Below are 198,107 nucleotides of genomic sequence, written 5' to 3'. Positions count from 1 at the left end.
GGGTTCGGCTGTTCGCCGATTAAAGTGGCACGCGAGCTGGGTTCAGAACGTCGTGAGACAGTTCGGTCCCTATCTGTGGTGGGCGTTGGAAATTTGACAGGACCTGTCCTTAGTACGAGAGGACCGGGATGGACCAGCCGCTGGTGCGCCGGTTGTACCGCCAGGTGCAGCGCCGGGTAGCTACGCTGGGACGAGATAAGCGCTGAAAGCATCTAAGTGCGAAACTCCCCTGGAGATGAGATTTCCCAATTGAAGGCCCGTCGGAGATGACGACGTGGATAGGCGGCAGGTGAACCAGTGGAAACACAATAGCTGAGCCGTACTAAGTGGCCGAGGGCTTCTGGTACTATCGTCGAGCGCGCAACCAACGCTTCGTTTTTGTCCCCTTACGTCGAGTTATTGAGGGTTGCGTTCTGCCGCGAGGCAGGACTAGTCAGAACACGCAACCCCCGCCAGCAATGGTGGCTTTAGCCCGGGTGTTCACCTCTTCCCATTCCGAACAGAGCCGTTAAGCCCCGGTGCGCCTATGGTACTGCCTTCACCGGTGGGAGAGTCGGTCGCCGCCAACCTTATCAACAGGAAATCCCTTCAGGATGCTTTCGCCAGCAGCCCGAAGGGATTTTTGCTTTGAACTAATTGGTATTATGGAAATTAAATGGCTGTTGTAAGTTGATTAATTCTTGAAGGATTCTGGAAGCAGTATTTTTGTTATAAAGTTTTAAAACACGCGCGTTGTGCAAGTTTCACCAGCACGTTATAGTCGTAGTATAGATTGGTTGACGGTGCTGCTCTATGTGGGGCTGGTGGGAATTGGATGGATTTGTATATATGCTTCCAGTTATTCGCCGGATGCGCCAGCGAATCCATTGACCATTATGAGCTTTGATAAGCTCATGGCTTTTAACTGGTTTAAGCAGTTGTTGTGGATTGCAACTGCGGTGGTATTGGTAGTAATCTTGTTGGTTGTTGATTATAAGGCTTATGATACGCTAGCTTATGCCTTGTATGGGGGCATGATTCTGCTTCTGGTGGTGACGATGTTTGTGGCCCGGCCGATTGCAGGGTCGCGGTCGTGGTTGGAACTGGGACCGGTGCGATTGCAGCCGGCGGAATTTGCGAAGTTCACGACGGCGCTGGCGGCTTCTCGCTTTATGTCAAGCATTAACCTGCGTTACCAGGACTGGCGTGACCAGCTGGTACTAGCCGGAATCACACTTCTGCCGCCACTGCTTATTGTTGCTTCCAATGAATCCGGGCAGGCGTTGGTGTTTGGGGCATTGTTGCTGGCCTACTTTCGGGAGGGGATGTCGCCGCTGATATTGCTGCTGCTGGCGGCAGCGGGCGTGATTCTCCTTTCGGCCTTGCTTGTGCCGAAGGTGTGGCTGATGGGTGCGGCTACGATTCTACTAGTGGCGGTGTTGGGTTTGAACCGGCGCGTGCTACGGCACCATTTGCCGCTGGCGGTGGGGGTGTGGCTGGTGGTTATAGGAATGGTAGTAGGGATGGACTTCTTTTATAATAAGGTATTGCAGCCCCATCAGCGGCAACGGATTGAGATATTGATTAACCCTTCGGCGGACCCTTTGGGGAAAGGATGGAATGTGACGCAGAGCAAAATTGCTATTGGGTCGGGGGGGCTGGTCGGCAAAGGGTTTTTGCAGGGCACTCAAACTAAATTCGACTTTGTGCCGGAACAGAGTACTGATTTTATCTTCTGTACGGTAGGCGAGGAGTTTGGGTGGCTGGGCAGCTTGGTGGTTTTGGGGTTGTACCTCACGTTGCTCTGGCGCATTATTTACGTGGCAGAGCGGCAGAAATCGGTGTTTGGACGCACATATGGGTACTGTGTGGCCAGTGTGCTCTTTTTCCACGTGACGGTGAATGTGGGCATGACCATCGGGCTGGCGCCGGTGGTGGGCATTCCGTTGCCGTTTTTTAGTTATGGCGGGTCGTCGTTGTGGTCGTTTACTATTCTGCTGTTTAGTCTGCTGGCGATTGACGCTTATCGAAAGCAGGACTTGGTGCGTTGAGACAACACCAGCGGTTAGGCGTTGACCAGCCGCCGCCAGTGGGTGAAGGCTAACGCCAAGGACGCGCAAAAAGCGGGGGCGAAAAGGTAGCCCATGCGGCCAAGGTCGCCGGATAGGAGCATGTGGACTGCGACGACGGCGGCTAATCCTGATTCAGGGGAACCTAATGCGGCGAATATTGAGGACTGATGTACGTTGCGATTCCTCCGTTGTAGCCAGAGTGCGAGTGGAGGAACCAAGGCAATGAAGCCGAAAATGCTGAGGAGTTCGCCCAATCCTTTGGGGGAAGCGGCACGGCGAAGGGAATAAAGAACGTTATCAAAGTGCTCAAAAGCATTGGAGACGGATTGGTTGCTGGTAGCTCCAATGCGGGCATCGACCCACCAATGCACCGCGAAAAGCGCTGCCAGTCCGAACACCAGGAACAATAGCATTCGGGGCCAGGGCATGATGTGACGGCCGCACCACAGCAGCCACGGCAGCAGGAAGACGAAAGATTCTTTGGCTAAGGGGCCGAGGAGGAGCGCCAGCACTAAGGCCCAGCCGCTGCCTGCGCCTCGCCGGATGGCATAATAGCCCAGGCTTACGACTAACAGGTAGAGGCTGTCGGTGAGGGGCAAGCCAGCGGCGTAGACGGCCCAACGGCTGGTGAGTACGGCCAACATAGCCAGGGCCGCGGCTTCGGGCGAAGCACCTATTTGGCGGGCCGCATTGAACCAGGCGGCGGCGGCGGCGGCCAGCAACAGGCAATTGACCAAGTAAAAGGCGAAGCGCAACGGCCAGAGCCCGGCGGGGCGTTGGGGCCACACCTTGGCATATACTTGGGCTATCGGCCGGGCCACGACTGCGGCGGCGGCGGGCACCAGCACACGGTAGCGGTGGGTGACACGCGCGCTGTCGAAACGGCCGGCGGCCATGTGCAGGTAGCTGCGGGTGTCGGAGGAGTGGGAGAAATCGTAGTGGACATACATCGGGTAGGCCAAGTTGGCCAAGGCGGCTACAGCCAAGAGCCATGGCAGCAGCCACCGCCGTAGCCGAGGGCCCAGCAGGGGCTTTGCCGATGTAGACGCGACGCTAAGCAAATTTGCGCTCGATGAGCTTCAGCAGCTTGTTGACGTGCTCTTCCTTGCGGCTCCAGTCGTAGCGCTGCGATAAGTCGCCGGTGACGTAGGCGCGGGCGGCTTCGGCGGAAGGCAAAGAGTCAAGGTGCTGGATGGCGGCGTGGTAGTCCATGTTTTCGCCGTTGAACAGCTCGTTGATGAAGCTGAAGCGCTGGTTGATGGATATGGCTTCGCGCAGGGTTTCAACTTTGGGGCCGGGCCGCTCGGCCAGGGAAGGCGCGGTGGCGTTGGCGCGCAGGGTTTCGGCCAACGGGGCGGTGCTGGGCTGCCCCGCTCTCAGCTTTTCGTGGAGGGGCACGTTGGCCGAGTCGGTATTGGGGAGCGGGCGAGCGGGGGCCGGAGCTGCCGGCACCGGCGTCTGAGGCGGCGCAGGAGCCGGGCCCGCTACGAAGGTTGGCGGGGCAATGGGGGCCGGCTCAGCGACTGGTGTAGCCGCGACGACGGCCGGCGGTACTGCAACCGGGGGCGCCGGCTGAACGGGCGGAGCAGCCGCAGGAGCCGGGGCGGCGATAGCCGAAACAGGCCCGTCTTCGAGCAGGTCGGCGGTGGTGAGGGGGAGCAGCGCGCTGAGTTCGGCCACGAGGCGCTGCATGGGCTGGTGAGCTTTGTAGTTGGCCGCGTGATAAAGTTCGAAGCGGTGGGTGAGAAAATCGCGGCTCAGGTCTTTGCTGTCGGGCAAGCTGTCGAGAAAGCCGGCGTAGAAGGGCTTGTCCACGTCGATGTAGCGCAGGCTTTCGCGCAGGCCAGCGATGGTGGGCTGCTCCGTGGTGCCCAGTAGCAGCCGTTGGAAGCTGCCGGCCGGGTCGGCCACCAGGGCGAGGGTATCGGCGGCGGCCTGGGCCAGCAGCGGCTCGTAAGCGGCGCGCCCCAGGCTGATGTGCCGCGACAGCACGTTCATGAACTGCGTGAGGGCCGCCTGCACGGGGGCGGCTTCAAAATCGAAGTAAGGGCTGCGCAGGCGGGCGGTTTCGGCTTGCCACTGGCCCAGCAACTGGCGCACCACCAGCAGGTTGAGCTGGCGCACAGGCGTGAACTTGAGCACGGCCGCACCATCGAGCGGCGGCGTGGAGGGCGTGGTGAAATGCTGTTCGCAGAGCCGGGCGGCCAGGCGGCGGCCATATTGGGCGCACTTGGCGAGGCTATATTTGTCGTTCATAGAAAGGCCGGGTTTCGGTGGCCGAAGTTAGGCACAAATGCCCCTCATAACGATTGAAAACTTGCCCGGCGCCCCCGTTGAGGTGCCTCCTGGCGCCACCTTGCTGGCCGCCCTGCAAGCCGCCGGCCACGACTGGATGCACGCCTGCGGGGCCAAAGGCCGCTGCACCACCTGCCGCCTGCAGGTGAGCAGCGGCCTCGAAAACCTGACGCCCCCCACCGATGCCGAACTGCGCTACCGGGCCGCCGGCCGCCTGCTGCCCCACGAGCGGCTGACCTGCCAGGCCCGGCTGCCGGCCGGTGATGTGACGGCCCGGGTGCCTGAAGCCACCCAACTACCGCACGTGCGCTACCTCGCCGATGGCCAATAGCCTGCGCATCAAACCCACCACGCGGCATTGGCACCTGTACCAAAAGCGTCCATTTCGCACTGCTGGGCTCACGTTCAGTCGAATTGCCCAACGAGTACTCCTGATAGGCCTGGCAGCCATAGTAGTGGCGCTGCTGGGGCCATTCGTGCCGTCGCGTCGAGCAAGCAGCCATTTGCCAGCCACGATGGCAGAATATATGGCGGACCTGGTACCGAGCGTGGCGGTTGCGTTGCTGCTGGCCGCGGCCGCCGGCTACGAATGGATTGGCAAGCCCCTGAAGAATAGGCGGCTGGGCTACCAACTGGTGGGGCGGTTTGTGGTGCAGGGCAAACAGCAGTTGTTGGGCGCTGCTTGGCTGGAACTACCGCCCGACGACACGCACCGGGTGGGCGTGCCCGCGGCTGTTTTTGAGGCCATCCAGAAAGGTGACACAGTGGAGGTCGTGTATTCGGCCACCGAAGACTTTGTCGGCGTGCACAAAATAAACCCGTCGTCCGCAAGCGCCTGAGTGCGAGTAGCCGGCCCTAAAAGAATTGGTTTTAGGCTTGAGCCAAGCCGGCGCGGGACGTACTTTAGAGGTTCCGTACGGGGAATGTTGCCCCATTCGCTCACTTGTTTTTCTCCGCTTGTGTTTATTGAACCCCGCGTTGGCAACCGCCACAATGCCCCCCGCCGGGGCTGGATTGAAGTGGTGTGCGGCTCTATGTTCTCGGGCAAAACCGAAGAGCTGATTCGCCGCCTCACCCGCGCCCGCATTGCGCGGCAGCAGGTTGAAATCTTCAAGCCCGCCCTCGATACCCGCTACCACGCCGAAGACGTGGTGAGCCACAATGCCGCGCGCATTCGCTCCACCCCGGTGGCCGTGCCATCCGAAATCCTGCTGCTGGCCGCCGGCTCCGACGTGGTGGGCATCGACGAAGGCCAGTTCTTCGACGACTCCTTGGTGGACGTGTGCGAGCAGCTGGCCAACAACGGCACCCGCGTCATCGTGGCCGGGCTCGACATGGACTACCTCGGCCGGCCCTTCGGCCCCATGCCGGCCCTGCTGGCCACGGCCGAATTTGTGACTAAGGTGCACGCCGTGTGCGTGTGCTGCGGCGAAATTGCTTCCTATTCCTACCGCATTGTGGCCAGCGAAAGCCAGGTGCTGCTCGGCGAAACCGACTCGTACGAGGCGCGCTGCCGGCCCTGCTTCCTGGGCGGCATGCAGGTGGGGCGGCCGGCGCAGGAGGTGCGCTCCACGGCCGCGCACTAAATCGGCGGGCCCGGCGTTGGCATTGGGACGAAGCCGGGCCACCGCTTCGGTAGTTACATTCGAGTTCAGTTGCGCGTATGACCCATCTTTTCCGTTGTTTGCTTGGCCTCACCGGGCTGTTTTTGTTGGCTGGTTCGGCACGCGCCCAGGGAGTGGGTTATGGCGACTGGCAGCTGCATTTGCCCATCAACCGCCCGCTGCAGCTGGCCGATGCGGGCGACCGTGTCTACGTGTCGACGCAGCAAAGAGCGTTTTATTTTCTGGATAAAAAGCTGAATACCACCCAGGTATTGTCGCGCCGTGATGGCCTGAGCGGCGTGGGCGTTGCCGGCATGGCTTACGACTCCGTGACGCGGCAAACCGTGCTGGCTTACAACGACACCAACCTCGACGTGCTGCAGCCCAACGGCAAGGTGCGCAATATCAACGACGTGCTCCGCAAGGTGTCGCAGGGCGCTATTCAGGTCGGTAGCAACCCCATCAACCGCGTATCGATAGGCGGCGGCCGGGCCTACGTGAGCACCACTTTCGGCCTGGTCGCTTTGGACCTGACCAAGCTGGAAATCAGCGATACTTACTCCAACATCGGGCCGGGCGGCACGGTGGTCAACGTGTACGACGCGGCTTCGGCCAACGGGTTTTTGTTTGTGGCCACATCGGTGGGGCTGCTGCGCGGCTCGTTGTCGCAAAACCTGCTCGACTACCGCAACTGGACGCTTTATCAGCCGGTACCGCCCATTGCGCAGACGGTGGTGTACCGCTTTTTGGCGGTGGATGGCGGCCAGGTGTACGCGGCCGTCGAAGCCGGGGGCAATTCTGTATACAAGTTCGTGGCGGGCAGCACCACGCCGTGGCAGCAGGTGCCGGGTACCTACACGGGCCAGTTCCGCAGCCTGCGGGGCAGCGGGGCGGGCTTGCTTCTCGTCGACGACGACTATGGCGTGCGGCGCCTCAACCGCACCACCGGAGTGGTGAGCACCGACGTGCCGCCCATCCCGGGCACTTTTACCGAGGATGCGGTGCGCTCGCGCGATGGCAACTATTACGTGGCCAATTTTATGAATGGCTTGTTTCGGGTGGCCCCGGGCGCGGGCAAAACGCCGGAATACTTTGTGGCCAATGGTCCGCAAAGCAATTTGTCGTTCAGCATTCTGGCCGATGCCCGCTCCAACAAAGTTGACGTGTTTTCGGGCGCTTACGGCGAACGATACGGCCCCAACGGCAACGGGGAAGGCTTTTACGAATTCTTCAACGGCCAATGGACCAACATCACGGCCCAAACGCTATCCAGCGCCGCTTACCCCAACCCGATTCGGCCGGTGCGGGGCGCCCGCACGCCCGATGGCACGCTGTACGTGGGCTATTTTGGTGGCGGGCTGCTGGAATGGAAAGGGCCCAGCGACTTTCGGTTGTTCAACCCGGGAGCGCCCGTCGGGACGCCCTTGCTCAGGACCAACGGCGATGCAAGCCGAACAGACGTAACAGACCTGGCGGCCACGCCCGAAGGCAAGCTGTGGGTAGTGAACCGGCACCTGCAACCCGGTAATTCCGGTTTGTTTCTGTTCGACCCGGCCGCTACGACCTGGCAGACGATTCCGTTCTCGTTTGGCTTTGATGCGCTCGAGCGGATTGCCCTCGACGACCTGGGCAACCCGTGGGTGTCGGTGTCGCGCAAAACGGACGCCAGCAGCGTTGGCGGGCCAGCCATCGGCCTCTACGCCGTCGACGCCACCGGCGCCAACCCGCCGCGCCTCTTCAACTCTTCCTCCGGCTTGCCGGATAATCAGATTTACGAGCTGGCCAAGGACCGGCGCGGCTACATCTGGGCCGCCACCATCAAAGGGGTGGCCTATTTCCGCGAGCCGGAAGGGCCGTTCGGTACCAACCTGGGCTTCACCCTGCCTTTCGTGAACAAGGGCGAAGGGGTGGGCTACAACACGCTGTACAGCGAAGCCGTGCGCTGCATGGCCGTGGACGGCGCCGACCGCAAGTGGTTCGGCACCGACCGGGGCCTGTGGCTTTTCAGCCCCGATGCCGACGAGGCCCTGCTGCACTTCACCACCGCCAACAGCCCCCTGCCGTCCGACCGCATCGTGGATGTGAAGGTGAACGACAAAACCGGCGAGGTTTGGGTAGCCACCGAGGCCGGCGTGGTGGCCTACCGCGGCTCGGCCACCGTCACCGAAGGCAAGCCAAACTGCACGGCCGTGTTTCCTAACCCGGTGCGGCCCGACTTTGCGGGCACTGTGGGCATCACCGGCCTCACCAACAATGCGTTGGTCAAAATCACCGATGTGGCGGGCCACCTCGTGTACGCCACCACGGCCAGCGGCGGCACTGTGACCTGGAACATGACCAACCCCAACGGCGAGCGGGTGCGCTCCGGCGTCTACCTGGTGTTATCGACCGACGCCGATGGCAAGAATGGCTGCGTGAGCAAAGTGGCCGTACTCAGCAAGTAATTGAAGAATGTGCCGATGCGTATAGGGTGAGAGTGCGAACGATGTGAAACCAGGCAGGCAGGCAGGCTCAACCGTCTGCGCCGTAGGCCAGAGATACTTCTACTTCTCTCACGCGCTTCGCATCTTCACAGTAAAGAATATGCTAATCAAGACCCGAGGCATCGTCCTCAGCTACCTCAAATACCGCGAAACCAGCATCATTGCGCGCATCTACACCGAGCGGCTGGGCGTGCAGACCTACGTGGTGAACGGCGTGCGCAAAGCCAAGCCGCCCGGGCGCATTGCGCTGTTTCAGCCCTTCACGCTGCTGGAGCTGGTGGCCTATGTGGCGCGTGGCAGCAGCGGCCTCACCCGGCTATCGGAGTTCCGGTGCGCCGAGCCGTTCCAGAGCTTGCCCTACGAGGTGCAAAAAAGCAGCGTGGCGCTCTTTCTGTCCGAAGTAGTGGGGCGCGCCGTGCGCGAGGAAGAACAGAACGAGCCGTTGTTCCAATTCCTCCACGACTCCATTTTGGCGTTTGACCGGCAAACCACGGGCTTCGAAAACTTTGCGCTGGTTTTCCTGCTGCAACTGGCCACCTACCTGGGCTTTGGCGTGAGCACCGGGGCCGAGCTGACCGACCAGGTTATCATGGCCGGCCACGCGCCGGTGGCGCCGGGCGCTACCGGCCCGGCTACCTTGCGGCTACGCGAGTTTGAAGGCTATTTCGACGAGCTGTTGCGTGACCCCGCCACCAGCACCATTCCCAACGGTCGCGTGCGGCACGAACTGCTGAACGTGCTCATTCGCTACTACCAGCTGCACATTGAACAGTTGGGCGAGATTCGCTCGCTGGATATTCTGTCGCAGGTGCTGAACTAAGCGCATCTGTACAAACAGCCGTATGCAAAAAGCCCGTCATGCTCAGCACGACGGGCTTTTTGCATACGGCCAACTGGCTGCATACCCCCAGGTCAGACGCTATTGAATATCGACCAGCTCCACTTCGAAGCGGAGCACGGCGTTGGCCGGGATGTCGGCCCCGGCGCCCCGGCTGCCATAGGCCAGCGGCGAGGGGATGAGCAGCACGGCCTTGGTACCTTTGTTGAGCATGGCAATGCCCTGGTCCCAGCCCGGAATCACCTGGCCCGTGCCGAGGGGGAAGCTGAAGGGGTCGTTGTTGCGCTTGGCCGTCGAATCGAACTCCTTGCCCGTGGTGAGAACCGTGCCGCGGTAGAGCACGCTCACCGTCTGGCCTTTTTTCGGGGTGGGGCCAGTGCCCAGCTTCTTGATGATGTAGTAGGTGCCACCAGCGGTTTTGCGGGCCGTGGCGTGGTTTTTCTTCAGGTATGCCTGAATGATGGCCACATCCTTGGCCGTTTGGCCGGCCGATTTGGCCGCTTCTTTTTTGGCAAATTCGGCCTGCATCTTTTCGTGGCGGGCCGTCATTTCGGCCATGGTCACCAGTTCCTGGGCGCTGGCCAGCACCACCAGCGTGTTGCCGCTCTTGCGCAGAAACGGCGGCACTGCCTGATGAAACGTGTTGGCGAACACCGTATCGGCCTGGAAGCGGAACACGGCGCTGTCGCCGGGCAGCAGCAGGCCCAGGGCTTCTTCCATGCTGCCGCGGGTGGGCTGCGCGGGCAATAGCACCGGCTGCGGCGTGGGCTGCATGGCGCGCGATTTCATCAGCACAGAGTCGCGTCCGGTGCGGAATTCCATGAATACGGTGAGGACCTGGCCGGCGCGGCTGGCGTAGGGCGCGTCGCTGGGGGCCAGGGCGCGGGGCTGGTAGCGGCCGCTGGCATCTTTGCGGAAAAGCCGGTATTCGGTGCCCGTGGGCAGGCGCGAAAAGTCACCACCCGGCGTTTGGGCCGTGGCGGGTGGGCCGAAGAAAAGCAGGCCAAAGCCCAGCGCAAGCAGAACAGAACGCATTCAGAAACAAGAAGTGGCTGGAGCAGCCGTTAAGAAAAAAAGAGCATCCGGCGGCAGAGCGTAGCGCCTCAGCGCACGCTCATCACCTGCAGCTCGAAGGTTAAGTCGGTGTCCGGCGGAATCAAAAATCGGGAGTCGTCGTCGGGGTGGCGCACGCCTTTGGCCCCATACGCCAGGGCGGCCGGAATCCAAACCCGGACGCGGGAACCGGCCGGCACCAGCGGCATCAGCTCATCCCAGCCCGCAATGGCTTCGTGCCGCCCCACCCGAAAGCGAAAGGCCGAGCCCCAAGCCTGCGTCGCGTCGAAAGCCCGGCCATCGGGCAGAAAGCCGGTGTAGCGCACGGCCACGCGGCTGCCGGGCACGGCCAGCGGCCCCGTACCGCGCTCCCGAAACGCGTAGCGCACCCCGTTGGGGGTGCGCTGAAAAACGAGGTGCGTGGTGTCGGCCCCAGCCACGGGGGCACTGGGCGCGGTGGGCACGGCCGATTTGGCGCTGGTCTGGGCACTCGCGGCGGTGGCGGCCAGCAGCACCAGCCCTAATCCCCAGCACTTGCCGCCCAGAAAGCCCAACGTTTTCATGCTAGCTCAAGTTAAAAAACATCAAGAATTTCTACGTCGAACATCAGCGCCGAATCCGGGGGAATGATGACTGCGCCAGTCCGCGGGTCTTGCGAGCCGGCAGGGCCATAAGCCAACCGCGAAGGAATCAGCAGCAGCTTGCGGTCGCCTTTGCGCATCAGCAACAAGCCTTCGTTGAAGCCCGGAATGGCGCCGCTGCCGCCCGTGAAGACCACGCAGCCGCATTGGGTTTTGTTGTCGGCCGAGTTATCGAACACAGTGCCCTGCGGGAACCGGGGGTCGCCGTACGAAGCCGGGTAGCCCGACGACTCCGGGTGGGCGCCGTTGCTGAGGAACCGGCCCACGTACTTGAGCTGTATCTGCGCGCCTTTGGTCACCTGCGCGCCCGTGCCGTTGGTTATCGGCACCAGGTAGAGGCCCGAACTGGTGCGCGTAGCCCCGCTGAGCAGGTTGTTGCGCTTCAGGTAGTGCTGAATGGTATCCTCGTCGATGGCCCGCAGCTGGGTATCGTGTTCGGCCAACTGCTTTTGATAGGTGGTTTGGGAATTGCAGCTCCACAGGGCCGGCGCGGCCAGCAGCATGCCAGCCGCCAGCACCCAGTAGCGCGCACGGAGCAGAAGATTAGTCATAACGAGGATAAAAAAGATTCCGGCCAACGGAGCCCGGGCAGCTGTGCCGCGTTGCCCGTTGGCCGGAATCAGAGGTGCTAGAAAAATTATTGGAAGTCAACGAGTTCCACCTCGAAGCGCAGGGGCGAGTCGGCCGGAATGTCGGTGCCGGCGCCGCGGGTGCCGTAGGCCAGCGACGAAGGAATGAGCAGAATGGCTTTGCCGCCCTTGTTGAGCAGGGCAATGCCTTCGTCCCAGCCCGGAATCACCTGGCCCATGCCGAGGGGGAAATCAATCGGCTTGCCCATTTTGTCGGACGAGTCGAACAGCTTGCCGCTGAGCAGCGTGCCGTTGTAGTTCACGCTCACCATCTGGCCGGTTTTGGGCTTGTCGCCCGTGCCCGGCTTCAGCACCTGGTAGTAGATGCCCGAGGGCGTCTTCTGCATCGTCAGGTTGTTTTTCTTGATGTAGTCCTGCAGCACGGCGTCGTCCTTTTTCAGCTGGGCCTGCACAGCGGGCTCGGCCAGGGCTTTGGCCTGCGCGTCTTTCTGGGCCTGCATCTGCTTCTGGAACTCGGGGTCGGCCATGCGCTTCTTCATCTGGGCCATCATCGAGCGCTTTTGCAGCTCGGGCTGCAGGGCCTGGGCTTCCGTCTCGGTGAGGAGCTTGGGCGTGGTGGCCACGTACATCACAATCACGTTGCCGCCTTTCTTGATGAACGGAGGCGCCGGCTGGCCCATTTTGGGCTTAAACAGCGAGTCGGCCTGGAAGCGGAACACGCCGCTGTCGCCGGGCTGGAGCAGGGAAATGGCCTCGTCGGGCGCGCCCTTTTGCTTGAGCTCTTTCAGGGGCAGGGGCACAGCCATGCCCACGTCGCGCAGGCTGTTTTGCCACACCGAGTCTTTGCCGGTGCGCACTTGCACGTTGCCCAGCATCACCTTGTTCACCCGGTCTTTGTAGGTGGGGTCGCCTTCGGCGTTCACGTCGTTGCGGCGCTCGTAGCCGTTGCCGACTTTCTTGTAAATCTTGTACTCGATGCCGGACTTGGTTTTGGCATATTCACCGCTGTCTTTGTTACAGGCCGTGAGCGAAGCGAAGCCCAGCAGGCCGGCCGCCAGGGCCAGCTGCCGCGCGGAGCGGGAGGAAAAACGCATGAAAATAAAAGAAGTGAAGAATCAGAAACGGTTCAAAGTTACGCCACCGGCGGCGCTACGGCGGCGGGCACGCCCGTTAATTGTTCCTTGTACTCGGGCAGGATGCCCAGGAAGCGCTCCACGGTTGCATCCAGGGTATCGTAGCTGATGCCACCGGCGGCGTTGTGGTGCCCGCCCCCGTCGAAATGACGGCGCGAAAAGTCGCTGACGGAGAAATTGCCCACCGAGCGGAAAGAAATTTTAACGGCCACGCCACGGTCAATAAACACGGCCGCAAACTTGATGCCCTCGATGCTCAGCGCGTAGTTCACGAGGCCTTCGGTGTCGCCGGTTTTGCTCTGGTACTCGCGCAGTTCGGCTTGCGTGATGGCGATGTAGGCGGTGTTGAACTCGCGGTTCACCACCAGCTTGTCCTTCAGCACGAAGCCCAGGAAACGCAGCCGGATTTCGGAATGCGAGTCGTAGATGAGGCGGTGCACCTTGGAGAGGTCGATGTTGACCTTCAGCAGTTCGGCGATGATGAGGTGCACGTTGCGCGAGGTGCTGGGGTGGCGAAACGAGCCCGTATCGGTCATGATGCCCGCGTAGAGAGCCTCGCCGATGCCTTTGGTGATGAGGTCCTGGTCGCCCAGGTCGCGGATGATTTCAAAAATCAGCTCGGCCGTCGCGGCGGCCGAAGGCGTCGAGAAAACGATGTCGGCAAAGTTTTCCGGCTCTTGGTGGTGGTCGACAAGCACCTTCACGCCCTTGGCCTGGCGCACGTACTCGCCCAGTTCGTTGATGCGGCCCAGGCAACTGAAGTCGAGGCAGCAGATGACCTCGGCCCGGTTCACCAGGTCGCGCACTTGGCGGTCGTTCTGGCGGCGGTCGTACACCACTACCTCGTCGTTGCCCTCCATCCAGTTCAGGAACGCCGGGTAGTCCGACGGCGTCACCACCGTCACGTGGTGGCCCTTTTGCTTGAGGTAGCCGGCCCAGGCCAGCGACGAGCCCAGCGCGTCGGCGTCGGGCTTGTGGTGGGTGGTGATGACAATCTGCTTGGGCTGCGCCAGCAACGCTTGCAGAGCGGAAATGGAACTAGACATCGACAACGTGAATGGCCCGGAGTTAGAAAAAAAGAACTGAGGGCCGGTGGCTTACAAATAATTGGGCCGGCAAAAGTCGGAAGAAATCTTTTCTTAACAGTGAAGTCCGGTCAGAAGGTTCGACCAAACCGGACGAGAGCCCCAACAAACCGGACGAACGAAATGGTCCATTTTTACCCATCATTGTCTTTTCAATGGGAGTAAAAATGAATTGTTGGTTGTCGGATGGTCGGGGAGCAAAGCGCCGGTGGGTAGCGCCAGCCTTGCTGCTGGGGCTTTTGCTGGCGCTCAGCGCTTGGCTCTATACCGGTTTTATGGGCCTGTACCCGTCGTTCAATCACGCCTGGGCGCAGGCCGACTGGCTGGCTATTGCCCTACAGTTTCGGGCGCGGGGCTACGATTTTTTTCATCCCGCCACCTTCAACCTGCTCACCACCGACGGTGTGACCGGGGCTGGCTTCCCGCTGCCGGCCTACGTGGCGGCGCTGCTCATGGGCCTTGTGGGCCGCGACGCGCCGGCCCTGATGCGGGGCGTGACGCTGGCGGCCAGCCTGGGCGGGCTGCTGGCGCTATTCGGGCTGGTGCGCCGGGCCAGCGGCTCGGCCTGGAAGGGCGTGGCGGCGGCGCTGTTTGCATTTTTTAGCCCCATCTACCTGTTTTATCAGGCTAATTTCCTGCCGTCGGTGCCGGCATTCGCGGCAGTGCTGGTGGGGTATTATTGCTTCTTTCGGGCGTTGGAGCCGGTTTCGCCCGGCCCGGCCCGGCGCTGGCTGGCGGCGGCCGTGGCGTGGCTAGCGCTGGCGGCGGCTATGCGCACGCCTTTTGCGCTGCCGCTGCTATGCACCCTGGGGCATCTGGTGGTGTTGCGGTCCAAACGCACAGGCGCGGAGTTGGGTTGGCGGGCCGTGGTGGCGCTATACGGCGTGGCTTTCCTGTTCTTAGCGGCCAGTTTTTTATACAATGAACACCTGAGCCGCGTCTATCACGGCTCGATGTTCTTGGCGCGGCCGCGGGCTTTCACTTCGTGGGCAGAGTTTGTAAGTGTGACGCAGACCATGCGCGAGTACTGGCTGTGGAATATCCTAAGCAAGCCCCAATGGCTGCTTATGTTGCTGCTGGGCGGCGCGGTAGTGGTGCAGCAGGGCCGCCGCCTGTGGCGCAGCGAGTGGCTGGGGCACTGGCTGGCGCTGGCCGCCGGGGCAGTGGCCTATTATGGCCTGATGGGGCCGCTGTTCGCCATTCACGACTATTATCTGCTCGACAGTTTCTTTCTGCCGTTGGTGCTGGGATTTGCAGGATGCCTAGCGGCCTGGCGGGCGCCAGCCGCCCGTGTGGCGCGCCTGGCCACGGCCGCCGTGGTGCTGCTGCTGAGCGGTGCGACTGTCTGGAAAGCCCAGGCCGAGCAGTGCCGCCGCACCACGCCGCCGCCCACCGATAAGAGCGTGCTCACCCGCGATAATTTCCTGCCGAGTGCGCACTGGCTCGATTCGCTGGGCGTGCCGCGCACGGCTCGGCTGCTCGTGCTCGACGCGTATTCCTACAACCTCCCGTTGCTGCTGGCCCAGCGCCGTGGCTGGACCATGCTACAAAACCGCAACTCGCCCGAAAACCTGACGCCCGAGAACCTGGCCCGCGCCCTCCGCACGCTGCCCGCCGACTATGTGGTGACGCAGAATGCGACGTTTGAGCAGGAAGTGGTGCGCGTCTATTCAGCCATTCGGCAACGCTTAGAACTCGTTGCCGACAACGGCCACCTGAGCCTCTGGCGCATCCGTCGCCCATAGTCGGGTCCTTATCAGCAGACTTGGTTGCAGGCGTCGCTGCCATCTCAACGGGCCGCTACGAAGCAGAAAAACCGGTACTCTTAGCGAGGAGGTTGGGCGCGGGCCGTTGATTGTGGTAGTTTTGTGCTTTCAAATCTTTATTCAAATTCTGAATTCTCCCCCAATGGCCACCAACCGCACTTTCACGATGATTAAGCCCGACGCCGTCCAGGAAAACCACATCGGTGGTATCCTGAGCATGATTGAGGCCGGCGGCTTCCGCATCGTGGAACTCCAGAAAATCAACCTCACCGCCGAGCGCGCCGGCCAGTTCTACGCCGTGCACGCCGAGCGTCCGTTCTACAACGACCTGGTGAAGTATATGTCGAGCGGCCCCATCGTGGCGGCCATCCTCGAGAAGGACAATGCTGTGGCTGACTTCCGCACCCTCATCGGCGCCACCAACCCGGCCAACGCCGAAGAAGGCACCATCCGGAAGAAGTACGCCAAGAGCATCGAAGCCAACGCTGTGCACGGCTCTGACTCCGACGAAAACGCCCAGATTGAAGGCGATTTCTTCTTCGGTTCGAAATAATGCGTAGCTTAACTGCTTGAAAAAGCCCGTCTTGCATCACGCAGGACGGGCTTTTTCTTTGTGCCAAATGCTGACTTTTTTTATACCAATCTTGTATTGTTGAGTTTAAAATCAGCGGTTGAAGCCGATGCGGCCTGTGGTTTTGCTCTCGCTCACGAAGTCTGCTTTGTCGCGGTTGTAGAGGTCGGCCAGGGTGGTGGGCTCGGTGATGGGTTCGGTTTGGCCCATGGCAGTGGCTAGGGCTTGGGCTTTATCCACCGTCAGGGGTTCGAAGCGGTAGGAGGCAATGAGGCGGCCTTTGCGCAGCAGGGCTTTGTCGATGCGCGCCAGCTCGGCGTTGAAGGTGCAGACTATCTGGATGTGGAAGCCGTCGGAAAGCAGGCCGTCGGACAGGTTCAGCAGGTTGCTCACGGCGTTGCCGCCAGGGCCGTCACGCTTCGAGAGCAACTCCTCGGCGTCCTCGATGAGCAGGATGGAGTTGGTATTGTCGTGCAGCAGGTTGATGAATTCGGGGTCGGCGATGCGGGCGGCCAGGTTGGGCGGAATGAACAGCTTGGGCTTGTCGGTGAGGCCGCAGAGGTGGCGGATGTAGCTGGTTTTGCCGGTGCCGGGCGGGCCGTGCAGGATGACGATGCCCTTTTCTTCGGGCTGCTGCAGGCGGCGCAGAATGGTTTCGTGGGCCGGCAGCAGGTCGTCGTTGTAGTGTGTGGCCAGGTCGAGGGCCGGTATTTTGATGGGCAGCGGCGTAAACTCCAGGTCGTTGAAGGCCAGGCGCAGCACCTGAATGCGCTGGTGCTCCAACTGCCCGGTTTCGAGGTGGCTGGCCAGCAGGGCGCGCAGCTCGGCCAGCAGCGTGGTATCGGCCTGCGGCGAGTAGAGCAGTTGGGCCGTGCGGTCGCCGTAGGAGCCGCGGTCGAAAAAGCTGAGCAGCAAATGCGGCGCGAGGTTGAGCGCGAAATGACCAATTTCCGGGGCTTTGCCCACTTTCTCGATGTAGACGGAGTGGGCTACAGTGGCGGCCTCCACGTCGTGGGTTTCGGCTAGCTTAGCCACCACCTGCTGGCGGGCCTGCGCTTCGGCCAGCTGATAGATTTCGCGGCGCGGCAGCACGCCGAACGCTTTGTAAAACCAGGAATTTGCCTGGAAATACGAATCGGTATCGAAGCTAAGCGCGAGGTCGGGCGTGGCCGCCGAAGGCCTGGGGGAAGTCATACGCGGAGAATGAAGGGCGACCCGCTGCGCCGGGCAGCCTCTGCTGTCAGCCGGCCAGCGTCAGCGAAAGGTACGAAGCCGGGCCGACGAAAATCAAGGCGCTGTCGGCCGCTTTTATTCACTTGAAATTATAGAGAGGTAAGCCAGCCCGGTCTCGCTTTTAACAGAAAAGCCCCGCAAACTGCGGGGCCTTGCTGTTGGAATAAGTGTTTTGAAGCACTGTCGGCAAAAGGCTAGGCTTGCTCCACCGAGAGAAGCCCTTCCGGCTGCGACTCTTCGACCGCCTGCGTGGTGTGCTTGTGCTTGAAAATGAACACAAACAGCACCGCAATGGCCAGCGAATAGCCCGCAAATGTGAGCCAGATGCTGTGCCAGTCCTTATTGCCGGCCGCATCGGTGAAGTACTGCTGGATGATGAGGCCGCTGAGCGAACTGCCCAGCACGGCGCCGAAGCCGTTGGTCATCATCATAAACAAGCCCTGCGCGCTGGCCCGGATGCTGGGCTGCGTCTGGGTTTCGACGAACAGCGAGCCCGAGATGTTGAAGAAATCGAAGGCCATGCCGTACACGATGCACGAGAGGACAATCATCCAGAGGCCCTCGCCGGGGTTGCCGTAGGCGAACAGGCCAAAGCGCAACACCCAGGCAATCATGCTGAAGAGCATGACCTGCTTGATGCCGAAGCGGCGCAGGAAGAACGGAATGGCCAGGATGAACAGCGTCTCCGAAATCTGCGAGATGGACATGATGATGGCCGGATGCTTTACCGAGAAGGTGTCCTGATAGGCCGGGTTCTTGTCGAAGTCGTGCAGGAAGGTGTCGCCGTAGGCATTCGTGAGCTGGAGCGCGGCGCCGAGCAGCAGCGCAAACAGGAAGAAGGTGAGCATCTTGCGGTCGCGCAGAATGGCGAATGACTTCAGGCCCAGGATTTCGGCCAGGTTCTGGCTGGACGTGCTGGCCGATTGCGGCGGGCAGGCGGGCAGCGTGAACGAATAGATACCCAGCAGAATGGCTGCGCCGGCGGCTACGTAAAATTGGCTGGCCGACTTCTCGAAGCCCAGCAAGCTCACCGTCCACATGGCCACAATGAAGCCAATGGTGCCCCACACCCGAATGGGCGGGTAGTCCTTCACCACATCAAAGCCCTGCCGCTTCAGGATGGAGTACGACACGGCGATGGACAGCGCCAGCGTGGGCATGTAGAAAATCATGTTCAGCAGAATGACCCAGAAGAATGTGTCGGGGTCCGTCACCATCGGAATGGTACACAGCACGATGCCGCCTAGGATGTGCAGAATGCCGTAGAGCTTTTCCGCGTTCATGTACTTATCGGCCACGATGCCCATGAGCGAGGGCATGAAAATCGACGCGATGCCCATGGTGGAGAAAATGACCCCAAACTTCGCGCCCGACCAATGCTTCGTTTGAAACCAATAGGCGCCGATGGTAATCAGCCACGAGCCCCAGATGAAGAACTGGAGAAAACTCAGGATGGTAAGGCGCAGCTTCGTGTTATTCATGCGGGAAACAAGAGGAGAGGGTGGGATAAGGCAAAAGCAAGCGCAGCGCACGGGCCACAGCCGTCAAAGATAAATAAAAAAGCCCCTGCGAAGCGCCCCATGTAGGGCGGGCTTCGCAGGGGCTTTCAGCCGCCGCTGGGGGCCGGTTTACGCCTCGTAGGTGGGCGAGAACGTGCCGGCGGGCTGGCCGTCGGCCGTGGGGTAGTCGGTGTAGCCGTCAGCAAAGCCGTTGGGGCCGGGCGCGTAGTAGGTGGCCGGGTCGCTCTCGGCCAGGGGCAGGCCGCTGGAGAGGCGCTCCACAAGGTCAGGGTTCGAGATGAAGGGGCGGCCGATGGCCACTAGGTCGGCCGGGCCGGCCAGGGCGGCATCAATCTGGGCCACGGTGTTGTAGCCGCCGCTCAGGATGAGGGTGCCCGTAAATTTCTCGCGGATGAGCGGCACCACCTGGGCCGGCACGGCGGGCGCGCCCATGCTCTGGTGGTCGACGAGGTGCAGGTACACTACGCCGATTTTCTGCAGCTCCTCGGCCAGGTAGGCGTAGGTTTCGTCAATCTCGGGGTAGTTCGGCTGGTCGTTGAACACGCCCCAGGGCGAGAGGCGGATGCCGGTGCGCTCCTTGCCAATGGCTTCGGCCACGGCCTTGGTCACTTCGAGCACGAAGCGGGCGCGGTTCTGCACACTGCCGCCGTACTCGTCGGTGCGCTGGTTGCTGGCGGGGTTCAGGAACTGCTCCAGCAGGTAGCCGTTGGCGCCGTGCAGCTCCACGCCATCAAAACCGGCTTCGAGGGCCAGCTTGGCGCTCTGCACGTACTCGTCGCGCACGCGGACCAGCTCGTCGGCGCGCAGGGCGCGGGGCGTGGGCTGGTCCTGCATCTGCTGCTGGTCAGTCCACATCTGGCCCTGGGCGGCCACGGCCGAGGGGGCGATGCCTTCGGCGCCTTCGGGCAGGTTGAGGGGGTGGAAAACGCGGCCGGCGTGCATGAGCTGCACGAAAATATGGCCGCCGTGGTGGTGCACCGTTTCCGTGACGCGCTGCCAGTTGGTGACGTGCTCGGCGTTGAACAGGCCGGGAATGCGGGCGTAGCCCAGGCCATCGGCCGACGGCGAAACGCCTTCCGAAATGATGAGGCCAGCCGTAGCGCGCTGGCGGTAGTACTCGGCCATCAGCTCGTTGGGCACGTTGCCCAGGGCGCGGCTGCGCGTCATGGGAGCCATCACAATGTGATTGGCGAGGGTGAGGTTGCCCAGTTTGGCGGGCTCAAAGGCTTTGCTTGACATTGTAAGGGAGGCGCGCGTGAATCGCCGGGTTGGTTGAAACGCGGTGATAAAGCAGGTAGGTACACGAATTGTTTTAAGTGAACTTCATCTCGAGTGCAGCCGAGACATGACGTTCTTTTTATTCTTCCTTTTATTAGCGACAATCACTAAAAAGGCCCGCTCCAGACGATGGAGCGGGCCTTTTTAGTATAGATTCTGCCGTCAAAAGAACAGCAAAAAGAAAATCTACGCGGGCGTAGCAGCCTCAAAGCGCTTGTTTACCTCGTCCCAGTTGATGAGGTTGAAGAAGGCGGCGATGTAGTCGGGGCGGCGGTTCTGGTATTTCAGGTAGTAGGCGTGCTCCCACACGTCGAGGCCGAGCACCGGCAGGCCCTTGCAGCCCGAATCGGGCATCAGCGGGTTGTCCTGGTTGGGGGTGGAGCAGATTTGCACCGAGCCGTCGGCCTGCTTGCACAGCCACGCCCAGCCCGAGCCGAAGCGCGTGGTGGCCGCCTTGGTGAATTCTTCCTTGAACTTGTCGAAGGTGCCAAACGACTTCGTGATGGCTTCGCCCACGGCGCCGGTGGGCTGCCCGCCGCCGTTGGGCGAGAGGATGGTCCACCACAGGGAGTGGTTGTAGTGGCCGCCGCCGTTGTTGCGGACGGCCGCGGGGGCCTTGGCAATGTTGTGCAGGATTTCCTCGATGGACTGGTTTTCCATCTCGGTGCCGGCAATGGCGGCGTTCAGGTTTGTCACGTAGGCCTGATGGTGCTTGCTGTGGTGGATTTCCATGGTTTGCGCATCAAACGTGGGTTCGAGCGCGTCGTAGGAATAGGGAAGTTTCGGGAGTTCGAAAGCCATGATAAAAGTGGTTTGGGTGGTGAAGAGTACGAATGGTGCGTGGTAGTAAAACAGCCATCCCCAGGCATGGTTACGGCTGCTGCCCACTTAGGGTCAAAAGTATAGTATTGCCACTGAATTTCGAAAGCGGCCAACTGCGAGCCCAGGGGCCCCTGAGCCACGGCTAGCGCTGCTGGCGGGCCAGAAACTCCAGCGTCTCGCGGTGGCGTTTCTCCGCCAAATCCTCCCGGTAAGAAGCCACGGCCCAGATGGCCGCCGGAATCCAGCCAATGAGCGTGATGTGCAGAATGCCGCACAGAATGCCTTTGAGGACGTGACCCCGAAATATCATCGAGATGCCGGGAAGCAGGATGGCGAACAACATAAAAGCAGACGAAAGGATGAAAGAGTAAAAAAGGAAAGTTTGCGCCGCAAGTTATTTCCGCTTTGCGCTGAAAAACCGGCGCATCAGAGCAGCGCATTCTTCGGCGCGCACGCCGCCGCGCAACTGGGTGCGCGGGTGTAGCAGCTGCCCGTGCCGCCGGTAGCCCACCTTGGGCTCGTCGGCCCCGAATACTACGGCTTTTAGTTGGGCCCAGTAGCTGGCGCCGGCGCACATCACGCACGGCTCGATGGTGACATAGAGGGTGCAGTCGGCCAGGTATTTATTGCCGAGGTGATTGGCGGCGGCCGTCAGGGCCAGCATTTCGGCGTGGGCGGTCACGTCGCGCAACTGCTCGGTCTGGTTGTAGCCGCGCCCGATGATTTGCTTTTCGAACACAACCACTGCGCCGATGGGGATTTCCGCAGCGGCCAGCGCTTTTTCGGCCTCGGCCAGGGCCTGCTGCATGAAATAGTCGTCGGTCATGGGCGGGAGCTCTGTCGCGCGGACTTTTAGTCCGCGTTTGCGCAGGAGGTTCATTCGCGGACTAAAAGTCCGCGCTACTTCTTCATCACAATGGCACCCAGCACAGCCTGGGCCGTTTCCTGCCACTGGGCCTGCTCCTCGGCCGGGGCCACAAAGGTGAAGACGTAAAGCTGCGTGCCTTCAATGGCGTACTGCACCGCCTGGTAGCGCTTGATGGGCGCCAGCTGCGAGCCGCTGCGGCGGGTATCGGTCACGGTCGACACGAATTCAAAATAAATAAAGTCGCGCCCGTTCACCGTCCGAATGTCTTCCTTGATGAAATCAACTTTCGTGTAAAGACGCTGGATGCTGGACTTGTAAATCTTAATCAACACGCCGTAATCGAAGCTTTCGAAGGTGGTGGGGCGCACGGCCACGCTGTAATCCACGCGCCCGCTGGGGTTGGAAAACACGGCCAGCGGCCGGCGCGGCGAGGGGTATTTGACGGCAATGCCGTCGTCGGGCAGCGGCGCGAAGCCGGCCGGCACGCCCACGCTCAGGTTCGAAGCCAGCTTGACGGTGGTGAGCTTCGGCTTGGGCGCGAACGCCGTGAGGCTCAGAAACAGCAGCAAAAAGGCGGTGATTTTCATGATAAACTGGAGTGATAACAATAACAAAGAACGTCATGCTGAGCGCAGCCGAGGCATCTCTACCGCGAGAGTAATTTATTTACTTCGGCGGTAGAGTTGCTTCGGCTGCGCTCAGCATGACGTTCTTTTTCAGACCGAAGGCTAAACTACCGGCGAATGGTAGGGTACTTGATGCGTACCTTTTTCCAGTACACGTAGTTGCCGGTTTTGGCCTCCACGAGGTAGGTGCCGGCCGGAATCTTGCCCAGGTTCACCGGCGCGCCGGTGTTGTTCTGCGGGTCGAGGTCGGTCTGGTACATCACCTTGTTCTTGTAATCGGTCATCACCAGCGTGCCGGGCTTGGTGAACTGCTGGGTGAAGCTCAGCAGGATGTCGGTCGAGTTCGGCTTGGGATACACGTCGATGCCCGACAGCGTTTCAATGCGCTTGATGGGGCCGTCGAGCGTGACCGCGCCGACCGTGCCTTTCGACTTAATCTCGGCGTTGTCAGACTTGGTTTTGGTCTTGATTTTGGTTTGGGCCTGGGCGGTGCCGGCGGCCAGCAGGGCGGTGGCCAGGGCGAGCGCGGGGAAGAGTTTCATAGGAAGTTGAAGGGAGTTGAAGCGACAAAGGAACGCCGTTGCCGGTGCCCTTTGCATACTCCGTACCAAAATTGCGGGTTGCCTTCCTACCCGCAAGGCCTAACTTTGTCCGAAATCCTCATTGCCATGCTACGTACCCACACCTGCGGCGAGCTTCGCCCCGAACACATTGGTCAAACCGTCACGCTTTGCGGCTGGATGCAGCGCACCCGTGATAAAGGCTCTATCCTCTGGATTGACCTGCGCGACCGGTATGGCCTGACACAAGTCACCATTGAAGAGGGGGTTGAAGCAGCAGCTCTGCTTGAAACGGCTCGTGACCTCGGCCGTGAGTTCGTGCTCCAAGTGACCGGTAAAGTATCGGAACGTTACTCCAAAAACGACAAAATCCCAACCGGCAGCATCGAAATCCGCCCCGAAAAGGTCGAAATCCTGAACCCCGCCAAACTGCCGCCCTTCCTCATCGAAGACGAAACCGACGGCGGCGACGACCTGCGGATGAAGTACCGCTACCTCGACCTGCGCCGCACCCCGGTGCGCAACAACCTGATGCTGCGCCACAAAATGGCCCAGGCCGTGCGCCGCTACCTCGACGGCCAGGAGTTTATCGAAGTCGAAACGCCGGTGCTCATCAAGTCCACGCCCGAAGGCGCGCGCGACTTCGTGGTGCCCTCCCGCATGAACCCCGGCGAATTCTACGCCCTGCCGCAGTCGCCCCAGACGTTCAAGCAGCTGCTCATGGTGTCGGGCTTCGACCGCTACTTCCAGATTGTGAAGTGCTTCCGCGACGAAGACCTGCGCGCCGACCGCCAGCCTGAATTCACGCAGATTGACTGCGAAATGGCTTTTGTGGAGCAGGAAGACATCCTCGACATGTTCGAAGGCCTGGTGCGCTACCTGTTCAAGGAAATCAAAAACCTCGATTTCCCCACCGTGCCGCGCATGACCTACGCCGATGCCATGCGCGACTACGGCAACGACAAGCCCGACACCCGCTTCGAAATGAAGTTCGCCAACCTCACCGACACCGTGAAAGGCCAGGGCTTCCCCGTGTTCGACAGCGCCGAACTGGTACTGGGCATCAACGCTGCTACCTGTGCCGCCTACACCCGCAAGCAAATCGACGAGCTGACCGAGTGGGTGAAGCGCCCGCAAATTGGCGCCACCGGCCTCGTGTATGCCCGCGTAGAAGCCGACGGCCAGGTGAAATCCTCGGTCGACAAGTTCTACTCGCAGGAGGAGTTGCAGAAGTGGAAGGCCGCTTTCAACGCCAATCCCGGCGACCTCATCCTGCTGCTGGCCGGCCCCGAAGCCAAAACCCGCAAAGCCATGAGCGAGCTGCGCCTCGAAATGGGCCGCCGCCTCGGCCTGCGCGACCCCAATTCGTTCTCGCCGCTGTGGGTGATTGACTTCCCGCTGCTCGAATTCAGCGAGGAAGAAGGCCGCCACTTCGCCATGCACCACCCCTTCACCTCGCCCAAACCAGAGGATTTGGCCCTGCTCGACAACCCCGAAACCATCGGCCAGACCCGCGCCAATGCCTACGACCTCGTGATAAACGGCGTGGAAATCGGCGGCGGCTCCATCCGCATCCACGACCGTGCCGTGCAGGCCCGCATGTTCTCGCTGCTCGGCTTCACCCCCGAGGAAGCCCAGGCCCAATTTGGCTTCCTGCTCGACGCCTTCGAGTACGGCGCGCCGCCCCACGGCGGCCTCGCCTTCGGCTTCGACCGCCTCTGCAGCCTCTTCGGCGGCTCCGATTCCATCCGCGACTTTATCGCCTTCCCAAAAAATAACTCCGGCCGCGACGTAATGATAGACTCACCCTCGCCCATCGCCGATGCGCAACTCAAAGAACTGAGCATCAAGACCGATGTGGTAGCGAAGTAGGTTTTTGAAACTTTAGAAACGGAAGCGGCGACTGATGCATCAGTCGCCGCTTCGACATTTAAGGGCATATAGCGCCACCAAGCCGTATTCACTTCTGGTAGCTCAGAAGGAAAATTGACCTCTCAAAATAAACCCTTCACCCGGCAATCAGCCGGCTTGAACGAACGGTGGACCCATTTGAGCGAACCCCGAAATCCGACCCTGCCCCGGCCTAGTAGGTTTGTATCAGTTAAGCACTTCAACTCCCGCTCTCATGACCAAGCTGTACATATTCGCCGCTGTTTTCCTGTTCTGGACCGCCCTTGCCGCCTCGCTCATGCAAGTGCAACTGGTGGCATCGCCGATGCACAAGATGCGGGTAGCCACCTATCGTTCCATGCCCATTCGCTCTACGGTAGTTGCGCAGTCCAATACGCCAGCTACTGCTGTCGTTTATAACTAATTCCCCCCTCGTAGCTATTCTGTCTAACGATTAAGTTGCTATAAATAAATTAATTAAAACAGCTGTACGTCGCCTGATGAGTTCGGCCCCGCTGTTTCAAAACTTAAGAGAACCACTGGGCTTGCCGCTCCATTAGAGCCAGGTCATGTTTTCTTTGAAATTAACCGGATACATGTTCAGGTACTGCACGATGCGCGGGTAATTGCCGCGGTTCGGGCTGCTGCCGTGGGGCAGGGCGTGGTGCCAGATGACAAAATCGCCGGCTTCGGCCGCAATGGGCACCGCCAACGCGTCCAGGTTCACGCGGCGCGGGTCGGTGCCGGCAGGCAGTGCGGCCAGCCAGTTTTCCAACTGGCGGTGGAAGCCCGGTACGCAACGAAAAGCGCCCTGCTCGGCGGGTGTGTCGCAGAGGTAGAGCAGGCCCTGGGTGCCGAAACGCAGTGGCGGCTCCAGGCTCATGTCCCAGTGCAGGGGCGTGCCTTGGTGTTGGTAGGTAGCGGTTTCGGGCGGGTTGAAGCTGGTGCGGTCGGTGGTTTTCCAGAGGTCGGCCGTCTGCCAGAGCTGGGCGAAAGCTTTCTGAATACGCTTCGACTGACGGTTTGCGAGCAAAGTAGGGTGATGGTAGAAATCCATCATAATGCCTTTGCCAATCGGCTTCTCGTACCACGAGGCCGGGTTACTGGGGTCCATTCCTAAAACTTCCCAAACGGCTCTTTCTGTAGCCCGGGCCTGTGCCTTCGACACGGCAGCGCGAAGGATTACATAGCCATGTTCAGCCCAGAAAGCTAAGTCATCAGCACTCAGTACGTCCTCTTCGTCCTCAATTTTGCGCAAATTATCAATCAGGCTTTCCGGATAGGGTTGATTGGAAAAGATGCTATTGAGGCGTTCGATTTGCAAAGAGTTAATCTGTCCGTTGTTTTTGGTCAGAATCCAGTTTTCAAACTCGGAAAAGCTTGGAGCCGATTGCATCAGGTACTGCATGGTTTCTTCCAGCGGGAGGCCAAGTCCATTAAGCAGCAGATTATCGAAGCGCCAGTATTGCTCCGATTGCTCAATAAATACACCGTTACGCCGGGCCAGCGCCTGCGACCAGAAACGCTTTAGTTGCTGCACGCCAAGTTCGCCGGTTTCGGTTGGTTCAGCAGTGTTAATCTGGGCTTTCATATGAGTTGAAAATAGTAAACCGTGAAACCAAATAACATCCGATTACAGGCCGCAGCAAATTACAGCAGAACATAAAAAAAGCGGCAGCTGAAATTTCAGCTGCCGCTTCTCGGTTCAATCGAGAGGTGTTTTAGAAGTTCCGCTCGCCCGTTTCGCGCTTGCCCAGCATCACCGAGCCCACCATGGCGGCCAGCAACAGGATGGAGGCCAGCTCAAACGGCAATGCATAGTCGCGGAACAGCACCATGCCCAGCCGGTCCACCATGCCAATCTGCGAGTCAAAACTATTGGGGTCGTAGCCGGCAGGGCTCACGTTGCGCAAGGCAGCCACCAGAATCAGCAGCAGCGAGCCACCGGCGATGGCGGCCGCGAATTTGGCCAGGGCCGGCTTATGAGGCTCGGTTTCCTCGTTCAGGTTCAGGAACATAATCACGAACAGGAACAGTACCATAATAGCGCCCGCGTACACGATGATGTTCACCGCCGCCAGAAACTGCGCGTTCAGCAGCAGGTAGTGGCCCGAGAGCGTGAAGAACGTGAGGATGAGGAACAGAACGCTGTGCACCGGGTTTTTAGCCAGCACCACGCCCAATGCACTCAGCAGGGCCACGAACGAGAGAAAGAGGAAGAGAGGAGACATTAGCAGTAGCGCGGACTTCTAGTCCGCGAGTGGAATGAAGACAAATAATCAGTCGCGGACTAAAAGTCCACGCTACACTACGCCAGTTGCGCGCGCAGCTTGTCGGCCTGCTCGGGCGTGAGCTGGATGCCGCGCTTCGAGCGGTTGTCCGGCGTCACGGGTTCCACCAGCCGGTCTTTGCCGTAAATAAATTCGTCGCGCTCGAAGCGCGGCGGAGCCATTTTATCAGCTTGCAGGTACACGGCCGCTTTGGGGCAGGCTTCTTCGCACAGGCCGCAGAAGATGCAGCGCAGCATGTTGATTTCGTAGCTCACCGCGTATTTCTCCTCGCGATAAAGGTTTTCTTCGCCTTTTTTGCGCTCACCAGCCACCATCGTAATGGCTTCGGCAGGACAGGCCACGGCGCAGAGGCCGCAGGCGGTGCAGCGCTCGCGGCCGGCCTCGTCGCGCTTCAGCACGTGCAGGCCGCGAAATACGGGGGAGAAGGGGCGCGTTTCCTCGGGGTAGCGGATGGTGACCTGCTTCTTGGTGGCAGCCCGGAAAAAGTGCTGCATCGTAATGCTCAAGCCCTGAAAAATAGCCGGCAGGTAAGCCCGCTCGGCCAGGGTCATGGGCTTCTTTTCGAGGACTTTGGCGCGTTTGCTTAAGGATTCCATGTTCGTTATTGAATGACGCCGAACGTAATCAGGCCGCCCGTGAGCAGGATGTTGAAAATAGCCAGCGGGATGAGGATAGTCCAGCCCAAGCGCATCAGTTGGTCGTAGCGGAAACGCGGCAGCGTCCAGCGCACCCACATGAAGAAGAAAATGCCGGTGAAAATCTTGGCAAACATGGCCACCACGCCCATCAGCACAAAGATGTTGTGTGCCCAGTCGGCCGACAGGCTGGTTTTGTTGGTGAGGAAATCAAGGAATTCGTACTGGAACGGGTAGTTGAATCCACCGAAATACAGTACCGACATCACGGCCGTGGCCACGAATACGTTCACATACTCCGCAAACAGGTACAAGCCCATTTTCATCGAGCTATACTCGGTGTGGTAGCCGCCAATCAGCTCGGTTTCGCACTCGGGTAGGTCGAACGGCGTGCGGTTGGTTTCAGCGAAAGCGCAGACAATAAAGATGACGAAGCCCAGCGGCTGCTTAAACACATTCCAGGTAAAAATGTCGCTCAGGTGCCAACCACCGCCCACGTGCGTCTGCTGCAAGGTGATTTCGCGCAGCGACAGCGTACCCGACATCATCAGTACGGCAATCAGGGCCAAGCCCATAGCCAACTCGTAACTAATGTTTTGCGAGGCGGCGCGGATGGCGCCTAGCAGCGAAAACTTGTTGTTCGAGGCCCAGCCGCCAATCATAATCCCGTACACGCCCAGCGACACGATGCCGAACACGTAGAGCATCCCGACGTTGATTTCGATGCCCTGCAGATGCACGATGGTATCGCCGAACTGCAGGAAGTTGCCGAACGGAATTACGGCCGACGACATCAGGGCCGTAATCATGGCCAAGCAGGGGCCAAACACGAACAGCGCCCGGTTGGCCCCGGCAGGGAAGAATTCTTCTTTAGTAAAGAGCTTCACTGCATCGGCCAGCGGCTGAAGCAAGCCGAACGGCCCGGCGCGGTCCGGGCCCACGCGGTCCTGCAGGAATGCGGCAATTACGCGCTCGGCGTAGGTGCAATACGTGGCAATCAGCAGCGAAATGCCGAAGGTTGCCAGAACGACGAGGCCTTGCCAGCCCAGAGCGGGGAGAGTCATAGAGTAATTGTCATGCTGAGCGCAGCGAAGCAACTTATCACGTCCGCGCAGCTATTGAGTTATGATTTCTGACGAAAGCAGCGGTGATAAGACGCTTCCTTCGTCAGCATGACAGACGATTTTAATTATTCAAACCACCCAACCGCAGCGGCGGGTTACGCTCCAGTTCGCGGGTAGTGCTTTCGGGCAAATCCTGAATTACCTGCGGGTTTACCACTGGCAATTCGTAATGGTTTTGGGCGATAACCGAGGCGCGGTTGATGTGCGCCGGACCCTCAAGCACCCAGTCCGTGGTTTCTTTTTTATCGAAGCGGCAGGTGTTGCAAATCCACTCTTTCACTTCGCCGTACTCGTCCTTGCGGGCCGTTACGCGGAGCACGTCCTTGCCCTTATACCAGAGCGTAACACGGCCGTTGCACTTGTCCGTTTTGCAATCGCGGTGGGCATTCACGGGTTTCGTGAACCACACGCGCTGCTTGAAGCGGAAAGTTTTATCGGTCAGCGCGCCCACCGGGCAAACGTCGATGACGTTGCCGCTGAACTCATTGTCGATGATGTTCTCAATGTAGGTGCCGATTTCCGAGGCGTCGCCGCGGCCCAGCACGCCGTGCACGCGCTCGGGCGTGAGTTGGTCGGCGGTGTATACGCAGCGGTAGCAGAGGATGCAGCGCGTCATGTGCAGCTGGATGAGGGGGCCGATGTCGATTTTCTCGAAGGTGCGGCGCTCCTCCTCGTAGCGAGTAGTGCTCACCCCGTGCTCGAAGGCGAAGTCCTGCAGGCTGCACTCGCCGGCCTGGTCGCACACCGGGCAGTCGAGCGGGTGGTTGATGAGTAGCATTTCCACGATGCCCTTGCGCACGTCCATCACCTGCTGGTTGATGGTGTTTTCCACCACCATGCCGTCTTGCACCGTCGTGATGCACGAAGCCACCAGCTTGGGCATAGGGCGCGGGTCTTTGGCCGAGCCGGCCGACACCTTCACCAAGCAGGCGCGGCACTTGCCGCCCGAGCCCTTCAGCGGGGTGTAATAGCACATGGCGGGCGGCACGATGCCGCCGCCAATCTGGCGGGCCGCGTTCAGGATAGTGGTTCCATCTGGAACTTCCACCTCAATGCCGTCGAACGTTATTTTAGCCATTGGATAGTTTTGTCTTTAGGTCGTCATGCTGAGCGGAGCGCAGCGAAGTCGAAGCATCTCTACCGGGTAAGTGATTTAATCAATTCAACGAAGCGGTAGAGATGCTTCGGCTTCGCTCAGCATGACGTTATTTTATTCTGCTCTTTAAGCCAGCACCGCTGCGCCGCGGTAGGCCGCGCCGGGAGCCGTCGCTTCTTTCGGATTCGTCACGTGCCACTCGAACTCGTGGCGGAAGTGGCGCACCGCGGCGGCTACCGGCCAAGCAGCCGCTTCGCCCAGCGGGCAAATGGTGTTGCCTTCAATCTGCTTGGCCACGCTCACCAGCAGGTCGATGTCGTGCATCGAGCCGTGGCCGTGCTCCAAGCGGTGCAGCACCTTTTCCATCCAGCCGGTGCCTTCGCGGCAGGGCGAACACTGCCCGCACGACTCGTGGTGGTAGAAGCGCGAGAAGTTCCAAGTGTTCTTCACGATGCACGTGGTTTCGTCCATCGCAATGAAGCCGCCGGAGCCCAGCATAGTGCCCGTCACGAAGCCTCCGTCGCTCAACGACTCGTAGGTCATCAGGCGGTTTTCGCCGGCTGCGGTTTTTAGAATCAGCTCTTTCGGCAGAATCGGCACGGAGGAGCCACCGGCCACCACGGCTTTCAGGTCACGGCCTTTCCATATGCCGCCGCAGTACTCGTCGGAGTAGATGAATTCCTCCACCGGCACGCCCAACTCGATTTCGTAGATGCCCGGCTTGTTCAAATGGCCGCAAGCCGAAATCAGCTTGGTGCCCGTGCTTTTGCCCACGCCCAGCTTGGCGTACTCGTCGCCGCCTTCGTTGATGATGGGCACTACTGCTGCGATGGTTTCAACGTTGTTCACCACCGTGGGGCGGGCGTAGAGGCCCTGCACGGCCGGGAATGGCGGCTTGTTGCGCGGGTTGCCGCGCTTGCCTTCCAGCGACTCCAGCAACGCGGTTTCCTCGCCGCAGATGTAAGCACCGGCACCGGGGTGCACGTGCAAATCGAGCGAGTAGCCCGAGCCGAGAATGTTTTCGCCTAAGAAACCGGCCGCGTAGGCTTCGGCAATGGCTTTTTCCAGAATGCGCAGCACGTACAACAACTCGCCGCGGATGTAGATGTAGCTGGTGCGCGCGCCCAAAGCGTAGCTGCCCGTAATCATGCCCTCAATAAGCAGGTGGGGCAGTTTCGACATGAGCTGACGGTCCTTGAAGGTGCCGGGCTCCGATTCGTCGGCGTTGCAGACGAGGTAGCGCGGCACGCCTTCCGGCTTGGCCAAGAAGCTCCACTTCATGCCCGTGGGGAAGCCCGCGCCGCCGCGCCCGCGCAGGCCCGACTTCTTCACTTCTTCCACCACTTCGTCGGGCGTCATGGTTTTGAGCGCCTTTTCCACGGAGCGGTAGCCGCCGTGCTTGCGGTACACCTCGAAGGTATTGATGCCCTCGACGTTGATATGTTCAGTTAATAGCTTGCGGCCCATAGTGGTAAGCGTTGTGCTGATGGCCAGCTTTTAGTAATTCTTCAACGAGTTCGGCAGGCCCGTTTCTTCCCATGGCAGGATGGGACGGTGCACCAGGCTCTTCAATTCGTTCAGCATGGCATCCACCGCTTCGGGCGTGTCAAGCTGCTCGTAGTATTTCTCGCGAACCTGCACGATGGGGGCAAAGCCGCAGGCGGCCAGGCACTCCACTTCCTTCAGCGTGAAGGTACCGTCAGGCGAGGTGCCACCGACTTTGGCACCGGTGATGCGCTCGAGGTGCGCCGTCAGCTCATCGGAGCCGCGCAGCATGCAGGGGCCGGTGCGGCAGATTTCCAGCACGTGCTTGCCTACCGGCTTGAGATTGTATTGGGTGTAAAAAGACGATACCTCGTACACTTCAATCGGCTTGATGCCCAGCGTTTCAGCTACCAAATCCTGCACCTCAGGACTTACCCAGCCGCCGAACTCAGCCTGTGCGATGTGCAGAATCGGCAGCAGGGCCGACTTGCTCCGCTCTTCGGGATAGTGCGTGAGCAAGCGCTTAATTTCCGCCTGGGCAGCGGGGGAAAAGGTCGGTTTCGTGGGCGCGGGGGTCGGCTCCATAGCAGTCAATTTCAACAAAAACTAAGCGTCCAACTCGCCGGCGATGACGTTCATGGACGAGAGAATGACAATGGCGTCCGACAGCGTCGTGCCCACGGCCATCTCGGGGTAAGCCTGGTAATAAATGAAGCACGGCCGGCGGAAGTGCAGGCGGTAAGGCGTGCGACCACCATCCGAAATCAGGTAAAAGCCCAATTCGCCATTGCCGCCTTCTACCGAATGATATACCTCGCCGACGGGCGCATCAATCTCGCCCATCACGATTTTGAAGTGGTAAATCAGCGCCTCCATGTTCTTATACACTTCCGGCTTGGTGGGCAGGTAGTAGTGCGGGGCGTCGGCGTGGTAGGGACCGTCGGGCAGCTTATCAACAGCCTGGTTGATAATGCGCAGGCTTTGCCAGATTTCCTCATTGCGCACGATGAATCGGTCGTAGGTGTCGCCGTTGGTGCCCACCGGAATGTCAAACTCGAAGTCTTCGTAGCTCGAATAGGGGTTCATGGCGCGCACATCATAGTCGACGCCCGCAGCTCGCAAGTTGGGGCCCGTGAAGCCGTAGCTCAACGCTTTTTCCGCTGAAATCGGGCCCACGTTCACCACGCGGTCCATGAAAATGCGGTTGCGGTTGAACATGTTCTCGAACTCCTTCATCACCGCCGGGAAGCTTTTCAGCCAGGCGCGGAGCTTGTCAAGCGCGGCGGGCGAAAGGTCGCGCTCCATGCCGCCCACGCGGCCCATGTTGGTGGTGAGGCGGGCGCCACACACCTCCTCATAGATTTCGTAAATCTTCTCGCGCTCCTGGAACACGTAGAGGAAGCCAGTGAAAGCCCCGGTATCCACGCCCAGAATCGAGTTGCAGATAAGGTGGTCGGCAATGCGCGCCAACTCCATCATAATCACCCGGATGTATTGCGCGCGCTTCGGCACGGTCACGCCGAGCAGCTTCTCCACCGTCATGTGCCAGCCCAGGTTGTTGATGGGCGACGAACAGTAGTTCATCCGGTCGGTGAGGGTGGTAATCTGGTAGAACGGCTTGCGTTCGGCCAGCTTCTCGAAGGCCCGGTGGATGTAGCCGATGGTGGGCACGCCGGACACAATGCGCTCGCCATCCATTTGCAGGATGTTCTGGAAAATGCCGTGCGTGGCGGGGTGCGTGGGGCCCAGATTCAGCGTCGTCAGCTCCTGGCTGAAGTCGTTGAGAATGGGCATCAGCTGGCCGGGGCGCTGGGCGGCGGCCTCTTCTTGAATCTTGTGGGTGCCTGCCAGGGCGTCGTTTACTGCCATGATATGAGTATCAGGGGCCTAGCGGCCGAAAAACAGGTCGGTTTTGTCTTCGCGGGTACCATCTTCCACCGGGTATTCGCGGCGCATCGGGTGGTAGTCCATGTCCTCCACGTTGAGGATGCGAATGAGATTGGGGTGGCCGGTGAAGATGATGCCGAAGAAATCGTAGGCCTCGCGCTCCATCCAATTGGCCGTATTGTAGAGGTCTGTCAGGGTCGGCACCACCGGGTCGGCAATTGGGAAGAAGATTTTCAGGCGCAGCCGGATGTTCTTCGTCATGCTGTGCAGGTGGTAAATCATGCCCAGCTCCTGGCCCACGTTCTCGGGGTAGTTGATGCCGCACATCGTGGTCAGGAAGTGAAACTTCAATTCCTGGTCCTGCTGCAGGCCGGCAATGATTTCATGTATTTTCTCCCGCGTAGTGGTTGCCGTTAGCAAGCCGTATGGCTCGTGCACATCGGTGAATGTGGCCTCGCCAAACAGACGGTGCAGCAGCGCCAGTACCTGCGCATTCTGGGCCTTTATCGGGTCTTCGGCAACGGGCGCTTCGGGAGCGGCGGCGGAATCTGGAGCCATTCTAAGGGTATTGAGAAAGAAGTAATGAGTATTGAGCAATCAGGCGGGTGCGGTACTGATTGCTCAATACTCACTACTTCCTACTAGCTTTCTATTTGATATTGTAAGACGCCAGCAGAGCCTGGTACTCAGGAGCATTGCGGCGGCGGAAGGATTCGTTGCGGGCCAGGTCCTGCACGCGCATCAGGCCGTCGAGCACCTGCTCGGGGCGGGGCGGGCAGCCGGGCACGTACACATCGACTGGGATAATGCGGTCGATGCCTTGCAGCACGGAGTAGGAGTCGAAAATGCCGCCCGAGCAGGCGCAGGCACCCATGGCCAGCACCCAGCGGGGCTCGGCCATCTGCTCATACACCTGCTTCACGATGGGGGCCATTTTCTTGGCGATGGTGCCCATCACCATCAGCAAATCGGCCTGGCGGGGCGAGAAGCTGGGGCGCTCGGAGCCGAAACGGGAGATGTCGTAGTGCGAGCCCATGGTGGCCATGAACTCGATTCCGCAGCAGGACGTGGCGAAGGGCAAGGGCCAGAGCGAGTTGGCGCGGGCCATGCCCACCACTTTCTCCAGCGAGGTGGCGAAAAAGCCAGCGCCCTCAACGCCCTCGGGGGCCTCAACGGTTTTTATTTCAGGAACTCGGTTATCAGCCATAGTTATAAGAGACAAGCAGATTAAGCGGCTTTCGCTACTTGGGCGGGCCGGTTTTCTAACACCGGCGTTGCGGCGAAAGTTTGGCGCTCAGGCGCTTCGTTCCAGCGCAAAATGCCCTTTTTGATGATGTAGAAGAAGCCCGCCAGCAGCAGCGTCATGAATACAATCATCTCGATGAAACCGGCGCGGCCGAGGGCACGGAAATTCACGGCCCAAGGGTACATGAAGATGACTTCGACGTCGAAAAGCACGAAAACAATGGCCGTGAGGAAGTATTTCACCGAAATCGGAGTCCGGGCGTTGCCCACCGATTCGATGCCGCACTCGAAGGACGCGTCCTTCACGGTGCTGTGACGCTTGGGGCCCACGAGGTGCGAAACAATCATGGCGAAGGCCACAAAAGCCAGGGCCAGACCAAATTGAATGACAATCGGCAGATAATCGGAGGGCTGATAATTGGCAGCCGGCAGGGCTAGGTACATACAGGTCAATTATATAGCATTCAGGCCTCACGGGCGCTGAAGGGCAAAGGTAGCGCCCACGGGGTTGGGGCGCAATGTTGAATGGAAGAGCTATGCGGCAACAGGAATGAAGCCTGCCAGACACATCGGCTTATACGCAACCGCTGACCGGCCATTATGGTCAGATTTCGGCAGTGTAATTCGGCTTCATTCCCCGTGCGCTTGATGCAGTTTGGTAATGAGCGCTGGAATTTGTTGAGTTTTAATAGGCTTTATTTAGTAGATTTAATTATTGTACACTGTTTCGGCTTCATTGAGCCTGCGACGTCTTAACCATTTCCCCCCATGCCGTCCAGCGAAAATCCCGCAGTTGAATCGACGCTGACTTATGCTGATTTGGCAAAACGGGCGCAGCAGCTTTCGGTTATTTTCAATACCATTGCCGATGTGACGTTTGTGCTGAGTGTGGAAGATGACGGCCGCTACCGCTTCATTTTTGCCAACAAAGCGTTTGAAAAGGCCACCGGGGTGCCGGTGGAAATGGTCGTGGGAAAGCTGGTAGACGAGGTAATACCGGAGCCCTCGCTCAGCCTGGTGCTCACGAAATACCAGGAAGCCGTTGCTACCCGAATGCGCGTGGCGTGGCTGGAAACCTCCGACTACCCCACGGGCCGCGTGACGGGCGAAGTGAGCGTGATGCCGGTGTGCGACGCCGCTGACCGCTGCTACCAACTGGTGGGCGTGGTGCACGACCTGACCAAGGAAAAGCAGGCCGAGCAGCAGCAACTGCTGCTCACCGAGCGCCTCATGCAGCAGAACTCCGACCTGCAGCAATTTACCTACATCGTGTCGCACAACCTGCGGGCGCCGCTGGCCAATGCGTTGGGCTTTACCGATTTGCTGACGCGCATCGATAAAAATTCTGAAACGTTTAATACTTCGATGCAGCACCTGCGCACCAGCCTCCGGCAACTGGACCAGGTGATGACGGACGTCAACGGCATCCTGTCGCTGCGCGATACGAAAGCGGGCTACCGGCCGGAGGCGGTGGCCGTGGCCGCCGCGTGCCAGCAGGCACTGCTCGATTTGCAGGACGCGTTGCGCAGCTGCGGCGGGCACCTGCGCAACGCCATTCCCGAAAGCTTGCGCGTGCCCGGCAGCCGGGCCTATTTCCACAGCATCTTTCACAACCTGCTTTCCAACGCCATCAAGTACCGCTCCGATGCGCGGCCTTTGCAGATTGATGTGGGGGCTACTGAAGACCCTGATTCCGGTCTGGCCATCACCGTGCGCGACAATGGCTCCGGGTTCGACCAGGCCAAATTCGGCGCCGATGTTTTTCAGCTCTACCGCCGTTTCCATACCGGAGAAACGGGCCGGGGCATCGGGCTTTTTCTGGTGAAAGCCCACGTGGAAGCCATGGGCGGGCAAATATCCGTTCGGAGCCGGGTTGACGAAGGCACCGAATTTACTCTTTACTTCAGGCCCCGTGCGGATGAAAACCTACCTCATTGACGACGACTACCTCGCCACCTACCTCACCGAGCAGCTGCTCCGGGCTGAGGGGTTTTCGAACGCCATCTGCACTTTCCAGTCGGCCAAAAAAGCGTTGGATAAGCTGCTGCTGCGGGCCAAGGAAAACCTGGTGCCGCAGGTGGTATTTCTGGACCTGAACATGCCCGAAATGGACGGCTGGCAATTTCTGGACGCTTTGGCGCCCTATGAGGAAGAGCTGCGCGGCAACTGTTCCATCTACATCCTCACCTCATCGCTGGCGCTGAACGACCTGGAAAAGTCGAAGGAATATGAGCTCGTGGCCGGCCTCATTCACAAGCCGCTGGACAGTGACGAAATCCGGGCTATCCAGTCACGGCTGGGGGATGAGCCGGAAGCGGCATGAGCGGTGTTGCGGCAACTGCAGCGTTGGTTTTGGGCTTACATTTGAAGAATACGTAACCGCTAGCATGGGACAAGCAGACCAAAATCCGCGCCGCTACACGGCGGAAGAATATCTTGATTTAGAGCAGCAAAGCGAGATAAAGCACGAATTTTTCGATGGCGAAATCTTCGCTATGGCTGGCGCCGACATTTCGCATAATCTGATATCAAGCAATTTTTTAGTGTCCTTCAAGCTGGCCCTGCGCGGCCGGCCCTGCAAGGTGCTGATGGAAGGCGTGCAGCTGGCCGTGCAGGAGGGGCGACACTATACTTACCCCGACGTGATGATAACCTGCGACGCCGCCGACCAGCAGGCCAAGCGTATCCTGAAGGCGCCGGTACTGCTGATTGAGGTGCTGTCGCCTTCCACGGCCGAATACGACCGGGGGCGCAAGTTTAATCAATATAAGCAGTTGCCGTCGCTGCAGCACTATTTGCTGGTGTCGCAGACGTCGTGGCTGGTGGAGTGGTACCGGCGCGAACCGGGCAATATCTGGAGCTTCACGGCTTTGGTGGAAGCGGAGGATGCGCTGGTAATTCCCGACCTGAACATCAACCTGACCGTGGCGGCGATTTACGAAGGAACCGACGTGGCGCCGCTCAAAATTGTGGCCGAAGAACCCGCAGTCGCTTACGGAGGTCAGCGGTTTTAATGAAAAATGACTGAAGCAAAAAAGCCCCGCACTGATTGAGTGCGGGGCTTTTTTAATGGTGTTGACTTCAGGCTTATAAGCCTTTGTCGCGGTTCAAATCCTCGGCGGGCTCCGAGCCGAGGAAGGGGTAGCGGTAGTCCGTCACGGGTACGAAGGTTTCCTTGATGGCGCGGGGCGATACCCAGCGCAGCAGGTTCAGGATGGAGCCGGCCTTGTCGTTGGTGCCGGAGGCGCGGGCGCCGCCGAAGGGCTGCTGGCCCACCACGGCGCCGGTGGGCTTGTCGTTGATGTAGAAATTGCCGGCGGCGTGCACCAGCTTCTTGGAGGCCAAGTCGAGGGCGTACCGGTCTTGCGCAAACACGGCGCCGGTGAGGGCGTAGGGCGAAGTCGAATCGACAAGCTCCAGGGTTTCCTCGAATTTGTCGGCGTCGTACACGAAGACGGTGACCACGGGCCCGAACAGCTCGTCGCACATGGTGATGTATTTCGGGTCTTTGGCGAGAATGACGGTGGGCTCGACGAAGTAGCCTTTCGACTTGTCGTAGCCGCCGCCCGCGATGATTTCGGCGTTGGGGTCGGCCTTGGCGCCGTCGATGTACTTGGCGAGCTTGTCGAAGGACACTTCGCTGATGACAGCGTTGATGAAGTTCGAGAAATCTTCCACGTCGCCCATTTTGAAGGAGGCGAGGTCTTCCTTCACGTAGCCGAGGATTTCATCGGCCAAGTTCGAGGGCAGGTAGACACGCGAGGCGGCCGAGCATTTCTGGCCCTGGTACTCGAACGCGCCGCGCGAAATGCCAACGGCCACGGCCTTGGCGTGGGCCGAGCGGTGCGCGACAATGAAGTCTTTGCCGCCGGTTTCGCCCACGATGCGGGGGTAGGACTTGTAGTTGGCGATGTTCTGGCCGATTTCCTGCCAGATGGTTTGGAAGACTTTGGTGGAACCGGTGAAGTGGATACCGGCGAAATCGGGGTGCTTGAATACCACGTCGCCCACCACGGGGCCGTCGGCGTACACTAGGTTAATGACGCCAGCCGGCACGCCAGCTTCCTCGAACAGCTCCATCAGCACCTGGGCCGAGTAAACTTGCGTGTCGGCGGGTTTCCACACCACCACGTTGCCCATCATGGCCACCGACGAGGGCAGGTTGGCGGCGATGGAGGTGAAGTTGAACGGCGTGAGGGCGAACACGAAACCTTCCAAGGGGCGCTGCTCCAGGCGGTTCCACATGCCGGGCAGGCTCTCGGGCTGCTGCTCGTACACCTGGCGCATGAAGTGCACGTTGAAGCGGAAAAAGTCAATCAGCTCGCAGGCGGCGTCGATTTCGGCCTGGAAGGCGTTTTTGCTCTGGGCCAGCATGGTGGCCGCGTTGATGCGGGCGCGGTAGGGGCCGGCCAGCAAATCGGCGGCTTTGAGGAAGATGGCGGCGCGGTGCTCCCAAGGCAGCTCCGCCCAAGCGGTGCGGGCGGCCAGCGCGGCCTCAATGGCCTGGGTGACGTGGGCGGCGGTGCCGTAGTGAAAGTGGCCGAGGGTGCGCTGGTGGTCGTGCGGCGGGCTCATGCGGCGCAGGTCGCCGGTGCGCACTTTTTTTCCGCCAATGTGCATGGGGATGTCCAGTTCCAGCCCGCGCAGGCGCTTGAGTTCCTGCTGCAGCTCGAGCCGCTCTTTCGAGCCGGGCGCGTAGCCTTTGACGGGTTCGTTGATGGGGGTCGGGACGTTGAAAAAGCCGTTGGCCATGTGGGGTTCGGGTTAGGTTTTGGGAAGAGTTGGGGTGGGATGGGGCAAAGGTAGAATAATGCAGGACGCTGCCCCTAGCTATGCGAGGTCTTTATGTACACGGTACCGCTTGCGTAGTCAATCCAAACGGTTCCATACAGTTCATCCTCATTTGATGGTATGTCAAACTTCTTTCCTCGCGTAATAATTTGAGGGCTAAACCAACTGGGGGCATCTATAACGGGAAAATCGGCGGTTGACAATTCCACGGATGGTTGCTTGGACAGCGAAGAAGATTTAGCGACCCATTTGTCTATGGTTGTTCTATTGGTTTTGAAGCAGAGCCAGAATGTGCGTGAAAACATACTGCCTTCGGTATCTACTTGCACATCAGTCGCCGAGTCAGGTAATGGCGCCAAGCGGCCATATTCAAGCGCTGCCCGGATGGCCTCGTTTTGATGCCATTGATGATACTTATAGTAGCCTACACTCAGAATAAGAGCGATAAGCAAGAGAATAATGGTTCTGGTTTTCACAGATTCCAATAGAAACTACAGCCGCCCCAACAACTCCCGCACCTGCCGCGTCAGGTCCTCGCGCGAGCCGGTGTTGTGCAGCGTGAAATCGAAGTTCGGGTAGTCGTCCATAGCGGTTTCGCTGGGGTGGTTGTCGTCGCGGGTGCCGTCGCCGCGCTGTTGGAGCGGGTCGCCTTCCACGCGCAGCATGAGGCCGCCGCGGGCCCGGATGGGGTCGGCCTCGTTGGCGAAGCGCACGTCGGGCACCAGCACGTAGGCCTCGGCCGGCAGGCCGGCAAAAAAGGCATCGACCCAGACCAAAGGCTCCCAGGCGCGCAGGGCGCTGCCCACCTGCTGCAGCATCTCGCCCCGCGTGCGGTGGAAGGTGGGCACCAGCTCGGCCTTGCCTTTTTGGATATAATAGGGCGCCACGTCCTCACCCGTGAGGGCGGCGCAGACCGCCTTAATGGAGTCGCCGAAGGAGCGGATTTGCCAGCTGCGCTCCGGCTGGAGCTGTTGCAGGATGCGGGCCACGGTGTCTTTGCCGCTGCCCCGGCGGCCCGAGAGGCCAATGAGGTGAATCATGGGTGGTGCTTGGGTGGTATCTGTCATCCTGAGCGCAGCGAAGGACCTTATCACGCTCGCATCAATTGAATTGCTGTAACTGTTCTTCAGTGATAAGGTCCTTCGCTGCGCTCAGGATGAGAGACGATTACAAAAACGCCTTCAGCTCGCTCAAACAGCTGATTTCGTGCGTGGTTTGGGCGAAGTGGCGGCGCTTCTCCGGGTTGAAATACACTTGGTCGATGCCGGCGTTGTAGGCGCCCAGCACGTCGCATTCCAGGTTGTCGCCAATCATCAGGCTCTCGGTGGCGGTGGCGCCGGTGTGCGCCAGCGCGTGCTGAAACATGCGCGGGTCGGGCTTGAGGTGGCCGCTGTGCTCCGAGGTGATAATGGACTCAAAGTAATGCGTCAGGTTCGACGACGCCAGCTTGATTTCCTGAATGTCGTTGAAACCGTTGGTGATGAGGTGCATCCGGTACTTCGGCTTTAAATAATCAAGCACCTCGTGCGTGAACGGGAAAACGGCCGACTTCAATGGCAGAATGTCGGTGAATTCGGCCGAGATATTAACTGGAATGTCTGCCTCCGGCACGTCCAGCTTGGCCAGCGTGCGGCTGAAACGTACGTCGCGGAGCTGCGTCTGCGAGATTTTGCCGCTCTGGTACATGCGCCACAGCGCGTGGTTGATGTCGCTGTAGACCTGAATAAAATGCTCGGCCGAAAAGGTGCCAAACCGCGCAAAATCGTGGCGCTCGTACAGCGTATGCAGCGTTTCGTTGGCGTTTTTCTCGAAATCCCACAGCGTATGGTCGAGGTCGAAAAAGAGGTGGCGGTATACTTTCATTTAACAGGTATCAATTAATATTTAACAGACCGTTCGGCGGCGCATTGTAGAACGGTCATGTCGAGCTTACCGAGACATCTCGCGTGAGGTAGTAACTCAATCGAAAGAATTACTTCGGCACGCGAGATGCCTCGGCAAGCTCGACATGACGTTCCTTTCTCCACAACCAAAAATCATCACAAACCGCCGGCCAGCAGCATACTGAGCACGCCTGCCAGCATGATGCCCTTGCACAGCGTGCTGAGGAAATGGAAATGCCGCCGCCGGTCGGCCCGGATGAGCAGACGCGTCAGTTGGGCCATGGGCAGCAGCACCAGCAGCACCAGCCAGGCGCCCAGCGGCCAGTGTCCGCTCACAAACAAGCGCGCCGTGGCCCCCACCGTGAGCAGGGCCAGGCAGGCCAGGAAAAACCCCGTCGCCCACTTGGTGCGGGCCACGCCCCACACCAGCGGCAGCGTGCGGCAGCCGTGTTGGGCATCGCCGCGCATATCTTCCACGTCTTTCACAATCTCGCGCACCATGGTGAGCAGGAAGGCGGCCAGTGCGTAGGGCCACACCACGCTGTGGGTTTCGTGGCGGGCCAGCTGCCACTGCAGCTCGGGCAGCAGCACCAGCGCCGCCGTGAGCGTGGCAATGCTGGCGTTGCCCACCAGCGCCACCCGCTTGAAGCGCGCCGAATAGCCCCACAGCAGCAGGGCCGTGCCCAGCGTGACAGCCCCCAGCACCGGATGCAGCCAGCCGGCCAGCAGCACGCCCGCGCCGCTCAGCAGCATGTGGGCCAGCATGGCCTTGCGCCGGTTCACCACGCGGCCCACCACCAGCCGGTCGGGCCGGTTGATGGCGTCAATTTTCACGTCGTAATAGTCGTTGATGATGTAGCCGGCCGCCGCCACCAGCAGGGCCGCCAGCACCAGCGCTCCAAAGCGCCCGTCCAGCAGCGACTCGCGCAGCGGCGCGCCGGGCATCAGCAGGCCCGCCCGCACCAGCGCCATACACAGCAGCATTATCAGCAGGTTGGGCCAGCGCACCAGCGTGGGCAGGGCTGTGCGCAGGCGCTCCGCCGGGAGTGGGGGCACGGCAGCGGCGGGCAGCTTGGGCGGGTGCGGGTTCATGGGCGGGGGCGGTGGGCTGCAAAGGTCGGTGAAACCGGCGGGCCGGCGCCACCTCGCCCGCGCCGTTGGGCAACAAAAAAGCTTCTCCGGGGCGGGAGAAGCTTTTGGGGGCGGAAGTTCCGCCGAGGTTTGTTGGTGTAGCTCAGAATCAGATTTTGCGGACGTTCACGGCATTGATGCCCTTGCGGCCTTCCTGCGTTTCAAACTCTACCCGGTCGTTTTGTTGCACCGTGGCGCCGTTCAGGCCCGTTACGTGGACGAAAAAGTCTTCTTTCGTTTGGTCGTCGGTCACGAAGCCGTAGCCTTTGGCTTCGTTGAAAAATTTAATGATGCCGGTTTTCATGCAAAAAAACTAAAAATGGAAAGGTGGATAAACTGCCCGGGTAAAGGCTGCGGCAATGCCTGAAATGGCATCGGAACGTCCACTTCAGGGCAGCTTACGCGGGAACGCGGCGCGGGGTTGGCCGGCGCCCGCATCCACCTGGGTCCATCTATTGGTTATCGCGCCACTCGTACACCCACTTGGCCTGAATTTGCTCCAAGTGGCCTTCGGTGGCCTGCTCGCGGGTGCCGTTGAAGTTGTCGAGGCCCAGCACCCACTCAATGAGGTCGGTGAAGCGAATGCGGTAGATTTTGGCCTCGGTGAAGTCGTCGCCGAACTTCTCGTAGAGCGCCATGGCAATGTCCTCGTGGTCGGCCCAGTGCATGGGCGGCTCAAAGTGGTTCATCTGAGAGTTAAGAGTTAGGAGTTAAAAGTCAAGAGTTGAGGGACGAGCTATCGAAACGAGTTGCCTGCGCAACTTATAACGTTTAACTCCTAACTCTTAACTCAAAAATTAGTGACCCAGAAAGTGCTGGGGCGGGATGGTGACGACCAACTGCATGTCGGCCTCTACCACGCACTGGCAGGCCAGGCGGGAGTTGATGCGCGGGTTTTCGGCGCGGTCAATGAAATCCTCTTCCTTGTCGGAAATCTCGGGCAGGTCGTCGCCGCCGGCGTTGATGTAGACGTGGCAGGTGCTGCAGCCGCACACGCCGCCGCAGTTGTGCTGCAGCTGGATGCCGTTGTTCAGGGCCACGTCGAGCACCGATTCGCCGGCGGCCGCCACGTGGGTTTGGGCCGGCTGGCCGTCGCTGAACTGGAAGGTGATGGTGGTGGCGGGAACAGACAAAACGAGAAACTTATAAGTCGAAAAAACACTGCGTTTGAAGCCGCAAAGGTACTCCCCCCGGGCCCGGCATCAAAGCTGGGCCTGAATGCTGGCCGTGAGCTGCGCATACAGCGCCTGCCAGGCCGGGTGGCCCGCCAGCGCCGCCGCGTGGGCCGCCAGCGTGGGCGCGTCGCGCCGCACGGCCGGCCCGGTTTGCACCGCGAAGGGCGGGTTGGCGAGGGCTTTGTCCACCGTTTCGCGCACCAGCGGGGCCAGCAATTCCGGCGGCAGGGCGGCCTCGGCCAGCAGGGCGTCGGCAATGCCCAACAGGTGGTTGGTGAAATTGTTGGCAAACACGGCCGCCACGTGCAGCTTCAGGCGCTGGTCCGAATCGAGCCGCAGCACGTGTTGGCTGAGGCTGCCGGCTAGGTCCAGCAAGGTGGTTTCGGCGGCGATGTCGCCGGCTTCAATGCAGAGCGGCACCGTGGGCCAGTCGATGGTGCGGCCCGGGCTGAAGGTCTGCAGGGGATAAAACACGCCGCCGCGCACGGTGGGCTGCGCCGCAAAAACCGCCAGCGGCAAGGCGCCGGCCAGATGGGCCACCAGGGCACCTTCGGGCCAGGCTATGGACGCCAGCAGCGGAGCCACAGCGGCATCGGGCACGGCCAGCAGGTAGATATCGGCCGGCGGCAGGGGCGGGGTGAGGGTGGTGAGGACCTGCGCGCCGGGCAGCCGGGCTACAAGTGCTTCGGCCGCGGCCGGGCTGCGATTCCAGACAAACACTACGTGGTGGCCAGCCGCCGCCAGGGCCGGCCCTAGCTGGCTGGCCACGCGGCCGGCTCCGAACAAGCCGATGCGCAATGGTGAAGCGTTAGGATGCATTTTAGATAAAATATAACACGACTTATTGGTCCGTGGAAGCAGGGGCTGGGCTTGCTATCAAGTTCAGGCAATTATGACGCAAAAGGACCTGTGCTTGGGTTTTTGTGCTAATTAATTAGCAACTTGTACCCTCAAAACTACCATGTAAAAGGGTGGCTGGTTTTCCGACCTGTCGTCCCGCTTTTTGTTCCATTCCCCTCTGTTTTTTATTCACCCACTTTACCCCTTTTTATGAACCACCACTACGACCGCACGGGGCCAACCTCGCGCCTGCGGCACTGGGCCCTGGCCGCGTTGCTGGCGACCGGAGCCGTTGGCTCGGCGCAGGCGCAAGCCCTGAACTTTCCCATAGGCAGTACCCAAAACGCCGCTGGGACCTTCACTGACCTAGGCACCACTGGCACGGCCATCAGCACAAGCAGCACCGACGACGCCAACTCGGCCGAGCAGCTCATCGGGTTCAACTTCTCCTACAACGGAGCCACAATGGACCGCTTCATTCTCAACACCAACGGGTTCCTGAAATTGGGCTCGGCGGCGGGCATGACAGCTCCGACTGTGGCCCTCTACACGGCCTACGCCGAATTCAACCAGGGTGGCGCCCTGTTGGGCACGGCCGCTGCCGACGTGAACCTGCTCGCGCCCTTCAACTACGACCTGCTGAGCGGGACCAGCACGGCGGAGTACCGCGTGGCCACCACGGGCACCGCGCCCAACCGGGTGTGCACCGTGCAGTGGAAAAACGTGGCCGACAAAGCCCAGCTTTCCCTGGCCGGTGGCACCAGCATTCCCACGCAGTACAGCAACCTGACGTTTCAGGTGAAAATGTACGAGGCTAATGGCATGGTCGAGTTCGTGTACGGCCCGGTGACCCCCGCCCCGGCGGCCAACAACAACTTCAAGTACGCTCAGGTAGGCATTAAAGGCTCCGGCAATGCCACCGACCAGATTGTGCGCGTAACCAAGGGCTCGGTCACTCTCTGGAATGATTTGGCGAACGTGTTTTTTGCCAATGGCCCGGTAACGGTCGGAGCCACAGGTGCGTTCAACTTCCGTCAGAGCGTGCCGCCGGACAACGGCCGCACTTTCCGCTTTGTGCCAACGCAAGCCAACGACGCGGCCGTTACGCAGATTTATACCCTCAACCAGTTGGCGGTGCCGGGCGCGGCGCCCCATGTGGTGCGGGCCGTGATAACCAACAGCGGCACCAACGCGCTGACCAACGTGGTGGCCACGCTGAACGTGACGGGCGCCAACACGTTCACCAACACCCAAACCGTGGCTTCGGTGGCCGCCGGGGCTTCCACCACGGTTACATTTGCTGCCTATACTCCTGCAAACCAAGGTACAAACACGGTCACTGTGTCGGTACCGGCTGACGACAACAGCATAAATAATTCCAAAGCTGAGACGCAGGTAGTCAACACCTCCACGTTCTCCTACATATCCCTGCCCGCTACCAACTCGGGCGGCGGCGTTGGCTTCCCTTCGGGCTCGGAATTGGGCTTCGCCGCAAAGTATACGCTGAACACGGCCCGTTCCGTGACGGCCGTGCGCGCATTCATTTCTGATTTCCCGACCAGTGGCACCACCCAGAAAACGACTGTGGGCGAAACCCTGTACGGCGTGGTGGTGGATGCCACCACCGGCGCCATCCTGGGCCGCTCGCCCAACTTCGTGGTAACCACCGCCGATGCCAATACCTTGCACACCTTCACCCTGAGCGCACCGGTGACGGTGCCGGCCGGTGATTTCCTGGTGGGCATGATTCAGATTTCACCGGCCAGCAACGGCACGGCTTCCTTCTACCCCATGGGCGTGCAGGATGAGACGCCGACCCGCCCGGGCACTTTCTTCAACATTGCCGCTACGGGTGGCGCGCCGTACGACGTGTCGACGTCGGCCACGCCCCGCAACAACAAGTACATGCTGGAGGCCGTGACGGCCGCCCCGGCCAACAACGACCTTGCCGTAAACGAAATCCAGGGCTACGGCTCCATCGCCGTGCCCGTGGGCAACCCGTTCAGCCTGCGCGCCGTGGTGCGCAACGCCGGTGTTAGCGGCATCACGGCCCCGGTAACGGCGACGCTGACCATCAGCGGGGCCAACACCGTGACCCAGACCCAGACCCTGACCTCGCTGGCCGTGGGCGCTACCGCTACCCTGAACTTCTCGAACATCACCCTGCCCAACGTGGGCGCCAACACGGTGACCGTGACTTTGCCGAACGATGACGTGAACGGCAACAACACCGTGAGCCAAGCCATGGCCACCAGCGCCACGCGCTTCTCTTACATCGTGGGCACGGCCCCGGCCACCAACGCCCTAGGCGTGCCGCCGCTGACCACGGCCGCCCGCACGGTGGCTTTCTGCGGCAAGTTCACGGTGAATACCCCGCGCGACGTGACCGCCGTGCGCGCTTTCATCTACAACGACCCGAACCTGCTGCCCACGGCCGCCAACGGCCAGCGGGCCACCACCGTGTACGGCGTGGTCGTAAACGCCACGACCGGCGCTGTGCTGGCCCGCTCGGCCGACTATGTGCTGACCGCTGCCGACCTGAACACGCTGCACACCTTCTCGTTGAGCACGAGCGTGCCGGCCGGCGATTTCCTGGTGGGCATGGCGCAGGTGACGCCTGTTGGCGCTACTACCGCTGGCGTGTTCCCGATGGGCGTGCAGGACGAGACGCCCGCCCGCACCGGCCTGTTTTACACAGTGAACGTGACTACCGCCACGGCTTCGGCCCCGCAGGATGTGGCCGCCAACAACGTGCGCTTCATGCTGGAGGCCGAAACGGCCCCGCCCGCTACCTGCCCCGTGCCCACGGCCCTGGCCAGCACCGGCTCGACGCCCACCACGGCTTCGTTCAGCTTCACCGCCGCCGCTGGCGCTACGGGCTACCAGATTGTGTACGGCCCGCAGGGCTTCACGCCCGGTGGTGCTAACAGCACCACGTCGCCCACCTTCACCGGCACTACCTACACGGTGACCGGCCTGTCGGGCGGCACGACCTACGAGTTCTACATCCGCACCATTTGCAGCGCCACCGACCAGAGCGCCTACGCTGGCCCGGTGCGCGTCATCACGGCCTGCACGCCGCCGGTCATCAGCACCTTCCCCTACAACCAGAGTTTCGACGTGATTACGGCCGGCCAAGCGCTGCCCTGCGGCATCACGGTGGTTGATAGCAACAACGACGGCTTCACCTGGCGTGCCACGGGCACGGTGGATGCCAGCCTGGCTACGGGCAACATCGCGCGCTCGGCTCCGAACGCCATGGTGTATTCCTACAACTCGACCGACACCACGGTGCCGGCCAACGACTGGTTCTTCAGCCCGGCCCTGACCCTGACCAACACCCAGACCTACCGCGTGGCCTTCTACTACCGCGCCGCCGCGGGCTACCCCGAGGGCCTGGAAGTGAAGTATGGCACGGCCGCCACGGCCGCTGGCCAGACCAGCACCATCTACACCAACACGTCCATCACCAACACCCTGTACCGCCCAGCCAACAACACCACCAACCCGGTGGTGGCCGACATCACGGTGCCGGCTGGTACCTACTACGTGGGCTTCCACGCCATCAGCGCGGCGAGCTCGGGCTTCCTGGCCGTGGACGACCTCACGATTTCGGCCGGCCCGCTGGCTACTTCGGCGGCCCTGAAGCGCGCCGTGAGTGTGTTCCCGAACCCCTCGAACACGGGCGTGTTCAACCTGGAAATCCACGGCGCCAACGCCAAGCAGGCGCTGACGGTGGAAGTGACCAACATGCTGGGCCAGCGCGTGTACACGGGCACGGCCAAGGACAACTTTCAGAACAGCGTGAACCTGTCGTCGCTGCAGTCGGGCATCTACTCCATCACCGTGCGCAACGGCCAGGAGTACACCCAGCAGCAGATTTCGATTGTGAAGTAAGCTCCGGCTTGCAACTCACTTCGGTAAAAAGGGCCGCCCGGTTGGGTGGCCCTTTTTGTTGGGCGGGTAGTTCCAACAGAACACAGCCAGCCCAGGGAACTTGCCCAGTATCAAAAGGGCACCAGACGTTGGTCCGATGCCATTGCCCCTGTATGGGAAGTACACTGGGCCAACGTCCGGTGCATTTCCCGTATATCCGAAACCCCGTCCCGTCTTGGCGGGATGCCCTTCCGGTACATTCGAACCCTCCTCCCGCCTTGGCAGAACGCCCTTCCTGCACATGAAAAAGCCCATCCCGCCTTGGCGGGATGGACTTTTACTATTCAATAAACGCTGAGACTAGCTCACTGGCTGGGGCCGTGCGGTACGGGTACCGGCCGAAGCTTCGGCTTCGGGGGCGGCTTCGGTTTCCGGGGCTACGGCGCCGCGGCCGCCGCGCTGCCGCACGCTCAAGCCGAAGCCGATGGCCATGAGCAGCGTGCCGCTCCAGAGCAGGTTAATGAAGGGCTTCTCCATGGCTTTGAGGATGACGTAGTCCTTTTGGGTAGTGCTCACGCCGAAGGTGAACTTGCCGGCCGTGGGGTCGATGGCGTTGAGGGTGAGGCGCACGCCGAGGTCTTCCACCTCGTCGGGCACGCGGCCCACCATGCGGTTGCGCACCACAAACACGGGGTGGGCGTGGTACTGGCGGTGTTCGCCGCTCACTATCATATCGGCCTGCAGGGCGAGGTCGCCCTTCTGCAGGTTGAGGCCGGCGGTTTCGTGGGCCGGCTCGATGGCGCGGAACACGGCGAAGTAGTCGTTGAGGAAAATGGTGTCGCCCACGGCCAGCACGCTTTCCTTGGGCTCGCTCCAGGGCTTCTCCTTGCGCGGGTCGAGCACGGAGCTGACGTGGGTGTAGATGTCGTGGCCCCAGAACTTCTTGATGGCCGGCGAGGCCAGCAGGCCGCCGCCGCCCATCTCGTCGTTCACCTGCGCGCGGGGGTAGAGGGCAAACTGCTCGCCCGACTTCACATCCTTGTAATTGATGCGGTAGTAGGTGTTTTCGGGCAGGATGTTTACCGTGTCGCCGGTCTTGTAGTAGGTCTTGCCGGCCACGGTGATGGGGGCGCGGGCCAGGGCCTTGTAGTCGTCGTCGGTGCGGAAGAGGAACTGCTTGTCGACGTAGCCGGGCACGCCGGGCACCTCGAAAAACTGGCCGGTGTAGGTGAGCTGGTAGCCGTGCATGGGCGTGGTTTCGTTGCGCCACAGCAGCACGTTGTCGCGGTTCAGCTCCTCATCGAACTCCCGCGAATAGAGCAGGCCCGACACGTTGCGCGAAATAATGTTGGAGTAGCCCGCCGAGGCCAGAATGCCTAGCAGCATGAGCGCAATGCCCAGGTGGGCCACCGCGCCGCCCGAGAGCCGCACCCCGCGCCGCACCAGCGTGAATATGGTGCCGAAGTTGGCCAGCACCCCAAACAAGCCCGCCAGCGTGAGCATCACGTAGGCCGGCGAGATGGTGAGGCCGTTGTAGCGCACCAGCAGCACCGTGAGGGCCGTGCCCAGCAACGCCAGCAGCGTGGGCGCCGTGAGGGCGTTGACGACGGTTTCCTTGTTGTTGCGCTGCCACCACATAATCTGGGCAATGCCCGAGAGCAGGGCCACCACCACGCCCATCCAGAGCTGAAACTTGGAGTAGTGGGCAATCTGGTCGGCTGGCAGGGCAATGTTGGTTTTGATGCCAATGAAGCCCATGAAGGCATTATACACCGGAATGCTAGTGGTGTACAGCACCTGGAAAGCACCCAAGCACAGCACCGTGGCGCCCACAAACACCCACAGCTCGGGGTTGTAGCCGTTCAGCTCTTTCTCCGAAACCGGAATCTCTTTCCAGCGCGAAACCAGCAGCGCGATGGACAGCACCGCAAACACGCCGAGGTAAATCAGCAGCTGGCCCGACAGGCCCAGGTCTGTAAACGAGTGCACCGAGGCATTGCCTAGCACCCCACTGCGGGTGAGGAAAGTAGCGTAGAGGATGAGCACAAACGTGGCCACCACCAGCGCAAACGAGGTGCGCAGGCCCGTGCGGCGCTTCTGCCACAGCACCAAGCCGTGCAGCGAAGCCACCAGCACCAGCCAGGGAATGTACACGGCGTTTTCAACGGGGTCCCAGTTCCAGTAGCCGCCGAAGTTCAGGGTTTCGTAGGCCCAGTAGGCGCCCATTACCACGCCCACGCCCAGCACGCCGCCGCCCACCAGCGTCCAGGGCAGCGCGGGTTTCACCCAGGCGGTGAGCTCGCGCTTCCAGAGGGCGGCAATGGCGAAGGCGAAGGGCACCAGCGTGAGTGCAAAGCCTAAGAACAACGTGGGCGGGTGAATCACCATCCAATAGTTCTGCAGCAGGGCGTTGAGGCCGGTGCCGTCTTTGGGCACGAAGTCGGGGTTCATTTTCCACACCGGTAGGTCGGTGAGGAACTCGCGCAGCAGGATGAACGGGGACGAGCCCACCTTCACGCCGCCCAGCACCACGCCCAGAATCATGCTCACCAAAAACAGCTGCACGCCGCTGAACACGGCCATCACCGGCGCCTCCCACCGGCGGTTGAACTTCATGATGCAGAAGCCCAGCACCACCTGCCAGAATATCCAGAGCAGGAACGAGCCCTCTTGGCCTTCCCAGAAGCAGGAAATCATATACTGCACCGGCAGGTGGTTGGAGCTATGGCTCCAGGCGTAGTAGTACTCGTAGCGGTGCGCGTGAATGATGTTGAACAAGCACACAATCACCGAGAGCACCGCCGCGCCGTGCACGAAAAACGCACCCCGCGCCAGCCGCAGCCAGCTCTGGTCCTCGTCGCCCAGCGCGCGGCCCCGCGAGGCCTGGAAATAGCCATACGCCGCCACCAGCGCCGCTGCAAAAGCGAGAATCACGCTGAGGTGGCCGATTTGTCCTACTAATAAGTTCATAAGCTAAGAATATCCGGCAAATTTACGGCTGCGCCGCCGGAGCCGGGAGCTTCAATAACAACCGGTCGGTGAAAAAGTCGCCCCGCGATGGATGAACCGTGATTTCAACCGCAATTTTTTCCAGCCCGGCGTCCTGCCACTTGCGCACGGCCACCTCGCTTTGGCGCGGGTTGCTGGGTTGGTTGATGAGTTGCTGGGCCAGCAACACCCGCCCGGTGCCCGGGTCGGTGATGACCACCGACAGGCGAGCCTTGTTGGGGTATTTGCGCAGGGGCAGGGTCACCACGTCGCGGCGGGGCGCGGTGCCGGGCAGGGGCATGGTGGCCGCCGTGCCGAAGGCATACCACCACTGGCGCAGGCGGGCGGGCGCCGGGCCAGCGTCGGCGCGGGCGGTCACCACCTGGTAGTCGTAGATGCCGGGGCCGGGCAGCGTGTCGGCCACGGTGTAAGTGGTTTCGGGGCGGCCGTAGGTGTCGCGGCGCACGGGCACGTAGCGCACTTCGGTGCTGCGGTATTGGTGAATCTCGCGGCGCATCACCCGGCAGCCGGGCGTGCCGGCCAGCGAGTCGGGTAGAGTCCAGCTCAGCTCCACCACGCGGCTGTCGGTGGGCAGCAAACGGGTGGGGCTGGGCGGAAAATAGCTGACTGGCATGCCCGTGGCCGTCTGGCTCACCTGCAGCCGGAACTGGCAAAAGTCCTTCAGATACCCATCCACATCCAGCAAATAGGGCTGGCCGGCCCGGAGCGAGTCCAGCGTCACAAACACGTCGTCCTGGGTGCCCAGCGAAGTGCAACTGAGCACGCGGTAGGTAGCCGGCTGGCAGGGCGTGCCCGTGAGCACCACTAGCTGCACGCCGCGCACATCGCGGCACTGCTGCCCGCCGATGTTCACGAAATAGCGCCCCGCCGTTTTAGGCGTAAACTCAAACCATTGGTCGTTGTGGTATTCGATGCACTTGCCGGTCAGGCGCTCGTCTACGCAACTGCGTTGCACGGTGCAGCCGGTGGTGCTGGAGATGACAGTTTCCTCGGCCCGCAGCACGCGGCGGTTTTCGATGTTGTCGTTGGCCACCTGAGCCGTGGCGGGAGAAACAGAAGTAACGAAAAGCAGTAGCAGCAGTAGCCGAGTCGGTGCAGAAAGGCTATCATGCAGCACGCAGCCAAGCATCTTTACCGCAGCGCAGCTCAAACCAATCGGGCCAACGGTGCGAAGATGTTTCATAGCGACGTGGCACAACGGCCAATTAGGTTTTGGCGTGCTTCCCGATTGAAATCGAGAAGCAGACCGGAATCACAGTAGATAATTGATTATCTCCCCTGATGTGCTGTAAGGCGTGGAATGGTCGGTGATACGAATCCGAAACGCACTAACGGCTTCCGGGAAGAACCTGCGCACCGGCAAAACCCGCTGCTCGGCGAACGACTTTTTTTTGACAAGCTCCACGCTGTGAACCACCCGGCCGGTGAGGGCGTCGGACAACTCAACGGTCAGTTTGGCGCCCGGTTTATAAGCCGCCAGTCGCAGGTGAACCGTATCGGGAACGGGGTGGCCGTAGCGCGGCACTGGCAGCCGGCTGCCCAGGCCATTGGCGGGTGTCCAGCCCACGTCGTGCCGGGAAATGAGCCGGGGCGGCCCCGTTGGCAAGTCGGCGGTCACGCGGTACTCAAACACATTCTGTTTGCCCGCCGTCGGAAGCGTATCGAGCACGGAGAAATTGGTTTGCGGCCGGCCGTAGCCGTTGCGGGCAACCGGCAGCCGGCGCACCAGGGTCGACGTCTGGCCATCGGCCGGCCGCCGCCAGAGCGTACAAAAGTTGGCGTTGATTGTATCGGGCAGGTACCAGCCTACCTCCACCAGGCGGCCGTTTTGCACATGGCTGCTGCTGGAGAGGGGCGCCGTATTGGGAATCCCCTTAGGCGAGCGGCTAATTTGCACCTCAAAGCGGCAAAAGTCGCCGGTGTAGCCGTCCAGCTCCAGCAGGTAGGGCTGCCCTTTCGCAAGCTGAAGCGTCACGAATACATCGTTCGGGTTGCCCAGCGAGGAGCAGGAAAGCAGCCGGTAGGTGGCCGGCTGGCAGGGCTGCCCCGCCAGCACAATCAGCTGCACGCCGCGGGCGCGCCGGCACTGCTGGCCGCTGACATTGACAAAATACCGGCCCGATTGCGGCGGTACAAACTCAAACCACTGGTCGTTGTGGTACTGCACCTGCTTGCCCGTCAGTGCTTTGTTCAGGCACGCCAGCTGAATAGTGCAGTTTGCCGTGTTTGAAACAACCGTCTCCTCCAGCTGCAGCACCCGGCGGTTTTCCATGTTGTCGTTCGGTGCCTGGGCCACGGCCGGGGAAACGGCAGCGGCGAAGAGCAGCAGAAGCAGTAATAAGGCCGAAAAAAGAACGTCATGCTGCGCTTGTCGAAGCATCTCTACCGCAGCAGTAACCCGTTTAATGGAGTTGGTTGCGTGGTAGAGATGCTTCGACAAGCGCAGCATGACGTTCCTGGGATTGACGAATAGCAACGGCGCTTATTTCACCGAAGCCGTGGCGCCCTCGTTCAAATCCTTCTTCACGTATTTGCTGGGGCACTTCAGCAGAATGTTGTCGGCCATGAACACGTTGCCCTTCATGCAGCCGGTGATAACCACTTGCTCAGAAGCGTCGAAATCCTGGGGCTTGGGGTTGTTGTACACCACGCGCTGGGCAATGTGCGTGCTATCCACCAGCGTGAAGGCGAAGTAGTTGGGGTCCGTCATGGGGTCATACTCCAGGCCGATGGGCTGCTTCCGGGCATCGCGCGGGAGCTTGCCCACCACATGCACCTTGGTGGTATTGCCCTCGGCCGCCCGCTGCCGGGCTTCGCCGAAGCCTACGTACACGCTGGCATCGGCAGTGGTGCTGAGGATGATGGCGGCGGCCACCGCAATGATGGCCATGATGAAAATGTGCGACTTCTTCATAAAACCACGGGTTGTAACGAGTGACGCGAAGCGAATGAGCCGAGGCTCGCGGTGCTCGTCGGGGTGTAACAGTGCAAACGGGCGGCGGGTGCCCGGCTACTTCTTTATTTGCTCCTCCAGCCGGCTCACCTTGCGGTCGAGGGAAATGAGGTAGGCCAGCAGGCCCGCCACAATGACCACCACCACGGCCACCACCACGTAGATTTTGCCGCTGGCGCGCAGGTCGTCGGCCATTTCGGGCTCGGCGGCTGTAGCTTGGGCAAAGGCGTTGGTGGCGTTGAAAAGCAACGTCAGCAACAGCAGGAACAGGGCCGCCGGACGCGGCGTGAGCTTAATTTTCATCGTGTTTCAATTTCAGGAAAGCAAAGCGGCTGCTGACCTGGGTGAGCCAGAAGGCAAACAAAATCCAGCCGATAACGGCGGGGTAAAACACCTGCCGCATGGTGTTGTCGAGGTCGTATTGGTTGAAGCCAGGGTTGCCGGTCTGGCCGGGGTGCAGCGAGGGGCCGCTCAGGCGCGGCAGCACAAACAGCAGCGGAATGGCCGCCGCAAACGCGAAAATGTTGTAGATGGCCGACACCCGGGCCCGCTGCTGCTCGTCGCGGAACGAGCCACGCAGCACCAGGTAAGCCCCGTAGATGAGCATGGCCACGGCCGCCCCGTTCAGGCGCGGGTCGGGCGTCCACCACGCGCCCCAGGTGAAACGCGCCCACAGGCTGCCGGTGGCCAGGCCCAGCAGGCCCAGCACAATGCCTGACTTGGCCGACTCGTGGGCCAGCACATCCAGCCGCTCGGAGGGCTCGCGCAGGTAGCGGATGGAATACCACACCGACACCAGCAGCACCATAATCATCGAAAACCACATCGGCACGTGGAAAAACAGGTTCCGAATGCTCTCGTTCACAATGGGCAGGCGTGGCACCGCAATCAGCAGGCCCACCGCCGAGGCGCCAATCAACAGCAGTACGGTGATGCCCTTCCACACCACGCCCGACGTGCGCTGCTCGATGAGGTATTGCCCGCCCCACACGCCCACCACCGTCATGGCCACGCCCGAAATACTGCCAACAATTGCCGCTGTGCTCATAATTGATTTATTAATAACGAATTAGCCGCGCCACAAAAAAGGAAACAGCAGGTACGACGTGGCGCCTACTATCATGTTCAGGGCTACCAGCGTGAGCACTGCGCTCTGGCTCACGCTCCAATCTAGGCCGTCCAGCGCATTCTTACTTACCTTGATGAGCAGCAGCAGCATGGGCACCATTATGGGGAAGCCGAGCACGGCCATGAGCGTAGCGCCATTGCCGCCCGCCTTGGCCGCAATGCCCGATACCAGCGTGAGCGTGGTGGCAAAGCCCACGGCGCCCAGCAGCAGGTTAGCCACAAACAATCCCGGGTTTTGAATGGGGTTGCCGAGAAAAATCGTGTACAGAAACAGGCCCAGCAGCGCCACCACCGTCAGCAGCAGGGCGTTGTAGAGCATCTTGGCCAGGATGACGGCCTGAGGCCGCACCAGCGTGTAGTAGTACAGCCGCTGGCCGGGACTTTCCTGCATAAAGCCCTTCGCCACCGCGTTGATAGCGGCAAACAGCAGGATGACCCACAGCAGGGCATTCCAGGCCGGTGGTGGGGGCGTGCCGCCGCGCAGGCTGAAGCTCAAAAAGCACACAAACACCGTGCTGCCCACATACAGCAGCAGCCCGCCCAGCGCCGCGCGCTGCCGCCATTCCAGGCGGAAGTCTTTGGCTAGCAGGGTGGAAATGTCGCGGAGCAGGGGCACAGGCGGAGGGTACGTTTCGGGCCGCAAAGATACGTCCGACCTGTCCCGAATTATTCCTCAACCACCACTTTTGCCGTGGCTGTCTGGTCGAGCTGCTTCACCGTCAGCACGTAGAGGCCCGGCCGCAGCCGGCCCACCGGCACCGCGAACTGGCCGTTGGCGGGCACGGTTGCGGCGGCATACACCACCTGCCCCAGCGCGTTGCGCAGGCTCAGCGCAGCCGGGGCATTGGCGGGCAGGCGCAGGGTGAGCGTGCCGCGCACCGGGTTCGGATAGGCAGCCAGGGCCAGGGGCGAGGCGGCCGGGCGGGCAGTGAGTACAGCGGTGGCTCGCAAAGGCAGAAAATTGAGCAAGCCCAGCGCCGGCTGGTCCACCTGATGCACGATATGGCTTTCGGCCACGGTGGCCGAATTGGTGCCCCAGTCGTTGTTCTGGGCCAGCATGTTGTCGGGCGTATTCAGATAGAAGTCGTATATCTGGCCGCCGTTGCCGTTATTATAGAGCTGGTTGAGTCCCACATTCAGGCTGTCGGTGCTGCTCACGTCGCCGAAGCTCAGGGTGGGGCCGGGCGCGGTAGTGGACGAGCGCAGCACGGTCACGCCCCAAAGGTTGCCGCGCAGCACGTTGCGGCTGGCTACGCCGGTGAGCGTGGCGCCGCCCTGCAAATTGATGCCGCTGCCGCCGGTGTTGGCGTTAGGGTTGATGTTATTGTTCTCGATGACGTTGCGCGTGACGGTGGCCGTGATGCCCGAACCCAGCAGGGCAATGCCGTAGCGGTTATTGGCAATGCGGTTTTGGCGGATGCGCACCGTGGTGGTACCCGCCGAGCCCAACAGGTTGGAAACTGACACGCCACCGGCCATATTGTAGAGGCCGCCCAGCACCTGGCAGCGCTCAATCACAATGGGCGTGGCGCCGCCGATGCCCAGGTTAATCTGCGGGTAGTTAGCATTTTCAGTATCATTGTCGCGGAAAATGCAGTTCTGAATAACGGGCGACGTATTGCGGTTGGCTGGGCTCAGAATGCCCGAGCGCGCATTGGCATAAATGCGGCAGTTGAGAATGCGCGGCGCCCCGCCCGAGGGGCTGATGGCCCCGCTATTGGTGGTGGTGGTGCCAATACGGGCCACCTGGTAGCGCACCACACAGCTATCGAGCAACAGGTCATTGTCGAGCACCCGGATGCCGCCGCCGTACTCCACAATGGTTTTGCGCAGCCGCGAGCCCTGGCTGGTGGCCGAAAACGTGAGGCCGCTAAACGGCGCCGCACTGGCCTGGGCCGTAATTTTTACCGAGTCGCGCGGGTTCACCAGCAACACGCCATCTACCGTCACTAGGGCCGACGCGGCCAAGCGTAGCGTCGCATTGGTGCTGATGGCCAGCGTATCGGTCGGGCTAAGGCGCAAGTTGCCGTTCACGGCGTAGGTGCCCGGACCGGTGAGCACCACATTAGAGCCCGAAGCCGCTGCCAGCTGGGCCAGGTTCCAGCGCACGCCAGTGCCGGGCGTTTGGAATTGGGCAAAAGCACAGGGAGCGGCCAGCGTGAGCAGCCCGGAGAGTAGCAGCTTTTTCATAGCAGGAAAGGAGCAAGTGGTGATGTACAAATAACGGAAATGTGGGATTAACGGGCCGATGCAGCACACAAAAAAGCCCCTGGCAATCAAGCCAGGAGCTTTTGTAATATTGCAGGCGAAGTAGGTAGCCCAGCCGCCGTTGCTTAGAAGTCGTAGCCCAGCGTGAAATAGAATTTCGGGCCTTTGGTCACGTAGTCTTCCTGGCCCCAGGCCACGTCCATTTTACCATAGAAGCCGAGCAGCGTGGTACGGGCACCCACGCCGTAGCCGATGAGCAGGGGGTTGCGGAAGTTGACAACCGTAGCCGAGAAGTAGTTGCCCTGCGGGCTCACGTTCACGGTGTTGGCCGAGTTGTCGACGCCGAACGGGTTGGTGCCCGAGTAGGCCGTGCCCGCATCGGCAAAGCCGGTGAGCTGCAGGTTGCGGAAGAAACCCGAATAGATGGGCCGGTGCGCGAAATACTGCACAATCGGAATGCGCAGCTCGCTGTTGAACAGTACATAGCGCGGGCCGCTGCGGGCGCTGTAGTTGAAGCCGCGCAGGTTGGTCACGAAATCCTGGTTGAGCACCTGGTCGGGGGCGGAGTAGGCGGGCAGGAAGCGCGCCTGGCTATAGTCGGCGTTAATCAACCAATCGTCCATGCCGCCGATACGGAACACCTGAGCCCGCGGCCCGAAAAACTGCCCATAGCTGGCCCGGTTGGCCCAGATAATAGAGCGGCTGATTTTCTGGTAGTGCCGCAGGTCAATCACAAACTTGCTAAAGCTAAGGCTCTTGTCACCCAGGCTGTTCAGGCTCAGCAGGCTGGCTTTCAGGCGGGTGCCCACCACCATGTTCACGCCGGTATTGATGCTGTTGTCGAATACGATTTCGCCGTTATACCCAATGTAGTTGGTGGTCTGGTCGTTTTCGGTCGATACATCGCCCAGCTGCGTGCTCGAAATGTTCACGAAACGGGGGCCGCCGCGCACGCTCAGGTTGTGCGTGAGGGGGTAGGCAATGGTGGGGGCTACTTCGTGCCGGCCGTAGCGGTAGTTGTAGGAGCCAATGCCGAAGAAATAGGCCTGCTTCTGGTAGGCCACGCCCCAGTCGTAACGCTTGGTCAGGTTGGTATAGCCCACCCGGATGTTGCTGGTGCGCAGGTCAAACAGGCCAAAGATGCTGGCATCAATGCGCTGATTTTCCAACACATCGGTCAGCGAGGCTTTAAACTGCAGGCCCAAACCCAGCAGCGGGTCCATGTAAAGAGCCGTCGACACGTTGTCGGCCATGAAGCGCGTGTCGTACTTGAACGGACCACTCAGCGGCGTATCAATCTGGGCCTGCGCGGCGGCGGCGGCGGCCGTTGAGGCGGCCGTAGGCGTCATGCGCCGCCGTTTGGCGGCGGCAGCTTGCGCTGGCTCGTCTTCCTCAAACTGGTAGTCGCTGGTGTTCACCTGGCCAGTCGACTTCGTCTTGGCCGGGGCGGGCGTGCGGGCCGAGTCTACCGGGGCGGCGGCCACGGGCGCGGGCGCTGGGGCCGGCTTGGGCGGGGCTACCGTGCGCGGCGGGGCCGACCGGTCTTCCAGCGTTTGCTGGCGGGCAGTTTTGGTGAGGGGCAGGGCCGCAGCCGGCAGCGCATACTCTGGGTAGAGGTAAAGAATGTCGCGCGACTGAGTCGGCGCGACAAACACCAGGGCTTTCGTGATGGCGCTGTAGTCAAAATCCTGGGTGTTGGGCAGCCAGCTGGTGAGAATACCGCGCTGCTTGGTGCTGAGCGAATAGCGGTAGATGGCGCGCACGCCGCTTTCCTCGCCCAAGTACAGAATCTCATCGTCGGAAATAGCGCGGGGCCGCGTCTCGTTCGAAATCGTGCTCACCAGCGTTTCCACCGGGATTTCGCGCCCGTCGAGGTGATACTCAAACAGGTCGTAGTTGTTCACCACGTTCTGGAAGGCGGCCGGCCGGGCCCGCCCGGCCGAATCCAGGTAGCGGTTCGAACTGAACACGATGCCCTGACCGTTGGGCAGGAACACCGGCTGCACGTCGTCGAACAAGTCGTTGGTGAGCTGCTCGGCTTGGCGGCTGCCGGCACGCAGCAGGTAAATATCGTTCTGTCCGTTGCGCACGGCGCTAAACGCCAGGGCCTTGCCATCGGACGAATAGCTCATACTTAGAATCTGGTCGTAGGGCTCGAACAGAGAAGCTGGGCGCGAGAAGCGGATGGATTCGGTCACGCGGCGCACCAGGCCACGGCCGTCGGCGTCGCGCAGGCGCAGGGTCATTTTGCCCCGGCTCATCTCGGCTACCGCCACTTGCGAGTTGCCGCGCCAGGCCAGCACGGGCAGGCGGGTTTCAATCTGCTGGTCAGGGGTTTTATAGCCGCCGCGGCTCAGGGTGCGGCGGTGCGAGCCGTCGCGGTTCATCACCATCACGCGGTAGCGGCCCTGCTCGTTCTGGGCGTAGGCTACCAGCTGGCCGTTGGGGCTTACAATGGGCTGCGAGAACACATCGGCGTGGCGGTTGCGGCCACCCAGCCGGAACTTCCTGTCGGGCTCTACCAGCGAGGCCACCTGGGCGCCGTTCTGGTCGCGGTAGTACGTCAGCCAGTCCTTCAGAAACACCTTAAACGGCACATTCAGCGAGGAGCTGATGCCCACCTCAATGTCGCGCGTGATGCGCGTCAGGTTCAGGATGTTCTGAATGGTGGTGTAGCCGTAGCGCTCGGCCACGTAGTTCCAGATGCTCTGGCCGGCCAGCGTGGAATTGCGCAGGAAAAACGGCGCCGTGCGGTTGCCGGTAGGGTACTGCTTGGTCATGTCGCGCATGTAGCCGTCCATGTCCACGCTCCAGCCCTCGGCCGCGTAGGCCGACGCCCCGCCGATAAACCAATCGGGCAGCTGCAGCAGGTAGCTGCTTTGCAGCACTTCCTTCAGCGAGCCGCCGTACATCATATCATTAAGCAGCACCTGGGTTATCTGGGTGCTGAGCTCGCGCTTAAACTCGGTTTCTTGGCCGCCGAAGGCAATCTGCACCTTGCTCATGCGGGCCAGCGGAGTTTCGCCGCCGTTGATTTGCTGCAGGGTGGCCGTGAGGCCAATGTTGCTCTGCCGCAGGTCGCCCACCGAGTTGTAAAACAGCAGCGTGGTCTTGGAATACGGGTAGTAGCCGATGAGCGCCGTGATGCGCTGCAGCTCCTTCTCGGCGTACTCGGCGGCGCGGCGGGCGCTAGCCTCGCCGCCCTCGTAGTACATCACGTTGAAGTTCTGGGTGCTGAGCTGCTGCCAGTTGAACTGCTTGTACTGGATGCGCACCCGCCCAAAGGGCTCCTGCGCCGTCTGGGCCCGGGCCGCGGGGGAGTAGAAGAGGGGCAGTAGCAGCGCCAGAACGCCCAGCGTGCGCTTGGTGGATAATGGAATGGTCATAGCAAAGGCAACGAGCAAAGGCGGATTCTAGTCCGCGGTAACGCTTAGAAGTTCGCGGAGCCGGCGAAAGGTTCCGCCCAATGGGCCAGCCGGGTGGGTCCGTTGAAGTAAAGGCATTTAGCGCAAAAATGTTCCCATCCGGCGCCCCGAATGTCGGCAACTTTCGCCCATGCCTCAATACTACTCAAATTACGCCAACCGGCCGCAGCGCGTTGTAGCGCTGCAGGCTGGCATCGGGCCAGATTTCGGCCCCGCTTTCCAGCCAGTCGGCCAGCAGTGCGGCCAGCCGCGGGGCCAGCATCACGCCCTTCGAGCCGTAGCCGCCGCAAAAGCTCAGATTAGGCACCGTGGGGTGGGGGCCCAGCAACGGCCGGCGGTCGCGCACGGCGGGCCGCACGCCCGCCCGCTGCCCCACCACCACAAACGGCAGGTCGGTGATGACGGTGAGGCGCGCTGCCAGCTCCTCGCGGGCCACGGCCGTGATGCCCTCGGCAAACGGTGGCCAGCGGTAGGTGGCTCCCACGCGGAAGCGGCCCGCGCCCAGGGGCACCACGTAAGCGCCGCGGTTGAGCACCTGCGCATCGGCCAGGTCGGGGCATTCCACATCCAGCACCTCGCCCTGGTTAGGGGTGAGGGGCAGCCAGCCAAAGTAGGGGTTGCGCACCGTGGCCGCGCCTTCGCAGCAGATGACGTGGCGGGCCCGCACCCGGCCGGCATAGGTGGCGCCGCCGGCGTCGGTTTTTAGCTTCGTCCAGTCGAAGGCTTCGGCCCGCAGCCAGCCATCGCGGGTGCCCTCGGCAGCGAGGGCGGCCAGCAGCTCGCGCACGGCCACGTGGCCCCCGCCGCGCAGCCAGGCCCCGCCAAAGGGCGCGTGCACGCCGGGCAGGCCGGGGTCGGCGGTGGTGAGTTCGGCCACGAAGCCGTCCCAGGGCTGGTCGGCACTGCGGGCCAGCACGGCGTTCTGCTCTTCTACGGAGCCAAAAAGCTTGAAAATCGGGGTTGCGTGAAAGAAAACCTGGTCGTAACGCTGCTCCAGCTCGCGGTAGAAGGCGCCCGCGAAGGGCAGCAGCTCGGCCGCGCGCCACGAGAGGGCGAAGCGCTTGCCGGCCACCGGGTTCATCAGCCCGGCCGCCACGTTGGAGGCCGAGTTGGCCTGGCCGGGGTCGAATACCAGCACGTGGTGGCCTCGCTGGCGCAGCACGTACGCCAGCGTGGCGCCCGCAATGCCGTGGCCCACTACCAGAAAATCACAGTCCGTCATGGCCGGCAAGGTAAGGACGACGGGCTTAATTCAAAATGCGCAATATTAGGCGTGGGCAGTTTGGGGCGGGGCGCAGGGTCCGCTATTTCAACCGCTCAAACAAGGCGGTGTAGCCACCGAACCCGTCGCCCCGGCCATCGTAGGTTTCGCCGTCCAGGGGGGTGAAGCTAACCAGGCGGTAGCCGTTCTGCGCCACGAAGTTCAGCACCTTGGCCGTGGAGTTGGTGCGGCTGAATTCTTTATTCAGCTGCTTCTCATCCAGCCCGCCAATGGACTGGCCATCAGTGTCGAAGTTAGCCTCAAACAGCCGGTAGTCCTTCTCCCGGAAATAAACCACCACCAGCGTCCCGGCCGGTGCCGACGGGCTTGCGGTAGTGGCTGGCGCCTGGGCCCGGGCCGCGTCAGGAGCCAGGGCAAGCTGAGCAAGGAGCAGAAGCGGAAACAGGTGCCAAGTCTTCATGTGGAATTTTGAAGGAATAACGGACAGGAAGTATTGATGCCTTTGCCACCGCTTTGAAGCGGCTGAAACAGAAAGCCTACCGCACGCGCCGACCCTTGAACACGCGGTTCACGCGCTTGAGGTTTTGGGCAGACTCGAACTGCGAGTAGTCGATGCGAATGGAGTCGCGGGTGGTGAGATAACCGGTGCCCGATTCATATAGGCAGCCAAAATCAATTCTTCCGTAATTGAAGAAGATGCCGCGCCAAGTGAGCCCTATATCGAAGTAGGGCGACTGGCAGCCGCGGCCCAGGTTGCGCAGGTAGTCGTAAGGGGCTGCGAAGGGGTCGGGGGGCGTTTGGTAGCCGGGGCCCGAAAACACGCGGATGGTGAACGTGTCGCGCGGGGCGTCGGTGTTGGCGCCGAGGAACTTGCCGTAGACGGGGGCGCGCCGCTGGGTGCGCTGCACCAGGGTCAGCACCTGGGTGAGGGTGTCCACGCCGTCGTCCTTGGCGAAGCAGCGCGTGTTGGGCGGACGCCGGGCGATGAGGCGCACGGGCAGCGGGCCCACGCTGGCGTCCGGGAAGTAGAGGGCGAACTTGCGCTGGGTGAAGGGGCGCGGGTCGGCCCCAATCTGCCACTCGTAAGCGGTGTAGGGCACGCCGGGCCCCTCGAAGGTGATGGTCTGCTTGGTGAAGGCCGTGTCGGGGGTGGGCGTGCCGTAGTTTTCCAGGAAGCGGAAGCTGAGCAGGTTGGCCTTGGCGCCAGCGCACGGGTCGGGTTCGGGCGTCGCGGGGACGTCATGCCGGCAGCCGGCCACGAGCAGGGTGCCGCCCACAAGGGCCAGCGCAGCCAGTTTGTTAGTGTACATAATCCAGGGTAGATGAATTAAGAATGAGCCAAATGTAAAGCCTCTCCACTAAGCAAACGCGAATGAATTGAGGAGCTCCCACCTCTTCGTGGGGCAATTACTCGTTAAGTCCTCGGCCGCGGCAACGGTTCTTTCTTCTCCACACTCAATTTCTCATTAAGCGCAGCGTCGTACCTTTCCGCATTGCTTCGAATCCCCTACTTTGTATGACAGTTGCCGGCTTTGCCTTCAATCCATTCTCCGAAAATACCTACCTGCTGATTGACGACGCTACCCGGCAGTGCGCCATTGTGGACGCCGGCTGCTACACCGCTGCCGAGCAGCAAGCGCTGCGCAGCTACATCGAAACCAACCAGTTGCAGGTCGTGATGCTGCTCAATACCCATTCGCACATCGACCACGTGCTGGGCGCGCAGTTCGTGCTTGACACCTGGCCCGGCACCCCGTTTCTGGTGCACCGCCTCGATGTGCCCACCCTGCGCGCCGTGTCCACCTACGCTGCCAACTACGGCTTTCCGCAGTACCGGCCCGCCGAGCCCACCGGCGAGCTGGTGGCCGGCCAGCCCGTGCGCTTCGGCCAAACTGAGTTGGAAGTGCGCTTTGCGCCGGGCCACGCGCCCGGCCACGTGGTGTTTTACCACGCGCCTACGGCCACCCTCATGGCCGGCGACGTGCTGTTTCAGCGTAGCATCGGCCGCACCGACTTGCCGGGCGGCAACCACGCCGAGCTGCTCCACAGCATCGAAACCGAACTCATGACCCTGCCCGACGACACGGTGGTATATCCCGGCCACGGCCCGGCCACTACCATCGGCGAGGAGCGCCGTGGCAATCCGTTTCTCAATTAGCATTTATCATTTCCACAGACCAGCGGCCGGGAAGCGGCGCTGGCTGGTTTCTGGTAATTGAGCCTGTTGAAGAATAGCGGATTGTTAAATGTTAATTGATTAACTGTTAAATGAAAAGACACCTGCCCAACGCCATTACTTGCCTCAACCTGCTGTGTGGCTGCCTGGCGCTCACCCATATTTTTGCCGGTCAGCTGGAAACGGGGGCTTGGTTTGTGGCCGCCGCCGCCGCCGCCGACTTTGCCGACGGGCTGGTGGCACGGGCCCTGCGTGTGTCGTCGGCCATTGGCAAAGACCTCGATTCGCTGGCCGATATGGTGTCGTTTGGCGTGGTGCCGGGTGCCATCTTCTTCCAGTTGCTGAGCCGCGGCGTGGCTGGCGGCGGCCTGCCCGTATGGGTGCCCTACATCGGGTTTCTGGTGAGCATTTTCTCGGCGCTGCGGCTGGCCAAGTTCAACAACGATACCCGCCAGACGACTTCCTTTATCGGGCTGCCCACGCCGGCCTGCACGCTGGTGGTGGCCTCGCTGCCGCTCATTCTCGCGCACGACCAGTTCGGGCTGAGCGGCGTGGTGCTAAACCCGCTGGTGCTGCTGGGGCTCACGGTGCTGCTCTCGGGGCTGCTGGTGGCCGAGCTGCCGCTGTTTGCCCTGAAGTTTAAGAACCTGCGCTGGGGCGATAACCGGCGCCGGTTCATCTTTCTGCTGCTGACGGCAGGATTATTGCTGGCACTGGGCGCGGCGGCCGTGCCGCTGGTGGTATTGCTCTACGTGCTGCTGTCGGTTCCGAAATCGGCGGCGCGCAGCGGGGCGTAGCGCCAAGGGCAATAAATAGACTATTTGATTGTTATGATAGCACTGGCGGGTGAACCGGAAGCCCGGCCGTGCTGTTGCCGGGCGAGGGTTCGGTCGGCTATCAAAAAGGTACTGAAGTTTTAACAGAGCGTATATGCGTCTTTTTCTTCTCTTTGTTGCAGTTGCGGGGTTGATGACAGGAGCGGCGGCCCCGGCGCGCGCGCAATCGGGCGCGCTCACCACCACCCACGGCACCATTCGCTGGGGTGGTTACGCCGAAGTGCCGAGCCGCAGCGTGCGCAAGCAGAAGGTGCCCACCTTCAGCGAAGCCAACATGAGCATGGACGAGCAAGTGGGCTGGTTCACGCTGCGCCTCACGGGCGGCGCCGTGACGCAGGGCGAGCTGCTGAACCTGGTGTACGAGCCTTTTTCGGCGGCCGATGCCAAAATGTTCGACGTGCGCAAGCTGCCCGCCGGCCCCGACCCCCAGCTCTCTACCGGCACCGAAATGAAGCGCCCGGTGACGCGCCTGAGCCTGCGCCCGGCCCGCCGCAACCCCCAGTCGGGCCAGCCCGAACGCCTCGTTTCGTTCGACTACCAGTACGTGCCCGATGCCAAAGGCGCGGCCAACCGCAGCACCGGCTTTCATACCTACGCCAGCCATTCGGTGCTGCAAACCGGCGACTGGTACAAGATAGGCGTGGCCGAAAGCGGCATTTACAAGCTCGATAAAGCCATGCTGGCCGACATGGGTTTGAACGTGCAAACGCTCAACCCGAATAACCTGCACATCTACGGCAACTCGATGGGGATTCTGCCCCAGGCCAGCGCCGTGGAACGCCCCGACGACCTGGAGGAAAACTACATCCTGTTCGTGGGCGACACCAGCCCTGCGCTCGATAACAACGAATTTTTCCTGTTCTACTCGCCGGGCGCCCATACCTGGGAGGGCAAGGACGGCGTGTTTCGGCACCGCAACAACATTTATACCGACACTACCTATTACTTCGTGAAGGTGGACAACACGGCCGGCCGGCGGGTGGCGCCGGCGCCCGCCCCCACCGCCGGCGCCACGCCCGCCAACATTACCACGTTCATGTACCGCGACTTTTACGAGCGCGACATGGCCAACCTGCTGCGCTCGGGGCGCACCTGGGTGGGAGAGGGTTTCCGGCCCGGCGGCCAGACGCAGACATTCGCCTTTAGCATTCCGGACCTGGTGGCCAACACGCCGGTGAAGGTGACTACTGCGCTGATGGCCAGCAGCAACCTGACATCCAGCACGTTTCAGCTCACCCTGAATGGCACGGCTCTGGGTACCGAACCGCTCAATGCGCTCACGCAGAGTGCCTTTTTTCCGATTGCCACGCAGGCCACCACCACGCGGCAGCTGGCCCTGCCCAACCCCGGCAATGAGCTGCGGGTGGGCCTCACCTACAACAGCGGCGACGGCAGCGCCAGCGGCTACCTCGATTACATCGAAATCAACGCCCTGCGCCAGTTGCGCCTGGTCACCAGCGACGCGCAGCTCGAGTTCCGCTCGCTGAGCAATATCGGGACCGGCAACCTCAACCGGTACACACTGGCCAACAGCACCGGCGCAGTGGTGTGGGACGTGACCAACCCCCGCCGCCCCGCTTCTTACGCCCCGGATGGCAGCGGCAACTTTTTGGCCCCGGCGGATGTGCAGCGCGAATACGTGGCTTTCCTGCCCAATGGCAACCTGACCAAGCGGCCCCGCAAGTTTGGCAGCGTGCCCAACCAGGATTTGCACGCCATCACGTCGGCCGACTTGATTATCGTGACTCACCCGGTGTTTCAGGCCGAGGCGCAGCGCCTGGCCAACCACCGCCGCACTCACGACAACCTACAGGCCGTGGTGGTGACCACGCCGCAGATTTACAACGAGTACGGCTCGGGCGGGCAGGACGTGACGGCTATTCGCGACTTTGTGAAGCAGCTCTACGACCGGTCGCCGGCCGGCAAGCAGATGGAGCTGCTGCTGTTCGGCGATGCGTCGTTTGACTACAAATCGGACCCCTACAACGACAGAGCGCTTGAGCCGGACTGGTGGAAAAATGGTGCCCGGGTGCCGTTCCGCACCGACGCCGACTTCGACAACTTCAACCAGAACTACGTGCCCACTTACGAGTCGCGCGAGTCATTTGCCCCGTTCTACGGCGGGGTGAGCTACGTCTCGGACGACTACTACGCCTTGCTCGACGACGACGAGGGCGAGTGGTTTGAGGGCAACAGCAGCGAGCTGCTGGATTTGGGCGTGGGCCGCTTGCCAGTGCGCACGCCCAAGGGCAAGTGGACGGACGTGTCCCAGGCCAGCCTCCAGGCCCGGCAGGTAGTGGATAAGATTATTGCCTATGACTCGCCGGATTCATACGGCAAATGGCGCAACCGCATCACGCTGGTATCGGATGACGGCAACGGCGACCTGTTTGTGGGCGCCGGCTCGGAAATCGTGGCCAATAGCCTGAAGAATAATTACCCGGTTTACAATGTGCACAAGGTCTACCTCGACCTTTACCCGCAGGTGTCGCTATCGGCGGGCCAACGCTCGCCCGATGCCGAGCGGGCCATCGACCAATCCATTGAGCAAGGCTCGCTGATTGTGAACTACCTGGGCCACGGCGGCCCCAAGGGCTGGGCCGACGAGCAGATTCTGACCAATGCTTCGGTGCTGGGGCTGCGCAACCCCAACAATTTTACCTTCTTCACCACCGGCACCTGCGATTTCAGCTATTTCGACAACCCCGACTTTACCTCGGCCGGCGAGCAGGCCCTGACCGATAACACCACGGGCGGCGCCATCGGCCTGTTTACCACCGTGCGCGTGGTCGATGCGGGCCAGAACGCCGGCCTAAACCAGGCCTATTTCAACCGTGTGCTACAGCCCGTCAACGGCAAGGTGCCCAGCATTGGTACCATCGTGATGATGAGCAAGAACGATTTTCACGGCCCGGGCTTCAACTCCGACCTCAACAGCCGCAACTACACCTTGCTGGCCGACCCCAGCATGACGCTGGCTTACCCGCAGCAAACGGTGGTGCTTGACAGCATCCGGCGGCGCGTTGCGGGGCAGTGGCAGCCGGCCGATACGGTGCAGGCATTGGCCCGCGTACGGGTGCACGGCAAAGTATTGAACAACAATGCACAGAATACGGCCTTCACAGGCCGCGCTCAGGTGACGATTTATGACAAGCCCACCACGGTGATGACCCTCGGCGATGAGCAGGCCAATGACCCCAACGACGGACCGAAGCCGATTGTAATTCAGGAAAGCGTGATTTACAGCGGCCAGGCCAACGTGACGAACGGCGAGTTCAGCCTCACGTTTGTGGTGCCCAAGGACATCAACTACAACGTGGGCCAGGGCAAAGTGAGCCTTTACGCCTCCGATGCCACGCGCCGCGTGGATGCTCACGGCTACCAGTTCAAGCAGGTGGGCGGTGCCGCCCGCGGCGTGCCGACCGACACGACCCCGCCCGAAATCAAGCTGTACATGGACAGCGAGTCGTTTGCTTTTGGTGGCCTCACGGGCCCCAACACCACGCTGCTGGCCTTCCTGAGCGACTCGAGCGGCATCAACACCACGGGCGCAGGCATTGGCCACGACATCACGGCCACCGTCGACAACGACGTCAGCAAGCAGCTCGTGCTCAACGATGCGTACGTGTCGAACGTGGGCGACTTCCGCTCGGGCAAGGTCAACAATCTTTTCAAAGGGCTGGCCAACGGCCCGCACTCGCTGCGCCTCAAGGCCTGGGACACGTACAACAACTCGGCCGAGAAGGAAATTGAATTTGTGGTGGCCACCAACGAAAAGCTGGCCCTCGACCACGTGCTGAACTACCCCAATCCGTTTGCCAACGCTACTACGTTCTTATTCGACCACAACCAGGCCGGCGGCGAATCGGGAATGCTGGACGTGCAGGTTCAGATTTTCACGGTGGCCGGCCGCTTGGTGCGCACGCTCACGGCCTCGGTGCCAAGCACGGAGTCGCACCAGAGCAGCATTACCTGGAACGGCCGCGACGAATTCAATGACCAACTGGCCCGCGGCGTATACGTTTACCGCCTCAGTGTGCGTTCGGCCACCAACGGCACCGCTTCGAAATACGAAAAACTCGTCATCCTCAATTAATCCGTTTTTATTTGCGCCCGGGCCGCCAATGGCCTTTTCTCCCACCAGTATGCAGTCACTCGTTTCCCGTTCGCGCCTGGCGCTGGTTGCCAGCTTGTTGGCCTCGGCCGGCACGGCCCACGCCCAGCTCGACCCCCACGCCATCACCACGGCCGTGCCCATTCTTACCCTCAGCCCCGACGCCCGCGCTTCGGGCATGGGCGAGGCCGGCGTGGCCACGTCGCCCGATGCCAACTCGGCCTACTTCAACCCGGGCAAACTGGGCTTCGAGCAGTACAAGTACGGCGTGTCGATGTCGTATTCGCCTTGGCTGCGCAACATCACCGACGACATGAGCCTGTCGTACCTCTCGGGCTACGCCAAGGTGGGCCAGCGCTCGGCCTTCGGTGCCTCGCTCATGTACTTCGACCTGGGTAATATCGACTACCGCGACGGCCAGAACCTACCCAATGGTTCCTTCAACCCCAAGGAATACGCCCTCACGGTATCGTACGGCTTGCAGCTGACCGATAATTTCGGCGTGGGCGCTTCGGCGCGCTACATCCGCTCCAACCTTATCGGGGCCATTGGCAGCAGCGATGCCAAGCCCGGCCAGTCGGTGGCCGTCGACCTGGGCGCGTACTATCACAAGGACGTGACCATTGGCACGGGCCTGTATAACATCGCCTTCGGGGGCACGATTTCGAACATCGGCAACAAGATGACCTACTCGGACCCCACCAACCCGAGCTTTCTGCCCACGCAGCTGAAGCTGGGTACGGCCCTCACGCGCGAAATCGACCAGTACAACAAAATCACGCTGGTGTTCGACGCCACGAAGCTGCTGGTGCCCTCGCCGTACTACGAGGACGGTGTGAGCCAGAACGACCCGCGCATCAAGGCTATCAACGTGGAGCGTAATAACCAGCCCATTGTAGGGGCCATCTTCTCTTCGTTTCATGATGCGCCGGGCGGCTTCAAGGAAGAGCTGAGCGAAATTAACCTCTCGACGGGTCTGGAATACAACTACAACGACCTGTTGTATGCGCGCGGCGGCTACTTCTACGAAGCCCCAAAAAAAGGTGACCGCCAGTACGTGAGCCTGGGCTTGGGTGTGCGCTACCAGGTGTTCGGCATCGATGGCACCTACCTGGTGCCCACCGGCAACAATTCGCAAAACAACCCGCTGGCCCAAACCATTCGGGTGTCGTTGCACTTCAACCTGAACAAGCTGGCCGACGCCTTCGACGAGAACGGCGCCGGTGGCACCAGCGGCGACACGCCCTCGAACTAAACGGCTGGGTTGATTGCAATCAACCGAACGTCATGCTGAGCGCAGCCGAAGCATCTCTACCGCAACAGTAACCCAATCGACAGGGTTTACTATTGCGGGAGAGATGCTTCGGCTGCGCTCAGCATGACGTTCTTTTTCTATTCATTTCATTCTCATCGATTTTCGATTCCTGCAAATGCTTGACCGCACCCTAGCTCCTCCCGTTCAACCCCTGGCCCGCGTGGCGCTGCCCCCCGCTGCGGTGCAGGCCCTGCCCAGCGGCGCCCGCCTGCACGTGCTGGCCAACGACGCCCAGCCGGTGGTGCGCCTGCAAGCCGTGTTCCGGGCCGGCAAACTGGCCGAGCCCAAGCCCGGCTTGGCCTCGCTCACGGCCCGCATGCTGCTGGAGGGCACCACCACCCGCACCGCCCGCCAGATTGCCGACGAAGTGGCCTTTTACGGCGCGTCGCTGGAGTGCGACGCCGGTTTCGACCGCTCCACGCTCACGCTGTACTGCCTCACGCGCCACCTGCCGGCGCTGCTGCCGCTGGTGATGGACGTAATTCAGAACCCCGCCTTCTCGGCCGACGAGTTGCAGCAGCTCAAAACCCGCACCATCCAGAACGTGCGCGTGGAGCGCCAGAAAACCAGCTTCCTGGCTTCTGAGCGTTTCAACGAGTTGCTCTTTGGGGCCGAAACGCCCTACGGCCGCGCCTTTGATGCCGACGCCTACCAGGCCGTCACGGCCGACGAGGCGCGGGCGTTTCACCACGCGGCCTACGGGCTGGCCAATGCCGAAATCTTCCTGTGCGGCGACGTGGCTGCCGAGCAGGCCCTAGTGGCCGATGCTTTCAGTACAGGGCTGGCAGGGGTGGCTCTGGCAGCGCGGGCTGCGGCCGGGCAGCCGGATTTTGCGCCGGGCGCGCCGAGCCGGGTACCGGTGGCGGGCAGCCTGCAGGCGTCCATCCGCATGGGCCGGCTGTGGCCCAGCCCCACGCACCCCGACACCCACCGCCTCAAACTGCTAGTGAATGTGCTGGGTGGCTACTTCGGTTCGCGCCTGATGCGCAACATCCGCGAAGACAAGGGATTGACTTACGGCATCTATGCCAGCGTAGCCCCGCGGGAACAGGGCACCTCACTCGTCATCGGCACTGATGTGAAGGGCGAAAGCGCCGACTTCGCGGTGAGCGAAATCGAGATGGAACTGCGCCGCCTGCAGGAAGAGCTCATTCCGGCAGAAGAGCTAGAAACCGTGAAAAGCTACATTCTGGGCAAGTTTGCTAACGAACTGTCCACGGTTTTTGAGCAGTGCGACAAGTATAAAAACCTGGTTTTCCTAGGCCTGCCGGCAGATTACTACACCGAATTCGTGCAACAGACCGAAAGCACGGATGCCGCGACCCTGCAGGCGCTGGCGCAGGAATACCTCTCGCCAGTTGCCATGCAGACGGTGGTGGCCGGGCCGGGTAAGTAAGGAATATCAGATAGCTAAAAGGCCGTCCTGCTGAGCGCAGCCGAAGCATCTCACGTGCTGCAGTAATTAATTACTTACGCGGTAGAGATGCTTCGGCTACGCTCAGCAGGACGGCCTTATTTTATGCTAATCGGCTGCCCTACACCGGCGTTTGAATGGCCGGTGGCGTGGGATTATACTCGGGCGTGGCGGTGCGGTGCTCGGCACTCTTCTTGCCTTTGTCGTCCTTCACATCGCGCCGGCTGAAGGGCCGGATAATGAGGCGCAGGGCCTGGTCAGTGCTGAAGTAGCTGAAGGCCCAGTCGATGAAGGCCACTACCTTATTGCGGAAGCCCACCAGCGTCATCAGGTGCACGAAAAGCCAGGTGGCCCAGCCGAAGAAGCCATTAAAATGCACGTTCCTGGGCAGGTCGACCACGGCCTTGTTTCGGCTCACAATGGCCATTGAGCCCTTGTTGTTGTACACGAAATCCGTGGGCTTTTCGCCGCGCAGGATGCGCTGCAGGTTCTCGGCCAGATGGTCGGCGTGCTGCTGGGCCACGGGCGCCAGCATGGGCAGGCCGCGGGGCATGTCGTCGGTCACCATGTTGGCCACGTCGCCGATGGCGAAAACGTTGCTCAGGCCTTGCACCTGGTTCCAGCGGTTCACGGTGATGCGCTTGTTGCGCGTCACGGCATCGGCGGGTAGGCCGGGCACTTCGGCGCCGTTCACGCCGGCGGCCCACACCAGGTTTTCGGTGGCAATGAAATCGGTATCAGAATAGTAAGCCCGGTTGTCTTCAAAATTTTTGATGGACGTGTTCAGCATCACCTTCACGCCCAGCTCGTCGAGGTAGCGCTTGGCGTCGGCCTGCGAGGCCGGCGACATGGGCCCGAGCAGCGCCGGCCCGGCTTCAACCAGAAAAATCTGCATGTGTTGCAGGTCCAGCTCCGGATAGTCTTTGGGCAGCACGTGCTTGCGCATTTCGGCCAGCGAGCCGCTGATTTCCACGCCGGTAGGCCCGCCGCCCACTACTACAATGTTGAGCAGGGCCTGCCGCTCCTCCGGATTTTCGGTGAGGAGGGCTTTCTCGAAATTCTGGAAAATGAAGCTGCGCAGGTTCAGGGCATTCGGAATGCTCTTGATTTGCATGGCGTTGCGTTCAATGCTCTCCAGCCCGAAGAAATTGGTGAGCGAGCCCGTGGCCAGCACTAAGTAGTCGTAGCGGATATCGCCCACGCTGGTAATCACCGTGTTCGAGGCCGGGTCCACACGGTGCACGTCGGCCATGCGGTAGAAGAAGTTCTTCTGGCCCGCAAAAATCTTCCGAATCGGATACGCAATGCTGTCGGCCTCCAGCGCGCCAGTGGCTACCTGGTAGAGCAGCGGCTGGAAGTTGTGGTAGTTGTTGCGGTCGATGACCACCACCTGCACCGGCGCCTTGCGCAGGGCTTTGGCCAGGCGCAGGCCCCCAAAACCGCAGCCGATGATAACCACGCGCGGGTGCGCCGAAGCGGGAAGATTCGTGTCCATGTAATTGAAATAAAGCCGGGTAATAACCCATGCTTTACCCCAAATGTTGGGCAGAAGTTGGCCTTTTATTTCTGCCGCCCCGCTGCCAACCAGGCATTAGTCGTCGTTATATTTTTTCTTGAACTCGCCGTTTTTCACCTGCTGTACCAGCTTCAGCCAGCTGAAGGGGTTGAGTAGCGGGTTGTTGGCGTAGGTGCTGGGGCCGAAGCCAGCGCGCACATCCTGGTTGTACTGCTGGTTCTGCATGGTTTGGCGGAAGTTGGCCACCGCGCCCATGGGCTGGGTGCGGAAAATGCGCGCCATCAGCTCCTGGTTCAGGTTGTCGGCAGCGGCGCTGCCTTTCTCGGTGGGCAGGCGCAGGGCCAGAAACGCCTTCTTGAAGTCGCGCTCGGTGGTGTAAGGAAACACCCGGACCTCGCCCAGCATGGTAGCATCTTCCACCAGCGAAATGACCACGGAGTAGCTCTGGCGCTGGTAGTCGGGCGGAATGACGACGGTGTAGTTGGCGTAGCCCAGCGAGCGAATGACGATACTGTCGCCGGCCAGCACAGCCATCGAGAAGTAGCCGTAGACGTTGGACGAGGTGCCGCGCCCGGCCTTGGGCACGTAAATGGTGGCACCGGGCACGCCCAGCAGGCTGTCGCCGGTGGCCACAATGCCGGTAAACTGAATGATTTTGCGCTTGCCCTGCGCGTGCGCCGACGGAGCCGCCAGCAGCAGCGTACCCAGCAGGGCCACGGCAAAAAAGAGGGAAAAGCGACGAAAGCGCAAGAAATCAGGCATGTTCGGGAGTCAAGTAGACAAATATACGGCTGCGGGGGCGGGGCCGACGGTAACTTTGGGCGGAAGAACACGGGGCGCCCGTCCCTTCATCCAGACAGCAGATGCGCTTGAAACATTTCACGGTTGCTTTTGGGCAACAACTTTTTAAATCGTTGGGCGACGAAAGCCGCGTCCGCATCCTGCATTTGCTGTGGCGCAACCGGGAAATGGTGGTGGCCGACCTAGAGCAGGTGCTCGATTTCACCCAAACCAAAACCAGCCGGCAATTATCGTACTTGAAGAATGCAGGTTTGGTGAACGTGCGGCGGCTCGACAACTGGATGTACTACTTCCTGAAAGAAGAGGCGGCCGAATTGCTACAGGAGCTGCTCGGCTTTATGGAAAAAGACCCCCAGCTCCTGCGCGACCAGCAGATATACCAAACCCTGTGGTCGAACCGCGAACTGGCCGCGTATAAGCTGCAAAACCGGCACTGGCACGGCCCGCTGTAGGCGGTAGTCTTAACGGAACGCATTGGAACGTCATGCTGAGCGTAGCCGAAGCATCTCTACCGCAACACTACCCCAATCGAAAGGATTACTACAGCAGTAGAGATGCTTCGGCTGCGCTCAGCATGACGTTCTTTTCTATTCAAATTTCCCTCTTCCCCATGAGCACCTCCCGCCGCCTCTTCGTCTGCACCAACCAAAAATCCGGGGTAGGGGAGGACGTGGCTAAAGCTCTGAAAAAAGAGCTAAAGCACCAAGGCCTGAAAAAGCAGGTGGTTGACGGCCACAAACAGCGCACCCAGGTGCAAACCTGCGACTGCCTCGACCTGTGCCGCGACTGTAAAAAAGGCCCTGGCGCCGCCCTCATCGTGTATCCCGAGGGAACCGTGTACGGCAACGTGCGCCCCGCCGACGCCGCCGAACTGGTGGCCGAGCACATCGGTCAAGGCAAGGTGCTGAAGCGGTTGCGGGTAGAAGAATAAGCAGGACAATGGGCCGGGTTCCAACCGTAGCGCGCCGGAATCCGTTGATAGGGCAATTCATCCGTTATTCACCCGCTGCTCCCATGCGCTTTTCTCTCGCAGCCCTGCTTCTGACCGGGCTGGCTTTCACCGCCGCCGCTCAGCCGGCCGCTCCTCCCGACTCCGTTTACACTGCTCCCGGTTCCGGCCTGGCGCCGCTGGCCACTCGGGCTCCGGCGCAGGCCATGGGCACCAAGTCGTTTGGCCAGTTGGGCAAGAACGGCAACCTTAGCCTGCTGCCCATTCCGGTGCTGTTTTACCAGGCCGAAACCGGCCTGGGCTACGGATTGGGCGCGTTGCTCAGCGGCCGGTTTTCCAGCGATACCCTCACCCGGCCATCCAATGCCCGCCTCCAGTACTGGACAACCACCAAGGGCCAGTCGCTGCTGCAGCTGGTGCACACGGTGTACACGCCGGGCGAGAAATTCTACCTCAACGGTGAAATCAGTGCCTACGACATTCTGCTGTATTACTACGGCAAGGGCCCAAACACGGCCACTTCCGACGAGTCGCCCACGGCCTACAAGCTCTTTATCATCAACCAGCGCATTCAAAAGCAGATTGCGCCCAAGCTGTTTTTTGGCGCGCAGTACCGCTACACCAGCATCAGCGACCTGAAGTTTGACGGCAAAACCGTGGACGGCAGCCAGACCAGCTTCGTGTACCGCGACCCGCGCCTTACCGAGCGTGAGCGCCAGAACACGCGCATTTCGGGCCTGGGCCCGGTGCTGACCCTCGACACGCGCGACGTGCCGCTGGCTGCCTTTAAAGGCGACCTGCTCGACGCCAGCGTGATGTTCAACGGCACTGGCCTGGGTTCGGATTACCGCTTCGTGCGCTACCAGCTCGATGCGCGTCACTTCCAGCCCGTCGGTTCCAACCGTACCATTCTGGCGCTGCAGTTTCTGGGGCAGTTCCACACCGGCGACGTGCCGTTCCGGGAGTTGGCCGGCATCGGGGCCAACCTGGGTGGCGTGCTCTATGACAACGCCAACCTGCTGCGCGGCATCTACGAGCAGCGCTACCGCGACCGCCAGATGGTGATGTTTCAGGCCGAAATTCGGCATAAGTTGTTTCCCAACGGCGGCAGCGTGTTGAGCCGGTTTGATGGGGCCGTGTTTGGCGGCGTCGGCAACGTAAACAACTACATCGACAAATTTGCCCTGAACGACACGAAGTACGCCGGCGGTGCCGGTATTCGCTTCAACTTTATCCGCCGCGACCGGGTGAATCTGCGCCTCGACTACGCCGCTGGCTCGGGCAGCTCGCCGGGTATTTTATTTGCCATCGGCGAAGCCTTCTAGAAGCTTCAATAGTATAGAAGTATAGAAAGCCCTTCTCGACGATTCGAGGAGGGCTTTTTTTGTGCATTATACTTCGAGCTGTGGGCTTGAATTGTTGCGCTGCCAAGGGAGATTATTATGCAAAAAACAAGTTCCAATAAGCGCCGCGTTTGGCATGAGGTAAGGCATTTATAATGAGTAGCTAATCCTGCTCAGTGGCTGAGCCACCTCATGATAACGCTAAGCTGGGCCTTATCCTTTCGGAAAAGCCGGCGTACACCGGTTCAATGGACCACGCTACGCCCGCCCGTTTCCTCGCCGCTGGCGAGGCCACGGCTACCGACCCCACCCAAGCGGCCGACTGGCTGTTCCCACTGCCACTTCGGGGCCACAGCGCGCGCCTGCTGCACCAGCAGCTGCCGCTGCCCCACCCCGCATTGCGCATCAGCGTCATCATCCCGGCGAAGGACGAAGTGGCCAACCTGCCCGCCACACTGGCGGCGCTGGCCGCGCAGGTTGATTGGCACGGCCAGCCCTGGCCGGCGGGTAGTTTCGAGGTGATTGTACTGGCCAACAATTGCACTGACCACACGGCGGCTTTGGTGCGTAGGCAGGCGCGGCGTTTTCCAAATTTGGTGTTGCACGTGGCCGAGCTGTGCCTGCCCGCCGCCAAAGCCCACGTAGGCCGGGCCCGCCGCCTGCTCATGGACGAAGCCTGCGCCCGGTTGGAACAGGTGAGCCGCCGCCACGGCATCATCGCCAGCACCGACGCCGACACCCGCGTGGCGCCCACTTGGCTGGCCGCCATTCAGGCTGAAATAGCGGCCGGTGCCGATGCTGTGGGCGGCCGCATCCTCACCGAAATGGGCGGCCCGGCGTTACACCCGCTTCGCCGCATTCAAACCGCCGATGCCGCCTATCACCTACTCTGCGCCCGGCTGGAGGGCCTGCTCGACCCCATGCCCACCGACCCGTGGCCGCGCCATCATCAGCATTTTGGGGCCAGTTTGGCCCTTACCGCCCGCGCCTACCGGCAGGTAGGCGGCTTGCCCGAAGTCCGATTTCTGGAAGATGAAGCCCTCTGCCAGGCCCTGCGGCGGCACGATTTGAAACTGCGCCACAGCCCCAGGGTGCAGGTTCTCACCTCCGCCCGCCGCCAGGGCCGCGTCGAGGTAGGCCTCTCGTGGCAGCTAAGCGAGTGGTTGAAAATGAGCCAGCAGCAGCGCGAGCCGCACGTCGATAATCCCGTGCAGCTGACGCGACGCTGGCAGTTGCGCCGCCAGTTGCGCGCCTGCTGGAGCGGCTGTGCGGGCGCCGAAACCGCTGCGCTGGTCACCCGCCTGGCATTGCCCGAAAGCGTGGTGCTGCTTCAGCTGCGGCAGGCACCCACCTTCGGCGTGCTTTGGGAGTGGGCGTTGGCACACAGCCCCGCGCTGGCCGTTGCTCCGGTGCCGTTGTCGCGGGCCTTGCTGCTATTGCCGCGGCTTATCCAGAGCCACCTGGTGGCGGAGGGACGGTCCGTAGTAGCCGCTTAGCGCTTTTCCAGCAGGTCGAGCCGGTATTTTTCGTGGTGCTGGCTGGTGAGGTGCCGCAAGGGGCCGGCCTCCGTGGCCTTAGCCAGAAAAAACGCGTGCACGTCGTCGCCCGTGAGTGGGTAGTCGTGCACCAGCGGCGTCCAGTGCACCAGCAGGAGATGGCCGCCGGGCTGCAGGCCGGCAATGAGCTTGTCGGCGGCCCGGGCCAGGTCGGCCGGCGACCAATAGTAACCGACTTCCGACAACAAAATCAAATCAAAATTCTGGCTAGGAAACTCGTTGGGCACCTCCATCCGGCGAATTTCCACCTGCGGCAATTCGGCGCAACGGGCGCGGGCCTGGGCCAGCGCGGCGTCACTTACATCGACAGCCAGCAGGTGGCCGCAACGCGGCGCCAGCTGCGCCGTGAGCACGCCCAGTGAGCAGCCGATTTCAAACACTTCGGCGTAATGCGGACGTGGCAGAGCGGCCAGCGTGGCGGCGTATTTCTCGCGCTCGTAGGGGCTGGTTTCAAAATTCCACGGGTCGCGGTTGGCTTGGTACACGTGGTCGAAGTACTCCGGCGGCAGGGTGTTGGGCTGGTTCTCGTTCATGGGGCTACGGCTTCAAAAAAAACTTCATACGGCGTGGCGAAGTGCGCCAGCATTTCTGTGGATAATAAAAAACCGTCAGCATCATCGGTGAATACGCCCGGCGCCACCTGCGAGCGGTGCGCCGCAATGGCCCGCAGTTTCTGTGGTAGCCCGGCTTCTATATTCAGCCGGAAACCCTGTACATTATCAACTGGTATGGGCAGGTCGTCGGGGGCGGCGCGCTCCCAGGCCCACACCACGTATTCGAGCCGGTGCGGTGGCTGGTCCATTCCGGCCAGCGCGGCCGCTACCAGCCGGCCCGTAGCGCGGTGGTCGGGGTGCGGGTCGCGCCGCCAGGGCACCAGCACAGTGGCGGCGGCGTGCTGCTGCAGAAACTCCCGTAGCCGAGTTGCTGCAGTGGCAAAGCCGGGTTCGGCGGCCGAGTCGGGCACGCGGCTATCGGGTAGGGCCAGCAGCAGCGGCTCCGTCTCATCAAGTCCCAGGAGGGTGAGGGCGTGTCGAAATTCGGCTTCCCGCACCGCCTGTCGGGCTTGGGGCGAAAACAACTGCGAATTCGGGTGCGACATCGTGCCGTCGCTCACCAGCACGGCCGCTACCGGCTGGTCTTGCTGCCGCAGCAGGGCCAACAGGCCGCCGCAGCCCAGCGCCTCGTCGTCGGGGTGGGGCGCTACTACCACCGTGGGGCCCAGCGTAGCCGCAAAGCCGTCCGGTCGCACCGGGTAAGAATCGAAAGGAAGCAAAACTGGAAAGGAAAAATTTGGACAACTGACCAGGAGAAACCAGCAACTAAAATGCCTTGCCTTCGAGCACGAAGCGGCCCACGTCGGCCAGCGCGCCGTCGGGCGCGGGCTGGCGCAGGTAGTGGGTGAGGTCGCGGTGCAGGCGCTCGAAGGGAAGGGGCTGGAGCAGGCCGCGGGCGCCCACGCACCGCTCAGCTAGGCGCAGCATGTCGAGACAGATGGTTTCAATGGCCGTGCGCGTCATGTTGGCGTAGGCCACGGTGGCTTCGGCCTCGGCCGCGGCGCTAGGGCGGGCGGCGTGCTCGGCGGCCCCGCGCAGCCACTGGCGGCCACTTTCCAAGGCAATGCTCATTTCGCCCAAGCGCTGGCGCTGGTAAGGGTCGTCGATGCGGCCCAGGCCGCGCAGGAAGCGGCAGGTTTCGTCGAAAACGGCCTCGGCCCCGCCCAGCTGCACCGCGGCAAACCGAATAGCCCCACCGCTGAAAGCCGGCTGGCGGTAATACGCATCGGGCGGGCCAATGAGGTCATCCGGCCCGATTTCGAGCCCAGTCAAATCGGCCCGGAAGCTGGCGGTGGCCCGCATGCCCAGCGGCCGCCAGAAGGAGCGGTCCAGCACCGGCGGCTGGCTATCAGCGGGCAGCACAAACAGCTGCCAGCCCTGCCCATCAGGCAAGGCTCCGGTGATGAGCGGGCGCGCCAGATGCCCGGCGCCCGAAGCAAACGTTTTGGCCCCACGCAGGCGGTAACGCCCGTTGGGTAACGCTTCGAGCCGCACGCCATCAGCCGGAATTTCGGTATTCCAAACGCCAAATAGCCGACCGGCGCGGGTATCGGCGGCGTAGCGCGTCACTTGCTCGGCCGTGCCCAGTTGCTGAATGAGCAGCAGTGCATTCACGTGGCCTTCGTACACGCGCCCCACCGCTAGGTTACCCCGCCCGATGTGCTGAAGCACGCGCAACAGCGGCAGCGTGGCCGCCGGGGCATCGAGCCCGGCCCCGCCCAACGTGATGGGCAAGGCAGCCGTGAGCAGGCCCGCCTCCCGCAGCCAGTCAAATTCCTGGGTGGGAAAGCCGCTTTCTACATCGGTTTCGGCGGCTTGGGCAAACAGACGCGGCGCCAGTTGGGCGGCAGAGGCTTCCGCCTCGGCTGGGTTGGTTAAGGCCGTTGGGGCCGGTGTATCAGTTGTAATCAAAGGAAATTGGGGTGGGAATACCAGCGCGAAATTGGAGCCAGCACTCGGTATGGGCTGAAGGAAGGAGAGGGTTTCTATACTTCATAAGCGGCCGCAGTGTTCGGCCCGTTCGGCCTTGCCGCCGACGGCTGAGGGTGCTGCTAACAATTCGGTAACAATGCTTTTGGAAAGCCGCCGGGGTGGGGGCGTACCTTTGCGGCGGCAATAGTGCTGTGCTTTTTCCTGCAAAAACAACCTTATTATGTCGTCTCGCCCCATTCGCGCCGCCCTTCTTTCCGTGTACCACAAAGACCGGCTGGCGCCCCTGGTGCAGGTGCTGCGGCAGCACGGCGTGACGCTCTACTCCACGGGCGGCACCCAGAAATTTCTGGAAGACGAAGGCGCCGAAGTAACCGCCGTGGAAGACCTCACCGGTTTCCCCGAGGTGTTCGGCGGCCGTGTGAAAACGCTCCATCCCAAGGTATTCGGCGGTATTCTGCACCGCCGCCACGAAGCCGGCGACCTGGCCCAGGCCGAGCAGCACGGCATCCCGCCCATCGATTTGGTGGTGGTCGACCTCTACCCGTTTGAAGAAACCGTAGCCAGCGGCGCCGAAGAGCAGGACGTCATCGAAAAAATCGACATCGGCGGCATTTCGCTGCTGCGCGCCGCCGCCAAAAACTTCCGCGACGTGCTGGTCGTCAGCAGCCGCGACCAGTACGCGGCCGTGACCGAACTGCTGACCGTCAAAAACGGCGCCACCGACCTCGAAGACCGCCGCCACTACGCCGCCGCCGCCTTCGCCACCACCTCGCACTACGACACCGAGATTTTTAAATACGTGAGCCAGGATACCGCCGTAGCTGGCGCCGCCCTGCGCCTCAGCGCCCAGCCCGCCACGCCCCTGCGCTACGGCGAGAACCCCCACCAAGCCGGCACCTTCTACGGCGACCTGTCGGCGCTGTTCGACCAGCTGCACGGCAAGCAGCTGAGTTACAACAACCTGGTGGACGTGGACGCCGCCGTGGCACTCATGGCCGAGTTCAACGACGGCGCGCCCGCCTGCGCCATTCTCAAGCACACCAACGCCTGCGGTGTGGCCCAGGCCGCCACGCTCCGCGACGCCTACGTGAACGCCTTGAGCTGCGACCCGACGTCCGCTTTCGGCGGCGTCATCATCGTGAACAAGGAAGTGGACGCGGCCACCGCAGCCGAGCTGAACCAGTTGTTTTTTGAAGTGCTGATTGCGCCCGGCTTCGCCGCTGATGCCCTGCCCGTGCTGCAAAGCAAGAAAAACCGCATTCTGCTGCTGCAAAAGCCGGTCGAATTTCCGAAGAAGCAGGTGAAAACCCTGCTCAACGGCATCATTGAGCAGGACGCCGACCGGCAGACCGAAACCGCGGCTGATTTCCGCACCGTCACCCAGTCGGCACCTACGGCCGAGGAAACCGAAGCCCTCGTTTTCGCCGCCAAAATCTGCAAGCATACCAAGAGCAACACCATCGTACTAGCGCGCGCCGGCCAACTGCTGGCCTCCGGCGTGGGCCAGACCTCGCGCGTCGATGCGCTACGCCAAGCCATTGAGAAGGCCCGCGCCTTCGGCTTCGACCTGCACGGCTGCGTGATGGCCTCCGACGCCTTCTTCCCCTTCCCCGACTGCGTGGAAATTGCCGGCGCCGCCGGCATTCGCGCCGTGGTGCAGCCCGGCGGCTCCATTAAGGATGCCGACAGCATTAAGGCTTGCGACGAGTTGGGCATGGCCATGGTGCTGACGGGCGTGCGGCACTTCAAGCACTAAGAAACATCCCGTTTGTCATTGCGAGGCCGCAGCCCGTGGGAATCCGTCCTGTTCTCAGCGACCAACCTCATAATGTGACCAAGCTTAAATAAAAGCCCCGGCCTTGCAAAAGTGCCGGGGCTTTTGCTTTAAAAAGGAGACTTTATCACAATTAAGGGCTGGTCGCAATAGAGAACGGATTGCCGCGTTCCGCCGCGTTTCACTCGCAATGACTGGTTTAGCCTGCCTGGCGGGCAAGGCAGGTTCCTTGGCAGAATCCCATAATCCCGTTCACCAACCCCGCCCAAACCTTCCGTACCTTTGCCCATTATTTTGCTTCGGCTCCGGCCCAAGCTCCGCCTTATTGCATATATCTCAATGGGTTTCTTTAATTTCCTGACCAGCGACATCGCCATCGACCTGGGCACGGCCAATACGCTCATCATCCACAACGACAAAATCGTGGTGGATGAGCCGAGCATCATCGCCAAAGACCGCACCACCAATAAAGTCATCGCCGTGGGCCGCCAGGCCCAGCAGATGCACGAGAAAACGCACGACAACATTCGCACCATCCGCCCGCTGAAGGACGGGGTAATTGCCGATTTCCACGCCGCCGAGGAAATGATTAAGGGCATGATTAAGATGATTGACACGCGCACGCGGCTGTTTCAGCCCTCGCACCGCATGGTCATCTGCATCCCCTCGGGCATCACCGAAGTAGAAAAACGCGCCGTGCGTGACTCTGCCGAGCACGCCGGCGCCAAGGAAGTTTGGATGATTCAGGAGCCCATGGCCGCCGCCATCGGCATCGGCATCGACGTGGAGCAGCCCGTGGGCTCGATGATTATCGACATCGGAGGCGGCACCACCGAAATTGCCGTTATCGCCCTCTCCGGCATCGTGTGTGACCAGTCAATTAAAACGGCCGGTGATGTCTTCAACCAGGACATCCTCGACTACATGCGCCGCCAGCACAACCTGCTCATCGGCGAGCGGTCGGCCGAGCGCATCAAAATCGAAGTAGGCGCCGCCCTCACCGAACTCGACGTGCCGCCGCCCGACCACGAAGTGCGCGGCCGCGATTTGATGACCGGTATTCCGAAAGTTATCAAAGTAACGTTCTCGGAAATTGCCATTGCCCTCGATAAATCGGTGGCCAAAATCGAAGAAGCCGTATTGAAAGCGCTCGAAATATCGCCACCCGAACTCTCGGCCGATATTTACGAAAACGGTATTCATCTCACCGGCGGCGGCGCGCTGTTGCGCGGCCTCGACAAGCGCCTCGCGGCTAAAACCAAGCTGCCCATCCACATCGCTGAAGACCCGTTGCGCGCTGTAGTGCGCGGAACCGGCAAGGCCATCAAGGACATTCAGGCCTTTAAAGGCGTGCTGTTGACGTAACTCCAGAACGAAAACACCAGCACGTCATGCTGAGCGCAGTCGAAGCATTCCTACTGCCCCGCTTGTCATGTTGAGCGTAGCGAAACATCTTATCAAGTTAGAACGAACAGTTCGACGATGAAAAGATGCTTCCTTCGTCAGCATGACAGGCGGCGCGGTAGAGATGCTTCGGCTGCGCTCAGCATGACGTTCTTTTACTGGTGGTTCTTTTTAAATAATTAATTACCACCCGTGCGGAATTTATTTCTTTTCCTATTTCGCTTTCGCGGGGCGCTGGTATTTGGCTTGTTAGAAATAATTAGCCTCTATTTATTTGTTACCAATAATTCATACCAGCGAGCGGCGTTTTTTAATTCGGCTAATTCCTATGCGGGCGTGGTGCTGGAACGGCGCACGCAGATAACGGACTATTTCCATCTGGCCGAAATGAACCAGCAGTTGGCTGCCGAAAATGCGGCCCTGCGCCAGCAACTCTACCCACCCGATACGGCCCGGCGCGAGGCCGACTCGGTGGCCATTCCGCCGGCCCGCACCGACTCGCTCCGACTGGTGCGCTACCAGCGCCCCGCCAGCCGCCCCGATACCCTGTTGCTGGGCCAGCAGCGCCTGCCGGCCCGCGACCCGAGTTATCCCCTGATTGCGGCCCGGGTTATCAACAACCGCCTCAGTAATGTGGACAACTTCTTCACCCTGAACGTGGGCACGGCCAACGGCGTGCAGCGGGGCCTGGGCGTAGTGGCGGCGGGCGGCGTGGCCGGCCGCGTGCAGGCCGTGACGGAGCATTACGCCACGGTGGCTAGCCTGCTGCATTCCAAAACCACTATTGCCTCTAAAATCAAGCGCGACGGCACCTTCGGTACCATCCGCTGGCAGGGCGACGACCCCACCCACGCCTTGCTCGACAACGTGCTGCGTGAAACCAAGCTGGTGAAAGGCGACACGGTGGTGACGTCGGGCTACAACGCCATTTTTCCGGAAGGCATTTTCATCGGTACCATCGACTCATTCGTGAAGGAGCCGGACAAGAATTTCTGGACCATTCGGGTGCGGCTGGGCGTCAATTTCTCGAATCTAACCTACGTGTACGTGGTGACGAGCCGGCCCAAAGCCGAGCGCGACACCGTGGAAGCGCACGCGGGCATGCTGCCGGAAGGAGGGAAGCGCAAATGAGTGGCCTGCGGTTTCTATTCGTTCAAATCCTGCGTTTCGCGCTCTACGCGGGCCTGCACGTGATGCTCATCAGCCGGCTGGTGCTGTTTGATTTGGGCTGGTGCTTTTTCTATTTGGGCTTCTTGTTGTTTTTGCCGCTGCGCACCCCCATCGTGGTGCAGCTGCTGCTGAGCTTCGCGATGGGGGTGACGATGGATATTTTCTACGACACCGGCGGGCTGCACGCGGCGGCGGCGGTGCTGCTGGGCTTCCTGCGGCCGTGGGTGCTGCGCCTGCTCACCCCGCGCGATGGCTACGATTCGGCCGACGCCGTGAACGTGCACCAGATGGGCTGGCAGTGGTTCGGCGTGTACCTCACGCTGCTGGTGCTGCTACACCACGCCACATTCTTCATCCTGGAGTTGGGCAGCTTCCGCCACATCGGCCTCACGCTGGGAAAAATAATGGTGAGCGCACTCTTTACCGGGCTGGCGCTGTTGATTGTGCAGCTGCTGTTTTTTCCGGTGCGGCGGGGGCGGAGTTAGGCGTAATCTGGCTGGTATCCGAACGTCATGCTGAGCAAAGCCGAAGCATCTCTACCGCTGAAGTAAACCAACTATTGATTAAAAGAATTGCTATTGCGGTAGAGATGCTTCGGCTTCGCTCAGCATGACGTTCAGGAGCGTTTGATATAGGTATGCAATATTTAGAAGGTCGTAAATACGTCGTTCAGGGCATCTTCTTAATCGTAGTGCTCATCTTTCTCACCCGCTTGTTTTTTATGCAGGTGATGGATGGCACGTACAAGCTGGCCGCCGATAAAAACACGCTGCAACGACTAGTGCAGATACCCTACCGCGGCCTGATTTACGACCGCAAGGACCAGTTGCTGGTGCAAAACGAGCCCGTGTACGACCTCATGGTGGTGCCCCGGGAGGTGAAGCAGCTCGATTCGGCCCGCTTCTGTGAGCTGCTGCAGATACCGCAGGAAGAACTGCGCAACAGCCTGCGCGTGGCCAAAAAATACTCGCGCAACAAGCCTTCGCCTATCGTCCAGAACCTGACCACGCGCGACCTGGCCATTATTCAGGACAACCTGATGGATTTTCCGGGCTTCCGCATTCAGGCGCGCATGGCACGGGCCTACCGCACCGCCAACCTGGCCCACGCCCTGGGCTATGTAGGCTCCATCACGCCAGCGCTGCTTGAGAAACCGAAGTATGCCAAGTACCAGCCGGGCGAGAATATCGGTATTTCGGGGCTGGAGTCGTATTACGAGCCGATTCTGATGGGTCGGCGCGGCGTGCAGTACAAGATGGTGAACGTGCGCGGCATCGAGAAAGGCAAATTCCGCAGCGGTGAGTTTGACACGCTTTCCGTGGCCGGGCAGGACTTGCACCTGAGTATCGATGCCGAGCTGCAGGCCTACGGCGAAAAGCTACTGGCCAACCGCCGCGGCTCCATCGTGGCCATCGACCCCAAGACCGGCGAGATTCTGGCCTTCGTCTCGGTGCCGCGCTACGACCCCAACCTGCTGACCGGCAAGGGCGCGGGCAACCGCTACATGGCCCTGCTCAACAACCCCGACCGCCCGCTCTTCGACCGCCCGCTGATGGCCACTTACCCGCCCGGCTCGGTATTTAAGCTGGTGAATGAGCTGGTGGCCTTGCAGCTGGGCGTGGTGCAGCCCGGCACCGGCTTCGAGTGCAACCAGAAGCTGGTGCGCTGCACCCACCGCCACGAGCGGCCCTCCAACGTGAGTATTGCCATCAAAAACAGCTGCAATCCTTATTTCTACCAGGTGATGCAGGCGGCCGTGCTGCGCGGGCAGGGAAAAAACAAGTACGAGGACACGCATATCGGTCTGGGCCAGTGGCAGAAGATGGTGAAAACCTTCGGCCTGGGCGAAAAGCTGGGCGTGGACATGCTGCAGGAAAAGCGCGGCCTGATTCCGTCGCCGGAGTTCTACGACAAGAAGTTTTTCAACAAGAAGGAAAACCGCCAGCACCGCTGGAGCTACCGCAACGTGTACTCGCTCAGCATCGGGCAGGGCGAAATCGGCATCACGGGCGTGCAGATGGCTAACGTACTAGCCACCATCGCCAACCGCGGCTGGTACTACACGCCGCATTTCGTGCGCAGCATCGGCAACGGTGGCCCGCTGCCGCAGTTTCGCCAGAAGCACTACACGGCCGTCGATACGTCGCTGTTCAAGTACATCATCCCCGGCATGCAGATGGTGGTGGACGGCAACGGCGGCACCGGCAACCTAGCCTCGCTGGCCGAATTGGGTATCTCAGTGGCCGGCAAAACCGGCACCGTACAAAACCCCCACGGCTTTGACCATGCCACCTTCGCCGCCTTCGCCCCGGTGAACGACCCGAAAATCGCCATCGCTGTCTTCATCGAAAACTCCGGTTTCGGGGGTACCAGCGCCGCCCCCGCCGCCGGCCTCATGATTGAGAAGTACCTGCGCGGCAAGGTGGCGCCCTATCGCCACCGCTGGGAAGACTGGGTGATGTACGGCGACTTCACCAAGAAGCTGCACTCGATGTAAGGAGCTTGGTTGTTCTGGCGGGCGCCCCACCCCCTGACCCCCTCTCCTTGGGGAGAGGGGGCACCGGTTTTGCGCGGTGTAGAAATCGTCTGGCTCCCCCTCTCCCTGAGGAGAGGGGGCTGGGGGGTGAGGCGCCCGTTAGAACAACGCTCAACAATCCCCCGTTCTGACCGGTTGTAGCACCTCCTCAATTAACTCTACAACCATTATGGAATCCCTCCAAGGAAAAGTTGCCCTCGTCACGGGCGCCGGCAAAGGCATTGGCCGCGCCGTGGCCCTCGCCCTGGCCGCCGAAGGCGTGCAAGTGGGCCTGCTGGCCCGCACCGAAAGCGACCTGCAAGAAGTAGCCGCCGAAATTATTGCCGCCGGTGGCACCGTGGCCACCGCCGTGGCCGACGTGGCCGACCGCCCGGCCGTGAACCTCGCCGTGGCCAAGATTCACCAGGAGCTGGGCCCGATTGACATTCTCATCAACAACGCCGGCATCGGCAGCTTCGCCAAGTTTCTGGAGATGGAGCCCGAGCAGTGGGAGCGCATCGTGCAAGTCAACGTGTTCGGCACCTATTACGTGACCCGCGCCGTGCTGCCCGACATGATTACGCGCCAAACCGGCGACATCATCAACATTTCCTCCACTTCCGGCCTGCGGGCCGCCGCCGGCAGCAGTGCCTACAGCGCCTCCAAATTCGCCGTGATGGGCCTCACCGAGGCGCTGATGCAGGAAGTACGCAAGCACAACATCCGCGTGTCGGCCCTCACGCCCAGCACCGTGGCCACGCCCCTGGCCATCGGCAACAACCTCACCGACGGCAACCCCGAGAAGGTGATGCAGCCCGAAGATTTGGCCGAGTTCATCGTGTCGCAGCTCAAGCTGAACCGCCGCATCTTCATCAAGGAAGCTGGCATGTGGTCGACTAATCCGTAGTAAAAAGAGTTGCTTAGTTGCCAGAGCGCCCCCGTAACCTTAGTTGCGGGGGCACTTTGGTTTCAGTAACTACAGCTTCTCAAACGGAATATCCTGAATCGGATACGCCTTCCAGTCCTTAAAATCATAATGCCACCACTCGGCCGGCAGCACTGTGAAGCCGTGAGCTTCCATGCGGACGCGCAGCAGGTCGCGCGTCGCCCGCTGGACCGGGGTGCCGCCCGCATAGGCCACGTAGGAACGGGGGCTCATTTCGTCGTAGGCGCCAGGCATCTCGATTTCGCGGCCGGTAACGAGGTCGCACAGCGTCAGGTCCACGGCGCAGCCGCGGTTGTGGCGCGAGCCTTTGCGCGGGTCGGCCACAAACTCCTTTTTGTCGGCCGGTGTGTGGTCCCACATCTGCTTGGTGATGCGCCAGGGGCGGTACCCGTCAAACACCAATAGGCCGTAGCCCAGCGGCCGCAGCTCCGCATTCACCTGCGCCAGTGCCTCGGCGGCAGGCCGCTGCAGAAACGCGCGCGCCTGCGGATACAGCACCCGGCCCATGAAATTCTGCGCCGTCGCGTATCGGATATCGAGCCGGATGGTCGGGTCGAGCTTCTGCAGTTCCACCAAATCGGCGGACTGGAAGGGACCGGTTTCGTGCGGTGGCCGGGCCGCGCAGCTGCTGAAGATGCTGAGGCAGCAGGCCAGCCAAAGATGTAGAAATAGACGACTCGTCATAGCGCAAGAGCAAAAATCAGGAAGTCAAATAAACAGCAAAAGCAGCCCGTCGGACTGCTTTTGCTGTTTTCAATAACTCGGTTTTGCTTATAGCAGTCCGCTCAGGAAGCCCGGCGCCACGCCCAGCAGAATCGTAAGCAGCGCCAGCACCACCAGCGTGGCCGACTGGATGCCATCCACTGGGACCGGCGTGGCGTCGGCCTCGGCCGGGCGCAGGTACATGGCGATGAGCGGGCGCAGGTAGTAGTACAAACCCACCATGCTCATGATAACGGCAAACACCACGAGGCCAATGTAGCCCTGGCCCACGGCCGCCGCCAGCAGGAAAAACTTGCCGAAGAAGCCGCCCGTGAGCGGAATGCCCGCCAGCGAGAGCATGGCCACCGTCATCACAAAGGCCAGCAGCGGGTTGGTGCGGCCTAGGCCATTCAGGCCGTTGTAAGAGTCGTCCTGGCGGTGGTCGCTCACCAGTTTCAGTACGCCGAAGGCCGCCACAGTGGCAATGGAGTAGGCCAAAGAGTAGAAGAAAATGGCGCTGGCGGCCTCGCCTTTCAGGATGCCTTTGCTGGCCACGAGGCCGATGAGCAGGTAGCCGGCGTGGCTCACGCTGGAGTAAGCCAGCATGCGTTTGGTGCTGGTTTGGGCCGCCGCGCCCACGTTGCCGAGCAGCAGCGTGAGGGCGCACATGGCCTGAATGGTGGGCATCCAGAAGCCCTGGGCGGCGGGCAGGGCCACGGCCAGCAGCTTGAGAAAGGCGGCGAAACCGGCTGTCTTCACCACGGTGCTCATGAAAGCGGTGAAGAAGGTGGGCGTGCCCTCGTACACGTCGGGCGTCCAGAAGTGGAACGGCGCGGCCGACACCTTGAAACCGATGCCGATAATCATCATTAGAATGCCGATGTAGAGCATGGGCTGCAGGCTGGCATTGGCCGGTGCGGCCACGGCGGCGCCCAGCTGCGAGAGGGCAAACGTGCCAGTAGCGCCATACAGCAGCGCAATGCCGAAGAGCAGGATACCGGTGGCAAAGGCGCCCATCAGGAAGTATTTCAGGGCGGCTTCGTTCGAGCGGGAGTCGCGCTTGCTGCTGCCGGCCAGCACGTACATGCTGATGCTCAGGATTTCGATGCCTACAAACAACATCAGCAGGTGGTCGTAGCCAATCATCATGATGGCCCCCACCAGTGCGAAAAGCAACAGCGCGTAGTATTCGGCCAGGTTGGGCTCGCCGGCGGTCACGTAGCTGCGCGAAAAGGGCAGCAGCACAATGGTGGTGAGCAGCACAATGCCGGTGAAGGCCACCGTGTAATTGTCGACCACCAGCATATGGTTGAAGTAGGGCTCGTGCGCCACGTTCCAGTCGGCGTAGTTGGCCCCGAACACGGCCAGCAGCAGCAGCATGGCGCCGGGCAGCAGCACCTTATTCGAGCGCAGGAAGCCCAGGAACAGGTTGAGGATGCCGAAGACGGAGAGGAGAATGATGGAGGTCATGTAGTAGCTGCAAAAAAGACGCTGGGCAATGAACAGTGCCCCAACAGAACGTCATGCTGAGCGCAGCCGAAGCATCTCTACTGCGCAAGTAATTAATTAGTATTGAGGTAGAGATGCTTCGGCTGCGCGGACGCCAGATGAAGCATGACGTTCCTTTTTATCATTAAAACAAAGACGTTCTACCGGCCGGCCAGCGTCAGGATATTCGCCACGGCCGGCTCCGAGAGGTGCAGGAACGAATTCGGGAACAAGCCAATCCAGAACACCAGCGCGATGAGCGGCACCAGAATCAGCAGCTCGCCGCCGGTGAGGTCGGTGATGGTTTCGGAGAACGAGGAATCAGGGCCGAGCATGACACGCTGGAACATGCGCAGCAGGTACACGGCCGAGAAAATGATGGTGAGGCCGGCCACGGCGCCCACCCAGGCATTGTACTGATACACGCCCGCCAGCAGCAGGAATTCGCCCACAAAGCCGCCGGTAAGCGGCAGGGCCACCGTGCTCAGCAACATCACCAGGAAGCAGACCGTGAGAACGGGCGTGCGGCGGGTGAGGCCGCCGAGGTCGGGGATGTAGCGGGTGCCGGTGCGGCGCTCAATGGCATCGGCGATGAAGAACATGCCGACCACGTTCACGCCGTGGGCCAGCATCTGCACCACCGCGCCCTGCAGGCCGATTTGGGTGAGCGAGAACACGCCGGCCGCCATCAGGCCCACGTGCGAGAGCGAGGAGTAGGCGATGAGGCGCTTCACGTCGCGCTGCCGGATGGCGATGATGGCGCCGTAGATAATACCGATGATGGAGAGGATGATAACTGGCTTCTGCCACTGGCTCACGCCGAGCGGCACCACCGGCAGCAGCCAGCGCATGGTGCCGTAGATGCCCATTTTCAGCATGATGCCCGAGAGCAGCATGGTGGCGGGGGCGGGCGCCTCAGTGTAGGTATCGGGCTGCCAGGTGTGGAAGGGGAAGATGGGCATCTTCACGGCAAAGGCCGCGAAAATCAGCCAGAACAGCCACGACTGTTCGGCCGCGCTCAGCTTCAGGCTGTAGAAGGCCGAGAGCTCCGACGAGTGCTGTGCCAGCGAGCCGGCGGCGGGGCCGGTTTGCAGGTAGAGGTACACGAAGCCGGCCAGCATCAGCAGCGAGCCCACCACGGTGTAGAGGAAAAACTTGAGGGTGATGGCCACGCGGCGCTCGCCGCCCCAGGCGCCGGCCAGGAAATAAATCGGAATGAGCGCCACTTCCCAGAAGAAGTAGAACAGGAAGGCATCGAGCGAGGTGAACACGCCCAGCAGGCCGGTTTGCATGAACAGCACGAGGGCGTAGAAGGCCGACGGGTTCTCGAAGTCGCGCTTGAAGGCGCTCAGTAGAATGAGTGGGACCAGGAAGGTGGTCAACAGCACCAGCAGTAGGCTCAGGCCATCGAGCCCGAGGTGGAAGTTGATGCCGGCCGAGGGAATCCAGCTGTAATTGAGGTTGAAGCTGGCCGCGCCGCTGCTTTTGAAGGCGAAGGCGGTGTACACCGCGAGGCCAAATTCGATGATGGAGGCGCCCAGGGCCAGGGCCCGGGCGGTGGCTCCCTTGGTGAGCAGCAGCAGCAAGGCGGCGGCCAGCGGGAGGAAAAGCAGAACAGCAGTCAGCATCGGCAATAGCAGGAGGGCAGCAGCGGCACCGGGAAACCGGCCCGCAAATTGACCGCAAACTTACGCATTGACTAGTAAGGCTGCACTGTTTTTGTGCAAGTTCTACTGCCGGGCTACTTTGCGGCTCGCCAGTACGCGCCCGCCGGCGTCGAGCCACTGCGCCGTATAGAAGCCGGGAGCCAAAGCTGCTACCGGAACAGAAGCCTCCGTTCCGACCACCGGCTGATGCCATACTTCGCGACCCAACGCATCGGTCAGGCGCACGGCGGCGGCAGTTTGGGCGGGCTGGCGCAGGGTGAGCATCTCGGTGGCGGGGTTGGGAAAAACGCTGTAGCCGGCGGCTTCGGAAGTGGCTGCTGCGGCGGTGGGGCGGCAGAATACGGCCATGATTTTCGTCCATAGCTCGGTGTCGAAAGAGGACGCAGCCAGGCGGCTGGCTCCGGCCGATTGGCCTTGGCGCACCACCACGAGGCCCAGGCTGGGCACCACGTAAATCTTCTGGTCGTTTTTGCCGAGGGCGGCAATGAGGTCGGCCGGGGCCGAGGGAATGAGTGGGCCGGGCAGCGTGAGCTGGGCGCCGGGCAGCTTGTAGCTACTTTGGCCGTTGAGCCACCAGAGGTAGCCGTAGCTGCGGTTCAGAGTTTGACTGGGCGTGGTCATCCGCCGGAAATAGGCCGTGTCGGTCATGATTTGGGTGCCATTCCAAGTGCCGCGCGCCAGGATGAACAGGCCGAAGCGGGCCATGCTGCGTGCCTTGCTGTAAAACACGTCGTTGGCCCATAGGCCGGTCAGGCCGATGCGGGTGCCGAGGCGCTGATTGGTGTATTGGGTGATGGTGGTGGCGCCGCTGGCTTGCACCAGCACATCCTGCAGAGTGCGGTAGGCGCCGGTGTGGTAGGCCCAGCGCGTGGCGGGCGGGGCGAAGTAGCGCAAGCAACTGGGCGTGGTGCTTTCGTTGTCGCAGGGCGCGGGCGGGCTGTCGTCGAGCCCAGTCGTCATGGTGAGCTGGTGCAGTAGCTGAATCTGGCGCTGTTGCGGGCGGGTGGCGCTGGTCCAGCGACCGAGGTAGCGGGAGGTGCTGTCGGTGAGGCTCAGGAGGCCGTCCTGCCGGGCCAGTCCCACGAGCGTGGCCGTGAGCGACTTGCCCGCCGAGGCCCAGTACCAGGCCGAATCGGCGGTGTAGGTGCCGTAGTACTGCTCCACCACCATCCGGCCGTCCTTCAATATCAGCAGCGACTTGCTGCCCTTGCGGCCGGCAAAGGCCAGCAGCGAATCGAGCGGCGTTTGGCACCAGCCCAGGCTGGCGGGCGTAGTACTGGCCCAGGTGGTGCCCGTGAGGGGCGGGAAGTAAAGCGGTGTGGTTTGGGCCTGAGCACTGGTCGGGCACTGCAGCAGCAGAAAGATTCCCAGGCTGATAAGCAGTAGCAATTGTTTCATCGGGACGGTATTGAAAGGGCAATATGCAGCTTGACCGTTTCGAATGGCTGAGGTTTAGCTAAGTGGCAATTAGTAGCGCGAACTTTGCAGTTCGCGTCCACGCGCCGTTTCACAATCGTTCTGCCACGCGAACTACAAAGTTCGCGCTACTATTTGCGCAACTTCCATGACCATTCCCATCCTGCGCGTGGCCCGGCCCACCGACAACCTTGCCGCCCTGCGCTGCTTCTACTGCGACGGCCTGGGTCTGCAGCAAATCAGCTCTTTCACCGCCCACAATGGCTTCGACGGCCTCATGCTGGGCCACCCGCAGGCGCCCTACCATCTGGAATTTACGCATCAGCCCGGCCACGTCGTGGGCCGCGCGCCCACTCCCGACAACTTGCTCGTGTTCTACCTGCCCGATGCAGCGGAGTGGCAGGCCGCCGTGCAGCGCATGGAGGCCGCTGGTTTTGAGCCAGTGCCATCTTACAACCCGTATTGGGACGCCCACGGCCACACCTTTGAAGACCCCGACGGGTACCGCGTGGTGCTGCAACAGGCCGAATGGGCGCCGCGTGAAGCCTCGCCAGTGACAATCCGCGACTTCCGGCCCGGCGACCAGCCCGTTTTTCGGCAGCTTAATGAAGAGTGGATTTCGCACTACTTCACCCTAGAGCCCGCCGATTTGAAGGCGCTTGACCACCCCGAAGAATATATTTTGAACCCCGGCGGCTACATTCTGCTGGCCGAATTGGATGGCCAGGTGGTGGGCACCTGCGCCCTGATTAAGATGGCCGATGGCCGCAGCTATGAGCTGGCCAAAATGGCCGTGTCGCCAGCCGCACAGGGCCGGCAGATTGGCTACCTGCTGGGCCAAGCGGCGGTGCAGCGGGTACGCGACCTCGGCGGCGCCCGCATGTATCTGGAAAGCAACTCGAAACTGGCGCCCGCGCTGAGCCTATACCGCAAGCTGGGTTTCCGAGATGTGGCGCAGCATAATCCGTCGCCCTACGCGCGGGCCGATGTGCAAATGGAGCTGCTGTTGAGCTAATGTCTGCCCAGTCTACCGTCGTTTCGCGCCTCGCGCCCACGCCCAGCGGTTACTTGCACCTTGGCAACGCCGTGAACTTCGTGCTCACTTGGCTGCTCACGCGCCGCGCCGGCGGCACGCTGTACCTGCGCATCGACGACCTGGACCGTGCCCGCCTGCGCCCGGCTTATCTGGATAATATTTTCCGCGTCATTGACTGGCTGGGCATCGATTACGACCACGGCCCCACCGGCCCCGACGACTTCCTGCGCCACCATTCGCAACTGCTCCACCTGCCCGAATACAACCGCGTGCTGCGCCGCTTGGCCCTGCAACCGGGCCTGGTGCGGGCCAGCCAGCGCACCCGCACCGGCGGCCCCGAAGCTTCGGTTGCCCTCGAAACACCCGGCGCGGCGTGGCGGGCGCACGTGCCGGCCGGCACCGAAATTGGCTTTGTCGATGCCTGGCAGGGCGAAACCAGCGTCCCGCTCGGCACTTTGATGCCGGACTTCGTTATCCGCAAAAAAGACGGCGTGGCGGCGTACCAGGTGGCGTCGGTGGTCGACGACCTGCGGCTCGGCACTACGCTCATTGTGCGTGGGCTGGACTTGCAGCCCAGCACGGCCGCGCAGCTTTGGCTGGCCGCGCAGCTTTCCGAAACGGCAGGTTTCAAGGCCTCGCGCATTGCTTTTCATCACCATCCGCTGCTGACGAACGAGGCCGGGCAGAAGCTCTCCAAGTCGCAGCAGCTGCCAGTTGACGCGGGGGTACTGGCGCAGCACGAAGGCAAACAAGCCGTTTTTCGGGCAGTAGCCGAGATGCTGAAGTTGCCAATGGCCGCAGGTGAATCGTTGACAATGCTGCAAAGCGCGTTGGCCGGTTGGAGGGTCCCGCCTACCGCACTTCCTTCTTGAATTCCTCCGCCCAGTGGTCGGCCAGGCGCGTGGGCTCCGGTAGCTTGTAGCCGCGCAGGCAGGCCAGCGTGAGGCGCGTGGCCGTGGCCTGGTCGCAGCGGTGGCCGGGGCTCACGAACAGCGGCAGCACCTTGTCTTTGCTGCGAATGACTTCGCCAATCAGCTCGCCGGATTTGGCATCGAGCAGCTCCGTGATATTGCCGCGCTCAATGCCGGGCTCCTGAAACACACCCGTCAGCTTCTGCTTGGCCACGCCGAAGGTGGGTATGTCGAGCAGCACGCCCAGGTGCGCGGCAATGCCCATGCGGCGCGGGTGCGCAATGCCGTGGCCGTCCACCATGATGACGTCGGGCTTGTTTTCGAGCTTGGCGAAAGTATGAATGACGTTTGGCGCCTCGCGGAAGGAGAGGAAGCCGGGCACGTAGGGCATGTCGACGGGGCCGTAGTTGTAGACTTTCTCCACCAGCTCCAGCGACGGGAATTTCAGCACTACGAACACCGACAAGATGGTGTCGGGCGTGGGAAATGACGAGTCGCAGCCCGCGATGAGGCGCGGCTCCTGGGCCAGCGGCTCGTGGCGCACGCGCTGGCGCATGTCGTGCTGCTGCTGGGTGAGGCTGCGCACGAGCGTGGGGTCGGGTGGGGGGCCGGGCGGGCGGTAGTAGGCCATCTCCTTTGAGTTATGAGTTAAAAGTTAAGAGTTATGAGCTCGGAGGCATCGGTTTTTAAAGTCCGAAAAGCCCATCCGTAGCATCTTACGGCGGTGCGGGGCGTATGAGGGCCATACGTTTCTTCGCAAGCCATGTCTGATTCCACTTCTGAGCAACCTGCTTCCACCGGCTCCGGGCCGTTGCTGGAACGCCGTTATTTTATTGACGTGGCGCGCGCCCGCCTCTCGCCGGCTCAGATTATGGCCGAAGTGCAGGCCGACGTGCCCCACTTCTCGCCCGACGCACTAGCCGATTTTAAAAAGAAAGCCGGCGACGACGGCGACCTGAAAGCGGGCGACGAGTTCAGCATCAAAATCCTGGGCCCCTGGAACGGCTGTGTGCGCGTCACCGACGTGAGCGCCACGGCATTCGAATTCATCACCCTCGAAGGCCACCCCGAGGCCGGCCGCATCCGCTTCGAAGCGCACTACCTGGACGAGTCGCCCGACGTGCTACGGTTTGAAATCCGCTCCTCAGCCCGCTCGCGCGACGGGCTGGTGGCCTTTGCCTACGACACCCTCGGCGGCGGCAAGCTGCTGCAGGAAGCCACCTGGGTTTCGTTTTGCCAACGGGTGGTGGCGGCCAGTGGCGGCCAGGCCCTGGGCAATGTCACCGTCGAAACCTTCCGGCACGACGAAGCCGGCCACGTGCAGCACACCCGCCATGAGTAACCAAGTTGCCGCCGTGCCCACTTCGGCCAAGCCAGCCGCCTGGGAGCAATACCGCGCCCGCATCGACGCCTACGCCAACGCGAAGGTGAACTACGACTTCTCGCGCCAAAACGAGTACACCAGCGCCACTGGCTGGCGCCTCGACGACTACGAAACCGACCTGCCCGCCGAGGCCCCCGGCACGCCCGAAGCGGCCGGCTCCTTCGCGGCGGCGCAGGAGGTGCTGCGCCGCTACGCCTTCCCCCCGCCCGACCTTATCACCGGCTACTTCGACCCCAATGTGCCGCTCGAAAAGCGCATTATGGTGCTGCGGGCGCACTTTCTGGTGTTCAATTTCTACTTCGGCGTGCGGGTGAGCGAGGTGACCGATGAGGCCGCCCGCGACACGCCCAACGGTCCCGAGCGTGTCTGGGGCTACGGCTACCGCACCCTCGAAGGCCACTTCGAGCGCGGCCAGATTGACTTCACCATCCACAAAAACCTGACGACTGGCGCGGTGCAGTTTCGCATTCACGCCGTGTCGCAGTCCGGCCAGATTCGCAACCCGTTTTACTGGCTGGGCTTCAAGCTGTTTGGGCGCATGCTGCAGCGCAAATTCGCCCGCGAGTCGTTGCGGCGCATGCGCGAGCTGGTGGCCGCGCAGCTGGCCGGAAAGCCCCTGCCGCAAACTTTGAATGCGCCGACTGGTTCTATCTATTAGTTGAAGGAACGTCATGCTGAACGCAGCCGAAGCATCTCTACCGCGCAAGTAATCCAATCAACAGGATTTAGCATTGCGGCACAGATGCCTCGGCTGCGCTCAGCATGACGTTCTGATTTTTCAATTAAACATTCCCTAATTACCCCAAAATGCTTCCAACGAAAGCCTACGCTGCGCCCGCCGTCAACATCCCCCTCGAACCGTTCAATTTTGAGCGCCGCGAAGTCGGCCCGCACGATGTACTTATTGATATCCAATTCTGTGGCGTGTGCCACTCCGACCTGCACCAGGTGCGCGACGAGTGGGGCGGCTCCATCTTCCCCATGGTGCCAGGCCACGAAATCGTGGGCCGCATCACGCAGGTGGGCGACCACGTGAAGAACTTCAAAGTGGGCGACCTGGCCGGCGTGGGCTGCATGGTCGACTCTTGCCGCACCTGCCCCAGCTGCCAGGAAGGCCTGGAGCAGTACTGCGAAACCACCGGCATGGTGGGCACCTACAACAGCCGCGAAATCGGCAGCGGCGCGCCCACCTACGGCGGCTACTCCAGCCAGATTGTGGTGGATGAAAAATACACCCTCAAGGTATCGGAAAAGCTGGATTTGGCCCGCGTGGCGCCGCTGCTCTGCGCCGGCATCACCACTTACTCGCCCCTGCGCCAGTGGAAAGTGGGCCCCGGCCACAAAGTGGGCGTGATGGGCCTCGGCGGCCTGGGCCACATGGCCGTGAAACTGGCCGTGGCCATGGGCGCCGAAGTAACCGTGCTCAGCACTTCGCCAAATAAAGAAGCCGATGCCAAGGAGCTGGGCGCCCACAAGTTTGTGGTGACCAAAGACGAAGCCCAGCTGAAGTCGGTGCGTAACTACTTCGACTTCATCATCAACACCGTATCGGCCCAGCTTGATTTGGCCACCTACGTGAACCTGCTGGGCCGCGACGGCACTATGATTCTGCTGGGCGTGCCTACCGAGGCGCCGCACATCCACGCCTTCAACCTCATTGCCAAGCGCCGCCGCATTGCTGGCTCGCTCATCGGCGGCATTGCCGAAACCCAGGAAATGCTGGACTTCTGCGCCGAGCACAACATCATGTCCGACATCGAAGTCATTGACATCAAGGACATCAACGAGTCGTATGAGCGCATGCTGAAAGGCGACGTGAAATACCGCTTCGTGATTGACCTGGCCACGCTGAAGAACTAGCAGCCATCAGAATAGACGCAAAAAAGCCGGCTTCCCTTGCGGGAGGCCGGCTTTTTCGTGGGAATCAATAGCGGGCTATTCGACCACCACGCGTTGCCAGCCTTGGCCGGCGGCGGTGGCAATGCCCAGCAGATACACGCCCGGGGCCAGGCCCGCCAGCGGCACCGTGCCGTTGGCCTGGGCCAGCGGCCAGCGGCGCACGGTGCGGCCCTGCAAATCAGTCAGCAGCACGGGGCCGGTGGGCGGGGCCGGGAGGCGCAGATTGAGCTGCCCGTGGGCCGGGTTGGGAAACACGTCGGCCAGCGGCACAGCCGTGGCGGCGCGCACGGCCAGAGCGGTATTCACGAGGCGGGCGAGGCCAAAGCGCGGCTGTCCGGCCACGCTGGTGAAATCGCCGCCGAGCACAATGGCGTTGGTAACGGGCTGAATGTAAACGGCCGCCGCGGCCGGCGTGAACGACTCGTTGCCAATCGTGACGGCCTGAAAGCCGGCATCGAGGCTGCCGGTGGTGGTGAGGCGCACCAGCCGCTCGGTTTGGGAAGTGGCGCCGGGGGCCACCACCAGTAGTTTGCCATCGGCCTGCTCCGTGAAGCTACGGGCCGCGCTGGCCGCCGTGAAGCTGGGGTCGGGGGCGCCGGTGGCCAGCAGGCGCAACAGGCCGTAGGGGGCCGCTTGGCCGTTGAAAGTGGTGAAGTCGCCATTCACCAGAATTTTGCCGCCGGCCAGCGGGGCGATGCTGAACAGCGAGCTGGGGCTGCCCCCGGTGCCAATGGAGAAGCTGTTGTCGATGGTGCCGTCGAGGTTGAGGCGCGTCACGTAGCTGCGGGTGGCGTCGTTCCAGACTACCAGCGTCTGGCCATTGGCCAAGCCCACGGCGTAGCGGTAGCCGGCAGTGTTGCCCGTGCCCACGGTGGGCACCTGCCACGCGGCCCCGGTCGGCGGGGCAAACTGGGTGTTGAGGGTGCCATCGGCGTTGAGGCGGGCCAGCACCCCGGGGCGGGACTGGCCGTTCACCTTGGCGGCCCCGCTGCTCACCAGCAGGCCGCCGCCGGGATGCACCGTGATGGTGGCGCCCAACCCAACGGGCGGATACGGCCGGCTCCACTTCAGCTCGGCCGCCGTGAAGGCGGCGTCGAAGGTGCCGTTGGCCAGCACGCGGCGTACCAGGGCGGTGCTGTCGCTGTTCTGGTAAGTGGCGTAGACGGTGCCGTCAGGCTGCGGGAAGGCATTGTAGGAATACGCATTGCCGCTGGGGCGGGTGTAGGGCGCCGGCAGCAGCAGCGGCGCGTTGTAGCTGCCGTCGGCGTTGATGCGATGAGAATAAGGGTTGTTTTGGTTGCTCACCGCCTGGCCGTTGAAGGAGCCAAGGTTGTAGGAGTTCAGCACCAGCTGGCCATTGTTCTGGGGCACCAGGCCGCCGCTGGCCACGTATTCCAGCAGCAAGGAATAGCTGGTGTCCACGGCTCCGCTGGCCAGCAGGCGTGCCACGCCGTTGGCGTTCTGTCCGCCAAACTCGTTGAAAAACCCAACGGCCAGGTACTGCCCGCTGTTCAGCTCCACAATGTTCATGACGCTGCTATTGCTGCCGGCTCCCGTCGCAAACGAGGCGTCGAGCAGGCCCAGTGCGGTGAGGCGTGCCACGCCGTTGCGGGGGCTGCCCCCCAGCGTGCTGAAACTGCCCGACACCAGAATGGTGCCGTCGGCGCGTTGCCCTAGGCTAAAGATTACCCCGCTTGAGCTCACAGCGGCAAAAGCCGGGTCGAAGGCGCCGGAGGGGAGCAGGCGAACCACCACGTCGCCGCGGTTCGTAACCGTGTTGCCGCCCACCAGGATTTTGCCGTCGGCCTGCCGCGTCATGTCGAACACAAACGCGCCGTTGGTCAGCGGCGAGGTGAAGGTGGCGTCGCGGGCGCCGGTGGGGGTAAGGCGCACAATGGCACTAATGGCCTGGCCATTCACGGCGTCGAACTGTCCGGCCACCAGGATGTTGCCGTCGGGCTGCACGATGATGCGGCGGGCTTGGCCATAGCTACCCCCATACTGGCTGCTGAATCCCGTGCCAATGGAAAAGCTGGTGTCGCGCTGGCCGTTGGGCAGCAGCCGCACCAGGCCGTTGGTAGGCTGGCCATCGAAGGTGCACAGCAGCTCGCCGCCCACCAGAATCTTGCCGTCGGCCTGCACGGCCATGCTGCGCACGGGGCCGCGCCAGCCGGCGCCGCTTGAGCCAAAAGAAGTGTCGCGGCTGCCGTCGGCGTTGAGGCGGATGATGTTTTGGGCCGTCGCGCCGTTGTAGCCGGAGAGGTAGCCCTCGCCGGCTACCAGGATTTTACCGTCGGATTGCAGGGCCAGGGCCGTCACGGTGGCGTTGGGGCCGCTGCCGGCCTGCGCCCGAAACGCCAGGTCGGGGCTGCCGTCGGCGTTGAGGCGGGCCACCATCGGCGAGGGCTGCCCGCTCATCAGCTGAAAAAAGCCGGCAATGAGCACCTTGCCGTCGGGCTGCTTGAGGCTGGTGAGTACGCCGCCGCCCGGCGAGGTGAGCTTGCTGGGCGCAAAGCTGAGGTCGAGCTGTTGCGCGGCGGCCGAAAGCCAGCTGCTGCTCAGCAGCACGGCTAGTAAAAACGAGTAGAAACAACGCATAGAACGGAATTAATAAATGAATGAGGCAGACGCAAATCCCCGCAAAAATAAGCGGTAAAAGGACTGGAATCGACGCAAAAAAGCCGGCCGGATGCCAGAGAGGCATTCCGGCCGGCTTCAGGTCCGGCTGCCGGGAGAAGGCTACGCCAGCACCTGCATCCTGGGGGCTGGGCGCCAGGGCGTGGGCGTGAGCGTCACCAAATCCCACAGCTCCTTGCGGCCGGTGTAGTGCAGAAACACACGGGCCGTGGCGATGATGTCTTTTTCGCAGTACGACACGATGCGGGCCAGGTCTTTCTTCACCCAGTAGGTGTGGCCCACGTCGGCGCCGTCGATGTCGTCTTTGGGCGAGGGAATGCCGAACAAGCCCGCCAGCAGGGCCAGGGTGATGTGGCCTTTGTTGTCGCCGAACTTCCAGAGGTCCATCGTGTCGAGCAGGTGGGGCAGGTCCCAGGGCCGGTGGCCGGCCACGTCGAGCATGGGCGGAATGGTCTGCCCGCAGATGAGCATGCGGCGGCCCAGGTAGCCGTAGTCAAACTCGCGGCCGTTGTGGGCGCACAGGAAATGGCCATCGGGGCGGGCCGTATCGAGCTTGGCGTAGCGGCTGGGGCCGTAGGGGGCGTAGCGCTGCAGGAAGCTGGCGAAGCCGCCCAGTACCGTGCATTCGTCGTCATCGGCAAATGACTTGGTGCGGAATTCCAGCGTCTCGTCGGGCAGCAGACGGAAAAATCCCACCGAGATGCACACCACTTTGCCAAACTCGGCGTAGAGGCCGCCGTTGCGGAACAAGGCCTCGTGGCTCTGGCCTTCGGCCAGCTCACGGGCGTGGCGCTTGTCGCAGAACTTCTGCCACAGCGCCTGGTGCACGGCCGGCAGTTCGGCGTGCGAGGCGTGGCCGGGCACGGTTTCGATGTCGACGAAAAAAACGCGGGTCAACTCAACGTGGCGCAGAATGTTCATGGCAGAGGCAAAAGCAATTACAGGCACCCAAGATACAGCGGCCGCTGGCAGTTAGGCAATTTGGCACGCTGGGCGCCGTTTTGCGCCGCGCCCGGGTTGCGGCGCCTAAATTTGCCGGGCCGCCGCCGTGGAGCCGGCCTGGTTGCTATGGTCTTCTCCCCGCTCATCTACGCCGTGTTTCTGGAGCCGCTGCTGGGGCCGGCGGTGGCAGTGGCGCTGCTGCTGGCGGCCGGGGCCTGGCGCGGCCGGGCCACTCCCGGGCTGCTGCTGGGCCTGGGCCTGCTGCTGCCCACGTTTTTGCTGGCCCAGTGCCTGCTCAGCGCCGCCGGCTGGTGCGTGATGCCCGTGGCGGCGGCGGGCCCTGCGCCCCTCTACGTGCCCTGGTACACCGAGCTGTGGCTGGTGCCGGTGTGCGCCCTCTACTTCTGGGTGCTTACCAACCCGCGCCTGCGGGCGCCCCGGGCCTGGCGGCACCTGCTGCCGGGCCTCAGCCAGATTGGGCTGTTTGCCGGGGTGGCGGTGCTGGGGCTGGGCTACCGGCACGGCGCCGCTGGGGGAATATCCGGCAGCGCAAGCCCGGCGCTGGCGCTGTTGCGGCTGGTGGTGGGCCCGCTGGCGCTGGCAAGCTACCTCTCGCTGCTGCTCTACGGCCTGAAAACGCTGGAAGACCACCGCCGCTACCGGCAGCACCTCGACGCCAACGCCTCCGGCGCTGAGCGGCGGCAGCTGGTGGGGCAGCGCCTGCTGCTCATTGCCCTGATGGTGGGCTTCGGGCTGGGGCTGAGCTTCGTGGCGCTGGATGCCTGGTTCGGCCCTTTTCATTACGCCGAAATGTGGTACGCCTTTGCCGTGCGGGGCGGGCTGGTGTTTGGCTTGGCCGTGGTGGGCTTGCAAGCCAGCTACGTGACCGCAGTGGAGCGCCGACCCGCGCCGGGCGTGGCGCCGGCGTGGGCCCGGCCGCAACTTGCCGCTGAGGCGGCAGCTCCAGCCCCGACGGCCGCTGTGAGTGAGGCACCGCAGACGCCGCCGACACCCGCGCCGGCCCTGGCCCCCGAGCTGCACCCCTGGCGCGACAAGCTGCTGCGCCTGATGGCCGACGAGCAGCCCTGGCTGGAGCCGGAGCTGACGCTCACCGAGCTGGCCCAACGCCTGCAGACCCACCCGGCGCTGCTCTCGAAAGTCATCAACGCGGGCTGCGGGCAGAACTTCAACGACTTCGTGAACACCTACCGGGTGCAGGAAGCCCGCCGCAAGCTGGCCGACCCGCGCTTCGGCCACTACTCCCTGGTGGGAGTGGCACTGGAAAGCGGATTCAACTCGAAGTCAACGTTTAACCGGGTGTTTAAAAAGCTGCTGGGCCAGGCGCCCAGCGAGGTGGAGCGGCCCAAATCATAGGTTGGGACGTTCCATATCATGGCCCGGGGCGCTGGCTGCCGGGCTGGGGAGAACCTTTGTTGCCATCTCTCCCTAACTTCTGGCAACAATGAAGCAACAATTTGCCCTGGCCCCCACGGGGCGCGGCGAGGCACCGGCCGGCCGAAAACATTCGCCCCCAACCGACCTGCGCCCGGCTAATAATCCGGCACCTTCTACCGTTGGGGGGCCGGCCGTTGCCCCACTACGTGCTGCAATTTTTGGGCTCATAAGCAACTACAACGGCCTTAACCGCATCAGTCTCCGCAAGCTCACCTTTTTTCTGCAGATGAAGTATTCTACCTTTTGTGCGCTGCTGGCGCTGTTGGGATTAGTATGGGCGTCCCCGCGCATAGCTCAGGCCCAGGCGCCCGCCGCCCCGGCCGTAGTGGTGGGCACCGGCTCCCTCACCGGCACCGTGCTCGATTCGCTTAAAAAAGAGCCGGTGCCCTACGCCACGGTGGTGCTGCTGCCGCCCGCGCCCAACGACAAGCCCATCACGGGCGTGGCCGCCGATGACCAGGGCCGGTTTTCGCTCGTTAAGCTGTCCCCCGGTCCCGCCCGCCTGCGGGTGAGCTACGTGGGCTACGGCACCCAGACGCGGGCCGTGACCATCACGGCGGGCGCCACGGCTGTGCCCACTTTCCGCCTGCCCGTGGCCGGCACGGCGCTGGCCGAAGCGGTGGTCATCGGCACCAAGCCGGTGGTGGAGGTGAAGCCCGACCGCCTGGTGTACAACGCCGACCAGGACGTGACCAACGCCGGCGGCACCGCTGCCGACGTGCTGCGCAAAGCCCCGCTGCTGGCCGTGGACGGCGACGGCAACGTGAAAATGCGCGGCTCCGGCAACTTCAAAGTGCTGGTGAACAACAAGCCATCGCCCACCATGGCCCAGAACCTGGCCGAGGCCCTGAAAGGCATCCCCGCCGACCAAATTAAGACCATCGAAGTCATCACCACGCCGCCGGCCAAGTACGACGGCGAAGGCACGGCCGGCATCATCAACATCGTGCTGAAAAAGGGCGTGAGCCAGGGCCTGAACGGCCGCGTGAGCGCCAACGGCGGCAACCGCAGCGCAGGCGGCAACGGCTCCTTGAACTTCCGCGAAGGCAAATTCAACTTCACCTCCTCGCTCAGCGCCGGCACCAACTTCGGGCCCAGCGAGTTTTTGCGCGACCGCACCGGTTTTCTGGTCCAGGGCACCGACTTGCTGACCCAGCGCAGCGCCGGCAACTACCGCGGCGGCTACTACTACGCCACGCTGGGCGCCGACTACGACCTGAGCGAGCACCAGAGCTTCTCGCTGGCAGGCTCGCTGAACGGCTACCGCGGCAACAACAATAACGACCTCGTGAACCGCTACACGGCCCCCAACGCGGCCCTGAACAAGCTGTTTACGCGCGCCACTAATTCTACCTACCAGCACTTCAACGGCGAGCTCACGGGCACCTACACCCGCACCTTTGCCCAGGCCCGCCGCGAGTGGAGCGTGCTGGGCCAGGTAGCCCGCAACGTGGGCGCCAACAACTACGACCTGAGCCAGTTCCCCAATTCGGACGTGGCCCTCGACCTCAGCCGCACCGACTACCGTGAGCGCAGCGAGAACCGCACGCCCGCCACGGAATACACGGCTCAAACTGATTTTGTGCAGCCCTTCGGCGAGAAGAAAACCCTCGAATTCGGCCTGAAAAGCATCTGGCGCCGCACCGGCGCCGTGGGCACGGTGGACGGCTTCACGCCCGGCCGCACGGCCGATTTCGTGCGCTTGCCCGACCGCTCCACCGATTTCGACTACGACCAGGACGTGCAGGCGGCCTACGGCACCTATTCTTTCTCGGCCGGAAAAAAGCTGAACCTGAGCCTGGGCAGCCGCCTAGAACGCACCGCCCTGGCCGGCAATTTCCGCACCACCGAATCCAGCTTTTCGCGGAGCTACCTCACGTTTCTGCCCAACGGGTTCGCGCAGTACGCCCTCAGCGACATGAGCAGCCTGCGCCTGGCCTATAGCCGGCGCATCACGCGGCCCTACATCTACTACCTCAATCCTTTCGTCAACCGCCAGGATACCCTCAATATTTCCTCCGGCAACCCCAACCTCGACCCCGAAATCACCGATTCGTACGAGCTGAGCTACAACACCAACGGCAAGGCCGGCTCGCTAAACGTTTCGGGTTCGGTGCGGCGCACGGGCAATGCCATCGAGTCGGTGCGCACGCCCACGGGCAGCCCCGGCGTCACGGCCGAAACCTTCGCCAACGTGGCTTCCAATGTGTTCTACCAGCTCAATTTCTACGGTTCCTTCAAGCCGATGCCCAAATGGGACGTCAGCGGCGGCCCCGACGTGTCGTACATCGTGCGCCGCAGCCCGTCGCTGGGCATCCAGCGCAGCGGCTTCGCGGCCAGCCTCAACCTGAATACCTCCTACAAGCTGCCCAAGAACTATACCGTGCAAGCCTTCGGCTACGGCGCCCTGGCCGGGCCGGAACTGCAAGGGAAGGGCCTTGGCTACCTTTTCTACTCGCTGGGTGCCAAGAAAACCTTCCTCAAAGACAAGGCCGACCTAACCGTCAACGTTTCCAACCCATTCAACAGCTACACCGTGTTTGGCAACACCCTCAGCACGCCGGCCTTTGAGGAACGCTCGGAGTACCGCGCCTACCAGCGCAGCTTCCGGGTGAGCTTCGGCTACCGCTTCGGGCAGGAGCAGCAGGGCAAGCGCCGCAAATCCATCTCGAACGACGACGTGAAAGGCGGCGGCAGCAAGCAGGGCGGACAGTAGGGACAGATATCAGAGAATGTTTAGACGGTCATGTCTCGGCTGCGCTCGACATGACGTTCTTTTTTAATCCTTTCGAACACACTCACCCCGGGCAACCCACCAACAGAAACACTCATCAACCCGGCAAGCCTTGCCGGCTGCCTGGCAAACAGTACCTTGCGTCATCCCTAATTTTCTGCAAAAAAGCATATGTCCCTTACCATTACCAATCTTTCCAAAACCTACCCCAACGGGACGCAAGCCCTCAAAAACGTCAGCCTCGAAATCCCGAACGGCATGTTCGGCCTGCTGGGTCCCAACGGCGCCGGCAAATCCAGCCTGATGCGCACCATTGCCACCCTGCAGGACGCCGACACCGGAAGTATCAGCCTCGATGGCATCGACGTGCTGCGCGATAAGGAGGCCGTGCGCCGCGTGCTGGGCTACCTGCCCCAGGAGTTTGGCGTGTACCCCAGCGTGAGCGCCGAAGATTTGCTCGACCACTTCGCCACCCTCAAAGGCATCGCCAACGGCAAGGAGCGCAAGGAAATGGTGGCCGCCCTGCTGCACCAAACCAACCTCTACGACGTGCGCAAAAAGTACGTGGGCGGCTACTCCGGCGGCATGAAGCAGCGCTTCGGCATTGCCCAGGCCCTGCTCGGCAACCCGCGCCTCATCATCGTCGACGAGCCCACCGCCGGCCTCGACCCCGCCGAGCGCAACCGCTTCCACAACCTGCTGAGCGAGATTGGCGAAAACCTGGTAGTCATCCTCAGCACCCACATTGTGAGCGACGTGTCGGACCTGTGCCGCCACATGGCCATCATCAACAAGGGCGAAGTGCTGCTCACCGGCGACCCGCTCACGGTGATGAACAACCTGAAAGGCAAAATCTGGCGCAAGCTCATCGAGAAGTCCGACCTGCCGGCGCTGCAAGCCAGCCAGCAAGTCATCAGCTCGCGCCTGTTCGCGGGCAAAACCGTGGTCCACGTTCTGGCCGACGCGGCCCCGGACAGCGGCTTCGAAGCCGTGAACCCGGATTTGGAGGACGTGTACTTCTCGGAAATCAGAAACTACGAAGTGCGGAGCAAAAACGGGGCGGTATTGGCCTAGGGCCGTTGAATCGACCCCAAAAGGTCATGCAGAGCGCAGCGAAGCATCTCGCGTGCAGCAGTAATCAACACGGCTGAACGATTGGATTGCTGCCACAAGCGAGATGCTTCGCTGCGCTCTGCATGACGTTCTTTTTACTCCCTAATCATTGAAGGTCATGTTCCTCCCCATACTCCTTTTTGAACTCAAATACCGCCTCCGGCGGCCCGCTACCTGGATTTATTTCGGCCTTCTGTTCCTCATGGCTTTTCTGCTGGTGACGGCGGCCGGCGGCGGCTTCGGCACGGGCGTCAATGTCTCGCTGGGCGGCGACGGGCAGACGGTGAAAATCAACTCGCCCTTTTCCGTCAACATCACCACTGCCATCCTGAGCGTGTTCGGCGTCATCATCGCCTCCTCGCTGATGGGCAACCCCGTGTACCGCGACTTCGAATACCGCACGCATTCGCTGTTTTACACCACGCCCATCAGCAAATTTGGCTACCTGGGCGGGCGCTTCCTGGGTTCGTACCTCATTGCGGTGCTGGTATTCAGCGGTATTGGGCTGGGTGCGGCCGTGGCCGGCGTGATGCCCTGGGTGGAGGCCGACCGGTTTCTGGCCAGTGCGCCCGCCGGTACCTACGTGTGGCCTTACGTGGTGCTGGTGCTGCCCAACCTGCTGTTTGCGGGCGCTATTTTCTTCACCGCGGCCACGCTCACGCGCAACATCCTGAGCACCTACATTGGCTCAGTATTGCTGCTGGTGGTGTACCTGGTATCGGCGGCCTACCTCAGCGACCTGAAGAACGAGCACCTGGTAGCGGCCCTCGATGCGTTCGGCCTGGCGGCCATCGATTTCACCATCCGCTATTGGACGCCGGCCGACAAAAACCACCTCCTGCTGCCCCTCTCCAGCTACGTGCTGCTGAACCGGGCCGTGTGGCTGGCCGTGGGGCTGGCGCTGCTAGGGCTGTGCTACGCGCGGTTCCGGTTCTCGTCTTTCGCCTCCGAGAAGCCGGATAAGAAGTCGCGCCGTGCCGCCCTGGCCGCCGAGGCCGGCGCGGCCGCAGCCCAGCCGGGCGGCCTGCGCCTGCCCCGCGTGGCGCAGGTGTTTTCGGGCGGCATGAGTTTGCGCCAGTGGTGGAGCCTCACCAAGCTCGAATTCCGGGGCATTGTGCGCAGCCGCTACTTCATCGCCATTGCGGGCGCGGGCATCATCCTGCTGCTGGCCACGTCGGCACAGGTGGGCAAAACGTTCGATACGTCCACTTTTCCCGTCACCTATGCGGTGCTGGGGGCCATCACGGCTTCGTTTTCTCTTTTTTTCTTGGCCATCATCATCTTCTACGGCGGCGAGCTGGTGTGGCGCGAGCGCGAAGCCGGCGTGGCCCAGATTGCCGATGCCGTGCCCGTGCCCAGTTGGGTGCCTTTCCTGAGCAAGCTGGCCGCGCTGAGCCTGGTGCAAGTGGTTTTATTGGCCGTGATAATGGTCTGCGGCCTACTCATTCAAACCTTCAAAGGATACTTTCATTACGAAATAGGCCTCTACCTGCAGGCGCTGTTCCTGTACCAACTGCCGTTTTTGCTGCTGCTCTGCGTGCTGAGCATGACAACGCAAGTGGTGCTCAACAATAAGTACCTGGGCTTCGCCGTGATGGTGGTGTACTACGTGGCCAATATTTTCCGGGGCCAGATTGGACTGGGGCACCGGCTGCTGGGCTTCGGAGGCGGTTCCACGCCGGGCCCGTATTCCGACATGAACGGCTACGGCCACTTCCTGCCCGCCTTCTGGTGGACCAAACTGCTGTGGCTTGGCGTGGCCCTGCTGCTGGGGCTGCTGGCCAACCTGCTCTGGGTGCGCGGCACCGATACCTCCGGCCGCCTGCCGGAAGCCCGCCGCCGCTGGAGCCCCGCCAGCAGCGCCGCCTTGGCGCTGGGGCTGCTCGTGAGCCTAGGCGCGGGCTACTATATTTTCTACAACACCAATGTGTTGAACAAGTACCTGACGCCCAAGGAGAGCGAGAAGCGCCAGGTGGCTTACGAGAAGCAGTACCGCCGCCTCAAGGACGTGGCCCAGCCCCGCATCACGGCCGTAGACCTGAACACCGAGATTTTCCCCCGCACTCGCGCTGTCCGGTTCCGGGGCCAGTTCACGCTGGTGAACAAGCACGTCCGCGCTATCGACACCGTCATTGTGAGCATTCCCGTGGAGCAGCATCCCCGCGTGCTGGCCCTGAACTTAGGCCAAACCGGCCAAGCCACCCTGGCCCTGAACGATACCACCTACGGCATGCGCCTCTACCGCCTGGCCCGGCCCCTGGCCCCCGGCGACTCGCTGGCGCTCAGCATGGACCTCTTCTACCAGGAGCGCGGCTTCCCCAATTCGGGTTCGAACACCGACATCGTGTACAACGGCACCTTCATCAACAGCGGCTACCTGCCCGGCCTGGGCTACCGCGAAGACGCCGAGCTGAGCGGCGACCAGGACCGCAAAAATTACGGCCTGAAACCCAAGCCCCGCATGGCTCCGGTGAACGACCTGAAGGCCCGCCAAAACACCTACATCAGCGCCGACGCCGACTGGATTCGCTTCCGCACTACCGTCAGCACCGAGGCCGACCAGACCGCCATTGCCCCCGGCTACCTGCAAAAGGAGTGGGTGAAAAACGGCCGCCGCTACTTCACCTACGTGATGGACCGGCCCATGCTCAACTTCTACACCTTCCTCTCGGCCCGCTACCAGGAGCACAAGGCCCAGTGGGTAGACACGGCCGGCCACCGCACCATTCCCATCACCATCTACTACCAGCCCGGCCACGAGTACAACCTACAGCGCATGACCAAAGGCGCCCAGGATGCCCTGGCCTATTGCTCGCGCAACTTTTCGCCCTACCAGCACCGCCAGCTGCGCATTCTGGAATTCCCGCGCTACCAGTCGTTTGCCCAAAGCTTCGCCAACACGGTACCGTTTTCCGAGTCCATCGGCTTCATCGCCGATGTGGACGACAAGAACCCCGAAGACCTGAACTACCCCTACTACGTGACGGCCCATGAGGTGGCGCACCAGTGGTGGGCGCATCAGGTCATCGGGGGCAACGTGCAGGGCAGCACCCTTATGGCCGAAGGTATGGCCGAGTATTCAGCTCTCATGGTGCTGCGCCACCACAACGGCCCCACCGCCATGCAGCGCTTCCTTAAATTCGACCAGAGCCGCTACCTGAGTGGCCGCGCCTTCGAGCAGAAGAAGGAAGTGCCGCTGGCACTGGTCGAAAACCAGCAGTACATCCATTACGCCAAGGGCTCGGTGGTGATGTATGGCCTGCAGGACGCCATGGGCGAGGCCCGATTGAACGCCGCCCTGAAACAGTACGTGGCCGCCGTGGCCTACCAGCAGCCGCCCTACACCAACTCCACGGAGTTCATCGGCTACCTGCGCCGCGCCGCGCCCGATTCGCTGCAGTCTTACTTAACCGACCAGTTTGAGCGCATCACCCTGTTCGACAACCGCCTGACCGCTGCCACCAGCAAGAAGCTGCCCAACGGCCGCTACCAGGTAGATTTCACCGTGAAGTCGGCCAAATTCTACGCCGACAGTCTGGGCAACCAAAAGCCCGCCGACCAATCCCGCGACTTCTTGCCCGTGGCCATCTTCCCCGAAATGGGCCCCGACAAAAAGCCCGTGCCGCCGCTGCTCATCGCCAAACGCCGCCTTCGCACCGGCAACAACCAGCTGCGCTTCGTGGTGGACAAAAAGCCCGCCTCCGTCGCCGTCGACCCTTACAACATGGTCATCGACCGGCAACTCGACGACAACACCAAAGACCTGTAGCTGGCAGCCGCAGGAGTAACAAAAAAGCCCCGGCCAGTTTGGCCGGGGCTTTTTTGCTGAGTGGCAAATGGTGGGGAAACTACTTCACACGGGCCTGTTTCAGGTCGTGTTTCACTTGCTTTTGCGCGGTTTTAATGTATTTCTTGAGCTGCTGCTTGCGCGATACCACAATCACCTTCGCATCGGTGAGGCTCACCGTCGACGCGTCGGCCGAGGCGTTCAGGGTCATTTTTTCGTCGGCATAGCCCGCGTAGGTGACCAGTGCGGCCAGGGCACCGGCGTTAGCGGGCACAGTGAATTCGAATTCACCCTGAGCGTTGGTCACGGCCATTTGCTTGGTGGCGGTGAGAATTACCACGGCGCCCGGCAGCGGGCCAGCCGGGTTGGTGATTTTACCAGCAAGCACTACTTTTTCCGTTGAGGCGCCATTGGCCGGTGTCGGCTCCGTTTTGGCCGATGCAAATGCCGAATTGCTGGCATACACCTGTGCCTGAACGAGGTTGATGGTCAGACTAGCGGCTAAAGTCAGAAGCGAAGCGAAGAGGAGAAAAGAGGAGCGCATGAGCAGAAAAAAAGAGTGGCAATGGTGTTGCCTTTGTTGAATGATACAAATGTAGACTTGTACCAAACCCGCCTTTTTGCCGCTTCGTCCAACCTTGGGAATTCGCCGGTGAATGTATACTTTTTGAGCTCCAATAGAAGCAAGGCGTTTTCCTGCCTGATATCTAAAGAAAAACCCCGACCATAGCGAGTCGGGGTTCCCAGTTTGAGACTAGATATGCAGAAAGGAAGGTGCTACTTGCAAGCCGCATGACTACGGCTCGAAAAACTATTGGGCTATGCTAGCCTTTATCGACTTTTTGTTGTGCGCCAGGTAGATGGAGCCCATGGCCTGTACCGGCGTCAACGTCAGTACTTGCTCCTGAAGGCCGCCGTAGCTGCAAATCAATTGCACGGTTTGGGCATCGGCTGGCACCTGCAACTCAAATTCGCCTTCGGCATTGGTAACGGCGATGGTGCGGCTGCCTTGCAGCCATACGGTGGCACCCGGCAGGGCACCTTGCTCGTTTTGAATCACGCCATGTACCATTTTCATGGCAGTTTTCACGGCAACCTTGCCCACCTCGGGCTCGGTTGTGTTGGCTGCGGTTTCAGTAGGCCGTGGCATATAGTTATAGGCCAGTTGGGCGCGGCCAGGCAGCGACGTCAGCAGGAGCGCGATGACGGCTACAATAGGGGAAATGCGGAGGATGGTGATGCGTTGCATTAATACAAGTATTAATTGAATGATGCAAACGTACAACATTTTCACCTGCTTTTGCAAGTTTTGGTCTGGTTAAATTCACTTATAATCTGTGATTATAACAAAAAATATAGTGCTCAAAATTGAAAAAGCCCAACATTATTTTGGCTTAGCCAAAATAATGTTGGGCATAAAAATCAAGAGGACAAGCAATTATTGAATTTAAATTGCTCCGCTTACTTTCTGCTCCTCCCGAAAAAGCCAATAAGAGTAGCCGTAAGAGAATAGCGACGTGCCAACTATCAGCACGAGCAGCACGGGCATCACCCAAGCCGCGGGCAGCACAAACGCTAGCAGCACCAGCAACACGCCGGCCAGACAAAGCATAATGCCGCCGATGCGGTGCGTACGGGCCCACACGGTTGGGCTCTCCAACGTCCAGGGCGTGCGGATACCCACGAAATAATTGGGCTGCACGGTGGTAAGGTAATTGCCCATAAACATAAAAAACACGCCCAGCAGCACGGCCAGCCCCTGGCCGGGCGGTGTGCCGGGGTGCACACCCAGATAGAGGCTATAGCAAGCCAGCCCGCTAAGCAGTGCCACCAACGCCAGCCGCAGCTTCTGGAAATTAGCGTTGGCGCCGTCGAGCCGGCGCTTGGGGTCGAGGTAGGGGAGGGCGCTGAGCAGCACCGCCGCACCCAGCGGCAGGCCCAGCGTGAGCAGCCACAGGTGCTCGCGGCCGGTGTAGCCGTTGGCCTGCCCGCTACTGTCGAAGTGTGTGGGCACTTGGGCCGGCAGCTCGCGCCACACATACAGCAGGTATAAGGAGGGGACCACCAGCAGCACAAGCGTGAGCAGCTGCCACAACAGGTTCTTTTTCATGATGAAAGGCCGAATGTAGGTGAAGCAAAAGCGTTAAGATTTGAATTGGTAGAGCCAGCCTAGGAGTTCGTCAAACACCGTCATGTTGAGGGTGTAAACCACAAACTGGCCTTGCTTCTGGCTGGTCACGAGCTCGGCTTGGCGCAGCAAGTCGAGGTGGTGGCTAATGGTGGGGGCCGAAAACTGGAACTGCTCGGCAATGGCCCCGGCAGTGGCCGGCCCGGCCCGCAGCCGCTCCAGAATGGCGCGCCGCGTGGGGTCGTTCAGGGCTTTGAATAGGGCATTCATAACTGGACTTCAATGTTTAGGCAAATGTCTAAATAAAATTGACATAAAAAAGCGCGGCCCCCTGAAAAGGAGCCGCGCCAATAAAATAGTTACGCAGAATACTATTAAGTGTTTGTTAGGCAGGTTGCTGCACGGGGGTGTCGGCCGTTTTGGCCGAGGTGCGGCCCCAGGCGCTGCAGCGGGCGCGCATTTCCTGCCGGAATTTTTCGCGGGCATCGGGCGTGAGGTTTTCCATGCGGCCGGCCATGCGCTGCTGCCAGGCCCGCTTCTTGGCGGCCCAACCGCCGTGCCGCCCACCCCGGAAGCCAAACAGTATTCGGCTGAGCACCAGCAGGCCCAGCGTTTGCGCCAGCGTGATGACGGGCAGATGAAACAGTGAAGGCATCAGCCAGTTCCACAGCGCCTGAGTGGCGACGGTGACGACGGCCACAAACAGCGCCGCAAAGAAGAAGAAACGGAGGCCGCGGAGCAGCCAGAATTTACGGTCCATGATAGGTGATATAAGAAGGGGTGAAATGGCGAATTATTGGCTTGGGATGAATTTGAAGCAGGCAATTTGACTACTCCCCATTTCACCACCTCACCAGCTCCCCATTTAGTCGGTGAATAATTCGGTGTAGAGTGCCTGCAGGCGCTTGCGCAGGTGCAGCACGGCGTAGTGCTTGCGCGAAATGAGCGTTTTCAGGGGCACGCCGGTTTCCTCTTCCATTTCGCGGAAGGTTTTGTCTTCCAGCTCATGCCACACAAACACTTCACGTTGGGCAACGGGGAGTTCGGCCAAGGCTTCCGACAGCGCTTCCATCAGGGTTTCGCGCAACAGGCGGTTTTCGGGCGAGTCGTCGGCGGCGGGCAGCAGGTCGGCCAGCAGCAGGCCCTCACCGTCGTCGCTAGCCTCGGCCGCGCCGAAGGCTTCTTCGAGGCTCACCGGCCGCTTGCGGCGGTAGAGGTCGGTGATGCGGTTGCGGGCCACCCGGAAGAGCCAAGCCGCCGCCTGTTCCACGGGCTTGAGCAGCCGGTAGCTTTCTACGAGTTCGGCGAAAACGTCCTGCAGAAGGTCTTCGGCCTCGGCTTCGTCGGGGATGCGGCGCCGGATGAACTGCAACAGCCGCGGGCGTTGCTGGCGCACGGCGTCCGCAATCTGGCGGTCTTGCTGGGCAGCCGTCATCGGCGCAAGGGAGGAGGGGAGCGAAAGTGCCATGGTTGTCATTCTGAATAAACAGACGCGGGCCCTTCGAAATTACTTTAAGATTTTTTTGGAAGGGATTATTTGACCGAAAAAGAACGTCATGTCGAGCGCAGCCGAGACATCTCGCGTGCCGAAGTAATCAAACCCGTTTTCACGATTGAGTTACTGCCCACGCGAGATGTCTCGGCTGCGCTCGACATGACGTTCTTTACTATAAGTGCCCACCCGCAAAATCAACCCCTGATTTTTCGTTTTTCAGGGTACCTTTGCCGGCCGGCCGGCTGCACAGCCCTTTCGCCGTTTCCTTGCGCATGGACCCAACCGTTTCCCAAACCATCCCCGAAGTCATTCGGACCGTTCCGCTTCAGTACTACGTGTTTTTCGCCTCGGCCCTGTTTGCCATTGGTGTCACGGGCGTGCTGGTGCGGCGCAATGCCATCATCATCTTCATGTGCATTGAGCTCATGCTCAACGCGGTGAACATCCTGCTGACGGCCTTCTCGGCCTACCGCGCCGATGCCAACGGGCAGATTTTCGTGTTCTTCATCATGGCCGTGGCCGCCGCCGAAGTCTCGGTGGGCCTGGGCATTATCGTCATGATTTACCGCAATTACCAAACCACCGACGTCAACCTGCTCAGCCGGCTGAAGTGGTAGTGCTGCAATAAAAGTCTGTCATCCTGAGCGCAGCGGAGGACCTTCGCACACCTGCGCCGCTCGGGGAAATACTGCTGAAAGCTGACGTGATAGGGTGCTTCCTTCGTCAGCATGACAACGATTAGTCCCATGCAAGAAACCGTTCTCCCCGGCGCCAACGCCCCGTATTCTACGTTTCTCTACGTTCTCATTCCGCTGCTGCCCTTCCTGGGCTTCCTGATTAACGGGCTGCTGAACAAGAAGCTGTCTGGCACCGTGGCCGGGCTTATTGGCAGCGCCACCGTGCTGGGCTCGTTCCTGATTTCGGTGATGCTGTTCCTGAATTTCCAGTACCAGTATACCGTGCAGCTCTTCGACTGGATTTCGGTGGGCTCGCTGCAGATTCCCTTCCAGTACCAGATTGACCAGCTCAGCCTGATTATGCTGCTGCTCGTGACGGGCGTGGGCTTCCTGATTCACGTCTACAGCATCGGCTACATGCACCACGACGAAAACGTGGGCAAATTTTTTAGCTTCCTGAACCTGTTCATTTTCAGCATGCTGCTGCTGGTGATGGGCGCCAACTTCGTCATCCTCTTCATCGGTTGGGAAGGCGTGGGCTTGTGCTCCTACTTGCTCATCGGCTTCTGGAACAAGAACACCAGCTACAACAACGCCGCCAAAAAAGCCTTCATCATCAACCGCATTGGTGACCTGGGCTTCCTGCTCGGCATCTTCCTGATTTACCTCACCTTCAACTCGGTGCAGTACGCCGAGGTGTTCCAGAAAGCCTCGCTCGGGCAGTTCGGAACGTATGGTGTGAGCATTTGCACGGCCATCACGCTGCTGCTGTTTGTGGGCGCCATGGGCAAGTCGGCCCAGCTGCCGCTCTACACCTGGCTGCCCGACGCCATGGCCGGCCCCACGCCGGTTTCGGCCCTCATTCACGCCGCGACTATGGTGACGGCTGGTATCTATATGGTGCTGCGCGCCAACGTGCTGTTCACCCTTTCGCCCGATACGCTGCAAGTCGTCGCCATTGTAGGCGCGGCCACAGCGCTGTTTGCCGCCACCATCGGCTTGGCGCAGAACGACATCAAGAAGGTGCTGGCTTACTCCACGGTGTCGCAGCTGGGCTATATGTTCCTGGCGCTGGGCGTGATGGGTTATTCTACGGCCCTGTTCCACGTCCTCACGCACGCCTTCTTCAAGGCACTGATGTTCCTGGGCGCCGGTTCCGTCATTCACGCCATGAGCAACGAGCAGGACCTGCGCCGCATGGGCGGCCTGCGCAAGGCGCTGCCCATTACGTTCCTCACGTTCCTCATCGGCTGCCTGGCCATTTCGGGCATTCCGCCTTTCTCGGGTTTCTTCTCCAAAGATGAAATCCTGGCGCACGCCTTCGAGCACAACAAAGTGCTGTGGGCCATGGGCTTGCTCACGGCTTTCCTCACAGCATTCTACATGTTCCGCCTGCTGTTCCTGGCCTTCTTCGGCGAGTTCCGTGGCACCGAGGAGCAGAAGCACCACCTGCACGAGTCGCCGGCTTCGATGACGTTCCCGCTTATCGTGCTGGCCATTCTGGCGGCCGTGGGCGGTTTCATGGGGGCGCCCATGTTCACGGGCGGGCACCACTACCTGGCCGAATACCTGGCCCCGATTTTCACCTATTCGCAGCGCCTGCTGCCGGAGGTTTTCTCCGCCAAGCCCGACGAGCACACCGAGCTGATGCTCATGATTGCCTCGGTAGCCGCTGGCCTGCTGGGCATTATTCTGGCGTATGTGATGTACGTGGCCCGCGCCACGCGCCCGGCCGAGGACGAAGCCCAGCGCTCGGCACCCGAGAGCCTAGTGTACCACAAGTATTACATCGACGAGCTGTACAACACGCTGTTTACGCGGCCGGTAATGTGGCTGTCGACGGGCCTTTATAAGTTCGTGGAAAACGGCATCATCAACCCTGCTGTGGGTGTTTTTGGCCGCGCCGTGAATGGTGGCGGGGCCCTGTTGCGCTACGTGCAGACGGGCGCTGTCGAGACCTACCTCATTCTGATGGTTATCGGCATCGTGCTGATTCTGGGCTTGAACTTTGGCCGGTTTTAAGCTCGAAAACCTCTGAAAAACGTGCGCAATATGATTACTTGGGCAAAACAGGCGCTCCTGATTGCGCTGATTGGCATGATGGGAAGCTGCGGGCCCGACAAGCCCAAAACGCCCGAAGGAAACCCTCGAGACAAGTTCGTGGGCGAGTGGAAAAGCGACGATACCAACTCTCAGACGCACACCCGCATCCAACGCTCGGGCGACAATTTCTTTATTCACGAAGGCTTGAACGACCTGACGGGCATCTACGATTCCACGGCTCAGGCCATCATGATTGACAACGGCGTGAAGAAAGTGCCCGTCAAATACCTGCCCGCAACCGACCAGATACTGGTGACCGGAGGCAGCCGGGATGCGAAGTTTTCGCGGGTGAAAAAATAGCTGCAATTCATCTTGCTACGACTAGCCGGGCCAGCGCATTTGCGCTGGCCTTTTTCGTTATGAGCAGACTAGTTCGCAATGAAAAGCTGTACTTGGAGCTTGGTTATTGTCTGGCCAACAGGCGTTTGATGTATGGTTGTTGTAAGATGAACCGCATAGTTGAACAACTTTTTCGTGTGGATAGGGTATAGCAGCACATCCCAAACGGCCCGCTAGGCCGGGTTCGGAACCGTACTTCTCCCCACCATCACTAAAAAAATATGTTCTTTAAACCTCAACTCCTCAGGGGCGCTGCACTGGGGGCCGTCATGCTCGGCATGGTCGCCCCGCACGCACAAGCCCAGACGCCCGATAGAAAAACGGCACTTAGCGCTAACGTTGGCCTGTTGCAATACCGCGGCAACATGGGCTCCGATTTCTGGAACCGTTCCGGCAACGACCTGATGGTCGGCGGCGGCGGGGCCATCACCCGCTACCTGTCGCCCTCGTTCGACGTAGCGCTGCTGGGCTACTACGAAACCTACAAGTTCAGCAGCGAACTGCGGGCAGGGGAGAATTTCGACGCCCGCATCGGCATGGTGGATTTGGGCATCAAGCTCAAGCTCAACAACGGTAAGATTCTCAAGGAAGAGTCGTTTATCCAACCTTACCTCATGGGCGGCGGCGGCATGTTCCTGGCCAACAGCTCAGGACGGGCCAATGGCCAGGACTTTGGCATCAATCAAATTCGGCGGCCCGAGGTGTTTGGCCAGGCGGGACTGCGATTCCGGCTCAGCGAAGTAGTTTCGCTGGACCTCACCACCAGCTACCACTACCCGTTCACCGAGCGGGTGGACAACTTGTACGGACCGACTGTCAACCCCGACAAGCTTTATGACCGGTTCCTGCTGCACCAGGCGGGCATCACGGTGGCCCTGGGCAAAGCCAAGGACGAAGACAAAGACGGCGTTTCGGACAAGAAGGACAAGTGCCCCGGTACCCCCGCCGGTGTGGCCGTGGACCCCAACGGCTGCCCGCTCGATAAGGACGGCGACGGCGTGCCCGACTACCAGGACAAGTGCCCCGACGTGAAAGGCGTGGCCGCCCTGCAAGGCTGCCCCGACCGTGACGGCGACGGCATCACCGATGCCGACGACAAGTGCCCCGATACCCCCGGCAAGGCTGAGCTGGGCGGCTGCCCCGATGCCGACAACGACGGCGTGATTGACCAGAACGACAAGTGCCCCGGTACCCCGGCCGGTGTGAAAGTGGACGCCAACGGCTGCCCGCTCGACCGCGACGGTGACGGTGTGCCCGACTACCAGGACCGTTGCCCGGACCGTGCCGGCCCAGCCTCGAACAAAGGCTGCCCTGAGATTAAAGCCGAAGCCAAGAAACGCCTGCAAGAGGCCACGAAGTTTATCAACTTCGAATTCAACAAGGCCGTGCTGCTCCCCAGCTCGTACCCGACTTTGAAAGACCTCGCCGCGCTCATGTCGGAATACCCCGACTACACGATGAGCATTGCCGGCCACACCGACAGCAAAGGCGCCGATGACTACAACCTGCGTCTCTCGTACGACCGCGCCGCTTCGGCCCGCACCTACATGCTGAGCCAGGGCGTACCCGCCGACCGCATCGAATCGCGCGGCTACGGCGAAACCAAGCCGATTGCCGACAACGCGAAAGCCGCTGGCCAGGCCCTGAACCGCCGCGTGGAATTTGACCTCTACCTGACCGGCGAGCCCAACTCGGCCGAGGTGAAGTACGGTCCCGCGCCCACCATCTCGGAGTTGCAGAAAACGCCGGAAGGCCGACCCACCGCCGGCAAGGCACCCGTGAAGAAAGCCCCGGCCAAAAAGGCTCCCGCTAAAAAGGCGCCGGTTAAGCGTAAGTAACCACAACGCTTAAGGAAGAAAAAGGCCCGCTCTCGGTGAGAGCGGGCCTTTTTTTATTGTCCGTTTGCCATGGCGAGGGTAGCCTGGCTATTTCACCTCATACGTCACGGTCAGGTAATACAGCCCGCCCACGCTGGGCCCGCCCAGGTACGACACGTAGTACTGGTTCAGCACATTGCTGGCACCTAGCTTGAAGCGTAGGTTGGGCGCGGGCACCGTGTAGCTCAGCTGCGCATCGAGGGTGTGGTAAGCGGCTACCTCGCCGTTCACTAGGAATGTTTGGGAATAGTAGCCCTGCTGCCAGCGGTGGTTGAGGCCAAAGCCCAAACGCTTGTAGGCGTTTTCGTTGGCGAGGCTGAGGTTGTAAGCCCAGCGGGGCGTGTTGAAGCCGTCTTCGAGGCCGTCGCTGGTGGCGGTGCGGTCGAGGCGGGTGTAGGTGGTGTTGGCGCCGGCCAGGTAGCCGCCGGCCAGCTCGTAGCGCAGGCCCAGCGAGCCGCCGTAGTTGTACACCTGGGTTTGCGAGTTGGTCCAGAGGCGGTAGCGGGCCTGGCCAGTGCGGGTGTTCAGGGCAGTAGCTACGGTGCTGAGGTCGGCGTTGGTGATGGGGGTGCTGGTGGCCGTGACGGGCACGTAGGCTTCGACCTGCGCAATGAAGTCGCGGTAGGCGTTGTAGTAGAAATCCACGTCGGCCAGCAGCCGGCCACCGGGGCCCAGCGCCGCCTTGTAGCCCAGCTCCAGCGAGCGGATGTACTCGGGCTTGAGGTAGGTGTAGGGGTTTCGCACCAACAGGTTTTTGTTTTGCTCCACGGCCAGCTGGGTTTTCTGGGCCGCCGTTAGCGTGGCGGAGGTGTTAGCGTTGGCCGCGTCAGTCACAGCTTTGGTAAACAGGTCAATGCTGCTGCGCAAATAGCTGTTTTCAAACACGCCGTCCGACATCACCCGCAGCCCGCCGATGCGTTTCACCTGCCCGCTGTTTACGTTCGAAAACCCTTCGAATAAGCTCGGAAAACGGTAGCCCGTCTGGTAGCTCAAACGGAAATTCTGCCGCATGGTGGGCGAGAAAACGGCCGTGAAGCGCGGGTTGAACTTCACATCAAAATAGTCGTTTTTGTCGGCGCGCAACGTGGCGGTCAGGCGCAGCTTTTCGCCGAGAAAACGGCCGCCGGCTTGCACGAAGCCCCCCGTTTTGGAATAGGTGAGGTTGTCGGTGAGCGGGTCCTGGCCGGGGTTGGGATTGATGAAATAGTTGCCGTCGGGTACCACAATGTAGGTGCGGTGGTCGGCGCCGGCCAGCAGGTCGAGGTTGGCGGGTAGGCGGTGGCCGCCGCGTCGCAGTGCTTCGGCCAGGTTCACCTGGGCCTCGGCGTGGGCCAGGTTGGCGCGCACGCGCAGGGCGGCGCCCACATCCCAGTTGTTGATGTCCTGCAACTCGCCCAGCTTTTGGCCGAACAGCGCCGTGCCGGGCTGGTAGCGGCCGGCGTCAGCGGCCGCGCGGGCTACGGCTTGCGCCTGGGCCACGGTCTGGCCGGCCGTGATGGCGCCATTCCAGGCCGCCGTGAAGTCGCGCTTCCATTGGTCGTCGGGCTTAAAATTTCGGTCCAGGTTTTCGCCCATCGAGCGCAGGTTGTAGCTGCGCCCGGTGTTTTCCTGGGTGAAATAGGCCCGCGCCTGCACCACCGGCGTCACGAGCTGCAGGGCGTGCTGCTGCAGCAAATAGTTCTGCAGCCGGAAGCGGTTCGAGCGTTGATACACGTTGTCGAAGCGGGCCACGCGGTAGGTGTAGCTTAGCTCCGCATTGGGCTTGAGGCGGTAGTGCAGCGCCGCATCGGCCTTGATAGTCTTAAGGTTATAGTCGACCAGGTCCCGCTCGTCGTAGCCGGTGCGGGCCACTTGGTAGGTTTTGGCGCTCTGCGGGTCGGGGGTGCTGAGCAGGGTGAAGTTGCTGCGGTCCGACGACTCGTTGCCGTAGCTGTTCACCGGGTCGCGGGCGGGGTTGTCGGCCCCGAGCAGGCCCACTTTGGCATTGCCGGCGGCGTTGAGGTCGGTTTGGTCGTTGGCCACCCAGTCGTAGCCGCGCAGCAGCGTGCCGTTCACTTTGAAGGCCAGCTTGTCGGCTACCAGTACTTTGGCGTAGCGCAGGCTGGTTTCTGAATAAGCTTTGGCGCCGGTGCTGGCGTCGCCCACGTGGTTGAGGCCGGTCTTCTGCTGTACGCTCAGCCCCTCCGAGCGAAAGGGATTGCGGGTACTGAAATTGGCGAGGCCGTTGATGGCGTTCAGTCCGTAGAGGGCCGAGGCGGTGCCAGGCACCACTTCCACGCGCTCAATGTCCAGGTCGCTGGGCCCGAGGATGTTGCCGATGGGCCCGCCGATGTGTGGGGCCTGATTATCAATGCCATCCACCAACTGGGCGAAGCGCACGTTGGTGGTATTGGCAAAGCCCCGGGCGTTTATCACCTTGAAGCTCAGGCTGGGGGTGATGACTTGCACGCCCTTCAAATGCTCGATGGCGTCGAAAAACGAGGGCGCGGGCGTGAGGCGCAAGGCCCGGGCATTGAGCTTTTCGACCGTGACGGGCGACTGCAAAAAGCTCTCTTCGACCCGGGAAGCCGACACCACGACTTCTTCCAGGTTAAGGTTTTTACGGGTTGTGTCGGCGGGAACAGTGGTTTGGGCATGGGCGGCCATTGCCGGGAGGGCAATGGCCGCGAGCAGCGCTGGGCGGCTGCGGCACGGTAGACACGCGGGCATACGGGCGGGGAGAAGGGAAACGGGGGGATATCAGGGCCGGGCGGCCACAATGCGCAGGCTTTGTACCTGGCGCACGCAGCGGCCCATTTTTTTCTCGTCGGGCACAATGACCTGGTAGGGGCCAGCGGTGGCGGGCAACGGCTGGCCATCGCAGCGGTCGGCCAGCAGCACGGTGCGCGTGGCGAAATCCGGGCTCAATTCCGCCAGGGCAAATACCGCCTGGTAACCGTCGGCGGCGCTCACCAGCACGTAGTGGGCCATGCCTTTGCGGGGCAGGTCGGCGCCGAGTTTGGCGCCGGCCGCCGTGAACACGGCGGAAAGCGCCACGCCGGAATAAGTGCGTTTTTTGCCGTCGTGGTCGGGGCGTACCACCTGCTGGCGTGGCAGTTTGGCCAGTGCGGCCGGGCTCAGGCGGACGGGTTGAGCGAGGTTGGCCCCGCTCACCTCCACGCCGGCGGGGGCGGGCGTTTGGGCCGGCGCAAGGCCCGGCAGCGCCAACAGGCAAACTGCTAGTGTAATTAAAAATCGAGCCGGCGCAAGGGTAACGGGTGACATCAAAGCAGAGGCAGTAAGTGGCGTTATATTGGCAAAGATATAACGCCTCGCCGCTTGCTAACTGTCATGCAAGCGCTTTGTTTCGGCGGCCATGAATTCCTGAAATCGGTCTTGCATCGCTTTAAAGGCCGCAATGGCTTCCCGGCCGGCCTCCGTGACGGCCGCGCCACCGCCCTTGCTGCCACCGGTTTGGGTGGCCACCAGCGGGGTACTGGCCTGCGCATTCAAAGAGCTCACCAGGTCCCAAGCGCGCTTGTAGGACATGCCCATGGCCTGCGCGGCCTTCGAGATGGAGCCTAACTCGGCGATGCGCTCCAGCAACTCCAGCCGGCCGATGCCGAGGAAGCGGCCGTCCTCGGTTTCGAGCCAGAGGCGGCCGTTGAGGCGGTAGGTTTTGGTGGGCAGGAGCAAGGTTTTCATGCGGCAAAGATGCGGCGCTGGCCCCAACTGCTGGCAATCGGAATTCGACAACGGATACCACTGACAGCCTGCTGCCCAATGGATAGAAAGGCCATTTAAATATAGCTGAGGCCATTTTTTGCCCGAATATTATAGGGGCACAAGGTCAACTTCGGGGCAAAAAAGCCGTTGAAAAAGCCGGCTCATCCTTCGCAACACGACTTCGCTATCAAGCACCTGACCGACTTCATTTTCACACTCCCTCTTCTCCCAAAAACCTTATGGAAGTTTTCAAAACCAAAGCCTACGGCGCCAGCAACTCTATTTTTAACGGCCTTTCCGAAATGGAAATCGAGCGCCAAGCGCCCAAAGCCGACGAAGTACACATCGACATCCTGTATTGCGGCGTGTGCCATTCGGACCTGCACCAGGTAAAAAATGACTGGAAAAACACGATTTACCCCTGCGTGCCGGGCCACGAAATCGTGGGCCGCGTGGTGGAGGCCGGTAGCGCCGTGACCAAGTTCCAGGTGGGTGATATTGTGGGCGTGGGCTGCATGGTTGACTCCTGCGGCACCTGCCCGGCCTGCCGGGAAAAGGAGGAAAACTACTGCGAAGGCCCCGTGAGCTGGACGGCCACCTACAATGGCTACATGAAGCCGCAAAACAAGGATTTCAACACCTTCGGTGGCTATTCGACCAACATCACGGTGAAGGAAGATTTCGTGCTGCGCATTCCTGATGCGCTGGACATCAAGGCGGCGGCGCCCATTCTGTGCGCCGGCATCACCACCTATTCGCCCCTCAAATATTGGAACGTGGGCCCCGGCAGCAGCGTGGCCGTGGTGGGCATTGGCGGGCTGGGCCACATGGCCGTGCAGCTGGCGCGGGCGCTGGGCGCCACCGTAACGGCCGTGACGCGCGACAAGGAAAAGCAGGCTGATGCCGAGCGGCTGGGCGCGCACGAGGTGCTGATTTCCAGTGACTCCGCCGCCATGAAAGCGCACGAGCTGAAGTTCGATTTCATCCTCATCACCATTCCCGATGCCTTCGAGGTGAACGACTACGTGACCTTGGCCAAGCGCAACGGCGTCATTACGACGGTGGGCCTGCTGGGCCCCTATAAGGCACCGCTCAACAACCAGGAAGTGGCCATGCACCGCCGCTCGGTGGCCGGCTCCATCATCGGCAGCATCGCCGAGACGCAGGAGGTGCTGGAGTTTTGCGCCCAGCACAACATCCTGCCCGAAGTGGAAATGATTGACATGCAGGACATCAACAAGGCGTTTGACAAGATGATGGACGAGGAAGTGCGCTTCCGCTATGTCATTGACATGGCCTCACTAAAAGAGAAGGAATAATTGGCCCGGCACGCATCATCAACCGTCCTGCAGAGCGACACTTATGAAGTCGCTTTGCAGGACGGGTTTTTTATAGGAGTTGCTGCATCTGGCGCGCATTTTCGACGCTCACGGCCCCGATGCCGTTGTTGAAAAACAGGTACACTTCGCGCACGTTTTCGGCGGCTTTGACCTCGCTGGCTACCCGCGCCAGAAACTCCGGACTGTAGGGCGACTTATACAGCTCCGGCACGCCGTGGAAGCGGTAGTAAATCGTATTGGTATTGACCACCACTTCGTCGGGCAGTTCCAGCGGGGGCGGGTAGCTCTGGCCCACGAAGGTGATGCGGTGGCGGGCCAGCGTGCGCTGTACCTCCCCGTCCCACCAACTAGGGTGCCGAAACTCGACCACGTTTTGAAAGGCCGGGTCGAGGCTGTCGAGCAGGCGGTGGAGCAGTTCCTCGGTGTAGGCGGCTTTGGGCGGCAGCTGGAACAGCACGGGGCCCAGCTTTTCCTTCAGGCCCTCGGCCACGGTGCCGTAGAAGTCGGCCAGGATGGGCTGGGCCTCAGCGTTGAATTTCTTGTAGTGCGTGACCTGGCGCGGCGCTTTCACGGCAAACCGGAAGTCGGCCGGGCTTTGGCTGTGCCAGGTTTCGAAGGCCTTTGGCTCCGGCATACGGTAGAAAGTCACGTTCAGCTCTAGCGTGTTGAACTGGGTGCAATAGTAGTCAAACCACTTGCGCGGCGGCAGACCTTCGGGATAGAAAACGCCCTTCCAGTCGCGGAAGGAAAAGCCGGAGCAGCCGATGCGATAAGCAGGTTTCATAGCGGAAGAAGAGAGGCCGTAGGGTCCGGGTTCTACGCAGGCCGGCCCGGGCGTGACTAAAGGCGCCGTTCGTTACCTTTCGCCAGCGGCGGGTTGCCGTTCGATTTTCTTTTCATTCCCGCGTATGAAAAAATTGCTTCTTTCCACCACGTTGCTGCTGGCCGCCGCTGTGTCTCAAGCCCAGGAATTTCAATATAAAACGCCGCCCAAGGCCATTCAGGACCTGCTGCTGGCACCGCCTACGCCCCGCGTGAGCCTGGCCTCCGACGGCCAGACCATGGCCCTGCTGCAAGTGCAGGATTTCCCCACCGTGGCCGAGCTGGCCCAGCCCGAGCTGCGCCTGGCCGGCCTGCGCTTCAACCCCCGCACCAACGGCCCCAGCCGGGTGAGCTACGCTGTGGGCATCAAGCTGAAAAAGCTGCCCAACGGCCCCGAAACCGACGTGAAGGGCCTCCCCGCGCAGGCCCGTATCAGCAGCCCCAGCTGGTCGCCCGACAACCGGACCGTGGCTTTCGCCCTCACCACGCCCGGCTCCGGCACCGATGGCAAGGTGGAGCTGTGGGTGCTGGACGTGGCCGCCGCCACCGCGCGCCGCCTGCTGGCCCAGCCGCTGAACGACGCCTTCGGCAGTTCCTTCGAATGGGTATCGGACAGCAAAACCCTGCTGGCCCGCACCGTGCCCGCCGGCCGCGGCGCCGCGCCCTCGGCCGATACTGCGCCCACCGGCCCGGCCGTGCAGGAAAGCGGCGGCGGCAAAAAGTCCGGCGCCCGCACCTACCAGGATTTGCTGAAAAACCCTGCCGACGAGCGGCTGTTCGACTACTACGCCACCTCGCAGCTGGTGAAAGTGAGCCTGGCCGACGGCACCGCCCAGCCAATAGGCCAGCCCGGCGTCATCCAAACGGCCTCGCCTTCGCCCAACGGCCAGTACGTGCTGGTACGCACCCGCCACCGGCCGTATTCTTACCTGCTGCCCATCAGCAGCTTCCCCCAGCGCATCGATGTGCTCGAGCTGGGCGGCGGTGCCGTGGTGAAAACTGTGGCCGACTTGCCGCTGGCCGACAACGTGCCCACCAATTTCGACGCCGTGGCCACCGGCCCGCGCGGCCACGCCTGGCGCACCGACGTGCCCGCCACCCTCTACTACGCCGAAGCCCAGGACGGCGGCGACCCCAAAGTGAAAGCCGATATTCGGGATAAAGTATTCACCATCAATGCCCCCTTCAGTGGGCCAGCGCAGGAGCTAGCCGCCTTGCCGCTCCGCTTCGCGGGCATGAGCTGGGGCAACGACAAGCTGGCCCTGGCCGACGGCTACCGCTGGGCTGACCGCCACCAAACCACCTGGCAGCTCAACCCCAGCACGGCCGCCGCGCCGCTCACCGTGCTGTTCGATGGCTCGGAGCAAGACACCTACAAGAACCCCGGCACGCCCTACGAGCACCGCAATGCCCAGGGCAAATTCGTGCTGCTCACGGGCGGCCCCACCGGCCAGAGCATCTACCTGCTGGGCCAGGGAGCCTCGCCCGAAGGCGACCGCCCTTTCGTGGACGAGCTGGATTTGACCTCAAAGAAAACCACGCGCTGGTGGCGCTCTGAGGCGCCGGTGTACGAAATTCCGGTGGCCATTCTCGACGCCAGCGGCAAGAAACGGATGCTGCTCACGCGTCGCGAATCCCTAACCCAAGCCCCGAACTACTACCTGCGCGACGCCACCAAAAAGGACAAACTCACGGCCCTCACCAAGTTTGCAAACCCCTACGCGGCCTTCGGCGGCAGCTTCCGGAAGCAGGTGCTGCACTACAAGCGCGCCGACGGCGTGGACCTGACGGCCGACCTGTATCTACCTCAAGGCTACAAGAAAACCGACGGCCCGCTGCCCACGCTGATGGAGGCGTACCCCGTTGAATTTAAAGACAAAAGCAACGCCGGGCAGGTAAGCGGCTCGCCCTACACCTTCACGCGCCTGAGCTGGGCCTCGCCGGTGTTCTGGGTGACGCAGGGCTACGCCGTGCTGGCCAATGCCAGCATTCCGATTGTGGGCGAAGGCAGCAAAGAGCCCAACGATACCTACATCGAACAGCTGGTGAGCAGCGCCAAAGCCGCCATCGACGAAGGCGCCCGCCTGGGCGTCGTCGACCCCAACAAAGTGGGCGTGATGGGCCACAGCTACGGCGCTTTCATGACGGCTAATCTGCTTTCGCACTCCAACCTCTTCAAGGCCGGCATCGCGCGCAGCGGCGCCTACAACCGCACGCTCACGCCCTTCGGCTTCCAGGGCGAGGAGCGCACGTTCTGGCAGGCGCCGGAGGTGTACAACGCCATGTCGCCGTTCAATTACGCCGACAAAATCAAGACGCCCATCCTGCTCATTCACGGCGAGGCTGACAACAACTCCGGCACCTTCCCCATCCAGAGCGAGCGGTACTACGCGGCCCTGAAGGGCCAGGGTGCCACCGCCCGCTACGTGGTGCTGCCCGCCGAGGCCCACAGCTACGCCGCCCGCGAAAACCTGCTCCACATGCTCTGGGAGATGGATTCGTGGCTGAATAAGTACGTGAAAGCCCCCGTGCCGCAGGCCAACTAAAGCCGGTTTTTCAGTTGAGAGAACGTCCTGCTACGCTCGCCGTAGTAGGACGTTTTGCATTAACGCTATCCAGATATGTCCGCTATTATCGACAAAATAGCCTGGTTGCACCTGCGCGAGGGCGAAGTGCTGAGCACCCGCAGCCACGGCAAAGACCGGTATTATTTCCCCGGCGGCAAGCGCGAACCCGGCGAAACCGACGCCCAAACGCTGCTGCGCGAAATCGGGGAGGAATTGACCGTGGCCCTCGACCCTACCAGCCTGGAGTACGCCGGCACCTGGGAGGCACCCGCCCATGGCCATGCGGCTGGGGTGCTGGTGCGCATGACGTGCTATTACGCCCGCTACACCGGCCAGCTGCAGCCAGCGGCCGAAATTGCCGAAGTGGTGTGGCTGCGCTACCGGCACCGGGCCGAGGTATCGGCCGTCGACCAGCTGATTTTTGACTGGCTGCAGGCGCAGCATTTACTGGCTGATTGAGGACAGGCGCGCCGCGTTGCCGGGCTGGTGCGCAACTATTTCTGGTTGGGGAAGTAAAATCGGGGGCCCACCGGCTGCCCGGCGGGCACTACGCGCTTATCCAATTCCGGCCTATATGACCTTTGATAACTCCTGCTGGCTGCTGGCCGGCTTCGCCTTACTCGTCGCCTGCGGCGGCCCCAGCAAAGAAGAAAAACAAGAGGCCCAGGCCACCACGCCGGCCCAAACCGTGGAAACGCCGGTGGCCGATTCGGTGCACCTGCCCGCGCCTTACGTCACGAAATCAGTGACGCACCGCGTTGAAATTCAGCCCTGGCCCGCCGGCCGCACGCCTACCGCGCCCGCTGGCTTCACGGTGGCCGAGTACGCCGGCAAGTTCGACAGCCCGCGCTGGCTGTACGTGGCCCCCAACGGCGACGTGCTGGTGGCCGAAGCCAGCACCGTGCCCACCACCATGACCAAAAAGGTAGCCGCCGAGCTGAAGCTGGACAAGTCCCGCTCGCTGCGCGACCACAGCGCCAACCGCATCACGCTGCTGCGCGACACCAACCACGACGGCAAACCTGACCTGCGCACCACCTTCGTGAGCGGCCTCAGCCAACCCTTTGGCATGCTCATAATCGGCAACAACTTCTACGTGGCCAACACCGATGGCGTGCTGCGCTTCCCCTACCAGCCCGGCGCCACCAAGATTGCCGGCGACGGCCAGCGCATCCTCGACCTGCCCAAGGGCGGCTACAACAACCACTGGACCCGCAACCTGCTGAGCAACGCCGACGGTTCTAAAATCTACGTGACGGTCGGCTCGGGTTCCAACGTGCAGGAGCACGGCAGCGCGAACGAGGTGCGCCGCGCCAACATCCTCGAAATCAACCCCGACGGTACCGGCGAGAAAATCTATGCCAGCGGCCTGCGCAACCCCATTGGCCTGCAATGGCAGCCCGGTACCCAAAAGCTGTGGGCCGTAGTGAACGAGCGCGACGAGCTGGGCGATGAGCTGGTACCCGACTACTTCACCAGCGTGAAGCAAGGCGGCTTCTACGGCTGGCCCTACGCCTATTATGGCCAGAACGAAGAGCCCCGCCGCAAAAACGAGCGCCCCGACCTGGTGAGCAAAACCTTGGTGCCCGATGTGCCGCTGGGCGCCCACGTAGCCGCCCTGGGCCTCGCATTCTACGACAAAGACGCCTTCCCCACCAAGTACCACAACGGCGCCTTCATCGGCGAGCACGGCTCCTGGAACCGCTCGCAATACTCCGGCTACAAGGTGGTATTCGTGCCCTTCGCGAACGGCAAACCCGGCAAGCCCGAAGATTTCTTAACCGGCTTCCTGGCCGGCGGCGATTCGAAGGACGCCTATGGCCGCCCCGTGGGCGTGGCCACCCTGCCCGACGGCTCCCTGCTGGTGGCCGACGATGCCGCCGACCGCATCTGGCGCGTGAGCGCAGCGAAGTAGCAGGGTTTTTAGATGTTCAAAGAGAATTAAGGAACGTCGTGCTGAGCGTAGTCGAAGCATGACGTTTTGATAATCTCAAAAGCCAAAACCAACTCAATACACCGCCTTGCGCAGCTTGTAGCGCACCTGCCCGTTGGCGACATCAGCGTAGAACGTGGCTTTGGTGCCCGACTCGGTATCGAAGAAAAATCGCACTTCGGTGCGCCGCTGCGGGGCTCGGAACACGGGTAGCTTGCGCAGCTTGAGCAGGCGTAGCTGCGTGGGGTGGTCGCGCGGGACCACGGCCAGTTGGTTGTTTTCCTCGTCGAAAAGGTAGTGGGCGTGCGTTTGGCGCAGGTAGGTGCTGAGCATGTGGGTGCCCAGGCCGCCATCGATGCTTTCGAGGGTGAAGGCCTTGAGCATGTGGCCATTGGTGTCCAGCAGCTGGGCGTTGGGGCCGCGCAGGGGCACTTCGCGGCCGTGTTGGTCGTAGCCGGCGCCATACACTACCAGGGCAGTTTGGTTGTTTACTAGCAGAGTGCCGGTCACCTCGCGGCCGGGTTTTTCGAGGTTGATGCTGTGGCCGTTGGCCTGGAGCAGCTCGCTGCTGGTGAGCAGGGTGCGGCCATCGGCCGAGAGCGCCATAGCCGAGTTGCAGCCGCCCGTCCAGCGGGCCAGGGCTTGATGCCGCACCTTGCCCGTGGCCGCATCAAGCAGCAGCAGCGCCTGGCCGCCAGCGTCGCTTTCGGGCGGGTAGAAGGTGATTTCAAAAGCCAGCGCCTTGAAGGCGGGCAGGTAACCTGAGAAGAAAGGCAGTATCGTCTCGGCTTCCAGGGCCAAATCCGGGGTCATGGTGGCGGAAAAGCTCGTTTTTTTGAGCTGCCGCACAAATTGGGCATTGCCGTCGGTTCGCAGCAGGCGGAAGGTGTAGTAGCCTTCGAACCCCGTTATGGTATCGTTCTGGGGCGGTTCGGCGTGGGGCGCAGGCGGCAGGATGTGGCGCAGCGGCCGGGTGCTGTCGGTGCGGGCCGTCGCCTGCACCCGGTAGTCGGTATTGCCGATGCGCACGAGCAAAGGCGCCTGCACGGAATCGCCAAAGCTGGGCAGGCTGCGGTAGGGGAGGGCTGTATCGGCCGGGATAGGAACCAAGGGCGCCGCCCGTTGGGCCAGCGCCGGACGATGGATGTAAGTGGCTGTTTCCTGCCGGCTGGCGGTATTTTGGTCACAGCCAGCCAGTAGCAGCAGCAACCCGACGGCAGCGAAATAGACACGCATCAGGCAGAACAAATCAGCAGTTTGAAGCAACAAAGTAACGCCGGTCAGGTCATCAGATAAGAAATAAAGAACGTTCTGCGCATCTGGCGTCCGCGCAGTCGAAGCATGACGTTCTTTTATCAAAAAGCCCAGTTCTATTGCTGGTAGTACAGCTTGGGCGCTGGAATAATGCCCCAATAGGCCAAGAGCTGGCCGTTAAGCTCCGATTTGCGATAGTCGGTGAGGGGCTGCCAGTCCATCATGGTGCAGGTGATGGGCAGGCGCACCACCGGCGCGGGCGACTGCGCCAACGTGGCAAACAACTCCCGCTCGCAGGCATTGTAGTCGCGCAGGCGCGGTTTATCCGCCACGGTAAACACCGCCAGCAAGGCCCCGATGCCCGCCGCGTAGCGCCGCCGCGCCGCGCCCGGCAACTGGCCCAATAAGTAGAACGACGATAGAGCAAAGCAGCCAATCATGCCCAGAATGATGGGCAGAATGCTGTCGCGCCGCAGAATGTCCTCGCGGTAGGCGCGGTAGCCGCCCAGCGGCAGCAGCAGCACGTACACCAGCGCAAATACACCCAGCCACTTGAGCGCGCTCAGCACGGCGGCACGGCCCGGCGTGGGCAACTGCCGGCGCACCAGCCAGGCATTGAGCAGCAGCGCCAGCAGCAGCAGCGGTAGGCCCAGCTTGCCCGTGAGCTGGTAAAATACGCCCATCGGCAGCAAGGCGTAGCGCTGGCCGAGGGGCACGTCGCTCCAGGTATTTTCCACGTTGAAGCGCCCGATGTACAGCGAATAGAGGCACAACAAACTGAAAAAGCCAAACAGCAGCAGCCGGGCCGTGGGCAGCGCCGCCACGGCCCGAGCGGCCCGGCGCAGCCAAGGCGCGGCGGGCTGCCGGACCAGGCGGCGCCACCAGCTCAGCAGCAGCGCAGCGGGCAGCAGCAGGAGCACCGTGGCCGCCACCACCGGCCCATTAAACGCCAGCCACACCGCCAGCCCCACCAGCCCCGCGTAGCCCAGCCCCGAAAGCCGCACCGCCTGCCCGTGCAGCGCCGCGCGCACAAACGGCAGCAGAAACAAGAGCAGCAGCGTGCCCGGCAGCGCATAAAAAATGGCGTAGGTAATCGACCAGTCAATCACGCCCATCTGCCCGCTGAAGCCCGACGTCTGGAGCAGGGGCGTGACCAGCGCCGCCGCCAGCAGAAACGGCCCGCTCAGCACGTTGCGGCGGTTGCTGATGGCCACCGCCAGCACGTAGAGCAACAGCCCGTGAATGGCCAGCTTCAGCAGGGCGCAGGCCATGTACACGCTGTCGAGCGGAGTTAGAAAAGCCTGAAGCCACAGCGGCACGCGCCGCAGGTATTCATACAGAAAGAAGTGCGCAAAAAACCGGTTCGGCGCGGCGTACACTTCGTGGTGCAGCAGGGCGCGCAGGCCAAAAGGGTCGTGCAGCACAGGCGTGTACATTTCGCTGGGCCAGGCAATGACGGCCAGGTCGCCATCCAGCGGCAGTTGCAGGTATTGCCAGAACGAATACCCGAGGTCGGCCAGTAGGAAGGCCAGCAACAAAAAGGGTCCGTAGCGAACCAGGGCGCGCGGAAGGGGAGCGATAAGAAGCCGGATAACGGGGAGCGTTGGTTTGCGGCCCCAAATTACGCCATGCGTCAGGTACAACGCCGGGCCGGGCCATAACCAAGCTTGGCGGGCATTGGCACGGGCCTTCCCGCCGGAAGGCTCGCCTTCGTTGTTTGCAGCCAGCTATTGGAGTTGTGCGCTGCGTGAATGCGATGACCCCGCATTACCTAGGAACTGCACGAGAGCGTGGCCGAACCGGGTTTGTCGCGGGCCCAGTCCGGCCGCTTGGCCGCCAGGGCCTCGTGCTCGGGGTGCTCGTCGAAGGGCGTTTTGAGCACGTGCATGAGTCGGTTCAAAGCCGACAAATTGCCGGCTTCGGCCGCCTCAATGGCTTGCTGGGCGAGGTAGTTGCGCAGCACGTACTTGGGATTGGCAGCCAGCATGCCGGCCCGAATGGCTTCCGCGTCGGCCGGTTCCTGCCGCAGCCGGGCTGCGTACCGGTGAAGCCATTGGCGCAGGTTCCGGTCCGCATCGGCCGCCACCGAATAGGCGGACGCGGCAATCAGCTCCGCAAAAAGCGCGTCCTCGTTGCCAGCGTCTGCCACCAAAGCCGGCGCCATCTGCGAGAGCTGCCGGAAAAACCACGTCATATCAATCTCCGGCTCTGCCAGCGCCTGGGGCAACGCCTGGGTAAGCCCACGGTCCTCGTCGGGAAACTGCGGGGTGAGGCCCAACTTGCGCAGCATCAGCGCGTGCTGGGTGTCGGCCAGCGTGGTGGCGTACGCGTTGAGGCCCTCGCGCAGCACCTCGGCGTCGGGCAGCAGCGGCCCCAGCGCCTGGGCCAGGGCCATCAGGTTCCACATCGCTACGCGAGGCTGCTGGCCAAAAGCGTAGCGCCGCGAGCCAAAATCGGTGGTGTTGGGCGTCCAGTCGGGGTCGTAGGGTTCCAGCCAGCCGTAGGGGCCGTAGTCGATGGTGAGGCCGAGGATGGACATGTTGTCGGTGTTCATCACGCCGTGCACAAAGCCCACGCTCATCCAGTGCGCCACCATCACGGCCGTGCGCCGGGCCACTTCTTCAAACCAGCGCACGTAGGCATCGGGGCCGGGCGCGCCCAACTCCGGGTAGTGGTGGCGCAGGGTGTAGTCGGCCAGGGCGCGCAGGTTGTCGATTTCGCCGTGCGCGGCCATTATCTGAAAATTGCCGAAGCGAATGAACGTAGGCGCCACCCGCGCCACAATGGCGCCCGGCTCCTCCCGCGCGTTGCCGTCGTAAAACATGTCGCGCACCACGGCATCACCGGTGCCTACTAAACTCAACGCCCGCGTGGTGGGCACGCCCAGGTGGTGCATGGCCTCACTGCACAAAAACTCCCGTAGCGAGGAGCGTAGCACCGCCCGCCCGTCGGCCCGGCGCGAGTAGGGCGTGGGGCCGGCGCCCTTCAGCTGGATTTCCCAGCGCGTGCCGTCCACGGCCGCCACCTGGCCCAGCGAGATGGCCCGGCCGTCGCCCAGCTGCCCCGCCCAGTTGCCGAACTGGTGCCCGCCGTAGCGCGCCGCAAACGGCTTCATGCTGGCCGTGACGAGGTTGCCAGCCAGCGCATTCACCGCCGGGCCGCGCTCCGCCGGTTTCTCTATACCCAGAAATTCGCCCAGCTCATCGGACCAGGCCAGCAGGTGCGGACGCTGCACCGGCGTGGGCTCCACCCGCGAGTAGCAGTAGCCCGGCACCTGCCGCGAGCCTTTTTCGCCGGAGTTTTCGCCGCGCAGCTCGTCGACAAACGGGTTTTCGAAAGGGACGTTTTCCAGCGAAGAGATACTCATGGCAACGGAGTTTTCAGGTGGCAGAACCAATCACCAGCACCCTGGCGGCGCCGCGACTGGCCTTGTCCAAACGGCCCACCGGCCCGCTTGTTTTGGCGGCGCTTCGCAGCCCGAGGCGCTACGGTTACTTGTAGCTGGGCATCAGCGCGCTTGGGGAGCCACGGTTTTTCAGGAACTGCACATCCAAAATCCGGAACGTCATGCTGAGCTTGTCGAAGCATCTCTACTGCGCAAGTAAGCTGATTCACTGCTGCGGTAGAGATGTTTCGACAAGCTCAGCATGACGTTTTAAGGACGTTTTAAATTTTCCTGCCTACTACTTACCACAGCGCCTTAAGACAACGCCTGCGGCGCGGGCGAACCGCCCGTGCCCGCCGGCCGGGTCCGGTCGTCGGGCAGGGGCACAAATTCGGCGTTGTCGTGGGGTGGCAGCACAATGCGGCCGGCCTTCCAGTCGGCTTTGGCCTGCTCAATCCGCTCCTTGCGCGACGACACGAAGTTCCACCAGATAAACCGCTCGCCCAGCGGCTCGCCGCCCAGCAGCATGAGCGTGCTCGGCTCCAGGGCCACCAGCACCGGGTCGAGGCCCGGCGTGAACACCAGCAACTGGCCCGGCGTGTAGGCGCGGCCGTTCACTTCCACGCGGCCCTTGGCCACGTAGGCGCCGCGCTCGGGGTAGCCGCGCGGCAGGCCGAAGCGGGCACCCGCCTGCAGCACCACATGCAGATAAAACAGCGGCGAGTGGGTCTTGACGCCATTTTTCAGCCCGAAGGCATCGCCCGCAATCAGGCGCATCCACACGCCGGTGTCGGTGAAAGTGGGCAATTCCTGCGGCTGGTAGTTGGCAAAGGTGGGCGCCTGCTCCTCGTCGGCTTCGGGCAGCGCCACCCAGGTCTGAATCATTTCCAGCGCGCCGCCGGCCAGCGCGGCCGGGTCCTCAAACCGCTCGGAGTGGGCAATGCCGGCGCCGGCCGTCATCCAGTTCACCTCGCCGGGCCGGATGATTTGCTCCACACCGAGGCTGTCGCGGTGCGTCACCTGCCCGCCAAAGAGGTAGCTCACCGTGCTCAGGCCGATGTGCGGGTGCGGCAGCACATCGAGGCTGTGCATTTGGGCCGGGGCCACGTTCACCGGCCCCGCGTGGTCCATGAAAATAAACGGGCCCAGCATGCGCCGCAGCCGGTAGGGGAGGATGCGCTGCACCGCAAACCCGGGCACAATGGCGGCGGGACGAGCATCAATAACAAGGTCGAGCATGGAAAAACAGTAAGGCTTGCCGGACAGGGCGTTTTAGCGGATTATTTCAAACCAGCCCTTGTACACGGTGCCATCGGCCAGCTGGCAGAGGTAGTAGTGCAGGCCCGGGCCGGCATTTTCCCCGCCAAAAGTATTTTGGTAGTCAGCCGATTGGTAGATTTGGCGGCCCCAACGGTTGAAAATGGTCAGGGCGGTTTTGGGGTGACGCTCCACGTTTTCAATCACAAACCGGTCGTTCTGCTGGTCGCCGTTGGGCGTGATGACGTTGAAAAACGCCAGGCAGGCATTATCAGGGCCGATGCGGAGTTCGCGGGTGCAGGTCCCCGGGCCGGCCACTTCCAGCGTGGCCGTGAGGCCTTCGGGAATGTCGACCTGCACCTCGTTGGTGCCCTGCCCGCTCACGATGGTGCCGTCGGCAATGGTCCACTGGTAGGCCAGCGGCGGGCCCTCGATGCGGTACGGCAGGTTGGTGTTGCGCTGGCGGCAGTACACCAGCGGCCCGGTTACCACGGGGCCGGGCTTCACATTCACGGCGTACGAAACGGAATCGGTGAAGCAGCCGGCGGGCGTGGTGCCGCGCAGCGTGAGCCGGCTCGGGACGCCGGCTGTCCATTTCACCTGCACGGTGGGGCCATTGGTGGGGCCCACCAGCCGGCCGCCGTACACGGTCCAGTTGTAGCCCCCGAGCGCCGGCCCCACCACGCGGTAAGTGCCCGTGGCACCGGCGCACAGCACCGGGTCGCCGGACAAACTCACGGCCAGTCCCGGCCGCGTCACCAGTATCCGAAACACGGCCACCACGCTTTGGCTGTTGCAGGCTTGGTCGGTCACGGTCACCACCACGTCGTAGGGCGTGGCCCGGGCCAGCCCGCAGCCCGCCCGCAGCCGGAAGGCCCCCGTGAGGGTGCCCGCCCCGGCCACTGCAACGCGGCCCACCGGCAGGCCCACGGCCACCGCGCCCACCTGGCCGTTGAGCGTTGCGTCGATGCCGCCCGGGCCGTCGAGCAGAGCGCTGCTCACGTTCATGGTCAGGGGCTGGCCGGGGGTGTCAAAGGCCGTCACGTCAAACCCCAGCGACTGCCCTTCCTGTACCTGATAATACGTTTGGGCCACGCTGGCAGGCGTGAAAGCCGGCGCGGTGTTGACGCCGCCGGCGCACGCCCGCACCACCAGCAGAATGTCGCGCCGCGTGGTGCCCAGCAACACCTCCTGGCCATTGATGCGGCGGTATTCCAGCACGTCGATGGCCAACAAAAAAGTCCCCTGGGTAGGGGAGTAATAGCGGGCAAGCCCCGTAGTTGCATCAATGGTATTGATGCCCCCAGTCCCGAAAGGAGCATTCCAATAATACCCCCTGGCGTAGTCAACGTACCGAATGTATGGCGCACCAAGGCTATTTGTGGCCACGGCCCCCATGGGCTGCGCAAATTGGTACTGCAGGCGGTCACCGTCGGCGTCGTAAGCGTTGTTGAGTACGAAGCTGTTGTCGCCGAGGCAGGTAGCTACCACGGCTCTGTCCGTAAACGTGGGCGAGGAGTTGCGCATCGTGCCCGGCGTCATGTCCACGGTCAGGGTCATGGTTTCGCTTTGAGGGGCAAGCAAATTCACAATGCCCGGGCTGCGGGAGCTGGCCGAGAAAACGGCCATGTAGCCGTTGGCAACCACGGGCAGCTCAACGATGCCCACGTAGCGGGCCAGCGTCACGCGGGGCTCTTGTTGGAAACAGCCGGGTGGCGTGGGCGCCGTAATTTCCGCGAAGCTGCTGCGGGGAATGTCCAGCGTGGCCACCAGCACGGGTCTGGGCGGCTTGTTGTAGAACGTAACGATGATGTTGGACGTGCCATCGGGCGCGTACGAGCTGGTTTCCTTACTGAAATAAATCTGGGCCGTTATTTCGTAGCGGTAGGGCCGGTCGCTGGGGCCGTTGCCATCCAGGAATTTATACGTCAGCTCCCCACCCACCAAGTGCGAGGCCGAGGCAGAGCTGAGGCCCAGCACAAGCCAGGCAGCCAGCAACAGGGCGGCGCGGCACGCCGGCCCCAGAGGCAGTAGAAAAAGACGCATTGTGGAAAGGAATTAGTGGAAGGCTCCCAAGTTAAAGTACTTCCAACGAAAGTCCGCCGCCTGCTATTATCAAAAGGGATTGACTGGATAACCCGCTGCCTCAAAATGCGTTGCCGGGCGCGCCGTGTCCTCGGTTTCCGCATGGCCCGCCAGCTGCCCCCACGCGGCGCCACTGGCCGGGCAGCCAGCAACAAATGGAGCCCGGGGTGCGCTTGGCACCGCGAAACGGCCGGTTCCTGCTACTTCTTGGTGCCCAACGGCAGTTGATTGAGGGCTTCGGCCCGGCTCCCGTCTTTGTCCATCGGGCAAGGTGGCCGAGCGCCTGCCGGCTCCCACAAAAAAACGCGGGCACGAGCCAGTAGCTCGTGCCCGCGTCGGAGCAATTACCAAATGGAAAAAGCCTACTCTACCACCAGGCGGGTGGTCTGCGCGCTTTTCTCGGTTTGGAGGCGTACCAGGTACAGGCCGGGGGCAATGCCGCTCAGCGACACGGCCTGCTCCTGCGCGCCCACGCCCTGGCGAACCGGTGCGAACTGGCGAACCGTCTGGCCCAGCGTGTTTTGCAGCGTCACGGTAGCCGAGCCGGCGGTGGGCAGGGTGTAGGTCACGTTGGCGGTGCTGCTGGCCGGGTTGGGGGCCAGGGCCAGTTTCAGCGCGGTGTCGTTGTTGGCGCGGGCGGCGGTGGCCACCGAGAACTGGTACGCGCCCGTGACGTCGTTGAAGCGCACGGTGTAGCGGCCGGCGGTGGCAATCGGAATGTTGGGGCCGCCCTGCGTGCCGGTGCCCGTGGGGAACGTGGCAGCTCCCCAGTTGATGGTCCAGTCGTTGTTGGCGCGGAACTTCACCTCTTCAGCGGTCAGGTTAATGGTGATGGTCCAGTCGTGCCCGCCGGCGGTGGTCAGGGTCATTGGGGTCGAGGCATCCCAGCCCGTCGTGTTGGTGGCGGTGCGGGGGGTGGCCGAGCCGATGATGCCAACGGTCGTAATCTGAGCCATCGACACCGAGGCCGAGAACAGGCATGCGAGCAGCAAGCTCAACTTAATAGTAAAATTTTGCATGATGTGGGATTTTGAAAAAATGGTGGTTAGGAAATCTTGCATCAAAATTAAAACGATTTTACCGTCTGTTCAGCAATCGGTATGCATTATTTTCAATAAAAAACGTTTGCCCAATAACATAAACGCAATGGGTGGGCGCTTCATTTCGCTCTATCTCAGCCCTGGACTACTCCGCCGAGTACCCGGGAGCGAGATTGAGCAGCCGCGCACCCGTACTGGCTGAGGCGCCACAAAGCGCAATGCTGTGCTCCCAAAGCCTGCGACGTGGGTTTGTGTAACAACTCAATTTTGCCAAAAGCGGAGTTGCTGTCCCGGTGGGCCCCGTTGTAGTCATTTGCCTCTTCAGAGCCAAAAACGCATGCTATTCTATAAATAAACGCCTCGAATACGCCCACCTCTCAGAACGTGCTGTTCGATAGCCTGCAACCGGCCGTCGGTCCCACCAAAAAAACGCTCAGCGGCCCCTTGCAGTGGCAACACGTGAGACGTACCACCCCACTCCGACATGACGGATTGCAGGCCTCCTGAACCCATTCACTTCGGGTCTTACCTCAAAGCAAACGAATTGTTTGAATTATACTTTGTAATTCAAAGTTCTTTAACTTCCTTTGTGACAAGCTGGCTCACGAACCGCCAGCAGGGCGCGCCGGGCCAAAGCTGCCGCCCGAAATGAACCCTGCGCCTCTGCTTCTACTGCCCAGCCTTGGTTCCACTGTGTGCCTTTTATGAACGTCCTGAGCATCTAATCAACCAAAAGTCAACTTTTATGTCACTTCCTAAAAGCATTCTTTACGTGGCTGTTGCCACGGCGCTCCTATTGCTGGTGCCCTTGGTGGCCATGCGCTTTAGCCCGGAAGTAAACTGGACCGGGTTCGATTTTCTGGTGGCGGGGGGGCTGCTATTCGGGGCAGGCGTTACGTTCGTGCTGATTGCGCAAAAGGCGAACACCCCGGCGTATAGGTTGGCGGTGGCGGTGGCCGTGGTGGCCGGGCTCCTGCTTGTGTGGGCAAACCTGGCGGTAGGGCTCGTGGGCAGCGAAAACAACCCCGTCAATGCGCTGTATTTGGCGGTGCTCGCGGTGGCCTTCGTCGGGGCCTTCGTTGCGCGCTTCCGGCCGCTGGGCATGTCCAACGCCATGTTTGCCGCGGCGCTTACCTACGTGGTGGTCACGGCGGTTGCACTCTTTATCTGGAAGCCCGCCGGGGCGGCTGTCGAGCCCTGGGTCGGTTCCGTGAACGTGCTGGGGGCCAATGCAGTGTTTGCCGCAATGTGGGCCGCCGCGGGCCTGCTGTTTCGACGTGCCAGCGCCGGCGGCGCACCCCAGCACCGCCACCTGGCTTAAGCCATTCTACATAATACCCGGCCAGCGCTGAAGTCCGCAGTGCTGGCACCAAGGGCAGCCGCTTCCGGAAGGAAGCTTTCTTCCGTCAGATTGTACCCTGGCCCCTGGGCGTGAGGGTGCCCGCTACCCCCACCACTGAGGAAACTGGAGCTTCTACAGTAGCGGCAAGCAGGCGTCAGGAACTAAGCGGAATCTTCGTAGTTTTGGATAGTATGAAAGTCGCCCTCGAATTCCCCGACGAAAAAGCTGCCTTTGTGATGGAGCTGCTGCATAGCTTGCCCTACATGAAAGCACGGCCTATACGCTCCAAAACGACGGATGCGACGCAACACTTGGAAAGCAACCCCGCCAACCATGCCCGCGTGCTGGCGGCTATCGAACGGCTCGAAAAGGGGCAGGGCGAAGCACACGACCTGATTGATAATGAATAGGACGCTCTGCTGGGCGCCCGAAGCGTGGGAGCAATACCTGTACTGGCAGCGCACCGACGCCAAGATTCTGGCAAAAATCAACACGCTGCTGCGCGAGTGCGCCCGCACCCCTTTCGCCGGTACGGGCAAGCCGGAGCCCTTGAAAGGTAATGCCTACAAGGGTTATTGGTCGCGCCGCATCACGCAGGAGTTACCGCTTGATTTACAAAGCCGAAGGCGACAACTTGCGCATCGCACAATGCGGCGAGCACTACGGCGATAAATAACGCCCCCCACCCGCTGCCCCCGCCGCTGGAACGATAGCACAGCTACTCTCCAACGTCACCCCAACCACCCCCCGCCCGCTGCCCCCGCCGCTGAAGAAACGGGAGCTTCTGCGTAGCTTACTTCTGACGTTTCGAGCGTTGCATCGTGAGGGAAGCAGAAACTTCTTTTGACTTGGTATTACGCTCACTACCTGCTTCGCTGAATAAGTAAGAGCTTAATATCTCATGAGGCCCCTGGTCAGGACCTCTCTCAAGAAACATGGCTTATCTTGCGCCATTATCAACAAATACAGTAAACGTTGCTACAATGCTCTTGCAATTACCAGTTGAAGATATAATAAAGGAGCTCCTGACTACAGCGAGTCAGGACAGAAGTCAACTCCATACCATACTAATTTGGGCAGTTGTTATCCTGGTTATTAACGTTCTATCTGTTCTATGGAATACAGTATTACAGATTAGGCTGAAAGACAGAGAGAAAGATATTGCTAATTATAATATGAAGCAGACTAAAAAATTGGCTGTTTATGAGTCTATTTTTGATAAGTTCAATAATATGACACTATTCATGTCGTATGGCGATACGGCTGCTCTTACTCAATCGGTACAGGTGCTTCAGACATATATTAATGCTAATAAAATATACGTTGATTCATCGTCTGTGCCAATTTTCAATAAGCATTTAGATTACTTTAGGAGAATGATAATAGCCCCATATCAAAAAGACGTGCGTTACGAGGCAGCAATGTTGGATGAGTTGGTTGTTAACTTTAATAATATATAAATGGATTTTATAAAAAACCCGCCTTTGATAGTGGCTCCCAAAAACTTTTCAATCTCTGCAACTGATAAGTTTTTAAAAGATTGTGAATTTATGTTTACAATAGTCGGTAAATACATACCTGGAGGGGTAATTCAACTGGGATACATTGAAAATATCAACCTGGTAAACGTTTTAATACTATATAAGCTAATGAGCTTTTGTGGTGAAAATCGATGTATTCTCAATACGGAAATAATAGCAGATGACCCAATAATTATTCAGTTTAGAAAATATGGTTTATATCCGCTGCTGCTTTCGTATGTAGGTAACGTGTCTCAAGTTGAAAGAGAATACAAGCACCTTGGTGTTATCAGTGATGAAAACTTCCTAATAGCACCACAAGCTTTGCTTAGGAAAGATATGTATTCCCATGAAACAATTAGAACTAAATACTTGCCAGCAATCGAGGATTATTACCAACATAATAAAAAAGGGGGTTTAATGATTTTGACTTGTTTAAGTGAAATATTATTGAATTTTTGGGAACATGCTGTTGAAGATGATAGGACCGTAATTGTGGCATATGGTACTAAAGACCGAATAGAAATAGCATGTGCTGATAATGGGGACGGCATTTTAACTACATTGTCAAGAACTTATCCGAATGTTAAATCCAAAAAGGATTTAATCATGAGTTCAATTAAAAAAGGTGTTACTTCAAAAAAGCTCACAAATCATATGGGTTATGGGCTCTGGCTTATTAATGAAATAACTACTCGTGTAGGTGGAAGGCTTCATATATTTTCTGAAGGGGGCCACATTCAGAATGAATACGGAAAAATTAAGTATTTTGACTCCGGCAACTGGAGTGGAACTATTATTTATCTAGACTTGCCGCTTAAATCTCCAGTCACTATAAGTGATATCGAAGGGAGTATAATCAAAAATTCCAGTCAACAACTTCAAATCAATTGGGTATGATGGACGCCATTCACGTAAAAAAATTCGGCTCCGTGATAACGGACAAAGACGTAGGAAGTGAGATTTTGCGATTAGCAAAAGAGCAGTTATCAACTCACGGTCGTGTACAGATAGACTTGGAGGGAGTCGTCACTATGGCAACTTATTGTGCTAAACAAATTTTTGGCACGTTGTATATCGAGATGGGACCTGAAAATTTCTTTAAGAACATTTCTATCGCCAATGCGAGTGATGATGTAAAATCCTTAATACAACTTGGTATTTTAAATGCCCTGAATGCGGATTAGGTTTAAAACACTGTCATATTTGCATATATAATGCATTTATCAGGGATGTTTTCCGCCAAAAAGTCCGAAATATCCTTCTCGCACCCCATTTGCTAGTCCCTGCGTACAACTTCCTAACCCGAAGTTCCTACCCAGAAACTAACCAAAATGGACTTTAAAAACTTCACCATCAAGGCACAGGAGGCCGTGCAGAAGGCCACCGAAATAGCCGGGGGCAACCAGCAGCAGGCCGTCGAAACGGGCCATTTGCTGAAGGGCCTCTTCCAGAGCGACGAAAGCGTCTTCTCGTTTCTGGCCAACAAGCTGGGCGCCAACCTCAACATCCTCACGCCGCGCCTCGATGCCATCGTGGCCGCCTACCCCAAGGTGAGCGGCGGCTCGCCTTACTTCGCCAACGACGCCGCCGCTGCCGTGCAGCGCGCCAACGCCGCCATGAAGGACATGGGCGACGAGTTCGTGTCCGTCGAGCACCTGCTGCTGGGCATCCTCGGCGGCCGCGATGCCGTGGCCACGCTGCTCAAAGACACCGGCTTCAACGACAAGGACTTGAAGGCCGCCATCCAGGAGCTGCGCGGCGGGCGCAAAGTCACGAGCCAGAGCGCCGAAGACCAGTACCAGAGCCTGAACCGCTACGCCCGCAACCTCAACGAGCAAGTGCGCGCCGGCAAGATGGACCCCGTGATTGGCCGCGACGAGGAAATCCGCCGCGTGCTGCAAATCCTCTCGCGCCGCACCAAAAACAACCCCGTGCTGCTCGGCGAGCCCGGCGTGGGCAAAACCGCCATCGTGGAGGGCCTGGCCCAGCGCATCGTGGCCGGCGACGTGCCCGAAAACCTGCGCGACAAAGTCATCATGAGCCTCGACATGGGCCTGCTCGTGGCCGGGGCCAAGTACAAGGGCGAGTTTGAGGAGCGCCTCAAGGCCGTCATCAAGGAAGTGACCGACTCCGACGGCCAGATTGTGCTCTTCATTGACGAGATGCACACCCTCATCGGGGCCGGCGGCGGGGGCGAGGGCGCCATGGACGCCGCCAACCTGCTCAAGCCCGCCCTGGCGCGCGGCGAGCTGCACGCCATCGGGGCCACCACGCTCAAGGAATACCAGAAATACATCGAGAAGGACAAGGCCCTCGAACGCCGTTTCCAGGCCGTGATGGTGGACGAGCCCACCATTGAGGACGCCATCAGCATCATGCGCGGCATCAAGGAAAAGTACGAGCTGCACCACGGCGTGCGCATCACCGACGACGCCGTGATTGCGGCCGTGGAGCTGAGCGCCCGCTACATCACCGACCGGTTCCTGCCCGACAAGGCCATTGACCTCATGGACGAAGCCGCCGCCAAGCTCCGCATCGAGCTGAATTCCATGCCCGTGGAGCTGGATGAGATTCAGCGCCGCATCATGCAGCTCGAAATTGAGCGCGAGGCCATCCGCCGCGAAGACAACCGCGACCGCGAAGCCATTCTGAGCAAGGAGCTGGCCGAGCTGAACGACCGCCGCGACACCCTGAAAGCCCGCTGGGAAAGCGAAAAAGGTGTCCTCACCGGCATTCAAACCCAGAAGGAAGCCATCGAGCAGTTCAAGCTGGAAGCCGAACAGGCCGAGCGCCTGGGCGACTACGCCCGCGTGGCCGAGCTGCGCTACGGCAAGATTCAGGAGGCCGAAGCCAAGCTGAAAGCCCTGCAGGACGAAGCCAACGCCAACAAAGACGGCGGCGCGATGCTCCAGGAAGTCGTCACGAGCGAATCCATCGCCGAAGTGGTGGCCAAGTGGACGGGCATCCCGGTGAGCAAAATGCTGCAATCGGACCGCGAGAAGCTGCTCAACCTCGAAGCCGAGCTGGGGAAACGAGTAGCAGGACAGGCCGAAGCTATAGCGGCCATCTCCGACGCCGTGCGCCGCTCCCGCGCCGGCCTGCAAGACCCCAAGCGGCCCATCGGCTCGTTCATTTTCCTGGGCACCACCGGCGTGGGCAAAACCGAGCTGGCCAAGGCCTTAGCCGAGTATTTGTTTAATGATGAGAATGCGATGGTCCGCATCGACATGAGCGAGTTTCAGGAGCGCCACGCCGTGTCGCGGCTCATCGGCGCGCCTCCTGGCTACGTGGGCTACGACGAGGGCGGCCAGCTCACGGAGGCCGTGCGCCGCAAGCCCTACTCGGTGGTGCTGCTCGATGAAATCGAGAAAGCGCACCCCGACGTGTTCAACATCCTGCTGCAAGTGCTCGACGACGGCCGCCTCACCGACAACAAAGGCCGGGTGGCGAACTTCAAGAACACCATCATCATCATGACCTCGAACACGGGGGCCGACATCATCCAGAAGAACTTCAAGGACCTCAACGAGTTCAACCACGAGGAGGTCGTCGACCGCACCCGCGACGAGGTGGTGGAGCGCCTCAAGCAGCACATGCGCCCCGAGTTCCTGAACCGCATCGACGAAATTGTGATGTTCCAGCCCCTTAAGCGCAAGGAAATCCGCCGCATCGTCGACATCCAGTTCAAGCAAATCCAGCAGCGCTTGGCCGAGGCCGGCATCCAGCTGGAGGCCACGAATGAAGTGCTCGACTACCTGGGCGAGCAGGGCTTCGACCCGCAGTTCGGCGCGCGGCCGCTGAAGCGCGTGCTCCAGCGCGTGATTCTGAACGAGCTGTCGAAAGACATTCTCTCGGGCCGCGTTTCGAAAGACGCTGTCGTGGAGGCGGTGTTGGAAGACGGCGCGGTGAAGTTTGAGAACGTGGAAATGCCGGCGGTGTAATTCCGGTTGGAGTTTGTTGTGAATGGGAAAGCCCCGTCAGCGTCGTGCTGGCGGGGCTTCTTTATTTGATATGTTTTGTACTGAATAGAGGGCGCTTGAGAGGGCCTTTGCTTTTAATATATTCTTTGCTGAGTTTATAAATTCTCAAATGTTCTTTGTCATATAGTAATTCCAGAACATGAGAAAGGATTTCTAATCCATCTAAAATATCATTCTGTTGTAGAACGACATTCGAATGACTGCCAGAATTTCCAATCCATTTGATTGCCATTAGAAGCTCAGCTGATTTTTGCTCCTGAGCAGTTTTTCCTCTTTTGCCGAATAGTTCGATACGGGCGTGTAAAGTGTATTCTCTTCTTTTGCGTTTCTTGTCGATGTATGTCTTTGTTACTTTCTTATCATCAACAATAAGCTCTATTACTCTTCTGATTTTGTTGCCGCAGGAAGATTTATCGTGCCAGAATACACTGAATACTTCTGTAACTGCTGCTGCTATTTGCTTGGGCACATCTTTGCTCACCCGGAAAAGAGGGACAGCAGGTACGAAAAACAGAGGGTATAAAACCTCCGTATTATAATGGCTTTGCATTTCCTCATCTAAATCGTAGAAATCCTCTACAGCCATCCGACCAGAAACAACTACTTGCTCTTTGCACCTGACATTAGAGCATTTTAGGAGCCCACAAAATATCCCTTCTATCCAATCAGGCTCCCAGTTATCGTTGGCGCGTTCATATTTCGATTGAATCGATTCAAAAGATTTGAAATTTGATTTGTCTCCTTTGAGTGATTCTTTGCCACAGTATGGGCAAAACCATTCAGGGATACTTCCAACAGTAATGGGGGACTGTAACGACTCGCGATTTAGTTTCATTTGCAAGGAAATAAGACCTTTCGTCAAATATAGAGCTTACGACGCCCTAACCGTATCAAATAGAAACGCCCGCTACTCCCGCCGCGGCGGCCACGGCGGCGGGGCCCAACGACCACAAAAAGCCCCGCTGGCACTGTGCCAGCGGGGCTTTTTCGATTCGGCGAGAGAATTAATTCGTGAAGTATTTTGCGTTTTTCAGGCGGCGCTGCACGTAGTGCGGCAGGCCCTTTCCGGCCTCTAAGGCACTGATGGCTGCGGCTTCGCGGCTGGCGCTGAAGCGCACGAGCTTGCCCACGCCAATACCGGCCGGCACGCCGCCAAGGGCCAGAATGCCTACGGCCGTACTGCTACCGTCACCGGAGGTTTTGCCACTGGCCGCGGCGCCCGCAATGCGCCCGGTGAAGGCCGCGCCGATAACTGCCCAGACGATGCCACCGGTACGGTGCTTGCTGAACAGGCGGTGGACCGCCTGCGCCGTATCGGCGCGCGATAAAGTAGTGGTGGGAACCACCGGCTGTTGGGCGAGGGCCGGGAAAGCCAGGCCCAGGCATAAGCCGATGGATAGTACTTGTTTTTGCATTGGAAGTAGGTGGGGAGGTGTTGAGAACAAAGGGCGGGCACGGCGGCCTTAGCGGCGCCGGGCGGCCCGGCGCTCCAGGCGTTCGCGGTATTTGCGGCCGGCGGCCAGGTGCTGAGGCTTGAGCCGGGCGCGGATGCCGGGCGGCAGCGGGGTGCCGGCCAGGTAGCTGGCGCGCAGGGCGCTGAATTTCTGGTCGGAGTAAGGGGCGTTGTGCACAAACATGTAGGTCACGCCGCCGGCCATCAGCAGCAGGCCGGCCGCCACTTGCCCGCCAGACGGGTCGCTGCTTTGCGTCTGCACGTAGGGCGAGGGCGACGACGAACCGGTTTTGGTAGCACCTGTCATCAGGCGCAAGCCGGGCAAGGCCAGCAGAATGGGCAGCTGCCCGGCCAAGCGCTTGGCGTTGAAATAGCCTTGCACGGCATCCAGCGTATCTTGCTGGGCATCGGCCAGGGCCTGGGCCGGAACCGGGGCAGGCGCCGCGGCGGGCTGCCCGGCGGCTGGCAGGGTGGAGGACGGCGCGGCAGCCGGGACGGGCGAACTCCCCGGTGCGGGGGCTGGGCTGGTGTCGGCAATGGGGTCGGGGGCCGAGGCGGTGCCGTGCAGCGGCGCGAAGTTGCCGCGCAGGCGGCGGCGCACGTCGGCCGGGAGGTGGCCGGTGGCGGCCAAATCGCGCAGCACGCGGTGCTCGCGCCCCCAGCCAAACTGGATGAGCTTCTTGAGGCCCAGCACCGACAGCCCCGAGCCGATGACCACGCCTGGCGTCCAGACGCCGGCGCTGGTGGCCTGCTGGGCCGGGATAATGGAGGCCGCCATGCCCGCCCCGCCAAATGCCAGCCAGCCAAACCCGCCGCCGCGCCGGCTCTGAAACAGCTCGTGCACGGCGCGGGCGGTGTCCTGCCGGGAGAGGGGAACGTGCGCGAAATTGCTCATCGGGGCCGGCGCGGTTTGGGCCGTCGCGCCCCGGTAGGTTATTAGAATTAGCAGCAGAAGCAGAAGGTAGCGGTGCTTCATAAAAGAAAGATGAGGATAAATTTCTCGCTAAGTTACCGGACTTTTGCGCGGCTTTGCATCTCTCCATGTCCGTTTTTCAAACCTATCTGCAGCTCGGCTTTCTGCACATCTGCACGCCGCGCGCAGCCGACCACCTCACGTTCTTGCTGGCGCTGTGCGCCCCTTACGTGCTAAACGACTGGCGGCGCGTGCTGGCGCTGGTCACGAGCTTCACGGTGGGGCACTCACTCACGCTGGCGCTGGCCACGCTGGGGTTGGTCAGCTTCCGGCCCGCCATTATTGAGGCGCTGATTCCGGTTACCATCATCGTAACGGCGCTGTGGAACCTGCGCGGCGCGGGCCGCCTCATCACGCGGCGCGCGCCCATGCTGGCCGCCGCGCCCAACGGGCTGGCGCTGGGCTTTGGCTTGATTCACGGGCTGGGGTTCTCGAACTACCTGCGGGCGCTGCTGGGGCCCAACAGCCGGCCGGTGGAAGAGCTGTTTGCCTTCAACGTGGGCGTGGAACTGGGCCAGCTGCTGATTGTGAGCGCCATTCTGCTGCTGGGGGCGGTGCTGCTGGGCAGCCTGCGCGTGGCCCGCCGCGACTGGCTGCTCACCACCAGCGGCGCGGCGCTGGGCATTGCTACGGTGCTGCTGGCGCAACAGCTGTGGCCGTAGGGGCGCAAGGCACGAATTGGAAAATTGGAAAGAAGAACGTCATGCTGAGCGAAGCCGAAGCATGACGTTCCTTATTCAGGCTTGCCGCTTTTCATCCGCCTCTTCGCAACCTTGGCGTAACTTTAGCGACTTTCTCGGCTTTCGCTTTTTCTGATTTTTCTCACCTACGTTCATTCCATGCGTCGTTTTCTATTCGCCGGGCTGGTGCTGGCGGTGGCGGGCCAACTGCCGGCCGCCGCGCAAACCACCAATTCCGGAACCGACAAATTCGCGCAGCTCGAAACGATGCTGCCCACGCCCAACTCCTACCGCACCGCCAGCGGCGCGCCCGGCCCCGACTACTGGCAGCAGCGCGCCGACTACGACATCAAAGTCACCCTCGATGACGCCAAACAGGCCATCACGGGCCGCGAAACCATCACCTACACCAACCTCTCACCCGATGCGCTGCCCTACCTCTGGGTGCAGCTCGACCAGAACATTCTCGACAAAAACTCCATCACGACGGCCACGCAGGTGGGCCAGCTGCAGGACAAGATGTCGTTTCAGGGCCTGGAAAGCATGCTCTCGGATTTCGATGGCGGCTTTAAGATTGAAAGCGTGACCGGCAAGGACGGCCGCGCCCTACACACCGTGACCAACCACACGATGATGCGTGTGGACCTGCCCGCGCCGCTGCAGCCGCGCCAGTCGGTGTCCTTCAATGTGAAGTGGCACTACAACATCAACGACCAGCTGAAAATCAACGAGCGCAGCGGCTACGAGTACTTCCCGCAGGACAAGAACTACCTGTATGAGATTGCGCAGTTCTATCCGCGCATGGCCGTGTATTCCGACAACCAGGGCTGGCAGCACAAGCAGTTTCTGGGCAATGGCGAGTTCACGCTGCCCTTCGGTGATTACAAGGTGAGCATCACCGCGCCGGCCGACCACGTGGTGGGCGCCACCGGCACGCTGCAAAACGCCGCCCAGGTGCTCTCCGCCACCCAAATGAAGCGCTGGGAGCAAGCCAAAACCGCCACCAAGCCCGTGCTCATGGTGACCCAGGACGAGGCCGTGAAGGCCGAAGCCAGCCGCGCCACCGGCACCAAAACCTGGACCTACGTGGCCAAAAACGTGCGCGACTTCGCCTGGGCCAGCTCGCGTAAGTTCATCTGGGACGCCATGCAGATTAAGCAAAACGGCAAGCCCGTGATGTGCATGAGCTACTACCCCAAGGAAGGCAACCCGCTCTGGGGCCAGTACTCGACGCAGGTGGTGGCCCACACCATCAAAACCTACTCGAAATTCACGATTCCTTACGCCTACCCGGTGGCCATTTCGGTGCACGGCCCGGTGGGCGGCATGGAGTACCCGATGCTGTGCTTCAACGGCGGCCGGCCCCAGAAGGACGGCACCTACTCGGCCCAAGTGAAATACGGGATGATTTCGGTGATTATCCACGAAGTGGGCCACAATTTCTTCCCTATGATTATCAACTCCGACGAGCGGCAGTGGACGTGGATGGACGAGGGCCTGAACTCCTTCGTGCAGTTCCTCACCGAGCAGGAGTGGGAGCGCAACTACCCCAGCCGCCGCGGCGAGCCGCGTAACATTGCCGCCTACATGGCCACCGACAACAGCCTGCAGTCGCCGATTATGATTAACTCGGAGTCGGCGCTGCAGTTCGGCAACAACGCCTACGGTAAGCCCGCCACGGCCCTCAACATCCTGCGCGAAACGGTGATGGGCCGCGAGCTGTTCGACTACGCTTTCAAGACCTACGCCCAGCGCTGGGCCTACAAGCACCCCACGCCGGCCGACTTCTTCCGCACCATGGAAGACGCCTCGGCGGTGGACCTGGACTGGTTCTGGCGCGGCTGGTTCTATACCACCGAGCACACCGATTTGGCCCTCGAATCGGTGAAATCCTACAACGCCAGCACCCTCAATCCGCAGGTCGAAAATGCCCGCCTGCAGCAGCAGCGCGCCGCCGCACCGCAGTCCATCACGGCCCAGCGCAACGCCACCGACATCCCCAAAACCCTGGTGGATGAAAAGCCCGAGCTGAAGGATTTCTACAACAGCTACGACCCGTTGGCCGTGACGCCCGCCGACCAGCAGCGCTACACCGCGATGCTTAGTAACCTCACGCCCGAGCAGCAGCAGCGCCTCAACGATTCGCAGACCAACTTCTACGAACTGAGCTTCCGCAACGTGGGCGGCCTCGTGATGCCCATCGTGCTGCAAATGACCTACGCCGACAACTCGCAGGAAATCCAGACCATCCCGGCCGAAATCTGGCGTAAAAACAACGCCCAGGTTTCAAAAGTCATCGTGACCAAGAAGCCCGTTATCAGCTTCGTCATCGACCCCTTCCAGCAAACGGCCGACACGGACTTGAGCAACAACGCCTTCCCGCGCCAGCCCGCCGCCTCGCGCTTCGAACTGTTCGAGCAGCAGCGCCCGCAAACCCCGCCCAACCCCATGCAGCAGCAAACCAGCCGCACCACCAGCCCTATGCAAAAGCTGGAGCAGAAGCCGGTAGGCAGCGGACAATAAAAGAAAGAGGCGCTTGTCATTGCGAGGGCGAAGCCCGTGGCAATCCGTCCTCTCAAAATTAGACACGACCTTTAACGAGAAAGCCCCGACACTGCGCAGTGTCGGGGCTTTTTAATTAGGCTTTAGCTTCGCTGACCTTCGGTTGTCACAACTCAAGGCTGGTCGCGAATGAGAGGACGGATTGCCGCGCTTCGCTCGCAATGACAGGCGAGCGGTTACGCCGCCTTGGCCTTCTTCGCCTCGCCGCCCACCATGCGCGAAATCAGCCCATGGTCCTCACTGATTTCAGCCCACACCACGCCCACTACGTGAATGAGGATGAAGCCGATGATGAGGAACATAGTCACGTTGTGAATTTCTTCGGCGGTGTGATGAATGCCTTTCAGCCACGACACGTCTTCAAACACCAGGATAAGGCCGGTGCACACCATGATGGTGATGAAAAGATAGAATAGGGCGTAGGTGGTTTTGGCAAACAGAATTTTGCCGGCCTTGCCCTTCTCAGCGGGCGGGGCCAAGCGGTAGCGGCGCAGGATTTCCATCAGCCGGGCTGAGAAACGCAGCTCCGAAGGGCCCGTCAGCTGCAGGCCCAGCCGGAACACCCACAGGGCTATGATGGTCCAGCCGAAATAGATGTGCCAGGCCCAAATCCGCTCGCTGATGATGTGGGCCAGCTCGCGCGCCTGCGGTACCGAAACCTCTTTGCCCGACGACTGCAGCTCCGGTACCGCCGTTTTGGCCCGCACAATAACCTTCTGAAACAGAATGGTCATCAGTTGCAGGCTGATGAGCGTGGCATTGGCCCAGTGCCAGAACCGCAGCGTGCCGCGGTAATCTTTGGTGGGTACTTCGACGGCGGGGGCAATGCTGGTGTCCATTCGGAATTAAAAAGGGATTAAAAACTAAGAAGCAGTGGCAGCTTCTACGAAGGCGGCGGGCGCTGGTTGGGTGCGGCCGGGGTATTCGAGCAGCGCCTGCTCCAGGCAGTCGAAGGCCGCCGCCAAATCCGTCCGGTTGATGACGTAGGCCAGGCGCACTTCCTGCCGGCCCAGGCCCGGCGTCTGGTAGAAACCATTGGCAGGCGAGAGCATCAGCGTCTGGTTATCGAGCGTGAATTCTTCCAGCAGCCACTGGCCGAATTTCTGGGCGTCGTCCACGGGCAGGCGGGCCACTACGTAGAAGGCGCCGCCGGGTACGGGGCAGGTCACGCCGGGCATGGCGCGTAGGCGCGATACCGTGAGGTCGCGCCGGGCCTGGTACTCGGCGCGGGTGCCGTCGAAGTAGGCGGCGGGTAGGTCGGCGGCGGCTTCGGCGGCCAGCATTTCGAGCACCGGTGGGCACACCCGCATCTGGCCGAAATGGAAGGCCGCCAGCCACACGTCGGGGTTGCGCGTGACGAGCGCGCCGATGCGGGCCCCGCAGGCGCTGTAGCGCTTCGAAATCGTGTCGACCATCACCACGTGCTGCTCGCCGCCGGCCAGGCTCAGGGCGCTGGTGGCCTGGGCGCCGTCGTAACAGTATTCGCGGTAGGCCTCGTCGGAAATTAAAAACAAATTATGCGCTTTGCAGAGGGCCAGTAGCGCCTCCAACTCGTCGCGCCGGTACACATAGCCGGTGGGGTTGCTGGGGTTGCAGACGAGGATGGCGCGGGTGCGCTCCGTAATCACAGCCTCAAAATCGGCCAGCGGCGGCAGGGCAAACCCGTCTTCGATGTGGGCCGTGACGGCCACAATATGCACGCCGGCCGCAATGGCAAAGGCCGTGTAGGTACCGTAGAACGGCTCGGCTATAATCACCTCATCGCCGGGGTTGAGGCAGGTGAGCATGGCGAAGTGAATGGCTTCGCTGCCCGCCGTTGTCACCATTATGTCCTCGAAGTGGGCCGGGATGCCGGCGCGCTGGTAGTAGGTTTCCAGCTTGCGGCGGTAGCTGTCGGTGCCCGCGCCGGGCGCGTAGCCCAGCACTTCGATGTCGGCATGGCGCACGGCGTCCAGCATTTCGGGCGGCGTCAGCACGTCGGGCTGGCCAATGTTGAGGGGGTAGACAATTTTGCCCTGCTGACGGGCGGCTTCGGCATACGGCAGCAGCTTGCGAAACGGCGAAACGGGCATTTCCTGCCCGCGCTTGGATACTTCTGGCATACAATCAATTTAAACCCCCGGCCCGCGCGGCCCCAGCCGCCGAACCCCTCTGCCGGCTAATATAGCGGCCACCGGCCACCTACAAGCACTTCTTATACAGATTATATAGAATCCGGTTGTCGGCCTCGGTCAGCGGCCCGCCCACGTTCTGCTGAATAAAATGCAGCTTGAAGGCCCGAATGGCCGCCGGCAAATCCTTGGTATCATAGCCGATAATGCGCAGGGCATCTTTTGGATTGAAGGTGATAATCGGGCTGTTGAGCCGGGCCAGCTGGGCGTCAACTTTGCTGGTATCAGCTGGCAGCGGCTGGGCGGCCGGCGCCGCTTCTTCCGGGGCTGGGAGGGCGGGGGTAAGCAGGCGGCTGGCCAGCGCCGCCGCGCTGTCGGCCACGAAGGGGCTGGGCAGCGGCCCGGCATCGTACCACAGGCCGAAGCCATTATCGGCTAGTCGCTTCCACGGAAAGAAGGCGCTGGGGTCGTTTTTGCGGGTCGGAGCAATGTCGGCGTGGCCCACGAAGTTGGCAGTGGGGATGCCGTAGGCTTTTTTCAGCCCGCTCAGCACCCGCAACAGGCTGGCCACCTGCGGCTCCGAAAACGGCTCGGTGCCGTTGTTATCCAGCTCGATGCCGATGGAGGAGGAGTTAATGTCCGTCGTGTTGCCCCACTTGGCCGCGCCGCCGTGCCAAGCGCGCAGGTAGTCGTTCAGCATGTGGAACACGCGCCCATCGCGCCCAATCACGTAGTGCGCGCTCACCTGCGTGCGCGGCAGCGTGAAGGTTTTGAGCGTCTGGGCCGTGGAGTCCTGCGCCGTATGGTGGATGATGACGTAGTTGGGCTTGCGCAGGTTGAAGTTGGTGGTGCCCACCCAGTAGGCGCCCTGCAGCAGGCTGTCGGCGCCGGGCGTGGGCACAGGCGTGGCGCGCAGGGCCTTGGCGTAGGCCTTCACCTGGGCTTTGTACGATTTGTTGGTGGCGGCGTAGGGGTTGCGCTGGGCGGCGCAGGCGGCCAGAGCGGCGGCGCAGGCCAGGCCCAGGCAGGAGCGAAAGGTCATACAAACAGCTTAGTCTCAACCGAAGAATAGGGCAGAAGCCCAAATTTCGGCAAAATTCGGCGTTTAACGGCCTTCGCCAGCAGGCTGGGCCTTTCGGAACAGGCAATGCGGAAAAATAGTGATGCCAATGGTGGTGTAGCCACGGCCCTGCTTCAGGTCGCGCACCCCTTGGTCGTAAGAAATGCTTGTATCGCCCTCGTTGTAGCCAAACGTAGCCGAGGTGCCCCAGGCCGCCTGAAGCTGTACCGGGCGGTTTTCCGTCGGCCCATCGCCCAGGCGCACCCGGAAGTAAACCATCGGTTCGCTGCGGGTCATGCGGTTCAGGTCGATGGGCACGGCCTGATTGGTTAGCGTCGTAAAATTTACCTGCGTAATCCGGTAAGCAGCCCCAAAGGATACCGCCTCGTTGGCCTGGAAAGTGCCGTACACCTCCCCAAATATTTTGTTGTAGCGGGCGTCGTATACATAGTGGGTGGAAGGGAAAATAATGCCCGGCCGGTTGAAGGCCGCGGTGCTGCGCGCCTGCCCAAAGCCGCCCAGCCCGCCTACCAGCCACCGGTTGCCAAGCGGCCAGTAAGTGCCCGCGCCAAATTCGTACTGGTGCCCGCGGTAGTAGGTTGTGTCCTTGGTGTCGTCGCGCAGGTTGCTGTAGGCGGCCCGCACCAGCAGGTGCCGCACTGGCGAGTAGTTGGCCGCTATATCGAAGCGGCCGTTGAGGTAGCTGCTGGCCGTGACTTCGCCCTGCTTTTTATCGGTAATCTGCGGCGCGGCGCACTGCATGGGCATGTACACCACGCAACTAGATAGCAGCAAGGAGCAAATGGCTAAAACAAGAGTAAAAGCAGGCTTCATAGAAAGTGCAAAGAAATGATAACGGAGCTTTCGATAGTTAACTTACGGGCTTGTGCCTGCCATCCAGGGTTAGAGAATCTGGCGCCGCCAGCTGGCCGCTGTGCCATCCGCCGCATCTAATTTAAGGCGCGACGGCAGCTGTGGAACGGGCACTGGCCGGACAGTACGCCACCCCCACATACGCCCGCAGCGGCGCCCGCCCGAAAGCCGCCTCATTGCTGATGTTGGTGAGCGCCACGTCCCAGCTGCCGCCTGCCTGCCATTGCAGCCGGCGCCACAACGGCTGCTGCACCAGCACTGACGCCTGCAGGTAGTATTGCGAAGCCCGCGGCAGGGCCACACCATTCAGCGCCAGCGAGCTGAAGCGGGCTTGCGTCACGCGCAGGCTCGCGCCGTATTCTTTTGCGGGCCGATTTACATCGGGCCACCGGGCCGTTACCTGGGCAAACCGCGTGTTGTAATAGCCCAGCAGCTCAGGCACCGGCTGATATTTACCCCTGCCCCCAGTGCTGCCGAAAGTCGCCCCCACTGCAAGGCCGCCAAGCAAGTCCGGCGACGTGAAGCGGCCATAGCGGTAGCTGCGGCCCTGGCCCGCGCCCACGGCGGCGCTTAGCCAGGTGTGGCCCACCGTCAGGTAGCCGCCCAGCCCGGCTTCGTACTGCCGGTTCCGAACGTAGTTGTTGGAGCTGTCGCGCTGGGTGTTGTAGGCGTGCAACCCGCCGGCGCCCAGCACCAGCACGTGCGGCAGCGGCGAGGCCACTGCCAGTACCTGCCCGCCGTACGGAAACTGCCAGTTGGCCGCGGCGGCCACGTCGCCGGGCTTGCGCACTGCCGGCAGCGTCCCCAGCATCGGCTGGTACAGGGTGCAACTGCTGACTGCAATAGACAAAAGCCCTGAGTAAACGTGGCGCATGAGGCGGTGAGTAAGAAAACGAACACCGCTAAGTAGGCCAGTCCTCAGCTGCTTCGCAATTTAATAATCAACAGAAAAGGACATCCGTTTAAGCACAGTTTTGGCCATGAAAGAGCTGCTGCATGCTGCCGGAGTGCTTTTGGGAATGAATTGTCAGACTTTAGAAAAGAAACGGCCCCGCCAAATCAATGGCGGGGCCGTTTCAATCAGCACGGCGGTACAGCTACCGGCTACTTGGCATACGCCACGGCGCGCATCTCCCGAATCACGGTGATTTTAATCTGGCCGGGGTACTGCATTTCCTTCTCGATTTTTTGCGAAATTTCGAAGCTCAGCTCAGCGGCGCGCTCGTCGGTCACGTTCTCGGCGTCTACCATCACGCGCAGCTCGCGGCCGGCCTGGATGGCGAAGCACTGGTTCACGCCCTTGAAGCCGTTGGCGGTTTCTTCCAGCTGCTTGAGGCGCTTGATGTAGCTTTCCATCATCTCGCGGCGGGCGCCGGGGCGCGAGCCCGAAATGGCGTCGCAGGCCTGCACCAGCGGCGAAATCATGGCCGTCATCTCAATCTCGTCGTGGTGCGCCCCGATGGCGTTCACCACGTCGGGGTGTTCTTTCCACTTCTTGGCCATCTCCATGCCCAGAATGGCGTGGGGCAGCTCGGGCTCCTCGGTGCTCACCTTGCCAATATCGTGCAGCAGGCCGGCGCGCTTGGCTTTCTTCACGTCAAGGCCCATCTCGGCGGCCATGGTGGCGCAAAGGTTGGCCACTTCGCGGCTGTGCTGCAGCAGGTTCTGGCCATAGGAAGAGCGGAAACGCATCCGGCCCACCATCTTAATCAGCTCCGGGTGCAGGCCGTGAATGCCGAGGTCGATGATGGTTTTCTCGCCGATTTCAACGATTTCCTCCTCGATGTTCTTGCGGGTTTTGGCCACAATTTCCTCCACGCGGGCCGGGTGAATGCGGCCGTCCTTCACCAGCAAGTGCAGCGAGAGGCGGGCAATTTCGCGCCGCACCGGGTCGAAGCCCGAGATGATGATGGCCTCCGGCGTGTCATCTACGATAATTTCAACGCCCGTCGCCGCTTCCAGCGCGCGGATGTTGCGGCCCTCGCGGCCGATGATTTTGCCTTTCACGTCGTCGCTTTCAATATTGAAAATCGACACGCAGTTTTCAATGGCGTGCTCCGAAGCCGTGCGCTGAATGGTTTCGAGCACAATTTTCTTGGCGTCCTTGGTGGCCGTCAGCTTGGCCTGGGCCACGGTGTCTTTCACGTAGGAGCTGGCCTGAATCTGGGCTTCGTTCTTGAGCGATTCCACCAATTGCTCGCGGGCTTCGGCGGCGGTCAGGTTGGCAATGGTTTCGAGTTGGCGCTGCACGCTGTGCAACTGCTCTTCGGCTTCGTGCTGCTTGGTTTCCAGTTCGGCCATGGCCTCCTCGTGGTCGAGGCGGCGCTTTTCGGCTTGGGCTTCCAGCTTGTCACGCAACTGCTGGGTGTCGGTCTGGTTTTTCTCGCGCTGGCGCTCCAGGTCGGCTTCCTTCTTTTGCAGCTGCTCGAGCTGGCGCTGGGTGGTTTCGGTGAGCATCTTGATGCTCTGCTCTTGCTCCACCACGCCCTGGCGGCGCTGGGTCAGCTCATTGTCCAGCTCGGTTTTGAGGCGCTTGCTCTCCTGGTCAAACTCGTTGCGCAGGCTCTTGAACTTGTTCTTGCTCTGCTCCAGGCGCTCATCGGCCTGCTTGATTTTCTCATCACGAAGGCGGTTGCCCTTCTCCTCGGCCTCGCGGAGGATTTGCTGGGCGCGGGCCTGGGCCTCGCCTTCGTGGTCGAGCCGGGCTTTGCCGGCCAGCTGTCTACCCACCACGATGCCCGCCACGAGGGCGACCACAGCGGTCAGTATACAGTATAATATGATGGATGACATGTAATTATGGTTTTTGGGGTGGGTGAAAAACCATAACCAGGTAGAACAGAAGTGCCCGGGCTAGGCGGAAGCGGCCGATTGCCGCGCCGCCCAACCGGGCCAACGAGTGTGTGGGTGCCAGGCGGGCTAACTCAGCCCGCCAGCACCACGCCTGAAAGCAGCTCGTCGAAACGAGCCAGCCGTTCGGTCAGCGCCGCATCGGTGCCATCCTTTTCCTTGCTCACTTTCAATTGGTCGGCCATCGTAGCCAGCGCTACCATGGCCAGCAAGTCCTGCTTGTCCTGAATGCCGTAGCCTTCCCGGAATTCGCGTAGCTTGTCGCCCAGCAGCCGTCCGGCCAGGCGCAGCCGTTCCTCATCCTGCACGTCTACGCGCATGGGATAGTCCCGGTCAGCAATACGAATTTTAATGGCTAGTTCGCTCATACGGCGGAAGTTACGGCGGGGGAGGGGAGGGTCAGTGGGTTAGTCTCTCAAATAGGCAAGACACTTGTCCAGTTCGCGGATGTATTCGTTGAGGCGTAGTTTAAGTTCGTTGGCGTGGGTGGGTTCCCCAGCTATGGTGTGTACAAGTTTAACAATATTTTCCTGGTTTTGGCGCTCCTTGAGTTGGCGGTCCTTCTCGCGCACGTCGGCCTTGAGCTGCTGAATGGTGGTGGTGGCATCGGCCATTTCCTCGCGCAGTTCCTGATAGGCAGCCACTAAGGTGGTAATCTGCCGCTCCAGGCGGTCGAGTTGCGCAAGCTGTTGGGAGGAGGCCACGGTCGAGTAAATTTTTGCGTGAAGATAAAGCGGCAAGCCGAAAGCTACGCTTTACCCCGCGCTTGCTCGCAGCTTGTATCTCAGGCAGCTTTGGTTTTAGAAGTATAACAGTTCAAATGGTTGTAGGGATAAAAGAAAAACGTCATGCTGAGCGAAGTCGAAGCATCTCTACCGCGCAAGTAAATAATTACCATTGCAGTAGAGATGCTTCGACTTCGCTCAGCATGACGTTCTTCTAGTCGTTGTCAGCAACGTTGCCAACGACCAACGGCCCGTTTTACGACTTGGCCTTCTTGGTTTTCACCTTCAGCTTGCCGCCGTCTTCGGTTTTCTCCTTGGTTTTGTCGTCGGTGGCGGGCATCGGCATCGACATCTGGCCCTGCATTGTTGCGGGCATCTTTTGCATTTCAGCCGCCGCTACGGGCTTGCCTTCCAGGTCGAGCTGCACCACGGGGTAGCCCAGGGCCTGCAGCGAGGGCAGCTGCTTCTCGTCGCCCACTACCACGATGTACATTTTATCGGCCGGCAGGTACTGCTTGGCGATGGCCTGCACGTCTTCCTTCTTCAGGTTTTTCAGGATTTCGGTCTGCTGGTTCACGTAGGTCGGCTCGAGGTTGTACTCCACGAGGCGCGAGAGGAACCCGGCTTTCTGCTGGCCGGTTTCGTAGCGAAGGGCATCGCTCTGGCCGATGGACGACTGCGTGAACGCCAGTTCCTCGTCCGAGATACCGTTCGGGTAGTTCTTAATTTCGCTCATGAACTCCTTCACCGAAGCGGCCGTGGCGTCGGCGCGCACGCCGGCCTGGGCCGTGAACGGACCTGCGTAGCGCGTGCCGGCAAAGCCCGAGCGGGCGCCGTAGGTGTAGCCTTTGTTCTCGCGCAGGTTCAAGTTGATGCGCGAGTTGAAGGCGCTGCCGAGCACGTAGTTGGCTAGGCCAGCTTTGTAGTACGTGCCGGTGGCGTCGTACTTCAGGTCGGTGAGGTAGCCCACGCGGATTTCGGACTGGGCCGCGCCCGGCTTGTTCACGAAGTACACCGTGGTTTTGTCGGGTTGCACGCCGGCCATGTCGGTCGGGATGGTCACGTCCTTCTTGGCCCAGTTTTTCAGGAAGCCAAGCTGCGGGTCCAGCGCGGTCTGGTCCACATCGCCCACGGCCACGAGGTAGCTCACGTTGGGGGCGTAATAGGTGTTGTAGAAGCTCTTCACGTCGTCGAGCGTGAGGCTGCTCACCGAGGCGGTGGTGCCGGCCACGGGCGTGCCCACGATGTTGCCGGTGCCGTAAAGCAGGCGGTTGTACGTCTGGTCGGCGATGACGGCGGGCTGGTTGACGAAGTTGGCAATGCTTTCCAGCTGCTGCTTTTTCACACGGGCAAAATCGGCCGCGTCGAAGCGCGGGTGCAGCAGGCGCTGCTCCAGCAGGGCCATGGTGGCGGGCAGGTTCTTGGTCAGGCTCTGCACGTACACGGTGGTTTCGTTGTCGCCGGCATTCACCGACACCGTCGAGCCCAGCTTATCGAGCGCGGCCGTAAACTGTTCGCCGGTGTACTTCTCCGAGCCTTCGTTCAGCATGCTGGCCGTGAGTTGGGCAATGCCCGCCTTGCCGGGCATGGCCTGCTCGAGGCGGTGGCCGCCGCGGATGGTGAGGCGCATGGTCACGGACGGAATCTCGGTGTTCTTCGTGCCCACCACTTTCAGGCCGTTGGGTAGGGTTTCCTGATACAGCGCGGGCACTTTCACCACCGGGTTGGCGCCGGAAGCGGGCTGCTTGCTGCGGTCGAAATTGTCGGTGGCCTTCACGTACTTCAGGCCGGCGTAGCCGTAGTCGGGGGCTTTGTAGCCCGCCTTGTCGATGGTGTAGTTGTCGGGCTTGGCCGCCGCTACGCCGCCGGTTTTAGGCAGCACGCTCAGAATCACAGCCTTTTTGCCTTTCACGTACTTGTCATACACGCGCTGCACGTCGGCCTTGGTGAGGGCGCGCAGCTCCTTCAGCTCAACGGTGAGGTAGTTGGGGTTGTTGAAGTAGGTCTGGTTGGCGGCGAGCTGGCTCACCTTGCCCTGCACGCTGGCCAGGCCGTTGATGACCTGCGCCTCGCTCTGGGCCTTGAAGCGCTGCACGTCGTCGTCGCTCACGCCGCGCTTCTCAAACTCTTTCAGCGTGTTGCGAATGATGACCTCCGTGCTGTCGAGGGTTTTGCCGGGGAAGGGCAGGGCCACAAAATCGAGGAAGCCGCCCAGCTCCGAATTCTGCTGGTAGGCCTGGGCCTGCACGGTTTTTTGGGTTTTCACCAGGTTTTTGTAGAGCAGCGACGTTTTGCCGCCGCCGATGACTTCGGCCAGCGCGTCGAGGGCCACGGCGTCGGGATGGCCGTTGGGCACCGTCGGAAACACCATTTGCAGCATCGGGAAGCGCACGTTGTCGGTGTAGCTCACGTAGCGGTCCTGGGTCAGCACCGGAGCGGGCAGCTTCTGCACCGGCACGGCCGGGCCGCGCTTGATGGAGCCGAAGTATTTCTCGGCCAGCTTCACCACTTCGGCGGGCTTCACGTCGCCGCCCACGGTCAGGGTGGCGTTGTTGGGACCGTACCAGCGCAGGAAGAAGTTCTTCAGGTCGTCCACGTTCGAGCGGTCGAGGTCCTCAAGGTAGCCGATGGTGAGCCAGGAGTAGGGGTGGCCGTAGGGGTACAGCGTTTTCGAGATGTACTCGCTGGCGAGGCCGTAGGGGCGGTTGTCGTAGTTCTGGCCGCGCTCATTTTTCACGGTCGAGCGCTGGATTTCGAATTTCTTCTGGCTCACGGCGTCGAGCAGGAAGCCCATGCGGTCGGCTTCGAGCCACAGGCCGGTTTCGAGCTGGTTGCTGGGCAGCGTTTCGAAGTAGTTGGTGCGGTCTTGGTTGGTGCTGCCGTTCAGGGTGCCGCCGGCGGCCGTCACCAGCTTGAAGTGCTGCTGGTCGCCCACGTGGTCGGAGCCCTGGAACATCATGTGCTCAAAGAAGTGAGCAAAGCCCGACTTGCCAATCTGCTCGCGGGCCGAACCCACATGGTAGGTCACGTCGACGTGCACCAGCGGGTCGGAGTGGTCCTCGGTCACCACGAGCGTGAGGCCGTTGGGCAGCACGTACTTCTCGTAAGGAATCACCACCTGGCCGGGTTGTTTGGTTACTTTCTCGATGAGCTTGGTGCCGCCGGGCGTGGTCATCAGGGCCGCGGTTTTGGCGGCTGGGGCCTTGGCAGCCGGCTTCTGCTGGGCAAAGCTGGCCGTGGTGAGCAGGGCCAGGCCCAGGGTTGACAGAAAACGAAGGTTCATTCTTGGAGGAAAAGGTGAAGAAGTTAGAATTGAGCGTAGTAAATCAGGCCGCAACTTACGGCGCGGATAGCAAATGCGCCGACCTGCAGCCCTACAGTCGGGTTTATCGAAATAACCTGGCGCGGATTACAAATCCCCCCTATTATATGTTCCCACTGAGGGCGCCGTTCGGTTCCAACATATTGATGCGGCAACGCCCTGCCGCACCCGGCCGCTATAAAATTATGGCGTGGCCCCCTGCCGCCCGCCCCGCTGCGCCCACCCGGCCGGAGCGGTAGCGCGTTTGCCATTACCTTTCACTGACAAGAGCCTCACCGGCCTATTAAATCACCGCTTCACTGGTTATGACGGCACAGGAACTGTTTAAAGGCGGGGGAGAGATGGGCGCCCAAATCCGGGCGCTTGACTGGTCGCAGACGCTGCTCGGGCCCGTCGCTACCTGGCCGCAGAGCCTGATAACGGCCGTCAACATCATGCTGGGCTCGCGCTTTCCAATGATGGTGCACTGGGGCCCCGAACTCGTGCATTTCTACAACGACGGCTATGCCGCCATTCTGCAGGCCAAGCACCCCGGCGCGCTGGGCCAGCCAGCCGAGCCGTGGTGGCGCGAGATGTGGCCTTTTTTGCTCGACATCTTCCGGCCGGTGCTGGCCGGCGAAACCACTTATTTCGAAAACGGCCTGGTGCTGCCCGACCGCCAGGGCTTTGTGGAAGAAGCTTACTTCACGTTCTCGCACAGCCCGATTTACGACGAAACCGGCCAGGTGGGCGGTGTCTTCGTCACGGCCCTCGAAACCACCACCACGGTGTTGCAGCAGCGCCGGCTGGCCCTGCTCAGCCACCTCACCTCCCAAACGGCCATGTCGGCCCTGCCCGCCGAGGCCGCGCAGCACATCATCGCTGCCCTGGCCACCGACGCCGAGGACATTCCCTTTGCCCTGCTCTACGCCCACGAGCCGGGCGCCGCGCACGCGCAACTGCGGGCCTGGTTTGGCCTGCCCGCCGGCGAACCCACTGCGCCCGCGGCCCTGCCCGTGCCCCCCAACGCGCCCAACCACATGGGCTGGCCGGTGGCCGAAGCCCTGCGCCTGGGCGAGCCGCTGCTGGTCGAAAGCCTGCCCGAGCGGTTTGGGGCGTGGCCGGCCGGCGACTGGCCCGCGCCGCCCACCCGCGCGCTGCTGCTGCCGCTGCTGGTGGCCGCGGGCAGCCGCACCGCCTCGGTGCTAATTGTGGGCCTGAGCGCCCGGCGCCCGCTCGACGACGCTTACCGGGCCTTCTTCGCGCTGGTGGCCGACTACGCCGGCCGGGCCCTGGCGCGGGCCACCACCATTCACGAGGCGCAGCGGCTGAACCAAGCCCTGCGCGAGGTCAATACCTCGCTCGATTCCTTCGTGCACATCGTGGCCCACGACCTGAAAGGCCCCGCCAACAACCTGCAGCGCCTGCTGGAAGTGTACCAGGAAGAAGCGCCCGGCGCCGACCGTGACCACATCGTGACGCTGATTGAAACCGAGGTGCAGCGCCTCACCGGCACCATTCAGGGCCTGCTGCAAATGCTACACACCCAGCACGGGGCCGCCGCCAGCCCGCCCGAAACCGTAGCGCTGGCCGATGTATACGCCACCGTGCAGGCCGAAGTAGCCGACCTGCTTTTCCAGCAGCAGGGCCAGCTCACGGCCGATTTTGCGGCCGCGCCCACCGTGCATTACCCCCGCATCTACCTCGAAAGCATTCTGAAAAACCTGGTCAGCAACGCCCTGAAATACCACGCCCCCGGCCGGGTGCCCGCCGTGGAGGTGCGCAGCCAGCGGAATGGCGCGGCCGTGGTGCTCACCGTGGCCGACAACGGACGCGGCATCGATTTGGCCCGGGACCGGGAGCGCCTGTTTCAGCCCTTCACCCGCCTCACGGCCGAGGGCGAAGGCGCCGGCCTGGGCCTGCACATGATTCAGGCCATTGTGCAGCAGCGCGGCGGCTCGCTCGAAGTGAGCAGCACACCCGGCGAGGGAACGGTATTTGCCGTGGTGCTGCCCGAAACGGCTGCCTAGCGCGTAGCGTGGACTCTGCGAGTCCGCGCATAGATGTGGGCAACGCTTGGTCGGGACCAAAACGACCCATCCATGCGCGGACTCGCAGAGTCCACGCTACACTTTGCTACTTCCGAATCAGCGCCCCGGCCTGCTTCTCAAACTGCTGAATCAGCTTCTGCATCACCTGGTCGATGGCCTGCTCGCTGAGTGTCTGGCTGAAATCCTGCAGGGTGAAGCTCACCGAGTACGACTTCTTGCCCGCGCCCAGGTTTTCGCCGGCGTACACGTCGAACACGTTGATGCTTTGCAGCAGCCTCTTCTCGGTGCGCCGGGCAATCTGCTGGAGCTGGTCGAAGGTCACGGAAGTATCAACTACAATGCTCAAATCGCGCCGCACTTCCGGGAATTTTGACAGCTCGCGGGCCACCAGCGTGGGCTTGTATTTCTTGCTCAGCGCGTCCCAATCCAGCTCTGCGTACCACACCGGCTGGGTCACATCGAGCCGCTTCAGCACCGAGGCCGATACGGCCCCGAGCTGGGCCAGCGGCTGGTTGTGCACCAGCAGCGTGAGGCCGCCGGCCAGGTACTCGTGCTGCACCGGCTGCGAGGCCGCCCCGCCGAAGCCCAAGGCAGCTAGCACCTGCTGCACCGCCCCCGCCAGGTCGTGGAAAGTGGCTTTCTCCGACTTGTGCTGCCAGGTTTCGCCAGCGGCGTTGCCGGTCAGGTACAGCACCAGTTTGTTCTTTTCCTGGTACTTACCGTTTTCGTTCTGCGTATAGACTTTGCCGAACTCGTAAAGCTTGAGGTCGCGCTGGCGGCGGTTAATGTTGTGCCGGATAATTTCCAGGCCCGAGTGCAGCAGCGTGGGCCGCAGCACGTTCAAATCAACGCTGTTGTAGTTCAGAATGCGCACCAGCGAATCATTAGCTTCTCTTTCTTTCTCGAAGTACAGCGAGTTGGTGAGCGAATTGGTCAGAATCTCGGAGAAGCCCTGGCCGCTGAGCAGCGACGCAATTTTCACGCGCGTCACCTCCGGGTCGGGGTTCGGGAACTTGGCCAGGAAGGAAGCCGAGTTGTTCGACCGCAAAGCCACGTTGTTGTAGCCATAGATGCGCAGGATTTCCTCAATCACGTCGGCCTCGCGGGTCACGTCCACTTTGTGGGGCGGCACGGTCAGCGTCCAGGTATCCTGGTCGCTGGCGTCGGGGTTTTCTTCGGCGATTTCGATGTCGAGGTCCGTCAGAATCTGGCGGATGCGTTCGGGCGCGATGTACTGGCCCACCAGCCGCTCCACGCGGGGCAGGCGCAGGCGCACGGTGGCCGGCGGCACGGGCGCGGGGTACTCGTCCACCACCGGCGCGGCGATGGTGGCGCCAGCTACTTCCTGCAACAGCAGCGCCGCCCGTTTCAGGGCTACGGGCACCATGTTCGGGTCGGTCCCGCGCTCGAAGCGGAACGAGGCGTCGGTTTTCAGCTGGTGGGTCTGGGAGGTGCGGCGCACGGCGGCGGGGCCGAAGTAAGCGCTTTCCAGAAACACGCGGGTGGTGCCCTCGCTCACGCCCGAAGTCTTGCCGCCGAATACGCCGGCCAGCGCCATCGGCGCCCCGTTAGCATCGGCAATCACCAAATCCTCGGCTTTTAGGCTGCGCTCGATGCCATCCAGCGTCACGAATTTCTCGCTAGCTTTAGCCCGCTTCACGCGAATCTGGCCGCCCGTAATCTGGTCGGCATCGAAAGCATGCAGCGGCTGGCCCAGTTCGTGCAGCACGAAGTTGGTGACGTCCACCACGTTGTTAATGGGGCTGAGCCCGATGCTGCGCAGACGGCGCTGCAGCCACTCCGGCGACGGGCCCACCTGCACATTTTCCAGCAGCAAGCCGGCGTAGCGCGGGGCTGCTTCGGCGTCTTCAATGGTCACCTTGATGTTGTTCGCCGCCGACTCCGGCGCGGCAAAGCCGCTTACATCGGGCAGGTGGCAGGGCTGGCGCAGTAGGGCGCGCAGCTCGCGGGCCACGCCGTAGTGCGAGGCGGCATCGGCCCGGTTGGGCGTGAGGCCGATTTCGTATACCGTGTCGGAGCTCAGGCCGAAGTAGTCGGCGGCGGGTGTGCCGTTGGGCAACTCGGTGTCGAGCACCATGATGCCGGCGTGCGATTGGCCCAGACCGATTTCGTCCTCGGCGCAAATCATACCCTCGGAAGCCGCCCCGCGGATTTTGCTTTTCTTGATTTTAAACGGCTCGCCGGAGGCAGGGTGGAGTGTGGCGCCTTCGAGGGCCACCACCACGCGCTGGCCGGCGGCTACGTTGGGGGCGCCGCACACAATCTGGCGGGGGGTGCCGTCGCCCACGTCCACGGTGGTCAGGCTGAGCTTGTCGGCGTCGGGGTGGCGCTCGCAGGTGAGCACGGTGCCCAGCACCACGCCACGCAGCCCACCGGGGATGCTTTCCAACTCCTCGGTGCTCTCCACTTCCAGGCCCGAGCCGGTGAGCAGAGCGCCAATCTCGGCGGCGGGTTTGTCGGTAGGAATAAGGGTTTTAAGCCAGTCGAGGGAAATGCGCATGGGGAATTATTCGTTGGTCGTTGTCCGTGGTCAGGCTACGGACGATGGGGCAAAGGTACGGCGGGGCAAAATGACTGAATTGAAGGGTGCTGGCCTATATTTGCTTGAGGCCGATTTGGGCCTCCTTGCCTGTTGAAAAGTCATGCAGAGCGCAGCGAAGCATCTCGCGTGTGGTCGTAATTCAATCGCGAGAAAGAGAATTAGCGGCGGCACGCGAGATGCTTCGCTACGCTCTGCATGACCGTTCTTGTCGACTCACTTTATACCTCCTGACCATGCCCTTTGTCAACAAAGGATTCCACGCCAAACGGCCCACCGAAGGCGGCCACAAGCTGCCGCCCGGCCAGTACGAAACCCGGGATTTTCCGGTGCTCACGGCCGGGCCCACGCCGCGCATTCCGCTGGTGAACTGGGAGTTTCGGCTTGAAGGGCTGGTGGAAAGCCCGGCGAAGTGGAGCTGGAACGAGTTCAACGCCCTGCCGATGCAGTCGTTCAATCCCGACATTCACTGCGTCACGAAATGGTCGAAATTCGACACCAAATGGCGCGGCGTCAGCCTCGATACCTTGCTTGAACACGTGCAACTCAAGCCCGAGGCGCAGTTCGTGATGGCCTTTTCCTACGGCGGCTACACCACCAACCTGCCGCTGGCCGACCTGCGCGGCGGCCAGGCCTTCATCGGCCTTGAATATGAGGGCAAGCCGCTGGTCCCCGAGCACGGCGGCCCGGCCCGGCTGGTGGTGCCGCACCTCTACTTCTGGAAAAGCGCCAAGTGGGTGCAGGGCCTGCGCTTCATGGCCGACGACGAGCCCGGTTTCTGGGAAGACAATGGCTACAGCATGCGCGGCGACCCGTGGAAAGAGGAGCGTTACCGCAGCGACGACCCCGACGCCCCCGACGAAGCCCACTTCCGCCTGTGAGCCGGCCGTTGGATTGGCAACTGGCCACCGTCACGGCCATTCGACCCGAAACGCCCCGCGTCAAGACCTTCACCCTCAGCCTGCCGCAGTTCACGTCCCACCGCGCCGGCCAGCACTACGACCTGCGCCTCACCGCCCCCGACGGCTACCAGGCCGAGCGCAGCTACTCCGTGGCCTCGCCCCCGGAGCAAACCGGTGAAATCGAGCTCACCGTGGAGCTGATTGACGAGGGCGAAGTGTCCGGCTACCTCTTCGACGGCGTGGCCGTGGGCGACCAGCTGGAAGTGCGCGGGCCCATTGGCGGTTATTTCGTGTGGCCCGCCGGGCCGCCCGAGGCGCCATTGCTGCTGGTGGCCGGCGGCTCGGGCGTGGTGCCGCTGATGGCCATGCTGCGCCACCGCCAGCGCGCCGGGCTCCGCAACCCGGCGGTACTGCTGTTCAGCGTCCGTATGCCGGAGGAGGTGATTTATCGGCAGGAATTAGAGGGGCTGGCAGCAGCTGACTCCAGTTTCACGCTGCTGCTCAGCTACACCCGGCAGGCGCCGCCCGGCTGGGCCGGCTACCACCGTCGTCTCGATGCCGAGATGCTGGTCGAGGCCGTAGCCCACTTGCCCGTCCCGCCGCAGTGCTACGTGTGCGGGCCTACTGGTCTGGTCGAAAGCGCGGCCACGCTGCTACAGGCGCAGGGCCTGCCAGATGCGGCTATCCGCACGGAGCGGTTTGGGCCAACGGGGAATTAGAACGAGGGGATAAATTAGGACGGTCATGCTGAGCGCAGCCGAAGCATCTCTACCACCGAAGTAAACATTTACTGCTGCGGCAGAGATGCTTCGGCTGCACTCAGCATGACCGTCCTATTGAATAACTTGTTGTTACTCGTGAAACGACTTTTCGCCAGCCGGAATGGCCATACTCAGGCGATTCTCAGCCGGCGGCACGGGGCAGCTATACTCGTTATTATAAGCGCAGTAGGGGTTGTAGGCGCGATTAAAATCCAAAGTGAGGCCGGTGGAATCGGGGGCGGGGAGGGGCACGTCGAGGTAGCGGCCGCCGCCGTAGGTTTCGCGGCCGTTGGTGGCGTCGGTGAAGGGCACGAAGAGGGTGGAGTCGCGGCCATCGGCTTTGCGAAACAGCGTGAGGCGGGTAGCCATATCCATCGTACCCACGGCCAAATCAAGAGGTGGGAAAAATGCCGCCTCGCCCCAGCGCAGGTACTTTTCGCTGCGGTTGTCGCTCATTTGGATGAGGACGGTATCCGGGCTGGCGTTGCGCGATAGGTTGCAATGAAAGACGTAGTCCGCGTTGGGCCCGTAGTATTTCAGGCTGTCGAAAGCTGCTTTTTGTTCGGCCGACAGCGGCGACTCGGCAGACTGCCGGAATGAGCGGTTTTTCTCGGTGCGGAATTTCTGCAGCTGCGCGGCGTAAACGTCGGCCTCGGAGCTTAAGCTGCTTATGCAGTAGGCGATGATGCCGATAATGGCCGCTGCCAGCGCGAGTTTTTTAATCATTAGAATGGGATAGTTAACAAAGGCAGGCAACGCCCGCGTCCGCAACGGCATCAATGGCCGCAGCGGGTTACTCAGCCTGCTTTTAATTCGCCGCATGCGAAATTACTTCCTACTGCTGGCCCTGGCCATTTCTGCCCCCGCCCGCGCCCAACAAATGGCCCCGCCGCCTTACCATGAAGCGGCGCGCCGGGTGAATGATTTGGTGCATACCAAGCTGAACGTGCGCTTTGACTACGCCAAGCGCTACTTGTACGGCGAGGCGGAACTGACGCTGAAACCGCACGGCGTGGCAACTGATTCGCTGCGGCTCGATGCGAAGGGCATGGATATTAAAGCCTTGGCGCTGGTGCAGGGTGGCAGTCGCACCCCGTTGAAGTACGATTACAACCAGCGCCAACTGCTCATTCACCTGCCTCAGGCCGTGCCCGCCGGCCAGGCCTACACGGTTTACCTCGACTATGTGGCCAAGCCCGACGAGCTGGACGCCAAAGGCAGCGCGGCCATTGGCCAGGCCAAGGGGCTGTACTTCATTAATCCCGACAGCGCCGTAGCCGGCAAGCCGGTGCAAATCTGGACACAGGGCGAGTCGGAATCGAACTCCGCCTGGTTTCCCACCGTCGATAAGCCCAACCAGAAAACCACCCTCGACCTCAGCCTGACCGTGCCGGCCAAGTACGTCACGCTCAGCAACGGCCGCCTGACCCGCCAGACGCCCGCCGGCCCCGGCCTGCGCACCGATACCTGGCAGTTGGCTGAGCCCTGCGCGCCCTACCTAGTGATGCTGGCTGTGGGCAACTTCCGCATCACCGAAGACAACTGGCGCGGCAAGGAGGTGAACTACTACCTCGAACCCCGGTACACGACCCAGGCCAGACAGATTTTCGGGCAGACGCCCGCGATGCTGGAGTTTTTTTCGCAGCGCCTCGGCGTTGATTTTCCGTGGAACAAATACAGCCAGATTGTGTGCCGCGACTACGTGGCCGGGGCGATGGAAAACGCCTCGGCCTCGCTCTTTGGCGAGCAGGCCCAAGGCACGGCCCGCGAGCTGCTCGACTGGGAATACGCGGGCGTGGAGCGCGAAATTGCCCACGAGCTGTTTCACCACTGGTTCGGCGATTACGTGACCTGCGAAAGTTGGGGCAACCTGACCGTGAACGAGTCGTTCGCCAACTTCAGCGAGGTGCTCTGGGCCGAGCACGCCCACGGCCCCGACGCCGGCCAGGAGCAGGCCGAGCGCAGCCGCCGCACCTACCTGCGCAACCCGGCCAACTACGCCCGGCCGCTGGTGTATTTCGGGTATGCCGACAAGGAGGACATGTTTGACAACGTGACCTACCAGAAGGGCGGCAGCATCCTCAACATGCTGCGCGCCTATCTGGGCGAGGACGTTTTCTTCCGGGGCCTGAAGCGCTACCTCACGCAAAACGCCTTCGGCACCGGCGAGGCTCACCAGCTGCGTCTCGCGCTAGAAGAAGCCTCGGGCAAGGATTTGAACTGGTTTTTCAACCAGTGGTATTTTGGCGCCGGCCACCCAGTCGTGACGATTGATTACGCCTGGGACACGGCCCGTAAAACGCAGTCCGTGACGGTGAAGCAGACCCAGGCGGGCCCGGTTTTTCAGCTGCCGTTTACCATCGACTATTACGTGGGCGGCCGGGCCATGCATCAACCCGTGATGATGACCCAGGCCACGCAAACATTCATCATGCCCCTCGACTCCCGGCCCGATTTGGTGAATGTCGACGCCGAAAACGTGCTGCTCTGGCAAAAGACCGACCACAAGTCACTGACCGAATTCGCTTACCAGCAGCGCCATGCCGCCCACTACATGGACCGTCGCGAAGCCCTGCGCGCCGCCGGCGACCACGCCGCCGACCCCATCGCGCAGCAAATCCTGCTCGCCGGGTTGGCCGACAAGTCGCCCGCCCTGCGCGACATAGCCATTGAACTGCTCGACCTCAAAAACGCGCCGCTTCGCAAAGCCGCCACGCCGCTGCTTGAGAAACTGGCCGCCACCGATGCCACCCCGTTGGTGCAGGCCCGGGCCCTCGCGGCGCTGGGTACGCTTAAAGAAAAGCGCTACGCCCCGCTCTTCACCAAAGCCCTGAGCAGCCGCTCCTACCGGGTGCAGGGCGCGGCCCTCGAAGCCCTGCTGCCGCTGAACCCCGCGCAGGCCCTGGCCCGTGCCACCGCCTTCGAGGCCGATAACAAAGGCGCCCTCACCAGCGCCCTCGTGACGGTGTACGGCACGGCGGGCAGCGCCGCGCAATGGCCACTGGTGCGTGCCAAATACGATGCCGCCGACCCCAACGGCCGCTTCCAGATGCTGGGCGGCCTGTTCGAAATGCTCGGCCGCCTCGACGACCCCACGGCCCTCACCGAAGGCATTACCCGCATCCGCGACCTGACCGTGCAGTTCAAGCCCTACGTGGATGCCAGCCGCATTGTGGGCCTGCTGCGGCAGGTGCAGGAGCGGCAGGCGAAACGGCCGAATGCAGCGCTGGCGGCGGGGCTGGTGGACCAGGCGGCGGCAGCCATTGAGGCGGCTAGGTAGAGAGGCTGTTTGCGAGTTTGAACAACTCTTTTATAAACCTGGGAAACCACAGACAAGCCGGGCAAACAGCCCGCTTATTTATGGTTTTCACCATTGCCCGACTGCTGTTTTTTACGCCACCTGACGGTAGGCGAGGGGTGTGGTGCCGGTGTGCTGCTTAAAGAAGCGGTGGAAATACGTGGCGTACTCAAAGCCCAGGCGGTCGGCGATGTCGCCCACGCTCCAATCGGTGTGGTGCAGCAGCAGCTTGGCCTCGTTGGTGAGGCGCTCGGCAATGTGGGCCGTGGTGGGCTTGCCGGTCACCTCCTTCACCGACCGGTTCAGGCTGTTGACGTGGATGGCCAGCCGGTCGGCGAAGTCCTGGGCGTTTTTCAGCAGTGGCTCGTGGTACTCCCGGGTCACCGGAAACTGAATGTCGAGCAGGCTCATGAATAGGTTGGTCACGCGCTCGGCCGCATTGGTGGCCACGGAGGGGTAGGGGCTGGCCGGCTGCAGGCGGGCGGCTTCGTGCACGAGGAGCGAAAGCTGGTTGCGCAGCAGGTCGTCCTTGTGCTCATAGTCGGAGTCGAAGTCCCGGCGCATGCGGGCAAAGACCTCGCTCAGGTAGCGCTGCTGCTCCTCGTCGAGGTAGTACACCGGGTTGCCGTCGACGCGGTACAGCACGGACTCTTTCAGGCCGACGCCGCGCATAGCCGAATGCAGAAAGGGCTCGGTGAAGGCGCAGATGTAGCCCTCCTGCTCGCCCATGCCCACCACCGGCTCCCACGAAAAGGGCACCAGGCGGTTGGTGAACACCAGCGCGGGCCGGTCGATGCGGTAGCTGCGGGTGGCGTAGTGCAGCTCGTTGGCCCCGTGCAGCACCAGCACGCACTTAAACACATCGCGGCGGTCGTAGTGCCCCATCCCGCATTCGGCCTCCTGCATGGTCAGCACGGTAACTTCGCCGCCACCGGACGAGGGGAGCGGAAAAATATCCGAGCGCGCAGCAAGGGGCAGGGGGCTGGTCATGGCGGTAGCCAAGGCGATGATTGGGAGAATACGCAGGGCGATGAACGTCGGCTATGGCTAGGCAATGGGTAACGGCGCGCTCAGGCTTCCACTTGCTGCATTTGCGCGGGGTTCATGCGGCCGCCCTGCATCTGGAGGCGGGCGAAACCCGTTTCCAACGCCTGCAACTCGGCCGGGGTTAGCGTCACCTGGAGCGCGCCGAGGTTTTCGTGCAGGTGGGCCAGGTTGCGGGTGCCGGGGATGGGCACAATAAAGGGCTTCCGGGCCAGGAGCCAAGCCAGCGCCAGTTGGGCCGGCGTGGCGTTTTTCTTTTCTGCAAGCTGAGTCAGCAAATCCACAACCGGCCGGTTAGCCGCCAGGGCGGCCGGCGTAAAGCGGTCGAAGCCGGCGCGCAGGTCCGTTTTCGGGTCCAGCTTGGTGCGGGCGTCGAGGGTGCCGGTCAGGTAGCCCATGCCCACCGGGCCCCACGGCACGAAGCCAATACCGAGTTCCTCGCAGGTAGCCAGCACGCCGTTGTGCTCGGGGCTTCGTTCTAGGAAGGAATATTCGCTTTGCACGGCGCTCACCGGCTGCACGGCGTGGGCCCGGCGAATGGTGCGGGCCCCGGCTTCCGAGAGGCCGAAATGCAGCACTTTGCCTTGCCCAATAAGGTCTTTGATGGCCCCGGCCACCTCTTCGATGGGCACGCTGGGGTCGACGCGGTGCTGGTAGTAGATGTCAATCCGGTCGGTGCGCAGGCGCTTCAGCGACGCCTCCACCACTTTACGAATGTGCTCGGGGCGGCTGTCGAGGGCGGTGGTGCCGTCAATCTTGAAGCCGAACTTGCTGGCGATGACCACCTGGTTGCGGAATGGCGCCAGCGCTTCGCCCACCAATTCTTCGCTGGTGTAGGGGCCGTACACTTCGGCGGTATCGAAGAAGCGGACGCCCTGCTCATAAGCGGTGCGCAGAAGTTGGATGCCCTGCTTTTTGTCGGCGGGCGGGCCATAGTTGGCACTGATGCTCATGCAGCCGGCGCCCATTTCCGACACGGCAAGCGTGCCCAGTCTTCGGGTTTTCATCGCGTGGTTTGGGGTGGGTGGTGCCTGGTCGTGCCCGTTCAGGTGGGGCTTGGTTGGCTCGGGGGCGGCGGCCAGCAACGCGGGCGCCGCGGCCAGGCCGGCCCCGAGCAGGGCGGCTTTGGTCACAAAGTCGCGGCGACTCAGGTCCCGGCCGGGCCCGGCGGGTCCTTCGGTGGACAGCAGGTTCGTTTGCATAAAGCGCCGACAGAATTAGTTGCTGGAACCGGCCTCGTCAAACGAGAGCGAGGACGACAGTTCGCGGTAGGCCGCCGTTTGCTGTAGCAGTGTAGCGGCGACCTGCTCGGCGGTGGTCACGGCATCGGCGCCGGCAATAAAGCGCTGTGGCAAAGGCGTTTGGTTGGATATGGTCAGCAAGGCCTGCGCCAGCTTGGCGGGGTCGCCCGACTGCTGGCCGTTGTAGCCTTTCCAAAACTGCAGTTGGGCTGCCCGGCGCTCGTCGTAGTCGGCAATGGGGTGCTCGGCGAAGTTGGTCGACTCTTCGGTGAGCAGCTCGGTGCGGAAAAATCCCGGGTTCACTACCAGCGTTTCGATGCCAAATGGCGCGACCTCCGCCTGCAAGGACTGCATCCAGCCTTCGAGGCCGAACTTAGAAGCAGCATAAGCCGCGCCGAACTCGAAGCCCACGAGGCCGGCCGTGGACGAAATGGTGATGACCTGGCCGGCGCCCTGCCGGCGTAGCACCGGCAGCACGGCCCGGGTCACGTGCATCGGGCCGAGCAGGCTGGTGGCCAGCTGCTGGTTTATCTGTTCCGGGCCCAGCTCCTCGAAGAAGCCGGCGTAGAAGTTGGCGGCGTTGTTGACCAGCACGTCCAAACGGCCAAACCGGTCGACAGTGGCCTGCACTGCGGCCTCGGCGTCGGCCGGGCTCGTGATGTCCAGTTTCACTACCAACAGGTTGTCGGCGGTACCTAGGGCCTGGGTTACTTTCTCGGGGTTGCGGCCGGTGGCCACGACGACGTGCCCCGCGGCCAGCGCCGCCTGGGCAATATAAAGGCCCAATCCCCGGCCGGCGCCGGTGATGAACCAAACTTGTTGGTGTGCCATGGTAAGTAGCTGTGAGGGTGAATGCTTCCGAACCAGAAGCAATACAAAGGTCCCCCGCGCTGGCAGGGCAGCATAATACCTATCAAACTACTTTGTGCACAATTCAAACAGGCGCTATCAGCCAGACGATGAAGCCCGGCCAATGCCCCCCACCCTACAAAATCCCCTCATCCGCAAAGCTGTAGTAACCCTGCTCGGCAAAAATCAAGTGGTCCAGAATCGGCAAATCAAGAAAGCCGCCGGCTTCTTTTAGCTTTTTGGTGAGCTGAATATCCGCGCCGCTGGGGTTGCGGTTGCCGCTGGGGTGGTTGTGCACCAGGATGATGCTGCTGGCCAGCTGCTCCAGAGCTTCTTTGAAAATCATTTTGGGGTCGGCCACGGTGCCAGCCACGCCGCCGCGGCTGATGGCCGTTTTGCGCATCACCACGTTGGCCCGGTTCAGCAGGATGACCCAGAATTCCTCGTGCGGCAAGTCGAGTAGGTGCGGACGCATGAGGTTGTAGATGTCGCGCGAGCAGGTGATGGTGGCGCGTGCCGGCGCGTCGGCTTCCTTGCGGCGGCGGCCCAGCTCCAGCGCGGCCACTACCGTGATGGCCTTGGCCGGGCCAATGCCGGGGTGGCGGCAGAGCTGCTTCACGCTCTCGCGGGCCAGAGCGTTGAGGTCGTTGCCGACGCCCTGGAGCATAAGCTTGCCCACGTCGACGGCCGTGAGCCTGGTGGTGCCCGAGCCGATGAGGATGGCCAGCAGCTCGGCATCGGAGAGGGTAGCCCGGCCCTTGCTCATGAGCTTTTCGCGCGGCCGGTCATCCTCGGCCCAGCTCTTGATGCCGGTGGCGGGAGCGGGGTAGGCGGGGCTTAGTTCGGGCAGTTGGTCAGGCAGTTCCATGCGGTGCAGGGGTGGTAGAAGGTAAAAAGTCGATTAAATGTAAAGCAAAAGCCGCCCCGGCGCGTTTAAACCTGCGGCCCGCTGCAGCGTTAAGCAGCTGGGGCGTTCAGTGCTTTTATTTAGAATATGCGAAATCCGATTGTGTTGTGGTTGGTGTTGGGGCTGGTGGTGTTGGCCGAATGGTACGGATATCAGGCAGTGCGGACGGTGGCGCAGCACCTGTCGCCGGGTGCGCGGCGCGGGGTGAACATAGGGTATTGGGTACTCACGGTGGCCGTGTGGGCCTTGGCCATCTGGGCCGGCAGCACCCGCCAAAACGGCCACACTGTCCTCAAAAGCTACCTCATGAGCTTGCCGCTGCTGCTGCTGGCCGCCAAGCTGGTCATGCTCTTGCCGCTGCTGCTCGAAGACCTCACGCGGCTGGTGCGCTCGTTCAGCGCCCCGCGCGCGTCCGACGGCAGCAGCACAGCTATTCCGCGTAGCGAGTTCATTGCCAAGCTGGCGCTGGGGCTGGGCGCCATTCCGTTTGTGGGTTTGCTGTGGGGCATGGCCAAAGGCGCCACCGACTACACTGTGCGCCGCGTCACGCTGAAATACCCCAACCTGCCGGCGGGCTTCGACGGCTTCAAGGTGCTACAGATATCCGACCTGCACACCGGCAGCTTCAACTCGACGGAGCCGCTGGAGCGCGCCGTGGCCATGATAAACCGCCAGGGCGCCGACCTCATCCTGATGACCGGCGACCTGGTGAACAACCGCGCCGAAGAAGTAGAGCCGCACATTCCGGCCCTCTCCAAAATCAAGTCCGACCTGCCCATCTTCTCCAGCCTCGGCAACCACGACTACGGCGACTACGTGGCCGAATTCCGCGACGACCGCGCCCTGTGGCGCCAGAACCTGGAGCGTCTGATGCAGAACCACGCCAAAATGGGCTGGACGCTGCTCAACGACACCACCCACTTTATTGAGCGCGGCGGCGATAAAATCGCCATCGTGGGCATCCAGAACAGCAGCTCCCACCTTAACTTTCACACCTACGGCAACCTGCCCAAGGCCCACGCCGCCAGCGGCGACGCGCCCTTCAAAATCCTGCTCTCGCACGACCCTTCGTACTGGGAATCGCACATCCTGAAGTACCCCGACATCGACCTCACCCTCAGCGGCCACACCCACGGCATGCAGTTCGGCCTGAACCTGCCGTTTCTGAAGTGGAGCCCCGTGCAGTACGCCTACAAACAGTGGGCCGGCCTGTACGAGCAAGGCCGCCAGAAGCTGTACGTGAACGTGGGACTGGGCTTTTTGGGCTACCCGGGGCGGGTGGGCTTCCTGCCCGAAATCACGGTGTTTGAGCTGCGGCGGGCCTAATGAGGAAGTAGTGAAATATACCGTTGTGGTAACATCCGTTGCGGCCTTGCCGTAAAGGCCCCTCAACAATTCAACCACCTACGGTTGAAGCCCTTTCAATCTCCCTTCTCATGAAAAATTCCCTTTTGATTCTAGCGGGCGCTGCTGCCCTGTCGCTGGCTTCCTGCTCGCAGGAAAAAACCACCGAAACCACGACCACCCCGGCCGATGGCACGATGACCACCACGACCACAACCACCACGGGCCCCATGACGGACGCCCAGATTGAGGCCCGTGCCCAGCAGATTGCCGACAAGATGGCGGCCAACATGAAAATCACGGACGAGGCGACCAAGACCAAAATCCGCACCGTGTACGTGAACCGCTACAAGCGCATGAATGACCTGCGCAGCAAATACACCACCGACACCACCGGCATGGCCGCCGCCATGCGCGACGCCTACAAAGCCGAGGACCAGGAATTCAAAGTGATTTTCGTGGACCCCACCCAGTACCAGGCCTACGAGTCGAGCCGCTCGACCTACGACGACAGCAACTACTCCGACGACGCCAGCATGTCGTCTTCGTCGATGTCGGACACGGCGTCCAGCTCCATGGCTCCGTCTTCCTCGACGATGACCACCACGGAAGAAACCACCACCACGACCACCGACAACGGCATGAGCGGTGCCGACGCCGCAGGCGTTTCGAAAATGAAAGCCAAAGCCGACGACGGCAGCAAAATCAAGGTGAAAGAAAACGGCAAGGTGAAAACCAAAGATGCCGACGGCACGAAAGTTAAAAATTAAGGGTTTGGTCGATGCAATCGGCCGAACCATCGTAGAAAAGCCTGCCCTTGCAACGGGGCAGGCTTTTTTTGGCTCATTGGGTTGCTACTTTGTAGTCAGTTTGTGCGTAGTTTATTGATGTTTGCGAAAGTAGTGCCCTGTGTACGTGGTGTTTGGCCCCAACAACGCCAGCGGCTGTGGCTGCTGGCCGTATTGTGGCTGCTGGGCACCGGCGCGGCCCGCGCCCAAGGGCCCAACACGGTGCGCCTGACGGGCAGCGTGGCCGAAGCCGGCTCGCGCCTGCCCGTGCCGGGCGCCACCGTGCAGGTGCAGCGCACCCGCCGCGGCGTGGTGACCGATGCCACCGGCAACTTTGGCCTCGACGTGCTGCCCACTGACACCGTACTGTTTCGCGCCCTCGGCTTCAAAACCCAGAAGATGCCCATGGGTGGCACCGGCCTCTCGCAACTGGTGGTGCGCATCCAGCTGGCGCGCGACAGCGTGCAGCTGGGCGAAGTAGAGGTGGTGAGCGACCGCGCCGACCGCGCCATCATCAACCGGGCCCTGCGCAACATCAAGCGCCCCAAGCCGCCCGTGGTGAGCGGCGTGAAGCGCCCGCCCGCGCCCAAGCCCCTTTTCGCCGTCGACTCCACGGCGCCCAAGGCTCCGGTGCCCACCATCGCCAGCCCCATCAGCCTGATTTACGACCAGTTTTCGCGCGAAGGCAAGCAGCGCCGCAAGATGGAGGAAATCCAAGCCGAGCTGGATGCCGAGAAGCGCCGCAAAGCCCGCGCCCAGTACAACAAGGCCTTCCGCGATAACCGCGGCTACGAGCCGTAGGACCGACAGTAGTAACGAATTGAGAACGTCATGCTGAGCGCAGCCGAAGCATCTCTACTGCGCAGCTAATCCCATTCGTCAGATTTAGTATTGTGGTAGAGATGCTTCGGCTGCGCTCAGCATGACGTTCTTTTTTTGCCGATAACTGTTCACTGTCAATAAGCGTAAGCCCGGAGATGAAAATCGGGTATCCCTGCGTGAACGAGGCGATGGACTGCAGCGCGGCCAACACCTTCCGGCTGGCCTCTTATTCGGAAGAACGCCTCATCGCGGCCGTGTCGGCCAACCTGGCCTGCCTGCGCCGTATGCTGGAATGGAACGTGGCTCAGGGCCTACTCTTTTTCCGGATGGGCTCGGGCATCGTGCCCTTCGGCTCGCACGAAATCAACACCTTTCCCTGGCAAACCCACTTCGCGGCTGAGTTTCGCGAAATCGGCGACTACATCAAGGCCAACAACCTGCGGGTGAGCTTCCACCCCGACCAGTTTGTGGTGCTGAACTCGCCCAGCCCCGACATTGTGCGGCGCAGCATTCAGGAGCTGGTGTACCAGGGCTCGATGCAGGATTTGATGGGCCTCGATGGCACGGCCAAGCTCCAGATTCACGTGGGCGGGCTGTATGGCGAGCGGGAGCTAGCCATCAGCCGCTTTGCGCAGGTGCACGCCACGCTGCCCGCGGCCGTGAAGGCCCGCGTGGTGGTGGAAAACGACGACCGGCTGTTTTCGCTGCGCGACTGCCTGCACCTGCACGAGCTGACCGGCGTGCCCATTCTCTTCGATAATTTCCACCACGAGTGCCTCAACCACGGCGAGCCCATGGCCGAGGCCCTGCGCCTGGCCGCTGGCACCTGGCACCCCACCGCCGACGGCGTGCCCATGATGGACTACAGCTCGCAGGCCTTGGGCGAGCGCAAAGGCAAGCACACCGACGACCTCGTGGACGACTCCTTCCGCGAATTCCTCACCCACCTGCGCGGCCTCGATTTCGATATTATGCTCGAAATCAAGAACAAGGAAGCCAGCGCCCTGCGCGCCGTGGCCATCCTGCGCGAGCGGGGCCTGAGCGCGCCCGCCCCCAATCTGCCCGTGCCGCCCCTTAACCTGCCGCCCGCCCCCAACGCACCCACCAAAGCCAAGCGCGCCCCGAAAAAGGTCGTCAGCTAACCGCAGGCGGCAACCTGCCAACTCACCAATCCATAAACCCACCAAACATGCCTTCCGACCACCTCCTCGCCACCATCAGCGCCCTCAAAAACGGCCTTACCAGCCTCCCCTTGGGTTCGGCCATGGACAACACCGAAACCTGGCAGCAGCAGTTTCTGCAAAGCGGCCTGCCCGGCCTGCAGGACATTGCCCGCGAAATCGGCAACCTGCAATCCTTGCTCACCAGCGGGGCCTTGAGCGCCACGGCCATCGGCAACTCGCTCACCATGCTCGGCGACCAGACCAGCCAGGTGAGCCGACAAGCCGCAGATGACTTGAAAAAGCCGCTACAAGAGCTGGCCGACCTGCTGCGCAAGCACGGCGGCGACCTGCTGGCCCACGCCGCAAAAACCAAAAAATAGGTCTTTGCGTGTTTCAAATTCAAACAAAAAGCCCCGGCCAATTTCTGGCCGGGGCTTTTTTGCTTTCAATAGGTTCGTCATGCTGAGCATAGCCGAAGCATAACGGTCCATCAGCTCACTACTGACGCGGCACGTTGCTGCTGTTGCTGCGGCGTGAGCGGCTGGGCACAATGTCGGTCGACTGCCGGGGGCGGGCGTCGCGCATGATGGGCTGCTCGCGCACGTCGGGCACGGAAGTGGGCGACAGCTCCGGCGTGCCAGCCGGAATGATGGCCCCGCCGGGATTTGACAAGGGGCGGCTCATCTGAGCGTCGCGGTTGGTGGGCGTGCGCTGAATGTCGGGAGGGCCTTGGATGGTGCTTTGGTTCAGGGCCGGATTGACGGGCGGGATGGTGGTCTGGCCCTGGCTGCCGCCACGCACGGGCGCCGAGGGGTCGATGGGAATGGTTTGGGCCTGGGCGGCGGCACTGAGCAGCAAGCCGGCAACTAGTAGCAGCGATTTCATGGGGGAGGGGAGAGGAGGAAGAAACAAAAAAACCGGCCGCTTCGGAAGAAACAACCGGTTTCTGATTTTTATACGGCCTTGAGCCGCAAATGGTTAGCGCATGGGCTTTGTTTTGGTCTTGCCGCTGCCGCGGTTCATGTCCCCTTTGGATTTCATGCGGCCCGAGGTGGTGCCGGAGGTGGTGCCCGACGTGGTGCCGTAGCTGCCGCTGGTGGTGCGCATGGTGCCGGAAGTAGTACCCATCGTGCCGCTGGTAGTGCCCATGGTGCCGCTGGTGGTGCCCGAGGTGGTGCCCATCGTGCCTGAGGTGGTGCCGGAGGTCGTCATGGCGCCGCCGGTCGAGCCGCTGGTGCTGCCGCCGACGGTGGTAGAGCCGGTAGTGGTTTGGGCGAAAGCGGCGCTGCTCATGCCAAGGGTGAGGAGGGCGGCGAGGAAAATTTTGGAGGTCTTCATGATTAAAGAACGGTTTGGAAAAGTGGAAATGTGGAGAGGAAGTAGAAGCAAGGAAGTGCCGCGGCTGGCGCGGGACCGTCTTTACGGTCAGAGGCGGGGCCGGGGTTGCGGAAAGCAAAAGGCAATATTCATTATATCAACTGTTTAGCTTTTGGTTTTCTGCTTGATTATCAAGCGCAATCGGGAGCTAGGCAGCAGGTGAGTAAGCACGCATTAAAAAATTATATTCACCTTCCGGTAACCTTCCCGAGCTGGCGCGGTGTCCACAACTGAATACCCTAACAACCTTCCCCTATCAGCTTGGACTCGCTATCGGATAACGCCTTGATGCTGCGGGTGAAAGCCGGCGACGTGGACCGGATGGGCCTGCTCTTTGAGCGCTACCACCGGCCGCTCTTCGGCTTTCTCTACCACATGCTGGGCCGCGCCGACACCAGCGAGGACCTCGTGCAGAACGTGTTCTACCGCATGCTGAAGTACCGCCACACCTTCACCGGCGAGGGCGAGTTCCGCACCTGGATGTACCACCTGGCCCGCAACGTGCTGGCCGACCATATCAAGAAAAACCGCCACGCCCGGCACCACGCCGACGTGGACGAGGTGGCCGAGCACCTGCCCGGCGGCGCCACCGCCGATGCCGGCCTGGAGCGCGCCCAGGAAATAGCTGCTCTGCACCAGGCGCTGGCCCGCCTCAGCCCTGAGCACCGCGAAGTGTTGGTGCTGAGCCGCTTTCAGGAGATGAAATACGGGGAAATAGCCCAGGTGCTGGGCACCACCGAAGGCGCCGTGAAGGTGCGCGTGCACCGCGCCATGAACGAGCTGAAAACAACTTATCTGCGCATCGAAAATTGACTTCCGCTATGAATTGTGAACACGTGAAAGACCAGTTGGTCGACTACCTGAGCAGCCAGCTTTCCGACGCGGAGCAGGCCCGGCTCACGGCCCACCTGGCCGGGTGCGCCGACTGCCGCGAGGAGCTGCAGGCCACCCAGCGCCTGTGGCAAACCCTGGGCGCCGTGCGCCCGCCCGAGCCCAGTGAGCATGTGCGCCCCGAGTTCTATGCCATGCTGGCCGGGTTTAAGCAAGAGATGAAGGCCACGCCCGACTATTCATTAAAAGGCCTATGGCAGTGGTGGCTGAACCTGGAAATTCCGCGGCCCATTCTGCGGGCGGTGTACAGCTTGTGCTTGGTGAGCGTGGGCTTGATTGGCGGCTACTGGCTGAATAACAAGCCGGCCGCCCCCACCGGCGAACAGCAGCAATTGGCTACGCTAACGGCCCAGGTGACGCAGATGCGGCAGGTGATGGTGCTCTCGCTCATCGACAACCCCTCGGCCACCGAGCGGCTGCGGGCCGTGGGCTACACCAAAGACCTGAGCGCCCCCAATGCCAAGGTGGTGAGCGCCCTGCTCAGCACCCTCGACCACGACCCCAACGTGAACGTGCGCCTGGCCACCCTCGAAGCCCTGGCCCCGCTGGCCGACGACCCCACCGTGCGCCTGGGCCTGGTGCATTCGCTGCCCCAGCAGGACTCGCCGATGGTGCAGGCCGCCCTAGCCGATGTGATGGTGCAGCTGCAGGAGCGCCGCTCGGTGCAGCCGCTGCGCCGCCTGCTCCAACAGCCGGGCCTTGACGAATCGGTGAAAAGCAAAATCGAACAGAGTATTCAAACCATCCAAACCGGCCGGCCCGCCGCGCCCTCAACTCCTCCCCGCCATGACCAAACCCGCACTTCGCCGCAGCCTGAGCGCGCTGCTGCTATTGCTTAGCGCCGGCGCCTGCCGGGCCCAGAGCAAGGAAGCCACCGAAAAAATCAGCAAAGAATTCACCCTCACCGCCGACGCCGGCAAGAGCACGCTGGCCCTCTACAACATCTTCGGCTCGGTGACGGTGCAAGGCTACGCCGGCAGCAAAGTGCTGGTAGAAGCCACCAAAAGCGTGCGGGCCGACGACGCGGCCACCCTGGCGCAGGGCCAGAAGGAGGTGAAGCTGGGCTTCACCCAGCACGGCGACAGCGTGGTGGTATACATCGCCGAGCCCTACGACTCGCGCCCCCACGACCGCCACGGCCGCTGGAATAACGACCGCGAAATTGATTACCGCTATGAGTTCGATTTCGTGGTGAAAGTGCCCTACGCCATGAACCTGCACGTGGGCACCGTGAACAACGGCTCGATGACCGTGGAGGACGTAACTGGCCCGCTGAACGTGAACAATGTGAACGGCCCCATCACGCTCAAAAACGTGAAAGGCACCACCCGCGCCCGCACCGTGAACGGCAACGTGGACGCCACCTACGCCGCCAACCCGCCCGGGGCCTCGTCTTACCACACCATCAACGGCAAAATCCGGGTGCACTACCCGGCCAGCCTCGGCGCCGACCTGCACTTTAAAAGCATGCACGGCGAGTTCCTGACCGACTTCCCGAATGCCGAAATGCTGCCGGTGCAAGTCACCAAAAACAAAGAGGGCTCCGGCGGCGGCACCGTGTACCGGCTTTCGAAGGACACGGCCGTGCGCATCGGCAAAGGCGGGCCGGACTTCCGCTTCGAAACCCTCAACGGCGACGTCATCGTCTCCAAGATTTAGTTAATCAGCTTATTACCATGAATCATTTCCTTCGATTATCCCTCGCGCCGGTGGCGCGTCAGGCTACTCTTGTCCTCGCCCTGATTGGCTGCGCGCTGCCCAGCCGGGCGCAAGAAGGCAAAGAATCCAAAGAAACGCTCACCGTGCCGCTGAGCGCGCCCGGCAAGCCCGGCACGCTGGAAGTGGGCCTCGTCTTCGGCGCCATTCACGTCACGGGCTATAGTGGCAAAGACGTAGTGGTCGATGCCGCCTTCCGCCCCAAGCAGGGCAGCCGCCGCGCCGAAACCCCAGCCCCGGCGGGCATGAAGCGCCTTTCCTCGGCCGGCGGCCTGAACCTGACCGTGGAAGAAAAGAACAACCACGTGGAAGTATCGACCGAAGTGCCCACGCAGCCGGTCGACCTCACCATCAAGGTTCCCCACAACTTTTCGCTGCAGCTCACCACCGTCAACAACGGCGATATTATTGTGGAAAACGTGAGCGGCGAGCTGGAAATTTCGAACGTGAACGGCGCCATCCAACTCACCGACGTCTCGGGCTCGGCCGTGGCCAACACTGTGAACGGAAACCTCACCGCCACCTTCAAAAGCATCAATAACGGCACGCCTATGGCCTTTTCCACCCTCAACGGCAAGGTAGATGTGACCTTCCCCGCTAACCTGAAGGCGGCGTTGAAAATGAAATCCGAGCGCGGCGAGGTGTACAGCGACTTCGATGTGGCCGTGGACAAAGCAGCCAATAAGGTGACGCGCACCTCCCAAAACGGCCTCACCCGCCTCAGCACCGACGACTGGACCTATGGCAAAGTGAACGGCGGCGGCGCCGAGGTGATGATGAAAACCATGAACGGGAACATCTATCTGCGCAAGGCGAAGTAGGCGCGGTTGGCGCTTCGCTGAACAAAACCGAATAAAAAGAACGTCATGCTGAGCGAAGCCGAAGCATCTCTACTGCAAGAGTAATTATTTACTTCCGCGGTAGAGATGCTTCGGCTTCGCTCAGCATGACGTTCTACTTTGGGCTCAGCCCTAGACTACGCCAGCCTATTCGCTGCCTTTACCGCACCACCAGGCGGCTGGTGGCACCATCCGTAGCGCGCAGCAGGTACAGACCCGCCGGCAGGCCGCGCACGTCGAGCTTGTCGGTGGCCACGGGCAGCTGACGCACGGTGCGGCCCAGCCCGTCGAGCAGGGCGCCGGCCACGGGGCGGCTCAGGCGCACGGCCGCATCGGGCGCGGCGGGGTTGGGGAAGCAGTAAAGGGCTTCGGGGGCGGCCAGGCCGTTTTTCACGGCCGTGACGGTGCCGCGCAGGCCAATCTGGTACACGGCCACGGTGCTGCTGACCTCGTTGGCCAGTAGCAGGAGCGGGGTGCCGGTGGGGCTGTTGGCGGCCGACACGAAGACGATACCCTCGGGACCTTCGTCGCCGACGCCGGTGGTCAGGCTGCGGTTGTTGATGTACTGCACCAGGCGCGGGTTGGCCGGGTCGTTCACGTTCAGGACCACCACCCCGCCCACGCGCTCCATGCTCACGAAAGCGTAGGTCGTGTCGCGAATCATGCCGATGGTGGTGCCTTCGGGCTCGGGGCCTTTGTCGTCGGAACGGTTTTTTCGCACCGGGTTGCCGGTGGTGTTGCTGGCGTTGAAGATGCTGCCGAAGGCGGCATCGGTGCTCGTCACGCGCTCCAGCAGGTCGCCGCTGTCGTGCACCAACGCGCCGGTATTGGCATTCAGGATGCTGAACGAACGGCCACCAAAGGCATAAATCTGGTCGAAGTCGCCGTCGCCATCGGTGTCGCCCAGCTTGTTGGTCACGTTGAGGCGGCCCAGGGCACTGGCGTTTTTCAGCATGGCGGCCTGCGGGAAAGCCGTGGGGTCGAGCACGTAAGCGGCATCGCTGAGGCGGTTGACCTCGCTCATGCCGGTGTATTCGCGGGCGTCGCCCTCGTTGGCCGTGATGAGGAAGCGGCCCCCGCCCAAGCTGGCCGGCAGCTCAAACGATGCAATGGCATCGGGCTGGCGCATGCCACGAATGGGCCAGTTGGCCATCAGCACATCGGCGGCTTGGTCCGAAGCGTCGAGGCTGAAGCCGGGCTGGCTGTGGTCCTGAAAGCCAATGGCGCGCAGGCCGGTGAACTGCAGCGTGGTGAGGTCGAGGGTGGCCAGGGCGTTGTTTTCCTGCAAGCCGATGTAGGCCGTGCGCGAGTCGGCCGAAACAGCCACGTACTCCGGCTCCAAATCCTGCGCCACGCTGCTGGGCGTGCCCGCTGGTCCGCCGTAGATGCGGACTCCTGCTGTGCGCAACGCGGCGGCCTGGGAGTTGTAGGCGCTGAAATCCAGCGTGGTCACGCGGGCCTGGGTCACGGCCGCAATGCCGCCGGTCATATCCACCACCGAAACCGAGCCGAGCGGGTCGGTGGTGTAGGCGGTATTGGGCTCGCCTTCGTTGGCGGTGAGGAGCTTCAGGCCGTCGGGCGAGAAGGTTATCATGTCGGGCATCGCGCCCACCGTCACCTGCTTGATGAACGTGCCGTTCTGGTCGAAGAAAACGATGCTGCCATCGGCCTGCGGATTGGTGTTCTCCACAGCACAGGCCACCAGCCCGTTGCGCACCGCCACCGAATTGATGCCGCCGTAAGCGGCGATGCTGATGGAGGCCACCGACGTGAGCGCGCCGGGCGTGCTAAAATTCAGAATATCGAGCTTGCCGCCAACGGAATTGGCCACGTACAGGCGTTGCGTGGTGGGGTCGTGGGCGATGATTTCCGCCGAATTGGTGCCGCTCGCGCCGTTTTGGTAGCTGCCCAGCAGGTTCAGACGCAGGTTGTTGGTGCGGGCCGGGGCCTGCGTGTCATTGTCCTTGATGAACACCAGAAACTCGGTGGCGCCGGCCGTGAGCGTGGCATTAGAGGGGTTTTGGAGACGCACAGTGAAGTATTCGGCCGCTTCGGCCGTAGCATCGTCCAGAATAGGCAGCGTGAGCGTGGCCGTGGTGCTGCCCGGCGCGAAGGTGATGGTTTGAGTGGCGGCGAAAGTGAAATCCGAGCCGGCCGTGGCCGTGCCCAGCGGCGCCACAATGGCCTGCACGGTGCTGGCCGCGGTGCCCGCGTTGCGAATGCTGAGCGGAATGGCGACGCTGCCCGCATTTTCGTTCACAATAAGCGGCGTGGTGCTGGAAGTGAAACCCAGGTCGGGCGTGACGGCCGTAGCCACGCGGCTCAGGCTGATTTCGTCGAAGGCCACCCAGTCGTCGTTGCCGTTCTGGCGCACGGCCAGGCGCAGGCGGGCGTGGGTGCTGCCGGCTGGCACGGGCACCGTGACGGTGGTCCAGGCCTGGGTGTCTTTGCTGAGCTGGGTGTAGGTGCGCGGAATGGGCCAGGTCGTGCCGTTGTCGAAGCGCACCACGTAGGCCAGCGAATCGGGCGTGTCGAGGGCGTTGGTGAAGTATTTGAACGTGACCGTATTGGCCGCCGCGCTGCCGCTGGCAATAGCCACCGGCGCAAAGTCCAGGTAGTGCCATACGCTCAGGTTGGCGGTGAGCGGGCCTTCCAAATCGCGCCCGCCCCACAGGTTGGCGCCGGCCGAGGGCGTGGCCACCGTGAGGCCGGTGCTAGCCGTGCCGATGGTGGTGAGCACGGCCCACTGGTCGGTGGCGGCGAGGTCGTTATACGTGGCGGGCGTGGGCGTGAAGGCCCAGGTATCGGCCGCGCTGCTCTCGAAGCCCTGGGCCACGGTTTGGGCCTGGGCCGCCGTGCCGGCAACGCCAAAAGCCAGTAGCAAAGCCGCCGAAAAACAAGAAAAGTAAGGGTGTAAGCGCATGAATTTTAGCTTGATGAAACAACGAGCCAAAACTATCGGGCGCCTGTTAGCCCAAGATGACAGGGACGTTACCTAATTGTGCCTGAACCGTTTTTCTGGTTTCCGGGCCTCTTTTTCGCCACTCGCATTCCGCACTGCTATCAGGGCACTCAAGGCCCGCGCGCTACTTTCGTGGCGCGCTCACCGTATCCCAATCAACTCCTCCCATGGCTGCACCTGCTTCCGAAACCCCGACCAATCAAGACGCCGAAAAGCGGCATGCCGCCGCCACTGCCCTGGGCTGGGTGCGCAGCGGCATGGTGCTGGGGCTGGGTAGCGGCAGCACATCGGCCGCGTTTATCACCCTACTAGGCGAAAAGGTGCAGGCTGGCGAACTGCAGATTCAGGCCACCGCCACCTCGCGGGCCAGCGAAGCCCTGGCCCGGCAGCTGGGTATTCCTTTGCTGGAGCCGCGCCAGGGCCTGCGCTTCGACCTCACCGTGGACGGCGCCGACGAGCTCGACGCGCAGTTGCGCCTGATAAAAGGCGGGGGCGGGGCGCTGCTCCGCGAAAAAGTGCTGGAAACCGCTTCCGATTACCTGCTCATCCTCGCCGATTCCTCAAAATACGTGGCGCAGCTGGGCCGCTTTCCGCTTCCACTCGAAGTGGTGCCCTTCGCCCTGCCCTGGGTGCTCGATGCCGTGGAAGCGCTAGGCGGCGCGCCCATAGTGCGACCCAATGCGCAGCAGCCTGACGGCCTCTACCGCTCCGACCAGGGCAACCTGCTGGTCGATTGTCATTTCAACGTCATCGCCGACCCGGCGCAGCTGGCCTTGCAGCTGCAAGCCATTCCCGGCATCGTGGAGCACGGTTTGTTCCTTGGCATGGCGCAGGCAGCCGTGGTGGCGCAGGGGGCGCGGGCGTTGGTGGTGCGGGCCGGGATGCCGGACGCTGAAGCGGAGGGGTTTGCGGAACTCCCGTAAACTTTGCAGGAATCCAACGCATAAAACTGGTCATGCTGAGCGCAGCCGAAGCATCTCTGCCGCCGAAGTAAATAAATTGCTTGCGCAGTAGAGATGCTTCGGCTGCGCTCAGCATGACCGTTCTTTCTTTGCGTTCAGCAGCTTTTACCTCCTGCTGATTACTGAGAAGTCTCCGCTGCCGCTGCCTCATCCAGAAACCAGTGCAACTCACCCTCGCTGGGCGCGATGAGCTGCGCCGGGAACTCCTCCGCATCCGGCGCGTCGCGCAGCACGTGCTTCACCGCGGCAGCCTTATCGGCCCCGTACACCAGGAAAGCCACGGCGTGGGCTAGGTTGAGCAGGGGGGCGGTGAGGGTAATGCGGTGCGCGTCCAGCTCGGGCACAAAGACCTCGCGGGCGCCCACCGTGGCGTCGTGCAGCACGGCGGTGTGCGGAAACAGCGAAGCCGTGTGCGAATTATCGCCCAGCCCCAGCAGCACCAGGTCGAAGCGCGGCACGGCTTCGCCGAAGAAATCCGTGATGGTTTGGGTGTATTCCTCGGCGGCCATGGCGGGCGGCAGGGAAGTATGAACGGCGAAAACCTGCGTGGGCGCGATGTGGAGTGGGGCCAGCAGCGCCTCGGTGGCCATCCGGAAATTGCTTTGCGGGTCGGTGGCCGGCACGTTGCGCTCATCGCCGAAAAAGAAGTACACCTGCTCCCAGCGCACCCGCTCGCGGTAGGCCGGGGAGGCCAGCAGCTCGTACAGCTTTTTGGGCGAGCCCCCGCCCGACAGCGCCACCGAAAAGCGGCCCCGCGCCGCCGTGGCGCGTTCGGCCAGCGTCACAAACAAGTCGGCGAGGCCGTGCAGCACTTCCTCTACGGTGGCGAAAACGTGCAGCTGCGGGGCGTTATTTCTTTCCATTGAGGGGCAGGGTAAACCAGTGAAAACCGTCGCGGGCAATGAGGGCTTCGGCCAGCTCCGGGCCCCACGAGTCGGCCGAATAGTTGGGGAAGCTCTGGCTGGTGCGGCCCTGCCACGACTGCAGAATGGGCATCACCAAATCCCAGGCCGCCTCCACCTGGTCGCCGCGCATAAACAGGGTCTGGTCGCCCATCATGGTATCCAGCAGCAGGGTTTCGTAGGCTTCGGGGGCCTCGCTGGTGTAGGTGCCCTTGTAGTCGAACACCATGTCCACGGTGTTGAGCATCATGTCGAGGCCGGGGCGCTTGGCCTGCACCTGCAGCCGGATGCTCATTTCGGGCTGAATGCTGATAACGAGGCGGTTTTGCTGCCAGCTTTCGGCCGTTTCGGGCGGAAAGATGAAGTGCGGCACGTCCTTGAACTGGATGGTGATGATGGACGCCGAGCGGTGCAGGCGCTTGCCGGTGCGCAGGTAAAACGGCACGTCCTGCCAGCGCCAGTTGTCCACGAAAAACTTCACCGCCGCGAAGGTTTCGGTGTTCGAAGTCGGGTTGGCGTCCTTCTCCTCGCGGTAGCCGGGCACCTTTTTGCCCTCAATCCAGCCGCTGGCGTACTGCCCGCGCACGGCCGACTCGCGCACTTCCTCGGGCGTGAAGCGGCGCATGGCGCGCAGCACGTCCACCTTGCGGTTGCGCACCTCGTCGGCCGTGAAGTTCACGGGCGGCTCCATGGCCACCAGGCACAGCAGCTGCAGCAGGTGGTTCTGAATCATGTCGCGCAAGGCACCGGCGCCGTCGTAGTAGCCGCTGCGGTCGCCCACGCCCAACTGCTCGGTCACCGAAATCTGCACGTGCTCGATGTAGTTGCGGTTCCAGAGCGGCTCCATCAGCGCATTGGCGAAGCGGAAGGCCATGATGTTCTGCACCGTTTCCTTGCCCAGGTAGTGGTCGATGCGGTAAATCTGGCACTCGTCGAAAATGTCGGCCAGCAGCTTGTTCAGCGCCCGCGCCGATTCCAAATCGTGCCCAAACGGCTTCTCGATGACGATGCGCGTGCGCTTGGGGTCGTCGGCCAGCTTGCTCTTGGCCAGGTTGGTGGCGATGATGGGGAAGAACTCCGGCGCCACTGCCAGGTAGTAAATCACGTTGGCTTTGGCGTTCCATTCCTTTTCCAGCTGTGCGATACGTTGGCCGAAAGCCTTGTAGGTTTCCGCGTTTTTCGCATCGGCCACCTGGTAGCCAACGTGCGGGGCGAAGGTGCTCCACACGTCTTTTTTCGGCTTGCCAGTGCGCGAAAACTCGTTGATGTCCTCCAGCAGCTTTTCCTGAAATTGCTGGTCGGTAAGCTCAGTCCGGCCCGTGCCGATGATAGCAAACTGCGCGGGCAGCCAGCCGTCCAGAAACAAGTTGTAGAGCGCCGGGGCCAGCTTGCGGGCGTTCAAATCGCCGGTGCCGCCGAAAATGACGAAAACGGTAGGGTCGACTTTTTTGGTATTGTTATTCATGCCGGTTAGGGGGCAAATTCAGGAATGCAGAATAATGAAGAACGTCATGCAGAGTGCAGCGAAGCATCTTTACCACGAGAGTAAATAGATTGCGCTGCGTGGTAAAGATGCTTCGCTGCGCTCTGCATGACGACCGATTTGAGCGCTGGCAAAAGCCTAATTGTTCGGCGTTACGGGCTTTTCGGACTTCACTTCCTGGCCCACTTCCACGTCTTTTTTGTTGGCCGCGTCTTCGTGCTCCGGCGTCCATTGGGTGTGGAAAACGCCTTCCTTGCCAATCAGCTCGTAGGTATGCGCCCCGAAGTAGTCGCGCTGGGCCTGAATGAGGTTCGAGGGCATGCGTGCAGTGCGGTAGGTGTCGAAGTAGCTCAGGGCCGACGAGTAGCCCGGCAGCGTCAGGCCGGCCGTCACGGCCGCGGCCACCACGGCCCGGCTGCCCGGCGCGGCGGCGCTCACCACGTCGCGCACCTGCGCATCGAGCAGCAGGTGGGCCAGGTCGGGCGCTTTCTGGTAGGCGTTGAAAATCTCGGTGAGGAAACCCGAGCGGATGATGCAGCCGCCGCGCCAGATTTTGGCAATCTTGTCCAGCTCCAGGTTGTAGGAATAATCCTTCGAGGCCTTGGTCAGCAGCTGCATACCCTGAGCGTAAGTGATGGCCATGCTGAAGTAGAACGCCTGCTCCAGCTGCGCCAGAAAGTCCTCTTTATCGACCGAAAAAGCCCCGGCGGTCGGGCCATACATGCCGGCCAGCTGCTCGCGCAGGGCCTTGTATTTTGATAAATCGCGCATGGCCACGGCCGTGTCGATGGTCGGGATGGGCAGCTCCAGGTCCATGGCTACCTGCGAAGTCCACTTGCCGGTGCCCTTGGAGCGGGCCTCGTCCTTGATGTCGTCGAGGAGTAAATGGTCGGTATCGGGGGCGATGAAGCCGAAAATGTCCTTCGTAATGTCGAGTAGGAAGGACTGCAGCCGGCCCGCGTTCCACTGCGTGAACACCTGGCCGATGGCGGCGTTGTCCATGCCCAGGCCGGTTTTCAGCACGGCGTAGGTTTCGGCGATGAGCTGCATGAGGCCGTATTCGATGCCGTTGTGCACCATTTTGACGAAGTGGCCGGCCGCGCCGGGGCCGATGTAGGTCACGCAGGGCTCGTCGCCCACGCGGGCCGCAATGGCCTCAAACATGGGCTGCACCACGCGATAGGCTTCTTTGTCGCCACCCGGCATCATGCTCGGGCCGAAGCGGGCGCCTTCCTCGCCGCCCGACACCCCCATGCCGAAAAAGTGCAGGCCAGCTGCTTCCAAGGCCACGGCGCGCCGCTCGGTGTCGGTGAAGTGGGAGTTGCCGCCGTCGATGATGATGTCGCCGGGCGCGAGCAGCGGCTGCAGCTCAGCAATCACGCTGTCTACAATTTTGCCGGCCGGCACCAGCAGCATCACCGAGCGCGGCGTTTGCAGGCTGTTGAGGAAGGGCGCCAGCTCAGAAAAGCCCACTACGGGCTTGCCGGCGCCTTCTTTGGCCAACAGCTCTACTTTGGTGGCGTCTTTGTCGTAGCCGGCTACGCCGAAATTGTGGTCGGCCAGGTTCAGCAGCAGGTTGCGGCCCATGGTGCCGAGGCCAATCATGCCGAAGGAATACGCGGGGGAAGTTGTGCTCATGTCAGGTATTGGGGTGGTGAAAGAGGGCTGGGGTTGAAGGTGCAAGCAAGGCAGAAAAGAAGCAGGCCGCCGCTAAAGTTTTGATGAGGGCGGGGAAAAGAACTTCGGTTTTGAGCGTTCGCCTCATCCGATACGGGAATTAAGGCTGTCGGGGCGGGAAGGTTGCCAGCGAGCCCATTCCAGCACGGTCATGCTGAGCGCAGCCGAAGCATCTCTACCACGAGAGTAATTAATTGCATTGCGCGGTAGAGGTGCTTCGGCTGCGCTCAGCATGACCGTTCTTTTTGGTTGTTGATATCTGTTGATTATGAATAGTTTATTGGTGTTAATGTGAATTGCAGCCCACCATTCGCTAATTTTTTCTCAGCACCTTGTAACGAATCCCCCAACTCCCGGTACTCCTTTCACCTCACCCCAAACACCCCCACCCGTGACCCTCACGAGTACGAGCGATGAAGAACTGATGGCAGCCGTTCGGGCCGACGACCTCGACCAGCTCGTGCCCCTGTTCGAGCGCTACCACGGCCCCTTGTTCAACTACCTCACCCGCCTCACCAACGACCGCGACCTCAGCGAAGACCTCACCCAAACCGTGTTCGAGCGCATCCTCAAGTACCGCAGCAGCTACCAGCCCACCCAGCCTTTCAAGGCCTGGGTGTACCAGATGGCCCGCAACGTGCACGCCGACCATTGGCAGCGCCAGCAGAAGCTGCGCGCCGCCGACACCGACGTGGAGGACGTGGAACGCACCGGCGCCCTGCGCGGCGCGGCCTTCTCCCAAATGCGCATCAGCAACAGCCACGACGACCTGCACGAAGCCCTGAATCTGCTGCCCGTGCCCCAGCGCGAAATCCTGGTGCTGAACCGCTTCCAGGGCTTCGGCTACGAGGAAATCGGCAAGCTGCTGGGCTGCACCGCCGAGGCCGCCCGCGTGAAAGCGCACCGCGCCCTGCAAGCGCTGCGCAAAATCTATTTCGCCAATTAAGTCCATGAAAACGCCCGAACTATCTGCCTGCCACGAGCTCGAAGCGCTGCTGCCGGCCTACGTCGAGCACAGCCTGCCCGCCGCCGAGGCCGAGCGCGTGGCCGCCCACCTGCCCAATTGCCCCGGCTGCCAGCTGCAGGTCACCCAGCTCCGTGCCCTCACCGATGACCTCGACGCGGCCCTGCCCGAAGTGCCCCGCACCGCCCTGCGCGCCAATTTTATGGCCATGCTGGAGCAGCAAAAGCAACAGTTGAAACCGGAAGCGGCGGCTGCCGCACCAGTTGTTGCTGCCGCTCAGCCCGAGGCTAAAATAGTGTCGATGTGGCCCACAGCGGTGCTGAACAACTGGATGCGCATCGCCGCCAGCATTGTGCTGATAGCCGCTGGCGTGCTGCTGGGTCGCAACCTGCACTGGGGCCCGCAGGGTGGCACCGAAGTAGCCACTGCCGGCCCCAAAGCCGCTACGCCGCAGCTTGCGCAGGACCTGCACGGTGCCACAGCCAGCGACCGGATTCAGCTGGTGAACAACTCTAGCCGCGAATCGGAGCCCGGCGACCCCACCGTGCAGGTGCTGCTCAACACACTCAACTTCGACGCCAACCCCAACGTGCGGCTGGCCGCCTGCGAGGCCCTCTACCGGCTGCGCGAAGACCCGCGGGTGCGCGAAGGCCTGGTGCACTCCCTGGCCATCCAAACCGACCCCAACGTGCAGATTACGCTGATTGACATGGTGGTTTCGCTGCGCGTGCGCCGCGCCGTGCCCCAGCTCGAAAAGCTGTCCAAGCGCGCCGATGCGCTGCCCGTGGTGCGCGCCCAGGCCGAGGCCGGCATTGGCAAGCTGATATAAATCGCCGGTTATAAAACTTTTCAACCACCCCTTTTTCTCTCCTTTTTTCTGCATGCGGCGCCGGCCAGCCCGGCGCCGCCCTAGGACTTCACTTGCTTAAATTTTACCCTCATATGAACAAGTTCATTCTGCTCGCTTTGGCGGGCGCCCTCGCTATTCAGTCTGCCAATGCGCAGGAATACAAGACCAAGCTCGGCGGCAAAGACCGCAAAATCGTGCTCGAAATGCAAGGCAGCGACGTGACCGTGGAAGGCATCGACGGCACCGAGCTGGTGATAAAAGGCAACGGCTTCGAGCCCGCCCCCAAGCGCGCCGAGGGCCTGCACCCCATCTACAACACGGCCGTCGACAACACCAACATCGGCCTATCGGTAACGCAAACCGACAACACGGTTCGCATCGTGCGGGCCTCGCGCAAGGATGCCAATTACGTGGTGCAGGTGCCCCGGGGCTCCAGCGTGCAGTTCAACCAAACGAACTGGAACAACGGCGACCTGGTGGTGCGCGACGTGAGCGGTGACCTCGAAGTGACCATGAAATCGGGCGATATCAAGCTGCTGAACGTGGCCGGCCCGGTAGTAGCTACCACCGTGAGTGGCGACATCCAGGTGAAGTTTGCACCCATGCGCCAAGGCCCCAGCTCCATCACTACCGTGAGCGGCGACGTGGACGTGAGCATGCCCCCGAGCGCCAAGGCCACGCTGAAATTGCGTTCGGTGTCGGGCGAGGTTTACACCGACTTCGACCTGGCTATGCCCAAAAATGCCGACGACAGTATGCGCCACATCGGCGGCCAGGTGGTGGACGGCACCATCAACGGCGGCGGCAACGCGGTATCACTCAAGACGGTGAGCGGCGACATCTATGTGCGCAAAGCCAAGTAGTCGTTCGGTCGGGCGCCTCACCCCCTGACCCCGGTTCGCTTGAAGCGCGAAGCCTCAGGGAGAGGGGACACCGGTCCGGCTGCAAATGTCGTCTGACACCCCCTCTCCCTGAGGCTTCGCGCTTCAAGCGAATCGGGGCCGGGGGTGAGGCGCCCCACCAGAACGATTCTCGGAGCACAAAACCACTCTTTTACACCTTCCACTTCTGCAAAAACTCCCTCCCATGCGCCGCTTCCTATTCTTCCTCCTGTTGGTGCTTGCCACGGCCGCCCTCCAACCCGCCGCCGCCCAGAAAGTCCTCGAAAAAAGCATGGACCTGACCAAAGGTCAGCGCCTGTTTCTTAATCTGAAACAGGCCAGCACCATCCGCATTCGGGCCGGCGCCGGCAGCAAAATGACGCTCAAAGCCACCGTCAGCATCAACCAAAACCATCTCAACGACGCTCTGCAACTCAGCACCGAGCAGAGCGGCGACGAGGTGAAGCTAACGGCGGATTTTAATAAGGAAATGCTGCGCAATGCCCAGCCCGGCGACTGCCCCAGCAGCGGCACGCGCCAGGGCAATGTGTACATGAGCAACGGCCGAAACGACGACGACACCAGTTACCGGATTTGTGCCGACATCAACTACGAAATCACGGTGCCGGCCGACGCGAACCTGCGCATCTACACCTATAGCGGCAACATCGACGTGGCCGGCCTCACCGGCCCCCTGGAGGCCAAGTCGCTGAGCGGCTTCGTGGACGTGGCCTGGCCCGCCAGCCAGGGCGCCGAGCTGGCCCTGAAAACCATCACCGGCGAGGTGTACACCGACCAGGAAATCGCCTTCACTTCGGAGCCGAAGAAAAACCCCATCGTGGGCTACCAGCTGCGCGGCACGCTGCGGGGCAGCGGCCCGCTCGTCAAGCTCGAATCCATCAGCAACGACGTGTATTTCCGCAAGCGGAAGTAACCATTCCAAACTCGGGCAGTTTCCCCGCAAAAGGACGCCGGTTCGGCTCCTTGATGGAATGCTGTTGCCTAAAAATCAGGCAAGTAAAATCGTTTTTGAGTGAAAGGATTGGGGCGCTGCGGGTAAAGCTGGTCTGCAAGCTGGCGTGCCTGCGGTAGTGGTCTGGGAGAAGTTTTGGTGAGTGAAACGACGCCGAATAACCCGCCCCATCCTCTCGCTTTTTCGGGCCCGCCCGGCCCCGCTTCCGTCGGATTCCCGCTGCTCATTCTTAACCCCGACAACCCCATGCACCTCACCTTTTCTCTGCGCCTTTTTGGATTGATATTGCTCCTGAGGCTGGGCTGCCTGACGGCCTGGGCTCAGACGGCGCCCACTGTTGCTAAGCCCGCTGCCACGGCTGCGCCCAGGCGCCAGCTGGCGGCCCTGCGCATCGCCCAGCCCGTGAAGCTCGATGGTGTGCTCGATGAAGCCGCGTGGCGCGAGGCGGCCGTGACCGGCCAGTTCACGCAGCAGCGCCCCAAGCCCGGCGTGCCCGAAAAATTCTCCACCGAAGTGCGCGTGCTCTACGACGACGCGGCGCTGTACGTGGGCGCCGTGATGCACGACGTGGCCCTCGATTCCATCCCGCGCGAGCTGACGGCGCGCGACAACACCGGCAATTCCGACTTCTTCGGTATTTTCCTCGATACCTATAACGACCAC

General features: G+C 61.6%; 172 protein-coding genes, 2 rRNA genes and 1 pseudogene (1 of these 175 only partly in view). 76 read left to right on the top strand and 99 right to left on the bottom strand.

Annotation, left to right across the window (positions count from 1 at the left end; all coding sequences use genetic code 11):
- The 3 genes from Q4S41_RS19100 to rodA all read left to right on the top strand — a co-directional run.
- A 23S ribosomal RNA gene (locus Q4S41_RS19100) occupies nt 1-346 on the top strand; the annotation flags it as partial.
- 111 nt (nt 347-457) lie between these two features.
- Nucleotides 458-569: ribosomal RNA gene (gene rrf, locus Q4S41_RS19095) — 5S ribosomal RNA — on the top strand.
- Nucleotides 570-734: 165 nt separating this feature from the next.
- Nucleotides 735-2,030, top strand: coding sequence for a rod shape-determining protein RodA (gene rodA / locus Q4S41_RS19090; RefSeq protein ID WP_305032724.1), 1,296 nt, complete (start codon nt 735-737; stop codon nt 2,028-2,030).
- A gap of 14 nt (nt 2,031-2,044) precedes the next feature.
- On the opposite strand, the gene Q4S41_RS19085 is transcribed toward rodA, so the two are convergent.
- Together Q4S41_RS19085 and Q4S41_RS19080 are read right to left on the bottom strand one after the other, a co-directional pair.
- Nucleotides 2,045-3,001, bottom strand: coding sequence for a hypothetical protein (locus Q4S41_RS19085; RefSeq protein ID WP_305032723.1), 957 nt, complete (start codon nt 2,999-3,001; stop codon nt 2,045-2,047).
- Nucleotides 3,002-3,104: 103 nt separating this feature from the next.
- Nucleotides 3,105-4,307, bottom strand: coding sequence for a hypothetical protein (locus Q4S41_RS19080; protein ID WP_305032722.1), 1,203 nt, complete (start codon nt 4,305-4,307; stop codon nt 3,105-3,107).
- 37 nt (nt 4,308-4,344) lie between these two features.
- Here Q4S41_RS19080 and Q4S41_RS19075 point away from each other — a divergent pair, with 37 nt between their 5' ends.
- The 5 genes from Q4S41_RS19075 (at nt 4,345) to recO (ending at nt 9,253) form a co-directional block, all read left to right on the top strand.
- Nucleotides 4,345-4,677, top strand: a complete 333-nt coding sequence (locus Q4S41_RS19075; RefSeq protein WP_305032721.1) for a 2Fe-2S iron-sulfur cluster-binding protein — start codon at nt 4,345-4,347, stop codon at nt 4,675-4,677.
- 196 nt (nt 4,678-4,873) lie between these two features.
- Nucleotides 4,874-5,185, top strand: coding sequence for a hypothetical protein (locus Q4S41_RS19070; RefSeq protein ID WP_305032720.1), 312 nt, complete (start codon nt 4,874-4,876; stop codon nt 5,183-5,185).
- A 120-nt stretch (nt 5,186-5,305) separates the two neighbouring features.
- Nucleotides 5,306-5,932 carry a thymidine kinase gene (locus tag Q4S41_RS19065; RefSeq protein ID WP_305014505.1) on the top strand — a complete coding sequence of 209 codons (627 nt, stop codon included), beginning with the start codon at nt 5,306-5,308 and terminating at the stop codon, nt 5,930-5,932.
- Between the two features lie 98 nt (nt 5,933-6,030).
- Nucleotides 6,031-8,394 (top strand): type IX secretion system anionic LPS delivery protein PorZ, encoded by a 2,364-nt coding sequence (porZ, locus tag Q4S41_RS19060; protein ID WP_305032719.1) that lies wholly within the window; start codon nt 6,031-6,033, stop codon nt 8,392-8,394.
- Nucleotides 8,395-8,533: 139 nt separating this feature from the next.
- Nucleotides 8,534-9,253: a DNA repair protein RecO gene (gene recO, locus Q4S41_RS19055; RefSeq protein WP_305032718.1), complete on the top strand. Its 720-nt coding sequence runs from the start codon at nt 8,534-8,536 to the stop codon at nt 9,251-9,253.
- Between the two features lie 99 nt (nt 9,254-9,352).
- Here the strand turns inward: recO and Q4S41_RS19050 are convergent, their stop codons facing one another.
- The 5 genes from Q4S41_RS19050 to Q4S41_RS19030 all read right to left on the bottom strand — a co-directional run bounded on the left by Q4S41_RS19050 (nt 9,353) and on the right by Q4S41_RS19030 (nt 13,734).
- Nucleotides 9,353-10,306, bottom strand: a complete 954-nt coding sequence (locus Q4S41_RS19050) for an FKBP-type peptidyl-prolyl cis-trans isomerase (RefSeq protein WP_305032717.1) — start codon at nt 10,304-10,306, stop codon at nt 9,353-9,355.
- Nucleotides 10,307-10,374: 68 nt separating this feature from the next.
- A complete protein-coding gene (locus Q4S41_RS19045) occupies nt 10,375-10,887 on the bottom strand; it encodes an FKBP-type peptidyl-prolyl cis-trans isomerase (protein ID WP_305032716.1) in 513 nt (170 codons plus the stop codon).
- A gap of 11 nt (nt 10,888-10,898) precedes the next feature.
- Nucleotides 10,899-11,516: an FKBP-type peptidyl-prolyl cis-trans isomerase gene (locus Q4S41_RS19040; protein ID WP_305032715.1), complete on the bottom strand. Its 618-nt coding sequence runs from the start codon at nt 11,514-11,516 to the stop codon at nt 10,899-10,901.
- An 86-nt stretch (nt 11,517-11,602) separates the two neighbouring features.
- Entirely contained in the window at nt 11,603-12,649 is a 1,047-nt protein-coding gene (locus Q4S41_RS19035) for an FKBP-type peptidyl-prolyl cis-trans isomerase (RefSeq protein WP_305032714.1), read from the bottom strand.
- 38 nt (nt 12,650-12,687) lie between these two features.
- Entirely contained in the window at nt 12,688-13,734 is a 1,047-nt protein-coding gene (locus tag Q4S41_RS19030; RefSeq protein WP_305032713.1) for a DHH family phosphoesterase, read from the bottom strand.
- Between the two features lie 206 nt (nt 13,735-13,940).
- Here Q4S41_RS19030 and Q4S41_RS19025 point away from each other — a divergent pair, with 206 nt between their 5' ends.
- Together Q4S41_RS19025 and Q4S41_RS19020 are read left to right on the top strand one after the other, a co-directional pair.
- The gene (locus Q4S41_RS19025) at nt 13,941-15,518 is read left to right on the top strand and encodes a hypothetical protein (protein ID WP_305032712.1); all 1,578 of its coding nucleotides are present in this window, start codon (nt 13,941-13,943) and stop codon (nt 15,516-15,518) included.
- Between the two features lie 163 nt (nt 15,519-15,681).
- Nucleotides 15,682-16,092 carry a nucleoside-diphosphate kinase gene (locus Q4S41_RS19020; protein ID WP_196295605.1) on the top strand — a complete coding sequence of 137 codons (411 nt, stop codon included), beginning with the start codon at nt 15,682-15,684 and terminating at the stop codon, nt 16,090-16,092.
- A gap of 111 nt (nt 16,093-16,203) precedes the next feature.
- On the opposite strand, the gene Q4S41_RS19015 is transcribed toward Q4S41_RS19020, so the two are convergent.
- The 8 genes from Q4S41_RS19015 to Q4S41_RS18980 all read right to left on the bottom strand — a co-directional run bounded on the left by Q4S41_RS19015 (nt 16,204) and on the right by Q4S41_RS18980 (nt 22,999).
- Nucleotides 16,204-17,304, bottom strand: coding sequence for an AAA family ATPase (locus Q4S41_RS19015; RefSeq protein ID WP_305032711.1), 1,101 nt, complete (start codon nt 17,302-17,304; stop codon nt 16,204-16,206).
- A 233-nt stretch (nt 17,305-17,537) separates the two neighbouring features.
- Nucleotides 17,538-18,824, bottom strand: coding sequence for a nucleoside permease (locus tag Q4S41_RS19010; RefSeq protein WP_305032710.1), 1,287 nt, complete (start codon nt 18,822-18,824; stop codon nt 17,538-17,540).
- 147 nt (nt 18,825-18,971) lie between these two features.
- On the bottom strand, nt 18,972-20,102 hold the full coding sequence (locus Q4S41_RS19005) for an alkene reductase (RefSeq protein ID WP_305032709.1): 1,131 nt from the start codon (nt 20,100-20,102) through the stop codon (nt 18,972-18,974).
- 225 nt (nt 20,103-20,327) lie between these two features.
- Complete coding sequence (locus Q4S41_RS19000; RefSeq protein ID WP_305032708.1) at nt 20,328-20,942, bottom strand: superoxide dismutase; 615 nt, start codon at nt 20,940-20,942, stop codon at nt 20,328-20,330.
- Nucleotides 20,943-21,105: 163 nt separating this feature from the next.
- Nucleotides 21,106-21,306: a hypothetical protein gene (locus tag Q4S41_RS18995; RefSeq protein ID WP_305014520.1), complete on the bottom strand. Its 201-nt coding sequence runs from the start codon at nt 21,304-21,306 to the stop codon at nt 21,106-21,108.
- 51 nt (nt 21,307-21,357) lie between these two features.
- A complete protein-coding gene (locus Q4S41_RS18990) occupies nt 21,358-21,789 on the bottom strand; it encodes a nucleoside deaminase (RefSeq protein ID WP_305032707.1) in 432 nt (143 codons plus the stop codon).
- Between the two features lie 74 nt (nt 21,790-21,863).
- Complete coding sequence (locus Q4S41_RS18985; RefSeq protein WP_305032706.1) at nt 21,864-22,418, bottom strand: hypothetical protein; 555 nt, start codon at nt 22,416-22,418, stop codon at nt 21,864-21,866.
- A gap of 146 nt (nt 22,419-22,564) precedes the next feature.
- A complete protein-coding gene (locus tag Q4S41_RS18980) occupies nt 22,565-22,999 on the bottom strand; it encodes a T9SS type A sorting domain-containing protein (RefSeq protein WP_305032705.1) in 435 nt (144 codons plus the stop codon).
- Between the two features lie 126 nt (nt 23,000-23,125).
- Here Q4S41_RS18980 and aspS point away from each other — a divergent pair, with 126 nt between their 5' ends.
- Together aspS and Q4S41_RS18970 are read left to right on the top strand one after the other, a co-directional pair.
- On the top strand, nt 23,126-24,889 hold the full coding sequence (gene aspS / locus Q4S41_RS18975; RefSeq protein WP_305032704.1) for an aspartate--tRNA ligase: 1,764 nt from the start codon (nt 23,126-23,128) through the stop codon (nt 24,887-24,889).
- 253 nt (nt 24,890-25,142) lie between these two features.
- The gene (locus Q4S41_RS18970) at nt 25,143-25,331 is read left to right on the top strand and encodes a hypothetical protein (protein WP_305032703.1); all 189 of its coding nucleotides are present in this window, start codon (nt 25,143-25,145) and stop codon (nt 25,329-25,331) included.
- A gap of 132 nt (nt 25,332-25,463) precedes the next feature.
- Here Q4S41_RS18970 and Q4S41_RS18965 read toward each other — a convergent pair whose 3' ends face one another.
- The 11 genes and pseudogenes from Q4S41_RS18965 to Q4S41_RS18915 form a co-directional block, all read right to left on the bottom strand.
- Nucleotides 25,464-26,498: a phytanoyl-CoA dioxygenase family protein gene (locus Q4S41_RS18965; RefSeq protein ID WP_305032702.1), complete on the bottom strand. Its 1,035-nt coding sequence runs from the start codon at nt 26,496-26,498 to the stop codon at nt 25,464-25,466.
- A 130-nt stretch (nt 26,499-26,628) separates the two neighbouring features.
- A complete protein-coding gene (locus Q4S41_RS18960; RefSeq protein ID WP_305032701.1) occupies nt 26,629-27,138 on the bottom strand; it encodes an NADH-quinone oxidoreductase subunit J family protein in 510 nt (169 codons plus the stop codon).
- A 77-nt stretch (nt 27,139-27,215) separates the two neighbouring features.
- Nucleotides 27,216-27,794, bottom strand: a complete 579-nt coding sequence (locus tag Q4S41_RS18955) for a NuoI/complex I 23 kDa subunit family protein (RefSeq protein ID WP_236668922.1) — start codon at nt 27,792-27,794, stop codon at nt 27,216-27,218.
- A 5-nt stretch (nt 27,795-27,799) separates the two neighbouring features.
- Nucleotides 27,800-28,897, bottom strand: coding sequence for an NADH-quinone oxidoreductase subunit NuoH (gene nuoH / locus Q4S41_RS18950; RefSeq protein WP_305032700.1), 1,098 nt, complete (start codon nt 28,895-28,897; stop codon nt 27,800-27,802).
- Between the two features lie 121 nt (nt 28,898-29,018).
- The gene (locus Q4S41_RS18945) at nt 29,019-30,035 is read right to left on the bottom strand and encodes a 2Fe-2S iron-sulfur cluster-binding protein (protein ID WP_305032699.1); all 1,017 of its coding nucleotides are present in this window, start codon (nt 30,033-30,035) and stop codon (nt 29,019-29,021) included.
- Between the two features lie 144 nt (nt 30,036-30,179).
- Nucleotides 30,180-31,520: an NADH-quinone oxidoreductase subunit NuoF gene (gene nuoF, locus Q4S41_RS18940; RefSeq protein WP_241937546.1), complete on the bottom strand. Its 1,341-nt coding sequence runs from the start codon at nt 31,518-31,520 to the stop codon at nt 30,180-30,182.
- Between the two features lie 30 nt (nt 31,521-31,550).
- Nucleotides 31,551-32,123 carry an NADH-quinone oxidoreductase subunit NuoE family protein gene (locus tag Q4S41_RS18935; protein ID WP_305032698.1) on the bottom strand — a complete coding sequence of 191 codons (573 nt, stop codon included), beginning with the start codon at nt 32,121-32,123 and terminating at the stop codon, nt 31,551-31,553.
- 21 nt (nt 32,124-32,144) lie between these two features.
- A complete protein-coding gene (locus tag Q4S41_RS18930; protein WP_236668927.1) occupies nt 32,145-33,332 on the bottom strand; it encodes an NADH-quinone oxidoreductase subunit D in 1,188 nt (395 codons plus the stop codon).
- Between the two features lie 93 nt (nt 33,333-33,425).
- The gene (locus Q4S41_RS18925) at nt 33,426-33,983 is read right to left on the bottom strand and encodes an NADH-quinone oxidoreductase subunit C (protein ID WP_305032697.1); all 558 of its coding nucleotides are present in this window, start codon (nt 33,981-33,983) and stop codon (nt 33,426-33,428) included.
- Nucleotides 33,984-34,074: 91 nt separating this feature from the next.
- The gene (locus tag Q4S41_RS18920) at nt 34,075-34,632 is read right to left on the bottom strand and encodes an NADH-quinone oxidoreductase subunit B (protein ID WP_305032696.1); all 558 of its coding nucleotides are present in this window, start codon (nt 34,630-34,632) and stop codon (nt 34,075-34,077) included.
- A 101-nt stretch (nt 34,633-34,733) separates the two neighbouring features.
- Nucleotides 34,734-35,114, bottom strand: a pseudogene (locus Q4S41_RS18915) (NADH-quinone oxidoreductase subunit A); the annotation flags it as partial.
- A gap of 324 nt (nt 35,115-35,438) precedes the next feature.
- Between Q4S41_RS18915 and Q4S41_RS18910 the strand changes: the two are divergent.
- From Q4S41_RS18910 to Q4S41_RS18900, 3 genes are read left to right on the top strand one after another with little or no spacing between them, the layout of a single operon-like run.
- The gene (locus Q4S41_RS18910; protein WP_305032695.1) at nt 35,439-36,608 is read left to right on the top strand and encodes a sensor histidine kinase; all 1,170 of its coding nucleotides are present in this window, start codon (nt 35,439-35,441) and stop codon (nt 36,606-36,608) included.
- On the top strand, nt 36,589-36,993 hold the full coding sequence (locus Q4S41_RS18905) for a response regulator (RefSeq protein ID WP_305032694.1): 405 nt from the start codon (nt 36,589-36,591) through the stop codon (nt 36,991-36,993). The genes Q4S41_RS18910 and Q4S41_RS18905 overlap by 20 nt, the downstream gene beginning before the upstream one ends.
- Complete coding sequence (locus tag Q4S41_RS18900) at nt 36,899-37,684, top strand: Uma2 family endonuclease (protein WP_369811332.1); 786 nt, start codon at nt 36,899-36,901, stop codon at nt 37,682-37,684. Before Q4S41_RS18905 ends, Q4S41_RS18900 begins: the two co-directional genes overlap by 95 nt.
- Nucleotides 37,685-37,757: 73 nt before the next feature.
- Here Q4S41_RS18900 and pruA read toward each other — a convergent pair whose 3' ends face one another.
- The 9 genes from pruA to Q4S41_RS18855 all read right to left on the bottom strand — a co-directional run bounded on the left by pruA (nt 37,758) and on the right by Q4S41_RS18855 (nt 44,469).
- Entirely contained in the window at nt 37,758-39,422 is a 1,665-nt protein-coding gene (gene pruA, locus Q4S41_RS18895) for an L-glutamate gamma-semialdehyde dehydrogenase (RefSeq protein ID WP_305032692.1), read from the bottom strand.
- A gap of 74 nt (nt 39,423-39,496) precedes the next feature.
- Nucleotides 39,497-39,913, bottom strand: coding sequence for a hypothetical protein (locus tag Q4S41_RS18890; RefSeq protein WP_305032691.1), 417 nt, complete (start codon nt 39,911-39,913; stop codon nt 39,497-39,499).
- A gap of 39 nt (nt 39,914-39,952) precedes the next feature.
- A complete protein-coding gene (locus Q4S41_RS18885) occupies nt 39,953-40,501 on the bottom strand; it encodes a hypothetical protein (protein WP_305032690.1) in 549 nt (182 codons plus the stop codon).
- A 127-nt stretch (nt 40,502-40,628) separates the two neighbouring features.
- Entirely contained in the window at nt 40,629-41,324 is a 696-nt protein-coding gene (locus Q4S41_RS18880; RefSeq protein WP_305032689.1) for a YjjG family noncanonical pyrimidine nucleotidase, read from the bottom strand.
- A 176-nt stretch (nt 41,325-41,500) separates the two neighbouring features.
- Nucleotides 41,501-42,436: a geranylgeranylglycerol-phosphate geranylgeranyltransferase gene (locus Q4S41_RS18875; RefSeq protein WP_305032688.1), complete on the bottom strand. Its 936-nt coding sequence runs from the start codon at nt 42,434-42,436 to the stop codon at nt 41,501-41,503.
- A gap of 148 nt (nt 42,437-42,584) precedes the next feature.
- Entirely contained in the window at nt 42,585-42,779 is a 195-nt protein-coding gene (locus Q4S41_RS18870; protein WP_196295580.1) for a cold-shock protein, read from the bottom strand.
- A 148-nt stretch (nt 42,780-42,927) separates the two neighbouring features.
- Entirely contained in the window at nt 42,928-43,164 is a 237-nt protein-coding gene (iscX, locus tag Q4S41_RS18865) for a Fe-S cluster assembly protein IscX (RefSeq protein ID WP_305032687.1), read from the bottom strand.
- 108 nt (nt 43,165-43,272) lie between these two features.
- Nucleotides 43,273-43,608 carry a 2Fe-2S iron-sulfur cluster-binding protein gene (locus tag Q4S41_RS18860; protein ID WP_305032686.1) on the bottom strand — a complete coding sequence of 112 codons (336 nt, stop codon included), beginning with the start codon at nt 43,606-43,608 and terminating at the stop codon, nt 43,273-43,275.
- A gap of 69 nt (nt 43,609-43,677) precedes the next feature.
- Nucleotides 43,678-44,469, bottom strand: a complete 792-nt coding sequence (locus tag Q4S41_RS18855; RefSeq protein WP_305032685.1) for a Rossmann-like and DUF2520 domain-containing protein — start codon at nt 44,467-44,469, stop codon at nt 43,678-43,680.
- Between the two features lie 231 nt (nt 44,470-44,700).
- Between Q4S41_RS18855 and Q4S41_RS18850 the strand changes: the two genes are divergently transcribed.
- A complete protein-coding gene (locus Q4S41_RS18850; RefSeq protein WP_305032684.1) occupies nt 44,701-48,387 on the top strand; it encodes a T9SS-dependent choice-of-anchor J family protein in 3,687 nt (1,228 codons plus the stop codon).
- A 339-nt stretch (nt 48,388-48,726) separates the two neighbouring features.
- On the opposite strand, the gene ccsA (Q4S41_RS18845) is transcribed toward Q4S41_RS18850, so the two are convergent.
- From ccsA (Q4S41_RS18845) to Q4S41_RS18790, 12 genes are all read right to left on the bottom strand, one after another.
- Nucleotides 48,727-51,336: a cytochrome c biogenesis protein CcsA gene (gene ccsA, locus Q4S41_RS18845; RefSeq protein ID WP_305032683.1), complete on the bottom strand. Its 2,610-nt coding sequence runs from the start codon at nt 51,334-51,336 to the stop codon at nt 48,727-48,729.
- Between the two features lie 22 nt (nt 51,337-51,358).
- Nucleotides 51,359-52,408, bottom strand: coding sequence for a hypothetical protein (locus Q4S41_RS18840; RefSeq protein ID WP_305032682.1), 1,050 nt, complete (start codon nt 52,406-52,408; stop codon nt 51,359-51,361).
- Between the two features lie 219 nt (nt 52,409-52,627).
- Entirely contained in the window at nt 52,628-53,755 is a 1,128-nt protein-coding gene (locus tag Q4S41_RS18835; protein WP_305032681.1) for a hypothetical protein, read from the bottom strand.
- Nucleotides 53,756-53,857: 102 nt separating this feature from the next.
- Complete coding sequence (locus Q4S41_RS18830) at nt 53,858-54,289, bottom strand: cytochrome c maturation protein CcmE domain-containing protein (RefSeq protein WP_305032680.1); 432 nt, start codon at nt 54,287-54,289, stop codon at nt 53,858-53,860.
- 96 nt (nt 54,290-54,385) lie between these two features.
- On the bottom strand, nt 54,386-54,631 hold the full coding sequence (locus Q4S41_RS18825) for a CcmD family protein (RefSeq protein WP_305032679.1): 246 nt from the start codon (nt 54,629-54,631) through the stop codon (nt 54,386-54,388).
- Nucleotides 54,621-55,376, bottom strand: a complete 756-nt coding sequence (ccsA, locus tag Q4S41_RS18820) for a cytochrome c biogenesis protein CcsA (RefSeq protein ID WP_305032678.1) — start codon at nt 55,374-55,376, stop codon at nt 54,621-54,623. Before ccsA (Q4S41_RS18820) ends, Q4S41_RS18825 begins: the two co-directional genes overlap by 11 nt.
- 21 nt (nt 55,377-55,397) lie before the next feature.
- Entirely contained in the window at nt 55,398-56,066 is a 669-nt protein-coding gene (locus tag Q4S41_RS18815) for a heme exporter protein CcmB (RefSeq protein WP_305032728.1), read from the bottom strand.
- Nucleotides 56,067-56,122: 56 nt separating this feature from the next.
- Nucleotides 56,123-57,646, bottom strand: a complete 1,524-nt coding sequence (locus Q4S41_RS18810; RefSeq protein WP_305032677.1) for a T9SS type A sorting domain-containing protein — start codon at nt 57,644-57,646, stop codon at nt 56,123-56,125.
- Nucleotides 57,647-57,789: 143 nt separating this feature from the next.
- Nucleotides 57,790-61,050, bottom strand: a complete 3,261-nt coding sequence (locus Q4S41_RS18805; RefSeq protein WP_305032676.1) for a hypothetical protein — start codon at nt 61,048-61,050, stop codon at nt 57,790-57,792.
- A gap of 184 nt (nt 61,051-61,234) precedes the next feature.
- Entirely contained in the window at nt 61,235-62,311 is a 1,077-nt protein-coding gene (locus tag Q4S41_RS18800; protein WP_305032675.1) for an NAD(P)/FAD-dependent oxidoreductase, read from the bottom strand.
- A gap of 82 nt (nt 62,312-62,393) precedes the next feature.
- Complete coding sequence (locus tag Q4S41_RS18795; RefSeq protein ID WP_305032674.1) at nt 62,394-62,771, bottom strand: hypothetical protein; 378 nt, start codon at nt 62,769-62,771, stop codon at nt 62,394-62,396.
- A 76-nt stretch (nt 62,772-62,847) separates the two neighbouring features.
- Nucleotides 62,848-63,621, bottom strand: a complete 774-nt coding sequence (locus tag Q4S41_RS18790) for a hypothetical protein (RefSeq protein ID WP_305032673.1) — start codon at nt 63,619-63,621, stop codon at nt 62,848-62,850.
- A 206-nt stretch (nt 63,622-63,827) separates the two neighbouring features.
- Between Q4S41_RS18790 and Q4S41_RS18785 the strand changes: the two genes are divergently transcribed.
- The 5 genes from Q4S41_RS18785 to Q4S41_RS18765 all read left to right on the top strand — a co-directional run bounded on the left by Q4S41_RS18785 (nt 63,828) and on the right by Q4S41_RS18765 (nt 72,148).
- On the top strand, nt 63,828-64,469 hold the full coding sequence (locus Q4S41_RS18785) for an MBL fold metallo-hydrolase (RefSeq protein WP_305032672.1): 642 nt from the start codon (nt 63,828-63,830) through the stop codon (nt 64,467-64,469).
- A gap of 110 nt (nt 64,470-64,579) precedes the next feature.
- Nucleotides 64,580-65,284, top strand: a complete 705-nt coding sequence (locus Q4S41_RS18780) for a CDP-alcohol phosphatidyltransferase family protein (RefSeq protein ID WP_305032671.1) — start codon at nt 64,580-64,582, stop codon at nt 65,282-65,284.
- Nucleotides 65,285-65,417: 133 nt separating this feature from the next.
- Complete coding sequence (gene porU / locus Q4S41_RS18775) at nt 65,418-69,419, top strand: type IX secretion system sortase PorU (protein ID WP_305032670.1); 4,002 nt, start codon at nt 65,418-65,420, stop codon at nt 69,417-69,419.
- 49 nt (nt 69,420-69,468) lie between these two features.
- Nucleotides 69,469-70,692, top strand: coding sequence for a type IX secretion system outer membrane channel protein PorV (gene porV / locus Q4S41_RS18770; protein ID WP_305032669.1), 1,224 nt, complete (start codon nt 69,469-69,471; stop codon nt 70,690-70,692).
- A 175-nt stretch (nt 70,693-70,867) separates the two neighbouring features.
- Entirely contained in the window at nt 70,868-72,148 is a 1,281-nt protein-coding gene (locus Q4S41_RS18765; protein ID WP_305032668.1) for a M16 family metallopeptidase, read from the top strand.
- Nucleotides 72,149-72,287: 139 nt separating this feature from the next.
- Here the strand turns inward: Q4S41_RS18765 and Q4S41_RS18760 are convergent, their stop codons facing one another.
- Together Q4S41_RS18760 and Q4S41_RS18755 are read right to left on the bottom strand one after the other, a co-directional pair.
- Nucleotides 72,288-73,661, bottom strand: a complete 1,374-nt coding sequence (locus tag Q4S41_RS18760) for an NAD(P)/FAD-dependent oxidoreductase (RefSeq protein WP_305032667.1) — start codon at nt 73,659-73,661, stop codon at nt 72,288-72,290.
- 96 nt (nt 73,662-73,757) lie between these two features.
- Entirely contained in the window at nt 73,758-74,444 is a 687-nt protein-coding gene (locus Q4S41_RS18755; protein ID WP_305032666.1) for a carboxypeptidase-like regulatory domain-containing protein, read from the bottom strand.
- A gap of 101 nt (nt 74,445-74,545) precedes the next feature.
- Between Q4S41_RS18755 and Q4S41_RS18750 the strand changes: the two genes are divergently transcribed.
- The 4 genes from Q4S41_RS18750 (at nt 74,546) to Q4S41_RS18735 (ending at nt 78,271) form a co-directional block, all read left to right on the top strand.
- Nucleotides 74,546-74,935 carry an ArsR/SmtB family transcription factor gene (locus Q4S41_RS18750; protein WP_305032665.1) on the top strand — a complete coding sequence of 130 codons (390 nt, stop codon included), beginning with the start codon at nt 74,546-74,548 and terminating at the stop codon, nt 74,933-74,935.
- Nucleotides 74,936-75,093: 158 nt separating this feature from the next.
- A complete protein-coding gene (locus Q4S41_RS18745) occupies nt 75,094-75,414 on the top strand; it encodes a (2Fe-2S) ferredoxin domain-containing protein (RefSeq protein ID WP_305032664.1) in 321 nt (106 codons plus the stop codon).
- An 83-nt stretch (nt 75,415-75,497) separates the two neighbouring features.
- Nucleotides 75,498-76,757 carry a BamA/TamA family outer membrane protein gene (locus Q4S41_RS18740; RefSeq protein WP_305032663.1) on the top strand — a complete coding sequence of 420 codons (1,260 nt, stop codon included), beginning with the start codon at nt 75,498-75,500 and terminating at the stop codon, nt 76,755-76,757.
- Nucleotides 76,758-77,023: 266 nt separating this feature from the next.
- A complete protein-coding gene (locus Q4S41_RS18735; protein ID WP_305032662.1) occupies nt 77,024-78,271 on the top strand; it encodes a glycosyltransferase in 1,248 nt (415 codons plus the stop codon).
- Here the strand turns inward: Q4S41_RS18735 and Q4S41_RS18730 are convergent.
- From Q4S41_RS18730 to Q4S41_RS18720, 3 genes are read right to left on the bottom strand one after another with little or no spacing between them, the layout of a single operon-like run.
- Entirely contained in the window at nt 78,268-78,864 is a 597-nt protein-coding gene (locus Q4S41_RS18730; protein ID WP_305032661.1) for a class I SAM-dependent DNA methyltransferase, read from the bottom strand. The two genes, Q4S41_RS18735 and Q4S41_RS18730, sit on opposite strands and share 4 nt — an antisense overlap.
- Nucleotides 78,861-79,604 (bottom strand): PIG-L deacetylase family protein, encoded by a 744-nt coding sequence (locus tag Q4S41_RS18725; RefSeq protein WP_305032660.1) that lies wholly within the window; start codon nt 79,602-79,604, stop codon nt 78,861-78,863. Before Q4S41_RS18725 ends, Q4S41_RS18730 begins: the two co-directional genes overlap by 4 nt.
- Nucleotides 79,605-79,650: 46 nt before the next feature.
- Nucleotides 79,651-80,796, bottom strand: a complete 1,146-nt coding sequence (locus tag Q4S41_RS18720; RefSeq protein WP_305032659.1) for an acyl-CoA dehydrogenase family protein — start codon at nt 80,794-80,796, stop codon at nt 79,651-79,653.
- A gap of 241 nt (nt 80,797-81,037) precedes the next feature.
- Between Q4S41_RS18720 and purH the strand changes: the two genes are divergently transcribed.
- The 6 genes from purH to Q4S41_RS18690 all read left to right on the top strand — a co-directional run bounded on the left by purH (nt 81,038) and on the right by Q4S41_RS18690 (nt 88,587).
- Complete coding sequence (purH, locus tag Q4S41_RS18715) at nt 81,038-82,573, top strand: bifunctional phosphoribosylaminoimidazolecarboxamide formyltransferase/IMP cyclohydrolase (protein ID WP_305032658.1); 1,536 nt, start codon at nt 81,038-81,040, stop codon at nt 82,571-82,573.
- A gap of 357 nt (nt 82,574-82,930) precedes the next feature.
- Nucleotides 82,931-83,956: a rod shape-determining protein gene (locus Q4S41_RS18710; protein ID WP_046244199.1), complete on the top strand. Its 1,026-nt coding sequence runs from the start codon at nt 82,931-82,933 to the stop codon at nt 83,954-83,956.
- A gap of 231 nt (nt 83,957-84,187) precedes the next feature.
- On the top strand, nt 84,188-85,126 hold the full coding sequence (gene mreC, locus Q4S41_RS18705) for a rod shape-determining protein MreC (RefSeq protein ID WP_305032657.1): 939 nt from the start codon (nt 84,188-84,190) through the stop codon (nt 85,124-85,126).
- A complete protein-coding gene (locus Q4S41_RS18700; RefSeq protein ID WP_305032656.1) occupies nt 85,123-85,650 on the top strand; it encodes a hypothetical protein in 528 nt (175 codons plus the stop codon). The genes mreC and Q4S41_RS18700 overlap by 4 nt, the downstream gene beginning before the upstream one ends.
- Nucleotides 85,651-85,802: 152 nt before the next feature.
- Entirely contained in the window at nt 85,803-87,662 is a 1,860-nt protein-coding gene (mrdA, locus tag Q4S41_RS18695) for a penicillin-binding protein 2 (RefSeq protein ID WP_305032655.1), read from the top strand.
- A 208-nt stretch (nt 87,663-87,870) separates the two neighbouring features.
- Nucleotides 87,871-88,587, top strand: coding sequence for a 3-ketoacyl-ACP reductase (locus Q4S41_RS18690; RefSeq protein WP_305032654.1), 717 nt, complete (start codon nt 87,871-87,873; stop codon nt 88,585-88,587).
- 69 nt (nt 88,588-88,656) lie between these two features.
- On the opposite strand, the gene Q4S41_RS18685 is transcribed toward Q4S41_RS18690, so the two are convergent.
- From Q4S41_RS18685 to Q4S41_RS18670, 4 genes are all read right to left on the bottom strand, one after another.
- Nucleotides 88,657-89,310 (bottom strand): M15 family metallopeptidase, encoded by a 654-nt coding sequence (locus Q4S41_RS18685; RefSeq protein ID WP_305032653.1) that lies wholly within the window; start codon nt 89,308-89,310, stop codon nt 88,657-88,659.
- An 87-nt stretch (nt 89,311-89,397) separates the two neighbouring features.
- Nucleotides 89,398-90,798: an NADH-quinone oxidoreductase subunit N gene (locus Q4S41_RS18680; protein ID WP_305032652.1), complete on the bottom strand. Its 1,401-nt coding sequence runs from the start codon at nt 90,796-90,798 to the stop codon at nt 89,398-89,400.
- A gap of 179 nt (nt 90,799-90,977) precedes the next feature.
- Nucleotides 90,978-92,444 carry a complex I subunit 4 family protein gene (locus Q4S41_RS18675; RefSeq protein ID WP_305032651.1) on the bottom strand — a complete coding sequence of 489 codons (1,467 nt, stop codon included), beginning with the start codon at nt 92,442-92,444 and terminating at the stop codon, nt 90,978-90,980.
- A gap of 102 nt (nt 92,445-92,546) precedes the next feature.
- On the bottom strand, nt 92,547-93,881 hold the full coding sequence (locus tag Q4S41_RS18670) for a serine hydrolase (RefSeq protein WP_305032650.1): 1,335 nt from the start codon (nt 93,879-93,881) through the stop codon (nt 92,547-92,549).
- Nucleotides 93,882-94,047: 166 nt separating this feature from the next.
- On the opposite strand from Q4S41_RS18670, the gene Q4S41_RS18665 reads away from it, so the two are divergent.
- Nucleotides 94,048-94,914 carry a GNAT family N-acetyltransferase gene (locus Q4S41_RS18665; RefSeq protein ID WP_305032649.1) on the top strand — a complete coding sequence of 289 codons (867 nt, stop codon included), beginning with the start codon at nt 94,048-94,050 and terminating at the stop codon, nt 94,912-94,914.
- Nucleotides 94,914-95,807: a glutamate--tRNA ligase family protein gene (locus Q4S41_RS18660; RefSeq protein ID WP_305032648.1), complete on the top strand. Its 894-nt coding sequence runs from the start codon at nt 94,914-94,916 to the stop codon at nt 95,805-95,807. The genes Q4S41_RS18665 and Q4S41_RS18660 overlap by 1 nt, the downstream gene beginning before the upstream one ends.
- On the opposite strand, the gene nfi is transcribed toward Q4S41_RS18660, so the two are convergent.
- A complete protein-coding gene (gene nfi / locus Q4S41_RS18655) occupies nt 95,788-96,477 on the bottom strand; it encodes a deoxyribonuclease V (RefSeq protein WP_305032647.1) in 690 nt (229 codons plus the stop codon). The two genes, Q4S41_RS18660 and nfi, sit on opposite strands and share 20 nt — an antisense overlap.
- Before the next feature lie 132 nt (nt 96,478-96,609).
- Between nfi and Q4S41_RS18650 the strand changes: the two genes are divergently transcribed.
- The 3 genes from Q4S41_RS18650 to Q4S41_RS18640 all read left to right on the top strand — a co-directional run bounded on the left by Q4S41_RS18650 (nt 96,610) and on the right by Q4S41_RS18640 (nt 99,090).
- Entirely contained in the window at nt 96,610-97,188 is a 579-nt protein-coding gene (locus tag Q4S41_RS18650) for a DUF1990 family protein (protein WP_305032646.1), read from the top strand.
- Entirely contained in the window at nt 97,181-97,888 is a 708-nt protein-coding gene (locus Q4S41_RS18645; protein WP_305032645.1) for a DUF1990 domain-containing protein, read from the top strand. Before Q4S41_RS18650 ends, Q4S41_RS18645 begins: the two co-directional genes overlap by 8 nt.
- Nucleotides 97,889-98,037: 149 nt before the next feature.
- Complete coding sequence (locus Q4S41_RS18640; RefSeq protein ID WP_305032644.1) at nt 98,038-99,090, top strand: NAD(P)-dependent alcohol dehydrogenase; 1,053 nt, start codon at nt 98,038-98,040, stop codon at nt 99,088-99,090.
- Nucleotides 99,091-99,165: 75 nt separating this feature from the next.
- Here Q4S41_RS18640 and Q4S41_RS18635 read toward each other — a convergent pair whose 3' ends face one another.
- Both Q4S41_RS18635 and Q4S41_RS18630 read right to left on the bottom strand, forming a co-directional pair.
- The gene (locus Q4S41_RS18635) at nt 99,166-101,727 is read right to left on the bottom strand and encodes a T9SS type A sorting domain-containing protein (protein WP_305032643.1); all 2,562 of its coding nucleotides are present in this window, start codon (nt 101,725-101,727) and stop codon (nt 99,166-99,168) included.
- 141 nt (nt 101,728-101,868) lie between these two features.
- Nucleotides 101,869-102,687, bottom strand: coding sequence for a ribonuclease H-like domain-containing protein (locus tag Q4S41_RS18630; RefSeq protein ID WP_305032642.1), 819 nt, complete (start codon nt 102,685-102,687; stop codon nt 101,869-101,871).
- A gap of 147 nt (nt 102,688-102,834) precedes the next feature.
- On the opposite strand from Q4S41_RS18630, the gene Q4S41_RS18625 reads away from it, so the two are divergent.
- The 4 genes from Q4S41_RS18625 (at nt 102,835) to Q4S41_RS18610 (ending at nt 111,779) form a co-directional block, all read left to right on the top strand.
- Complete coding sequence (locus Q4S41_RS18625; RefSeq protein ID WP_305032641.1) at nt 102,835-104,082, top strand: helix-turn-helix domain-containing protein; 1,248 nt, start codon at nt 102,835-102,837, stop codon at nt 104,080-104,082.
- Between the two features lie 307 nt (nt 104,083-104,389).
- Entirely contained in the window at nt 104,390-106,879 is a 2,490-nt protein-coding gene (locus Q4S41_RS18620; protein WP_305032640.1) for a TonB-dependent receptor domain-containing protein, read from the top strand.
- 189 nt (nt 106,880-107,068) lie between these two features.
- Nucleotides 107,069-107,971, top strand: coding sequence for an ABC transporter ATP-binding protein (locus Q4S41_RS18615; protein WP_305032639.1), 903 nt, complete (start codon nt 107,069-107,071; stop codon nt 107,969-107,971).
- Between the two features lie 157 nt (nt 107,972-108,128).
- Complete coding sequence (locus tag Q4S41_RS18610) at nt 108,129-111,779, top strand: ABC transporter permease/M1 family aminopeptidase (protein ID WP_305032638.1); 3,651 nt, start codon at nt 108,129-108,131, stop codon at nt 111,777-111,779.
- Between the two features lie 79 nt (nt 111,780-111,858).
- On the opposite strand, the gene Q4S41_RS18605 is transcribed toward Q4S41_RS18610, so the two are convergent.
- The 6 genes from Q4S41_RS18605 to Q4S41_RS18580 all read right to left on the bottom strand — a co-directional run bounded on the left by Q4S41_RS18605 (nt 111,859) and on the right by Q4S41_RS18580 (nt 115,393).
- A complete protein-coding gene (locus Q4S41_RS18605; RefSeq protein ID WP_305032637.1) occupies nt 111,859-112,341 on the bottom strand; it encodes a carboxypeptidase-like regulatory domain-containing protein in 483 nt (160 codons plus the stop codon).
- Between the two features lie 267 nt (nt 112,342-112,608).
- Nucleotides 112,609-113,103 (bottom strand): carboxypeptidase-like regulatory domain-containing protein, encoded by a 495-nt coding sequence (locus Q4S41_RS18600; RefSeq protein ID WP_305032636.1) that lies wholly within the window; start codon nt 113,101-113,103, stop codon nt 112,609-112,611.
- A gap of 141 nt (nt 113,104-113,244) precedes the next feature.
- The gene (locus Q4S41_RS18595) at nt 113,245-113,907 is read right to left on the bottom strand and encodes an SdpI family protein (RefSeq protein WP_305032635.1); all 663 of its coding nucleotides are present in this window, start codon (nt 113,905-113,907) and stop codon (nt 113,245-113,247) included.
- Between the two features lie 33 nt (nt 113,908-113,940).
- Nucleotides 113,941-114,195 carry an autorepressor SdpR family transcription factor gene (locus Q4S41_RS18590; protein ID WP_305014323.1) on the bottom strand — a complete coding sequence of 85 codons (255 nt, stop codon included), beginning with the start codon at nt 114,193-114,195 and terminating at the stop codon, nt 113,941-113,943.
- A gap of 115 nt (nt 114,196-114,310) precedes the next feature.
- A complete protein-coding gene (locus Q4S41_RS18585) occupies nt 114,311-114,685 on the bottom strand; it encodes a hypothetical protein (RefSeq protein ID WP_305032634.1) in 375 nt (124 codons plus the stop codon).
- A 105-nt stretch (nt 114,686-114,790) separates the two neighbouring features.
- A complete protein-coding gene (locus Q4S41_RS18580; protein WP_305032633.1) occupies nt 114,791-115,393 on the bottom strand; it encodes an RNA polymerase sigma factor in 603 nt (200 codons plus the stop codon).
- A 299-nt stretch (nt 115,394-115,692) separates the two neighbouring features.
- On the opposite strand from Q4S41_RS18580, the gene nuoK reads away from it, so the two are divergent.
- From nuoK to Q4S41_RS18560, 4 genes are all read left to right on the top strand, one after another.
- Complete coding sequence (nuoK, locus tag Q4S41_RS18575; RefSeq protein WP_305014326.1) at nt 115,693-116,037, top strand: NADH-quinone oxidoreductase subunit NuoK; 345 nt, start codon at nt 115,693-115,695, stop codon at nt 116,035-116,037.
- A 129-nt stretch (nt 116,038-116,166) separates the two neighbouring features.
- Nucleotides 116,167-118,119 (top strand): NADH-quinone oxidoreductase subunit L, encoded by a 1,953-nt coding sequence (gene nuoL, locus Q4S41_RS18570; protein ID WP_305032632.1) that lies wholly within the window; start codon nt 116,167-116,169, stop codon nt 118,117-118,119.
- A 30-nt stretch (nt 118,120-118,149) separates the two neighbouring features.
- Entirely contained in the window at nt 118,150-118,500 is a 351-nt protein-coding gene (locus tag Q4S41_RS18565; protein ID WP_305032631.1) for a hypothetical protein, read from the top strand.
- 260 nt (nt 118,501-118,760) lie between these two features.
- Nucleotides 118,761-120,377 carry an OmpA family protein gene (locus Q4S41_RS18560; RefSeq protein WP_305032630.1) on the top strand — a complete coding sequence of 539 codons (1,617 nt, stop codon included), beginning with the start codon at nt 118,761-118,763 and terminating at the stop codon, nt 120,375-120,377.
- 87 nt (nt 120,378-120,464) lie between these two features.
- Here Q4S41_RS18560 and Q4S41_RS18555 read toward each other — a convergent pair whose 3' ends face one another.
- The 3 genes from Q4S41_RS18555 to Q4S41_RS18545 are packed head-to-tail and all read right to left on the bottom strand — an operon-like array spanning nt 120,465 to nt 124,100.
- Nucleotides 120,465-123,125: a TonB-dependent receptor gene (locus tag Q4S41_RS18555; protein WP_305032629.1), complete on the bottom strand. Its 2,661-nt coding sequence runs from the start codon at nt 123,123-123,125 to the stop codon at nt 120,465-120,467.
- A gap of 30 nt (nt 123,126-123,155) precedes the next feature.
- A complete protein-coding gene (locus Q4S41_RS18550; RefSeq protein WP_305032628.1) occupies nt 123,156-123,680 on the bottom strand; it encodes a molybdopterin-dependent oxidoreductase in 525 nt (174 codons plus the stop codon).
- 57 nt (nt 123,681-123,737) lie between these two features.
- Nucleotides 123,738-124,100: a winged helix-turn-helix domain-containing protein gene (locus Q4S41_RS18545; RefSeq protein ID WP_305032627.1), complete on the bottom strand. Its 363-nt coding sequence runs from the start codon at nt 124,098-124,100 to the stop codon at nt 123,738-123,740.
- A gap of 260 nt (nt 124,101-124,360) precedes the next feature.
- Here Q4S41_RS18545 and Q4S41_RS18540 point away from each other — a divergent pair, with 260 nt between their 5' ends.
- Complete coding sequence (locus Q4S41_RS18540; protein ID WP_305032626.1) at nt 124,361-125,440, top strand: NAD(P)-dependent alcohol dehydrogenase; 1,080 nt, start codon at nt 124,361-124,363, stop codon at nt 125,438-125,440.
- A gap of 70 nt (nt 125,441-125,510) precedes the next feature.
- Here the strand turns inward: Q4S41_RS18540 and Q4S41_RS18535 are convergent, their stop codons facing one another.
- On the bottom strand, nt 125,511-126,245 hold the full coding sequence (locus tag Q4S41_RS18535; RefSeq protein ID WP_305032625.1) for a DUF72 domain-containing protein: 735 nt from the start codon (nt 126,243-126,245) through the stop codon (nt 125,511-125,513).
- Between the two features lie 124 nt (nt 126,246-126,369).
- Here Q4S41_RS18535 and Q4S41_RS18530 point away from each other — a divergent pair, with 124 nt between their 5' ends.
- From Q4S41_RS18530 to Q4S41_RS18520, 3 genes are all read left to right on the top strand, one after another.
- Entirely contained in the window at nt 126,370-128,829 is a 2,460-nt protein-coding gene (locus Q4S41_RS18530) for a S9 family peptidase (RefSeq protein WP_305032624.1), read from the top strand.
- Between the two features lie 75 nt (nt 128,830-128,904).
- Complete coding sequence (locus tag Q4S41_RS18525; protein ID WP_305032623.1) at nt 128,905-129,309, top strand: NUDIX hydrolase; 405 nt, start codon at nt 128,905-128,907, stop codon at nt 129,307-129,309.
- A gap of 115 nt (nt 129,310-129,424) precedes the next feature.
- Nucleotides 129,425-130,765 carry a PQQ-dependent sugar dehydrogenase gene (locus tag Q4S41_RS18520; protein WP_305032622.1) on the top strand — a complete coding sequence of 447 codons (1,341 nt, stop codon included), beginning with the start codon at nt 129,425-129,427 and terminating at the stop codon, nt 130,763-130,765.
- 93 nt (nt 130,766-130,858) lie between these two features.
- On the opposite strand, the gene Q4S41_RS18515 is transcribed toward Q4S41_RS18520, so the two are convergent.
- From Q4S41_RS18515 to Q4S41_RS18490, 6 genes are all read right to left on the bottom strand, one after another.
- Nucleotides 130,859-132,019 (bottom strand): hypothetical protein, encoded by a 1,161-nt coding sequence (locus Q4S41_RS18515; RefSeq protein ID WP_305032621.1) that lies wholly within the window; start codon nt 132,017-132,019, stop codon nt 130,859-130,861.
- A gap of 134 nt (nt 132,020-132,153) precedes the next feature.
- The gene (locus Q4S41_RS18510; protein ID WP_305032620.1) at nt 132,154-133,575 is read right to left on the bottom strand and encodes a hypothetical protein; all 1,422 of its coding nucleotides are present in this window, start codon (nt 133,573-133,575) and stop codon (nt 132,154-132,156) included.
- A gap of 233 nt (nt 133,576-133,808) precedes the next feature.
- A complete protein-coding gene (locus Q4S41_RS18505) occupies nt 133,809-135,404 on the bottom strand; it encodes a protein adenylyltransferase SelO (protein ID WP_305032619.1) in 1,596 nt (531 codons plus the stop codon).
- A 333-nt stretch (nt 135,405-135,737) separates the two neighbouring features.
- Entirely contained in the window at nt 135,738-136,661 is a 924-nt protein-coding gene (locus Q4S41_RS18500) for a pirin family protein (RefSeq protein ID WP_305032618.1), read from the bottom strand.
- A gap of 33 nt (nt 136,662-136,694) precedes the next feature.
- Complete coding sequence (locus Q4S41_RS18495; RefSeq protein ID WP_305032617.1) at nt 136,695-138,725, bottom strand: gliding motility-associated C-terminal domain-containing protein; 2,031 nt, start codon at nt 138,723-138,725, stop codon at nt 136,695-136,697.
- Nucleotides 138,726-139,126: 401 nt separating this feature from the next.
- Nucleotides 139,127-139,783 (bottom strand): T9SS type A sorting domain-containing protein, encoded by a 657-nt coding sequence (locus Q4S41_RS18490; protein WP_305032616.1) that lies wholly within the window; start codon nt 139,781-139,783, stop codon nt 139,127-139,129.
- Nucleotides 139,784-140,549: 766 nt separating this feature from the next.
- Here Q4S41_RS18490 and Q4S41_RS18485 point away from each other — a divergent pair.
- The 7 genes from Q4S41_RS18485 (at nt 140,550) to clpB (ending at nt 146,610) form a co-directional block, all read left to right on the top strand.
- Complete coding sequence (locus Q4S41_RS18485) at nt 140,550-141,125, top strand: hypothetical protein (protein WP_305032615.1); 576 nt, start codon at nt 140,550-140,552, stop codon at nt 141,123-141,125.
- 212 nt (nt 141,126-141,337) lie between these two features.
- A complete protein-coding gene (locus Q4S41_RS18480; protein WP_305032614.1) occupies nt 141,338-141,556 on the top strand; it encodes a hypothetical protein in 219 nt (72 codons plus the stop codon).
- Nucleotides 141,549-141,818: a Txe/YoeB family addiction module toxin gene (locus Q4S41_RS18475; protein ID WP_369811328.1), complete on the top strand. Its 270-nt coding sequence runs from the start codon at nt 141,549-141,551 to the stop codon at nt 141,816-141,818. Before Q4S41_RS18480 ends, Q4S41_RS18475 begins: the two co-directional genes overlap by 8 nt.
- Before the next feature lie 263 nt (nt 141,819-142,081).
- Complete coding sequence (locus Q4S41_RS18470) at nt 142,082-142,606, top strand: hypothetical protein (RefSeq protein WP_305032613.1); 525 nt, start codon at nt 142,082-142,084, stop codon at nt 142,604-142,606.
- Complete coding sequence (locus Q4S41_RS18465; protein WP_305032612.1) at nt 142,607-143,566, top strand: ATP-binding protein; 960 nt, start codon at nt 142,607-142,609, stop codon at nt 143,564-143,566.
- Nucleotides 143,563-143,853 carry an STAS-like domain-containing protein gene (locus Q4S41_RS18460; protein WP_305032611.1) on the top strand — a complete coding sequence of 97 codons (291 nt, stop codon included), beginning with the start codon at nt 143,563-143,565 and terminating at the stop codon, nt 143,851-143,853. Before Q4S41_RS18465 ends, Q4S41_RS18460 begins: the two co-directional genes overlap by 4 nt.
- A gap of 147 nt (nt 143,854-144,000) precedes the next feature.
- Nucleotides 144,001-146,610: an ATP-dependent chaperone ClpB gene (gene clpB / locus Q4S41_RS18455; protein WP_305032610.1), complete on the top strand. Its 2,610-nt coding sequence runs from the start codon at nt 144,001-144,003 to the stop codon at nt 146,608-146,610.
- Nucleotides 146,611-146,671: 61 nt separating this feature from the next.
- Here clpB and Q4S41_RS18450 read toward each other — a convergent pair whose 3' ends face one another.
- The 3 genes from Q4S41_RS18450 to Q4S41_RS18440 all read right to left on the bottom strand — a co-directional run bounded on the left by Q4S41_RS18450 (nt 146,672) and on the right by Q4S41_RS18440 (nt 149,078).
- The gene (locus Q4S41_RS18450; protein WP_305032609.1) at nt 146,672-147,484 is read right to left on the bottom strand and encodes a DUF4145 domain-containing protein; all 813 of its coding nucleotides are present in this window, start codon (nt 147,482-147,484) and stop codon (nt 146,672-146,674) included.
- A gap of 169 nt (nt 147,485-147,653) precedes the next feature.
- Complete coding sequence (locus Q4S41_RS18445) at nt 147,654-148,064, bottom strand: hypothetical protein (protein ID WP_305032608.1); 411 nt, start codon at nt 148,062-148,064, stop codon at nt 147,654-147,656.
- 48 nt (nt 148,065-148,112) lie between these two features.
- A complete protein-coding gene (locus tag Q4S41_RS18440) occupies nt 148,113-149,078 on the bottom strand; it encodes a hypothetical protein (protein WP_305032607.1) in 966 nt (321 codons plus the stop codon).
- A 65-nt stretch (nt 149,079-149,143) separates the two neighbouring features.
- Between Q4S41_RS18440 and Q4S41_RS18435 the strand changes: the two genes are divergently transcribed.
- Together Q4S41_RS18435 and Q4S41_RS18430 are read left to right on the top strand one after the other, a co-directional pair.
- A complete protein-coding gene (locus Q4S41_RS18435) occupies nt 149,144-149,737 on the top strand; it encodes a HupE/UreJ family protein (protein ID WP_305032606.1) in 594 nt (197 codons plus the stop codon).
- Between the two features lie 177 nt (nt 149,738-149,914).
- Nucleotides 149,915-152,278, top strand: a complete 2,364-nt coding sequence (locus Q4S41_RS18430) for a M1 family metallopeptidase (protein WP_305032605.1) — start codon at nt 149,915-149,917, stop codon at nt 152,276-152,278.
- A gap of 215 nt (nt 152,279-152,493) precedes the next feature.
- Here Q4S41_RS18430 and Q4S41_RS18425 read toward each other — a convergent pair whose 3' ends face one another.
- The 9 genes from Q4S41_RS18425 to Q4S41_RS18385 all read right to left on the bottom strand — a co-directional run bounded on the left by Q4S41_RS18425 (nt 152,494) and on the right by Q4S41_RS18385 (nt 163,219).
- Nucleotides 152,494-153,156, bottom strand: coding sequence for a cytochrome b/b6 domain-containing protein (locus Q4S41_RS18425; protein ID WP_305032604.1), 663 nt, complete (start codon nt 153,154-153,156; stop codon nt 152,494-152,496).
- A 24-nt stretch (nt 153,157-153,180) separates the two neighbouring features.
- Nucleotides 153,181-154,419: a pyridoxal phosphate-dependent aminotransferase gene (locus Q4S41_RS18420; RefSeq protein ID WP_305032603.1), complete on the bottom strand. Its 1,239-nt coding sequence runs from the start codon at nt 154,417-154,419 to the stop codon at nt 153,181-153,183.
- 79 nt (nt 154,420-154,498) lie between these two features.
- A complete protein-coding gene (locus tag Q4S41_RS18415; protein ID WP_305032602.1) occupies nt 154,499-155,470 on the bottom strand; it encodes an N-acetylmuramoyl-L-alanine amidase in 972 nt (323 codons plus the stop codon).
- Between the two features lie 63 nt (nt 155,471-155,533).
- Nucleotides 155,534-156,283: a hypothetical protein gene (locus Q4S41_RS18410; protein ID WP_305032601.1), complete on the bottom strand. Its 750-nt coding sequence runs from the start codon at nt 156,281-156,283 to the stop codon at nt 155,534-155,536.
- Nucleotides 156,284-156,443: 160 nt separating this feature from the next.
- Complete coding sequence (locus tag Q4S41_RS18405; RefSeq protein ID WP_305032600.1) at nt 156,444-157,211, bottom strand: hypothetical protein; 768 nt, start codon at nt 157,209-157,211, stop codon at nt 156,444-156,446.
- A gap of 254 nt (nt 157,212-157,465) precedes the next feature.
- On the bottom strand, nt 157,466-159,154 hold the full coding sequence (rny, locus tag Q4S41_RS18400) for a ribonuclease Y (RefSeq protein WP_305032599.1): 1,689 nt from the start codon (nt 159,152-159,154) through the stop codon (nt 157,466-157,468).
- 131 nt (nt 159,155-159,285) lie between these two features.
- Nucleotides 159,286-159,579: a cell division protein ZapA gene (locus Q4S41_RS18395; protein ID WP_190922794.1), complete on the bottom strand. Its 294-nt coding sequence runs from the start codon at nt 159,577-159,579 to the stop codon at nt 159,286-159,288.
- Nucleotides 159,580-159,618: 39 nt separating this feature from the next.
- Nucleotides 159,619-159,915, bottom strand: coding sequence for a hypothetical protein (locus tag Q4S41_RS18390; RefSeq protein ID WP_243519355.1), 297 nt, complete (start codon nt 159,913-159,915; stop codon nt 159,619-159,621).
- 277 nt (nt 159,916-160,192) lie between these two features.
- Nucleotides 160,193-163,219 carry a M16 family metallopeptidase gene (locus Q4S41_RS18385; protein ID WP_369811327.1) on the bottom strand — a complete coding sequence of 1,009 codons (3,027 nt, stop codon included), beginning with the start codon at nt 163,217-163,219 and terminating at the stop codon, nt 160,193-160,195.
- Nucleotides 163,220-163,563: 344 nt separating this feature from the next.
- On the opposite strand from Q4S41_RS18385, the gene Q4S41_RS18380 reads away from it, so the two are divergent.
- Complete coding sequence (locus tag Q4S41_RS18380) at nt 163,564-165,267, top strand: sensor histidine kinase (RefSeq protein ID WP_305032598.1); 1,704 nt, start codon at nt 163,564-163,566, stop codon at nt 165,265-165,267.
- Between the two features lie 106 nt (nt 165,268-165,373).
- On the opposite strand, the gene pheT is transcribed toward Q4S41_RS18380, so the two are convergent.
- Nucleotides 165,374-167,809, bottom strand: a complete 2,436-nt coding sequence (gene pheT / locus Q4S41_RS18375) for a phenylalanine--tRNA ligase subunit beta (RefSeq protein ID WP_305032597.1) — start codon at nt 167,807-167,809, stop codon at nt 165,374-165,376.
- A 275-nt stretch (nt 167,810-168,084) separates the two neighbouring features.
- On the opposite strand from pheT, the gene Q4S41_RS18370 reads away from it, so the two are divergent.
- The gene (locus Q4S41_RS18370) at nt 168,085-168,729 is read left to right on the top strand and encodes a sulfite oxidase-like oxidoreductase (RefSeq protein ID WP_305032596.1); all 645 of its coding nucleotides are present in this window, start codon (nt 168,085-168,087) and stop codon (nt 168,727-168,729) included.
- Nucleotides 168,726-169,469, top strand: a complete 744-nt coding sequence (locus tag Q4S41_RS18365) for a ferredoxin reductase (RefSeq protein WP_305032595.1) — start codon at nt 168,726-168,728, stop codon at nt 169,467-169,469. Before Q4S41_RS18370 ends, Q4S41_RS18365 begins: the two co-directional genes overlap by 4 nt.
- Nucleotides 169,470-169,601: 132 nt before the next feature.
- Here Q4S41_RS18365 and Q4S41_RS18360 read toward each other — a convergent pair whose 3' ends face one another.
- A complete protein-coding gene (locus Q4S41_RS18360) occupies nt 169,602-170,237 on the bottom strand; it encodes a DUF1684 domain-containing protein (protein WP_305032594.1) in 636 nt (211 codons plus the stop codon).
- 94 nt (nt 170,238-170,331) lie between these two features.
- Here Q4S41_RS18360 and Q4S41_RS18355 point away from each other — a divergent pair, with 94 nt between their 5' ends.
- On the top strand, nt 170,332-172,791 hold the full coding sequence (locus Q4S41_RS18355; RefSeq protein ID WP_305032593.1) for a M1 family metallopeptidase: 2,460 nt from the start codon (nt 170,332-170,334) through the stop codon (nt 172,789-172,791).
- 111 nt (nt 172,792-172,902) lie between these two features.
- On the opposite strand, the gene Q4S41_RS18350 is transcribed toward Q4S41_RS18355, so the two are convergent.
- From Q4S41_RS18350 to radC, 4 genes are all read right to left on the bottom strand, one after another.
- Nucleotides 172,903-173,811 (bottom strand): helix-turn-helix domain-containing protein, encoded by a 909-nt coding sequence (locus Q4S41_RS18350; RefSeq protein ID WP_305032592.1) that lies wholly within the window; start codon nt 173,809-173,811, stop codon nt 172,903-172,905.
- A gap of 68 nt (nt 173,812-173,879) precedes the next feature.
- Nucleotides 173,880-175,055 (bottom strand): aldo/keto reductase, encoded by a 1,176-nt coding sequence (locus Q4S41_RS18345; protein WP_369811326.1) that lies wholly within the window; start codon nt 175,053-175,055, stop codon nt 173,880-173,882.
- 15 nt (nt 175,056-175,070) lie between these two features.
- Nucleotides 175,071-175,925: an SDR family oxidoreductase gene (locus tag Q4S41_RS18340; protein WP_305032591.1), complete on the bottom strand. Its 855-nt coding sequence runs from the start codon at nt 175,923-175,925 to the stop codon at nt 175,071-175,073.
- A 154-nt stretch (nt 175,926-176,079) separates the two neighbouring features.
- Nucleotides 176,080-176,811, bottom strand: a complete 732-nt coding sequence (gene radC, locus Q4S41_RS18335) for a RadC family protein (RefSeq protein WP_305032590.1) — start codon at nt 176,809-176,811, stop codon at nt 176,080-176,082.
- A gap of 126 nt (nt 176,812-176,937) precedes the next feature.
- Between radC and Q4S41_RS18330 the strand changes: the two genes are divergently transcribed.
- The 5 genes from Q4S41_RS18330 to Q4S41_RS18310 all read left to right on the top strand — a co-directional run bounded on the left by Q4S41_RS18330 (nt 176,938) and on the right by Q4S41_RS18310 (nt 181,347).
- Nucleotides 176,938-178,176, top strand: coding sequence for a metallophosphoesterase (locus Q4S41_RS18330; protein WP_305032589.1), 1,239 nt, complete (start codon nt 176,938-176,940; stop codon nt 178,174-178,176).
- 110 nt (nt 178,177-178,286) lie between these two features.
- Nucleotides 178,287-178,964, top strand: a complete 678-nt coding sequence (locus Q4S41_RS18325) for a hypothetical protein (RefSeq protein WP_305032588.1) — start codon at nt 178,287-178,289, stop codon at nt 178,962-178,964.
- Between the two features lie 102 nt (nt 178,965-179,066).
- On the top strand, nt 179,067-179,783 hold the full coding sequence (locus tag Q4S41_RS18320; RefSeq protein WP_305032587.1) for a carboxypeptidase-like regulatory domain-containing protein: 717 nt from the start codon (nt 179,067-179,069) through the stop codon (nt 179,781-179,783).
- Nucleotides 179,784-179,959: 176 nt separating this feature from the next.
- Nucleotides 179,960-180,946, top strand: a complete 987-nt coding sequence (gene uvsE, locus Q4S41_RS18315) for a UV DNA damage repair endonuclease UvsE (protein ID WP_305032586.1) — start codon at nt 179,960-179,962, stop codon at nt 180,944-180,946.
- Nucleotides 180,947-180,993: 47 nt separating this feature from the next.
- A complete protein-coding gene (locus Q4S41_RS18310) occupies nt 180,994-181,347 on the top strand; it encodes a hypothetical protein (protein ID WP_305032585.1) in 354 nt (117 codons plus the stop codon).
- A gap of 118 nt (nt 181,348-181,465) precedes the next feature.
- Here Q4S41_RS18310 and Q4S41_RS18305 read toward each other — a convergent pair whose 3' ends face one another.
- Nucleotides 181,466-181,852: a hypothetical protein gene (locus Q4S41_RS18305; RefSeq protein ID WP_305032584.1), complete on the bottom strand. Its 387-nt coding sequence runs from the start codon at nt 181,850-181,852 to the stop codon at nt 181,466-181,468.
- Nucleotides 181,853-181,945: 93 nt separating this feature from the next.
- Nucleotides 181,946-182,305 carry a hypothetical protein gene (locus Q4S41_RS18300; protein ID WP_305032583.1) on the bottom strand — a complete coding sequence of 120 codons (360 nt, stop codon included), beginning with the start codon at nt 182,303-182,305 and terminating at the stop codon, nt 181,946-181,948.
- Nucleotides 182,306-182,632: 327 nt separating this feature from the next.
- Here Q4S41_RS18300 and Q4S41_RS18295 point away from each other — a divergent pair, with 327 nt between their 5' ends.
- The 4 genes from Q4S41_RS18295 to Q4S41_RS18280 are packed head-to-tail and all read left to right on the top strand — an operon-like array spanning nt 182,633 to nt 185,772.
- The gene (locus tag Q4S41_RS18295; RefSeq protein WP_305032725.1) at nt 182,633-183,157 is read left to right on the top strand and encodes an RNA polymerase sigma factor; all 525 of its coding nucleotides are present in this window, start codon (nt 182,633-182,635) and stop codon (nt 183,155-183,157) included.
- An 8-nt stretch (nt 183,158-183,165) separates the two neighbouring features.
- On the top strand, nt 183,166-184,074 hold the full coding sequence (locus Q4S41_RS18290) for a zf-HC2 domain-containing protein (RefSeq protein WP_305032582.1): 909 nt from the start codon (nt 183,166-183,168) through the stop codon (nt 184,072-184,074).
- Nucleotides 184,022-184,894 carry a DUF4097 family beta strand repeat-containing protein gene (locus Q4S41_RS18285; protein WP_305032581.1) on the top strand — a complete coding sequence of 291 codons (873 nt, stop codon included), beginning with the start codon at nt 184,022-184,024 and terminating at the stop codon, nt 184,892-184,894. The genes Q4S41_RS18290 and Q4S41_RS18285 overlap by 53 nt, the downstream gene beginning before the upstream one ends.
- 17 nt (nt 184,895-184,911) lie before the next feature.
- Nucleotides 184,912-185,772 carry a DUF4097 family beta strand repeat-containing protein gene (locus Q4S41_RS18280; protein ID WP_305032580.1) on the top strand — a complete coding sequence of 287 codons (861 nt, stop codon included), beginning with the start codon at nt 184,912-184,914 and terminating at the stop codon, nt 185,770-185,772.
- 178 nt (nt 185,773-185,950) lie between these two features.
- On the opposite strand, the gene Q4S41_RS18275 is transcribed toward Q4S41_RS18280, so the two are convergent.
- Nucleotides 185,951-188,713 (bottom strand): choice-of-anchor I family protein, encoded by a 2,763-nt coding sequence (locus tag Q4S41_RS18275; RefSeq protein ID WP_305032579.1) that lies wholly within the window; start codon nt 188,711-188,713, stop codon nt 185,951-185,953.
- A gap of 206 nt (nt 188,714-188,919) precedes the next feature.
- Here Q4S41_RS18275 and rpiA point away from each other — a divergent pair, with 206 nt between their 5' ends.
- Nucleotides 188,920-189,675 (top strand): ribose-5-phosphate isomerase RpiA, encoded by a 756-nt coding sequence (gene rpiA / locus Q4S41_RS18270; protein WP_305032578.1) that lies wholly within the window; start codon nt 188,920-188,922, stop codon nt 189,673-189,675.
- 158 nt (nt 189,676-189,833) lie between these two features.
- Here rpiA and pgl read toward each other — a convergent pair whose 3' ends face one another.
- From pgl to gndA, 3 genes are all read right to left on the bottom strand, one after another.
- The gene (pgl, locus tag Q4S41_RS18265) at nt 189,834-190,577 is read right to left on the bottom strand and encodes a 6-phosphogluconolactonase (protein ID WP_305032577.1); all 744 of its coding nucleotides are present in this window, start codon (nt 190,575-190,577) and stop codon (nt 189,834-189,836) included.
- Nucleotides 190,564-192,081 (bottom strand): glucose-6-phosphate dehydrogenase, encoded by a 1,518-nt coding sequence (gene zwf / locus Q4S41_RS18260; protein ID WP_305032576.1) that lies wholly within the window; start codon nt 192,079-192,081, stop codon nt 190,564-190,566. The genes pgl and zwf overlap by 14 nt, the downstream gene beginning before the upstream one ends.
- A 156-nt stretch (nt 192,082-192,237) precedes the next feature.
- Nucleotides 192,238-193,737 carry an NADP-dependent phosphogluconate dehydrogenase gene (gndA, locus tag Q4S41_RS18255; RefSeq protein ID WP_305032575.1) on the bottom strand — a complete coding sequence of 500 codons (1,500 nt, stop codon included), beginning with the start codon at nt 193,735-193,737 and terminating at the stop codon, nt 192,238-192,240.
- Nucleotides 193,738-194,167: 430 nt separating this feature from the next.
- Between gndA and Q4S41_RS18250 the strand changes: the two genes are divergently transcribed.
- The 5 genes from Q4S41_RS18250 to Q4S41_RS18230 form a co-directional block, all read left to right on the top strand.
- The gene (locus Q4S41_RS18250; RefSeq protein ID WP_305032574.1) at nt 194,168-194,722 is read left to right on the top strand and encodes an RNA polymerase sigma factor; all 555 of its coding nucleotides are present in this window, start codon (nt 194,168-194,170) and stop codon (nt 194,720-194,722) included.
- Between the two features lie 4 nt (nt 194,723-194,726).
- Nucleotides 194,727-195,569, top strand: coding sequence for a zf-HC2 domain-containing protein (locus Q4S41_RS18245; RefSeq protein WP_305032573.1), 843 nt, complete (start codon nt 194,727-194,729; stop codon nt 195,567-195,569).
- A gap of 113 nt (nt 195,570-195,682) precedes the next feature.
- Nucleotides 195,683-196,453, top strand: coding sequence for a DUF4097 family beta strand repeat-containing protein (locus Q4S41_RS18240; RefSeq protein ID WP_305032572.1), 771 nt, complete (start codon nt 195,683-195,685; stop codon nt 196,451-196,453).
- A gap of 223 nt (nt 196,454-196,676) precedes the next feature.
- Nucleotides 196,677-197,405: a hypothetical protein gene (locus tag Q4S41_RS18235; RefSeq protein WP_305032571.1), complete on the top strand. Its 729-nt coding sequence runs from the start codon at nt 196,677-196,679 to the stop codon at nt 197,403-197,405.
- Nucleotides 197,406-197,690: 285 nt separating this feature from the next.
- Nucleotides 197,691-198,107, top strand: partial view of a DUF5916 domain-containing protein gene (locus Q4S41_RS18230; RefSeq protein ID WP_305032570.1) — the 5' portion only. The gene runs 2,148 nt beyond the window's last position; only the first 417 of its 2,565 coding nucleotides appear in the window; its start codon is at nt 197,691-197,693; the stop codon falls past the right edge of the window.

Origin of the sequence: Hymenobacter convexus, assembly GCF_030580955.1 — a bacterium.
Taxonomy (GTDB): Bacteria; Bacteroidota; Bacteroidia; order Cytophagales; family Hymenobacteraceae; genus Hymenobacter.
This window is presented reverse-complemented; position numbering and strand designations above follow the sequence as displayed.

What these genes read in the sequence shown, in the direction of transcription:
- Q4S41_RS19085 (WP_305032723.1), bottom strand. Translation starts at nt 3,001, where the DNA reads ATGTATGTCCACTACGATTTCTCCCACTCCTCCGACACCCGCAGCTAC.
- Q4S41_RS19080 (WP_305032722.1), bottom strand. Translation starts at nt 4,307, where the DNA reads ATGAACGACAAATATAGCCTCGCCAAGTGCGCCCAATATGGCCGCCGC.
- Q4S41_RS19075 (WP_305032721.1), top strand. Translation starts at nt 4,345, where the DNA reads ATGCCCCTCATAACGATTGAAAACTTGCCCGGCGCCCCCGTTGAGGTG.
- Q4S41_RS19070 (WP_305032720.1), top strand. Translation starts at nt 4,874, where the DNA reads ATGGCGGACCTGGTACCGAGCGTGGCGGTTGCGTTGCTGCTGGCCGCG.
- recO (WP_305032718.1), top strand. Translation starts at nt 8,534, where the DNA reads ATGCTAATCAAGACCCGAGGCATCGTCCTCAGCTACCTCAAATACCGC.
- Q4S41_RS19050 (WP_305032717.1), bottom strand. Translation starts at nt 10,306, where the DNA reads ATGCGTTCTGTTCTGCTTGCGCTGGGCTTTGGCCTGCTTTTCTTCGGC.
- Q4S41_RS19045 (WP_305032716.1), bottom strand. Translation starts at nt 10,887, where the DNA reads ATGAAAACGTTGGGCTTTCTGGGCGGCAAGTGCTGGGGATTAGGGCTG.
- Q4S41_RS19040 (WP_305032715.1), bottom strand. Translation starts at nt 11,516, where the DNA reads ATGACTAATCTTCTGCTCCGTGCGCGCTACTGGGTGCTGGCGGCTGGC.
- Q4S41_RS19035 (WP_305032714.1), bottom strand. Translation starts at nt 12,649, where the DNA reads ATGCGTTTTTCCTCCCGCTCCGCGCGGCAGCTGGCCCTGGCGGCCGGC.
- Q4S41_RS19030 (WP_305032713.1), bottom strand. Translation starts at nt 13,734, where the DNA reads ATGTCTAGTTCCATTTCCGCTCTGCAAGCGTTGCTGGCGCAGCCCAAG.
- Q4S41_RS19025 (WP_305032712.1), top strand. Translation starts at nt 13,941, where the DNA reads ATGAATTGTTGGTTGTCGGATGGTCGGGGAGCAAAGCGCCGGTGGGTA.
- Q4S41_RS19020 (WP_196295605.1), top strand. Translation starts at nt 15,682, where the DNA reads ATGGCCACCAACCGCACTTTCACGATGATTAAGCCCGACGCCGTCCAG.
- Q4S41_RS19015 (WP_305032711.1), bottom strand. Translation starts at nt 17,304, where the DNA reads ATGACTTCCCCCAGGCCTTCGGCGGCCACGCCCGACCTCGCGCTTAGC.
- Q4S41_RS19010 (WP_305032710.1), bottom strand. Translation starts at nt 18,824, where the DNA reads ATGAATAACACGAAGCTGCGCCTTACCATCCTGAGTTTTCTCCAGTTC.
- Q4S41_RS19005 (WP_305032709.1), bottom strand. Translation starts at nt 20,102, where the DNA reads ATGTCAAGCAAAGCCTTTGAGCCCGCCAAACTGGGCAACCTCACCCTC.
- Q4S41_RS19000 (WP_305032708.1), bottom strand. Translation starts at nt 20,942, where the DNA reads ATGGCTTTCGAACTCCCGAAACTTCCCTATTCCTACGACGCGCTCGAA.
- Q4S41_RS18995 (WP_305014520.1), bottom strand. Translation starts at nt 21,306, where the DNA reads ATGTTGTTCGCCATCCTGCTTCCCGGCATCTCGATGATATTTCGGGGT.
- Q4S41_RS18990 (WP_305032707.1), bottom strand. Translation starts at nt 21,789, where the DNA reads ATGACCGACGACTATTTCATGCAGCAGGCCCTGGCCGAGGCCGAAAAA.
- Q4S41_RS18985 (WP_305032706.1), bottom strand. Translation starts at nt 22,418, where the DNA reads ATGAAAATCACCGCCTTTTTGCTGCTGTTTCTGAGCCTCACGGCGTTC.
- Q4S41_RS18980 (WP_305032705.1), bottom strand. Translation starts at nt 22,999, where the DNA reads ATGAAACTCTTCCCCGCGCTCGCCCTGGCCACCGCCCTGCTGGCCGCC.
- aspS (WP_305032704.1), top strand. Translation starts at nt 23,126, where the DNA reads ATGCTACGTACCCACACCTGCGGCGAGCTTCGCCCCGAACACATTGGT.
- Q4S41_RS18970 (WP_305032703.1), top strand. Translation starts at nt 25,143, where the DNA reads ATGACCAAGCTGTACATATTCGCCGCTGTTTTCCTGTTCTGGACCGCC.
- Q4S41_RS18965 (WP_305032702.1), bottom strand. Translation starts at nt 26,498, where the DNA reads ATGAAAGCCCAGATTAACACTGCTGAACCAACCGAAACCGGCGAACTT.
- Q4S41_RS18960 (WP_305032701.1), bottom strand. Translation starts at nt 27,138, where the DNA reads ATGTCTCCTCTCTTCCTCTTTCTCTCGTTCGTGGCCCTGCTGAGTGCA.
- Q4S41_RS18955 (WP_236668922.1), bottom strand. Translation starts at nt 27,794, where the DNA reads ATGGAATCCTTAAGCAAACGCGCCAAAGTCCTCGAAAAGAAGCCCATG.
- nuoH (WP_305032700.1), bottom strand. Translation starts at nt 28,897, where the DNA reads ATGACTCTCCCCGCTCTGGGCTGGCAAGGCCTCGTCGTTCTGGCAACC.
- Q4S41_RS18945 (WP_305032699.1), bottom strand. Translation starts at nt 30,035, where the DNA reads ATGGCTAAAATAACGTTCGACGGCATTGAGGTGGAAGTTCCAGATGGA.
- nuoF (WP_241937546.1), bottom strand. Translation starts at nt 31,520, where the DNA reads ATGGGCCGCAAGCTATTAACTGAACATATCAACGTCGAGGGCATCAAT.
- Q4S41_RS18935 (WP_305032698.1), bottom strand. Translation starts at nt 32,123, where the DNA reads ATGGAGCCGACCCCCGCGCCCACGAAACCGACCTTTTCCCCCGCTGCC.
- Q4S41_RS18930 (WP_236668927.1), bottom strand. Translation starts at nt 33,332, where the DNA reads ATGCCCATTCTCAACGACTTCAGCCAGGAGCTGACGACGCTGAATCTG.
- Q4S41_RS18925 (WP_305032697.1), bottom strand. Translation starts at nt 33,983, where the DNA reads ATGGCTCCAGATTCCGCCGCCGCTCCCGAAGCGCCCGTTGCCGAAGAC.
- Q4S41_RS18920 (WP_305032696.1), bottom strand. Translation starts at nt 34,632, where the DNA reads ATGGCTGATAACCGAGTTCCTGAAATAAAAACCGTTGAGGCCCCCGAG.
- Q4S41_RS18910 (WP_305032695.1), top strand. Translation starts at nt 35,439, where the DNA reads ATGCCGTCCAGCGAAAATCCCGCAGTTGAATCGACGCTGACTTATGCT.
- Q4S41_RS18905 (WP_305032694.1), top strand. Translation starts at nt 36,589, where the DNA reads ATGAAAACCTACCTCATTGACGACGACTACCTCGCCACCTACCTCACC.
- Q4S41_RS18900 (WP_369811332.1), top strand. Translation starts at nt 36,899, where the DNA reads ATGAGCTCGTGGCCGGCCTCATTCACAAGCCGCTGGACAGTGACGAAA.
- pruA (WP_305032692.1), bottom strand. Translation starts at nt 39,422, where the DNA reads ATGGCCAACGGCTTTTTCAACGTCCCGACCCCCATCAACGAACCCGTC.
- Q4S41_RS18885 (WP_305032690.1), bottom strand. Translation starts at nt 40,501, where the DNA reads ATGATTCACCTCATTGGCCTCTCGGGCCGCCGGGGCAGCGGCAAAGAC.
- Q4S41_RS18880 (WP_305032689.1), bottom strand. Translation starts at nt 41,324, where the DNA reads ATGAAAGTATACCGCCACCTCTTTTTCGACCTCGACCATACGCTGTGG.
- Q4S41_RS18875 (WP_305032688.1), bottom strand. Translation starts at nt 42,436, where the DNA reads ATGAACCCGCACCCGCCCAAGCTGCCCGCCGCTGCCGTGCCCCCACTC.
- Q4S41_RS18870 (WP_196295580.1), bottom strand. Translation starts at nt 42,779, where the DNA reads ATGAAAACCGGCATCATTAAATTTTTCAACGAAGCCAAAGGCTACGGC.
- iscX (WP_305032687.1), bottom strand. Translation starts at nt 43,164, where the DNA reads ATGAACCACTTTGAGCCGCCCATGCACTGGGCCGACCACGAGGACATT.
- Q4S41_RS18855 (WP_305032685.1), bottom strand. Translation starts at nt 44,469, where the DNA reads ATGCATCCTAACGCTTCACCATTGCGCATCGGCTTGTTCGGAGCCGGC.
- Q4S41_RS18850 (WP_305032684.1), top strand. Translation starts at nt 44,701, where the DNA reads ATGAACCACCACTACGACCGCACGGGGCCAACCTCGCGCCTGCGGCAC.
- ccsA (WP_305032683.1), bottom strand. Translation starts at nt 51,336, where the DNA reads ATGAACTTATTAGTAGGACAAATCGGCCACCTCAGCGTGATTCTCGCT.
- Q4S41_RS18835 (WP_305032681.1), bottom strand. Translation starts at nt 53,755, where the DNA reads ATGCTTCGACAAGCGCAGCATGACGTTCTTTTTTCGGCCTTATTACTG.
- Q4S41_RS18830 (WP_305032680.1), bottom strand. Translation starts at nt 54,289, where the DNA reads ATGAAGAAGTCGCACATTTTCATCATGGCCATCATTGCGGTGGCCGCC.
- Q4S41_RS18825 (WP_305032679.1), bottom strand. Translation starts at nt 54,631, where the DNA reads ATGAAAATTAAGCTCACGCCGCGTCCGGCGGCCCTGTTCCTGCTGTTG.
- ccsA (WP_305032678.1), bottom strand. Translation starts at nt 55,376, where the DNA reads ATGAGCACAGCGGCAATTGTTGGCAGTATTTCGGGCGTGGCCATGACG.
- Q4S41_RS18810 (WP_305032677.1), bottom strand. Translation starts at nt 57,646, where the DNA reads ATGAAAAAGCTGCTACTCTCCGGGCTGCTCACGCTGGCCGCTCCCTGT.
- Q4S41_RS18805 (WP_305032676.1), bottom strand. Translation starts at nt 61,050, where the DNA reads ATGACCATTCCATTATCCACCAAGCGCACGCTGGGCGTTCTGGCGCTG.
- Q4S41_RS18800 (WP_305032675.1), bottom strand. Translation starts at nt 62,311, where the DNA reads ATGACGGACTGTGATTTTCTGGTAGTGGGCCACGGCATTGCGGGCGCC.
- Q4S41_RS18795 (WP_305032674.1), bottom strand. Translation starts at nt 62,771, where the DNA reads ATGAAGACTTGGCACCTGTTTCCGCTTCTGCTCCTTGCTCAGCTTGCC.
- Q4S41_RS18790 (WP_305032673.1), bottom strand. Translation starts at nt 63,621, where the DNA reads ATGTACACTAACAAACTGGCTGCGCTGGCCCTTGTGGGCGGCACCCTG.
- Q4S41_RS18785 (WP_305032672.1), top strand. Translation starts at nt 63,828, where the DNA reads ATGACAGTTGCCGGCTTTGCCTTCAATCCATTCTCCGAAAATACCTAC.
- Q4S41_RS18780 (WP_305032671.1), top strand. Translation starts at nt 64,580, where the DNA reads ATGAAAAGACACCTGCCCAACGCCATTACTTGCCTCAACCTGCTGTGT.
- porU (WP_305032670.1), top strand. Translation starts at nt 65,418, where the DNA reads ATGCGTCTTTTTCTTCTCTTTGTTGCAGTTGCGGGGTTGATGACAGGA.
- porV (WP_305032669.1), top strand. Translation starts at nt 69,469, where the DNA reads ATGCAGTCACTCGTTTCCCGTTCGCGCCTGGCGCTGGTTGCCAGCTTG.
- Q4S41_RS18765 (WP_305032668.1), top strand. Translation starts at nt 70,868, where the DNA reads ATGCTTGACCGCACCCTAGCTCCTCCCGTTCAACCCCTGGCCCGCGTG.
- Q4S41_RS18760 (WP_305032667.1), bottom strand. Translation starts at nt 73,661, where the DNA reads ATGGACACGAATCTTCCCGCTTCGGCGCACCCGCGCGTGGTTATCATC.
- Q4S41_RS18755 (WP_305032666.1), bottom strand. Translation starts at nt 74,444, where the DNA reads ATGCCTGATTTCTTGCGCTTTCGTCGCTTTTCCCTCTTTTTTGCCGTG.
- Q4S41_RS18750 (WP_305032665.1), top strand. Translation starts at nt 74,546, where the DNA reads ATGCGCTTGAAACATTTCACGGTTGCTTTTGGGCAACAACTTTTTAAA.
- Q4S41_RS18745 (WP_305032664.1), top strand. Translation starts at nt 75,094, where the DNA reads ATGAGCACCTCCCGCCGCCTCTTCGTCTGCACCAACCAAAAATCCGGG.
- Q4S41_RS18740 (WP_305032663.1), top strand. Translation starts at nt 75,498, where the DNA reads ATGCGCTTTTCTCTCGCAGCCCTGCTTCTGACCGGGCTGGCTTTCACC.
- Q4S41_RS18735 (WP_305032662.1), top strand. Translation starts at nt 77,024, where the DNA reads ATGGACCACGCTACGCCCGCCCGTTTCCTCGCCGCTGGCGAGGCCACG.
- Q4S41_RS18730 (WP_305032661.1), bottom strand. Translation starts at nt 78,864, where the DNA reads ATGAACGAGAACCAGCCCAACACCCTGCCGCCGGAGTACTTCGACCAC.
- purH (WP_305032658.1), top strand. Translation starts at nt 81,038, where the DNA reads ATGTCGTCTCGCCCCATTCGCGCCGCCCTTCTTTCCGTGTACCACAAA.
- Q4S41_RS18710 (WP_046244199.1), top strand. Translation starts at nt 82,931, where the DNA reads ATGGGTTTCTTTAATTTCCTGACCAGCGACATCGCCATCGACCTGGGC.
- Q4S41_RS18700 (WP_305032656.1), top strand. Translation starts at nt 85,123, where the DNA reads ATGAGTGGCCTGCGGTTTCTATTCGTTCAAATCCTGCGTTTCGCGCTC.
- mrdA (WP_305032655.1), top strand. Translation starts at nt 85,803, where the DNA reads ATGCAATATTTAGAAGGTCGTAAATACGTCGTTCAGGGCATCTTCTTA.
- Q4S41_RS18690 (WP_305032654.1), top strand. Translation starts at nt 87,871, where the DNA reads ATGGAATCCCTCCAAGGAAAAGTTGCCCTCGTCACGGGCGCCGGCAAA.
- Q4S41_RS18685 (WP_305032653.1), bottom strand. Translation starts at nt 89,310, where the DNA reads ATGACGAGTCGTCTATTTCTACATCTTTGGCTGGCCTGCTGCCTCAGC.
- Q4S41_RS18680 (WP_305032652.1), bottom strand. Translation starts at nt 90,798, where the DNA reads ATGACCTCCATCATTCTCCTCTCCGTCTTCGGCATCCTCAACCTGTTC.
- Q4S41_RS18675 (WP_305032651.1), bottom strand. Translation starts at nt 92,444, where the DNA reads ATGCTGACTGCTGTTCTGCTTTTCCTCCCGCTGGCCGCCGCCTTGCTG.
- Q4S41_RS18670 (WP_305032650.1), bottom strand. Translation starts at nt 93,881, where the DNA reads ATGAAACAATTGCTACTGCTTATCAGCCTGGGAATCTTTCTGCTGCTG.
- Q4S41_RS18665 (WP_305032649.1), top strand. Translation starts at nt 94,048, where the DNA reads ATGACCATTCCCATCCTGCGCGTGGCCCGGCCCACCGACAACCTTGCC.
- Q4S41_RS18660 (WP_305032648.1), top strand. Translation starts at nt 94,914, where the DNA reads ATGTCTGCCCAGTCTACCGTCGTTTCGCGCCTCGCGCCCACGCCCAGC.
- nfi (WP_305032647.1), bottom strand. Translation starts at nt 96,477, where the DNA reads ATGGCCTACTACCGCCCGCCCGGCCCCCCACCCGACCCCACGCTCGTG.
- Q4S41_RS18650 (WP_305032646.1), top strand. Translation starts at nt 96,610, where the DNA reads ATGTCTGATTCCACTTCTGAGCAACCTGCTTCCACCGGCTCCGGGCCG.
- Q4S41_RS18645 (WP_305032645.1), top strand. Translation starts at nt 97,181, where the DNA reads ATGAGTAACCAAGTTGCCGCCGTGCCCACTTCGGCCAAGCCAGCCGCC.
- Q4S41_RS18640 (WP_305032644.1), top strand. Translation starts at nt 98,038, where the DNA reads ATGCTTCCAACGAAAGCCTACGCTGCGCCCGCCGTCAACATCCCCCTC.
- Q4S41_RS18635 (WP_305032643.1), bottom strand. Translation starts at nt 101,727, where the DNA reads ATGCGTTGTTTCTACTCGTTTTTACTAGCCGTGCTGCTGAGCAGCAGC.
- Q4S41_RS18630 (WP_305032642.1), bottom strand. Translation starts at nt 102,687, where the DNA reads ATGAACATTCTGCGCCACGTTGAGTTGACCCGCGTTTTTTTCGTCGAC.
- Q4S41_RS18625 (WP_305032641.1), top strand. Translation starts at nt 102,835, where the DNA reads ATGGTCTTCTCCCCGCTCATCTACGCCGTGTTTCTGGAGCCGCTGCTG.
- Q4S41_RS18620 (WP_305032640.1), top strand. Translation starts at nt 104,390, where the DNA reads ATGAAGTATTCTACCTTTTGTGCGCTGCTGGCGCTGTTGGGATTAGTA.
- Q4S41_RS18615 (WP_305032639.1), top strand. Translation starts at nt 107,069, where the DNA reads ATGTCCCTTACCATTACCAATCTTTCCAAAACCTACCCCAACGGGACG.
- Q4S41_RS18610 (WP_305032638.1), top strand. Translation starts at nt 108,129, where the DNA reads ATGTTCCTCCCCATACTCCTTTTTGAACTCAAATACCGCCTCCGGCGG.
- Q4S41_RS18605 (WP_305032637.1), bottom strand. Translation starts at nt 112,341, where the DNA reads ATGCGCTCCTCTTTTCTCCTCTTCGCTTCGCTTCTGACTTTAGCCGCT.
- Q4S41_RS18595 (WP_305032635.1), bottom strand. Translation starts at nt 113,907, where the DNA reads ATGAAAAAGAACCTGTTGTGGCAGCTGCTCACGCTTGTGCTGCTGGTG.
- Q4S41_RS18590 (WP_305014323.1), bottom strand. Translation starts at nt 114,195, where the DNA reads ATGAATGCCCTATTCAAAGCCCTGAACGACCCCACGCGGCGCGCCATT.
- Q4S41_RS18585 (WP_305032634.1), bottom strand. Translation starts at nt 114,685, where the DNA reads ATGGACCGTAAATTCTGGCTGCTCCGCGGCCTCCGTTTCTTCTTCTTT.
- Q4S41_RS18580 (WP_305032633.1), bottom strand. Translation starts at nt 115,393, where the DNA reads ATGGCACTTTCGCTCCCCTCCTCCCTTGCGCCGATGACGGCTGCCCAG.
- nuoK (WP_305014326.1), top strand. Translation starts at nt 115,693, where the DNA reads ATGGACCCAACCGTTTCCCAAACCATCCCCGAAGTCATTCGGACCGTT.
- nuoL (WP_305032632.1), top strand. Translation starts at nt 116,167, where the DNA reads ATGCAAGAAACCGTTCTCCCCGGCGCCAACGCCCCGTATTCTACGTTT.
- Q4S41_RS18565 (WP_305032631.1), top strand. Translation starts at nt 118,150, where the DNA reads ATGATTACTTGGGCAAAACAGGCGCTCCTGATTGCGCTGATTGGCATG.
- Q4S41_RS18560 (WP_305032630.1), top strand. Translation starts at nt 118,761, where the DNA reads ATGTTCTTTAAACCTCAACTCCTCAGGGGCGCTGCACTGGGGGCCGTC.
- Q4S41_RS18555 (WP_305032629.1), bottom strand. Translation starts at nt 123,125, where the DNA reads ATGCCCGCGTGTCTACCGTGCCGCAGCCGCCCAGCGCTGCTCGCGGCC.
- Q4S41_RS18550 (WP_305032628.1), bottom strand. Translation starts at nt 123,680, where the DNA reads ATGTCACCCGTTACCCTTGCGCCGGCTCGATTTTTAATTACACTAGCA.
- Q4S41_RS18545 (WP_305032627.1), bottom strand. Translation starts at nt 124,100, where the DNA reads ATGAAAACCTTGCTCCTGCCCACCAAAACCTACCGCCTCAACGGCCGC.
- Q4S41_RS18540 (WP_305032626.1), top strand. Translation starts at nt 124,361, where the DNA reads ATGGAAGTTTTCAAAACCAAAGCCTACGGCGCCAGCAACTCTATTTTT.
- Q4S41_RS18535 (WP_305032625.1), bottom strand. Translation starts at nt 126,245, where the DNA reads ATGAAACCTGCTTATCGCATCGGCTGCTCCGGCTTTTCCTTCCGCGAC.
- Q4S41_RS18530 (WP_305032624.1), top strand. Translation starts at nt 126,370, where the DNA reads ATGAAAAAATTGCTTCTTTCCACCACGTTGCTGCTGGCCGCCGCTGTG.
- Q4S41_RS18525 (WP_305032623.1), top strand. Translation starts at nt 128,905, where the DNA reads ATGTCCGCTATTATCGACAAAATAGCCTGGTTGCACCTGCGCGAGGGC.
- Q4S41_RS18520 (WP_305032622.1), top strand. Translation starts at nt 129,425, where the DNA reads ATGACCTTTGATAACTCCTGCTGGCTGCTGGCCGGCTTCGCCTTACTC.
- Q4S41_RS18515 (WP_305032621.1), bottom strand. Translation starts at nt 132,019, where the DNA reads ATGCGTGTCTATTTCGCTGCCGTCGGGTTGCTGCTGCTACTGGCTGGC.
- Q4S41_RS18505 (WP_305032619.1), bottom strand. Translation starts at nt 135,404, where the DNA reads ATGAGTATCTCTTCGCTGGAAAACGTCCCTTTCGAAAACCCGTTTGTC.
- Q4S41_RS18500 (WP_305032618.1), bottom strand. Translation starts at nt 136,661, where the DNA reads ATGCTCGACCTTGTTATTGATGCTCGTCCCGCCGCCATTGTGCCCGGG.
- Q4S41_RS18495 (WP_305032617.1), bottom strand. Translation starts at nt 138,725, where the DNA reads ATGCGTCTTTTTCTACTGCCTCTGGGGCCGGCGTGCCGCGCCGCCCTG.
- Q4S41_RS18490 (WP_305032616.1), bottom strand. Translation starts at nt 139,783, where the DNA reads ATGCAAAATTTTACTATTAAGTTGAGCTTGCTGCTCGCATGCCTGTTC.
- Q4S41_RS18485 (WP_305032615.1), top strand. Translation starts at nt 140,550, where the DNA reads ATGTCACTTCCTAAAAGCATTCTTTACGTGGCTGTTGCCACGGCGCTC.
- Q4S41_RS18480 (WP_305032614.1), top strand. Translation starts at nt 141,338, where the DNA reads ATGAAAGTCGCCCTCGAATTCCCCGACGAAAAAGCTGCCTTTGTGATG.
- Q4S41_RS18475 (WP_369811328.1), top strand. Translation starts at nt 141,549, where the DNA reads ATGAATAGGACGCTCTGCTGGGCGCCCGAAGCGTGGGAGCAATACCTG.
- Q4S41_RS18470 (WP_305032613.1), top strand. Translation starts at nt 142,082, where the DNA reads ATGGCTTATCTTGCGCCATTATCAACAAATACAGTAAACGTTGCTACA.
- Q4S41_RS18465 (WP_305032612.1), top strand. Translation starts at nt 142,607, where the DNA reads ATGGATTTTATAAAAAACCCGCCTTTGATAGTGGCTCCCAAAAACTTT.
- Q4S41_RS18460 (WP_305032611.1), top strand. Translation starts at nt 143,563, where the DNA reads ATGATGGACGCCATTCACGTAAAAAAATTCGGCTCCGTGATAACGGAC.
- clpB (WP_305032610.1), top strand. Translation starts at nt 144,001, where the DNA reads ATGGACTTTAAAAACTTCACCATCAAGGCACAGGAGGCCGTGCAGAAG.
- Q4S41_RS18450 (WP_305032609.1), bottom strand. Translation starts at nt 147,484, where the DNA reads ATGAAACTAAATCGCGAGTCGTTACAGTCCCCCATTACTGTTGGAAGT.
- Q4S41_RS18445 (WP_305032608.1), bottom strand. Translation starts at nt 148,064, where the DNA reads ATGCAAAAACAAGTACTATCCATCGGCTTATGCCTGGGCCTGGCTTTC.
- Q4S41_RS18440 (WP_305032607.1), bottom strand. Translation starts at nt 149,078, where the DNA reads ATGAAGCACCGCTACCTTCTGCTTCTGCTGCTAATTCTAATAACCTAC.
- Q4S41_RS18435 (WP_305032606.1), top strand. Translation starts at nt 149,144, where the DNA reads ATGTCCGTTTTTCAAACCTATCTGCAGCTCGGCTTTCTGCACATCTGC.
- Q4S41_RS18430 (WP_305032605.1), top strand. Translation starts at nt 149,915, where the DNA reads ATGCGTCGTTTTCTATTCGCCGGGCTGGTGCTGGCGGTGGCGGGCCAA.
- Q4S41_RS18425 (WP_305032604.1), bottom strand. Translation starts at nt 153,156, where the DNA reads ATGGACACCAGCATTGCCCCCGCCGTCGAAGTACCCACCAAAGATTAC.
- Q4S41_RS18420 (WP_305032603.1), bottom strand. Translation starts at nt 154,419, where the DNA reads ATGCCAGAAGTATCCAAGCGCGGGCAGGAAATGCCCGTTTCGCCGTTT.
- Q4S41_RS18415 (WP_305032602.1), bottom strand. Translation starts at nt 155,470, where the DNA reads ATGACCTTTCGCTCCTGCCTGGGCCTGGCCTGCGCCGCCGCTCTGGCC.
- rny (WP_305032599.1), bottom strand. Translation starts at nt 159,154, where the DNA reads ATGTCATCCATCATATTATACTGTATACTGACCGCTGTGGTCGCCCTC.
- Q4S41_RS18395 (WP_190922794.1), bottom strand. Translation starts at nt 159,579, where the DNA reads ATGAGCGAACTAGCCATTAAAATTCGTATTGCTGACCGGGACTATCCC.
- Q4S41_RS18385 (WP_369811327.1), bottom strand. Translation starts at nt 163,219, where the DNA reads ATGAACCTTCGTTTTCTGTCAACCCTGGGCCTGGCCCTGCTCACCACG.
- Q4S41_RS18380 (WP_305032598.1), top strand. Translation starts at nt 163,564, where the DNA reads ATGACGGCACAGGAACTGTTTAAAGGCGGGGGAGAGATGGGCGCCCAA.
- pheT (WP_305032597.1), bottom strand. Translation starts at nt 167,809, where the DNA reads ATGCGCATTTCCCTCGACTGGCTTAAAACCCTTATTCCTACCGACAAA.
- Q4S41_RS18370 (WP_305032596.1), top strand. Translation starts at nt 168,085, where the DNA reads ATGCCCTTTGTCAACAAAGGATTCCACGCCAAACGGCCCACCGAAGGC.
- Q4S41_RS18360 (WP_305032594.1), bottom strand. Translation starts at nt 170,237, where the DNA reads ATGATTAAAAAACTCGCGCTGGCAGCGGCCATTATCGGCATCATCGCC.
- Q4S41_RS18355 (WP_305032593.1), top strand. Translation starts at nt 170,332, where the DNA reads ATGCGAAATTACTTCCTACTGCTGGCCCTGGCCATTTCTGCCCCCGCC.
- Q4S41_RS18345 (WP_369811326.1), bottom strand. Translation starts at nt 175,055, where the DNA reads ATGCAAACGAACCTGCTGTCCACCGAAGGACCCGCCGGGCCCGGCCGG.
- Q4S41_RS18340 (WP_305032591.1), bottom strand. Translation starts at nt 175,925, where the DNA reads ATGGCACACCAACAAGTTTGGTTCATCACCGGCGCCGGCCGGGGATTG.
- radC (WP_305032590.1), bottom strand. Translation starts at nt 176,811, where the DNA reads ATGGAACTGCCTGACCAACTGCCCGAACTAAGCCCCGCCTACCCCGCT.
- Q4S41_RS18330 (WP_305032589.1), top strand. Translation starts at nt 176,938, where the DNA reads ATGCGAAATCCGATTGTGTTGTGGTTGGTGTTGGGGCTGGTGGTGTTG.
- Q4S41_RS18325 (WP_305032588.1), top strand. Translation starts at nt 178,287, where the DNA reads ATGAAAAATTCCCTTTTGATTCTAGCGGGCGCTGCTGCCCTGTCGCTG.
- uvsE (WP_305032586.1), top strand. Translation starts at nt 179,960, where the DNA reads ATGAAAATCGGGTATCCCTGCGTGAACGAGGCGATGGACTGCAGCGCG.
- Q4S41_RS18310 (WP_305032585.1), top strand. Translation starts at nt 180,994, where the DNA reads ATGCCTTCCGACCACCTCCTCGCCACCATCAGCGCCCTCAAAAACGGC.
- Q4S41_RS18305 (WP_305032584.1), bottom strand. Translation starts at nt 181,852, where the DNA reads ATGAAATCGCTGCTACTAGTTGCCGGCTTGCTGCTCAGTGCCGCCGCC.
- Q4S41_RS18300 (WP_305032583.1), bottom strand. Translation starts at nt 182,305, where the DNA reads ATGAAGACCTCCAAAATTTTCCTCGCCGCCCTCCTCACCCTTGGCATG.
- Q4S41_RS18295 (WP_305032725.1), top strand. Translation starts at nt 182,633, where the DNA reads ATGCTGCGGGTGAAAGCCGGCGACGTGGACCGGATGGGCCTGCTCTTT.
- Q4S41_RS18290 (WP_305032582.1), top strand. Translation starts at nt 183,166, where the DNA reads ATGAATTGTGAACACGTGAAAGACCAGTTGGTCGACTACCTGAGCAGC.
- Q4S41_RS18285 (WP_305032581.1), top strand. Translation starts at nt 184,022, where the DNA reads ATGACCAAACCCGCACTTCGCCGCAGCCTGAGCGCGCTGCTGCTATTG.
- Q4S41_RS18280 (WP_305032580.1), top strand. Translation starts at nt 184,912, where the DNA reads ATGAATCATTTCCTTCGATTATCCCTCGCGCCGGTGGCGCGTCAGGCT.
- Q4S41_RS18275 (WP_305032579.1), bottom strand. Translation starts at nt 188,713, where the DNA reads ATGCGCTTACACCCTTACTTTTCTTGTTTTTCGGCGGCTTTGCTACTG.
- rpiA (WP_305032578.1), top strand. Translation starts at nt 188,920, where the DNA reads ATGGCTGCACCTGCTTCCGAAACCCCGACCAATCAAGACGCCGAAAAG.
- pgl (WP_305032577.1), bottom strand. Translation starts at nt 190,577, where the DNA reads ATGGAAAGAAATAACGCCCCGCAGCTGCACGTTTTCGCCACCGTAGAG.
- zwf (WP_305032576.1), bottom strand. Translation starts at nt 192,081, where the DNA reads ATGAATAACAATACCAAAAAAGTCGACCCTACCGTTTTCGTCATTTTC.
- gndA (WP_305032575.1), bottom strand. Translation starts at nt 193,737, where the DNA reads ATGAGCACAACTTCCCCCGCGTATTCCTTCGGCATGATTGGCCTCGGC.
- Q4S41_RS18245 (WP_305032573.1), top strand. Translation starts at nt 194,727, where the DNA reads ATGAAAACGCCCGAACTATCTGCCTGCCACGAGCTCGAAGCGCTGCTG.
- Q4S41_RS18240 (WP_305032572.1), top strand. Translation starts at nt 195,683, where the DNA reads ATGAACAAGTTCATTCTGCTCGCTTTGGCGGGCGCCCTCGCTATTCAG.
- Q4S41_RS18235 (WP_305032571.1), top strand. Translation starts at nt 196,677, where the DNA reads ATGCGCCGCTTCCTATTCTTCCTCCTGTTGGTGCTTGCCACGGCCGCC.